This window comes from Streptomyces sp. LS-MS-L19, from assembly GCF_058382285.1.
Map to the genome: position 1 here is coordinate 854,072 of NZ_JBYCLL010000001.1, position 228,065 is coordinate 1,082,136.

At 71.8% G+C, this 228,065-nt stretch carries 187 protein-coding genes, 3 pseudogenes and 1 riboswitch (2 of these 191 running past the window's edge); of the genes and pseudogenes, 78 read left to right on the forward strand and 112 right to left on the reverse strand.

Going from position 1 to position 228,065, the window contains the following annotated elements; translation table 11 throughout:
• The 10 genes from AC2XR2_RS03780 to AC2XR2_RS03825 all read right to left on the reverse strand — a co-directional run.
• Window positions 1-386, reverse strand: partial view of an LLM class flavin-dependent oxidoreductase gene (locus AC2XR2_RS03780; RefSeq protein ID WP_491514256.1) — the 5' end (the start) only. It extends 823 nt beyond the left edge of the window; 386 of the gene's 1,209 nt are visible here — the first part of the coding sequence; its start codon is at window positions 384-386; its stop codon lies off the left edge, out of view.
• Window positions 387-465: 79 nt separating this feature from the next.
• Window positions 466-609, reverse strand: a complete 144-nt coding sequence (locus AC2XR2_RS03785) for a putative leader peptide (RefSeq protein WP_491514257.1) — start codon at window positions 607-609, stop codon at window positions 466-468.
• 2 nt (window positions 610-611) lie between these two features.
• On the reverse strand, window positions 612-1,337 hold the full coding sequence (locus tag AC2XR2_RS03790) for a GNAT family N-acetyltransferase (protein ID WP_491514258.1): 726 nt from the start codon (window positions 1,335-1,337) through the stop codon (window positions 612-614).
• A gap of 90 nt (window positions 1,338-1,427) precedes the next feature.
• Complete coding sequence (locus AC2XR2_RS03795; RefSeq protein ID WP_381299513.1) at window positions 1,428-2,456, reverse strand: ABC transporter substrate-binding protein; 1,029 nt, start codon at window positions 2,454-2,456, stop codon at window positions 1,428-1,430.
• A gap of 65 nt (window positions 2,457-2,521) precedes the next feature.
• Window positions 2,522-3,319 carry an amino acid ABC transporter ATP-binding protein gene (locus AC2XR2_RS03800; protein WP_381299512.1) on the reverse strand — a complete coding sequence of 266 codons (798 nt, stop codon included), beginning with the start codon at window positions 3,317-3,319 and terminating at the stop codon, window positions 2,522-2,524.
• A complete protein-coding gene (locus AC2XR2_RS03805; protein ID WP_381299511.1) occupies window positions 3,316-4,299 on the reverse strand; it encodes an amino acid ABC transporter permease in 984 nt (327 codons plus the stop codon). The genes AC2XR2_RS03800 and AC2XR2_RS03805 overlap by 4 nt, the downstream gene beginning before the upstream one ends.
• A 144-nt stretch (window positions 4,300-4,443) precedes the next feature.
• Window positions 4,444-4,593, reverse strand: coding sequence for a hypothetical protein (locus AC2XR2_RS03810; RefSeq protein ID WP_381299510.1), 150 nt, complete (start codon window positions 4,591-4,593; stop codon window positions 4,444-4,446).
• A 30-nt stretch (window positions 4,594-4,623) separates the two neighbouring features.
• Window positions 4,624-4,732: riboswitch (SAM riboswitch) on the reverse strand.
• A gap of 65 nt (window positions 4,733-4,797) precedes the next feature.
• On the reverse strand, window positions 4,798-5,715 hold the full coding sequence (locus AC2XR2_RS03815) for a glutathione S-transferase C-terminal domain-containing protein (protein ID WP_491514259.1): 918 nt from the start codon (window positions 5,713-5,715) through the stop codon (window positions 4,798-4,800).
• A 131-nt stretch (window positions 5,716-5,846) separates the two neighbouring features.
• Window positions 5,847-5,957, reverse strand: coding sequence for a putative leader peptide (locus tag AC2XR2_RS03820; protein ID WP_330268796.1), 111 nt, complete (start codon window positions 5,955-5,957; stop codon window positions 5,847-5,849).
• A gap of 122 nt (window positions 5,958-6,079) precedes the next feature.
• Entirely contained in the window at window positions 6,080-6,430 is a 351-nt protein-coding gene (locus AC2XR2_RS03825; protein ID WP_491514260.1) for an ABC transporter permease, read from the reverse strand.
• Between the two features lie 552 nt (window positions 6,431-6,982).
• Between AC2XR2_RS03825 and AC2XR2_RS03830 the strand changes: the two genes are divergently transcribed.
• The 4 genes from AC2XR2_RS03830 to AC2XR2_RS03845 all read left to right on the forward strand — a co-directional run bounded on the left by AC2XR2_RS03830 (window position 6,983) and on the right by AC2XR2_RS03845 (window position 11,402).
• On the forward strand, window positions 6,983-8,089 hold the full coding sequence (locus tag AC2XR2_RS03830) for an LLM class flavin-dependent oxidoreductase (RefSeq protein WP_491514261.1): 1,107 nt from the start codon (window positions 6,983-6,985) through the stop codon (window positions 8,087-8,089).
• Window positions 8,086-9,486, forward strand: coding sequence for an NtaA/DmoA family FMN-dependent monooxygenase (locus tag AC2XR2_RS03835; protein ID WP_491514262.1), 1,401 nt, complete (start codon window positions 8,086-8,088; stop codon window positions 9,484-9,486). Before AC2XR2_RS03830 ends, AC2XR2_RS03835 begins: the two co-directional genes overlap by 4 nt.
• 109 nt (window positions 9,487-9,595) lie before the next feature.
• The gene (locus tag AC2XR2_RS03840; RefSeq protein WP_491514263.1) at window positions 9,596-10,519 is read left to right on the forward strand and encodes an LLM class F420-dependent oxidoreductase; all 924 of its coding nucleotides are present in this window, start codon (window positions 9,596-9,598) and stop codon (window positions 10,517-10,519) included.
• Between the two features lie 61 nt (window positions 10,520-10,580).
• Window positions 10,581-11,402, forward strand: a complete 822-nt coding sequence (locus AC2XR2_RS03845) for a DUF1684 domain-containing protein (RefSeq protein ID WP_491514264.1) — start codon at window positions 10,581-10,583, stop codon at window positions 11,400-11,402.
• 53 nt (window positions 11,403-11,455) lie between these two features.
• Here AC2XR2_RS03845 and AC2XR2_RS03850 read toward each other — a convergent pair whose 3' ends face one another.
• On the reverse strand, window positions 11,456-12,727 hold the full coding sequence (locus AC2XR2_RS03850) for a sulfite oxidase (protein ID WP_491514265.1): 1,272 nt from the start codon (window positions 12,725-12,727) through the stop codon (window positions 11,456-11,458).
• Window positions 12,728-13,078: 351 nt separating this feature from the next.
• Between AC2XR2_RS03850 and AC2XR2_RS03855 the strand changes: the two genes are divergently transcribed.
• Window positions 13,079-13,828: an IclR family transcriptional regulator domain-containing protein gene (locus AC2XR2_RS03855; protein WP_381299503.1), complete on the forward strand. Its 750-nt coding sequence runs from the start codon at window positions 13,079-13,081 to the stop codon at window positions 13,826-13,828.
• 12 nt (window positions 13,829-13,840) lie between these two features.
• On the opposite strand, the gene AC2XR2_RS03860 is transcribed toward AC2XR2_RS03855, so the two are convergent.
• Entirely contained in the window at window positions 13,841-14,623 is a 783-nt protein-coding gene (locus AC2XR2_RS03860) for an IclR family transcriptional regulator (protein WP_491514266.1), read from the reverse strand.
• Between the two features lie 169 nt (window positions 14,624-14,792).
• Between AC2XR2_RS03860 and AC2XR2_RS03865 the strand changes: the two genes are divergently transcribed.
• The 6 genes from AC2XR2_RS03865 to AC2XR2_RS03890 all read left to right on the forward strand — a co-directional run bounded on the left by AC2XR2_RS03865 (window position 14,793) and on the right by AC2XR2_RS03890 (window position 19,860).
• A complete protein-coding gene (locus AC2XR2_RS03865; protein WP_381299502.1) occupies window positions 14,793-15,683 on the forward strand; it encodes an ABC transporter substrate-binding protein in 891 nt (296 codons plus the stop codon).
• Entirely contained in the window at window positions 15,680-16,510 is an 831-nt protein-coding gene (locus AC2XR2_RS03870) for an amino acid ABC transporter permease (protein WP_491514267.1), read from the forward strand. Before AC2XR2_RS03865 ends, AC2XR2_RS03870 begins: the two co-directional genes overlap by 4 nt.
• Entirely contained in the window at window positions 16,510-17,259 is a 750-nt protein-coding gene (locus AC2XR2_RS03875; RefSeq protein ID WP_381299550.1) for an amino acid ABC transporter ATP-binding protein, read from the forward strand. The genes AC2XR2_RS03870 and AC2XR2_RS03875 overlap by 1 nt, the downstream gene beginning before the upstream one ends.
• Window positions 17,256-18,167: a homocysteine S-methyltransferase gene (gene mmuM, locus AC2XR2_RS03880; protein ID WP_491514268.1), complete on the forward strand. Its 912-nt coding sequence runs from the start codon at window positions 17,256-17,258 to the stop codon at window positions 18,165-18,167. The genes AC2XR2_RS03875 and mmuM overlap by 4 nt, the downstream gene beginning before the upstream one ends.
• A 137-nt stretch (window positions 18,168-18,304) precedes the next feature.
• Window positions 18,305-19,288, forward strand: coding sequence for an isopenicillin N synthase family dioxygenase (locus AC2XR2_RS03885; protein WP_491514269.1), 984 nt, complete (start codon window positions 18,305-18,307; stop codon window positions 19,286-19,288).
• Between the two features lie 248 nt (window positions 19,289-19,536).
• Window positions 19,537-19,860, forward strand: coding sequence for a WhiB family transcriptional regulator (locus AC2XR2_RS03890; protein WP_491514270.1), 324 nt, complete (start codon window positions 19,537-19,539; stop codon window positions 19,858-19,860).
• Between the two features lie 125 nt (window positions 19,861-19,985).
• Here AC2XR2_RS03890 and AC2XR2_RS03895 read toward each other — a convergent pair whose 3' ends face one another.
• Genes AC2XR2_RS03895 through iolC form a run of 9 tightly spaced genes read right to left on the reverse strand, consistent with a single transcriptional unit; the run spans window position 19,986 to window position 30,438 of the window.
• On the reverse strand, window positions 19,986-20,855 hold the full coding sequence (locus AC2XR2_RS03895; protein ID WP_491514271.1) for a sugar phosphate isomerase/epimerase family protein: 870 nt from the start codon (window positions 20,853-20,855) through the stop codon (window positions 19,986-19,988).
• The gene (locus AC2XR2_RS03900; RefSeq protein ID WP_381299496.1) at window positions 20,852-21,868 is read right to left on the reverse strand and encodes a Gfo/Idh/MocA family oxidoreductase; all 1,017 of its coding nucleotides are present in this window, start codon (window positions 21,866-21,868) and stop codon (window positions 20,852-20,854) included. Before AC2XR2_RS03900 ends, AC2XR2_RS03895 begins: the two co-directional genes overlap by 4 nt.
• Before the next feature lie 23 nt (window positions 21,869-21,891).
• On the reverse strand, window positions 21,892-23,313 hold the full coding sequence (locus AC2XR2_RS03905; RefSeq protein WP_491514272.1) for a sugar porter family MFS transporter: 1,422 nt from the start codon (window positions 23,311-23,313) through the stop codon (window positions 21,892-21,894).
• A 9-nt stretch (window positions 23,314-23,322) separates the two neighbouring features.
• A complete protein-coding gene (locus AC2XR2_RS03910; RefSeq protein ID WP_491514273.1) occupies window positions 23,323-24,273 on the reverse strand; it encodes a TIM barrel protein in 951 nt (316 codons plus the stop codon).
• Window positions 24,274-24,290: 17 nt separating this feature from the next.
• Window positions 24,291-25,787 carry a CoA-acylating methylmalonate-semialdehyde dehydrogenase gene (locus AC2XR2_RS03915; RefSeq protein ID WP_491514274.1) on the reverse strand — a complete coding sequence of 499 codons (1,497 nt, stop codon included), beginning with the start codon at window positions 25,785-25,787 and terminating at the stop codon, window positions 24,291-24,293.
• A 29-nt stretch (window positions 25,788-25,816) separates the two neighbouring features.
• Window positions 25,817-27,697 carry a 3D-(3,5/4)-trihydroxycyclohexane-1,2-dione acylhydrolase (decyclizing) gene (gene iolD / locus AC2XR2_RS03920; RefSeq protein WP_491514275.1) on the reverse strand — a complete coding sequence of 627 codons (1,881 nt, stop codon included), beginning with the start codon at window positions 27,695-27,697 and terminating at the stop codon, window positions 25,817-25,819.
• On the reverse strand, window positions 27,694-28,572 hold the full coding sequence (iolB, locus tag AC2XR2_RS03925) for a 5-deoxy-glucuronate isomerase (protein WP_491518401.1): 879 nt from the start codon (window positions 28,570-28,572) through the stop codon (window positions 27,694-27,696). The genes iolD and iolB overlap by 4 nt, the downstream gene beginning before the upstream one ends.
• A 50-nt stretch (window positions 28,573-28,622) precedes the next feature.
• On the reverse strand, window positions 28,623-29,495 hold the full coding sequence (locus AC2XR2_RS03930) for a Cgl0159 family (beta/alpha)8-fold protein (protein WP_491514276.1): 873 nt from the start codon (window positions 29,493-29,495) through the stop codon (window positions 28,623-28,625).
• Window positions 29,485-30,438 carry a 5-dehydro-2-deoxygluconokinase gene (iolC, locus tag AC2XR2_RS03935; protein ID WP_491514277.1) on the reverse strand — a complete coding sequence of 318 codons (954 nt, stop codon included), beginning with the start codon at window positions 30,436-30,438 and terminating at the stop codon, window positions 29,485-29,487. The genes AC2XR2_RS03930 and iolC overlap by 11 nt, the downstream gene beginning before the upstream one ends.
• Window positions 30,439-30,681: 243 nt before the next feature.
• Here iolC and AC2XR2_RS03940 point away from each other — a divergent pair, with 243 nt between their 5' ends.
• The gene (locus tag AC2XR2_RS03940; RefSeq protein ID WP_491518402.1) at window positions 30,682-31,677 is read left to right on the forward strand and encodes a LacI family DNA-binding transcriptional regulator; all 996 of its coding nucleotides are present in this window, start codon (window positions 30,682-30,684) and stop codon (window positions 31,675-31,677) included.
• Window positions 31,678-31,690: 13 nt separating this feature from the next.
• On the opposite strand, the gene AC2XR2_RS03945 is transcribed toward AC2XR2_RS03940, so the two are convergent.
• The 5 genes from AC2XR2_RS03945 to AC2XR2_RS03965 all read right to left on the reverse strand — a co-directional run bounded on the left by AC2XR2_RS03945 (window position 31,691) and on the right by AC2XR2_RS03965 (window position 36,880).
• On the reverse strand, window positions 31,691-32,761 hold the full coding sequence (locus tag AC2XR2_RS03945) for a Gfo/Idh/MocA family protein (protein WP_491514278.1): 1,071 nt from the start codon (window positions 32,759-32,761) through the stop codon (window positions 31,691-31,693).
• Window positions 32,762-32,763: 2 nt separating this feature from the next.
• Window positions 32,764-33,762, reverse strand: coding sequence for a Gfo/Idh/MocA family oxidoreductase (locus AC2XR2_RS03950; protein ID WP_491514279.1), 999 nt, complete (start codon window positions 33,760-33,762; stop codon window positions 32,764-32,766).
• 165 nt (window positions 33,763-33,927) lie between these two features.
• On the reverse strand, window positions 33,928-34,794 hold the full coding sequence (locus tag AC2XR2_RS03955) for an ATP-binding cassette domain-containing protein (protein ID WP_491514280.1): 867 nt from the start codon (window positions 34,792-34,794) through the stop codon (window positions 33,928-33,930).
• Window positions 34,795-34,799: 5 nt separating this feature from the next.
• Complete coding sequence (locus tag AC2XR2_RS03960) at window positions 34,800-35,876, reverse strand: ABC transporter permease (RefSeq protein WP_491514281.1); 1,077 nt, start codon at window positions 35,874-35,876, stop codon at window positions 34,800-34,802.
• Complete coding sequence (locus AC2XR2_RS03965; protein ID WP_449348671.1) at window positions 35,876-36,880, reverse strand: sugar ABC transporter substrate-binding protein; 1,005 nt, start codon at window positions 36,878-36,880, stop codon at window positions 35,876-35,878. Before AC2XR2_RS03965 ends, AC2XR2_RS03960 begins: the two co-directional genes overlap by 1 nt.
• Before the next feature lie 321 nt (window positions 36,881-37,201).
• Between AC2XR2_RS03965 and AC2XR2_RS03970 the strand changes: the two are divergent.
• Window positions 37,202-37,890, forward strand: a pseudogene (locus tag AC2XR2_RS03970) (transposase).
• Between the two features lie 85 nt (window positions 37,891-37,975).
• Here AC2XR2_RS03970 and AC2XR2_RS03975 read toward each other — a convergent pair.
• Entirely contained in the window at window positions 37,976-40,129 is a 2,154-nt protein-coding gene (locus tag AC2XR2_RS03975) for a hypothetical protein (RefSeq protein WP_491514282.1), read from the reverse strand.
• Between the two features lie 972 nt (window positions 40,130-41,101).
• On the opposite strand from AC2XR2_RS03975, the pseudogene AC2XR2_RS03980 reads away from it, so the two are divergent.
• Window positions 41,102-41,335 (forward strand): annotated as a pseudogene (locus tag AC2XR2_RS03980) (DNA cytosine methyltransferase); the annotation flags it as partial.
• Window positions 41,336-41,946: 611 nt separating this feature from the next.
• Here AC2XR2_RS03980 and AC2XR2_RS03985 read toward each other — a convergent pair.
• Entirely contained in the window at window positions 41,947-43,584 is a 1,638-nt protein-coding gene (locus AC2XR2_RS03985) for a hypothetical protein (protein ID WP_449348673.1), read from the reverse strand.
• Between the two features lie 509 nt (window positions 43,585-44,093).
• Between AC2XR2_RS03985 and AC2XR2_RS03990 the strand changes: the two genes are divergently transcribed.
• Entirely contained in the window at window positions 44,094-45,518 is a 1,425-nt protein-coding gene (locus AC2XR2_RS03990; protein WP_491514283.1) for an MFS transporter, read from the forward strand.
• A gap of 97 nt (window positions 45,519-45,615) precedes the next feature.
• Here the strand turns inward: AC2XR2_RS03990 and AC2XR2_RS03995 are convergent, their stop codons facing one another.
• The 4 genes from AC2XR2_RS03995 to lnt all read right to left on the reverse strand — a co-directional run bounded on the left by AC2XR2_RS03995 (window position 45,616) and on the right by lnt (window position 50,694).
• Complete coding sequence (locus AC2XR2_RS03995) at window positions 45,616-47,535, reverse strand: helix-turn-helix domain-containing protein (protein ID WP_491514284.1); 1,920 nt, start codon at window positions 47,533-47,535, stop codon at window positions 45,616-45,618.
• A 121-nt stretch (window positions 47,536-47,656) separates the two neighbouring features.
• Complete coding sequence (locus AC2XR2_RS04000; protein ID WP_491514285.1) at window positions 47,657-48,457, reverse strand: 3-hydroxybutyrate dehydrogenase; 801 nt, start codon at window positions 48,455-48,457, stop codon at window positions 47,657-47,659.
• 54 nt (window positions 48,458-48,511) lie between these two features.
• Entirely contained in the window at window positions 48,512-48,991 is a 480-nt protein-coding gene (locus AC2XR2_RS04005) for an NUDIX hydrolase (RefSeq protein WP_381299480.1), read from the reverse strand.
• Between the two features lie 89 nt (window positions 48,992-49,080).
• Window positions 49,081-50,694, reverse strand: coding sequence for an apolipoprotein N-acyltransferase (lnt, locus tag AC2XR2_RS04010; RefSeq protein ID WP_381299479.1), 1,614 nt, complete (start codon window positions 50,692-50,694; stop codon window positions 49,081-49,083).
• 296 nt (window positions 50,695-50,990) lie between these two features.
• Here lnt and AC2XR2_RS04015 point away from each other — a divergent pair, with 296 nt between their 5' ends.
• A complete protein-coding gene (locus AC2XR2_RS04015; RefSeq protein WP_491514286.1) occupies window positions 50,991-52,019 on the forward strand; it encodes an O-antigen ligase family protein in 1,029 nt (342 codons plus the stop codon).
• A 15-nt stretch (window positions 52,020-52,034) separates the two neighbouring features.
• Here AC2XR2_RS04015 and AC2XR2_RS04020 read toward each other — a convergent pair whose 3' ends face one another.
• Together AC2XR2_RS04020 and AC2XR2_RS04025 are read right to left on the reverse strand one after the other, a co-directional pair.
• Entirely contained in the window at window positions 52,035-52,583 is a 549-nt protein-coding gene (locus AC2XR2_RS04020; protein ID WP_330268762.1) for a hypothetical protein, read from the reverse strand.
• A gap of 135 nt (window positions 52,584-52,718) precedes the next feature.
• Window positions 52,719-53,507, reverse strand: a complete 789-nt coding sequence (locus AC2XR2_RS04025) for a glutamate racemase (protein ID WP_491514287.1) — start codon at window positions 53,505-53,507, stop codon at window positions 52,719-52,721.
• 39 nt (window positions 53,508-53,546) lie between these two features.
• On the opposite strand from AC2XR2_RS04025, the gene AC2XR2_RS04030 reads away from it, so the two are divergent.
• Complete coding sequence (locus tag AC2XR2_RS04030) at window positions 53,547-54,743, forward strand: glycosyltransferase (RefSeq protein WP_491518403.1); 1,197 nt, start codon at window positions 53,547-53,549, stop codon at window positions 54,741-54,743.
• A 4-nt stretch (window positions 54,744-54,747) separates the two neighbouring features.
• Here AC2XR2_RS04030 and AC2XR2_RS04035 read toward each other — a convergent pair whose 3' ends face one another.
• Window positions 54,748-55,974 carry a TerD family protein gene (locus tag AC2XR2_RS04035; protein WP_491518404.1) on the reverse strand — a complete coding sequence of 409 codons (1,227 nt, stop codon included), beginning with the start codon at window positions 55,972-55,974 and terminating at the stop codon, window positions 54,748-54,750.
• A gap of 297 nt (window positions 55,975-56,271) precedes the next feature.
• Between AC2XR2_RS04035 and AC2XR2_RS04040 the strand changes: the two genes are divergently transcribed.
• The 4 genes from AC2XR2_RS04040 (at window position 56,272) to AC2XR2_RS04055 (ending at window position 60,951) form a co-directional block, all read left to right on the forward strand.
• Window positions 56,272-56,721 carry a DUF6643 family protein gene (locus AC2XR2_RS04040; RefSeq protein ID WP_123758921.1) on the forward strand — a complete coding sequence of 150 codons (450 nt, stop codon included), beginning with the start codon at window positions 56,272-56,274 and terminating at the stop codon, window positions 56,719-56,721.
• Window positions 56,722-56,763: 42 nt separating this feature from the next.
• Entirely contained in the window at window positions 56,764-57,591 is an 828-nt protein-coding gene (locus tag AC2XR2_RS04045) for an MOSC domain-containing protein (protein WP_491514288.1), read from the forward strand.
• Window positions 57,592-57,798: 207 nt separating this feature from the next.
• Window positions 57,799-58,404 carry an Rv1733c family protein gene (locus AC2XR2_RS04050; RefSeq protein WP_381299475.1) on the forward strand — a complete coding sequence of 202 codons (606 nt, stop codon included), beginning with the start codon at window positions 57,799-57,801 and terminating at the stop codon, window positions 58,402-58,404.
• 111 nt (window positions 58,405-58,515) lie between these two features.
• Window positions 58,516-60,951, forward strand: a complete 2,436-nt coding sequence (locus tag AC2XR2_RS04055) for a right-handed parallel beta-helix repeat-containing protein (RefSeq protein ID WP_381299474.1) — start codon at window positions 58,516-58,518, stop codon at window positions 60,949-60,951.
• Here the strand turns inward: AC2XR2_RS04055 and AC2XR2_RS04060 are convergent.
• Complete coding sequence (locus AC2XR2_RS04060; protein WP_491514289.1) at window positions 60,921-63,257, reverse strand: hypothetical protein; 2,337 nt, start codon at window positions 63,255-63,257, stop codon at window positions 60,921-60,923. The genes AC2XR2_RS04055 and AC2XR2_RS04060 overlap by 31 nt on opposite strands.
• Window positions 63,258-63,548: 291 nt before the next feature.
• On the opposite strand from AC2XR2_RS04060, the gene AC2XR2_RS04065 reads away from it, so the two are divergent.
• Both AC2XR2_RS04065 and AC2XR2_RS04070 read left to right on the forward strand, forming a co-directional pair.
• Window positions 63,549-64,388, forward strand: a complete 840-nt coding sequence (locus tag AC2XR2_RS04065; RefSeq protein ID WP_330268758.1) for a DeoR/GlpR family DNA-binding transcription regulator — start codon at window positions 63,549-63,551, stop codon at window positions 64,386-64,388.
• Between the two features lie 53 nt (window positions 64,389-64,441).
• Window positions 64,442-64,951 carry an SRPBCC family protein gene (locus tag AC2XR2_RS04070; protein ID WP_491514290.1) on the forward strand — a complete coding sequence of 170 codons (510 nt, stop codon included), beginning with the start codon at window positions 64,442-64,444 and terminating at the stop codon, window positions 64,949-64,951.
• Between the two features lie 10 nt (window positions 64,952-64,961).
• Here AC2XR2_RS04070 and AC2XR2_RS04075 read toward each other — a convergent pair whose 3' ends face one another.
• Together AC2XR2_RS04075 and cds1 are read right to left on the reverse strand one after the other, a co-directional pair.
• Window positions 64,962-66,608, reverse strand: a complete 1,647-nt coding sequence (locus AC2XR2_RS04075) for a serine hydrolase (RefSeq protein ID WP_491514291.1) — start codon at window positions 66,606-66,608, stop codon at window positions 64,962-64,964.
• A gap of 157 nt (window positions 66,609-66,765) precedes the next feature.
• Window positions 66,766-67,890: an L-cysteine desulfhydrase Cds1 gene (cds1, locus tag AC2XR2_RS04080; protein WP_330268755.1), complete on the reverse strand. Its 1,125-nt coding sequence runs from the start codon at window positions 67,888-67,890 to the stop codon at window positions 66,766-66,768.
• Between the two features lie 345 nt (window positions 67,891-68,235).
• On the opposite strand from cds1, the gene AC2XR2_RS04085 reads away from it, so the two are divergent.
• Both AC2XR2_RS04085 and AC2XR2_RS04090 read left to right on the forward strand, forming a co-directional pair.
• Window positions 68,236-68,559 (forward strand): hypothetical protein, encoded by a 324-nt coding sequence (locus AC2XR2_RS04085; RefSeq protein ID WP_330268754.1) that lies wholly within the window; start codon window positions 68,236-68,238, stop codon window positions 68,557-68,559.
• Window positions 68,560-68,776: 217 nt separating this feature from the next.
• Window positions 68,777-69,322: an ATP-binding protein gene (locus tag AC2XR2_RS04090; RefSeq protein ID WP_381299469.1), complete on the forward strand. Its 546-nt coding sequence runs from the start codon at window positions 68,777-68,779 to the stop codon at window positions 69,320-69,322.
• Between the two features lie 201 nt (window positions 69,323-69,523).
• Here the strand turns inward: AC2XR2_RS04090 and AC2XR2_RS04095 are convergent, their stop codons facing one another.
• Genes AC2XR2_RS04095 through AC2XR2_RS04105 form a run of 3 tightly spaced genes read right to left on the reverse strand, consistent with a single transcriptional unit; the run spans window position 69,524 to window position 73,289 of the window.
• Window positions 69,524-72,085 carry an ABC transporter permease gene (locus AC2XR2_RS04095; protein WP_491514292.1) on the reverse strand — a complete coding sequence of 854 codons (2,562 nt, stop codon included), beginning with the start codon at window positions 72,083-72,085 and terminating at the stop codon, window positions 69,524-69,526.
• Window positions 72,082-72,999 (reverse strand): ABC transporter ATP-binding protein, encoded by a 918-nt coding sequence (locus tag AC2XR2_RS04100; protein WP_381299467.1) that lies wholly within the window; start codon window positions 72,997-72,999, stop codon window positions 72,082-72,084. Before AC2XR2_RS04100 ends, AC2XR2_RS04095 begins: the two co-directional genes overlap by 4 nt.
• On the reverse strand, window positions 72,996-73,289 hold the full coding sequence (locus AC2XR2_RS04105; RefSeq protein ID WP_381299466.1) for an SHOCT domain-containing protein: 294 nt from the start codon (window positions 73,287-73,289) through the stop codon (window positions 72,996-72,998). Before AC2XR2_RS04105 ends, AC2XR2_RS04100 begins: the two co-directional genes overlap by 4 nt.
• 177 nt (window positions 73,290-73,466) lie before the next feature.
• On the opposite strand from AC2XR2_RS04105, the gene AC2XR2_RS04110 reads away from it, so the two are divergent.
• The 3 genes from AC2XR2_RS04110 (at window position 73,467) to AC2XR2_RS04120 (ending at window position 75,637) form a co-directional block, all read left to right on the forward strand.
• Window positions 73,467-74,045 carry a TetR/AcrR family transcriptional regulator gene (locus tag AC2XR2_RS04110; protein ID WP_449348679.1) on the forward strand — a complete coding sequence of 193 codons (579 nt, stop codon included), beginning with the start codon at window positions 73,467-73,469 and terminating at the stop codon, window positions 74,043-74,045.
• Between the two features lie 87 nt (window positions 74,046-74,132).
• Window positions 74,133-74,717 (forward strand): DUF4865 family protein, encoded by a 585-nt coding sequence (locus AC2XR2_RS04115; RefSeq protein WP_491514293.1) that lies wholly within the window; start codon window positions 74,133-74,135, stop codon window positions 74,715-74,717.
• Complete coding sequence (locus AC2XR2_RS04120; protein WP_491514294.1) at window positions 74,714-75,637, forward strand: phosphotriesterase family protein; 924 nt, start codon at window positions 74,714-74,716, stop codon at window positions 75,635-75,637. Before AC2XR2_RS04115 ends, AC2XR2_RS04120 begins: the two co-directional genes overlap by 4 nt.
• Before the next feature lie 80 nt (window positions 75,638-75,717).
• Here AC2XR2_RS04120 and AC2XR2_RS04125 read toward each other — a convergent pair whose 3' ends face one another.
• The gene (locus tag AC2XR2_RS04125; protein WP_491514295.1) at window positions 75,718-77,187 is read right to left on the reverse strand and encodes a ketol-acid reductoisomerase; all 1,470 of its coding nucleotides are present in this window, start codon (window positions 77,185-77,187) and stop codon (window positions 75,718-75,720) included.
• Between the two features lie 85 nt (window positions 77,188-77,272).
• Between AC2XR2_RS04125 and ilvY the strand changes: the two genes are divergently transcribed.
• Both ilvY and AC2XR2_RS04135 read left to right on the forward strand, forming a co-directional pair.
• Complete coding sequence (ilvY, locus tag AC2XR2_RS04130) at window positions 77,273-78,157, forward strand: HTH-type transcriptional activator IlvY (protein WP_491514296.1); 885 nt, start codon at window positions 77,273-77,275, stop codon at window positions 78,155-78,157.
• A 72-nt stretch (window positions 78,158-78,229) separates the two neighbouring features.
• Window positions 78,230-79,201 (forward strand): NAD-dependent epimerase/dehydratase family protein, encoded by a 972-nt coding sequence (locus tag AC2XR2_RS04135; protein WP_491514297.1) that lies wholly within the window; start codon window positions 78,230-78,232, stop codon window positions 79,199-79,201.
• Between the two features lie 82 nt (window positions 79,202-79,283).
• Here the strand turns inward: AC2XR2_RS04135 and AC2XR2_RS04140 are convergent, their stop codons facing one another.
• From AC2XR2_RS04140 to AC2XR2_RS04160, 5 genes are all read right to left on the reverse strand, one after another.
• Window positions 79,284-79,718: a GtrA family protein gene (locus AC2XR2_RS04140; RefSeq protein ID WP_381299459.1), complete on the reverse strand. Its 435-nt coding sequence runs from the start codon at window positions 79,716-79,718 to the stop codon at window positions 79,284-79,286.
• A 197-nt stretch (window positions 79,719-79,915) separates the two neighbouring features.
• Complete coding sequence (locus AC2XR2_RS04145; RefSeq protein WP_381299458.1) at window positions 79,916-80,365, reverse strand: RpiB/LacA/LacB family sugar-phosphate isomerase; 450 nt, start codon at window positions 80,363-80,365, stop codon at window positions 79,916-79,918.
• Window position 80,366: 1 nt separating this feature from the next.
• A complete protein-coding gene (locus tag AC2XR2_RS04150) occupies window positions 80,367-81,089 on the reverse strand; it encodes an NUDIX hydrolase (protein ID WP_381299457.1) in 723 nt (240 codons plus the stop codon).
• Entirely contained in the window at window positions 81,082-82,326 is a 1,245-nt protein-coding gene (locus tag AC2XR2_RS04155; protein WP_381299456.1) for an ROK family protein, read from the reverse strand. Before AC2XR2_RS04155 ends, AC2XR2_RS04150 begins: the two co-directional genes overlap by 8 nt.
• A 36-nt stretch (window positions 82,327-82,362) precedes the next feature.
• Window positions 82,363-83,004 (reverse strand): alpha-ketoglutarate-dependent dioxygenase AlkB family protein, encoded by a 642-nt coding sequence (locus tag AC2XR2_RS04160; RefSeq protein WP_491514298.1) that lies wholly within the window; start codon window positions 83,002-83,004, stop codon window positions 82,363-82,365.
• A 68-nt stretch (window positions 83,005-83,072) separates the two neighbouring features.
• Here AC2XR2_RS04160 and AC2XR2_RS04165 point away from each other — a divergent pair, with 68 nt between their 5' ends.
• Together AC2XR2_RS04165 and AC2XR2_RS04170 are read left to right on the forward strand one after the other, a co-directional pair.
• Window positions 83,073-84,215 carry a methyltransferase gene (locus AC2XR2_RS04165; RefSeq protein ID WP_491518405.1) on the forward strand — a complete coding sequence of 381 codons (1,143 nt, stop codon included), beginning with the start codon at window positions 83,073-83,075 and terminating at the stop codon, window positions 84,213-84,215.
• Entirely contained in the window at window positions 84,208-84,969 is a 762-nt protein-coding gene (locus AC2XR2_RS04170) for a class I SAM-dependent methyltransferase (protein ID WP_491514299.1), read from the forward strand. Before AC2XR2_RS04165 ends, AC2XR2_RS04170 begins: the two co-directional genes overlap by 8 nt.
• On the opposite strand, the gene AC2XR2_RS04175 is transcribed toward AC2XR2_RS04170, so the two are convergent.
• Both AC2XR2_RS04175 and AC2XR2_RS04180 read right to left on the reverse strand, forming a co-directional pair.
• Window positions 84,947-85,798, reverse strand: a complete 852-nt coding sequence (locus AC2XR2_RS04175; protein ID WP_491514300.1) for a class II fructose-bisphosphate aldolase — start codon at window positions 85,796-85,798, stop codon at window positions 84,947-84,949. The genes AC2XR2_RS04170 and AC2XR2_RS04175 overlap by 23 nt on opposite strands.
• An 8-nt stretch (window positions 85,799-85,806) precedes the next feature.
• A complete protein-coding gene (locus AC2XR2_RS04180) occupies window positions 85,807-86,691 on the reverse strand; it encodes an SIS domain-containing protein (protein WP_491514301.1) in 885 nt (294 codons plus the stop codon).
• Window positions 86,692-86,814: 123 nt separating this feature from the next.
• On the opposite strand from AC2XR2_RS04180, the gene AC2XR2_RS04185 reads away from it, so the two are divergent.
• The 3 genes from AC2XR2_RS04185 to AC2XR2_RS04195 all read left to right on the forward strand — a co-directional run bounded on the left by AC2XR2_RS04185 (window position 86,815) and on the right by AC2XR2_RS04195 (window position 90,478).
• On the forward strand, window positions 86,815-87,594 hold the full coding sequence (locus tag AC2XR2_RS04185) for a DeoR/GlpR family DNA-binding transcription regulator (protein WP_449348688.1): 780 nt from the start codon (window positions 86,815-86,817) through the stop codon (window positions 87,592-87,594).
• Window positions 87,595-87,735: 141 nt separating this feature from the next.
• Window positions 87,736-89,556 carry a glycoside hydrolase family 15 protein gene (locus AC2XR2_RS04190; protein WP_491514302.1) on the forward strand — a complete coding sequence of 607 codons (1,821 nt, stop codon included), beginning with the start codon at window positions 87,736-87,738 and terminating at the stop codon, window positions 89,554-89,556.
• 46 nt (window positions 89,557-89,602) lie between these two features.
• Window positions 89,603-90,478, forward strand: a complete 876-nt coding sequence (locus AC2XR2_RS04195; RefSeq protein WP_491514303.1) for a PhzF family phenazine biosynthesis isomerase — start codon at window positions 89,603-89,605, stop codon at window positions 90,476-90,478.
• Window positions 90,479-90,806: 328 nt separating this feature from the next.
• Here the strand turns inward: AC2XR2_RS04195 and AC2XR2_RS04200 are convergent, their stop codons facing one another.
• Window positions 90,807-91,799 carry a DUF8832 domain-containing protein gene (locus tag AC2XR2_RS04200; protein ID WP_491514304.1) on the reverse strand — a complete coding sequence of 331 codons (993 nt, stop codon included), beginning with the start codon at window positions 91,797-91,799 and terminating at the stop codon, window positions 90,807-90,809.
• A gap of 161 nt (window positions 91,800-91,960) precedes the next feature.
• Here AC2XR2_RS04200 and AC2XR2_RS04205 point away from each other — a divergent pair, with 161 nt between their 5' ends.
• Window positions 91,961-94,219 carry a heavy metal translocating P-type ATPase gene (locus AC2XR2_RS04205; protein ID WP_491514305.1) on the forward strand — a complete coding sequence of 753 codons (2,259 nt, stop codon included), beginning with the start codon at window positions 91,961-91,963 and terminating at the stop codon, window positions 94,217-94,219.
• Between the two features lie 88 nt (window positions 94,220-94,307).
• On the opposite strand, the gene AC2XR2_RS04210 is transcribed toward AC2XR2_RS04205, so the two are convergent.
• From AC2XR2_RS04210 to AC2XR2_RS04245, 8 genes are all read right to left on the reverse strand, one after another.
• Window positions 94,308-94,904 (reverse strand): hypothetical protein, encoded by a 597-nt coding sequence (locus AC2XR2_RS04210; protein ID WP_491514306.1) that lies wholly within the window; start codon window positions 94,902-94,904, stop codon window positions 94,308-94,310.
• Window positions 94,901-95,761 carry a carbohydrate ABC transporter permease gene (locus AC2XR2_RS04215; RefSeq protein WP_330268729.1) on the reverse strand — a complete coding sequence of 287 codons (861 nt, stop codon included), beginning with the start codon at window positions 95,759-95,761 and terminating at the stop codon, window positions 94,901-94,903. The genes AC2XR2_RS04210 and AC2XR2_RS04215 overlap by 4 nt, the downstream gene beginning before the upstream one ends.
• The gene (locus AC2XR2_RS04220) at window positions 95,758-96,696 is read right to left on the reverse strand and encodes a carbohydrate ABC transporter permease (protein ID WP_491514307.1); all 939 of its coding nucleotides are present in this window, start codon (window positions 96,694-96,696) and stop codon (window positions 95,758-95,760) included. The genes AC2XR2_RS04215 and AC2XR2_RS04220 overlap by 4 nt, the downstream gene beginning before the upstream one ends.
• Window positions 96,693-97,976, reverse strand: coding sequence for an ABC transporter substrate-binding protein (locus tag AC2XR2_RS04225; RefSeq protein WP_491514308.1), 1,284 nt, complete (start codon window positions 97,974-97,976; stop codon window positions 96,693-96,695). The genes AC2XR2_RS04220 and AC2XR2_RS04225 overlap by 4 nt, the downstream gene beginning before the upstream one ends.
• A gap of 71 nt (window positions 97,977-98,047) precedes the next feature.
• Window positions 98,048-98,821 carry a cupin gene (locus tag AC2XR2_RS04230; protein WP_381307079.1) on the reverse strand — a complete coding sequence of 258 codons (774 nt, stop codon included), beginning with the start codon at window positions 98,819-98,821 and terminating at the stop codon, window positions 98,048-98,050.
• Entirely contained in the window at window positions 98,815-99,741 is a 927-nt protein-coding gene (locus AC2XR2_RS04235) for a DUF6807 domain-containing protein (protein WP_491514309.1), read from the reverse strand. Before AC2XR2_RS04235 ends, AC2XR2_RS04230 begins: the two co-directional genes overlap by 7 nt.
• Window positions 99,738-100,850 (reverse strand): Gfo/Idh/MocA family protein, encoded by a 1,113-nt coding sequence (locus AC2XR2_RS04240; RefSeq protein ID WP_449348346.1) that lies wholly within the window; start codon window positions 100,848-100,850, stop codon window positions 99,738-99,740. The genes AC2XR2_RS04235 and AC2XR2_RS04240 overlap by 4 nt, the downstream gene beginning before the upstream one ends.
• 1,125 nt (window positions 100,851-101,975) lie before the next feature.
• Window positions 101,976-102,755 carry a class I SAM-dependent methyltransferase gene (locus AC2XR2_RS04245; protein ID WP_491514310.1) on the reverse strand — a complete coding sequence of 260 codons (780 nt, stop codon included), beginning with the start codon at window positions 102,753-102,755 and terminating at the stop codon, window positions 101,976-101,978.
• A 161-nt stretch (window positions 102,756-102,916) separates the two neighbouring features.
• Between AC2XR2_RS04245 and AC2XR2_RS04250 the strand changes: the two genes are divergently transcribed.
• The 5 genes from AC2XR2_RS04250 to AC2XR2_RS04270 all read left to right on the forward strand — a co-directional run bounded on the left by AC2XR2_RS04250 (window position 102,917) and on the right by AC2XR2_RS04270 (window position 109,074).
• The gene (locus tag AC2XR2_RS04250; protein WP_491514311.1) at window positions 102,917-104,209 is read left to right on the forward strand and encodes a sensor histidine kinase; all 1,293 of its coding nucleotides are present in this window, start codon (window positions 102,917-102,919) and stop codon (window positions 104,207-104,209) included.
• An 80-nt stretch (window positions 104,210-104,289) separates the two neighbouring features.
• Window positions 104,290-104,940 (forward strand): response regulator, encoded by a 651-nt coding sequence (locus AC2XR2_RS04255; RefSeq protein WP_449348349.1) that lies wholly within the window; start codon window positions 104,290-104,292, stop codon window positions 104,938-104,940.
• Window positions 104,941-105,082: 142 nt separating this feature from the next.
• The gene (locus AC2XR2_RS04260) at window positions 105,083-106,222 is read left to right on the forward strand and encodes a GNAT family N-acetyltransferase (RefSeq protein WP_381307064.1); all 1,140 of its coding nucleotides are present in this window, start codon (window positions 105,083-105,085) and stop codon (window positions 106,220-106,222) included.
• A gap of 80 nt (window positions 106,223-106,302) precedes the next feature.
• Window positions 106,303-107,532 carry a DegT/DnrJ/EryC1/StrS family aminotransferase gene (locus AC2XR2_RS04265; protein ID WP_330268719.1) on the forward strand — a complete coding sequence of 410 codons (1,230 nt, stop codon included), beginning with the start codon at window positions 106,303-106,305 and terminating at the stop codon, window positions 107,530-107,532.
• Window positions 107,533-107,622: 90 nt separating this feature from the next.
• Window positions 107,623-109,074 (forward strand): glyceraldehyde-3-phosphate dehydrogenase, encoded by a 1,452-nt coding sequence (locus AC2XR2_RS04270; protein WP_381307059.1) that lies wholly within the window; start codon window positions 107,623-107,625, stop codon window positions 109,072-109,074.
• Between the two features lie 56 nt (window positions 109,075-109,130).
• On the opposite strand, the gene AC2XR2_RS04275 is transcribed toward AC2XR2_RS04270, so the two are convergent.
• The 3 genes from AC2XR2_RS04275 to AC2XR2_RS04285 form a co-directional block, all read right to left on the reverse strand.
• Window positions 109,131-110,771 (reverse strand): thiamine pyrophosphate-binding protein, encoded by a 1,641-nt coding sequence (locus AC2XR2_RS04275; RefSeq protein ID WP_491514312.1) that lies wholly within the window; start codon window positions 110,769-110,771, stop codon window positions 109,131-109,133.
• Entirely contained in the window at window positions 110,768-111,556 is a 789-nt protein-coding gene (locus tag AC2XR2_RS04280) for a cyclase family protein (protein WP_491514313.1), read from the reverse strand. Before AC2XR2_RS04280 ends, AC2XR2_RS04275 begins: the two co-directional genes overlap by 4 nt.
• Before the next feature lie 154 nt (window positions 111,557-111,710).
• Window positions 111,711-111,908, reverse strand: coding sequence for a hypothetical protein (locus tag AC2XR2_RS04285; RefSeq protein WP_330268715.1), 198 nt, complete (start codon window positions 111,906-111,908; stop codon window positions 111,711-111,713).
• Window positions 111,909-112,275: 367 nt separating this feature from the next.
• On the opposite strand from AC2XR2_RS04285, the gene AC2XR2_RS04290 reads away from it, so the two are divergent.
• Window positions 112,276-113,301 (forward strand): LacI family DNA-binding transcriptional regulator, encoded by a 1,026-nt coding sequence (locus tag AC2XR2_RS04290; protein WP_381307051.1) that lies wholly within the window; start codon window positions 112,276-112,278, stop codon window positions 113,299-113,301.
• Here the strand turns inward: AC2XR2_RS04290 and AC2XR2_RS04295 are convergent.
• The gene (locus AC2XR2_RS04295) at window positions 113,278-117,231 is read right to left on the reverse strand and encodes a glycosyl hydrolase (protein ID WP_491514314.1); all 3,954 of its coding nucleotides are present in this window, start codon (window positions 117,229-117,231) and stop codon (window positions 113,278-113,280) included. The two genes, AC2XR2_RS04290 and AC2XR2_RS04295, sit on opposite strands and share 24 nt — an antisense overlap.
• Window positions 117,232-117,471: 240 nt before the next feature.
• Here AC2XR2_RS04295 and AC2XR2_RS04300 point away from each other — a divergent pair, with 240 nt between their 5' ends.
• Together AC2XR2_RS04300 and AC2XR2_RS04305 are read left to right on the forward strand one after the other, a co-directional pair.
• Window positions 117,472-118,770, forward strand: coding sequence for an MFS transporter (locus AC2XR2_RS04300; protein WP_381307046.1), 1,299 nt, complete (start codon window positions 117,472-117,474; stop codon window positions 118,768-118,770).
• Between the two features lie 25 nt (window positions 118,771-118,795).
• Window positions 118,796-120,268 (forward strand): arabinose isomerase, encoded by a 1,473-nt coding sequence (locus AC2XR2_RS04305; RefSeq protein WP_491514315.1) that lies wholly within the window; start codon window positions 118,796-118,798, stop codon window positions 120,266-120,268.
• 355 nt (window positions 120,269-120,623) lie between these two features.
• Here the strand turns inward: AC2XR2_RS04305 and AC2XR2_RS04310 are convergent, their stop codons facing one another.
• Window positions 120,624-121,379, reverse strand: a complete 756-nt coding sequence (locus AC2XR2_RS04310) for a FadR/GntR family transcriptional regulator (RefSeq protein WP_356463477.1) — start codon at window positions 121,377-121,379, stop codon at window positions 120,624-120,626.
• A gap of 244 nt (window positions 121,380-121,623) precedes the next feature.
• On the opposite strand from AC2XR2_RS04310, the gene AC2XR2_RS04315 reads away from it, so the two are divergent.
• Genes AC2XR2_RS04315 through AC2XR2_RS04340 form a run of 6 tightly spaced genes read left to right on the forward strand, consistent with a single transcriptional unit; the run spans window position 121,624 to window position 128,310 of the window.
• A complete protein-coding gene (locus AC2XR2_RS04315; RefSeq protein ID WP_491514316.1) occupies window positions 121,624-122,520 on the forward strand; it encodes a proline iminopeptidase-family hydrolase in 897 nt (298 codons plus the stop codon).
• A gap of 17 nt (window positions 122,521-122,537) precedes the next feature.
• Window positions 122,538-124,259 carry an ABC transporter substrate-binding protein gene (locus AC2XR2_RS04320; RefSeq protein WP_491514317.1) on the forward strand — a complete coding sequence of 574 codons (1,722 nt, stop codon included), beginning with the start codon at window positions 122,538-122,540 and terminating at the stop codon, window positions 124,257-124,259.
• Window positions 124,247-125,272 (forward strand): ABC transporter permease, encoded by a 1,026-nt coding sequence (locus AC2XR2_RS04325; protein WP_491514318.1) that lies wholly within the window; start codon window positions 124,247-124,249, stop codon window positions 125,270-125,272. The genes AC2XR2_RS04320 and AC2XR2_RS04325 overlap by 13 nt, the downstream gene beginning before the upstream one ends.
• 2 nt (window positions 125,273-125,274) lie before the next feature.
• The gene (locus AC2XR2_RS04330; RefSeq protein WP_381309119.1) at window positions 125,275-126,243 is read left to right on the forward strand and encodes an ABC transporter permease; all 969 of its coding nucleotides are present in this window, start codon (window positions 125,275-125,277) and stop codon (window positions 126,241-126,243) included.
• Window positions 126,236-127,264 (forward strand): ABC transporter ATP-binding protein, encoded by a 1,029-nt coding sequence (locus AC2XR2_RS04335; RefSeq protein ID WP_381309116.1) that lies wholly within the window; start codon window positions 126,236-126,238, stop codon window positions 127,262-127,264. Before AC2XR2_RS04330 ends, AC2XR2_RS04335 begins: the two co-directional genes overlap by 8 nt.
• Window positions 127,261-128,310: an ABC transporter ATP-binding protein gene (locus AC2XR2_RS04340; RefSeq protein ID WP_381309114.1), complete on the forward strand. Its 1,050-nt coding sequence runs from the start codon at window positions 127,261-127,263 to the stop codon at window positions 128,308-128,310. The genes AC2XR2_RS04335 and AC2XR2_RS04340 overlap by 4 nt, the downstream gene beginning before the upstream one ends.
• A gap of 62 nt (window positions 128,311-128,372) precedes the next feature.
• On the opposite strand, the gene AC2XR2_RS04345 is transcribed toward AC2XR2_RS04340, so the two are convergent.
• The 3 genes from AC2XR2_RS04345 to AC2XR2_RS04355 form a co-directional block, all read right to left on the reverse strand.
• Window positions 128,373-128,843 (reverse strand): carboxymuconolactone decarboxylase family protein, encoded by a 471-nt coding sequence (locus AC2XR2_RS04345; protein WP_491514319.1) that lies wholly within the window; start codon window positions 128,841-128,843, stop codon window positions 128,373-128,375.
• A 90-nt stretch (window positions 128,844-128,933) separates the two neighbouring features.
• Entirely contained in the window at window positions 128,934-129,674 is a 741-nt protein-coding gene (locus tag AC2XR2_RS04350; protein ID WP_491514320.1) for a restriction endonuclease, read from the reverse strand.
• The gene (locus tag AC2XR2_RS04355) at window positions 129,596-130,651 is read right to left on the reverse strand and encodes a glycoside hydrolase family 5 protein (RefSeq protein WP_381300970.1); all 1,056 of its coding nucleotides are present in this window, start codon (window positions 130,649-130,651) and stop codon (window positions 129,596-129,598) included. The genes AC2XR2_RS04350 and AC2XR2_RS04355 overlap by 79 nt, the downstream gene beginning before the upstream one ends.
• A gap of 148 nt (window positions 130,652-130,799) precedes the next feature.
• On the opposite strand from AC2XR2_RS04355, the gene AC2XR2_RS04360 reads away from it, so the two are divergent.
• The 3 genes from AC2XR2_RS04360 (at window position 130,800) to AC2XR2_RS04370 (ending at window position 133,743) form a co-directional block, all read left to right on the forward strand.
• Window positions 130,800-131,846, forward strand: a complete 1,047-nt coding sequence (locus tag AC2XR2_RS04360) for a LacI family DNA-binding transcriptional regulator (RefSeq protein WP_449352776.1) — start codon at window positions 130,800-130,802, stop codon at window positions 131,844-131,846.
• Between the two features lie 64 nt (window positions 131,847-131,910).
• The gene (locus AC2XR2_RS04365; protein WP_491514321.1) at window positions 131,911-132,441 is read left to right on the forward strand and encodes an AAA family ATPase; all 531 of its coding nucleotides are present in this window, start codon (window positions 131,911-131,913) and stop codon (window positions 132,439-132,441) included.
• Window positions 132,442-132,474: 33 nt separating this feature from the next.
• Window positions 132,475-133,743 (forward strand): MFS transporter, encoded by a 1,269-nt coding sequence (locus AC2XR2_RS04370; protein WP_491514322.1) that lies wholly within the window; start codon window positions 132,475-132,477, stop codon window positions 133,741-133,743.
• Between the two features lie 132 nt (window positions 133,744-133,875).
• Here AC2XR2_RS04370 and AC2XR2_RS04375 read toward each other — a convergent pair.
• The 3 genes and pseudogenes from AC2XR2_RS04375 to AC2XR2_RS04385 form a co-directional block, all read right to left on the reverse strand.
• A pseudogene (locus AC2XR2_RS04375) lies at window positions 133,876-134,451 on the reverse strand (PaaI family thioesterase); the annotation flags it as partial.
• A 38-nt stretch (window positions 134,452-134,489) separates the two neighbouring features.
• Window positions 134,490-135,527 carry a zinc-dependent alcohol dehydrogenase gene (locus AC2XR2_RS04380; protein ID WP_491514323.1) on the reverse strand — a complete coding sequence of 346 codons (1,038 nt, stop codon included), beginning with the start codon at window positions 135,525-135,527 and terminating at the stop codon, window positions 134,490-134,492.
• On the reverse strand, window positions 135,520-135,951 hold the full coding sequence (locus AC2XR2_RS04385; RefSeq protein ID WP_491514324.1) for a tautomerase family protein: 432 nt from the start codon (window positions 135,949-135,951) through the stop codon (window positions 135,520-135,522). Before AC2XR2_RS04385 ends, AC2XR2_RS04380 begins: the two co-directional genes overlap by 8 nt.
• A 146-nt stretch (window positions 135,952-136,097) precedes the next feature.
• On the opposite strand from AC2XR2_RS04385, the gene AC2XR2_RS04390 reads away from it, so the two are divergent.
• Window positions 136,098-136,682, forward strand: a complete 585-nt coding sequence (locus tag AC2XR2_RS04390; RefSeq protein ID WP_449352782.1) for a TetR/AcrR family transcriptional regulator — start codon at window positions 136,098-136,100, stop codon at window positions 136,680-136,682.
• Window positions 136,683-136,690: 8 nt separating this feature from the next.
• Here the strand turns inward: AC2XR2_RS04390 and AC2XR2_RS04395 are convergent, their stop codons facing one another.
• Complete coding sequence (locus tag AC2XR2_RS04395; protein ID WP_491514325.1) at window positions 136,691-137,167, reverse strand: tautomerase enzyme; 477 nt, start codon at window positions 137,165-137,167, stop codon at window positions 136,691-136,693.
• 81 nt (window positions 137,168-137,248) lie between these two features.
• Window positions 137,249-140,479, reverse strand: coding sequence for a fused isobutyryl-CoA mutase/GTPase IcmF (icmF, locus tag AC2XR2_RS04400; protein ID WP_491514326.1), 3,231 nt, complete (start codon window positions 140,477-140,479; stop codon window positions 137,249-137,251).
• Window positions 140,480-140,787: 308 nt separating this feature from the next.
• Between icmF and AC2XR2_RS04405 the strand changes: the two genes are divergently transcribed.
• The 3 genes from AC2XR2_RS04405 (at window position 140,788) to AC2XR2_RS04415 (ending at window position 145,435) form a co-directional block, all read left to right on the forward strand.
• Window positions 140,788-142,959 carry an MMPL family transporter gene (locus AC2XR2_RS04405; RefSeq protein WP_449352785.1) on the forward strand — a complete coding sequence of 724 codons (2,172 nt, stop codon included), beginning with the start codon at window positions 140,788-140,790 and terminating at the stop codon, window positions 142,957-142,959.
• 278 nt (window positions 142,960-143,237) lie between these two features.
• On the forward strand, window positions 143,238-144,305 hold the full coding sequence (locus AC2XR2_RS04410; protein WP_491514327.1) for a glycerophosphodiester phosphodiesterase family protein: 1,068 nt from the start codon (window positions 143,238-143,240) through the stop codon (window positions 144,303-144,305).
• Between the two features lie 98 nt (window positions 144,306-144,403).
• Entirely contained in the window at window positions 144,404-145,435 is a 1,032-nt protein-coding gene (locus AC2XR2_RS04415; protein WP_123758985.1) for a LacI family DNA-binding transcriptional regulator, read from the forward strand.
• A 39-nt stretch (window positions 145,436-145,474) separates the two neighbouring features.
• On the opposite strand, the gene AC2XR2_RS04420 is transcribed toward AC2XR2_RS04415, so the two are convergent.
• Complete coding sequence (locus tag AC2XR2_RS04420; protein WP_491514328.1) at window positions 145,475-146,119, reverse strand: DUF6629 family protein; 645 nt, start codon at window positions 146,117-146,119, stop codon at window positions 145,475-145,477.
• 159 nt (window positions 146,120-146,278) lie between these two features.
• Here AC2XR2_RS04420 and AC2XR2_RS04425 point away from each other — a divergent pair, with 159 nt between their 5' ends.
• Window positions 146,279-147,025 carry a phosphotransferase family protein gene (locus tag AC2XR2_RS04425; RefSeq protein WP_381300991.1) on the forward strand — a complete coding sequence of 249 codons (747 nt, stop codon included), beginning with the start codon at window positions 146,279-146,281 and terminating at the stop codon, window positions 147,023-147,025.
• A 280-nt stretch (window positions 147,026-147,305) separates the two neighbouring features.
• On the opposite strand, the gene AC2XR2_RS04430 is transcribed toward AC2XR2_RS04425, so the two are convergent.
• From AC2XR2_RS04430 to AC2XR2_RS04440, 3 genes are read right to left on the reverse strand one after another with little or no spacing between them, the layout of a single operon-like run.
• On the reverse strand, window positions 147,306-148,628 hold the full coding sequence (locus tag AC2XR2_RS04430) for an alpha-glucoside ABC transporter substrate-binding protein (RefSeq protein WP_491514329.1): 1,323 nt from the start codon (window positions 148,626-148,628) through the stop codon (window positions 147,306-147,308).
• Window positions 148,625-149,842 (reverse strand): GlnX family signal transduction membrane protein, encoded by a 1,218-nt coding sequence (locus tag AC2XR2_RS04435; protein ID WP_491514330.1) that lies wholly within the window; start codon window positions 149,840-149,842, stop codon window positions 148,625-148,627. The genes AC2XR2_RS04430 and AC2XR2_RS04435 overlap by 4 nt, the downstream gene beginning before the upstream one ends.
• Window positions 149,746-152,400, reverse strand: a complete 2,655-nt coding sequence (locus AC2XR2_RS04440; RefSeq protein WP_491518406.1) for a tetratricopeptide repeat protein — start codon at window positions 152,398-152,400, stop codon at window positions 149,746-149,748. Before AC2XR2_RS04440 ends, AC2XR2_RS04435 begins: the two co-directional genes overlap by 97 nt.
• 280 nt (window positions 152,401-152,680) lie before the next feature.
• Here AC2XR2_RS04440 and AC2XR2_RS04445 point away from each other — a divergent pair, with 280 nt between their 5' ends.
• Complete coding sequence (locus AC2XR2_RS04445) at window positions 152,681-154,888, forward strand: protein kinase domain-containing protein (protein WP_491514331.1); 2,208 nt, start codon at window positions 152,681-152,683, stop codon at window positions 154,886-154,888.
• 97 nt (window positions 154,889-154,985) lie between these two features.
• Here AC2XR2_RS04445 and AC2XR2_RS04450 read toward each other — a convergent pair whose 3' ends face one another.
• Entirely contained in the window at window positions 154,986-156,128 is a 1,143-nt protein-coding gene (locus AC2XR2_RS04450) for a S1 family peptidase (protein WP_491514332.1), read from the reverse strand.
• 206 nt (window positions 156,129-156,334) lie between these two features.
• On the opposite strand from AC2XR2_RS04450, the gene AC2XR2_RS04455 reads away from it, so the two are divergent.
• Both AC2XR2_RS04455 and AC2XR2_RS04460 read left to right on the forward strand, forming a co-directional pair.
• Window positions 156,335-157,045 carry a ThuA domain-containing protein gene (locus AC2XR2_RS04455; RefSeq protein WP_381301002.1) on the forward strand — a complete coding sequence of 237 codons (711 nt, stop codon included), beginning with the start codon at window positions 156,335-156,337 and terminating at the stop codon, window positions 157,043-157,045.
• Window positions 157,015-158,112 (forward strand): Gfo/Idh/MocA family protein, encoded by a 1,098-nt coding sequence (locus tag AC2XR2_RS04460; protein ID WP_491514333.1) that lies wholly within the window; start codon window positions 157,015-157,017, stop codon window positions 158,110-158,112. Before AC2XR2_RS04455 ends, AC2XR2_RS04460 begins: the two co-directional genes overlap by 31 nt.
• Here the strand turns inward: AC2XR2_RS04460 and AC2XR2_RS04465 are convergent, their stop codons facing one another.
• From AC2XR2_RS04465 to AC2XR2_RS04510, 10 genes are all read right to left on the reverse strand, one after another.
• Window positions 158,113-159,588: a glutamate-cysteine ligase family protein gene (locus AC2XR2_RS04465; protein WP_449352794.1), complete on the reverse strand. Its 1,476-nt coding sequence runs from the start codon at window positions 159,586-159,588 to the stop codon at window positions 158,113-158,115.
• A 98-nt stretch (window positions 159,589-159,686) separates the two neighbouring features.
• Window positions 159,687-161,702: a glycoside hydrolase family 31 protein gene (locus tag AC2XR2_RS04470; RefSeq protein ID WP_491514334.1), complete on the reverse strand. Its 2,016-nt coding sequence runs from the start codon at window positions 161,700-161,702 to the stop codon at window positions 159,687-159,689.
• A 5-nt stretch (window positions 161,703-161,707) separates the two neighbouring features.
• Window positions 161,708-162,535, reverse strand: coding sequence for a carbohydrate ABC transporter permease (locus AC2XR2_RS04475; protein WP_491514335.1), 828 nt, complete (start codon window positions 162,533-162,535; stop codon window positions 161,708-161,710).
• Window positions 162,532-163,431, reverse strand: a complete 900-nt coding sequence (locus tag AC2XR2_RS04480; protein ID WP_491514336.1) for a carbohydrate ABC transporter permease — start codon at window positions 163,429-163,431, stop codon at window positions 162,532-162,534. The genes AC2XR2_RS04475 and AC2XR2_RS04480 overlap by 4 nt, the downstream gene beginning before the upstream one ends.
• Window positions 163,428-164,660, reverse strand: a complete 1,233-nt coding sequence (locus AC2XR2_RS04485) for an ABC transporter substrate-binding protein (RefSeq protein WP_491514337.1) — start codon at window positions 164,658-164,660, stop codon at window positions 163,428-163,430. The genes AC2XR2_RS04480 and AC2XR2_RS04485 overlap by 4 nt, the downstream gene beginning before the upstream one ends.
• A 45-nt stretch (window positions 164,661-164,705) precedes the next feature.
• A complete protein-coding gene (locus AC2XR2_RS04490; protein WP_491514338.1) occupies window positions 164,706-166,076 on the reverse strand; it encodes a LacI family DNA-binding transcriptional regulator in 1,371 nt (456 codons plus the stop codon).
• 2 nt (window positions 166,077-166,078) lie between these two features.
• On the reverse strand, window positions 166,079-169,021 hold the full coding sequence (locus AC2XR2_RS04495) for an ATP-binding SpoIIE family protein phosphatase (protein WP_491514339.1): 2,943 nt from the start codon (window positions 169,019-169,021) through the stop codon (window positions 166,079-166,081).
• Between the two features lie 1,173 nt (window positions 169,022-170,194).
• Window positions 170,195-170,788, reverse strand: coding sequence for a hypothetical protein (locus AC2XR2_RS04500; RefSeq protein ID WP_491514340.1), 594 nt, complete (start codon window positions 170,786-170,788; stop codon window positions 170,195-170,197).
• Between the two features lie 163 nt (window positions 170,789-170,951).
• Complete coding sequence (locus AC2XR2_RS04505; protein WP_491514341.1) at window positions 170,952-172,280, reverse strand: enolase C-terminal domain-like protein; 1,329 nt, start codon at window positions 172,278-172,280, stop codon at window positions 170,952-170,954.
• A gap of 37 nt (window positions 172,281-172,317) precedes the next feature.
• Window positions 172,318-173,655: a gluconate:H+ symporter gene (locus tag AC2XR2_RS04510; RefSeq protein WP_381301020.1), complete on the reverse strand. Its 1,338-nt coding sequence runs from the start codon at window positions 173,653-173,655 to the stop codon at window positions 172,318-172,320.
• 198 nt (window positions 173,656-173,853) lie between these two features.
• Here AC2XR2_RS04510 and AC2XR2_RS04515 point away from each other — a divergent pair, with 198 nt between their 5' ends.
• Complete coding sequence (locus AC2XR2_RS04515) at window positions 173,854-174,459, forward strand: YdcF family protein (RefSeq protein ID WP_491514342.1); 606 nt, start codon at window positions 173,854-173,856, stop codon at window positions 174,457-174,459.
• A gap of 256 nt (window positions 174,460-174,715) precedes the next feature.
• Here AC2XR2_RS04515 and AC2XR2_RS04520 read toward each other — a convergent pair whose 3' ends face one another.
• Window positions 174,716-175,639, reverse strand: coding sequence for a helix-turn-helix domain-containing protein (locus AC2XR2_RS04520; protein ID WP_449352802.1), 924 nt, complete (start codon window positions 175,637-175,639; stop codon window positions 174,716-174,718).
• A gap of 402 nt (window positions 175,640-176,041) precedes the next feature.
• Here AC2XR2_RS04520 and AC2XR2_RS04525 point away from each other — a divergent pair, with 402 nt between their 5' ends.
• Window positions 176,042-177,244 (forward strand): MFS transporter, encoded by a 1,203-nt coding sequence (locus AC2XR2_RS04525; protein WP_449352803.1) that lies wholly within the window; start codon window positions 176,042-176,044, stop codon window positions 177,242-177,244.
• A gap of 463 nt (window positions 177,245-177,707) precedes the next feature.
• On the opposite strand, the gene AC2XR2_RS04530 is transcribed toward AC2XR2_RS04525, so the two are convergent.
• The 7 genes from AC2XR2_RS04530 to AC2XR2_RS04560 all read right to left on the reverse strand — a co-directional run bounded on the left by AC2XR2_RS04530 (window position 177,708) and on the right by AC2XR2_RS04560 (window position 191,448).
• The gene (locus AC2XR2_RS04530; RefSeq protein ID WP_449352932.1) at window positions 177,708-178,397 is read right to left on the reverse strand and encodes a hypothetical protein; all 690 of its coding nucleotides are present in this window, start codon (window positions 178,395-178,397) and stop codon (window positions 177,708-177,710) included.
• Window positions 178,398-178,496: 99 nt separating this feature from the next.
• Entirely contained in the window at window positions 178,497-179,030 is a 534-nt protein-coding gene (locus AC2XR2_RS04535) for a hypothetical protein (RefSeq protein ID WP_491514343.1), read from the reverse strand.
• Window positions 179,031-179,070: 40 nt separating this feature from the next.
• Complete coding sequence (locus tag AC2XR2_RS04540; RefSeq protein ID WP_491518407.1) at window positions 179,071-180,903, reverse strand: hypothetical protein; 1,833 nt, start codon at window positions 180,901-180,903, stop codon at window positions 179,071-179,073.
• A 5-nt stretch (window positions 180,904-180,908) separates the two neighbouring features.
• Window positions 180,909-184,490: a DUF5682 family protein gene (locus AC2XR2_RS04545; RefSeq protein WP_491514344.1), complete on the reverse strand. Its 3,582-nt coding sequence runs from the start codon at window positions 184,488-184,490 to the stop codon at window positions 180,909-180,911.
• Window positions 184,487-185,629: an ATP-binding protein gene (locus AC2XR2_RS04550; protein WP_381301031.1), complete on the reverse strand. Its 1,143-nt coding sequence runs from the start codon at window positions 185,627-185,629 to the stop codon at window positions 184,487-184,489. The genes AC2XR2_RS04545 and AC2XR2_RS04550 overlap by 4 nt, the downstream gene beginning before the upstream one ends.
• 93 nt (window positions 185,630-185,722) lie before the next feature.
• Window positions 185,723-190,591, reverse strand: coding sequence for a DNA-binding protein (locus tag AC2XR2_RS04555; protein ID WP_491514345.1), 4,869 nt, complete (start codon window positions 190,589-190,591; stop codon window positions 185,723-185,725).
• Window positions 190,588-191,448 (reverse strand): DUF4132 domain-containing protein, encoded by an 861-nt coding sequence (locus AC2XR2_RS04560; protein ID WP_381301035.1) that lies wholly within the window; start codon window positions 191,446-191,448, stop codon window positions 190,588-190,590. Before AC2XR2_RS04560 ends, AC2XR2_RS04555 begins: the two co-directional genes overlap by 4 nt.
• Window positions 191,449-191,815: 367 nt before the next feature.
• On the opposite strand from AC2XR2_RS04560, the gene AC2XR2_RS04565 reads away from it, so the two are divergent.
• The 3 genes from AC2XR2_RS04565 to AC2XR2_RS04575 all read left to right on the forward strand — a co-directional run bounded on the left by AC2XR2_RS04565 (window position 191,816) and on the right by AC2XR2_RS04575 (window position 195,868).
• The gene (locus AC2XR2_RS04565) at window positions 191,816-195,298 is read left to right on the forward strand and encodes a LuxR C-terminal-related transcriptional regulator (protein WP_491514346.1); all 3,483 of its coding nucleotides are present in this window, start codon (window positions 191,816-191,818) and stop codon (window positions 195,296-195,298) included.
• Between the two features lie 73 nt (window positions 195,299-195,371).
• A complete protein-coding gene (locus AC2XR2_RS04570) occupies window positions 195,372-195,596 on the forward strand; it encodes a LexA family protein (RefSeq protein ID WP_330268660.1) in 225 nt (74 codons plus the stop codon).
• Window positions 195,593-195,868 carry a hypothetical protein gene (locus AC2XR2_RS04575; protein ID WP_491514347.1) on the forward strand — a complete coding sequence of 92 codons (276 nt, stop codon included), beginning with the start codon at window positions 195,593-195,595 and terminating at the stop codon, window positions 195,866-195,868. The genes AC2XR2_RS04570 and AC2XR2_RS04575 overlap by 4 nt, the downstream gene beginning before the upstream one ends.
• Before the next feature lie 3 nt (window positions 195,869-195,871).
• Here AC2XR2_RS04575 and AC2XR2_RS04580 read toward each other — a convergent pair whose 3' ends face one another.
• Together AC2XR2_RS04580 and AC2XR2_RS04585 are read right to left on the reverse strand one after the other, a co-directional pair.
• Window positions 195,872-197,020, reverse strand: coding sequence for a hypothetical protein (locus AC2XR2_RS04580; RefSeq protein ID WP_491514348.1), 1,149 nt, complete (start codon window positions 197,018-197,020; stop codon window positions 195,872-195,874).
• 129 nt (window positions 197,021-197,149) lie between these two features.
• Window positions 197,150-197,506: a hypothetical protein gene (locus AC2XR2_RS04585; protein ID WP_491514349.1), complete on the reverse strand. Its 357-nt coding sequence runs from the start codon at window positions 197,504-197,506 to the stop codon at window positions 197,150-197,152.
• 147 nt (window positions 197,507-197,653) lie between these two features.
• Here AC2XR2_RS04585 and AC2XR2_RS04590 point away from each other — a divergent pair, with 147 nt between their 5' ends.
• A complete protein-coding gene (locus AC2XR2_RS04590) occupies window positions 197,654-198,271 on the forward strand; it encodes a TetR/AcrR family transcriptional regulator (protein WP_381301047.1) in 618 nt (205 codons plus the stop codon).
• A 344-nt stretch (window positions 198,272-198,615) separates the two neighbouring features.
• On the opposite strand, the gene AC2XR2_RS04595 is transcribed toward AC2XR2_RS04590, so the two are convergent.
• A complete protein-coding gene (locus AC2XR2_RS04595; protein ID WP_330268655.1) occupies window positions 198,616-199,311 on the reverse strand; it encodes a type 1 glutamine amidotransferase domain-containing protein in 696 nt (231 codons plus the stop codon).
• A gap of 50 nt (window positions 199,312-199,361) precedes the next feature.
• On the opposite strand from AC2XR2_RS04595, the gene AC2XR2_RS04600 reads away from it, so the two are divergent.
• Both AC2XR2_RS04600 and AC2XR2_RS04605 read left to right on the forward strand, forming a co-directional pair.
• The gene (locus AC2XR2_RS04600) at window positions 199,362-200,306 is read left to right on the forward strand and encodes a LysR family transcriptional regulator (RefSeq protein ID WP_491514350.1); all 945 of its coding nucleotides are present in this window, start codon (window positions 199,362-199,364) and stop codon (window positions 200,304-200,306) included.
• A gap of 79 nt (window positions 200,307-200,385) precedes the next feature.
• Complete coding sequence (locus tag AC2XR2_RS04605) at window positions 200,386-201,120, forward strand: maleylpyruvate isomerase family mycothiol-dependent enzyme (protein ID WP_491514351.1); 735 nt, start codon at window positions 200,386-200,388, stop codon at window positions 201,118-201,120.
• On the opposite strand, the gene AC2XR2_RS04610 is transcribed toward AC2XR2_RS04605, so the two are convergent.
• Window positions 201,117-201,497, reverse strand: a complete 381-nt coding sequence (locus AC2XR2_RS04610; RefSeq protein ID WP_491514352.1) for a MarR family winged helix-turn-helix transcriptional regulator — start codon at window positions 201,495-201,497, stop codon at window positions 201,117-201,119. The two genes, AC2XR2_RS04605 and AC2XR2_RS04610, sit on opposite strands and share 4 nt — an antisense overlap.
• 86 nt (window positions 201,498-201,583) lie before the next feature.
• Between AC2XR2_RS04610 and AC2XR2_RS04615 the strand changes: the two genes are divergently transcribed.
• Both AC2XR2_RS04615 and AC2XR2_RS04620 read left to right on the forward strand, forming a co-directional pair.
• A complete protein-coding gene (locus AC2XR2_RS04615; protein ID WP_491514353.1) occupies window positions 201,584-203,071 on the forward strand; it encodes an MFS transporter in 1,488 nt (495 codons plus the stop codon).
• A 74-nt stretch (window positions 203,072-203,145) separates the two neighbouring features.
• Entirely contained in the window at window positions 203,146-203,433 is a 288-nt protein-coding gene (locus AC2XR2_RS04620; protein ID WP_381301058.1) for a DUF6332 family protein, read from the forward strand.
• On the opposite strand, the gene AC2XR2_RS04625 is transcribed toward AC2XR2_RS04620, so the two are convergent.
• From AC2XR2_RS04625 to AC2XR2_RS04635, 3 genes are all read right to left on the reverse strand, one after another.
• On the reverse strand, window positions 203,394-204,059 hold the full coding sequence (locus AC2XR2_RS04625) for a response regulator (protein WP_381301059.1): 666 nt from the start codon (window positions 204,057-204,059) through the stop codon (window positions 203,394-203,396). The genes AC2XR2_RS04620 and AC2XR2_RS04625 overlap by 40 nt on opposite strands.
• The gene (locus AC2XR2_RS04630) at window positions 204,056-205,294 is read right to left on the reverse strand and encodes a sensor histidine kinase (protein WP_449352816.1); all 1,239 of its coding nucleotides are present in this window, start codon (window positions 205,292-205,294) and stop codon (window positions 204,056-204,058) included. Before AC2XR2_RS04630 ends, AC2XR2_RS04625 begins: the two co-directional genes overlap by 4 nt.
• Window positions 205,295-205,400: 106 nt before the next feature.
• Window positions 205,401-206,090, reverse strand: coding sequence for a TetR/AcrR family transcriptional regulator (locus AC2XR2_RS04635; RefSeq protein WP_491514354.1), 690 nt, complete (start codon window positions 206,088-206,090; stop codon window positions 205,401-205,403).
• A 132-nt stretch (window positions 206,091-206,222) separates the two neighbouring features.
• Between AC2XR2_RS04635 and AC2XR2_RS04640 the strand changes: the two genes are divergently transcribed.
• Entirely contained in the window at window positions 206,223-206,672 is a 450-nt protein-coding gene (locus AC2XR2_RS04640) for a nitroreductase family deazaflavin-dependent oxidoreductase (protein ID WP_330268647.1), read from the forward strand.
• On the opposite strand, the gene AC2XR2_RS04645 is transcribed toward AC2XR2_RS04640, so the two are convergent.
• Entirely contained in the window at window positions 206,662-207,867 is a 1,206-nt protein-coding gene (locus AC2XR2_RS04645; RefSeq protein WP_491518408.1) for a geranylgeranyl reductase family protein, read from the reverse strand. The two genes, AC2XR2_RS04640 and AC2XR2_RS04645, sit on opposite strands and share 11 nt — an antisense overlap.
• A gap of 289 nt (window positions 207,868-208,156) precedes the next feature.
• Here AC2XR2_RS04645 and AC2XR2_RS04650 point away from each other — a divergent pair, with 289 nt between their 5' ends.
• Both AC2XR2_RS04650 and AC2XR2_RS04655 read left to right on the forward strand, forming a co-directional pair.
• On the forward strand, window positions 208,157-209,512 hold the full coding sequence (locus tag AC2XR2_RS04650; RefSeq protein WP_491514355.1) for a dipeptidase: 1,356 nt from the start codon (window positions 208,157-208,159) through the stop codon (window positions 209,510-209,512).
• 162 nt (window positions 209,513-209,674) lie between these two features.
• Window positions 209,675-210,787: a protein kinase family protein gene (locus AC2XR2_RS04655; RefSeq protein ID WP_491514356.1), complete on the forward strand. Its 1,113-nt coding sequence runs from the start codon at window positions 209,675-209,677 to the stop codon at window positions 210,785-210,787.
• Here AC2XR2_RS04655 and AC2XR2_RS04660 read toward each other — a convergent pair.
• From AC2XR2_RS04660 to AC2XR2_RS04690, 7 genes are all read right to left on the reverse strand, one after another.
• The gene (locus AC2XR2_RS04660) at window positions 210,688-211,806 is read right to left on the reverse strand and encodes an ABC transporter ATP-binding protein (protein WP_491514357.1); all 1,119 of its coding nucleotides are present in this window, start codon (window positions 211,804-211,806) and stop codon (window positions 210,688-210,690) included. The genes AC2XR2_RS04655 and AC2XR2_RS04660 overlap by 100 nt on opposite strands.
• Entirely contained in the window at window positions 211,803-212,879 is a 1,077-nt protein-coding gene (locus AC2XR2_RS04665; protein WP_330268643.1) for an ABC transporter ATP-binding protein, read from the reverse strand. The genes AC2XR2_RS04660 and AC2XR2_RS04665 overlap by 4 nt, the downstream gene beginning before the upstream one ends.
• A 28-nt stretch (window positions 212,880-212,907) precedes the next feature.
• Entirely contained in the window at window positions 212,908-213,900 is a 993-nt protein-coding gene (locus tag AC2XR2_RS04670) for an ABC transporter permease (protein ID WP_330268642.1), read from the reverse strand.
• A 72-nt stretch (window positions 213,901-213,972) separates the two neighbouring features.
• Window positions 213,973-215,640, reverse strand: a complete 1,668-nt coding sequence (locus AC2XR2_RS04675) for an ABC transporter substrate-binding protein (RefSeq protein WP_449352819.1) — start codon at window positions 215,638-215,640, stop codon at window positions 213,973-213,975.
• 80 nt (window positions 215,641-215,720) lie between these two features.
• A complete protein-coding gene (locus AC2XR2_RS04680) occupies window positions 215,721-216,749 on the reverse strand; it encodes an ABC transporter permease (RefSeq protein ID WP_330268640.1) in 1,029 nt (342 codons plus the stop codon).
• 345 nt (window positions 216,750-217,094) lie between these two features.
• Entirely contained in the window at window positions 217,095-218,135 is a 1,041-nt protein-coding gene (locus AC2XR2_RS04685; RefSeq protein WP_491514358.1) for an NUDIX hydrolase, read from the reverse strand.
• A 144-nt stretch (window positions 218,136-218,279) separates the two neighbouring features.
• Window positions 218,280-218,480, reverse strand: a complete 201-nt coding sequence (locus AC2XR2_RS04690) for a hypothetical protein (protein WP_381301074.1) — start codon at window positions 218,478-218,480, stop codon at window positions 218,280-218,282.
• 143 nt (window positions 218,481-218,623) lie between these two features.
• Here AC2XR2_RS04690 and AC2XR2_RS04695 point away from each other — a divergent pair, with 143 nt between their 5' ends.
• Complete coding sequence (locus AC2XR2_RS04695; protein ID WP_491514359.1) at window positions 218,624-220,642, forward strand: NPCBM/NEW2 domain-containing protein; 2,019 nt, start codon at window positions 218,624-218,626, stop codon at window positions 220,640-220,642.
• Between the two features lie 98 nt (window positions 220,643-220,740).
• On the opposite strand, the gene AC2XR2_RS04700 is transcribed toward AC2XR2_RS04695, so the two are convergent.
• Window positions 220,741-221,691, reverse strand: a complete 951-nt coding sequence (locus AC2XR2_RS04700; RefSeq protein ID WP_449352820.1) for an ROK family protein — start codon at window positions 221,689-221,691, stop codon at window positions 220,741-220,743.
• 205 nt (window positions 221,692-221,896) lie between these two features.
• Between AC2XR2_RS04700 and AC2XR2_RS04705 the strand changes: the two genes are divergently transcribed.
• The gene (locus AC2XR2_RS04705; protein WP_330268635.1) at window positions 221,897-222,946 is read left to right on the forward strand and encodes a LacI family DNA-binding transcriptional regulator; all 1,050 of its coding nucleotides are present in this window, start codon (window positions 221,897-221,899) and stop codon (window positions 222,944-222,946) included.
• Between the two features lie 214 nt (window positions 222,947-223,160).
• Window positions 223,161-223,898 carry a hypothetical protein gene (locus tag AC2XR2_RS04710; protein ID WP_491518409.1) on the forward strand — a complete coding sequence of 246 codons (738 nt, stop codon included), beginning with the start codon at window positions 223,161-223,163 and terminating at the stop codon, window positions 223,896-223,898.
• On the opposite strand, the gene AC2XR2_RS04715 is transcribed toward AC2XR2_RS04710, so the two are convergent.
• Both AC2XR2_RS04715 and AC2XR2_RS04720 read right to left on the reverse strand, forming a co-directional pair.
• Window positions 223,844-225,766, reverse strand: coding sequence for a serine/threonine-protein kinase (locus AC2XR2_RS04715; protein ID WP_491514360.1), 1,923 nt, complete (start codon window positions 225,764-225,766; stop codon window positions 223,844-223,846). The two genes, AC2XR2_RS04710 and AC2XR2_RS04715, sit on opposite strands and share 55 nt — an antisense overlap.
• A gap of 106 nt (window positions 225,767-225,872) precedes the next feature.
• Window positions 225,873-227,177, reverse strand: a complete 1,305-nt coding sequence (locus AC2XR2_RS04720) for a DUF6986 family protein (protein WP_491514361.1) — start codon at window positions 227,175-227,177, stop codon at window positions 225,873-225,875.
• A 191-nt stretch (window positions 227,178-227,368) separates the two neighbouring features.
• Between AC2XR2_RS04720 and AC2XR2_RS04725 the strand changes: the two genes are divergently transcribed.
• On the forward strand, window positions 227,369-228,065 hold the 5' portion of the coding sequence (locus AC2XR2_RS04725) for an endonuclease/exonuclease/phosphatase family protein (protein WP_491514362.1). Its footprint extends 197 nt past the window's final position; 697 of the gene's 894 nt are visible here — the first part of the coding sequence; it begins with the start codon at window positions 227,369-227,371; its stop codon lies beyond the right edge, outside the window.

Below are 228,065 nucleotides of genomic sequence, written 5' to 3' on the forward strand. Positions count from 1 at the left end.
CCGGCCCGGCCGGTGCTGACGTAGTCGAGGGTGGCGATCGCCTTGGAGATGTGGAACGGCTCGGTGTGGGTGGCGATCACCGTCGGGACCAGGCCGATGTGCCGGGTCAGCGGGGCGATGCGCGAGGCGATGAGCACGGCGTCGAGGCGGCCGCGGACCTGGTCGGTGCGGCCGTCGAGGTCGCCGTAGTGGGAGGACTGGAGGCCGAGCCCGTCCTCCAGGGTCACGAAGTCGAGCAGGCCGCGCTCCGCCTCGGCGACCAGGTCGGCCCAGTGACCGGCGGTGAACAGGTCACGGGGGCGGGCCACCGGTTCACGCCAGGAGGCGGGGTGCCAGCCGGTGCCGTCCAGGGCGACGGCGAGATGCAGCGAAGAAGAAGGGGACACGAGTGGTGCCTTCCTGGAGGTCCGTACGAGAGAGCCGGGCCCGCGGGAGTCGGGGCACACGGCGGCTGAGGGGACGGGGTCAGGAGCTACAGAGGGAGCCGGCCACGCGCTGGAGGTCGATGTGGAACCGGGAGTGGAGGCGGACGGCGCGCAGTACTCGGGGCACGCGTCGCACCTCCGTCCGAGTGGTCCGGGCATTCACCTTCGACAAGGACAACGGCACGGCTATGCCGTTTCTTCCAGCGCGGCGGCCCCCGTGTGCCGGACGAGCGAGAAGACGGTACGGCGGCGCAGGGTGAAGCCGATCGACTCGTAGAGCCGGATCGCGTTCGTGTTGTCCGCCGCCGCGTGCAGGAAGGGGCGTTCGCCGCGTTCCCTGATTCCGGCGGCGACAGCGCGGACCAGGCGGGTGGCCAGGCCCCGGCCCCGGTGGGCGGGGTCCGTGCAGACGGCGCTGATCTCGGTCCAGCCCGGCGGGTGCAGTCGCTCCCCCGCCAGGGCGATGAGCCGGCCCTGGTGGCGGATGCCGAGGTAGGTGCCCAGCTCGATGGTGCGGCGCAGATAGGGGCCCGGCTCGGTGCGGGCGACCAGGTCGAGGATCTCGGGCACGTCGTCGGGTCCGAGCCGTACGGCCTCGGGGTCGGGCTCCGCGCGCAGGGCGGTGTCGACGAGCTGGACGCCGTGTCCGGTGCGCACGACCTCCCAGCCGACCGCAGCCTCGGTGACGCCCCGCACCGCGGCGGTGCCGCCGGGACCGATGAGTGCGGCGAGGTCGGTCCAGGCGCGCGGGTCGTTCTCGTCGGAGAGGGCGTGGAAGGGGGCCACGTCCTGCTGGTACCGGACGGCGTGGCCGACCCGTTGGGCGAAGGCGGCGTGCGGGCCGGTGAGTGCGGCCCAGGCCGGGTTGTCCAGGAGGGACGAGGAGCTGGCGTCGAGGGCGATGACGGACATGGTGTGGCGGTCTCCTGTGTGCGGCTCGGGTTGTCCGGCGCGCGGGGACTCCACCGCGAGGCGGCGGCCGAGTCCCCGGCACGCGGTGGGTCAGGAGTTGTCGAGCGGCAGTCCGGGCGGGTTGATCTCGGACGTGGCGACGGCCTCGTTGGAGAGGTTGTAGGCCTTGAGCCACTCGGCGTACTGACCGTTCTTGATCAGGTAGTTGATGGCGTCGGCGAGCGGCTTGGCGAGGCCGCTGTCCTTCTTCGCGGTGGCCGCGATCAGGCCCTGCAGACTGGCGCCGGCGCCGGAGTACGTACCCGCCGTGCGCGTGGCGTTGGGCGTGTCGGCCACCTGACGGTTGTGGTACGCGATGCCGGGGTTGGGGCCGAAGTAGGCGTCGATCTTGCCGCTGGTCAGGGCGAGGTAGGTGCTGTTGCTGTCCTGGAAGTACTTGACGGTGAGCTTCTTGCCCTCCTTGGCCAGCTTGGCCTTCCACTCCAGGAGGATCTTCTCCTGGTTGGTGCCGGAGCCGACGGAGACCGTCTTGCCGGCGAGGTTCTCGTAGTTGCCGTCGAAGTTCCAGGTGCTCTTCTTCGGGACGGTGAAGGCGAGGTTGTCCTGCCGGTAGGAGGCGAACTCGTACTTCTTCTTGCGTTCCTCGGTGTCGGTGACGTTGGAGAAGGCCACGTCGACCTTGCCGCTGTCGATGCCGACGAAGAGGTTCTCCCAGGTGGAGTTCTTCACCTCGGGCTCGAGGCCGAGGACCGCGGCGACGAGGCGGCCGAAGTCGGGCTCGGCGCCGGTGAGGGTCTTCTGGTCGCTGCCCACGTAGGCCAGCGGCGGGAAGCCGGCCGGGAGGGCGCCGATGCCGATCTCCAGCTTGCCGCTCTTCTTGAGGGCGGCGGGCAGTTCGGCGCTGATGGACTTGACCTCGGCGACCTTGATGGAGGTCTGCTGGGCGGCACCGTTGGAGACCTGGCCGATGACGACCTGACCGGACTTGGCGGCGGCCTGGGTGGTGGTGGCCGCGTCGCTGTCGCCCCCGCAGGCGGCGAGCCCGGTGGCGAGAGTGGCGACGGCGGTCGCCGCGGTGATGCCGCGTATCAGGCTGCGTCGGGTGAACTGGGTGGGCATGGCCGTTCCTTGTCGCTGGAGGTGATGAGGGTGGTGTGGGGGGAGGTCTGCGGGGGGGGCGGCGGTCAGAGGACCTTGCTGAGGAAGTCCCGGGTCCGTTCGTGCCGCGGCTTGTCGAGGACCTCGGAGGGCGGGCCCTGCTCGACGATCTTTCCGCCGTCGATGAAGACGACCCGGTCGGCGATCTCGCGGGCGAACCCGATCTCGTGGGTGACGATGACGAGCGTGGTGCCACTGGTCGCCAAGTCCTTGATGACGGACAGGACTTCACCCACCAGTTCCGGATCGAGGGCCGAGGTCGGCTCGTCGAAGAGGATGACGCCGGGGCGCAGGGCGAGCGCGCGGGCGATCGCCACCCGCTGCTGCTGCCCGCCCGACAACTGCCGTGGATAGGCGCCGGTCTTGTCGGCGAGGCCGACCCGGCCCAGCAGTTCGCGGGCCAGTTCCTGCGCCTGCGTCCTGCCGAGCCTGCCGGTGGCGACGGGGGCGGCGGCCACGTTGTCCAGCACGGTCAGGTGCGGGAAGAGGTTGAAGTTCTGGAAGACGAACCCGATCCGGCCGCGCTGGGTCAGGATGGCCCGCTCGCTCAGTTCCTTGAGCCGCTCGCCCTGCCGTTTCACGCCGATCAGCTCGCCGTTGACGCTGACGTAGCCGATCTCCGGCTTCTCCAGGTGGTTGATGACCCGCAGCAGGGTGGACTTGCCGGAACCGGACGGGCCGAGGATCACGGTGACCTCGCCGGGGCGGACGGTCAGGTCCACACCGTCCAGGACCCGGTGCGTGCCGTACCACTTGTGCACGTCATGGACCTCAACGGTGGCGGCCTCGACGTCCGCCAGGGCTTCGAGCGTCTTGGCGGTCATACGGCGGCCTCCCGGCGGATGCGGGCACGCAGTTCGGTGAGCCCGGTGCGGAGCTTCTGGAGCGGGGTGGGTGGCAGGGAGCGGGTGGCGCCGCGGGCGTAGTGCCGCTCGACGTAGAACTGGACGACGGAGACGGCGCTGGTCAGGATCAGGTACCAGACGGTGGCGACGAGCAGCAGCGGCACGATGTCGCCCGGATAGGTGGACCCCATGGACTGCACGGTGCCGAACAGGTCCAGCAGGGAGACGTAGAAGACCAGCGAGGTGCCCTTGATCAGGCCGATGAGCTGGTTGACGTAGTTCGGGACGATCGAGCGCAGCGCCTGCGGGAAGACGATCTTTCGGAACTGGTAGCCCTTGGGCAGCCCCAGCGCGGCAGCCGCCTCGTGCTGGCCCTGGTCGACCGAGAGAATGCCCCCGCGCACCACCTCGGCCGCATAGGCCGCCTCGTTGAGACTGAGCCCGATCACCGCGATGACCATGTCGGTGGCCAGCCGCGACTCGTCGAAGGAGAAGAACGCCGGCCCGAAGGGCACCCCGAGACTCAACGTCTTGTACAGGGCGGAGAAGTTGTAGAGGAAGAGCAGCACCACGATCAGCGGGATCGAGCGCAGCGCCCACACATACGTCCAGCTGACCGCCCGCAGCACCGGACTCTTCGACAACCGGGCCAGCGCCAGCAGGACGCCACCGACCAGGCCCAGCACCGCACTGTAGGCGGCGACTTCGAGTGTGATCAGCAGGCCGTCGAGGACCGTCGGGCGCAGGAACCAGTAGCCGAAGCGGTCCCACTGGTAGAACGGGTTGGTGACCAGTCCGTGGACGAACTGGGCCGCCAGGACCACGACGACCGCGGTGGCGATCCACCGGCCCGGCCGCCGCAACGGCAGAACCCGCTGCGCGGCGAGTGGTTTTGACGGAGTGTCGGTTATCGGCGGGGCGTCGGTGACGGACACGGCGGTGCCTGGGGGTTCACTCATGGTGGGCTCCGGCTGGGTGGGTACGTCCCGGAGGCGCGACGGCATGCGGAGGCGCACACGACGGCGGGGTACCGGGGGCGGGAAGGACGACGGCACACCGCGTGGGCGGTGTTCGTCAGGGAGTGCGGGGGCTGCGGGGAGGTGTCAGCCCCGACAGCGGGCACGGCCCGGTGCGGTACACAGTGCGCTGCTCACGCGGAGCAGATCGACGGCCCGGTCGGCGACGAGCAGGTCGCCGTACGGCCGTACGCAGCCCTCGGAGCGGCGTGCGGCCGTCCTGGGAGCTGCGTACATGGCGTCACCGTCACTGTTCCGGCCCTGTGGGCCTCGCGCTTACCGAAACGTCTTCGGTCGGGTCGTCACCTGGGGCACCCCACCGCGGCGCGAGGGTTGCCGGTCAGCTAGCCAGGGCTTGTCGCTGACACTCATGACCGTTCTGGTTGTCAGTTAAAGCAATGGCCCGAATGCATGTCAATGCCCGTCCATCAGGTGAAACGGCTAACGGGCGGCGTGGGCCGTCCAGTCGAGGATCTGGACGGCCGCTCCGGCGGCCTCCAGGCCTCGGCACCGGGCGTGGTGACGGCGTTCGATGCCGTCGAGGTCGAGGGCGCCGCCGAAAGCCGGGTGGGCGGCGAGCCGGCGGGCGTAGGCCCACAGGGTGGGGTGGTCGGCGATGCGCTGGACGGCGGAGGCGTCGAGGTGGTGGCGGTGCACGGTGTCGAGCTGGACCAGCGCGACCCACAACTCGACGTCGGCGGCCGTGACTTCGTCACGGATCAGGTGAGTGCGGTCGACCAGCCAGCGGTCCAGGACACGGAGCGTTTCCAGCAGCATGGCAACTGCCGCGTCCCGTGTCACCGGGTCCTCTCCGGCCGCGCCCGCCCGCTGCGCCGCCTCCTCGATCCCCTCCCGGCACATCCGCTCCACGGCCTCGATCTCGGACTCCGCGCCGCAGGGGTAGAGGGAGGGTCCGCCGGGGGCGATACGGCGGTCGAGGTCGCGCATGACGTCCGGGGCATGGGTGCTGACGATCCGTCCGGACCAGTCGTCGCTGAGCACGGGCCCGACGGCCGGACCGGTGTACCGGTGGGCGCTGGCCTCGTACAGCGACCGCAGGGCCGCATGGCCGCCCTCGGGGCTGTCGGGGACGGCCGGCAGGAACGTGGCCGGACAGCGGGCGTCCAGGCCGAGCAGGCCGTGGGTGACGGCGACGCGCAGGCCGTCGGGACAGGCGGTCGACAGGTGGAGGCGGTAGCGGCCCGGCACGGCGTAGTGGCCGCTGCGCGCGTCCCGGCCGATACGGCCCCGGAAGGCGGCCACCGGTCGGTCGGAGACGTGGGCGGCCACCCGTCGGTCGGGGGTGTGGGTGGTCGCGGGTCGGTCGGAGGTGTCGGTGCTCGGCGGTGCGGCGGTCATGACTCTCCCCGGGAACGGGCGCGGACGTACGCGCGGCGGAAGCGACGTCGGGTGAGGGAGCCGGGCTCATCCATGCGCGCCGGACGCGAGAGCCCGGTTCGCGGGCGGCGTCGGCACGGGAGGGGCGCGGCTCAGCCCTGGGGGCCGATCGCGCTGCACACACGCAGCAGATCGATGTGACGGCGGGAGGTCAGAAGAGGCGAACGGCTCACGCATGCGGTGACCGGCTCCAAGCGCCTCATAACTTCCCTACCTGTTCACTAGGATTCCCTCACCGAGTGTCGATCCGACCGAGATCGGCGTCAAGAGGGCCGTCCCGCATCGCGGACACCGTGATGGACGGCGGCGGCCCCGCGTGCGGGGTTCAGGGCTTGAGGCGGCCCGTGGCGAACATCGCCGCCGACCAGGCGGTCAGCGCCGCCGCCAGCGCCCAGACCACGGCGAGGGCCCGGCCCGCGCTGACGTCGCCCTGGCCGAGGAAACCGATCCGTTCGACCTGGACCAGCCAGAAGACCGGGTCCAGCCGGCTCACGTAGTTCCAGAACGGGGGCAGTTGGTGGACCGAGCAGAAGACGCCGCCGAGGAAGCCCAGCGGCAGCAGGATGATCGACTCCATGGAGCAGACATGGTCGAGGGACCGGGCGTGACCGCCCGCGATCACGCCGACCTGCGCGGCGACCAGGAGCACCCCGAGCGTGCCGAACAGCAGGACCACGGGGCGGGCCGGGGCCCCGCCGTGGGTCGCCAGAGCGGAGTTCGGCGAAACAGGAGATGCCGACGACGGTCAGGGCTGCGGACTGAGCCACTGCGAGGTTCCTTCACGGCAGGGCGGATGCGCGGGTCCCGCACCGGCCGACGCCAGAACAGCGGGCGGGAGAAGGCTGCACGCGGAAAGAGAACAGCGGGATCGCGAGCCGGCGAACGGCGATCAGCAACAGACCCGGTCCGGAAAGCCGCGTCCACCACGGGCCGCGGCGGTCGGGACGCCGGTGCGACCCAGGACGACCTTGACATTCACAGGGGCTGACGACATACGTTGAAAGGGAAAGTTCCTGACATGTGGAGGCTTCGATGCACGCACTGGGCGCGGCACCGCGAGGTGCCTGCACTGGTGCGCGCCTGATCACCCGGCGGCATGTCGACTACTGCCGCACCTCCTCCGCCGTCTGTCCTTCCGTACACGTCTGATCCCTGCCGGCCGGTCCCGCCGGCTGTCTCGTCATGGCCCTGTGGCCGCGAATCGTCGTGTTGTCCCGGAAGGAACCCCATGTCCGGCCCTGCCCTGCACCTCGCCGTCGAGATCGACGGCGACGGCGCCCACCCCGCGGCCTGGCGCCGCGCCGCCCACTCCCCCGATCAGCTGCTCTCCCCGCGCCGGGTGGCCCGGGTCGCCGCTGCTGCCGAGAACGCCGGGTTCACCCTGATCACCCTGGACGACGGCGTGCTGCCGCCCGGGGCCGCACCGGATCCGGTGGGCCGGATCGGCGCGGTGGAGCGGGCGGCCTTCGTGGCGGCGTCCACGAGCACCGTCGGGATCGCGCCCGTCGTCCCGGTCACGTATGTCGAACCCTTCCATGTCTCCAGCCAGTTGGCGTCCCTGGACCACATCTCCGCGGGTCGCGCCGGTTGGGTCGTGACGGAGGAGGAGCGCCCCGAGGCGGCCCGCGCCTGGGGGCGCCCCCTGGTCGCCGATGCCGACGCCCGGGCCCGGGAGTCACGGGACGGGGTGGAGGTGGTCCGCGCCCTGTGGGACTCGTGGGAGGACGACGCGGTCATCCGGTCCCTGGCCACCAGCCGCTACCTCGACCAGGAACGGCTCCACTACATCGACTTCACCGGTGACACGTACGCCGTCAAGGGCCCGGCGATCGTGCCGCGCCCGCCCCAGGGCCAGCTCGTCGTCCTGGGCCGGCCCGACCGGGTTCCGGCCGCGCAGCTCGACGTCGCTCTCGTCGAGGGCCGCGATCCGGCGTCGCTCACCACGGCCTCCGCCGGTGCCGGTGCCCCGCGCGTCTTCGCCGAGGTCGAGGTGGCGCTGGACACCCCGGAGGCCACGGCCGCCGAACGCGTCGCCGACCTGGAACGGCACGCGCCGTGGCAGGACCGCGGAAGGCTCCGGCACATCGGATCCGCCGATCAACTGGTCGCCCTGCTCAGTGACTTGAGCCGTCACGTCGACGGCGTACGACTGCATCCGCTGGTGCTGGACGAGGACCTCGCCGTCCTCTCCCGCCTCGTTGTTCCGGCCCTGTCCGAGCGGCGACTGGTCGCCCGCCCGCTGCCCGGTACGTCCCTGCGCTCGACCCTGGGTCTGGAGCGCCCCGCCAACCGCTTCGCCGCCGCTGCCCCGGCCGGCCAGGAGGACGCCCGATGACCCGCACCGATTCCCTCGACGTCCCCCGGCCGCACGCCCAGCTGCACTTCGGGGTGTTCTTCCAGGGCGTCAACCACTGGACCATCTGGTCGGCCCCCGACAGCGGCTCCCAGATCGACCCGGCCTCCTTCCGCAAGGTCGCCCAGACCGCCGAGCGCGGCCTGTTCGACGCGTTCTTCCTCGGCGAGGGGCTGCGGCTGCGCGAGGTCGACGGGAAGATCCACGATCTCGACGTGGCCGGACGGCCGGACGCCATCACCCAGCTCGCCGCGCTGGCCGCGGTCACCCGCCGCATCGGCCTGGTCTCCACGTCCAACTCGACCTTCAACGAACCCGCCGACCTGGCCCGCCGCCTGTCCGGCCTGGACCTGCTGTCCGCGGGCCGCGCCGGCTGGAACGTGGTGACCACGGACAACGCCTGGACCGGCGCGAACTTCCGCCGCGGCGGCTACCTCGACCACGCCGACCGCTACCGGCGCGCCGAGGAGTTCCTCACCGTGGCCCGCGCCCTGTGGGACGGCTGGGAGGAAGGGGCCGTCGCCGACTCCGCGGGCGCGCCCTCCTGGTCGGCACCCGGCGCCGTACACCAAGTGCGGCACAAGGGACCGCAGTTCGACGTGGGCCTCGCTCCGACCCTGCCGCGCAGCGCCCAGGGTCACCCCGTGATCTTCCAGGCCGGTGACTCCGGCGAGGGACGCGACTTCGCCGCCCGCAACGCCGACGTCATCTTCTCCGCGCACGGCAACGACTTCGACGACGCGCTGGCCTTCGCCGACGACATCCGGCGCCGGCTCCGGGCGGTCGGGCGGCCCGACGACGATCTGCGGATCCTGCCCGGCACCGAGATCATCATCGGGGCCACCGAGGAGGAGGCCGAGGAGAAGAAGCGCTGGATCCGGCTCCAACAGGTCACCCCCGCAACGGCCTTGGGGATCGCCGGACTGCTGTGGGGCATCGACCTGTCCGACCGCGACGCGGACGGGCCGCTGCCGAAGGAGGATCCGGTCGTCAGCGAGAACGACGGCTCCTTCGGTGCCCGGCGCATCGCCGACCCGCGCACCGTCGTGGCCGAATGGCGGGCGAAGGCGGAGGCGAACGGCTGGTCGCTGCGCGAGACGGTGATCGCGCTCGGCCCGCAGCGCGGACACGTCGGCACTCCGTCCGGTCTGGCCGACAAGTTCGCCCACTTCGTACGGCACGGCGCGCTGGACGGCTTCAACGTCACGCCGTACCTCATCCCCGACGGCCTCGACGACATCGTCGACCTGCTCGTCCCGGAACTGCAGGAACGCGGGCTCTACCGCACCGAGTACAGCGGTACGACCCTGCGCAAGAACCTCGGCCTGCGTGCACCCCTCACCCACCGGTCCGCCGCGGACCGACGACAGGCCGGCTGAGCCTCCGGGCCGGCCCCTTCATCCGGCTTGGCTGAGTACACATGACTGACAAAAAGCTGTCACACACGGGCCGGAATGCCGTTTCGACCGAAGCCGGTTGTGAACTGACATGACTCTTGGAGTAGCGCTCAACGCGTCCGACGCGCCGAACCAGGTCGACGCGACCGTCCAACTGGCCCAGGAGGCGGCGGAGTTCGGTCTCACGTCGGCCTGGTTCGGGCAGACCTTCGGTGCGGACTCCCCCCAGCTCGCGGCGATCGTCGGGCGGGAAGTGCCCGGACTGCAGGTGGGCACCTCCGCGATCCCCGTCTTCGGTCGCCACCCCCTGCTGGTCTCCGGCCAGGCCCAGACCGCGCAGGCCGCGACCCACGGCCGCTATCACCTCGGGCTGGCCCTGGGCACGAAACTGCTGACCGAGACGGGCTTCGGCCTGCCCTTCGAACGGCCCATCGCCCGACTGCGCGAATTCCTCACCGCCCTGCGGCAGTTGACCGAGACCGGCACGGCCGACTTCCACGGCGAGCTGATCACCGCCACCACCCCGATCCCGGCGCGGGTACCGGGTGCCGAGAGCGGAGTCCCCCTGCTCGTCGCCGCGATGGGGCCGCAGGCGCTGCGGGTCAGCGGTGAGTTGGCCGACGGGATCCTGCCCTGTCTGGCGGGACCGCGAGCCCTGGCGGACCACATCGTGCCCGCCGTGACCGCCGCGGCCGAGGCCGCGGGCCGCCCCGCGCCCAGGATCGTGGCCCTGGTGCCCGGTGTGGTCACCGACGACGTCGACGCGGTGCGGGCCAAGGCCACCGACGACCTCGCCTTCTACGAACAGTTCCCGTCCTACGCACGGGTCATCGAGCTCTCCGGCGCCCGGCGGGCCGCCGACCTGGCCGTGATCGGCGACGAGAGGACCGTCGAGGCCGAGGTGCGCCGTTACCGCGACGCCGGAGCCACCGAGGTCGTCTTCTCGGTCACCGAGATGGCAGGAGACGCCGACCGCCGACGCACCTGGCGACTCCTCGGCGAACTGGCCCGCTGAGTCCACCCATCGACCCGCCCCCTCCCCCGCCCCGAAGCCCCCGGCACCAAGGAGATTCCCCATGACCACCGAGGCCACCACCACGGACCTCCACGCGTTCACCGAGACCTGGCTGGAGTGGTACCGCGCCCAGGAGGCCCGGCTCGCCGCCCCGCACGGGTTCCTGGCGATCACCGGCCTGCACTGGCTCGACGACCGCCCCCAGCGCTTCCCGGACGCGCCGGGCGCGTGGCGCACCGGCCCCGAGGGCGTCGTCGTGGAACTCGACGAGGGCGAGGAACTGGTCGTCGACGGGACTCTGGTGCACGGCGAGCACCGCTTCGGCGTGCTTCCCGAGCGCGGCGGTGTCGACGCCGTCTGGAACGACGCCGTCATCGAGGTCGCCAAGCGCGGCGGCCAGGACATCCTGCGCCCCCGGCACCCGGACGCACCGCTGCGCACCTCCTTCACCGGAACACCCGCCTACGCCCCCGACCCGCGCTGGGCCGTCACGGGCCGCTACGTCCCCTTCGACGCACCGCGGCCGACCACCGTGGGCGCCGCGGTCGAGGGCCTCGAGCACGTGTACGACGCTCCGGGCCGGGTCGAGTTCGAGCTGGACGGGAACCCACTGTCGCTGACCGCGTTTCCCGGCCCTGGTGCGGGTCTGATGGTGCTGTTCACCGACGCGACCTCCGGGGTCACCACCTACGCGGCCAACCGGACCCTGTCCCTCGATCCGCCCGCGGCCGACGGCACGGTCGTCCTGGACTTCAACCGCGCCGCGAACCTGCCGTGCGCCTACACGGACCTGGCGACCTGCCCGCTGCCCCCGGCCGAGAACCGGCTGCCGGTGGCGATCGAGGCCGGCCAGAAGATCCCCCGCGAACGCGGCGGCGTGTGACCGGAACGCCATCCCGGGGTTCCTCGCGGTGAGGCAGAGGTCGACACTCCGTTTCAGACCACGGTCACCGGGTGCCGCACGACCGCGTCGAACAGATAGCCCTGCGTGTTGGGCACGGCGGTGTCCGGCTGGGTCCGGCCCGCCGTGTCCGTGGCGCGGGCCAGCAGGTGGGTCGGACCTGGTGTCCCGGGCGTCCACGGGAGGGACCAGCGCGTCCAGGTGCCGGGACGCGGCCGGTCGTGCAGTCGGGCGCGCCGCCAGTGCGTCCCACCGTCGGTGCTGACGTCGACCCGCGCGATGCCGCCCGCGCCCGACCAGGACCGGCCGTGCAGCACGTGGCTCTCCCCCGCCGCGAACGTCGCGCCGCCCGCCAGTTCGAAGGCGCTCTTGAGCGTCTGCCGGGTGAGCGGCGCACTGCCGTGCTCCGGGTAGGAGGGCCCGAACAGCCGGTAGAAGGTGGTGTTCCACGGCGAGTACAGGGGCTGTGCCGACACCTGGATGTCGCCGACCCACTTGATCGAGGCGATCCCCACCCACGAGGGCACGAGCACTCGCACCGGGTACCCGTGGTCGTACGGCAGCGGCTCGCCGTTCATCTCGTACGCGAGCAGCACGTCGTCCAGCGCCTTGGCCACGGGCAGCGGCCGGCGCACCCGGCCCAGGCTCTCGCCACCGCTGACGTACTCGGCGTCCAGGCCACGGGGCTGCACGTCCACGGCGTACGGGGACAGCCCGGCCCTGCGCAGTACGTCGGCCAGGCGCACCCCGCGCCAGCGCGCGACGCCGACCGCTCCCAGCGTCCACGCGGTGCCGGTGACCGTCTCGCCCTGCTGTGTCGTGTAGTAGCTACGGCCGTTTCCGGCGCACTCGACGAACGCGGTCCGGGTGACGGCGGGCAGGGCGCGCAGATCGTCGTAGCCGAACTCGACCGGCTTGTCCTCGGCGGGCGTGCCGCGCAGCCCGTCACCCCACAGCCTCAGCCGCCAGTCGGCGGCGTCCAGGACGGGCGTCGCGGTGTGGTTGCGGACGAAGAACAGTGCGTTGGGGGTGTGATGACCGGTTCCGCGCAGCGCCTCCCAGCGGGTCTCGGCGTTGGTGCCGCGCTGGATGAACGACTCGGGCGGCAACGGCTTGACGATCGGGGAGTCGGCGGCGTGTGCCGGATTCCGCACGGGGAGGGCGGTGGCGGTGGCGGTCGCGGCCAGGAGGGTCAGCAGCCGACGCCGCGTGACGCCGTCCGCTCTGGCCTCGCCGGCGAGCCACTGGCGCAGCCTGCGGCGGTCGTAGGCGATCTCGTGGTGGGCGGCGGAGCGGGGAGCGGACATGGCGGTCCCGTCATGTGTGGGAGGGGAGAAAAGCTCGGAGCGCGTGGGAGCGTCCTCGACGGGCCTACTGAGACCAACGGGGCAAGCGCGACGCGGCCGTCGCAGAAGAGAACCGGGGAAAGCCGATCAGCCGTGGAGACGACACAGCGCGGCGGCGACGCGGACGAGGTCCACGGCACGGCGGCGGGTCAGAGGCTCCGGCAGAGACATGACGGGATGGAAGCACGTGGTTCGGTCGGTGTCAACGAACCTGCCATATAGGGCAGTTGGTGCAGCCAGAGGTGTTCGTTCGCGCGCAGGTACGGCGTCACGGGCGGGCAGGTGATCCCCGGAATCTGTAGCATCCGGCGCATGGACGTGGCGACGGGTGCACTGCCTCGAGGGCTCGGGCTGGTGGAGCGGGTGCTCCGCGGGGAGCTCGACAGCCGAGGGGGACCCGGTGTGGTCCGGCTGGCCGAGGACGGCGGGCTGGACAAGGGGCAGGCGTCGCGGCTGCTGCGGGATCTGGTCGGCACCGGCACACTCGCCCGGGACGGTCACGAGTTCCGCGCCGGGGCGGATCTGCTGGCCGTCGCGGCCCAGGCCGGTCCGTGGGGCGTGGAGAGCCGGGCGCTGCTGCGGGGGCTGGTGGTCCGGTTCGGGGCGTGTGCGTACGTGGACGTGCTCCGCGGGGCGATGGTGCTCTCGGTGCGGGCCGAGCTGGCGGCCTGGGCCGAGTTCTCCTGGGCGCGGGCGGGGCGGCTGACTCCGGTCTGGTGCACCGGGGCGGGACGGGCACTGCTCTTCGACCGGTCCCGGGAGGAGATCGCCCGACTCCTCGGCGGCGAGGACTTCATCGGGGCGGGCGGCCCCTACGCGCCGCGGACCGTGGAGGAGTTGCTGGCGCGGGTCACCGCGGACGCCGGGCGTGGGATCGCGGTCTGCGAGAGCGAGTACGACGAGGACGTACTGGAGGTGGCGGCGCCGGTGCGGGATCCGCACGGGGATGTCGTGGCGGCGGTCAGCGCGGTCGTCCCGCACGCGGCGGCCAGGGACGACCGGGAGGAGCTCGTCACCGCGATCGGTGACGCGGCGGCGCGGCTGGCCTCCCTGCTCGGCTGAACCGACGGGCACTCAGTCCGCGTCCGTTCCTCCGTCCGTGGAACACAGCGCCGCCGTCAGCCAGTCGCTCCAGCGGACCACCGAGTCCGCGCAGGCCGCCGTCGCGGGCTCCAGCCGGCGGCGGGGGCCGACGACCTGCACGGCGGCCACGATCTCCCCCCGGAAGTCCCTGACCGGAGCGGCGAGCGAGTACAGGCCGGGCTCGGCCTCCTGGTCGACGATCGAGTAGCCGCGCTTGCGGGCCGCGTCCAGCCGGGTCATGAAGTCGTCCAGGTCGGCCGGGGTGTTGGGGCCGTGCCGGACGAAGGCGGTGCGTGCGAGGACGGCCGCCACCTCGGTGTCGTCGGCGTCGAACAGCAGGGCCTGTCCGGCGTCGCTGCAGTACGCGGGATAGGCGCGGCCCACCCAGGACACGAACGAGGACAGCGCCGGCGGCATCGACTCGAGGATCGTCACCGAGCTGGCGCCCCGCAGGACTCCCAGGTAGGCGCACTCCCCCGTGTCGGCGGCGACGCCCTCCAGCGCGGTGCGGCCGTCCCGGCGCAGTCGTGCCTCGGTGATCTGCTGGGCACGGGCGTACAGCTCCCAGGCGACGGAGTAGCGCAGCGACGCGGGATCACGGCGCAGGAAGCGGGCGCTTTCGAGGTTCCGCAGGATGCGGGAGACCTGGCTGCGTTCGCGCCCCAGCAGCGCCGCGACCTCGGCGGCGGTGTGGCCGCGCGGGTCCTGCGACGGGTGCCGGGCGAAGAGTCGCAGGACGGCCAGGCCGCGTTTCAGGCTGCTGTCGGTGGTCATCGCGGGCCGAGCATACGCCGGGCCGCCGCGCCGCCGCGCGCCCATCATTGCGCGGACATTGCAGGTTCATTGCAAGGTGCGTGCATCATGAGCAACTGGATTTGCCTATTACGCATCCGGAGATAGTCTCCAGCCATCCCTCGCACATCAGGCTCGTCAGGAGTTCCCCTTGTCCGCTCTGCGCCCGCTAGTACTCCTCGGTTCCGCGGCACTGCTCCTGGCGGGCTGCGCCGACCCCTCCGACCCGGCCGCCGCCTCCTCCAGCGCCTCCCCGGCCACGGCACCGATCGCGAAGAACGCCGCGCTCGCCGCCAAGGTCCCGGCCGCCCTGAAGGCGAGCGGGATCACGATCGCCAGTGACGTCAGCTACCCGCCGATGGACTTCTTCGCCGCCGACAACAAGACGGTCGTCGGTGCCGAGGCCGACCTGGACAAGGCCATCGGCACCGTCCTCGGCGTCAAGGTCACCATCGTGAACGTGCCCTTCGACTCGATCCTGCCGGGCCTGCAGTCGGGCAAGTACCAGCTCGGCGTCTCCTCCTTCACGGACACCGCCGAGCGGGAGAAGGTCGTCGACTTCGTCACCTACTTCGACGCGGGCACGTCCCTGCTGGTCCCGTCGGGCAACCCCAAGGCGCTGAAGCCCGAGGGCGACTCTCTGTGCGGCCGTACCGTCGCCGTGGCGAAGGGGTCCACGCAGGCGCTCGTGGACCTGCCGGCCCGGGCGAAGACCTGCAAGACGCCGATCAAGGTCGGCACCTTCCCGGACGGCACCGGTGTGAACCTCGCCGTGACCAGCGGCCGTGCCGACGCCGCCCTGGCCGACTCGCCGGTCGCCGCCTATGCCGCCAAGCAGTCCGGCGGCAAGCTGGAGGTGGCCGGCGACTCCTACGGCGACGCGCCCTTCGGCATCGCCGTACCGAAGAACAGTGAGCTGACCGGACTGCTCAAGTCGGCTCTGGAGGACCTCAAGGCGAGCGGCGGTTACCAGCAGGTCCTCGCCAAGTGGGGCCTGGAGTCCGGCGCCCTGGACGAGTTCGAGATCAACGCGGCCTCATGAGCGCGGAGTTGCCGGTCTACCGACGCCGCCGGCCGGGGCAGTGGGTGCTGACCCTCGTGGTCGTGCTCCTGGCCGCGAGCCTGGCCCAGTCGCTGATCACGAACCGGCGCTTCGGCTGGGAGACGGTCGGCGCCTGGCTGTTCAGCCGGACCGTGCTGCGGGGCCTGCTGACCACCCTGGAACTCACCGCCGCCGCCATGGCGATCGGGCTCGTGCTCGGCATCGCACTGGCACTCATGCGGCTGTCGGAGAACTCCGTTGCCCGGACGGTCAGTTGGGCCTACATCTGGCTCTTCCGGGGCACCCCTCTCCTGGTCCAGCTGCTGTTCTGGGGTTTCATCTCCGCCCTGTACCCGACGCTGTCGCTGCACCTGCCCCTCCTGCCGGCGGTCGGCGACGTCCCCGCGAACTCCGTCATCACGACCTTCACCGCGGCCCTGCTGGGCCTCGGCCTCAACGAGGCCGCCTATCTCGCCGAGATCATCCGGGCCGGGATCGTCTCGGTCGACCACGGTCAGCTGGAGGCGGCGGACGCGCTGGGCCTGTCCCGGGCCCGGACCCTGCGCCGGATCGTCCTGCCCCAGGCGATGCGGGTGATCATCCCGCCGGTCGGCAACGAGACCATCTCCATGCTCAAGACGACCTCCCTGGTGAGCGTGCTGGCCTACGCGGAGCTGCTGTACTCCGTGCAGATCGTGTACGCCCGCACCTACGAGACGATCCCGCTGCTGATCGTCGCCAGCATCTGGTACCTGGCCGTCACGACCCTGCTGAACATCGGCCAGCACTACCTCGAACGGCACTTCGCGAAGGGCGGCAGCCGATGATGATCGAGGCCACCGGTGTGCGCAAGTCCTTCGCCGGGCGGGAGGTGCTGCGCGGAATCGACCTGTCCGTACCGCGTGGGACGGTCACCTGTGTGATCGGGCCCTCCGGGTCGGGGAAGTCCACCTTCCTGCGGTGCGTGAACCGCCTGGAGCGGCCCGACGGGGGCCGGATCCTGGTGGACGGCGAACCGATCGGATACGAGCCGTACCGGGACGGGCTGCGCGAACTGCGCCGCCGCGACCTGGCCCGGCAGCGCCGTGACATCGGCATGGTCTTCCAGCGCTTCCACCTCTTCCCGCACCTGACGGCCCTCGCCAACGTCGTCGAGGGGCCGGTCGGCGCGGGCCGCCCCCGCGCCCGGGCCACCGAGGAGGCGCTGGCCCTCCTCGACCGGGTCGGTCTCGCCGACCGCCGGGACGCCTACCCCGCCCAGCTCTCCGGCGGCCAGCAGCAACGCGTCGCCATCGCGCGCGCGTTGGCGATGCGGCCGAAGCTCATGCTGTTCGACGAGCCGACCTCCGCCCTCGACCCGGAACTGGTCGGCGAGGTCCTGGACGTCATGCGCGACCTCGCCGCCGACGGCATGACGATGCTCGTCGTCACCCACGAGCTGGGCTTCGCCCGCGAGGTCGCCGACGAGGTCGTCTTCTTCGACGACGGACAGATCCTGGAGTCCGGACCGCCCACCCGCGTCCTGACCGCCCCCGACCATCCCCGTACCCGCGACTTCGTGACGAGAGTGCTGTGACGACCTTCCGCGACGCCCTGGCCGCCGGCCCCCTCGTCCTGGACGGCGGCATGTCCAACGAGCTGGAGGCCCAGGGCCACGACCTGAGCGGCATCCTCTGGTCCGCCCGCCTGCTCCGCGACGCCCCCGAGGCGATCACGGCGGTCCACCGCGCCTACTTCGCGGCGGGCGCCCAGGTCGCCATCACGGCCGGTTACCAGGCCACCTACGACGGTTTCGGCCGCCTGGGCATCTCCCGCACCGAGACCACGGCACTGCTGCGGCGCAGCGTGTCCCTGGCCCGCGAGGCCGCCGAAGCCGCCGCATCCGAGGGAGGCGGCAGGCGCTGGGTCGCGGCGTCCGTGGGCCCCTACGGCGCGATGCTGGCCGACGGCTCGGAATACCGCGGCGACTACGGCCTCAGCGTGGCCGAGCTGACCCGTTTCCACCGGCCCCGGCTGGAGGCGCTGGCCGAGGCGGCCCCCGACGTCTTCGCCGTCGAGACCATCCCCGACCTGCGGGAGGCCGAGGCCGTGCTGACCGCCCTGGACGGCCTGGGCATCCCGGCCTGGCTCTCGTACAGCATCCGCGGGACGACCACCAGCGCGGGCCAGCCGCTGACGGAGGCCTTCGCGCTGGCCCGGAGCAGTGACACCGTGGTCGCCACGGGGGTGAACTGCGCCCCCGCCGCCGACGCGGCCGCCGCGCTGGCCCTGAACACCGGGCTGCCCGGCGTCGTCTATCCGAACGGTGGCGGCGTCTGGGATCCCGGAACCCGGAGCTGGCTGGGCGCCCAGGACGAGATCGCGGACCTGGCACCCTCCTGGCTCGCCGCCGGCGCGGCGCTCGTCGGCGGCTGTTGCCGGGTCGGCCCCGCCGAGATCAAGGAACTGGCCGACCGCCTCGACGCCGCACCGACAGGCCACTGAGGGCATTCCGAGCCCGAGCGCACCCCCGCCGACATGCACCACTCCGCGGGGGTGCGCTCCCGGCCCGGCGCGCCGGGAACCAGCGATCCCCGCTCGCCCCCTCCTCGTACACGCACCACTCGCAAGGAACACCAGCCATGTCCCAGCCCGCCTCCCTCCCGGTGATCGACCTCTCCGCACCCGACCGTGACGCGCTCCACCGGGCCGCGCGTGACGTCGGCTTCTTCCAGCTGGTCGGGCACGGCATCACCCCCGCCGAACAGGTCCGGCTGCTCGGTACCGCCCGCGACTTCTTCGCCCTGCCCGAGGCCGACCGGCACGCGCTCGACAACCTCAACTCGCCCCACTTCCGGGGCTACACGCGGACCGGCAACGAGCACACCCAGGGCCGCCGCGACTGGCGCGACCAGCTCGACATCAGCAACGAGCTGCCCGCTCACGTGCCGGCCCAGGGCGAGCCGCCCTACTGGTGGCTGGAGGGGCCGAACCAGTGGCCCGCGGCCCTGCCCGTCCTGCGTGAGGTCGCGCTGGAGTGGATGGCCCGGCTCAGCACGGTCGCCCACCGGTTGCTGCACGAGCTGCTCGCAGCCGTCGGCGGTCCCGAGGACTTCTACGACGACGCCTTCTCCGGCCACCCGCGCAACCACCTGAAACTGGTCCGGTACCCGGGCCGGGCACCGGAGGGGGACGACCAGGGCGTGGGCGTGCACAAGGACTACGGCTTCCTGACCCTGCTGCTCACGGACGAGGTGCCCGGACTCCAGGTGGAGACGCCGGACGGGCAGGGCTTCATCGATGTGCCGTATCTGCCGGGGGCGTTCGTGGTGAACCTCGGCGAGCTGCTGGAGGTCGCGACGAACGGCTACCTGAAGGCGACGAACCACCGCGTGGTCTCTCCCCCGGGATCACGCGAGCGCTTCTCCGCACCGTTCTTCTACAACCCCCGGCTCGACGCCCGGATCGCCCCGCTCCCCTTCCCCGGCGCGTCGGACGCGACGGGCGTGACGGAGGACCCGGACAACCCGCTGTTCGCGGAGTTCGGCTGGAACGAGCTCAAGGGCTGGGTCCGCGCCCACCCCGCGGTGGTGAAGAAGCATCATCCGGAGCTGACCATCGCGTGACGCAGCGACCGCGGCGGCCACCCGGCTCGCGGCTGCGCTCCTCTCCCGCAGGGCTCCGACAGCTCCCCACCCCACGTGTTCTCGCGTGATAGCGCCCCCACTCCCGCACTGCAAGCCCCGTGTCACTCGAAGGGGTTAGGTGCTCGGCCGCCGCTGCATCCCGGGTGCGCGCTCCCGTACTGTCACATGCCTGCTGCATGTAGCCGCGGCGTAGGCACAGGCCGTATCGGGGAGAGGACGGTGCCGGAGTGATATCGAGTTCCGACTGGAGTGAGCGGGGGCTGTGCCGGACTGCTGATCCGGACGAGCTGTTCGTCGAGGGCGCGGCACAGAATCGCGCGAAGGCGGTGTGCACCGGCTGCCCCTCCCGCACGGAGTGCCTGGCCTACGCCTTGGACAACCGCATCGAGCACGGCGTGTGGGGTGGCATGACCGAACGCGACAGGCGAGCTCTGCTGCGCCGCCGGCCGACCGTGACCTCCTGGCAGCGCCTGCTCGAGCTGGCCCGCGCCGAGCACGACACCGCTGCTCCGGGTACAGACAATGTCCGAGCGCTGCCCGAGGTCTGCTGATCGGGGGCGGGGCGGTTCCGGGAAGATGCCGGCCGCTGCGGCGCGGAAGCTGTCCGAGGCCGCTGGATCGGACCACCCGACGGCGGCCGGCGTCCGGAGGGGGACACCGGCCGCCGTCGGATGGATCACCCCGCGAGTTCCTTGGTGATCCGGTCCAGCATGAACGCCGAGGACTCGCGGGCGCGTTCCTCCCAGGCGAAGACGCAGGCCGTGGCGACGCCGTCGAAGTCCAGCTCGCGCAGTGTGCCGAAGAAGGCGTCCCAGTCGACCTCGCCCTGGCCGATGTCCAGGTGCTGGTGGATGCGGGCCGCGGTGCCGGGCGGGTTGAGGATGTAGCGCAGGCCGCTGGAACCCTTGTGGTTGAAGGAGTCCGCGATGTGCACGTGCTGGAGCTTGTCACCGGCGTAGCGCATCATCTTCGCGATGTCCGCCCCGACCTCCGAAGCACCCGAGAGGTGGAAGCTGTGCGGGGCGCAGTACAGGTAGTTGACCCACGGTTCGTTGATCGCGCGGACCAGGTCGACGGCCGGGGTGTTCTCCTCGCAGAAGTCGTCGGGGTGTGCCTCCAGGTTCAGGGCGATGCCTTCCCGCTCGAACAACGGGAGCAGTTCCTCCAGCGAGTGCCAGAACGCGGCCTCGCTCTCGGCCGCGCGCTCGGGACGACCGTTGAACTCGCTGTTCATCAGCGGGCATTCGAGGTCCGCGGTGATCTCGATCATCCGCTTCCAGTAGCGGACGGCGGCCTGCCGCTCGGTCTCGTCGGGCGAGGACCACTTGTACAGCGGCAGCACCGAGGACAGCTGCACACCGTGCCTGCGCAGGGCGTTCTTCAGCTCGGCGATCCGCTCGTCGTCCGCCCGCGGGTGCAGGAAGAACGGCATGAAGTCGTCGCGCGGCGACAACTCGATGTACTCGTAGCCGAGTTCGGCCACGGTGCGCACCATGTCGTCGAGGGACAGGGCGCGGAACATGTACGGGTCGAGGGCGATCTTCACGCGGCACCTCCGTAGAAGGCGGGACGGGGCTTGAGGTCGGTGGCGACGACGCGGCCCGAGTCCAGGGCCTCGACGGTCGCGGCGGTGATGACGGTGGCTGCGTAGCCGTCCCAGGAGGACGGGCCGGTGGGCTCCGCCCCGGCGGCGACACCCGTGATCCACTCGCGGAACTCGGTGTCGAAGGCGTCCCGGAAGCGGCCCACCCAGTCGGTGAGGACCTCGGTGCTGTGCGAGGCGGCGGTCCGCACACCCACGGTGGCCGGATCTGGCAGCCGTACGAGCCCTTCCTCGCCGACCGCCTCGCACTGGATGTCGTAGCCGTACTGGCAGTTGACGAAGACCTCCAGGTCGATGCGGATGCCCTTGGCCGTCTCGAAGAGCATGATCTGCGGGTCCTTGAGGTGCGCGAACCGCCTGCTCGTGGCGCGCGGGGTGAGCACCTGGGTGGAGACGATCTCGTCGTCGAGGAGCCAGCGCAGCACGTCCACCTCGTGAACGGCCGTGTCCAGGGCGGCCATCGAGGAGGTGTAGGACTCCGGGACGGTCGGGTTGCGGTGCGCGCAGTGCACGATGAGCGGCTCGCCGATCCGGCCGGAGTCGATGACCTGCTTCATCTGCCGGTAGCCGGCGTCGTAGCGGCGCATGAAACCGACCTGGACCAGACGGCGGCCGTGCGCCTGCTCCGCCTCGATGATCTTCAGGCAGTCCTCGGCGGTGGTGGCGAGGGGCTTCTCGCAGAACACCGGCTTCCCGGCGGCGATCGCGTTCAGCACGTGCTCGGCGTGGGTCGGGCCCCAGGAGGTGACGAGGACCGCGTCCACGTCCTCGGCCGCGACCACGGCCGCGCCGTCGGGCAGCACCCGGGCGCCGACCGGCTCGGCCGCCTCGGCCGCCCGGGTGGCATCGATGTCGGTGACGGCGGTGACCCGGGCGCCGGTGACGGTGTCGGTCAGCCGCCTGATGTGCTCTTTGCCGATCCAGCCGGCGCCGACGACACCTACACGTACAGTCATGGTCGTTTCCTAACTAGGTGCAACTAGGAGAAGCGCGCCCGGAGTTCGGCTTCGAGGGTTTCGAGGGTGCGGCCCTTGGTCTCGGGGACGTAGAGCTTCACGAAGGTGAGGGAGAAGATCCCCGCCACGACGAACAGGAAGAAGGTGTGGGAGATCCCGATCGCGTCGACCAGCGACGGGAAGACCAGCCCGATCACGAAGTTGGTCAGCCACAGCACCACGGCCGCGATGCCCATGCCGAAGCCGCGCATCCGCATCGGGAAGATCTCCGACAGCATCAGCCAGGTCACCGGCGAGATCGCGCCCTGCTGGAAGGCCAGGAAGGTGACCGTCATGGCGAGGACGGCGTAGGCCCGGAGGTCTCCGGACGGCAGCACCAGGGAGAAGACACCGATCAGCAACAGGGCCGCCGTTGTGCCCGTCTGACCGGTCATCAGCATCGGGCGGCGGGCGACCCGGCCCAGCAGCCAGATGCCCACGAACGTGGCCAGCACCGAGATCACCCCGTTGGCGATGTTCGCCGTCAGCGCGGTGTCGGAGGCGAAGCCCGCGTCCTCCAGGATCTGGGTGCCGTAGTACATGATCGTGTTGACGCCGGTGACCTGCTGCACGATCGCGATGCCGAAGCCGACGAGCATCAGCTTCCGTACCCAGGGCACGGACTTCATGTCCTGCCAGCCGCCCAGCTTCTCCCGCTCGTCCTTGACGGCGAGCGCGGAGACCTCGCTCAGCTCGGCCTCGGCCCGTTGCCGGGACCGGACCTGCCGGAGCACTTCCAGCGCCTCGGAGAACCGGCTCTGCGAGGCCAGCCAGCGCGGGCTCTCCGGCATGACCAGCATCCCGAACCACAGCACCACGGCGGGAATCGTGGCGAGGACCAGCATCCAGCGCCACACGCCCCCGGACTCACCACCCACCCGCGCGATGACCGCGTTGGAGGTGAACGCCAGCAACTGACCGCTGACGATCATCAGTTCATTGCGGGTGACCAGCGCACCGCGCCGCTCGGCAGGGGAGATCTCCGCGAGGTACACGGGCACGGTCACCGACGCACCGCCGACCGCCAGACCCAGCACGAACCGGGCCAGGACCATCACGGCCGTGGTCGGCGCGAGCGTGCAGGCGAGCGCGCCGACGAAGAAGAGCACCGCGAGGGTGAGAATCGTACGGCGGCGGCCGCGCGCGTCCGACAACCGGCCGCCGGCCACGGCCCCGAGCGCCGCGCCGAGCAGCAGCGAGCTGGTGACCATGCCCTCGGTGACCGGGGTCAGGCCGAGGTCGTCGGTCATGTACGGCAGGGCGCCGTTGATGACGCCGGTGTCGTAACCGAAGAGCAGACCGCCGAAGGTGGCGACGATCGTGACGACCCGCAGCCGCCGCGAGACGGCCGGTGGGGTGTCCTGCTCGAGGGTGGGAGCCTGAGTCGCGTCGTCCCTGACGTCCATGCCCACCTCCTACTTGTCGTACGGGCGTCGGGTTCCGGTCAGGCCGCAGTCCGCCAGGTGGGCGCGGGTGCTGGTCGCGATCGGCAGCGGCACCTCGGGCGCGCACGGGTACAGGTCCTGCTCGACGATCACGAACAACTCGGCGTCGAGCTTGGCCAGTTCGGCGACGACGTCGGCCGGGTTCGGCACCCCGGCGGGCGGCGAGACACACACCCCGCGCCTGACCGCCTCCCCGAAACCGAGGTCCTCGGCGGCGACCTGGGCGAGGATCTCCGGGTCCATCTGCTTGATGTGGACGTACCCGACGCGCTCGCCGAAGCGGCGGATCAGGTCGACGTTGTCGCCACCGCCGTAGGCCACGTGCCCGGTGTCCAGGCACAGGTTGGTGTACCGGCTGTCGGACTCGTTCAGCAGCCGCTCGATCTCCGGCTGGGTCTGGATGTGGCTGTCCGCGTGCGGGTGGATCACGAGGCGTACGCCGTACTCGTCCAGCAGCAGCCTGCCCAGCCGGTCGGCGGCCTTGCCGAAGCCCGCCCACTGGGCGGCGGTCAGCTCGGGCGGCTCGGTGAACGCGCCGGTCTTCTCGTCCCGGTACATGGGCGGGATCAGCACGAGATGGTGGGCGCCCGCGGCCTGGGTGAGTGTGGCGACCTGGCGGACATGGGCGAGCATCTCGTCCCACGCCTCGGGGCGGTGCAGGGCGCCGAAGGCCGTGCCGCCGGAGACCTGGAGGCCACGAGCGTCCAGCTCTTCCTTGAGGCGCTGCGGATCGGTGGGGAGGTAGCCGTACGGGCCGAGCTCCAGCCACTGGTAACCGGCCTCCGCGAGCTCGTCGAGGAAGCGGGTGTGCGGCACCTGGTGCTCGTCCTCGGGGAACCAGACGCCCCAGGAGTCGGGGGCGGAGCCCAGACAGAGGTTGCCCGCGGTGGCGCGGAGCGGGGTGGTTGGGGCCGTTGCCATGAGGTGTCCTTGGAGGCTCAGTCGGAGGTGGGGAAGCTGAAGCCGGCGGCGACCTGCTGGGCGGGTCGGGGCCAGCGGGTGGTGACGACCTTGGGGCGGGTGTAGAAGCGGACGCCCTCGGGGCCGTGGATGGGGTGGTCGCCGATGAGGGAGTCCTTCCAGCCGCCGAAGGAGTAGTACGACATCGGGACGGGGACCGGGACGTTGATGCCGATCATGCCGACCTTGATCCTGCGCTGGAATCGGCGGGCGGCCTCCCCGGAGCCGGTGAAGAGGGCGGTGCCGTTGCCGTAGGGGTTGGCGCTGACGAGGTCGATGGCCTCGTCGAGGGAGTCGACGCGGACGATGGCGAGGACCGGGCCGAACAGCTCCTCCTTGTAGGCGTCCATCTCGGTGGTGACGTGGTCCAGGAGGGAGGGGCCGGTGAAGAAGCCGTCCTCGTGCCCGTCCACCTTCACCCCGCGGCCGTCGACCACCACGGTGGCGCCCTGTGCCGCCGCGGTGCCGACCGCGTTCTCGACGCGCTCCTGGGCGGCCATGGTGACGAGGGGGCCCATGTCGGTGCCGGGAGCGTTGCCGGGGCCGACCTTGATCTCGTCGGCCTTGCGGGTGAGGACCTCCACCAGGCCGTCGGCCGCATCGCCCACCGCCACGGCCACCGAGACGGCCATGCAGCGCTCGCCCGCGGAGCCGTAGGCGCCGGCGGTGATGTGGTTCGCGGCGAACTCCAGGTCGGCGTCGGGCAGGACGACGGCGTGGTTCTTGGCACCGCCGAGGGCCTGGACGCGCTTGCCGTGCGAAGTCGCCTGCCCGTGCACGTACTTGGCGATCGGCGTGGAACCGACGAAGGAGACGGCTTCGATACCCGGGTGGGTGAGGATCGCGTCGACGGCGTCCTGGCCGCCGTGCACGACGTTGAACACGCCGTCGGGCAGGCCGGCCCGCTGGTAGAGGTCCGCGACGAAGTTGGCGGCAGAAGGGTCGCGCTCACTCGGCTTCAGGATGAAGGTGTTGCCGGTGGCGAGGGCGATGGGATGCATCCACAGCGGCACCATGGCCGGGAAGTTGAACGGGGTGATGCCCGCGACCACGCCCAGCGGCTGACGGAAGTCGTGTACGTCCACGCCGCGGGAGACCTGGTCGGAGAAGGAACCCTTCAGCACGTCTCCCAGACCGCAGGCGAACTCCACGACCTCGCGGCCGCGGACGATCTCGCCGCGGGCGTCGTCGACGGTCTTGCCGTGCTCGGCGGAGATGATGCGGCCCAGTTCCTCCTCGTGCTCGACGAGGAGTTGGCGGAAGGCGAACATCACCTGGGTGCGCTGGGTGAGGGAGGACTCCGACCAGGTGGCGAAGGCGGTGGTGGCGGCCTGGACGGCGGCGTCCACGTCGGCGGAGCCGCCGAGAACGACCCGGGCCTGTTCGGCGCCGGTGGCCGGGTTGAACACCGGCTGCGTGGCGGAGCCGGAGCCCGGTGCGGAGGAGCCGTTGATCCAGTGCTCGATGGTCTTCACGGTGCGGGTTTCCTTTGCGGGGACGGGAGCTACAGGTAGTGGTGCTGGGCCTGTTTGCGGGCGGCGTACGTCTCGTACGCGCTGCGGGTGGACTCCAGGGCGGACGTCTGGCTGACGGGGACGTCCCACCAGCCGTGGCCGGGCGGGTTGGGCCCGTACAGGTCGGTCTCCACGTGGACGACCGTGGTGCGGGTGGCCGCCTTGGCCTTCTCCATGGCCGAGCGGAACTCCTCGACGGAGGTGGCGTGCAGCACGTCGGCGCCGAGTGAGGAGGCGTTCGCGGCGAGGTCGACGGGGAGCACCTCGCCGTCCAGCTGGCCCGAATCGCCGTCTCGGTAGCGGTACTTGGTGCCGAAGCGCTGCGAGCCGAGCGACTCCGACAGGGCGCCGATGGAGGCAAAGCCGTGGTTCTGGACCAGGACGACGATCACCTTCAGCCCTTCGGAGATCATGGTCACGATCTCCTGGGCCATCATCAGATACGAGCCGTCGCCGACCAGGACGACGACCTCACGGGTGGGGTCGGCCATCTTGGCGCCGACGCCGGCCGCGACCTCGTAGCCCATGCAGGAGTAGGCGTACTCGACGTGGTAGGCCTTCGGGTCCCGGGCCCGCCACAGCTGCTGGAGGTCGCCGGGCATGGAGCCCGCCGCGTTGATGACCACGTCACGGTCGCCGAGGACCTGATTGAGCGCGCCGAGGATCTCAGTCTGGGCCGGGAGCGGACTGTGGCCGACGGTGAAGCAGCTGTTTTCGATCTCCCTTGTGCGGGAGATGAGTTGACGGGTGCGGTCGCGGTACTCCTGGTCCACTTCCCAGTCGGCCAGTGCTCCCGCGAGTGCCTGGATGCCGAGCCGCGCGTCGGCCACGAGCGGTTCGGCGGAGTGCTTGACGGCGTCGAGGCGGGCGACGTTGAGGTTGACGAAGGTGACGTCGGGGTCGGCGAAGACGGTGTGGCTGGCGGTGGTGAAGTCGGAGTAGCGGGTGCCGATGCCGAGGACCACGTCGGCCTCGCGGGCGAGTTCGTTGGCGGCGTAGGACCCGGTGGAGCCGATGCCGCCGACCGCGCGGGGGTGGTCCCAGGGGACGGCGCCCTTGCCCGCGTGGGTGTCCGCGACCGGGATGCCGGTGGCCTCGGCGAAGGCCCGCAGCGCGGTCTCCGCGCCGGAGTAGACGGCCCCGCCGCCCGCCACGATCAGCGGCCTGCGCGCTCCACGCAGCAGACGGGCCGCCCGCTCGATCGCGGCCGGTTCCGGCACCGGACGGCCCACGTGCCAGACCCGGCGCCGGAAGAAGGAGACCGGCCAGTCGTACGCCTCGGCCTGCACGTCCTGCGGCAGCGCGAGGGTGACCGCGCCGGTCTCCACCGGGTCCGTGAGCACCCGCATCGCCGCCAGCGCGGCCGGGATCAGTTGCTCGGGGCGCTGCACGCGGTCGAAGTACTTGGAGACGGCCCGGAAGGTGTCGTTGACGGTGACGTCGCCGCCCCGGGTGTCCTCGAGTTGCTGCAGGACGGGGTCGGCGGCGCGGGTGGCGAACATGTCGGACGGCAGCAGCAGCACCGGGATGCGATTGGTGGTCGCCAGTGCCGCGCCGGTGATCATGTTGGTGGATCCGGGACCGGTGGAGGCGGTGCAGGCGAAGGTGGCCAGCCGGTCGCGCATCTTCGCGTAGGCCACCGACGCGTGGACCATGCCCTGCTCGTTGCGGGCCAGGTAGTACGGCAGGTCGGCCTCGCCGGTGGTGGCGGCCTGCAGCAGCGCCTGCCCGATGCCGGCCACGTTGCCGTGCCCGAAGATGCCCCACACGCCGGGGACGAGCCGCTGTTCCCGGCCGTCGCGCTCGCTGTACTGCGCGGCGAGAAAGCGCACCAGGGCCTGGGCGGTGGTCAGTCGGACGGTCTCGGTCATCGGTTCTCTCCGAAGGGCAGCCGGTCGTCGACGTCCTGGGACTCCCACGTCGTACGCACCCAGCCGTGCGCGGGGTCGTCACAGGTCAGCCAGGCGCGGTTCTGCCCCGGACCGGCCATGACGTCGAGGTGGTAGAGGTCGTGGCCGGGGGCCGCGATGGACGGGCCGTGCCAGCCGTGCGGGATGAGCACCGCGTCGCCGGAGCGCACCTCGGCGAGCACGTCGATCGGCCGGTCCTCGGTGCCGTACACCCGCTGGTAGCCGAAGCCGTTCTCGCCCGCGACCTGGAAGCAGTAGATCTCCTCCAGCTCGGACTCCAGGCCCGGCCGTGCCTCGTCGTGCTTGTGCGGCGGGTACGACGACCAGTTGCCGCCCCGGGTCAGGACCTCGCAGACCAGCAGCTGCTCGGCGTCGAACGTGCCCGGCAGGCAGTAGTTGTTGACCTGCCGCGAGCACGCTCCGGCGCCGCGCAGTTCGACGGGCACGTCCTCCTTGCACCCGTACCGAGCCGGTTGACCTCCCCGCTCGGTACGGGCGGAGGGCAGCGCGAACGTTCCGCCGTCCGCGCTGCTGATCACGGCCTGCGACTCGCGGGGCACATACGCGAAGTCGCTGACCGCCGAGAACACGTCCGCGCGGCCGACGAGTTCGAGGACCTGTCCGTCTACGGCGACGGTGCAGCCGCCGTTCAGGGGCAGGACCAGGAACTCGCTCTCCCCGGTCGTCAGGGCGTGTTCCTCGCCCGGCCTCAGGGTCAGGACCCTGAGGCCGGAGTGTTCCCGGCCCGCCGACTCGGGCGTGACCAGGAGGTCGTAGGGGTCATGGGCCGAAGTGCCTTTCGGCAGGTGGTACTTGCTCGACGTGCCGTACGGCAGGCGATAGTTGCCCGGCGTGCCGTTCGGCAGGCGGTACTCGCTCGAAGACGTCACAGCAGGCTCACCGCCTTGTCGACGGCACCGGCGACGTCGCCGCCCGCGGGATAGAGCAGGGAGCGGCCGACGACCAGGCCCTGCGCGGTGGGCTGCTTCAGCGCCCTGCCCCAGGACGCGAAGGCCGCCCCGGCGTCGGTGACCTCCCCGCCCAGCAGCAGCGCGGGCAGCGTCGAGGAGGCCAGCACGCGCTCCATCCGGTCGACGACCGGCAGCTTCAGCCAGGTGTAGGCGGTACGGCGGCCCAGGCCCGAGGCGATCGTGACGGACCTGACGACCGCGTCCGTGGACAGGTCGTTGCGGATCCTCCCGTCCTGCCACTCGGACATGAACGGCTCGACCATCGCGATCAGCCTGCGGTCGTTGAGTTCGTCGACCGCGCGGGCGGTGTTCTCCAGGACCGACGGCGTCGCCGGGTCGCCCAGGGCGACACGGGTGAGCATCTTGCCGCCGTCGAAGCCCATCGCCGCGATGGTGGCGGCGTCGTAGCCGGTGAACCGGTCGTCGATCTCGAACACCGACCCCGCCAGGCCCGCCCGGTTCATGGAACCGAAGACGCTCTTGCCGTCCAGCACGCCGAGCAGCAGGAGGTCTTCGAGGATGTCGGCGGTGCCCAGCACCCCGGTCACTCCCGGGCGCTCCAGCGCGGTGCAGAGCCGGTCGAGCAGTTCGGAGCGGTCGGCCATGGCGTGGGGGTCGCCGCCGACGCCGTTGGCGCCGCGGGCGGGATGGTCGGCGGCGATGATCATCGCCTTGCCGTGCTCGCCCAGCAGCGAGGTGGCCCGCACCCGACGGTCGGCGGCGGCCGCGATGGCGCCCGGGTCGCTCACCCGGGCGGACACGATCCGGCTCAGCTTGTCAGACAGCACTGGTCACCTCATCGAGCTTGGTGCGGACCTCGTCCTCGGTCGGCATGGCGTCCGAGCAGGAGAGGCGGCCGGCGACGAGCGCGCCGGCGGCGTTGGCGAAGGACACCGTGAGGTGCAGGTCCCAGCCCGACAGCAGTCCGTGGCACAGGGCTCCGCCGAAGGCGTCACCCGCCCCGAGCCCGTTGACGACGTCCACCGGCACGGGGGCGATCTCGGCGACCTCACCGCCTCGGTGCACGGCCAGCACACCCTTCGGTCCCTGCTTCACCACCGCCAGCTCCACACCGGCGGCCAGCAGTGCTTTCGCCGCCGCGTGGGGGTCGCGCTCGCCGGTGGCGACCTCGCACTCGTCGAGGTTGCCGACCGCGACCGTGGTGTGCCGCAGCGCCTCGGCGTAATGGGCGCGGGCCTGCGCGGGATCGGCCCAGAACATCGGCCGCCAGTCCAGGTCGAACACCGTCGGGCCCGCCTTGGCCCGGTGCCGCAGCGCGGCCAGGGTCGCCGAACGGCTCGGCTCCTCGCTCAGTCCCGTGCCCGTCATCCAGAACACGGCCGCCTCCCGGACCGCGGCCAGATCCAGCTCACCGGCGGTGATGTCGAGGTCCGGGGCCTTCGGCAGGCGGTAGAAGTACAGCGGGAAGTCGTCCGGCGGGAAGATCTCGCAGAACGTCACCGGGGTCGGCGCGATGTCCGACGTACCGACGTAGCGGTTGTCCACGCCGTGACCGGCGAGCGCTGTGCGGACGAAGTCGCCGAACGGGTCCCGGCCGGTCTTCGTGACCACCGCGGCCGTACGGCCGTAGCGCGCCGCGGCCACCGCGACGTTGGTGGGGCTGCCGCCCAGGTACTTGCCGAACGAGCTGACCTCGGCCAGTCCCACGCCCGTCTGGAGCGGATACACGTCCACTCCCACGCGGCCCATGGTCAGCACTTCGAACGGCATAACGGGGGTTTCCCTTCGTTCCGGAGCCGCCGGAGAGGCCGGTGACGGCCCGTGAGGAGTCCGGTGACTGACGCGGAAGATTTCCTGTCGCGCTCTACTAGCGCGCTCTAGTACGAGTACGATGACCTCGGTCCAAATGTCATGTCAATAGGTTGTTGCCAGAAGATTTCTTGATCACCGCCAGGGTGGGCGGCGTCGGAGGGTGAGTTCACGGTGGATGCATCGGGCAAGCAGCGGCCCACGATGGCGGACGTCGCCGAGAAGGCGGGCGTGTCGCGGGCGCTCGTCTCGATCGTGTTCCGCGGCCAGCCGGGCGCGAGCGAACAGACGAGGCAGCGCGTGCTGCGGGTCGCCGACGAGATCGGCTATCGCCCCGACAGCGCGGCCCGCCTCCTGGCGCGCGGCCGCAGCCGCACGCTGGGCGTGATGTTCACGGTCCACCAGTCCTTCCACACCAACCTCATCGAGGGCATCTACCCGGAGGCCGAGCGTCTGGGGTACGAGGTTCTCCTGTCCGGCGCCACTCAGGGCCGCAGCGAGATGAAGGCCGTCGAGGCGCTGCTCAGCCACCGCTGCGAGGCGGTGCTTCTGCTGGGCTCGTTCGCCGAGCCCGCCTTCCTGGAGGAGCTGGGGGGCCGTACGGTCGCCGTCTCCGTCAGCCGCCGGGTCCCGCACGCGCACGTGGACTTCGTTCACTCGGCCGAAGGCAAGGGCGTACGGCAGGCGATGGACCACCTCGTGGAACTGGGGCACCGCAGGATCGTGCACCTCGACGGCGGCCGGGGCCCCGGCTCGTCGGAGCGCCGGCGGGCCTACGGCGCGGCGATGCGGCGCCATGGGCTGGAGGCGGAGGCGCGGGTCATCCCCGGCGAGCACACCGAGCAGTCCGGGATCGAGACGGGGCGTCTGCTGCTGACGGAGCGCGACGAGGGGCGGCCGCTGCCGACAGCGGTGCTCGCGGGCAACGACCGCAGTGCCATGGGCCTGCTGATGGCGCTGACCCGGGCCGGCGTCGAGGTTCCGCGCGACATGTCCGTGGTCGGGTACGACGACAGCCATCTCTCGCACCTCATGCCGATCGGACTGACCACCGTGCGCCAGGACGCGGGCCTTATGGCCGAGCACGCGGTGCGGTTCGCGGTGGAGCGGCTGGAGGACCCCCAGCGTGAGCCGCGGGAGGCCGTGGTGGAGCCGAAGCTGGTGGTACGGGGGACCAGCGGGCCACCCCCGAAGCGCTGAGGTCGCCGGGCGGTCACGCCGTGAGCGGGCGAGTTTCCCCCTGCCCCGGGCCTTCGCCGGGGAAGGAAATCCCGCACAGTCGACGGATCTCGTCCATCACCCGCAAGGTGGCCACGGAGTCGGGCAGGGGTCTGAGCGGGGTCTGGATCCGTCCGGCCGCGATGCACCGGGCCACCTCCGCCGCCTCGAAGTGCAGGGCGTCGTGCCCGGACCGCGGTTCGGTGTACGACAGTGCCGCGCCACCGCCCGCCGGGGCCAGGAGAACCTCGCCGGGCTGAGGAAAGGGTCCGGGCAGGGTCAGGGTGGCCTGTGTCCCGGCGACCGCAGCCGAGGTGGGCGTGTCGCTGAAGAGCGTGGTGTGCACGATGCCCTGAGCGCCGTCGCGGTTGCGGAGCAGTGCCGCGATCTGCCCGTTGACGCCCGCGGGATGGGGCTGGGCCGACGCCTGCACCTCCACCGGCTCCCCGAGGACCGCGACGGAGAGGGAGACCGGGTAGGTGCCCAGGTCGAGAAGGGGCCCGCCGGCCAGGTCGGCGCGGAGGATGCGATGCCCGGCGGCGAAGTGCTCGCCGTGCTCGGCCCATACGGTCCGGACGTCACCGAGGACGCCCGACTCGAGTACCTGCCGGACGACATCGAACCTCGGCAGGAAGAACGTCCACAGCGCCTCCGCGCAGAAAAGGCCGCGCTCCGTGGCCAGCCGGGCGATCTCGGCGGCCTGCGCGGCGTCGAGCCCCAGCGGTTTCTCCACCAGGGTGTGCCTCCCCGCCGTGAGGGAGATCCGGGCACAGTCGAGGTGGGCCGTGTGTTCCGTGGCGACGTACACGACGTCGACGTCCGCCGACGCGGCCAGCTCCTCGTAGGAGCCGTACGCACGCGGGACGCCGTGGCGGTCCGCGAACCCCTCGGCGCGGGAGACGTCCCGCGAGGCGACGGCGGTGAAGCGCTGTCGGGTGTGGCGCCGCACCGAGGCGACGAAGCGTTCGGCGATCCAGCCTGTGCCCATGACGCCCCAGCGCAGTGGGGGCGCGTCCATCGGGTCCGGGGTGCGTGGCGCGGGCAGGGAAGTGGGGAAGGCCGGCATGCTCAGAGCTCCGGAACGTGGACGGCGACGGTCCGGCCGCCGTTCTTCATGGACGTGATGACGGCCTCGGCCACCGCGCTCGCCGCCAGACCGTCCTCCGCGGTGGCCAGGGGCGACGGCGTCCCCGAGACCAACGCGTCGGTCCACGCCTGGAGTTCGATGCGGTAGGCGTCGGCGAACCGGGGCCGCCAGTCGGCCGGATAGCCGTACGACCGGGTCCGGGCGGTGTCGGTGACCACGCGGGCCGGGGTGGTCAACGCCAACGTGCCGCGCTCACCGGCTACTTCACAGCGGATGTCGTAGCCGTAGCCGGCGTTCAGGAACACCTCGACGGTGGTCAGGGCTCCGTCGGCGGTACGCAGCAGCATCAGCTGCGGATCCCGCAGTCCGGTCGCCGCGCCCGTGGAGCGGGGCGCATGCCAACTCACCTCCGTGATCGGTGAGTCGAGCAGCCAGGGCACGGTGTCGAACTCGTGGATGGCCGAGCCGGTGATGCTCAGCTCGTCGGTGGCACCCGGAGCGGAGGACACCCCTCGGCTGACACAGCGCAACAACAGAGGCGCCCCGCAGACTCCGGCCGCCACCGCGTCCTTCAGCTCCCGGTACGCGGGGTCGAAACGACGCATGAAGCCGAGCGAGATCCCCCACCCGCCGACCCGCCGCTCCTCACGTACGACCCGGACGCATGCGTCCAGCGTGGGAGCGAGGGGCTTCTCGCAGAGCACGGGCTTCCCCGCGCGCACGGCCGCGATGGTCAGATCGGCGTGGGTCGTGTCGTGCGAGGCGACGACGACGGCATCGACCTCCGCGTCGGCGATCAGGGCGAACGGGTCGCCCGTGGCGCGGGCGTCGGGGAGAGCGCCGGCGACGGTCGCCGCCCGCTCCACGTCGATGTCGGCGACCATCGTGACGTGGGCGCCCGATACCTGGCGGTGCAGGGTGTTCACATGATCGGCGCCCATGTTGCCTGCGCCGATCACGCCGACGCGTACTGTGCTCACGTCAGGGCCTTCCTTGTGCTCGGGGATGACGCCGGTGGGCGCCGCGGATGCCGTGCGGGACTCTCGCGACACGGCCCGGGACCGGGCGCCCCGCCCCGGAGGAGCCTGGTCCCGGACTGTGGACGCCCACCGGCAGAGGGGGACGGTCGATGCTCGCGCCGCCCGTCAGGACGCCGCCTTGCCGCCCTTGGCCGCCACGCTGAGGTCTTTCTCTTCCGGGAGGGCTTCGGTGTCGACACCGCCCACCTGGGACAACTCGTGCTTGAGAGCGGCGAGTTCGGCGCCGCCGGCCATGTGGTTGGTCAGTTCGTCCAGGCTGACCTCGTCGCGGGAGGCGTTGAGTTCCATGGTGCCCAGGCGCAGGACGCTGAAGTGGTCGCCGACCATGTAGGCGTGGTGCGGGTTGTGGGTGATGAAGATGACGCCCAGTCCGCGGTCGCGGGCGGCGGCGATGTACTTCAGCACCACACCGGACTGCTTGACGCCCAGGGCGGCCGTAGGCTCGTCGAGGATCAGGACGCGGGCGCCGAAGTAGACGGCGCGGGCGATGGCCACACACTGGCGCTGGCCGCCGGACAGGGTGCCGATGGGCTGTTCGAGGTCGTCCAGGACGATGCCCATGTTGCGCAGCTCCTGGTCGGCGGTCTGCTTCATCCGCTCGATGTCCAGGCGGCGCAGGGGCCAGGGGCCCTTGGTCATCTCCGAGCCCAGGAAGAAGTTGCGCCACACCGGCATCAGAGAGCAGACCGCCAGGTCCTGGTAGACGGTGGCGATGCCCTTGTCCAGCGCCTCGCGCGGGGTGGAGAAGCGCACCGGGGCGTTGTCGACGAGGAACTCGCCCTCGGTGTGCTGGTGCAACCCCGCGATGATCTTGATCAGGGTGGACTTGCCGGCGCCGTTGTCACCCAGCACGCACGTGACCTTGCCGGAGTGCACGGACAGGCTCACGCCGTGCAGGGCACGGATGTTGCCGTAGGCCTTGCCCGCCGCCTTCAACTCGACGACAGGGGCGTCTTCATGAGTGGTCGTCATGGGACTCACCTCCGGGTCGCCGTGCGCTGGATGTACAGGTTGATCAGGACGGCGCCGAGGAGCATCACGCCCAGGAAGGCCTTGAACCAGTCCGGGTTCCAGCCCGCGTACACGATGCCCTGCTGGACCATGCCGAACATGAACGCCCCGAAGACCGGGCCGATCGCCGAGCCCGCGCCACCGGTCAGGAGGCAACCGCCGATGACGGCCGCGGAGATGTAGATCAGCTCCTGGCCGACCCCTTCGCCCGACTGCACGGTGTTGAAGGAGAACAGGTTGTGCATGCCGACGAACCAGGCGCCGAAGCCGACCAGCATGAACAGCGAGATCTTCGTGAAGGTCACCGGCACACCGACGGCCCGGGCGGAGTCCTTGTTGCCGCCGACGGCGAAGATCCAGTTGCCGTACCTGGTGCGTAGCAGCACCCAGGTCGCCAGCGCGGCGAAGACCAGCCAGTACACGATCGTGATCTTGATCTGGACCCCGGCCACTTCGAAGGAGTTCGCGAACACCTTCTTGGCCTGGCCGAAGCCGTCCATGTCACTGATGTCGTCGGTGGCCACGTTGCCGGTGACCAGCTTGGTGACCGCGAGGTTCACACCCTGGAGGATCAGGAAGGAACCCAGGGTGATCAGGAAGCTCGGCAGACCGGTCCTGACCACCAGCCAGCCGTTGAGGAATCCGATCGCCAGCGACACCAGGAGCGCGAGCAGCACTCCCGCCCACACGTTCACGGACAGCTGGAAGGCGAACATGCTCGCGGTCAGCGCGGAGGTGATGACCGCGACGCCGGCCGAAAGGTCGAACTCGCCGCCGATCATCAGCAGGGCGACCGGCAGGGCCATGATCCCGATGGTCGACGACTGGTAGAGGACGTTGGCCATCGAGCTGCCGTCGCGCACCGGGGGCGCCGCGACCAGGAAGAAGACGTAGACGGCGACGGCGCCGAGGAACACCCCGACCTCGGGGCGGGCCAACAGCCGCTGAATCAGGGGGCGTTGGGCGGTCCGGCCGTCGGTCTCCCGTGGGCCGGGGGCCGGCGGTGCGGTCACCGCCGGCTCGGCGTGCTGGGTCACACTCATCACCGGGTGCCCTTCGCGGCGAACTCCGCGACGTCGTCCGCGTTGTCCTTGGTGATGAAGGCCGGGCCGGTCAGGACGGGCGCGGTGCCGCCGCCGCTGAAGTTGCCGTTGTTCTTGTAGAGCCACAGGGAGTCGACCGCCAGGTAGCCCTGGAGGTACGGCTGCTGGTCGACCGCGAACTGGATGGTCCCGTCCTGGACCGCCTTCACCAGCTCCTTGTTCAGGTCGAAGGTCGCTATCTTCGCCTTGCTGCCCGCGTCCGAGAGCGACTGCACGGCGGTCAGGGCGATGGGGGCTCCGAGGGTGACGACCTCGTCGATGGAGGAGTCCTGCCTGAGCTTGGCGGTGATCGTCGACTTCACGGACGGCATGTCGGTGCCGTTGACGTAGAGGATGTCGGTGTCCCCGCTGAAGCCCTTCTTCAGGCCGGCGCAGCGGGCTTCCAGGGCGACCTGGCCCTGCTCCTGGACGACGCACAGGGCGTGCTTGGCACCGAGCTGGTTGAGGCGTTCACCGAAGGCCTGTCCGGCGATGTTCTCGTCCTGGCCGAAGTACTCGAGCATGCCGAGCCTCTTCCAGTCACTGACACCGGAGTTGAAGCCGACGACCGGGATACCGGCGGCCTTGGCCTTGGCGACGACATCCTTCATGGCGTCCGGCTTGGCGGCGGTGAGGGCGATGCCGTCGACCTTCTGGTCGATGGCGTTCTGCACCAGGTTGGCCTGGGCACCCGCGCTCGGGTCGGACGAGTAGACCAGCTTGATGTTGTCCTTGGCGGCGGCGGCCTGGGCGCCCTTGCGGATCAGGTCCCAGAAGGTGTCGCCCGGGGAGGCGTGGGTGATCATGGCCACGGTCATGCGCGGGGTGGTGGCCTTGCCCGCCGAGGCGTCGGCGCTCCCTTCCTCGGACTTCTTCCCGCCCGAGCTGCTGGAGCAGCCGGTGGCGAGCAGGGTCCCGGCGAGGACGGTGGCGGTGAGAAGGGCGGCTCGGTGGTTTCTGTGCATGTCCCTGCACCTCGCTGTGCTTGATGGGGCGGAGTCCGCGGTGGGTGGAACCGCGTCCGGCGGCTGATGTGTGCCATGCGGAGACGCGGCGGGTGAATGGTGCGTCTGTGCCGTTGGCGGCTCGTTCTGCTGTGGCGGCCGTAGGTGTGGACCGTCTGATGAGCGACTGGAGCGCTTTAGTAGCGCGCTCTAGTTGGAGAGACTATGGGGCCGCTTCTACAGGCATGTCAACAGGTATGTCAGGACGTACCAACAAAGGGTCCGAAATGAAGCAGGGGAGCCAGCGCCAAGACGGGCAGCCCTGGCCACCCGGGTGACCCCATGCTCATCGTCACCCGCGAGGGTGACCGCCGCTGCAAGCTCCCACCGCACCAGCGTGCACTGGTCGGCCTGGCGTACCTGCGCTGACACGACACCCTCGCCCAACTCGCTGCTGGCTTCGGCATCGCTGTCGGCACCGACCACGCCTCTACGACAGCCGTCGTCGACCTGCTCGCCCACCGAGCGCCCGCCTTGCTGCGCGCTCTGCGCGAGGCGGAGCCGGACTACGTTCTGCTCGACGGCACCCTCGTCGAATGCGACCGGGTGGGCGGCAGCCGGGCCGACTTCTCCCCGGGGCACCGCCGACACGGGGTGAACGTGCAGGTGGTGACCGACCCGGCTGGGCGGCTGCTGTGGATCTCGCCGGCGCTGCCCGGGCCGCGCACACGATCTCACTGCTCGCGCCCACCAGATCATCCGGATCTGTGAACGCCAGGGCATCCCGGTCCTCGCCGATCGGGCCTACATGGGAGCCGGTCCGTGGGTGACGACAGCACTCAGACGCCCGCCGGGCAGAGACCTCACACCCACCCAACAGACCGTCAACCACGCACTATCAGCGGCACGGGCAGGTCGAGCGCGGAGTGGCCCGACTGAAGTCCTGGCGCATCTTCCGCGAGTCCCGGTGCAGTCCGAATCGAATGACGTCAATCGCCGCTGCCGTCCTCACCTTGGAGCGGCAAGGCTGAAAGACCTCACTGATTCCTAAGCGGTCTGTCAAGGCGCGAGAGTCTTGACAGACCGCTTAGGAATGGCGCACGTCGTGCAGCCGCATCATCCCTTGCCCGGCGCTCCGGCTTGGGCCAGGGCCGGTGGAATCTGCGCGGATTCTGGCGCATTGTCTGGCTCGCGCGGCGTTTCCATGACCGGCGTGGCGGCTCGGGCCAAGGATTGTGGAATCTGCGCGGACTCTGGCACATCGTGAGGCTCGCGCGGCGCTTCCATCCGGGACAGCAGATCTACCAAGGAGGACATGGCGCGCACGCTGCCTCGGTGAAGCAGGTCATGGTCCTGGCCGTTGAAGGTGATTCCGGCCTGCTGGAGCTGTTGTGCGACCTCTTCGACCTTTGCGTAAAGCGGCGAGTTGGACGGCACGTTCACGATCTTTCCACCGATGATGATCAGTCCGCTGTCGTCGTCCACGCCAAAGTGATCTGTTGTGGCATCGAACGGGAAGGGGGATGACTTCCGCAGGTACACACTGAGCCTGGCTGTCTGCCCTACGGGGTCAATGTCCAGGACCCTGACCTGCAGCCGGTACCCCGTCGGATCCCACGGGTCCTTGCGAAGGAACTCGTCGCCTTCCCGCAGAGCCTCGTTGCCGTTGGTTGCCGTGAGGAGATATGCCCGGTTGTTCGAGAACTCGTGGACCAGCACACAGGGCTCGGGAATGTCTGCATCCCAGCGCTCTTTGACACGGAACTCGAAGAAGTACTTGCCCACTCGGGCGCAGAGGTGCCCGGCCAGGTCACGTCTGTGGAGCGGCCGCAGGTCGACGATCGTGTCGCTCTCCTCGCTGGCTGCCTGCCAGACGCGTTCGAGCCAGCCCCTGCCCCACATGTTGGCGGCATTGAGGCCTGGACCGATCCTCCAGATCCTTTGTCCGGAGCTGTCCTGCTCGGTGAAGGCCGGGTGGGGTGCCATGTAGCACCGTCCGTGAGCACTCCCCTTGGTGCTCATGATGTCCCACCTGTCCCCGTACTCGTAGCCGCCACCGAAGCCGTGGTCAAGACCGTATACGTGGCCCATTTCCTGCCCCATCGTGCTGGGGGACAGCGATGACATTCCCGAGACGCCGGCAACGCCACTTGCGTCCCTGCCGTCACCGGAGACAGCACCGAGTCCCACACCGCCGAAAAGGTCCGTGGCGGGATGGGTGACCACCACGATTCGATCCGCAAAAGGCGCCAGGTCCACGCCCGCGCTGAGCGCGGCTTGACGTCCCCAGTTGATGAGGTCCCGGCGCCCTTGCAGGTTCCCTCCATTACCCGTGTAATCGGACTTCTTTTGTGCCAGTGTGTACCAGCCCAGGACCCTGGAGGCGCTGACGTCGAGATTTCCATGGGACATGTCCCGGAAGAAATCGACCATGTTGTACTTATTGGAACCGGTGCTGGTGAACAGCGCTTCAAAGCGCGTGCGCGGCAGTGAAGGTGGTGTACCGGCATCCTTGAACTGGCACAACAGGATAGCCCAGGGCGAAGAGGGATTTACTGGCGGACGCAAGAACGAGATTTCCGTCCAATCCGTCGCGAAGCCACCGGCCGGAATGACGCGCGGATATGCGAACGTGTTCTGTGGTGTGACGGTGCCGATGGCGCCGCTTCCATCGGAGGCTTTATAGTACATGATGCGGTCACCGCTAAGCGCGACGACTTGCGTCCAGCCCTTCGCGAAACCACCCGCGGGGACGGCCGTGACTTCCGCGATCACGTTATTGGCTGTGATGGAACAGACAGATCCGCGCCCGGTGGAAGCGCTGTAGAAGAGGATGCGTTCGCCGCTGAGGGCGGTGATCTGCGTCCAGTCCTTCGCGAATCTCCCCGCAGGGTAGACCGTGACCTGGTTGAGCACGTTGTTTTGATCGATGGAGCAGACGACTCCACGCCCGGTAGTGGCACTGTAGAAGAGGATGCGATTACCGCTGAGTGCGGTGATCTGCGTCCAGTCGCTGGCGAAACTCCCCGCAGGGTAGACCGTAACGTCACCGATGGCGTTGCTTTGATCGATGGAGCAGACGACTCCACGCCCGGCGGAGGCGCCGTAGAAGAGGATGCGATTACCGCTGAGTGCGGTGATTTGCGTCCAGTCGCTCGCGAAACTCCCCGCGGGTATCACAGTGAGGTCTTTGGTGACGTTGTTTGCGTCTATGGAACCGATGCATCCACGCGCCGTGGAGGCGCTGTAATACAAGATGCGGTCTGTCATGTCGCAGCCTCCTCGACTGAATGCGCGCGTGCTGGCGCCAGTCATGGCATTTGCTGGCGACTACCGCTCATGCGGGAAGGCGAGTCCCCTCTTGCGGCGCCTTCTCCCCAGGGGGACGGAGGCCCAGCCCTTACGAGTAGTCAGCTCAAGCCCTCGTTCAAGTATGGGCACGAGACGCCGGACCGTGCTAGTCGGGGCGCCGTAACCTCCCGACTCCCGCAGGGTAGTTGAATCAACACCGGATTACGTGAAGGGGCAATTACTGAGCCGCTTGAACTCGGGTTGTCGTAGGCGCTGGATTGATCCTCGCGGTACTCCGTCGTCATTAGGTACGCGCAGGGCGTGAGCCAGGGTGCTCCGGTGAAAAGATCCAGCCATTTGGGATCTTCGTCGGCGTGCACCCTCCCGGCTGCGTCTGCGAATCGCAGGACTCTGCGGTGACGCGCCCCTGACAGGCGAAATGACGGCAACTCGACAACCATGCAGGCGGCGAGGGCGACGCCGTCAACATCATCCTCACCACTGGGTTCGCGCCAGGTCCGACACCGGGCCAGCGGTCCCCCGAAGTACTGCTAGGAGGGCGCGCGAGCAGGTTCAGTCGTCGTCCCCCACCATATTGGCCATGCTCCCCCTTGTGCGGCCGTGCGCCGACCGATGCACGAGTACAGATGGTTATGACCAACGGCATCGCCGGGGTGGGAAATTGGGCGAGAGAACAGGAGAAGGCCTCCAGCCCGATCGGCTTCCCCACCACTACGCGCTGAAGGCCTAACCCCCAGGAGTGCCTGGAAGGTGATACGGATGACCGTACTCAGTGTGTAAGTTCCCCTGACAACGGCTGGGCACACGGCGCGAACTCGTCGCACAGGATTGTGATCGTCGTGACGATCACGGTAACCCTAACGGCGTGCGCCGACCTGAGCCCCGATTGGACTATGGCTACCGCAGCGTTGCACGCCGTGTTCGTCGTCGCTGGGCCTGAGCGGCAGTGGGGGTGTGGGAGTGCCCCATCAGTGGGCGTGCAAGACCGGTGCCCGGGCTGGGCAGCTGACGTTCCGTACCGATGTCGCCGTCTATCCGGCCTGGAGCTTCTCCGGCCGGGTCCTCGGGTTGATCGCCTCCCCACCGTTTCAGGCATGGAGCATGGCGGGCAAGCGGATCGGCCTGGTTGACCAGCCCCTCGTCCATCAGGCCGTCACCGACCTGTACGTCTGGTTCGTGATCTGACGTCGAGGAGTGCGAGGGAGCGGCGGAGGTCGCGGGTGTTGTGGCGAAGGCCGGCCGCGATGTCCCTTGCTCCGGACGGGCGCGGGACTGCGATGGCGAGGTCACGCCAGGTGGCCATCACGCGGGGCGCGTTGCCCATCCGCTTCTGGAAGGAGTCCTCGGCGAGGGTGGTGTCGTGGACATGGTGCAGGGCTTCCAGTGGTGGCGTACGAGTTGGGCGCGCTGGGCCGTGCTGGCCTGCTCAGCGGTCAGGCTGGGGTGACGGCGCAGGCCGTCTTGCCAGTTCGCGGTCGGTGCGGCGGTGCTTGATCTGGAGGCCTGGCGGGCTCCGGGGAAGAAGAGGCTGACACGGCGGCGGCCTCGATCCGGCGGACCTCCGAGCGGCCCTGGCCGGTGCCCCGGCCACGTCCCCGAAGCGGGGTCCGCACGAGTCCGCCGCGGGCACCTCCGCTCGAAGACCACCTGCCCCCGCGGACTCCAAAATCGGCCCGGCCCGGCCCAGGACCACCGGCCAGCCGCAGGAAAGGACCGTGAACCCTGCAAGGCCGCGCACGACGTCAAGCCAGGAGCGCTCACACGTGCGGCACGACTCACGCGTTCCACAGCTCGGTCAGCAGCGCCTGGACGAGGGGGTTCGAACTCGTGGGATGCACACAGAAGCGGTTCTTGAACTGCGACGCGATGTTCTTCGCCTCGACGCGGATCGCCGGGGGGTCGTAACGCGCGTACTTGTAGACCCACATGACGTAGAGCGTCGCGCGAGCGTACCCGCTACCGGGTTCGAACTTCGCGTCCATGCCGTTGTCGACGCCGGACGCGCCGGTCCACGCGGTGCACGACGTATGGCCGGGGTCACCCGGCTCGTTGTGTCGGCTCTCGTGGTTGAACAGGTACAGCGAGTGGACGTACGGGGCGGCCACAGTAGGCGTTGCCGGGTTGTTCCACCACGTGGTGAACGTGCGGTTGAGGTTGATCACTCCGCCGCCCGCCATGTTGAGCGCGGTGTCCAGCGAGACCCGGATGGTGTGCGTGTTCAGCCGCACCTGCTCGTAGGCGGTCGCGGCCGTCCCGTAGGGCAGCGGCTGCGAGAACCGCTGGTGGCGTAGGACGTCGAGCTTGGCGATGACGGCGGTGCGCGACGGATTCGGGGAGGTCTGGTCGAAGGGAAACCCGGGATACGTGGCCCACTGGTCGGCCGGGTTGCCGGAGGTTCCGTCCACCCACTGAAACGTGAAGTCTCGGAGGACCCGACCGATCTCCGCAGGCGAGGGTGCCGCCTGGTACAACGCCCCCAGGTCAGCGAACACACGTACGGTGACGCTCTGCTTGAGACGCTCCTTCGAGGCGGTGATCACATGTGTACCGGACGACAGCGTGACGGTCGGCGAGCCCGTGCCGAGCGCGCCGTCAATGCTCGACTGCCAGGCGATGCCGTCGCTGTTCCAGGACGGCCCGGTCGCGCTGAGGATGTTCGCGTCGAGCGAGGTGGTCTCGCCGCTGACGAAGCGCTCTCCTTCGAGCACGCTCTTGATGTTCATGGACCCGCCGAACCACGGGGACACGCTGATGCCGGCGTGGTCGAAGTGGTACCCGAGCCCCATCCGCTTCACGACACTGCCGCTGAGCGCGAGCGTCCAAAGGTAGGAGAAGCCGTCCTCCTCGTTCGCCACGAAGTAGAAGAGGTTCTCCGACGGCGAGTGGCACAGCCCGCCGAACACGCGCAACCCGGCACCGAAGAGCTTGGTCACAGTGCTGCTCTTCTTGATGGAGTAGAACCAGGTGAAGTTGTCCTGTGTGATCAGCGCGTAGAAGGTGTCAGTGGCCTGCACATAGGTCAGGCCGACTGCCACACCGAGGGCGACCGTGAACAGTTCGCTGGCCTCGCCGCTCATGGTGATGCGGTAAAGCTTGACGGATCCGTCGAACTCGTTCGAGAGCGCGTAGAAGCAGTCGTCCGCGCCGTGGTAGGCGATCCCGCCCGTCAAGTTCTGGCCTGTCGGGCCCAGGATCTCTAGTGCTCCGGCTGTGCTGATGCTGCACAGGAGCGGGCCCTCGGGATTGGTCGGCGCCACGGTGTAGTAGAGCCGCGTCGCCGGTTTGTACGTCAGCCCCGCCAACTTCCGCGCCGGGGTGATGGGCTGGCCCTTCACCGTGCCCTGGATGTCGATGGTGGTCCAGGTGGGATCGGTACCTGGGTGCTGGGAGCCGATCGTGTACAGATCGATCATGCGAACCGCCACTTGACTAGAGGATCGCCGTACGGGCGAAACTGTCGCGATGCGGACAATGCTGGCACGGGTGGCGGGGCAGTCGTGCGAGGCGCGCACGTTTACCCAGGTGCCGGAAGGCAGCCCCGCCCGTCCCGGGGCTGACCGAGTGCCAACGTGGCCGGACCGGAGGCCGCAGGGCATCATCCGGCTCCACCAATAGCGGGCGTGCCCCCGCCAATTCGCGCCCGATCTAGCGCATGCCAGATTTCACGCAACGTAGTCAGCACCAAGCCAGCATGGGAGTCAGCTCCCCTACTCACACCCCTTCCCGAACAGCGCAACTCGGACTGTGCGCTCCCGAGCTCGATAGGGGGCTCTCGTAAGAACCTCTGGCGACGCCCCCATGGTGGTCCCACTCACTTCGACAAGCAGAACTATGTTGTCCCGCCACATGTGCCCTTGACCTGGGCGTTCCTACCGTGTGCGAACACGTACCCGTCCCCATCGCACACGAGGAAGTGGCGCACATGGCCTCCGCAGCATCCGCTCCCCCGACGCCGAACAACCTGAAGCGCATCGTCGCCGCCAGCCTCATCGGCACCACCATCGAGTGGTACGACTTCTTCCTCTACGGCTCCGCGGCCGCCCTGGTCTTCAACAAGCTGTTCTTCCCGGACTCCGACCCGCTCGTGGGCACCCTGCTCTCCTTCCTGACGTACGCCGTCGGATTCGCCGCCCGCCCGCTCGGCGCCCTGGTGTTCGGGCACTACGGCGACCGGCTGGGCCGCAAGAAACTGCTGGTGCTGAGCCTGCTGCTGATGGGCGGGGCGACCTTCGCGATCGGCCTGCTGCCCACGCACGCGACGGTCGGCACCGCCGCTCCCGTGCTGCTGACCTTGCTCCGCCTCGTGCAGGGCTTCGCGCTCGGCGGCGAGTGGGGCGGGGCCGTCCTGCTGGTGTCCGAGCACGGCGACGCGCGCAGGCGCGGTTTCTGGGCCTCCTGGCCGCAGACCGGGGCACCCGCCGGGCAGCTCCTCGCGACCGGTGTGCTGTCGTTGCTGACCGCGATCCTGTCGGATGCCGCGTTCGGCAGCTGGGGCTGGCGGATCCCCTTCCTGCTGTCCGGTGTCCTGGTGATCGTCGGGCTGTGGATCCGGCTCTCCGTCGACGAATCACCCGTGTTCAAGGAGGCGTTGGCGCAGGCGGAGGCCCGCAAGGCGGCGCGGGACGGTGCGGCCGAGAAGCTGCCGGTCGTCTCCGTGCTGCGGCACCACTGGCGCGATGTGCTGGTGGCAATGGGCGCACGCATGGCGGAGAACATCAGCTACTACGTCATCACCGCGTTCATCCTCGTCTACGCCACCACTTCGGCAGGTGTCTCCAAGCAGACCGCCCTCAACTCGGTGCTGATCGCCTCGGCCGTGCATTTCGCGGTGATCCCCGCCTGGGGCGCCCTGTCCGACCGCATCGGCCGCCGCCCGGTGTACCTGCTCGGCGCGGTCGGCGTCGGTGCCTGGATGTTCCCGTTCTTCGCGCTCATCGACACCGGCGGCTTCGGCAACCTGATCCTCGCGGTGACCGTCGGACTCGTCCTGCACGGAGCCATGTACGCGCCCCAGGCCGCCTTCTTCTCCGAGATGTTCGCGACCCGCATGCGGTACTCCGGTGCCTCCATCGGCGCGCAGTTCGCCTCCGTCGCGGCCGGCGCCCCCGCCCCGCTCATCGCCACCGCGCTCCTGTCCGACTACGGCACCTCCACCCCGATCGCCCTCTACGTCATCGCCGCGGCCGTCCTCACGGTCGTCGCCGTCGGCGTCGCCAAGGAGACCCGCCTCCGGGACCTGGCCGAGGTCGAACCGGTCGGTGCCCCGGCCGCCGAATCGGCCGCCGACCCGGCCGCCGAGCCGGAGTCCGCGGTCAAGTCCCCGTCCGCGGACGCCCGAACCGCCTGAGCCCTCGTCTGGGCCCACCGCCTGGGCCCACCGTCTGAGCCCCTCCCGCAGCCCTGCGCCCGTCGAACCGGCCCCCGTACGCCCGCGCGTACGGGGGTCAGCGCCGTGTCGACGCCGACAACCGGTGCAGCCGTAGGGCGAGTTGGATCTCCAGGGCGCGGGCGGGGCTCTGCCAGTCCTCGCCGAGCAGCCGGCCCACGCGCTCCAGGCGCTGGGCGACGGTGTTGACGTGGACGTGCAGTTCGTCCTTGGTGCGGGCCGGGCTCATCCCGCAGGCGAAGTAGGCGTCCAGGGTGCGCAGGAGGTCGGTGCCCCGCCGGTCGTCGTAGGCCACGACCCGACCGATGGTCCGGTCGACGAAGCCCGCGATGTCCCGGTCGCCGGCCAGGAGCAGCCCCAGGAATCCGAAGTCCTCGGCGGCTGCCCCGTCTCCGGAACGACCCAGGAGCCGCAGCGCGTCGAGGCAGCGCCGGCCCTCCTCATAGGCGGTGGCCACGGCGTCCGGGTGGACGGCGAGGTCGCGCACCGGGGCGGAGGCACCGACGGTGACCGCCTCATGGACGGCGGTGCCGAGGTGTCCGGCGGTGCGGCGGGCCAGTTCGGTGGCGGTGTCCCCGGCCGCCAGGGGCAGCAGCAGGACGGTGCCGCCGTCACGGGCGGCGGCCAGGCCGTGCCGGGTCGCGGCGAGGTGGGAGGCCGCGGACCACAGGCGTCTGCGGGCGGCCGCCTCCTGGTCGGCGTCGGCCGCGGGGCCGTCGAGCCGCGCCGCCAGCACGACGTGGGTGGCGTCGAGGTCGGCCTCCAGCCGGGCGGCCCGCTCCCGCAACAGGCGCGGGTCACGGTCACGGGCGTCGAGCAGGTCGTCCAGCAGCTCACCGCGCACCCGCTGTTCGGCCTCCGAAGCGGAGCGTCTGGCGAGCAGCAGCAGGGAGGTGACCATCGCGGCGCGCTCCAGCGTGCGCTGGTCGACGGGGTCGAGTCCGGGGTGGCCGCGCAGCACGAGCGCGCCCAGGAGTTCGCCGCCCGCGGCGACGGCGGCGATCCAGTCGTCCTCGTGCCGTACGGCGTGGCCCTCGGCCCGGGAGGTCTCCAGGGCCTCGGCGGGTGCGATCTCGGTGAACTCGACCGTGCCGTCGAGGATCTCGGAGACGGCCGCCGCCACGTCGTGCACCCCGCCACCGCGCAGCACCAGTTCGGCGAGCCGGTCGTGGACGTCGGAGGCGCGCTCGATGACCCCGCTGCGGTCCCGGATGATCTCGTTGGCCCGCTCCAGTTCGGTCAGGGCCGAGCGGGTCTCCGTGAGGAGGTTCGCGGTGTCGATGGCGGCCGCGGCGAGGGCGGCGAACGAGCCGAGGAGCGCGATCTGCTCCCGCTCGAAGACCCGGGCCCGCCGGTCCGCCGCGAACAGCACCCCGATGACGTGGTGCCCCAGCGTCAGCGGCACGCCGAGGATGGCGACCAGGCCCTCGTCCCGGACGCCGGAGTCGATGGTGAGGGTGTGCTGGAAGCGGTCGTCCTTGAAGTAGTCGTCGGTGACATAGGGGCGGGCCGTCTGGGCGACCAGTCCCCCGAGCCCCTCGCCCATCCCGAGCCGCAGCTGCTGGAAGCGGGCGGCGACCGAGCCCTCCGTGACCCGCATGTAGGTGTCGCCCCGGGCCGGGTCGTGCAGGCTCAGGTACGCCACGTCCGTGCCGAGCAGGGACCTCGCGCGCTGCACGATGGCCCGCAGCACCGCGTCCAGGTCCCTGAGCCCGGCCAGGTCATGGGCGGTCTCGAACAGGGCGGACAGCTCGGCCTCGCGCCGACGCCGGCCCTCCAGCTCGTCACGTACGCGCAGGGCGAGCGCCTTGGCCTCCTCGAGCGCGGTGATCCGCTCGGCGGGCCTGCCCTCGGCGCGGGCGAGCAGCACCGGCTGCTCGTAGGCGTCGGCGGACGCGCCCCTGGCGAGCAGGGCGAGGAAGGGTGCCTCGGCACTGCCGACGGAACGCTCGGCGGACTGCGTGTGATCGCTGGACATGCCCACAGGATTGCTCATCGCACGGTCACCCCGTCAGGCCTGTGGAAAACTCCGGACCGGGTGAGCGACCGGACGACCGACCGGTTCCGCGGCACTCGGAGGTCCACCCCTTTCCCACCGGTCAGTGCGCGGTCCAGCCGCCGTCGAGGACGAGCGAGGTGCCCGTGACGACGGACGCCTGCGGGCCGCACAGGTACGCCACGGCCTCGGCGACCTCCTCCGGTTCGATGAGCCGCTTGAGCGCGCTGTCCTGGAGCAGTACCTCGGACACCACGCGCTCCTCGGGGATGCCGTGCGCCCGGGCCTGGTCGGCGATCTGCCGCTCGACCAGTGGGGTGCGCACATAGGCGGGGTTCACACAGTTCGAGGTCACTCCGTGGGGGGCGCCTTCGAGCGCGGCCGTCTTGGAGAGTCCCTCCAGGCCGTGTTTGGCGGCCACATAGGCGGCTTTGTAGGCCGAGGCACGCAGTCCGTGGACCGAGGACACGTTGACGATCCGCCCCCACCCCTGCCCGTACATGTGCGGCAGGGCGCCGCGGATCAGGCGGAACGGGGCCTCCAGCATCACGGTGAGGACCGTGTGGAACACCTCGGGCGGGAACTCCTCGATGGGGCGCACCAGTTGGATGCCGGCGTTGTTGACGAGGACGTCGGTGCCCGCGGCCGCGTGCTCGGCGGCGTCCAGGTCGGTGAGGTCGAGGACATGCGGTTCGACCGTCCCGGCCAGTCCCGCGGCCTGCTCGGAGAGCGTCTCCAGACCCGTCGCGTCCCGGTCGACCGCTCTCACCTTGGCCCCGGCGGCCGCGAGCCGCAGCGCGCAGGCGCGGCCGATGCCGCCGGCGGCGCCGGTGACGAGGGCGGTACGGCCGCCGAGGTCGAGCGTGGAGGTGTGGGGACCCGGGAGGGCACTGCTAGCGGTCATGCTCCGACCCTAGGCAGCGTCCCGCCCTCGCCACATATGGTCACACCCCATACTTCACGCGGAACTCGTGGTTTCGAACCATGTGGGTGCGTCCATCGACGCCTGCTTGATCCGCTGCATGCCGAACTCGTTCAGCTCCGGCAGGGCGTCCAGGGCGAACCACCCCACTTCGAGCGACTCGTCGTCGTTCACCCGCGCCTCACCACCGACGGCCCGGCAGCGGAACGAGATGTCCATGTACTGGCAGATGTCGCCGTTGACGTAGGTGACGGGCTTGAGGGCCTGGACCACGACGACCCGCTCGACGACGCAGATCACCCCCGTCTCCTCCTCGACCTCCCGCACGGCACAATCCGCGGGCTGCTCCCCCGGCTCCGGTATACCGCCGAGCATCGACCACTTGCCGGTGTCGGAGCGCCGGTTGAGCAGCACTCTGCCGGCGTCGTCGAAGACGATGGCGCTGACGCCGGGGAGCCAGAGCAGGTCGTGACCGATGGACTTCCGGAGGGTGCGGATGAAGTCAGGGGTAGCCATACGCCGACCCTAACCGCCGCCGATGACCCGCAAGTGATCTTCCGGACGACACTGGACGGACGCAGGCTCACGCCGGGCGGTCGTACGGCTCACGCATCCCCGGTGCGACGCCCCCGCAGCCCTGTGCTGATCGCCCAGCCGAGACCGCCCGCGGCGAGCAGCACCAGGACCAGCTCGGGCAGGGTGCCCATCAGGGTGGCCGGGGTCTCCGACGACCTCAGGGGCACCTTCTGCACCAGCGAGGCGGGGACGAACATGCCGGTCCTCTGGGTGATCTTCCCGTCCGGCATGATGATCGCGCTGACCCCGCTGGTCACCGGCACGGTGACGGTGCGGCTGTGCTCCACCGCGCGGACCCGGGACATGGCGAGCTGCTGGTAGGTCATCTCGCTGCGGTCGAAGGTCGCGTTGTTGCTCGGCACGGAGATCAGCTGGGCGCCGTCGGTCACCTCGGAGCGCACGGCCCAGTCGAAGGCGGCCTCGTAGCAGGTGACCAGGCCGACCTTGGCGTTGGCCATCTGGAAGACGCCCGGCTCGGTGCCCCGGCTGAAGTCCTGGCGGACCATGGAGGTCCAGTTCTTGTTGATCGCGCCGACGAGCCCCCGCAGCGGGAGGTACTCGCCGAACGGCTGGATCTGTCGCTTGTCGTAGGTGTCGGTGGGACCCTTGACCGGGTCCCAGAGGATCTGCTCGTTGTAGAGCTTGCCGCCCCGCTCGACGACTCCGCCGACGGAGATGGGGGCGTCGATGGCCCGGGCCGCCCGCTCGATGACCGCCGCCGCCTCCGCGTCGGTGAAGGGGTCGACGTCGGAGGAGTTCTCCGGCCACAGCACGATGTCGGGCTTCGCGACCTTGCCGGCCTTCACCTCGGCCGCCAGCCGCTCGGTCTCGCGTGCGTGGTAGTCGAGCACGGCCCTGCGCTGGGCGTTGAACTCCAGCCCCGCGCGCGGGACGTTGCCCTGGATGGCCGCGACGGTCACGGTGCCGTCCTCGGCCTTGTCGCTCACCAGGCCCCGGGCGGCGAGCGCCCCGACCACCGGCACGACCACGCTCAGCAGGGCCACGGCCGCGGCGGGACGCCGTACGGCACCGGTCCCCCGCCGCTCCACGACCAGCCGCACGACGTCGTACAGGCCGAAGCCGCACAGCACGACGGCGAAGCCCAGCACGGGCGTGCCGCCCACCGCGGCGAGCGGCAGGAACACGCCGTCGGCCTGTCCGAACGCGATCTTGCCCCAGGGGAAGCCGTGGAACGGCGCACGCGCGCGTGCCGCCTCACCGGCGATCCACACCGCGGCCGCCCACACCGGTGCGCCGGGCAGCTTCGAGACCGCCGCGATGCCGACACCGACCAGGGCGATGAAGATCGCCTCGATCGCGACCAGCGCGAGCCAGGGCCCGGGACCGACCTCGACGCCGGTCCACACCAGCAGCGGCAGCAGGAAGCCCAGGCCGAAGAGGTAACCGAGACCGAGGGCCGCCTTCCAGCCACGGCCGCGCAGCACCCAGCCGAAGACGGCGAAGGCGGGCAGGGCCAGCCACCACAGGGTGCGGGGCGGGAAACTGACGTACAGCAGCACTCCGGAGAGCGCAGCGGCGGCGGCCGGGACGAGACGGCGGAGCCGGGCGGCCCAGCGGGAGGCGGGCGCGGACTGCGGTTCCAGCTGGTCCGACTCGTCCACGGAAGTTGCGGTGACGGTCACTCCGGGAGTGTACGGCGGTTGACCTCGGCCTCGACAGCGCGGTCCGACTGGGCACCTGCACCGGCTTCCTCGCCACCAGCAGCACCCGCCCGGTGCGCTGACCGCCCGCTGACCGTGGTGCGCGGCGGACCGCTCGAACCGTGCCGCTGCCGGGCAACCCCGCGCAACTCGTCCACAAATCGACCATCAGCCGTTACGGTGTGCCCGAGTCCTTGTCGTACGGGCCGGTGGTGTCCGGGCGGCGGGGCCACAGGTCGGGGGACCGGGGTTCGGGGGGCGGGGTGGGTTCCACGGGGATGACGTCTGTGGCCGGTGCTGCGCGGGACGGCGACAGACGAAACGTTTCCGACGTGGTGGGCGTGCTGGTCCTCGGGGCCTGTGCCGCCTGGTCACTGATCACCGCGGCCGTGCACGACGGCCGTCCGGAGGGTGTTCTGCTCGCCCTGCTGGCCGTCGCCGCCGGCTATGCCGCGGGCCGGATCTCGGGGGCACTGCTGCCGGTCGCCGCGCCCTGTGCTGCCGCGCTGACCGCGCTGGGCCTCGCGGTGGGTCTCCCCCGTCTCGCCCAGGGCCCCGAGATCGTCGCACCGCTCGGTCACGCGGGCGCCACGGCCGCCCTGCTGACCCTGGCGGCCGGCGCCGCGTGCTGTGCCGCGTGGACCACCGGATCGCTCGTCCTGAGGCTCTTCCTCCGGCTGCTGGCCGTGGGCATCGCGGTGACCTCGGCCGCCCTGGGCTCGGCCTCCGGCTTGGTCACCTGCCTGGCCGTCCTGCTGTGCTCGCTCGCGGCGGGCCGCATGCGCCACCGCGGTCCCGGCATCCTCGGTCTCGCCCTGGCCGCGACCGCGGTGTCCGGTCTGACCTGGGCGGTTGCCGGAAACGCGGTGCCGGGCGGCCTCGCCGAGTCGCTGCGCGGCCAGCTCACCCCGCACCGGATCGATCTGTGGCACGACGCCCTGCGCCTGGCCCGCGAGGACACCGCCCTCGGCGTGGGACCGGGACGCTTCGGGGAGCTCAGCGCGACGGCGGGCCAGTCGCTGCTGCCGGACGGGAAACCGCATTCGGCGCCGCTCCAGATGGCCGCCGAGCAGGGGGTGACCGGCGTGGTCCTGCTGGCTGCTGCGTTCTGCTGGCTGCTGTACGCGCTGTGGCGCTCGCCGCGCCCGACCCCGGTCGTCCTGACCGCGGGAGCGGCCCTGACGGCGCTGGCGGCGATCGCCGCGGTCGGCAACGCGCTCAGCTTCACGATGGTGTCGGTGGGCGCGGGACTCCTGGCGGGCCTGGCGACCGCCCACCCGCTGGCCGAGGAGCCGGCCCCGAGCTGACCGGCCGGCCCGGACTCAGCGTCGCGGAGCGGTGGTCCCGGGCCGCAGCCGGTCCCGGATGATGCGTACGGCGGCCTCGGCGTCGTCCACGGTGACGGTGAACGTGTGGCCGTCCCACAGCCGCAGCACCACGCCCTCACCACGGCGTACGACGACGGCGGTGCCCTTCTCGGGCCGCCAGCGGTAGCCCCAGCCGCCCCACTGGCGCGGGTTGACGTGCGGGGCGAACTCGGCTCCGGCGACATGCGCCAGCGGGATCCGGCGGCGCGGTACGCCGATGTGGCCGCAGCGCACCTCCAGGCACTCCATGTCGACCCTGAGGGCGACATGGACGAAGGCGAGCGTGAGGAAGAGGACCAGCAGTCCGGCCGCGATGCAGCCGACCACGGACATGACCAGCGGGGCGACGCCGGAGGTCCACGCCGAGTCGACGGCGAGCTCGATGCCGAGTGCCACGATCGCGGCGCCGCCGAGCGCCAGCAGCCACTGGATCCGGTTGGATGCGCGACCGGTCCAGACGTCGGTGTGGTGCGAGGTCTGCTCGCCGTGGGGGTGGTCCCTCATGCCTACGAGATTACTCAGGTTTCGCCCCGCGGGTAGTTCGTCGCGGAGAGTGACTGCGCCGGGCGCGGCTTTCCGGCCGTCCGACGCGGTCGGCGGCGCGCCCTTGGGGCGGAACGTTCCGGCCGCTCAGCGTGGTCAGCGGGCGGGTGTGGCCGTGCCCAGGAGCCGGCCTTCCTCGTAGGCCAGGGCGGGCGCGGGCAGCGCGGTGCCCTCGCGGCCGCTCAGGAGCACCGTGAGGGTGCCGGTGGGCGCGGCCTCGGGGGCGGGCTGCTCGCCGAGCCGGCGCAGCGCCTGGGCGGCGACCGCTCCGGCGGAGCCGTGCAGGACGAGCGGCGGACGCCCGGGGCGCTGTACGGCGGCACGGATGCGCTCGGCGACCAGTTCGTAGTGGGTGCAGCCCAGGACGACGGTCGTCACGTCCTCGGGGGTCAGGGCGGCGGCCGCGGCGACGGCGGCGTCGATCGCGGGCTCGTCGGCGTGTTCCACCGCCTCGGCGAGGCCGTGGCAGGGCACCTCGGTGGCGGGCACGCCGTCGGCGAAATCCGCGAGGAGCCCGCGCTGGTAGGGGCTGCCGGTGGTGGCGGGCGTGGCCCAGATGGCGAAGGGGCCGCCGCCGGCCGCGGCGGGCTTGATCGCGGGGACGGTGCCGACGACCGGCAGGTCCGGTTCGAGGCGGGCCCGCAGGGCGGTCAGGGCGTGCACGGTGGCGGTGTTGCAGCCGATGATCAGGGCGTCGGGACCGTGGGCCGCGGCCGCCTCGGCGAGGCCCAGGGCGCGTCCGACGATGTCCTCGGGGGTCCGGGGGCCCCAGGGCATGCCGTCGGGGTCGAGGGAGAGCACGAGATCGGCGTCGGGGCGCAGTCGCCGTACCGCGGCGGTGGCCGCGAGCAGACCGATTCCGGAGTCCAAGAGCGCGATCTTCACCCGGCCACGATAGACGATGAGCCCTTGACGGCCTCTCCCGTGGGGCAGACTGCGCGCGTGAGCGCCATCGCGTGGACCGCCGCCGTATCCCTCGCCGCCTGGCTGTGGCTGCTGCTCTGCCAGGGCTTCTTCTGGCGCACGGACGTGCGGCTCCCGCCGGAGCGGGATCCGGACGCCTGGCCCTTCGTGGCCGTGGTGGTGCCGGCTCGCGACGAGGCCGAGGTACTGCCCGCGAGCCTCCCTTCCCTCCTCACCCAGGACTATCCGGGGCGTGCCGAGGTCTTCCTGGTCGACGACGGCAGCTCGGACGGCACCGGGGAGCTGGCCCGCCAACTCGCGCGGCGCGCGGGCGGGCTGCCGCTGACCGTGTCCTCGCCGGGTGAGCCGCCCGCGGGGTGGACCGGCAAGCTGTGGGCCGTGCGTCACGGGATCGGCCTGGCACGCGCGCGTGGCCCCGAGTATCTGCTGCTGACGGACGCCGACATCGCGCACGAGCCGGACAGTCTGCGGCGCCTGGTCGCCGCGGCGCACGCGGGGGGCTTCGACGTCGTCTCGCAGATGGCCCGACTGCGGGTGGAGAGCCTGTGGGAGCGGCTCGTGGTGCCGGCGTTCGTCTACTTCTTCGCTCAGCTGTATCCGTTCCGGCGGATCGGCAGGAAGGGCGCGCGCACCGCGGCCGCGGCGGGCGGCTGTGTCCTGCTGCGTGCCGAGACCGCCGAGCGGGCGCGGATCCCGGACGCCATCCGGCACGCCGTCATCGACGACGTGGCCCTCGCGAGGGCCGTCAAGGGCGGGGGCGGGCACATCTGGCTGGGCCTGGCCGAGCGGGTGGACAGCGTGCGTCCCTATCCCCGGCTGCACGACCTGTGGCGGATGGTGTCGCGCAGCGCCTACGCCCAGCTCCGCCACAACCCCCTGGTGCTGCTCGGCACGGTCCTCGGGCTGGCGCTGGTCTACCTGGTCCCGCCGGTCGCCGTCGTCACAGGTCTGGCGACGGCGAGCGCCGCGACCTGCGTGCTCGGCGGTCTCGCCTGGCTGGTCATGACCGGGACGTACCTCCCCATGCTCCGCTACTACCGGCAGCCGCTGTGGCTCGCGCCCCTGCTGCCGTTCACCGCGTTCCTCTACCTCCTGATGACGGTCGACTCGGCGGTGCAGCACTACCGGGGACGCGGCGCGGCCTGGAAGGGCCGCACCTATGCCCGCCCGGACGCCGTGGTCGGCGAGGAGAGGTAGCCGGTCACTTGCGGCCCGGCGTCCAGTTCATGCCCCAGCCGTAGGCGTAGTCCACCGTGCGCTGCGGGCTCACGCCCCGGTCGGGCACCAGATAGCGGGCCTCGCGCTGGACGACGAGGTCGTCGCCGGTGTTGGTGATGAGGGCCAGCGCGCAGACGGTGGAGGGCACCGTGCACTCGTCGAGCGAGAAGTCGATCGGGGCGCCGTACTGCGGCTGGAGCGTGACGGTGGCGTGCAGGTCGGCGAAGGAGCGCGCGCCCTCGTAGATGGTGACGAAAACAAGGATGCGCCGGAAGTCCCGCTGGTGGTCGAGGTTCACGGTGAGGTTCTCGCCGCCGGCGACCGCACCGGTGCGGTCGTCGCCGTCGAGATGGATGTACGGCGGCTGGTGCAGGGCTCCATAGGCGTTGCCCAGCGCCTGTACGACCCCCTTGCGGCCGTCGGCGAGCTCGTACAGGGCGCACAGGTCGAGGTCGAGGTCCGCGTGCATGGCCACCGCGCGGCCGCGTTTGCTGCCCCACCCCGAGAACTGTTTGCGTACCTGCCAGTTGAGGTTCACCCGCATCGCGCCCGAGGTGCCGCCCTGTTTGGTGAGGGAGACCGAGGGGGCCGCCTTGGTGAGCGTGACCTTGGTCAGGCGGACCGGCTGCGCGGCGGGCGCGGGCGGTGGGGCGACCGGTGCGGGCGTGCTCGCCGGGGGCGCCGCCTGCTGGGGCTCGTCCACGGTGATCCCGAAGTCTGTTGCCAGTCCTTCCAGTCCGCTGTCGTAGCCCTGTCCCACCGCGCGGAACTTCCAGGTTCCCTGCCGACGGTAGAACTCCCCGAGCACGAAAGCGGTTTCGACGGTGGCGCCGGTGCTGTCGAACCGCGCGGCCACGGTGCCCTGAGCGGCGTCCCGGACCTCGATGTACAGGTCCGGGACGTGCGCGAAGGTGCCGCCGTCCGAGGAGGCGGCCAGCACGACGGTCTCGACCGACGGCTCCACGCGCGCGAGGTCGACGAGCAGGATGTCGGTCACCCGGCCGCCGTCGGTCCGCTTGCCCTCGTGACGGACCGCGCCGGAGGCGTGCGCGGGCTGGTTGTAGAAGACGAAGTCGGCGTCCGAACGGACCTTTCCACCGACGAGCAGCAGGGCCGAGGCATCCGCGTCGGGGACCCCCGGTCCGGAACGCCAGCCCAATTCGACGCGCAGTGCCGTCGTGGGCACCGGAACGTTCGAGCCTTTCGACATTGACATGTCCGCCCCCATCAGGTGTCGGCAGGCCAGGACGCGCCCCGGCGGCCCTTCGTGTTCTACCCGCACAACCTATTCCCACGGGACAGCGAACTCCCATCCCGCGCACAGCAAGATCGCCGGTCAACCACCGGTAACCCCCTGGGAACTCGGGCTTTACACGCAGCGACCCCGGATTCGCGTCCTATTTTGCCGAGTTCGCTCGCATTGGGGATCCGGCGTCACTGCCGACACGGAAAACAACCCTCTTATCGGTCTCCCCAACCAGCACATCGTGGGCTTAACTTATGTGCCATGACCTCCCCCCGCTCCACTTATGGCGGCGGCTACTACTCCGCCTCCTTCCCGGACACTCCGATCTACGACTCGCTCGTGGCCGAGCGGGGCACCCCGCAGATCGCCCCGATCCGGGTCCCTGCCGCGTACGACGTCCCGGCGAGCCACCTGCCCGCGCTGCCGTCCTCGCTGCCCGCCCTGCCCGCGGGTCCCTCCCAGTCCGCCTACGGCTATCCGCAGGCGCAACAGCCCTCTCCGCTCCAGCAGGCGCCCGCCGCGTACATCCCGCAGCAGGCCGCCGCGCCGCGCGGTTATCCCGGGCCGCAGCAGCAGCCGCGCCCGGCCGCTCCCGGCATGGGGATGGGCATGAACACGGGCTACGAGGCGATGCGCCCCGCGGCTCCGCGGCCCGCCCAGGCGGCTCCCTACCAGGATCCGTACAACAACCAGCAGTACCGCGGGTACTGATTCCCCTCCCGGGCTGTCGGTGCCGCCTGGCACGATGGCCTCATGGGGAATGCGCAGCTGCTGTCGATCCACGTCCATCCGGTCAAGGCGTTCCGGGGTCTCGCGCCCCGGGAGGCCGAGGTGGAGCCCTGGGGGCTGGCCGGCGACCGGCGCTGGGCGTTGGTCGACGACGGGGGAAAGGTCGTCACACAGCGACAGCAGCCACGTCTCGCACTGGCCGCCGCCGAGCTGTTGCCCGGCGGCGGCGTCGTGCTGTCCGCGCCCGGCATGGAGCCGCTGACCGTGCCCGCCCCCGAGCCCGGCGGGACCCTCACGCTGGAGCTCTTCGGGGAGAAGGTCGAGGGGGTGCCCGCCGCCGACGCGGCCGCGCACACCTGGTGCAGCGACTACCTGGGCGTCGGCGCGCGCCTCGTGCACCTGGACGACCCCGCCACCCGCCGCCCGGTCGACCCCGAGTACGCGCTGCCGGGCGAGACCGTCTCCTTCGCCGACGGATATCCGCTGCTGCTCACCTCCGCGGCCTCCCTCGACGCCCTCAACTCCCTGATCGCCGAAGGCCGGCACGCCGCCGAAGGGCCGCTGCCCATGAACCGTTTCCGGCCGAACGTCGTCGTGGGCGGCACCGAGGCCTGGGCGGAGGACGACTGGTCGCGGATCGCCGTCGGCGACGTCACGTTCCGCGTGGTCAAGATGTGCGGGCGGTGCGTGGTGACCACGACCGACCAGTCCAGCGCGGTGCGCGGCAAGGAGCCCCTGCACACCCTGGGCCGCCACCGGCGCTTCGGCAGCAAGCTGGTCTTCGGCCAGAACCTGGTGCCGCAGTCCCGGGGCACGATCCGGGTCGGCGATCCGGTCAGGATCCTCGACTGAGCGGCCGGACGGGCCGCGGGCAGGGTTCCGTCAAAGATCCACCCGGATCCGTCCGGCGGGAACCCCGCCCGGTGGCCCGCACGTTGGTCCTTTCATGAGGAGTTCATGAGAGGACCCGGCCGCAGGTGATTTCGCTCTCTCTTCGGCCGGTCCCGCGCGTGAATCCCTCGACAGGGGGTTATCACGGAGCGGAAGGGGGTGCGGACGGTGCGAGCGATCAGCGGACTCTGGCGGTGGCGGCACAACCCGCTGCGGCGCGGGACCGATCTGGCCGAGGCCTGGGTGGCCCTCGTCGCCCTGCTGCTGATCCTGGTCGTCACACCCGTGGTCGGCTCGGTCGTCGGCGGGGTGGCTCAGGACGCGCTCCAGGGGGCGGTGCGGGAGCAGCGTGAGTCCCGGCAGCTGGTGACGGCGACCGTGATCCGCAAGCTGGACCGCTCCCCACTGGACGCCGACCCGGAGACGTCCTCGGGGCGGGAGGTCAGAAGCCGGGTGCTGGCCGACTGGACCGCGCCGGACGGCACCACCCACAAGGGCACCGTCATGGCCGCCCTCCAGACCCCGCACCGTGGCGACCACTTCGACATCTGGACGGACCTGCACGGGCGGATAGCGGCCCGGCCGCTGGACTCCGCCACCGCCACCACCCATGCGGTGCTCGCCGGCACCGGCGCGGCCCTGCTGGCCGCGGGGCTGATCGAGGGCACCCGGCGGTTGGCCGTGTGGCGCATGGTCCGTCGCCGGTACGCGGGGTGGGACCGGGCCTGGGACAGCGCGGGCCCGGACTGGGGCCGGACCGGTACCGGCAGTTGACGGCCTTACGGCTCTGGTCAACCCACCACCCGCGCGCACGCTACGGTGGACCGGCCGAACCTCTTCGGCAGCACAAACCCGCGTACTACGAGGTGGGGGCACAGCAACGCCATGGCACAGGGCACGGTCCAGGTGACGCACACCGGCACATCGCGGTGGCGGCGCCGCACAGGTGAGTACGCGTCGCTCGCCGCCGCCCTGGAGGCCGCGGCCGAGGGCGACGTCCTCACCGTCGCGCCCGGCACCTACCGGGAGAACCTCGTGGTGCAGCGGGCGGTGACCCTGCGCGGCCCGGAGGGCTCGCCGGGTTCCGTGCGCATCGCGCCCGTGGACGGGGTGCCGTTGACGGTCCGTGCCTCGGCGGTGGTCCAGGACCTGCACGTGGAGGGCCAGGACGCGGCCGCGCCCGCGCTGCTCGTCGAGGAAGGCACCCCGGAACTCGCCGACATCAGGGTCGTCACCCGGTCCGCGGCCGGCATAGAGGTGCGCGGCGGCGCCCGGCCGACCGTGCGGCGCTGCACCGTCGACAACCCGGCCGGCATCGGCATCGCCGTACTCGAGGGCGCGGGCGGGGTGTTCGAGGAATGCGAGATCGTGGCGGCCGGCCAGTCCGGTGTCGCGGTGCGCGGCGGCGCCCACCCCCGCCTCGACCGCTGCCGGATCCACCACACCTCGGGTGCGGGTCTGGCGGCGACCGGCGAGAACTCCGCGCTGGAGGCCGTGGGTTGCGAGATCTACGAGGTCCGCGGCAGCGGCGTCCAGATCACCGGCCGGGCCACCGCGCACCTCACCGACTGCGATGTGCACCGCACCACCGGCGACGGCGTCACCCTCGACACCGACGCGGTGCTGACCCTGGCCGACTGCCGTATCCACGACATCCCGGAGAACGCGGTCGACCTGCGCTCCCGCTCGGTCCTGACCCTGACCCGCACCACCGTCCGCCAGTTCGGGCGCAACGGCCTGTCGGTGTGGGACCCGGGCACGCGCGTGGACGCCAACCAGTGCGAGATCTTCGACAGCACCGGCGACTACCCCGCGGTCTGGGTCAGCGACGGCGCCACCGCGGTCCTCGACTCCTGCCGGGTGCACGACGTGCCGGACGCCCTGTTCGTCCTGGACCGCGGCTCCCGCGCGGACGTCGTCGACAGCGACATCTCCCAGGTCCGCAACACGGCCGTGTCCGTGAGCGACGGCGCCACCGCCCAGCTCGACGACTGCCGGATCCGGGACGCGGCCACCGGTGCCTGGTTCCGCGACCACGGCAGCGGCGGCACCCTCAACAACTGCACCGTGGACGGCACCCAGACCGGAGTGATCGTCACCAAGGGCGCCGACCCGACGATCGAGCGGTGCACGGTCGACTCCCCCGCCGAGGCCGGCTTCTACGTGTCGGCGGGCGGCCGCGGCAGCTTCCTGAACTGCCGGGTGACGGGCAGCGGCGGCTACGGCTTCCACGTCATAGACGGCTGCCGTACGACCCTCAGGAAGTGCCGCACCGAGCGCTGCGCGCGCGGGGGCTACGAGTTCGCCGACGCCCCCGACGCGGCGGCCGGTTCGGGGCCCGTCGTCGAGGACTGCACCAGCGACGAGAGCGGCGGTCTGACCCCGCCCGCGGCCCGGGAGACGGCCGTACAGACCGAGTCCCGCTCCGCCGGCCTGCTGGGTGCGATCCCGGAGCAGCGGATCACCGAGCAGGAGCCGCTGGTCGCGCCCGCCGAGCCGGAGAAGCCGGCGCGCACCTCCAAGGCCGTCCTCGGTGAACTCGACGCGCTGGTGGGCCTGGACAGTGTCAAGCGCGAAGTGCGGGCGCTCACCGACATGATCGAGGTGGGAAGGCGCCGTCAGCAGGCGGGTCTCAAGGCGGCCTCCGTCAAGCGCCACCTGGTCTTCACCGGTTCCCCCGGCACCGGCAAGACGACCGTCGCCCGGCTCTACGGCGAGATCCTCGCCTCTCTCGGGGTCCTGGAGAAGGGCCATCTCGTCGAGGTGTCCCGCGTCGACCTGGTCGGCGAGCACATCGGCTCCACCGCGATCCGCACCCAGGAGGCCTTCGACCGGGCGCGCGGCGGAGTGCTGTTCATCGACGAGGCGTACGCGCTGTCGCCGGAGGACTCCGGCCGGGACTTCGGCAAGGAGGCCATCGACACGCTGGTGAAGCTGATGGAGGACCACCGGGACGCGGTCGTGGTGATCGTCGCCGGCTACACCGCCGAGATGGAGCGGTTCCTGTCGGTCAACCCGGGGGTGGCGTCCCGCTTCTCACGGACCATCACCTTCAGCGACTACGACCCGGACGAACTCCTCAGCATCGTGGAGCAGCAGGCCGAGGAGCACGAGTACCGGCTGGCGCCGGGCGCCCCCGAGGCCCTGCGGAAGTACTTCACGGCGATGCCGAAGGGGCCCGCGTTCGGCAACGGCCGTACCGCGCGGCAGACGTTCGAGGCGATGGTCGAGAGGCACGCGAGCCGGGTCGCTCAGGTCGACGACCCGACCACGGACGATCTGACCCTGCTCTACGCCGAGGATCTGCCCGGCTCGTCCTGAGAGCGCGGTCCCGGCAGGTCCGGCTGGAGCCGGCCCAGCAGCTTCGCCCGTTCCTCGGCGAAGGCGGGGTCGGCCTGGTAGTCGGAGTGGCCGAGGATGGGCGCGGGCAGCGGGTGCAGATCGGTGCGGCCGTAGACCAGGGGGTCCCTGAGGGGCTCGCGGTCCACCTCGGGGCCGCAGTCGCCGGGCAGCCGGACCGGGCCGCCGATGGGGTCGGTGAGCCGGTGGAGGTTGCGCCAGCAGTCCACGTCGTGGTGCAGGGCGGTGAGGGCGGCCGGTCCGAAGTGGGCCGGGAACCAGCGGCCGTAGAGGCGCTCGAGCGGGGAGCCGTAGGTCAGCAGGGCGACCCGCTTGCGGACCGACGGCTCCAGCTGCCAGGCCGCGGCGGCGGCGAGGACGCTGCCCTGGGAGTGGCCCGAGATGACCAGTCGGCCGCCGGTGGTCCGGATCCAGGTCCCGATCCGCCAGGTCAGGTCGGGGACCGCGCGCTCGGCGTAGCAGGGCGGGGCGAAGGGGTGGGCGGCGCGCGGCCAGAAGGTGCCGACGTCCCAGAGGATGCCGATGGTGCGGCGGGCGGAGGCGTCCTTGTAGGCGCGTCTGCCCCAGGTGACGAACAGGAGGAAGCCGAGACCGATCAGCCAGGAGCCGAGGGCCTGGCCGGCCTCGGCGGCGCTCTCGACGAAGGGGTACGCCCCCTCGGCGGCCCTGGCCGGGGTCTTGCGGGAGGTCAGGGCGCCGACGAGCGCTCCGGACCCGAGGAGCAGGGTGCTGGCCGCCGTCACACCGAGCAGGCGGGGCCCGCGGTCCGTCAGGGCCGCCATGGCGCGGGTCCTGGCGATGCGCCGGGTGCGGGCCGCGTCCTTGGGCTCGCCGGGGTACTCGCTCTCCACGACGGCCCGTTGCTCCCGGCCCGATCGCCAGGCCCGCCGGCCCAGCCAGGCGAGGTGCCCGAGGAGCACGAGCAGGACCAGCGGGATCACGGACGCCTGCCAGGTCAGCAGGACCGGCGGGCCGGGGATGGTGGCGCCGGTGCCGTCCAGCCAGTCCGCCACGCGCTGCGACACGCCTCCGGACATCACGCCGCCGAGGGCGCAGGCCAGCGTCGCGACGGCGGGTCCGGCGAGGCCGCGCAGGGCGGCGCGCGGGTCGGGGTGCGTGCGGTACAGCAGGTGGGCGACGACGGCCAGGCCGATCACCAGAAGCCCCTGGACGAAGGCGATGCCGCCGAAGGTGGCGTCCCCCGACAGCCGGCCCTGCGACTGCCATCCCGGCCGGGCCCAGCCGGCGTACACCGCGGCGAGGGCGAGCAGGGCGAGCGCGGCGAGCGGCAGGCGTCGTACGAGCTGCTCGTCGAGCCGGCGGTCCAGGCGCCGCTCGCTGCGGCCGCGGCGGCACACCACCCACACGACCGTCGCCCCGGCGAGGACGAGACTCAGCTGAAGGAGGCGGCCCAGGGTGTCCAGCAGGGCGGGACCGCCCGGTGCGCGGTCGAAGCGGGCGGCCGTCGAGCTGACCGCGGCGGCGATCGTCAGGAAGCCGGCGGCGGTGTGCGCGGCGCGCAGGCGGGCGACCAGGCGGCGGCCGTACCAGAAGCCGGGGCGGCCGAGCGCGGTGCGGCCGTGGTCCTCCTCGGGCTCGCCCTCGCGGGGCAGGGGCTGCTGGGACTCGTAGGCGCTCCAGGTGCGGTGGGACAGGTACCAGAGCAGGCCGGTGAGCGCGGTCGGGACGAGGGCGGCGAGGGCGAGGCGGCGGCCGGGCCTGCTCCACCAGCCGTCGTCGGACACGTCGGGCGACAGGAAGCCGAGCCAGGAGCGCGACTCGGCGCACGCGCGTGTGCCCGCGCACTGCCAGGCGGCGAGGTCCAGGGCGACCTCGCAGGCGGCGGCGACCAGCAGGACGGTCAGGGTCAGGCCGGCGAGCCGTACCAGCAGGCCGTAGAGCCGCACGGTCTTCTTGCGGCCGCGCGCGGTGGGCCGCATCCAGTGGGCGAGGTTGACGACCATGAACGGCAGCAACAGCAGCCACAGGGCGCGGGTGCCGTTTCCCGAGGTGAGGTTGCACCAGACGTACGCCTCGGGGACCGGGCCGGTGCGGCCGTCGTGCGGTCGGGCCTCGGCGTCGACGTCGTCGGCGCGCCGGAACACGGCCGCGACGTCGTCCCCGGTGATCCGCACCGTGCGCGGGTCGTCGAGCATCTTGTCCGGCGTGGTGCCGCCCACTCCGTGGACCAGGAGTTCCAGGGCGGTGCCGGATGCTGCGGCACGGGCGGTCGAGCCGCCGGTGCCCTTGGTCGGAACACGTTCCACTGATTCGCACTTCCCCCGTGACGCGCCGTCGGCATCTGTCCGTGCGGGCACAAGGATCTCCGCCGACCGCGTTTCGCGCACCTCTCGTCACGGAATCTCCCCGATCCGAGTGACAGCGAGAGCGCAGGTGTACACCCGGGGACATGAGCGTGACGGGGCGGTCGGTGGCGCGACCGTGGGGGGCCCGTGCGAGTATGGGACGTCCGCGCACCAGGGACGGGCAAAATATCCTAGTCGGAGTGGGTGCGCAGGGCGTGTCGGACGGCCCCAGGCGAAAGGACCGGAGCGTACGTGAGCGAGAATCAGAACCTCCTCGCGGAGCAGCGGCGCGCCCTGATCCTGGACGAGGTCCGGCGCCGCGGCGGGGTGCGCGTCAACGAGCTGACGCGGAAGCTCGGCGTGTCGGACATGACCGTGCGGCGCGATCTCGACGCGCTGGCCCGCCAGGGTGTGCTGGAGAAGGTGCACGGCGGCGCGGTTCCGGTGGTCGAGGCGAGCACGCACGAGCCGGGGTTCGAGGCGAAGTCGGGACTGGAGCTGACCGCCAAGGAGGACATCGCGCGGTCGGCGGCGGAGCTGGTCGCGCCGGGCACGGCGATCGCGCTGTCGGGCGGTACGACGACGTACGCGCTGGCCCACCATCTGCTCGACGTGCCGGATCTGACCGTCGTCACCAACTCGGTGCGGGTGGCCGACGTGTTCCACGCGGCGCAGCGCACCACGGGCCCGCGTCAGGGCGCGGCGACCGTCGTGCTGACCGGCGGGGTGCGTACCCCGTCCGACTCGCTGGTGGGACCGGTGGCCGACCAGGCGATCGGGGCGCTGCACTTCGATGTGCTCTTCCTCGGGGTGCACGGGATATCGGTCGAGGCCGGGCTGTCGACGCCGAACCTCGCGGAGGCCGAGACCAACCGCCGGCTCGTGCAGTCGGCGCGGCGGGTCGTGGTGGTCGCCGACCACACCAAGTGGGGCACCGTGGGCCTGAGTTCGTTCGCCGCGCTGGAGCAGGTCGACACCCTGGTGACGGACGCGGGGCTGCCGGGTGCGGCGCGCGCGGAGATCTCCGAGCATCTGCGGCGCCTTGTGGTGGCCGGTGATGCCGACGAGGCCGTTGCGGGTAAGGACAGTTGACTGGGCGTCAGCTAGGGTGAGCAGCTCCTGACCCGACACAGGGGGGTGTGTCCGTGGCTCACCAACTGCGTGAGGTGGGGCTCGACTTCATCGGGACCGCGCCGGTCCGGATGGTGTTCGTGCAGGAGATGTCGGCGCCGCCGGAGGCGGTCTACCGGGCACTCGCCGAGGACGTCCCCGGGTGGCAGGAGTGGTTCGCCGCGGTGACCCTCGCCCGCTCCACCGGGGACGGTTCGACCCGTGAGATCCACCTCAAGGGCGGCGGGCGCTTCCAGGAGACGGTCATCGCGGCGAAGGACCCCGAGGTGTACGCCTACCGGGTCGACGTGGCCAACGCGCCCGGGGCCCGCGCCATCGCCGAGGAGTGGCGGCTCGTGCCCGCCGGGACGGGCACGAGTGTGCGGTGGACGTTCGCCGTGGACGGTACGGCGGCGTTCCGGCTCGTGACGAGGCTCGGGCGGGCCGGCCTGGGACGGGCTTTCCGGGACGCGGTCAAGCGGCTGGACCGGCGGCTCGCGCACCAGGAGCCCGTACGGCCGCCGGACCCTCCACAGCGCCCGTGAGGACGCGAGGCTAGTCGTTCCTCGTGAAGGTGCCGAGGCCGCTCGTGTCGAGGTTCTCGACCCGGACCTTGTCGGCGCGGCCGCCTGAGCCGACGGTGAAGGTCACCCCGGTCAGGCCGACGGCCATCTCTCCGGTGGTGCGGTAGCTGAAGGTGTCACCGTCGTAGTGGGTCAGGACGAACCGTTGCTTCTTGGGCCCGACCTGCAGGCTGAGTTCGTCCCCCTGGGCGCTGACGGTCAGCGGGCCGTAGTAGTCGTTGGCGTACGTTCCGGTGTAGGCGCTGTTGGCCTTTGCGGGCGCGGGCGAGGCCGGGGGCTTGCTGTAGTCGGTCTCCGAGCGTTCCGCCTGCAGGGTCTGCTGGAAGACCGGCCCGAGGAACTTCAGCCAGTCGACGGTCGGCCCGCCCGTCTGCGCGGTGTCGAGGAAGGTGGCGGAGATCGCCTCGGGCACACCGATCGGCTCGCCGTTGGTCAGGACGACGATGCCGAGCTTCTCCGAGGGCAGCAGCGCGACGTTGGTGGCCGCCCCCAGCGCGAAGCCGCCGGAGTGGCCGAGCTTCAGCCTGCCCTGGTCGTCGTAGCTGACGTTCCAGCCGAGACCGTAGAAGCCGGCCCGGCCCGCGGGCGTGTGCGGCGGCGCGGAGACCATGTACGGCAGGTGGGTCTGCTCCAGCGCGGCGGCGTCGACGACCTGCCGCCCCTCGAACTTCCCGTTGCCCAGTTGCAGGCGCAGCCACTTCGTCATGTCGCTGACCGTGGAACTGGCCCCGCCCGCCGGGCTCTGGGCGTCCGGGTTTCGCACGTACGAGGCATTCCAGGTGTCCCCGCTCTTCACGTGCAAGGTGGCCTTGTTGCCCGCCTTCTCGTAGTCGGCGAACGAGGAGCTGGTGGAGTCCATCCCCAGCGGCTTGTACACCTTGTCGGCGGACAGCTCCTCCCAGCTGGTGCCCGCCGCTCGCGCGGCGGCGACGCCCGCTTCGGTCAGTCCGAAGTTGGTGTACGCGTAGTGGGCGCGGAAGGGGGCCAGCGGCTCGTAGCGCAGGTGGTTCAGGATGTACGAGCGGTCGTAGCCCAGGTCCTCCAGGAGGTCTCCGGCGTGGTCGGGCAGTCCGCTGCGGTGCGAGAACAGGTCGGCCAGCGTGACATGGCGGCTGACCCACGGGTCCTTCAGCGCGAATCCGGGCGTGTACTTGACGACCGGGTCGTCCCAGCCGACCGTCTTGTCGCCCACCGCGGCGGCGACCACGGTGGAGGCGAGGGGCTTGGAGACCGAGGCGAGCTGGAAGACCGTGTCCGCTCCGATCCGGTCCTTCGTGCCCGCCTTCCGCAGGCCGAACCCCTTCTGGTACACCACCTTGTCGTCGTAGACGACGCCCACCGCGATTCCGGGCACCCCGGTGGTGCGCATGGCGTCCTTGACGACGTCGTCCAGCTGGTCCACCGCGGTCTCGACCTTGGCACGGGTGAGCTGTGCCGGCGGCTGGGCGGGCGGGACCGAGGGCAGCGGCGACGTCGCGGCCGCCGCACGGCCGACGACGGCGGCGGTGTCGGCGTCGGACCCGGTACAGCCGACGGCCAGCGCCGCTACCAGGCCCAGTGCTGCGGCGGAGTGAAGTGACCGGCGGCTTGCGGTGTCGAGTCGGGGCATGGTGTCCATGCAAATCCCTCCCCCGGCATCCGGCGCGCCTTCGCAGGCCGTTCGGGGGATCGGGCGTTCGCCGGCACGCCCGCCCGGGCCCGACGCTCCGGCCGGACGGGCTGGTGACCGGAGCGGTGCGGGAGTGACGCGGCCCGGGGTCTGCTCGATGGCAGGCTCAGTCGGGCCAGACGCCTGTCTGCAGCAGGGTGGCGATCGCCGTCGTGTACGGCTCGATGTCCAGGCCCTGTTCGGTCAGCCAGGTGTCCGAGTAGTACTTGTCGAGGTAGCGGTCGCCGGGGTCGCAGAGCAGGGTGACGACACTGCCCCGCCGTCCCTCGGCCACCATCTCGGCGATGATCTTCAGGGCGCTCCACAGGCCGGTGCCGGTCGAGCCGCCCGCCTTCCGGCCGATGGCCTGCTCCAGGGCGCGTACGGCGGCGACGCTGGCCGCGTCGGGGACCTTCATCATGCGGTCGATCGCACCGGGCACGAAGCTCGGCTCCATCCGGGGCCGACCGATGCCCTCGATGCGCGAGCCGCAGTCGCAGGTGACGTCCGGATCGCCGGTGGTCCAGCCCTCGAAGAAACAGGAGTTCTCCGGATCGGCCACACAGATGCGGGTGTCGTGCTGCATGTAGTGGACGTACCGGGCGATGGTCGCCGAGGTGCCGCCGGTGCCGGCCGTGGCGACGATCCACGCGGGCTCCGGAAATCTCTCCAACTCCAGTTGGCGGAAGATGGATTCGGCGATGTTGTTGTTGCCGCGCCAGTCCGTGGCCCGTTCCGCGTAGGTGAACTGGTCCATGTAGTGGCCGCCGGTCTCCACCGCGAGTCGGGCGGACTCCTCGTACATCGTGCGCGGATCGTCCACGAAGTGGCACCGCCCGCCGTGGAACTCGATGAGGCGGATCTTCTCCGCGCTCGTCGTGCGGGGCATGACCGCGATGAAGGGCACGCCGATCAGCTTCGCGAAGTACGCCTCGGACACGGCCGTCGAGCCGCTGGACGCCTCGATCACCGGGCGGCCGGGCCGGATCCAGCCATTGCAGAGGCCGTAGAGGAAGAGCGAGCGGGCCAGCCGGTGTTTGAGGCTGCCGGTCGGGTGCGTGGACTCGTCCTTGAGGTACAGGTCGATGCCCCACCTCTCGGGCAGCGGGAAGCGCAGCAGGTGGGTGTCGGCCGAGCGGTTGGCGTCGGCCTGGACCTTGCGGACGGCTTCTTTCAGCCAGCCGCGGTAGGCGGGGTCGCTGTGGTCGACATCGAGGGTGTCGCCGGTCCGGGTCTGCTGAGGGGTGCTCACGACAGGGCTCCTTACGCTGCGCGCCGACGGCGGATCGCGCGGCCGACACCTCGATCATAGACACCTTTCGCACGCCCCTCACCTGCATAAACGCACCTTTGAGAGCCTCAAAGGCACCCCTGGGGTCGCCGTCCGCACGGCTGTGGGGGCGCATTCGGGCGAGTGCGCCCGACGCTCCCGGTGAGGTGTCATGCGCACTGGTGCTCGACGCCCGTGGCGGGCAGACTGCACCGGGCGGGACGAGGTCCCGAACGGGGGCGCACACTGGATCACGACAGGAGCCGGCTCTCGGCGCACACGGGAGCGCGGGTCGGCACACCGATGCGCACAAGGGGGCGGGACGGCATGGCGGAGCCGGAGTTCACGGCTACGGGCGTCCGGATCGGCAAGAGGTTGCGCTCGCTCACCCGGGCCGGTCAGGTCCGGATCAGCGACGGCAGACTGGAACTGCTCACCAGTTACGGCAGTGAGATCGACAGCGCGCCGGTGCAGGCGGTGCGCGCCTCCAAGCCCTGGTTCGCGAACGACGACCGGGCCCTCGCGGACCTCAACGGGAACCGGTACTCGCTCACCCTGGGCGAGCACGACCCGGCCCCGGGTGAACCCGGGCCCCCCGCGGCGCGCCGCTTCATCGAGGCCGTACGCAGGGCGGCGGGACGCCGCGACTGAGCCGGCACGCGACGGCGCGGGCGGACTCGGCGGACTGTGAGTTGCGCCACCGCGCCTCCTGCGTCACGCTGTTCTCACATCACTCTCGGTTTACCGGCGATTACGCTGCGAACCAGCCCGCCGGGCACGACAGCAGGCGGCCGTTTCCACTCCGGCATCCTGCTGGATCGATCCGAACTCCGTGTTCTTCCGGACCTCACGTCGGGGAGTCGCAGCCGTGATCAGTCATCCGAGCAGGCACTGCGCGGTGGAGCTCCAGGCTCTGCCGTCGCGGATCGGCCAGGTCCGCAGAATCCTTTCCGCGCAATTGCGCTACTGGCATCTGGATCCCCTCATAGACCGGGCCGCGCTCGGTGTGACGGAGCTGTTGACCAACGTCCACCGCCATGCCCAGCCCGACAAGACGTGCACCGTGGAGATCGAGCTGCTGTTCGATCGACTCACGGTCTCGGTGCGCGACCACGACCCGCGTCTGCCGGTCGTGGCCGACATCGAGGACGCCGAGCCGCTGGCCACGTGCGGGCGCGGGCTAGCGATGGTGGCCGCGGTCAGCGAGAGCTGGGGCGTACGGCCTGACGGCGAGTCGGGCAAGGTCGTGTGGTTCACCCTGCCCACGCCCGCCGCGGCGCGCCCCCGGCCGGCCGCCGCCACGCGTCCGCCGCGGCGGAAGGTCGCGGTCGCGGAGACGTCCGGGCTCAGGTTCCCCGAGGTCGACGTCCGCAGGCCGGAACACGCTCCCGCCCGGTCCGCCGTTGCCGGTTGACCGGGCGGTGACAGCCTCTTCGGCTGGTCCGGCTGGGGGTGCGTCGGCAGGGTGCCCTCCATTGGCGTCGGGAGCCCGATCGCGTTCTCCGTCGGCGTCGGGAGCCCGATCGCGCTCAGGTCTCGAGGACTTCGTGCGATCGGGTTCTCGGGGTCGACGCGGCCCTCCGGGGCACCGGTGACCGGCGCGCCCGCGGAAGTCTCACTCCGTGGCTATCGCCCGAAGCACGTCGAGCCGTGCCGCGCGTCGGGCCGGGCGCAGGCCCGCGAGGGCTCCCGCCGCGAGGCCCACCAGGGCGACCACCGCGAGTTGCAGCGGTGGCATCGCGAAGGCGAAGGTGCTGTCGCTCGCGCCGTCCGAGGCCTCCACCAGGACCCAGCCGAGGAAGGCGCCGAGGCCGAGCCCGCCGACCGTGCCGAAGGCGGCGACCAGCACCGACTCCCAGCGCACCATGGCCCGCAGCTGGGACCGGGTTTGGCCGACGGCCCGCAGCAGGCCCAGTTCGCGGGTGCGCTCGTGGACGGCCAGGGAGAGCGTGTTGGCGATGCCCAGCAGGGCGATGAGGACCGCGAGGGCGAGCAGGGCGTAGACGAGCGTCAGCATCATGTCGATCCCGCCGGCCGAGGACTGCGCGTACTCGTCCCGGGTCTGCACCTCGGGGTTGCCGTAGCGCGCCGCCACCTTCTCCACCGCAGCCTTGCCGGCGTCGGCGCTCACCCCATCCTTGAAGGAGACGGCGACGAGGGTGTCGGAGTCCTGGGTGCGATGCGGGGCCCAGGCCGCGCGCGTGATGACGTACTCCCCCGCCAGCTCGGACTGTCCGTAGACCGCGCGGACCGTGAAGGTCTCCGTCTCGCCGTCGGTGAAGCCGAGCCGGACCCTGTCCCCGGGCGCGAGGCCCTGCTTCTCCGCTTCCTTCTCGGTGATCGCGATGCCGTGGGTGCCCAGCTCGCTCAAGGAGCCGCGGACCGTGCCGAGATCGAAGGTGCGTTGCAGCGCGAGCGGGTCCGTGACCGTCAAGGCCCGTCCGCTGCCGTTGACTTCGGTGACCCCGCGGCCGAGTCCCACGGCCGTGTCCACCTCGGGCAGTCGTTGCACCGCTGCGGCGAGCCGGGGGCTCAGACCGCTGCCGCCCGCGCCGAACGACGGGGCGCTGACGGCGACATCGCCCGCGAAGGACCGGGACACGGTCTGGTCCATGGTCGCCTTCAAGGAGGCCCCGAACACGGTGAACAGGGACACCACGGCGACGCCGATCATCAGTGCGCTCGCGGTGGCGGCCGTCCGCCGGGGGCTGCGCAGGGCGTTGCGCCGGGCGAGCCCGCCGGTGACTCCGCGCAGTCGGTCGAGGGGCCGACCCAGGACCCGTACCGCTGCCGTGGCGGCGACCGGGCCGAGGACCACGAAGGCGGCCAGGGCCAGGACGGCACCGGCTCCCGCCGGCCAGAGGGACGGGGACACCAGGACGCCGGTGAGCGTGACGGCCACGGCGAGCGCGGCCAGGCCGGCCCCGAGGACGGCCCGGCCTCGGGAGGCGCCGGACCGGTCGACGGCCGTCTCGCGCAGCGCGGCGAGGGGTGCGGTGTGTCCGGCGCGTACGGCGGGCAGCAGCGCGGAGCCCAGGCAGACCACGACGCCGACCGCGAGCGGCAGTGCCATCGACAGTGCGCTGACCACCAAGTCGCCCTCGGGGAAGGGGAATCCAATGGCCGGGAACAGCGCCTGGAGGCCGGCGGCGACACCGATGCCGCCCGCCAGGCCGGCAGCGGAGGCGGTCAGGGCCACGGCGCTCGCCTCGGTCAGGGTCGATGCGGTGACCTGTCGGCGGGAAGCACCGAGGGCGCGCAACAGGGCGTTCTCGCGGGTGCGTTGGGCGACGACGATCGCGAAGGTGTTGTGGATGGAGAAGGTGGCGACCAGAAGGGCCACGCCCGAGAACACCAGCAGGAAGGTGGTGAAGATCGTCAGGAACTGACTGGAGATCATGTCGGTGTTCTCCTCGGTCGACTCCTGACCCGTGATGGCCTCAACGCCCTTGGGCAGCACGGGAGTCAGCCGGTCGACGAGCTCCTGCTGGCTGACGCCGGGGCCCGCGCGCACCAGAATGCTTGACGCCCGGCCGGGCTCTGCCGTGAGGTACTTTTCGGCGTCGGCGCGGGTCATGCCCGTGTACGTCACCTGGGCCATGCCGTCCTCGCCGCCGAAGGTCGCCAGGCCGACGATCTTCACCTCGACGGGGTCGGGCGTGCGCAGCGTCGTGGTGTCGCCGATCTTCAGGTCGCCCCGGTCGGCGGTGCCGCGGTTGACAACGACCTCGCCGGACTTCTCCGGGGCGCGGCCCTCGGCCAGCCGGTACGGGTTGAGCGCCGGGTAGTCGATCCAGTTGCCGGCGAGGGTGGGCGGGCCCTGGCCGCCGATGGGCTTGCCGTTCGCGCCGATCAGCTGACCGGCGCCCTGGATGTCGGGGGCGGCGGCCGCGACGCCGGGCACCTGTTCCACGGTCCGCACCAGATCGGTGGGGACCGGCGCGCGGACGCCCTCGCTCTCCCCCGGTGTGGTGATGGCCTCGGCGCTGCGGACCACGGCGTCGGTGCCGCTGGTGGCATTGCCGAACATCGTGTCGAAGCCGGCGCGCAGGGTGTCGCCCATGACGAGGGTCCCGGCCAGGAAGGCCACACCGAGGAAGACAGCGAGGAAGGTCCCGGCGAAGCGGCGCTTGTGGGCCAGCAGGGAGGAGCGGCTGAGGCGCAGGGTGGCGTTCACGAGGGGCCCTCCTTCCGGGGGCGGGAGGGCGTTCCGGTCGGCGTGGAGGCGCTGGTCGCGGCGGCCGCCGCGGGGGGCTCGTCCCGCATCGAGGGCTCGGTCCGCTTGACCGCCGCCGGCGCCGTGACGGCCCCCGCCCCCACCCCCGCTCCCGTCCGTGAAGTCGCCTCGAACGCCTTCATCCGGTCCAGGACCCGGTCGGCGGTCGGGGATTCCATACGGTCCACCAGGCGGCCGTCGGCGAGGAAGACGACCTCGTCCGCGTGGGCGGCGGCGACCGGGTCGTGGGTGACCATGACGACCGTGCGGGCCGTCTGGCGTACGGTCCGGCCGAGGAGGCCGAGGACCTCGCCGCCCGAACGGGAGTCGAGGTTTCCGGTGGGTTCGTCGGCGAAGACGACGTCGGGCCGGCCGGCGAACGCCCGGGCCACGGCGACGCGTTGCTGCTGTCCGCCGGACAGTTCGCTCGGCCGGTGGTGGAGCCGGTCGCGCAGGCCTACGACGTCGACGAGCGCGTCGATCCACTCCGCGTCCCCCTTGCCGCCCGCGAGGTCCAGAGGCAAGCGGATGTTCTCCTCGACGGTCAGCGTCGGCACCAGGTTGAACGCCTGGAAGACGAAGCCGACGCGGTCGCGGCGCAGGAGGGTCAGACGGCGGTCGTCCAGTGCGCCCAGGTCGGTGTCGCCGATGTAGGCGCCGCCCGCGGTGAGCGTGTCGAGGCCCGCCGCGCAGTGCATGAGCGTGGACTTGCCGGAGCCCGACGGCCCCATGATCGCGGTGAAGCGGCCGGCCGGGAAGTCGACGCTCACCCCGTCCAGGGCCCGCACGCCGGTGTCGCCGCTGCCGTACACCTTGACGGCGTCGACCACCCGGGCGGCGGGGAGCGTCTGTGAGGGGACGGTTCCGGCGGTCATGCCGCACCGCCCTTGCCCACCGTGCGGCCGAACTGCTCGTCCAGGACGGACAGTCGGCGCCAGTACTCGTCCTCGTCGATCTCGCCGGAGGCGAAACGGCGGCCGAGCACGGCGATCGGCGAGTCACCGGAGGGACCGGCGTCGGCCATGGCACGCCACGGTCCGCGGCGGCCGCGCCAGACGGTGCGGCGCAGGACGGTGACGACGCCGAGCACGACGGCCGCCCAGATCAGCGGGAAGAAGAGGATCCACGGGCCGGGGCCACCGTCCCAGTTCGCGAGCGTCTGCATGTCGGTTCATCTCCCTGGAGTTCCTGTTGTTCGGTGCTGCTTCGAGACTGGCTCCGGAGAGGGGGGCGGGTCGTCGTACGGCCAGCGGCAGTGCGGGTACCTCCTGGGGAGTACGCGGGCCTGTTCCGCCTGCTCCCCTCAGAGATCCACAGGGTCTCGACTTCTGTAACTACTAGTATGTACAGTGCGTGTATGAGCACCCCGGACCGACTGATCGAGTCCACGCGCGAGCTGTTGTGGGAGCGCGGCTATGTGGGCACCAGCCCCAAGGCCATCCTGGAGCGGGCGGGCGCCGGACAGGGCAGCATGTACCACCACTTCAAGGGCAAGCCCGACCTCGCGCTGGCCGCGATCCGGCGCACCGCCGAGGAGCTGCGGGCCGCTGCCGAGAGCGTGCTCGGTGGGCCGGGCACACCGTACGAGCGCATCGAGGCGTATCTGCGGCGCGAGCGCGACGTGCTGCGCGGCTGCCCGGTCGGCCGGCTCACGATGGACCCGGACGTGATCGCCAGCGACGAACTGCGCGCACCTGTCGACGAGACGATCGACTGGATCCGTGAGCGCATCGCCGGGATCGTCGAAGAGGGCAAGGAGCAGGGCCAGTTCGCGGCCTCGCTGGACGCCGAGGAGATCGCGGCGACCGTCCTCGCGACGGTCCAGGGCGGCTATGTCCTCGCCCGCGCCTCCGGCTCGCCCGCCGCGTTCGACACCGGCGTGCGGGGACTGCTGTCGCTGCTCGCTCCCCAAGCGCCGTAAGGGAGCCGGGGCCGTGGAGGACTGCACCACTACCGACCGGGCCGCCCGCATCACCGCCGAGGACCACTCCGCCTGAGGAGGCGACCGATGCACGCGATGCAGTACGCGCTCACCCTGCCGGCCGACTACGACATGGCCGTCATCCGTGGCCGGGTCGCCCGGGTCGGGCATCTGCTCGACGACTGGGAGGGCCTCGGCTGCAAGGCCTACCTGGTGCGCGAGCGCGGGGTGAACGGCTCGCCGGTCAATCAGTACGCGCCCTTCTACCTCTGGAACACCATGGAGGGCATGAACACCTTTCTCTGGGGAGGCGCCTTCCAGGGGCTGAGCAACGACTTCGGGCGGCCGTCGGTGCGGCAGTGGACAGGGCTGTCGTACGAGGAGGGCGGCGCGGCCGACTCCCCCGCCCGGTCGGCCGTACGGCTGCGTCAACCGGTGCCCGAGGGCGGTGAGTTGGCGGGGGTGATGGCGGACGCGGTGGGTGAGACGGAGCGGCTGGCCGGGGCGGACGGGGTGGTGTTCGCGGCCGCCGCCGTGGACACGGCCCGCTGGGAGCTCGTGCGCTTCTCCCTGTGGGCGCATGAGGCGCCGAAGACGGAGGGGGACGTGTTCGAGGTGCTGCATGTGTCGGCGCCGGGGCGGAAGCTGCTGCCGCGGGGGCGTCAGTGGTGAGCGCGGTCCGCACGGTGACCGGGGACGTCCCCGGGGAGCGGCTCGGGGTGTGCGACGCGCACGACCATCTGTTCTTCGGCAGCCCCCGACTGCCCGGTCAGGAGCTGCGGAGCAGGTCGGCGGCACAGGCCGAGCTGGCCGCGTTCGCCGCGCAGGGCGGTGGCGCCATGGTGCAGTGGACGCCGTACGGGCTGGGGCGGCGGGCCGCGGATCTGCCGGCGCTGTCCCGGGAGAGCGGGGTGCGGATCGTCGCGGCGACCGGGCTGCACCAGGCCGTCCACTACGACGACGGCACGCTCACCGCACTGCGCGGCGAGCTGGCCGAGGTGTTCGTCGCCGAACTCACCGAGGGCATCGGGACGTCGGGGGTCCGCGCGGGGCTGATCAAGGTGGCGGGCGGATTCCACGCCCTCGACGCGCACGCCCGCTGGACGATGACCGCGGCCGCCGAGGCCCATCGTGCGACGGGCGCGCCGATCGCCGTCCATCTGGAGCTGGGGACCGGCGCGCTGGACGTACTCGACCTGCTGTGCGGTGAGTTGGGGGTCCCGCCGCACCGGGTGATCCTCGGCCATCTCAACCGCTCCCCCGACCTCACGGTGCACCGCCAGGCCGCGGCGTCGGGCTGCTACCTCGCCTTCGACGGGCCCTCACGCGCCCACCACGCCACGGACTGGCGCATGCCGGACGCGGTACGGGCCCTCGCCGACGCGGGACACGGGGACCGGCTGCTCCTCGGCGGCGACACCACGACCGCGGCCGCGCGGTCGGTCAACGGGGGCCCGGGGATGCCGTATCTGCTGCGCCGGGTGGCTCCGCGGCTCACGGTGGAGCTGGGCGGGGAGCTGGTGCGGCGGATCCTCACCGACAATCCCGGGCGGGCCTTCGCCGTGGAGTGGCCGGACCTCGCCGACACGTGAGCTCCGGGTCCACAGCGGAAGGCCCTCGGCCGGTGCCGCACCACCGCCGCCAACAGCCCTACCGCACCCCGCCGGTGGCCCTACGCCACCGAGATGTCCACCGACGGCCGCAGTTTCGCCGCCGCGGCCAGCGCCTCGTGGACGGGGTGGCTCGCGAAGGCCGTCAACAGAGCCTGGTTCGCCGGGTGTTCGGCGGCCGGGTAGGCGATCTGCTCGTAGGCCGCCTGGAAGCGCGGGCCCCAGCGGCGGGCGCCGAGGCGGGCCGTGCGGGAGCAGTTGTCGACCATGTGGGCCACGTCGCGCGCGTGCATGTAGGGCAGCAGTGAGTCGACGGCCTCGATGACGGACTCGTTGACGATCTCCGACCAGGGGTGGCCGCGCTCGGCGAACTCGTCGATCTGGGCGATCATGGTGGCGACGAACACTCCGGCCGTGAACGGGTCGACGGGCAGCTCGCGTTCGCCGCGCCGGGCCCGGACCCGCTCGCCGGCGGCCCACATCGGGGAGCCGCCGATCTCGCTCATCGGGCGTGCCCCGAGCCGCCGTTCGGCCAGGATCACGCTGCGCAGCTCGGTGCCGTCGGCGACCTCGTCGTAGATCTCCGCGACGATCTCGCGCGCGGGCCCGTACGTGGCCGTGTACGCGCGGTCGAAGACGTCCCGGCCGGACGGTGCGAGGCCGTCGCGGACCGCTCGCAGTCCGGAGCGGGAGATTGTGCGGGCGATCGGGCCGGTGACGTTCTCGCAGGAGCGCTCGTAGGCAGTCACCTCGTCGTCCCCGGCCAGGCGGCAGCGCGTGTACAGCGTCTCGACGATGCCGTGGACCGCTCCGAGCAGGATGGCGCGCTCGCCGACGATGTCCGAGAGGTACTCGCTCTCCAGTGTGGTGCGGAAGGTGTACGGCGCTCCGAGCGCCACCGACCAGCCGAGCGCGAGGTCGACGGCCCGGCCGTCGGGGTCGGCGTGCACGGCGAAACTGCTGTTGATCCCGGCGCCGTTGACGTCGGCGCCCTGCTGGTAGAGGCGGCGCACGGAGTCGCCCATGCCCTTGGGGCACACGGCGATCACGGGGTGTCCGGCGGGGAACTCGCCGCCGTTCTCCCGGAGATGGCCGAGGAGGAAGCCGTGCGAGAGTCCGATCGCGGCGCCGGGCTTCAGCACTGCGAAGATCTCCCGGTGGTGGGCGGCGAGGGCCGCGTCCGCGATCAGCAGGACGACCAGGTCGCTGTCGGCGGCGACCGTGAGCCAGTCGCCCAGGGTGCCGTCCTCCTCGGTGAAGCCGTGGGCGCGCGCGTCGGCGGCCGAGCGGGAGCCGGGGCGCAGTCCCACGGTCACCCGGATGTCGGACCCGGCCAGGGAGTCGCGCAGGTTGAGCGCCTGGGCGCGGCCCTGGGGGCCCCAGCCGAGCACGCCGATGCGACGGACTCCTGCGAAGGCCCGGGGCAGCAGGGGGAAGAGGTGCCGGCCGCCGCGCAGGACGGTCTCGGTGCCACCGGGGGCGTCCATGGTTTCCAGGGCGAAGACGCGGGAGGCGTACGAGGTGGAGGTCATGGTCGAGTTGTAGGCTCCGGGCAGGTGTTGCAGCAAGCGCAACTTCCGCATCGGACTGTTGCGCGAAGTGAAAGGTGCAGGTCGCATGGATGATCACCGGGAGCTCCGGCTGTTCCTGCACCTCGCGCAGACCCTGAACTTCGGCCGGACGAGCCTCGACTGCCATGTCAGTCCGGCCACGCTGACCAGAACCGTGCAGCGGCTGGAGGCGGAGCTGGGGCACCGGCTGTTCGACCGCGGCCCGCGCGGGGTGTCGCTGACCGCGCAGGGTCACCGCTTCCGCGAATACGCCGTACAGGCACTGGAGTTGTGGCGTGCCTATCGCGAGGAGCATCCCGATCCGGCCGAACTGACCGGCCGTCTGGCGGTGTTCGCGACGGTGACCGCCTGCCAGGCGCTGCTGCCCGACCTGTTGGCGCCGTTCCGCGCGGCCCATCCTCAGGTACGGCTGGACCTGCGCACCGGTGACGCCGCGGCCGCGCTGGCCCGGCTGGACGAGGGCGAGGTGGACGTGGCCGTCGCGGGGATCCCGGCGCGACTGCCGGAGGGGCTGGTGAGCCGGACGGTCGCGGTGACCGAGCTGGTCCTCGTCACCGCGCGGGACCGCCCCGACCCCGGCCCGGACGGGCCGTTCGTCCTCCCCCACCGGGGTCTGGTCCGCGAGGCCGCCGACCGCTGGTTCCGGACCCGGGGGACGGTTCCCGAGGTGGTCTGCGAGCCCGACGGTCACGAAGGGCTGCTGGCCCTGGTCGCCCTGGGCTGCGGCACGGGCGTGGTCCCCCGCCTCGTACTGGAACACAGCGCGGTGCGCGAGCGGTTGGCGGAGATTCCCGCCGAGCCGGGGCCCGAGCGGTTCCCGATCGGCCTGTGCGTGCGGCGGGCCGATCTGCGGCGGCCGCTGGTGGCGGCGCTGTGGAGCCTGACGGCGCCGGAGGGAGCGGAAGCGGGGGACGTTGTCAGTGCCGGCTGACAGGACGCGGGGGTGCGGCGGACGCCGGCTTTCGAAGATCTACTGTTGGACAGTCGAGCTGATGGGAAACGTATGCGAGTCGTCGTGATCGGTGGGAGTGGGCACATCGGCACCTTCCTCGTGCCCCGGTTGGTGCGAGCCGGCCATGAAGTGATCAACATCAGTCGCGGCAGCCGCAGCGCCTACGTCGAGGCCCCCGAATGGGGGCAGGTGCGTCAGGTCGTGGCCGACCGGGAGCAGGAGGACAGCGCCGGCACCTTCGGCGACCGGGTGGCCGGACTGGCCCCGGAGGTCGTCGTCGACCTGGTCTGTTTCACCCTGGAGGCGGCGACCGCGCTGGTCGAGCGGCTGCGCGGCGAGGTCGGGCACCTGCTGCACTGCGGCACCGTGTGGCGCCACGGCCCGAGCCACAAGCTGCCGATCTCCGAGAGCACGGGCACCCCGCCGGTCGGGGAGTACGGCGTCCAGAAGGACCGGATCGCCCGGATGCTGAAGGAGGAGACCGCCTCCGGAGGGCTGGTGACCACGTCCCTGCACCCCGGGCACATCGTCGGTCCCGGCTGGCATCCGATCGGCCCGTTGGGAAACCTCGACCCCGCCGTCTGGTCCACGCTGTCCGCCGGGAAGCCGCTGCGGATCCCCGGCAGCGGGGTCGAGTCGATGCACCATGTGCACGCCGACGACGTCGCCCAGGGCTTCGAGCGGGCGATCGAGCGCCAGGACGCGGCGGCCGGCGAGGACTTCAACATCGTCGCCCCCACCGCGCTGAACGTCCGCGGATACGCCCACATCGCGGCCGGCTGGTTCGGGCACAGCGCGTCTCTGGAACCGGTGTCCTGGGACCGGTTCCGTGAGACCACGCCCCCGGAGCACGCCGAGGCGAGCTGGGAGCATCTGCATCGCAGCCAGTGCTTCAGCATCGAGAAGGCCAGGACCGTCCTCGGCTACGCGCCCCGCTACGAGCCGGAGGCCGCCGTGCTCGAATCCGTGCGCCGGCTGATCGAGCAGGGCGAGCTGGAGGTGGCCCGCCCGCTCGCCCTGTGACGCCCCGTGCCCGTGACGCCCCGTGCCCCGTGACGCCCTGTGCCCTGCGATGGCCGTGCCCTGTGATTCTTTGTGTCCCGCCTCAGGCCGCGAGCTGGACGGGCACCGCACTCGCCCCGTGGCGCCGCACGGGGCGGCTGCTCCGGGTGGCGAACACGTACAGGCGCAGGACGACGAACCGGCCCGCGCCGGCGAGACCCGAGGCACCGAGGTAGACCAGTTGCTCGGTCGCCGTCCCGGCGGCGGGCTGCACCAGGTGCAGCACCCCCACGGCAAAGCTGGTGACCAGATACGCGGCGGTGGCCGAGCCCGCGCACTGCCAGTGTTCGCGCCATCCCGCGCCCCGGCCCTTGCGGAAGGTGTACCGGGCGTGGAGTTCGGTGCAGAGGGCGGTGGAAGCTACGGTGACGATCGCGTTGGCGAGTGCCCAGGGCATGAACACGGCCAGCAGCGACACCGCGAAGCCGGCGAGGATCCCGACCCCGCCTCCAAAGATCACGAACCGTATGAAGGCCATGTGGCCCACCCCCCGTCTCCCGTCGCACCCGTCGCTTTCCGATGACGGAAAGCTACGTTGCATTCAAGGATCGGGCAACTGATTTATTGCACAGCTTAGCCATTGTGGCAGTTCAGGCGTCTCATATCGTTGCAACGAGTGTGCATCTAACGCAACGAGAGCCCTCCACCATCGTTGCAATGAACTGCGGCTGAACGCTAGTCCCGACCGGCGTCCAGGCGGCCCACCCGGGCCACGTTCTCCCGGTCCTCGGTGTCCTCGCTCGGCGTGGCGGCGAACCACGCGTCGAGGATCTCCTTCAACAGGGGCTCGGAGGTGAGACGGAGGCTGAGGGCCAGCACATTGGCGTCGTTCCAGCGGCGGGCGCCGTCCGCGGTGTAGGCGTCGGCGCACAGGGCGGCCCGTACGCCGGGCACCTTGTTCGCGGCGATGGAGGCGCCGGTGCCGGTCCAGCAGCACACGACCGCCTGGTCGGCCGTCCCCGCGGCCACCTCTCGGGCCGCCGCCTCCGAGCACACCGCCCACTGCGGGTCGGCGCCGGGGCTCAGCGCGCCGTGCGGAACCACCTCGTGGCCACGCGCGCGGAGCTCGTCGACGAGGGCGCGCGCCACCGGTTCGTCCATGTCCGAGGAGACGGAGATCCGCATGTCACGAGCCTACTCGGCGGCTCGTCCACCGGACCACGGGTTCCAGGTAGACCACGTGCGGGCCCTCCAGTTGGGGCAGTTCGGCCGGGGAGCCCACGAAGGCGATCCGGTCGAACTCCGGATCGCGTCCCTGTGCCCTCTCGGCGGCCGCGAGGTTGTCGAAACAGTCCCGGAGCGCGGACGCGGGCAGGGATGGCGCCAGGTAGTGGACACCGACCTGGCCGTCGTCGCCGTAGGTGATCAGACAGCGGGTGAGCGCGGCGGCCGGGGTGTCGACGCCCGTCTCCTCGGCCAGCTCCACGGCGGCATGGCGGCGCAGGGCGCGCTCGTCCAGGGGCTCGTCGCCCGTGGGGGGTTCCACCGATCCGCCGGGGAACTGCCAGCGGCCGGGCGCGGCGGTGGAGCGGGACATCCGGCCGACCAGCACGCGTCCGTCGTCCGTCGGCTGGATCACGCTCACGAAGAGGGACCGCAGGGCGGTGGCGCCCGGGACGCGACGCAGGGCGAAGTAGCGGTAGGTGGTGCGGGACCAGGAGACGAGCAGGGCGTCGCCGTCGTCCCGCGACAGGCCCGCGCAGAGCACGACCGGGCCGTCGAAGAGCGCCGGGTTGGCGAGGACGGCCTCGTCCCACTCACGGTTCATGGCCGCCCTCGACTCGGCGGGGAGCGCCGGTGGTGCCACCTCGACGAGACGGAGCTCTCCGGCCTCCAGCAGTTCAGTCACGGGTCAGGGTCCCGAGCGGGTCGTCCAGTACCGGTTGCCAGGCCAACTCGGCCGCTCCGACAAGGCTGTTGTGGGCGAGGGTGCAGCTCAGGATGGGGACACCGCCGCTCTGTCCCCACAGGCTGCGGTCGGCGACGACAGCGCGCAGCCGCGCGGGGTCGGTGTCCAGGAGGGTGCTGTGGAGACCGCCGAGGATGACGCGGTCCGGGTTGAGGATGTTCACCAGTCCCGCGAGGCCGAGTCCGAGGCGGTCGATGAGCGCCTCGGCGGCCGTACGGACGGTGGGGTCGTCGTAGTGGTCGCGGATCAGGTCGTTGGCCTGCTGGAGCAGGGACGGTTCGGGGCCTGGGTCGCGTCCCGCGGCCGTGAGCAGGGCCAGCGGATCGGCCTCGACGTCCAGGCAGCCGCGGCTGCCGCAGTAGCAGGGGCGGCCCTCGGGGTTCACGGTGAGGTGGCCGACCTCCAGGGCCAGGCCCGAACTGCCCGTGTGCAGACGGCCGTCGAGCACCAGCGCACCGCCCACGCCCCGGTGTCCGGTCGCCACGCACAGCAGGTCGCGGGCGCCGCGGCCGGCGCCGTGCCGGTGTTCGGCGAGCGCGGCGAGGTTGACGTCGTTGCCCGCGAAGGCCGGTCCGCTGATGCCGGCGGCACGCACGCACTCGTCGAAGATACGGCGGACGGGCGCGCCCGCGGGCCACGCCAGGTGCAGGGGGTTGAGGGCGAGCCCCTCGGGTTCGGCGACCGCGGACGGCACGGCGAGTCCCGCCCCGACGCAGCGTCTGCCGGTCGTGCGCAGCAGGTCGGCGCCCGCCTCCACGACGGAGCCGAGGACCTTCGCCGGGTCGGCGTCGACGGTCTCGCAGCCGGGCGCGGTGGCGACGATACGGCCGCCCAGGCCGACCAGCGCCGCCCGGAAGCCGTCGGCGTGGACCTGCGCGGCCAGCACGACCGGGCCGTCCTCGGCGACCGCGAGCCGGTGCGAGGGCCTGCCCTGGGAGCCGGCGGCAGCGGTGGGCCGGGCGTCGACGCGGATCAGCCCGAGCGCCTCCAGCTCGGCGGCGACCGCGCCGGCCGTCGCCCGGGTCACCCCGAGTTCGGCGGTGAGCACGGCCCGGGTGGGCGCGCGTCCGGTGTGCACGAGCTCCAGCGCGGGCCCGAGCGCACCGCGCCCCCGGTCCAGCCGCGCCCTCGAGGTGGTCCCTTCCCCCGCCGGCCGGGGGTCCGCCTTGCCGCTCATGAGGGCGAGTCTCCCATGATCCGTATCCGACCCGGCCTACAGGCCGCTGACCCGCAGCGTGATGTTGGGCCGCCCGGTCAGCCCCAACTCGGGCGGCGCGGTGCCCGGATGCACGCGCGGCACCCCGTGGTACGCGAGCCGCGCCGGGCCGCCGAACACGAACAGGTCGCCGCTGCGCAGTTCGACGTCCGTGTACGGCCTGGTCCGGGTCTCGGTGTTGCCGAAGCGGAAGACACAGGTGTCGCCGAGGCTCAGGGACACCACCGGGGCGTCCGCCTTCTCGTCGCTGTCGCGGTGCATGCCCATGCGGGCGTCGCCGTCGTAGAAGTTGATCAGCGCGATGTCGTATCCGGACACGTCGAGGTCCAGCGCGTCCCGGACGGCTCCCCCGCCCAGCTCGCCCAGCCAGTGCGGGAAGGGCTTCACCGGTGCCCCGTCGCCGTCGACGACCGTGCGGGCGTAGCCGTACGGGTACCAGTGCCGGCCGAGGCACACCTGCCGCGCGGTCATCGTGCCGCCGCCCGGGGTGCGGACCGTGCGCAGTCCGGCGGGCGGGCGCGCCCACGCGCGGCAGGCCTCCAGCAGCTCGCGCTGCCGGGCGGGCGCCAGCCAGTCCGGGACGTGCACCGCGCCCGGCGCGACCTCGGTGCGCGCCCGGGGGAACAGCTCGGCATCCATGGGTTCCATCCTGCCCGAGCGGGTCTGAACTGCGGCTCCGCTAGCCTGGAGGCACGATGGACGACCGTATGACGAGCCCCTGGGGCGAGCTCGCGCTCACCCGCTTTCCCGACGACCCGCGTGACCGGCTGCGTGCCTGGGACGCCTCCGACGAGTATCTGCTGAGGCATCTCGCCGCGGAGCAGGTGGCGCTGTCCGGCACCGTCGTGGTGCTCGGGGACCGGTGGGGCGCGCTGGTCACCGCGCTGGCGGCGCACCGGCCGGTGCAGATCACCGACTCCTTCCTCAGCCAGGAGGCGACCCGGGCGAACCTCGCGCGCGCCGGTGTCGAGCCGGGCACCGTGCGCCTGCTCACCACGCAGGACCCGCCGCCCGGCCGGATCGACGTCCTGCTGGTGCGGGTGCCGAAGAGCCTGGCCCTGCTGGAGGACCAGTTGCTGCGCCTCGCGCCCGCGGTCCACGAGGGTACGGTCGTGGTCGGTACCGGCATGGTGAAGGAGATCCACACCTCGACGCTCCAGCTGTTCGAGCGGATCCTCGGGCCGACCCGAACCTCGCTCGCCGAGAAGAAGGCCCGGCTCATCTTCTGCACCCCGGAGCCGTCGCTGGGACGGCCCGCCAACCCCTGGCCGTACGGCTACTCGCTCCCGGACGGCATCGGGGCCGTCTCCGGGCGTTCCGTCGTCAACCACGCGGGCGTCTTCTGCGCCGACCGCCTGGACATCGGCACCCGCTTCTTCCTCCAGCACCTCCCGTCCGATCGGGGTGCTCGGCGGATCGTGGACCTGGGCTGCGGCAACGGAGTGGTCGGTACGGCGGTGGCGCTGGCCGATCCCGAGGCCGAGGTGCTCTTCGTCGACGAGTCGTTCCAGGCCGTGGCCTCGGCGGAAGGGACGTACAAGGCGAACGGTGCGCCGGGGCACGCGGAGTTCCGCGTCGGGGACGGTCTGGCCGGGGTCCCGGACGGCAGCGTCGACGTCGTGCTCAACAACCCGCCGTTCCACTCCCACCAGGCGACGACCGACGCGACGGCCTGGCGGATGTTCACCGGCGCGCGCAGGGCGCTGCGGCCCGGCGGCGAGCTGTGGGTCGTCGGGAACCGGCACCTCGGGTACCACGTGAAGCTGCGCAAGCTGTTCGGAAACAGCCAACTGGTCGCCAGTGACCCGAAGTTCGTGGTGCTGAAGGCGGTAAAACGGTCGAGTGACTGATTCCTCGACGCGGGACTTCTACGACGCGCTGGCTCCCGACTACCACCGGATCTTCGCCGACTGGGACGCGAGCATGGCGCGACAGGCCGCGACGCTGGGCGCGCTGGTGGGGCCCGGCCCGCACCGGGTCCTGGACTGCTCGTGCGGGATCGGGACCCAGGCGATCGGGCTGGCGCTGGCCGGGCACCGGGTCGTCGGCAGCGATCTGAGCCCCGTCGCCGCCGCGCGGGCCGCCGCGGAGGCATCGGCCCGCGGTGCGCTGGTTCCGACGGCGGCCGCGGACATGCGACAACTCCCTTTCGCGTCCGCCGCCTTCGACGTGGTCGTGTGCGCCGACAACTCCCTGGCGCATCTGCTGACGGCCCCGGACGTGGCGGCCTCGCTGGCGGGCATGCGGCGGGTGCTGCGGGACGGCGGGCTGCTGCTGCTCACCCTGCGGGACTACGACGCGATCCGCCGGACCAGGCCCGACGCGACGCCCGCGCAGGTCTCCGAGGGCCCTGACGGCCGGGTGATCACCTTCCAGCTGTGGCACTGGCACGAGGACGGGGAGCGCTACGACCAGGAGTACTTCCAGCTCGTGCCCGCCGACGAGGGCTGGGCGGTACGGGTCCGCCGTACGACCTCCTGGGCCCTGACCCGTGCGCGGCTGACGGAGTTCGTGACCGGGGCCGGTTTCGTGGACGTCCGGTGGCACGACCCCGCGTCCAGCGGCTTCTACCAGCCCGTGCTCACCGCCCGAGCATCCGGATGATCCGCCGGGCGGCCTCGGCCATGGCGTCCCGGCCGACACTCAGGTACGTGCGCGAGTCCACCGCCTCGGGGTGAGCCGCCAGGAACTCCCGGATGGCGCCGGTCATGGCGACGTTGAGGGCGGTGCCGACGTTGACCTTGGCGATGCCGCCCGCGACGGCCGCGGTGAGTTCGTCGTCGCGGACTCCTGAGGAGCCGTGCAGGACGAGGGGGACGTCCAGGGTGGTGGCGAGGCGTTTGAGGAGGTCGTGGTCGAGGGTGGCGGTGCGTTCGGTCATCGCGTGGGCGCTGCCGACGGCCACCGCGAGGGCGTCCACTCCGGAGTCGGCGACGAAGGCCCGGGCCTCGGCGGGGTCGGTGCGGGCGCCGGGGGCGTGGGCGTCCAGCGGCGGCCGGCCGTGCTTGCCGCCCACCTCTCCCAACTCCGCCTCGATCCAGAGGCCTTGGGAGTGCGCCCAGTCGGCGGCGGCGCGTGTCGCGGCGAGGTTGTCGGCGTAGGGCAGCCGGGCCGCGTCGTACATCACCGAGCTGAATCCGGCGTCGGCCGCCTGCCGGAGCAGGTTGTCGCTCTGAACGTGGTCGAGGTGCAACGCGACGGGTACGGCGGCGCGTTCGGCCGCGGCGACGGCGGCGCGGGCCAGCGGGAGGAGACGGCCGTGACGGAACGTGACGGCGTTCTCGCTGACTTGGAGGACGACCGGCGCCTCCAGGGACTCGGCACCGGTGATGACGGCCTCGACGTGTTCCAGGGTGATGATGTTGAAGGCGGCGACGGCGGAGCGGCTGGTGGCGGCCCGGGTGACGAGCTCGCCGGTGGTGACCAGGGGCACGACGACTCCTAGGGGCGGGCGAGGATCACCGAGCGGGTGAGGTGGCGGGGCCGGTCCGGGTCGAGGCCGCGGGCCGCGGCGACGGCGACCGCGAGGCGCTGGACGCGGACGAGTTCGGCGAGCGGGTCGAGGGTGCCCGGCACCCACAGTCCGCCTGTTTCCCGCACCTGTTCGGCCAGGCCCTCGGGAGCCTCGCCGAGCATCCAGGTGGCGGTTCCCGTCGTGGTGATGCTGATGGGGCCGTGCCGGTACTCCATCGCCGGGTAGGCCTCGGTCCAGGCGAGAGCGGCCTCACGCATCTTCAGTCCGGCCTCGTGGGCGAGCCCGACCGTCCAGCCGCTGCCGAGGAAGGTGAACTGCGTGCACCCGACGAGCCCTTCGGGCAGGGGAGTTGTCAGCGCGGTGCGGGCGTCGGCGACCACCGCGTCGGTGTGCAGGCCGAGGTGGGCGCGGAGCAGGGTGAGGGCGGTGGTCGCGAACCTCGTCTGGACGACGGAGCGTTCGTCGGCGAAGTCGAGGACGACGACTTCGTCGGTGGCGGCCATGACGGGGGTGGCGGGGTCGGCCGTGAGCGCGGTCGTGCGGGTACGGCCCTTCAACTGCCCGAGCAGGTCCAGGACTTCGGTCGTCGTGCCGGAGCGGGTGAGGGCGACGACACGGTCGTACGAGCGGCCGGCCGGGAACTCCGACGCGGCGAAGGCGTCGGTCTCGCCCTGCCCCGCACTCTCCCTGAGCACCGCGGCCGCCTGCGCCATGAAGTAGGACGTGCCGCACCCGACGATCGCGACCCGCTCCCCCCGCGCCGGAAGCGCGCCCGAGTGCCGCCCGGCCTCCGCCGCCGCCCGGGCCCAGCACTCCGGCTGGCTGGTCAGCTCGTCCTCGACATGGGTCATGCCGCCACCCTTCCCCTACTTGCTTGTTCCTGCAAGATATAGCCTCCTTTCGAGCACAATCAAGCATTCGAGCGCGGGAGGGGTGCGCTAAGGTCGCCGGGAGGTCGAGGGACGGAGGGTCGGATGTCGCGGGACGCCCGCTGGAAGACGCTGCTGGAGCTGCTCGTGGAGCGGGGACGGCTGGACGTCGAGGAGGCGGCCGCGGAGCTGGCGGTCTCGGCCGCGACGATCCGCCGTGACTTCGACCAGCTGGCCGAGCAGCAGATGCTGGTGCGCACCCGGGGCGGGGCGGTCGTGCACGGCGTGTCGTACGAGCTGCCCCTGCGGTACAAGACGGCCCGCCACGCCTCCGAGAAGCAGCGCATCGCGAAGGCGGTCGGGGAGCTGATCGCGCCCGGCGAGGCCGTGGGGCTGACCGGCGGCACGACCACCACCGAGGTGGCGCGGGCGCTGGCCGTCCGCGGGGACCTGTCCAGCGGCTCGCCCGCGCTGACGATCGTCACCAACGCGCTCAACATCGCCAATGAGCTGGCCGTGCGTCCGCAGTTCAAGATCGTGCTGACCGGCGGGGTCGCGCGCCCGCAGTCGTACGAGCTCGTCGGGCCGCTCGCGGACGGTGTGCTGGGGCAGATCACCCTCGATGTGGCGGTCCTCGGTGTCGTCGCCCTCGACGTCACGCACGGCGCCGCCGCCCACGACGAGGCGGAGGCCGCGATCAACCGGCTGCTGTGCGAGCGCGCCGAGCGGGTCGTGGTGGCCGCCGACTCCAGCAAGCTGGGGCAGCGGGCGTTCGCCCGCATCTGCGGGGCCGAGAAGATCGACACGCTGGTCACGGACTCGGCGGCGGCACCGGAGACGGTGGGGCGGTTCGAGGAGGCGGGGGTGCGCGTCATCACGGCATGAGGGCGGTCCGAGGAGGGCGGCTGTGAGCCTCGGGCATGAGCGACTGTTCGAGAAGGCCGGGCCGCGGGTCCTCGCGGCGTGGGGGGCGTTCCGCTGACACCCGTGGCCGATCCTGCTTAGGCTGATCGGCAGGAGGCTGCCATGAGCGGATCACCTGGGGACGGCACGGGCTACCTGCCGATCGCCGAGCACGGCCTGATCGGCGACCTGCGCAGTGTGGCGCTGGTCGGGACCGACGGCACCATCGACTGGTACTGCTGCCCCTCCTTCGACGCGCCGAGCGTCTTCGCGTCGATCCTGGACGCGGAGCGCGGGGGCCGCTTCGAGCTGGCGGCAGCCGTGCCGGCCCGGACCAAGCAGTTCTACTTCCCCGACACCAATGTGCTGATCACGAGGTTCTACACCGAGGACGGCGTCGGCGAGGTCCAGGACTTCATGCCGGTCGACGGGGACACCGTGGAGACCGAGCGACACCGGCTGATCCGGCGGGTGCTGTGCGTGCGGGGCTCCATCCCGTTCCGCACGCGCGTGGCGCCACGGTTCGACTACGGCTCCCAGCCGCACACCCTGCGCATGGTCGGGGACGTCGCCGTGTTCGAGTCCCCGAAGCTGTCGCTCGGACTGACCGCGACGGTGCCGCTGGAGACCGAAGGCCCGGACGTACGGGCCGACTTCAAGCTCGCCGAGGGCGAGTCGGCGGTGTTCGCGCTGGACCAGGTCGGCGGTGAGGTGACCCCGCGCCGGTGCGCGCGCACCGAGGCCGAGGAGCAGTTCAACAGCACGGTCGCCTACTGGCGGCACTGGCTGTCGTCCTCCAAGTACCGTGGCCGCTGGCGGGAGATGGTGCACCGCTCCGCCCTCACCCTCAAGCTGCTCACCTACGCGCCCACCGGCGCCATCGTGGCCGCGCCGACCACCAGCCTGCCCGAGCAGCTCGGCGGCGAGCGCAACTGGGACTACCGGTACGTGTGGGTGCGGGACGCCGCCTTCTGTGTGTACGCCCTGCTGCGGCTCGGATTCACCAGCGAGGCCGAGCAGTTCATGGACTTCCTCATCCGGCACGTCAGTCCGGAGGGACACGGTCCCTCAGGGCCGCTCCAGATCATGTACGGCATCGACGGCCGCACCGATCTGACGGAGCGTGAACTCGTCCATCTGGAAGGGCATCGGGGCTCGGCGCCGGTCAGGGTCGGCAACGCCGCCGCGGACCAGCTCCAACTCGACATCTACGGCGCCCTGATCGACTCGATCTACCTGTACGACAAGTGGGCCAAACCGATCTCCAGCGGCCAGTGGGACGACGTGTGCACGCTGGTGGACTGGGTGTGCGCGCACTGGGACCAGCCGGACGAGGGGATCTGGGAGACCCGCGGCGGCCGCAAGAACTTCCTGTACTCGCGGCTGATGTGCTGGGTCGCGATCGAGCGGGCGATCCGGATGGCCAACCGGCGCGGACTGCCGGCCGACCTGAACCGCTGGCGGGAGTGCCGCGACACCATCTACCGGCGGATCATGAAAAACGGCTGGTCCGAGACCCGGCAGGCGTTCGTCCAGCACGAGGACGGCGATGTGCTCGACGCGGCCGTCCTGATGATGCCGCTGACCAAGTTCATCGCGCCGACCGACCCGAAGTGGCTCTCCACCCTGGACGCGCTGACGGAGGAGCTGGTGTCGGACTCGCTCGTCTACCGCTACGACCCGATGGCGAGCCCCGACGGACTGCGCGGCGACGAGGGCACGTTCTCGATCTGCTCGTTCTGGTACGTCGAGGCCATGGTGCACGCCGGGCGGATCGACGAGGCCCGGCTGGCCTTCGAGAAGATGCTCACCTACGCCAACCACCTGGGCCTGTACGCCGAGGAGATCAGCAACACGGGCGAGCAGCAGGGCAACTTCCCGCAGGCGTTCACGCATCTCGCCCTGATCAGCGCGGCCTTCAACCTGGACCGGGCGCTGGGCTGAGCCCCCGGCCGGAATAGGCGTGGCGCCGTCCCCTGTTGCCGTCAGCATGACGACGAACGCGCCGCGCCCCGAGGTCCTGCGATACACCGCCTTCTCCAGCAGCCCGGAGGGCGGAAACCCCGCGGGGGTCGTCCTCGACGCCACCGGCATGGACGACGACGGCATGCTGGCCGTCGCGGCAGAGCTCGGTTACTCGGAGTCCGCGTTCCTGACCGCGCCGCCGGAGGGGCTCGAGGGACCGGACGGGCGGGTGTTCACCATCCGGTACTTCAGCCCGAAGGCCGAGGTGCCGTTCTGCGGCCACGCGACCGTCGCCGCCGCGGTCGCCCTCGCCGAGCGGATCGGGCCCGGGGAGCTGGTGTTCGCGACGCCCGCCGGGACCGTGCCGGTCGCCGTGGCCGAGGAGGACGGGACGGTCAGGGCCACGCTCACCAGCGTCGAGCCGCACGTCGAGGAGGTCGCCGATGCCGACCTCGCCGAGGCGCTCGCCGCGCTCGACTGGCCGGCCACCGATCTCGACCCGGCATTTCCGCCCCGGATCGCGTTCGCCGGTGCCCGGCATCTCGTACTGGCTGCGGCGACTCGGGCTCGGCTCGCGGAGCTGGCGTACGACTTCGCCCGTCTGGAAGCCCTGATGCACCGGCTGGACCTGACCACGGTCCAGCTGGTGTGGCGGGAGTCGGCCGACGTCTTCCACGTCCGGGACCCGTTCCCCGTCGGTGGTGTCGTCGAGGACCCGGCGACGGGCGCCGCGGCCGCCGCGTTCGGCGCCTACGCCCGTGAGCTGGGCCTGACCCCCGAGGACTCCGTCCTCACCCTGCACCAGGGCGAGGACCTGGGCCGCCCCGGCGAACTCACGGTGACCCTGCACGCGGGCGACCGGCGGGTCCGGGTGAGCGGGGCGGGGGCCCACATCGGCTGAGGTCGGCGGCCGTACGCGCGACCGAGGGCCGTGCTCGCCGGGAGTCACGTGAGGCGCCTCCGCCGAGGTCGCCTCAGCCGGCGCGGGGGCTGCTTGGGCTGAGGTCGGCGGCCGCGCGCCACCGGTGTTTGCCGCGCTCGCCGGGGGACCCGTGGGGCGCATCCGCCCATGTCACCTCAGCCGGCGCGGGGCCCGCATCGGCTGAGGTCAGCGACCGCGCTCACGGCCCATCGCCGGGCCCGCGGCCAGGGTCCATCGCCGGGCCCGCCGTCTTTCGCCGTCCCTCGCCGTCCCTCGCCGCGCCCGCCGTCCCCCGCCGCGCCCGCCGTCAGTGGCCGTGCGCTCCGGAGGAGTCGTGGGGAGTCTCTTCGGCGGTTCCGCCTGCCTCGCCTCCGGCCCTGACCGTGAACGCGGCCGTGTGTACCTTGCCCTCGTGCTTGAAGTCCAGGAAGAGCCGGTAGGTGCCGGCGCTGGGCGCCGTGGCTGTGAAGGTGACGGTCGGGCCGGGCCGGGTCGTGCCGTCGCCGGGCTCGCCGTTCGGGTGGACGTGCAGGTACGCGAGGTCGCCGGAGCGCAGGGCGACCAGATGGCCGTAGGCGCCGAGGTAGGGCTGGAGGTCGGTGACGGGCCTGCCGTCGCGGGAGACCGTCAGTTTCAGTGCGCGGGCCGCGCCGGGGCGCAGCGCTCCGCCGAGCTTCACCTCGTAGCCGTCGGTCTCGGCGGTGGTGCTCGGCGCGGGGAGGGGCTGCGGGTCGTAGGCGCCGGAGACCGCCAGGTCGGCGCCCAGCGTGAGGTTCTCGGCGCCCTTCTTCTCGGGGGTGAAGTCGGCGAAGACCCGGTATCCGCCCGCGCGGGGCAGGGCCACGGGGATGCTCCAGGTGCCGTCGGCGGCCCGGGTGGGGTGCAGATGACGGTAGGTGTTCAGGTCGCGTGAGGCGACGATGAGGTGGAGCTCCTTGTCGTGCTCGGTACGGAAGGCGGTGACCGCGCGGCCGTCGCCGCCCCGGATCGTGAAGCGGAGGTCCGAGGTGCGTCCGGCCACCAGGCGAGGGGTCCCGAGGTCGAGGGTGTAGCCGGCCTCGGAGATCTGCAGCCCGCCGGCCGGGGGCGATTCCTGCCCGGAGTCCCCGGCGTGCCCCGAGTGCCCGGCGCCCCCCGAATCCGGTGCGCGCTCCGGGTCGCCGTCACCCGCGTGTGCGTCGTGACGGACGGGTGCCGCGTCGTCCACGACGGGGCCGATGCCCTGGCCCACGCCGTAGGCGGTCCCGAAGGTCGCGGCCAGCGCGGCGGCGTATGCGGTGATCCTCAGTCCAGCGTGCATGGTCGGCACCTCCGGCTCGATCTGGCTTCCCGATGCACCTCACGATACCCCTGGGGGGTATCAAGTCAACCCGCCTTCGCAACTTGCCTCAGATACCCACCCGGGGTATACAGGGAGACGCGACCAAGCATACCCCTGCCCGGTATCCACGAGGAGCAGTGATGACCACCACCACCGCAGTCGCCGCGACCGAACTCGCCATCGGCGGCATGACCTGTGCCTCGTGCGCGGCCCGTATCGAGAAGAAGCTCAACCGGATGGACGGGGTCACCGCCACCGTCAACTACGCCACTGAGAAGGCCAAGGTCACCTACGAGGGCGGGGTCTCGGTCCAGGACCTCATCGCGACCGTCGAGAAGACCGGGTACACGGCCCGCGAACCGGCACCGCCGGAGCCCGCCGCCCCTGACGAGGAGGAGCCCGACGAGCTGCGGTCCCTGCGCGAGCGGCTGGTCACCGCCGTGGTCCTCGCCGTCCCGGTCGTCGCGATGGCGATGATCCCGGCCCTCCAGTTCGAGTACTGGCAGTGGCTGTCGCTGACCCTCGCCGCGCCCGTGGTGACGTACGCCGGATGGCCCTTCCACAAGGCCGCGTTCACCAACGCCCGGCATGGCGCGGCCACCATGGACACCCTGATCTCGGTCGGTACGACGGCCGCCTTCGGCTGGTCGCTGTGGGCCCTGTTCCTCGGCACCGCGGGCACCCCGGGCATGAAGCACCCCTTCGAGTTGACGATCGCCCGCGGCGACGGCTCCGGGAACCTCTATCTGGAGGCCGCGGCCGGCGTCACCGCGTTCATCCTGGCCGGTCGGTACTTCGAGGCCCGCTCCAAGCGCAGGGCGGGAGCCGCGCTCAAGGCACTGCTGGAGCTGGGCGCCAAGGACGTCACCGTGCTGCGCGCCGACGGGCACGAACAGACCGTGCCGGTGGCCGAGTTGAAGGTGGGTGACCGCTTCGTCGTCCGTCCCGGGGAGAAGATCGCCACCGACGGGACCGTCGTCGAGGGCTCCTCCGCCGTCGACGCCTCGATGCTCACCGGGGAGTCCGTACCGGTCGAGGTCGTCCCGGGCGACTCCGTCACCGGCGCCACCCTCAACGCGGGCGGCCGGCTCGTCGTCGAGGCGACCCGGGTCGGCTCCGACACCCAACTCGCCAGGATGGCCCGGCTGGTGGAGGACGCGCAGAACGGCAAGGCGGCCGCCCAGCGGCTCGCTGACCGGATCTCCGCGGTGTTCGTGCCGGTCGTCATCGCGCTCGCGCTCGGCACCCTGGGCTTCTGGCTCGGCAACGGCGCCGGTACGGCCGCCGCGTTCACCGCCGCGGTCGCCGTACTGATCATCGCCTGCCCCTGCGCCCTGGGCCTCGCCACCCCGACCGCGCTGCTGGTAGGCACGGGCCGAGGCGCCCAACTGGGCATCCTCATCAAGGGACCCGAGGTCCTGGAGTCCACGCGGCGCGTCGACACCGTCGTCCTGGACAAGACCGGCACCGTCACCACCGGCCGGATGACCCTGCTGGGCGTCCATGCCGCACCCGGCACCGACGAAACCGCAGTCCTGCGGCTGGCGGGCGCGTTGGAGCACGCCTCGGAGCACCCGGTCGCCTGCGCGGTCGCCGACGCCGCGCTGGAGAAGCTGGGCGCGCTGCCGGTGCCCGAGGACTTCGCCAACGTGCCGGGACTCGGTGTGCAGGGCGTCGTCGAGGGACACGCCGTGCTGGTCGGACGTGAGCGGTTGCTCGCGGAGTGGGCGATCGCGCTGCCCGAGGAGCTCCGGCGCGTGAAGGACGCGGCGGAGTCGGACGGCCGTACGGTGATCGCGGTCGCCTGGGACGGCGAGGCGCGGGCCGTCCTCGAGGTGGCCGACGCGGTCAAGGACACGAGCCGCGAGGCGATCGCCCGGCTGCGGGCGCTGGGTCTCACCCCGGTCCTGCTCACCGGTGACAACCGGGCCGTGGCCGAGTCCGTGGCCCGCGAGGTTGGTATCGACCCCGGGCAGGTGATCGCCGAGGTGCTGCCGCAGGACAAGGTCGACGTCGTCAAGCGGCTTCAGGGGCAGGGCCGTTCGGTCGCGATGGTGGGTGACGGGGTCAATGACGCGGCCGCACTGGCACAGGCCGATCTGGGCCTCGCCATGGGCACCGGCACGGACGCGGCGATCGAGGCGGGCGACCTCACCCTCGTGCGCGGCGACCTGCGGGCTGCGGCGGACGCGATCCGGCTCGCCCGGCGGACCCTCGGGACCATTCGGTCCAACCTGTTCTGGGCGTTCGCGTACAACGTGGCCGCGATTCCGCTGGCCGCGGCGGGGCTGCTGAATCCGATGCTGGCCGGGGCTGCGATGGCGTTCTCGTCGGTGTTCGTGGTGGGGAACTCGTTGCGGCTGCGGTCCTTCCGGGCCGTGGGCCCAGGAGCTCGATAGGGTCGCGCCCACGCGGCGGAGCCGCAGATGAATACAGCCCCGCGCCCCTGGACGAGCCTCCGGCTCGTCCAGGGGCGCGGTCGAAACCTCACTCGAATTCGGTGCCCTGTCGGACATGGACGGCGGTGAGCGCCAGTGCCAGCGGTCCCGGCACCAGGAACGCCAGCGGGACCAGCATCCAGGCGCACAGGGCCGCCGTGGCCACCGCGAGCAGCACCAGGGCGCTTCCGCCGAGGTCCCGTACGGAGTCCCGGGCGGCCTCGCGCACAGCGGCCGGCCAGTCGGTGAGTGACTCGGGGCGGGCGCAGGCGCGCAGGCCCACCACCAGGGCGGCGGCGCCGACGCCGGCGGCCACCACCGCGAACACCGGTGCTCCGGGCAGCCCCGCGCCGGCCAGCGCGAGGTCCGCCAGGAACAGCAGCGCACCGGCCAGTGCCACGGCGCCCGCGGCGAGGTCGCCGGCCCGCAGCCGTCGTCGTAGGACCGCGAAGTACCGCCCCGCGGTGGCCGGTTGCCCCTCCCCCGCGCCCCGCAGGACCGCGCACGCGGTCGACACGGCGGCCGGGATCGTCACAACGGGCAGGCACACCAGGGCCGTTGCCAGGCCGACGCTCAGCGTGTCGGCGAACAGCGTCATCCGGGGGCCGAAGACCTCGCCGGGTTCACGTGCGCGCATGTCGCTCATCCCTTGAGTCCCGAACTGGCCATGCCTTCCACCAGGAAGCGCTGGAAGGCGAGGAAGAACAGCACGATCGGCAGCAGCGCGATCACCGACATCGCGAACATCGGGCCGAACGCCGACTGGCTGGAGGCGTCCACGAAGGACCTGAGGGCGAGGGTGAGCGTGAACTTGTCGGGGTCGAAGAGGTAGATGAGCTGGGTGAAGAAGTCGTTCCAGGTCCAGATGAAGGTGAAGATCGCCGTGGTGATCAGCGCGGGCCGGGTCAGCGGCAGCACGATCCGGAAGAAGCTGCGGAAGGGCCCGCAGCCGTCGATGCGGGCGGCCTCCTCCAGTTCGCGGGGCAGGCCGCGCATGAACTGCACGATGAGGAAGACGAAGAACGCCTCCGTGGCCAGGAACTTGGGCAGGATGAGCGGCCAGTAGGTGTTCACCATGCCGAGCTGGTTGAAGATGATGTACTGCGGGATCAGGATCGCGTGGTGCGGCAGCATGATCGTGGCGATCATGAAGGCGAACATCGGACCGCGGAAGCGGAACCGCAGCCGCGCGAACGCGTACGCGGCGAGCGAGCAGCTGATGACGTTGCCGAGGACCGCGCCGCCCGCGATCAGCAGGGAGTTGGACAGCAGCCGCCAGACGGAGACGTCGCCCACGCCCTCGAAAGCGGTCTCGTAGTTGGACCACTCCAGGTGGCTCGGCAGGAGGTCGAGACTGGCGATCACCTCGTCGGCGGGCTTGAGCGAGGTGGCCAGCAGCCAGGCCAGCGGGTACAGCATCACGAGCAGGGCGGCCAGACAGCCGAGGTGCAGGGCGACTCGGCTCCAGCGAACGGGCTTACGTCCCAGAGCGGTTGTGGTCATCGGTCCCCCTCGGACGCGTAGAAGACCCAGGAACGCGAGGTGCGGAACAGCACCGCCGTCACGGCGCCGATGACGAGGAGCAGCACCCAGGCCATGGCGGAGGCGTAGCCCATGTGGGAGGCGACGAAGCCCCGGTCGTAGAGGTACATCGTGTACACGAGGGTGGAGTCGGCGGGGCCGCCCTTGCCGGCGCTCACCGCGAAGGCGGGTGTGAAGACCTGGAAGGCCTGGATGGTCTGGAGGACCAGGTTGAAGAAGAGCACCGGGGACAGCATGGGCACGGTGACCGACAGGAACTGCCGCCACCGGCCGGCCCCGTCCACGGCCGCCGCCTCGTACAGCTCGGCCGGGATCTGCTGGAGCCCGGCGAGGAAGATCACCATCGGCGCCCCGAACTGCCACACCGTCAGCAGTGCTACGGCGAGCAGCGCCCAGCCCGGCCTGTTGACCCAGCCGCCGGTGCCGAACAGGTTGTCCACCGTGCCGCCGTCGTTGAACACGGCCCGCCAGACCAGGGCGATGGACATGGAGGCACCGAGCAGCGAGGGGGCGTAGAAGGCGGACCGGTAGAAGGCCTTGCCGCGTTTCATGGACTTCAGGGCGAGCGCGACGACCAGCGCGAGGGCGAGTTGGAGCGGCACGGCTACGACGACGTACGTCAGGGTCGTGACGACCGAGCGCCAGTACCGCGGGTCCTCCGTGAACATCTGCGTGTAGTTGCGCAGGCCGATCCAGTGCGGTGGGTCGAAGAGGTTGTAGTCGGTGAAGGACAGGTACAGCGAGACGGCCATCGGCAGCAGGGTGAGGACGATCGCGCCGAGGACCCACGGGGACAGGAACACCCAGGCGGCGCCCTCGCGTTCACGCTTGGGGCGGCGCTCGGCGGGGGTGGCGGCGCGTTGCCGGCCCGTGGGGATCGCGGTGGTGGTGGTCATGACCTCAGCTCCGCCTTCGCCTCGGTGATGTAGTTCTCGGCCGCCTCGCGGGGCGACATGCGCTCGTAGGAGACCTGGTCGTAGTCGCGCTGGAAGGTGCTCTGCAGGGCGTTGTCGCCGGAGGGCGGGGCTTGCGGGGGATCCTTCAACTTGCCTTCCAGGGAGGCCTGGTAGTCGGCGACCGTCTTGTCGAAGTCCTTCAGGAGCGGTGCGGTCCTCTCACGGATGGTCTCGTTGACGGGGATGCCGCGGGTGGCGCCGAGGATCCTCGCCGCGTCCTGGTCGTTGAGGAGGAAGTCGACGAGCCGGGCCGCCTCCTTCGCGTGGCCGGTGTGGGCGGAGACGCCGAGGAACATCGAGGGCTTGAAGTACTGGCCGGGCGTGCCGTCGGCGCCGGAGGGCATCGGCGCGAGGGCCGTGCCCGTGGGGATCAGGGCGAGGTAACCGCTCGACGGGGCGTCCCAGTTGAAGTCGGAGACCGCCTTGCCACGGCCCAGCGGGGTGTTCTCGACGGAGCCGTCGAGCTGCGTGGTCTGTTCGGCCGGGGAGACAGCCCCCTCGCGCCGCAACTGGTCCGTGAAGGTCCACCACTTGGTCAGGTCGTCGGCGGTGAAGCCCAGTCCGCCGGCCTCGGTGTAGAGCGACTTGCCCTGCCCGCGCAGCCAGACCTCGAAGGCGTCCTCGCTCTGACCGGGGTCGGTGGCGCCGGGCTTGCCGGCCTTCTCCGCCAACTCACGGACTGTCGCCGCCCATTGGGACCAGGTCCAGCCCTGACGCGGGAGCGGTACCCCCGACGCCTTCCAGGTTCTGACGTCGTAGACGACGGTCTCGGTGCCCCGGCCCTGCGGTATCGCGTACTGGGTGTCGTCCACGCGGCCGGTGGCGAGCAGTCCGGGGTCGATCTCGGCGGTGCGCAGTACGGACTTCTGCTTCGCCAGGTCCAACAGGACGCCACCGGAGGCGTATTGGTCGATCTGCCGGTAGTCGAGCTGCATCACGTCGGGTGCGTCGCCGCCGGTGGCCTGGACGGCGAGCTTCTGCTTGTACGCGTCGTAACCCGAGAACGACGTCCGCACCTGGACGTCCGGGTGCCGTTTCTCGAACAGGGCGACGGCCTGCTCGGTGCGTTCCGCGCGGTCGGGGTTGCCCCACCACGTGTAGCGCAGCACGACCTTGCCGCCGCCGACCGTTTCCCCGGATCCCCCGCAAGCGGCCGCCAGCGCGCAGAGCGCGAGTGCGACGGCCGAAGCGCAGAACCCCTTTGTCCTGTTTCCGGGCATGCCGAGGTCACCTCATCCCTTCCTCGGACTTTCTACGGCCCCCCTCGGACCTCCCCCCGGGACAACGGGTGTTACTCGCCGCGGTACGGCAGTGTCGTCCCCGGCAGGTTGTACTCGTCGCGTCTGCCGCACATGCCGAAGCCGCCGAGGCGGGTCGGGGCGGCCTCGTGAGCGGTCGCCTCCCCGAGGTACGACGGCTCACCGGAGGCGAGCGCGTCCAGCTGGGCGCCGGTGCGCTCGGCGGTGGCCAGTGCCCCCGCCTGCCACAGCTCGCGCCAGGTGGGCACCTTCTCCCGCACCAGGCGGGCGGCCGCGCGCTGGAACTCCAGGTACGGGGTGTTGTCGCCGGCGGCCAGGGACTCGCGCAGGACCAGGTAGCCCTCGACGGCGAGGTCCCTGCGGCGCCGGGCCGCGTCGGGCGTCTCCGGCCCGGCTCCGGGCGGGAGTTGGGCCGCCGCGGCGTACCGCGCGGGGTCGGCGAGGACCTCCGGCGGGAAGGTGAAGACGGCGTCCCCGGCCTCGGGCAGGCCGCTGTTCTGCATCAGCACGGTGATGCGCAGATCGCCGCCCTGGACCATGCGGTGCACGGTGCCGGGCGTGAACCAGGCGATCGCCCCCGGCTCCAGGGGGATCTCCCGGTAGCCGTCGGGGCTCAGCGTCTGCACCGCGCCCCGGCCGCCGGTGACGACGTACGCCTCCGTGCACACCAGGTGCAGATGGGGGCTGCCGCCGCAGACGCCGTCGGCGGCCTCCCAGTCGTAGGCGCTGAGGTGCGACAGACCGACGGCACCGGGCAGCGGGTGGGGAAGCTCCGGCTTGGGCACGTCGGCGGGTCCGGTCACCACGACAGCCCCTCCAGGTGCTCACCGACCCGTTCGGCATCCCAGGCGCCGTCGGCCACGACCAGCCGGTAGCGGTACGCGAAGGACTCCCCCGGCGGCAGCTCGAACTCCTCGAAGAACGCCCAGGAGAACGCGACCGTCGGGAAGGGCTGGGAGCGCACGAACCAGTGCGACTCGTGGACCGCGGTCCCGGGGTCGAGGTTCTCGGGGGCGTGCGCGAAGACGAGCGTGGAGTGGGCGTCCACGTCGTCGTGCTCGGTGGTGAAGGCGAGCCAGGGGCCCTGGGTGCCCATCAGCTTGTCCGCGTCGGCGTCCGTGTCGGGGGCGAAGACCGTGCCGCCGGTGAAGTCGCGGGGGCCGCGCCACTGGAGTCCGGTGTAGCCGGCCATCTCCCGGCCCGCGGTGGTCGGGGAGCCGAAGGCGAGGGGCTCGGCACGCAGGTTGGTGAGCCGGATCGACCAGTCCAGCGCCCAGGAGCCGGTGGCCTCGTCGACCGAGTGGACGGCCAGGCCCCGCTCCTCCCGGGCCCACTCCTCGCCGCCGTTCTCCACCCAGGTCAGGGCCTCGGTGACGTCCAGCCGGTCCTCGGCGGCCGTGAACGCGGTGAAGCCGTCGTGCCGCATCGAGCCGACGCGCTCGGGCAGCGGCAGATAGCCCTGCCCGTGGACGTAGCAGTTGCCGCCCCAGAAGTTCTGCCCGGACAGATGGCTCGCCGTCATCTGCAGGCCCTTGTGCCAGCGGTGGTCGTTGGGCCGGTAGCCGGTCACCGTGCGGCCCCCGAGGGTGCGTACGGGGTGGGCGTAGGGCTTCTGGGCCTCGAAGGCTTCGGGGTCGGGTCGGTAGACGTAGCGGAGGATCTCCGTGCCGTTCGCCGCCTCGACGGCGATGTGCTCGCCGTGGACGTGGCTGACGCGGATGCTCATACGCGCTCCTTGGGGGCCCAGTGGGGGTGGTCGCCGTGCATGGCCGGGTAGAAGGGGTCGCCGGGCGCGATCTCACCCGCGAGCACGGGGTGCCCCGTGAACGCCGACTTGTAGAGCGCGGCGGCGAACTCGAGGGTGGCACGCGCGTCGGCGCCGCTGCCGGGAGGCCTGACACCGTTGTCGTACGCGTCGAGGAGCGCGCCGAGCTGGGCGGCGTGCGAGCTGGGCACGTCGGCAGTGGGGGTGCGCCAGGCGTCGGCCCGTTCGGAGGCGACGTGTGGGGCGGGCGTGTAGGTCCAGTCCTCGTTGCGGTGGCCGTAGAGGTGGGTGAGCTCGACGGTCGCGTCGGCGCAGTCGATGCGGATGCGGCTCACCTCGTCGGGTGACAGCACGCTGTTGACGACAGTGGCGAGGGCGCCGTTCTCGAACCGGACAAGGGCGGTGGAGACGTCCTCGCTCTCGGTGTCGTGGACCAGCCGGGCGGCCATGGCGCGGATCTCCGCCCAGGGGCCGAGCAGGTGCAGGAGGAGGTCGTACTGGTGGATGCCGTGGCCCATGGTCGGACCGCCGCCCTCGCTCGCCCAGGTGCCGCGCCACGGTACGGCGTAGTAGGCGGCGTCCCGGTGCCAGGTGGTCTGGCAGTGCGCGACCCGGGGGGCGCCGAGCTCACCGCTGGTGATCAGTTCGCGCGCGTGGACGGCACCGGATCCGTAGCGGTGCTGGAAGATCACGGAGGCGTAGGCCCCGGAGGCCTCCTCGGCGGCGGCGATCTCGTCGTACTCGGCGAGCGACAGCGTCAGCGGCTTCTCGCACAGCACCCAGGCGCCGGTCTTGAGCGCGGCCACGGTCTGCTCGCGGTGCAGCGAGGGCGGGGTGCCGATGAGGACCAGGTCGGGTCGTACGGCGTCCAGCATCTCGTCGACGGAGGTGAACCCGGCGACCTCGTCGCCCGCGAGTTCGCGGAAGGCGTCGAGTCTGCCCTGGTCCACGTCGACGGCGGCGACCAGTTCCACCCGCTCGGCGTGGGCCCTGAGCGCGGACAGGTGGCTGCCGCTGACGATGGCGCCGGTGCCGACCACAGCGACTCGGCGACGGGCTGGACGGGACATGCGGTCCTCCTCGGGCGTCCGATGACGGGACGCTGACGTGCGGGGAAAGCGCTTGCTCCCCGGAGTGACCCTAGATCCCCGGAGATTGTCCGAACAAGACCCCGGGGGTGGTTATTGAGGAGGGGGCGCGGGTTTTGCTTACGTGACACATGCAAAGGGGGGCGGGTGGGGGTGGGGTGTCCGAGGGGGCGGGGCGGGAACGGGCGCTTGGCCGAGTTGTGGGGGGCGGAGCGGGGGCGGGGGGCGCTTGGCCGAGTTGCCGGGGGGCTGAGCGGGGTGGGGCGATCCGGCCCGCGAGCGGAGTCCGGGGACGGCGCCCGGTCATGTGCGGACCGCAGGATGGCAATGTTCCGGTCGGTGTGCGGGATGCCGGAGGGCACCCGGCCGACTTGCGGACCGCGGGACGGCGCTGATCGCGCCGGCGGGCGGACCACGACGCGACGCCCAGCCCACGCGCGCGCCGAACGACAGGTCCGCCCAACCTGTGGGACGCGGGCGTCGCTGATCACGCCGACAGGCGAAGCCCGCGACCGCGCCCGGACGCGTGCGGACCGCGGGACAGCCTAGATCCCGCCGGCGAGCGGACCAGGAGACGGCGCCCAACCCACGTGCGCGCCCAACGACGGGTCCGGCCAACCGGTGGAACGCGGGCGGCGCTGATCACGCCGACAGGCGAAGCCCGCGACCGCGCCCGGACGCGTGCGGACCGCGGGACAGCCTAGATCCCGCCGGCGGACGGACCAGGAGACGGCGCCCGGCCCACGTGCGCGCCCAACGACGGGTCCGGCCCGGCCAGCGTGTGGGACGCAGGCGGCGCTCGTCCCGCCGACGGGCGAAGCCCAGGATGGCGCCCGGACGCGTGGACCGCGGGATGGCGATGGTCCAGTCGGCGTACGGGATGCCCGAGGACACCGGGCCCACCTGCCGACCGCCGGACAGTGCTGGTCGCGTCGGCGGGCGGACCATGACACGGCTCGCGCGCCCACTTGCGGACCAATAGACGGCACCCGGCCCGCGCGCGGGCCACAGGCCGAGGTGCGGGGCGCCAGCCGGCGTGGCGCGACCGCACGGCGTAGGCCGGGCCATGTTTCGGACCCGGCCGGTGACGAAGGCCCGTCACGTCCGCTACGGCTCGGCGTGGGTCAGCCTGAGCTTGGACTGGCCGTGCGGGAGCTTCTCCCAGTCGGCCATGAAGCGGGCCCGCAGGCCGTGCTTCTCGGCCAGGGCGACGAGTGTCTCCACGCGGTAGTAGAAGTCCTCCCGGAGTACGTGGTGCTCCTCGCCCTCCGTGCGGTCGAACGTGAAGTCGAACCAGCCGCCCGGAGCGAGGACCCGGCCGACATGCGCCAGGCACTCCTCGATCACCGGCAACGGCGAGTGCGAGAAGACGCTGTGCGCGTGCACGACGTCGAAGTGGGACTCCGGGAGGAAGCCGAGGGTCAGATCGCGGACCGGGGTCAGGGTCGGCAGTCGCTTCTGGAGGTCCATCGCGACGACCGTGTCCTGCGCCGCGAAGAGGATGTCCGGCGAGATGTCGATGCCGTAGTAGTGGCCGGGCTCCAGATGGCGGATGAAGCGCCAGCCGCCGCGCAGGTTGCCGCAGCCGATCTCCAGCATCCGGTGCTCGGGCCGCAGGCCGTGGCCGAGCAGGTAGTCGAACTGCATCGCCCCGAGCGCCAGCCAGCGCTCCCGGTTGCGACTGCCCACGGCCGCGTCCGGGTCGGTGCGGGTGTCGGAGCGCATCACGGCGCGGTAGTAGGCGATGTGGTCCGGGTGGCGACGGCTGAGCCACAGGTCCCGGGCGGCCCGCGCCAGATGACGCGGCACCCGGTCGGGGTGGCGCAGGGCGTAGCCGACCCGGTGCCCGAGTGCGGCACGGTTGGCGGTGAGGTTCTTGGCGGGCATGCCGACGCCTTTCGTCAGGAAGAAGCTGTGCCGCCAAGCCTCGGTGCGGCGGCCGGGCATAGGGCTCGGTCGACAGGTGCCTTCCCCGGGGAGGTTCGGGCGACCGCCATGTCAGCCGATCGGTTGATGCGCGGCCGCGTCGGGGGCGTTAGACACGGAGCATGAACCACACCGATCCGGAAGAGCGCTGGCTGGGCGTGATCGTGCACGGCGCGTTCTTCCTGTTGCTGGGCTCGTCCTTCGCCCGCTTCCTGAGCCGTGACCAGGGCGGGACGCGGACCGGCTGGGTGGTGGCGCTGTTCGGCTTCTTCTGTCTCCTCTACGTCCTCGGGCATCTGCTGGCCCCGCCGCCCCGCCCCGGACTGCCGCCCACCCGGCGCCATCTGCTCTGGCTGGGCTCGGTCACCACCGTCTGGGTCGTCCTGCTGGCTCTCGCGCCGAGCGCCACCTGGTGTGTGATGCCTCTGCTCTTCGCCGGGCTGCACGCGCTGCCGCCGAGGATCGCGGTGCCGTCGGCGGCCGTGCTCACCACGCTGGTCGTGCTCTCGGAGATACGGGTGGCCGACGGGCCCCTCAACCCCAACATGGTCGTGGCCCCGCCGGCCGTCGCCGCGGTCGCCACCGCCGTACTGGTGCATCTGCAACGGCAGGGAGCCCGGCAGCGGGTCCTCATCGAGGACCTGGTGCGCACCCGGCACGAGCTCGCCGCGACCGAGCGGCGGGCCGGTGTGCTCGCGGAGCGGCAGCGGCTGTCGGCGGAGATCCACGACACCCTCGCGCAGGGTCTGTCCAGCCAGCGAATGCTGCTCCAGGCCGCCGAGCGGGTGTGGGGGTCGGACCAGGCCCGGGACCATGTGCGGGCGGCGGCAGAGATCACCTCGCACAGCCTCGCCGAGGCCCGTCGCTTCGTGCACGACCTGGCCCCGGCCGACCTCGCGGACCGCTCCCTCGCCGAGGCGCTTCGCGAACTCGCCCGGCGGGAGAGCGGTCCCGGCCTGACCGTGGAGTTCCGGCTCGACGGGGAGCCGGCGCCCCTGCCGGAGCGGGTCGCGGGCGCGCTGCTGCGGATCGCGCAGGGCGCGCTGGCCAACGTACGCGAGCACGCGGCGGCGACCCGGGCCGCGCTCACCCTGACCTGGCTGGACGACCAGGTATCGCTGGACGTCGCGGACAACGGCAGGGGGTTCGCACCGCCCGGGTCCGCGGAGCCCCGACCCTCGACACATGAGCACGACCGGCCGTCGACGCGAGAGCACGACCGGCCGTCGACGCATGGGCACGGCCAGCCCTCGCCTCGTGGCCACGACCAGCCGTCAACGCGTGGACACGGCCTCCCCGCCATGCGCATCCGCGCCCGCCAGGCAGGCGGTGCCCTCACCGTGGAGTCCACACCGGGTGAGGGCACCGTCGTGTCGGTCGCCGTCCCGCTCGTGGTCGAGGGGGCCACCCTGTGACTGATCAAGGAACCCCGGCACCTGATCAAGAAGCGCCGGCGGCTGGTCAAGGAACCCCGGCGGCTGTTCAAGGAGTCCCGGTGAGGCGTACGACCATCCCCTCCCCGCCCGTCCGCCTCCTGCTCTGCGACGACCACGCCGTCGTCCGCGCCGGACTGCGCGCCCTGCTCTCCAGTGCCGACGGCATCGACGTGGTCGGCGAGGCCGCGACCGGTGAGGAGGCGCTGGCCATGGCGGCCCACCTCAGCCCCGATGTCGTGCTGATGGATCTTCAGCTCGACGGCGGGATGGACGGGGTGACGGCGACCCGGCAGTTGACCGCCCGGGGCGCGAACGGCCCGCGCGTGCTGGTGCTCACCATGTTCGACACCGACGCCGACATCACCCGGGCCATCGAGGCGGGCGCGACCGGCTATCTCCTCAAGGCGGAACAGCCGGAGGAGTTGTTCGCGGCGATCCGTGACGCCGCGACCGGCCGCGCCGCGCTCTCCGCCCCCGTGGCCGACCGGCTGCTGACCCGGCTGCGCAGCCCGCGGCCCGCCCTGTCCGCGCGCGAGCACGAGATCCTCGCGCAGCTCGCCCTCGGCCTCGGGAACCGGGAGATCGCCCGGGCCCTGTTCATCAGCGAGGCGACCGTCAAGACCCATCTGGGCCGGATCTACGGCAAGTTGGGCGTCGAGACCCGCGCGGGCGCGGTGGCCGTGGCCAAGGAGCGGCGGCTGCTTTCGTGACCGCTCGTGGGAACCATATGCACGTTTTCCGCGTTGTTCCGTTACAGCAGGCACCCTTGACAGCGTGCGTACTGTTTCGCGACGTTTGATCCTTGCCGACAGTTCGATCGGCAGTGGGGGAATTGGGGGGGTGCGGTCGCCCATGCGATCGACGAGCAGTGACACGGACATCACGATCCACAGACCCGAGGAACTCGATGCCGCGCTCCGGGGGGCCTGGCACCGGGCGATGGACGAGTCCCCCGACTACGCCAACCCTTTCCTGGCACCGGAGTTCGCGGCCGGGATCGGCAGACACCGGACCGGCACCCGGGTGGCGGTCCTCCACCAGCGCGGAGAGGCCGTGGGCTTCCTGCCGTACGAGCGGGGCACCCTCGGCGTCGGACGGGCCGTCGGCCTCGGACTCTCCGACTGCCAGGGCCTGGTGCACCGCCCCGGGGTCACCTGGGACACCCGCGCCCTGCTGAAGGCCTGCGGGCTCTCGGTGTTCGAGTTCGACCACCTGGTGGAGGAGCAGAAGCCCTTCGCCCCCTACGTCACGGGCACCTTCGCCTCCCCGGTGATCGATCTGAAGGTCGGCAGCGACAGCTACCCGGAGTGGCTGCGCGGCGCCTACCCGGGCCTCGCCAAGACGACGCTCAAGAAGGAGCGCCGGCTCACCCGCGACCTGGGCGAGATGCGGTTCGTGTTCGACGAGCGGGACCCGGCCGCGCTGCGCACGCTGATGCGGTGGAAGTCCGCCCAGTACCGCAGGACGGGCCGGATGGACCGGTTCGCGCGGCCGTGGATCGTGCACCTGGTGGAGGACCTCTTCCAGGTCCGGGAGGAGCACTTCACCGGGGTCCTCTCGGTGGTGTACGCCGGTGACCGGCCGGTGGCCGCCCATTTCGGGCCGATCTCGCGCACGGTCTTCGCACCCTGGTTCACCGCGTACGACCCCGAGCTGCGCTACTACTCCCCCGGCCTGATCATGCATCTGCGGATGGCGGAGGCGGCGGGACGGCGGGGGGCGCGGCTCATGGACATGGGGCGCGGCGACAAGGAGTGGAAGGACTGGCTCAAGACCCGCGAGCTGCGCGTGGCGGAAGGATTCGCCACCCGTCCGCACCCGGTGGCGACCGCACACCGGATGTGGCGCCGCCCCGTGCGGGGGCTGCGCAACACGGTCAACGCGCACCCGGCCCTGCGCGAGCCCGCGGACCGCCTCCTGAAGACCGTAGGCACCCTGCGCACCTCCCGGCACCACTCGGACTCCGGCAGCGCGGGACCGCTGGCGAGCTGAGCCCGCTCACCCTCCTGTCCCCCAGCGAGGCGCTCTTCTCCTGCACGGTCCTTCCCTGCCCGTCGACACAAGGGGTGCCGATGCCGTACGGCTCGCGGCTGGCCGCGACGATGACCCGGAGACTGGGACGCGAGTGCGTCTACACACCGTCGGCCCGGCTGGCCCTGTACCTGGCGCTCAGGCGCTGGTGCCGGCCGGGCGCGCGGGTGCTGATGTCACCGGTGAACGACGACGTGATCCTGTTCGTGGTCCTCGCGGCCGGGCTGCGCCCCGTGCAGGCCCCCGTGTCCGCGTGGGACGGCAACATCGACCCGGCCGCGGTACCGGAGTCGACCTGGCGCGGCATCGACGCGGTCCTGACCACCAACCTGTACGGCGTGCCCGACCGGGTCCTCGAACTGCGCCGCCGCTGCGCGCAGTTGGGGATCCCGCTGTTCGAGGACGCGGCGCACGCCATCGGCAGCCATGTGGACGGGCAGCCGGTCGGGACCTTCGGCAAGGCGGCGGCCTTCAGCCTGTCCAAGCACGTGGCCGGGATGGCGGGCGGTTTCCTCGCCGTCGAGGACGCCCGCACCCGCCGCGAGCTGGAGCTGCTGCGGGACGATCTGCTGACCCCCGGACGGCTGCGCGAGGACCTGGCCACGACGCTGCGTCCGCTGGCCCGGTCCGCGGTCCGGTCGCTGCACCTGGTGCGGCCGGTGTGGCGGACCATGGAGCGGCTGGGGCTCATGGAGCGCGAGGCGTTCCGGATGGACCTGCGGGCGCCGCGACTGGCCGCCGCCGGCCGGGAGGCACCGAGCCTGACCGCCTACGACCGGTGGATCCGGGTCGATCTGCACGGTTACCGCTCCCGGCACGGCTCCCTGGTCCGCGGCCAGTTGGGGCTGCGGATGGCCCGCCTCGACGAGGACCTCGCCCGGCGCAGGGCCGGCGTCGCACTCCTGTCGGGCACCCCGTGGGCCTCACCCGCGCTGCGCGACCGTACAGCGCACGACGGCCCCCTCCCCCTCTTCCGGGTGCCGCTCCTGGTGCACGACCGCGACGCCCTGGTCCAGCGGCTGGTGCGGCACGACGTGGTCTCCGGCTACCTCTACGACCCGCCGCTGGACGACTACGCGGGCGCGGAGTTCGTCGAGCCCTCCCCCGACCCGTCGGCCGCCCGCTGGTTCGCCGCGCACGCGCTGCCGGCCGATCCGCTGCTGGCCCGCAGGATCGTGGCCGCGTTCACGAAGGAACGGGTGGCCGACGCGCACCCCTCGCTGCTGCGGCCGGTCCCGGACGCTCCGCCGCCCCGGATCCTGGGGCCGTGAGCTACCGGCAGTGAGCTGTGACACCCCGACGATCGATCAAAACATCAGGGGGTTAGCATATGAGCGCCGCCTAGCTCGAAAGAGAATTCTGTGACTGTCAAGGACGACTCGTTCACCGACTGGAAGAACCGCGAGGAGATCGCGGAATCGATGATCCCGATGATCGGGAGGCTGCACCGGGAGCGGGACGTAACGGTTCTCCTGCACAGCCGTTCCCTCGTGAACAAGTCGGTGGTCAGCATCCTCAAGACCCACCGGTTCGCCCGGCAGATCGCCGGTGAGGAGCTCTCCGTCACCGACACCCTGCCCTTCGTCCAGGCCCTCACCACGCTGGACCTCGGCCCCTCGCAGATCGACATCGGCCGGCTGGCCGAGATCTACAAGGACGACGACCGGGGCCTGTCGGTCGCCGAGTTCACCGCCGAGGCCGTGGCCGGCGCGACGGGCGGCAACAAGATCGAGCGCCGCGAGCCGCGCGACGTCGTCCTCTACGGCTTCGGGCGCATCGGCCGCCTGGTCGCCCGGCTGCTGATCGAGAAGGCCGGCTCCGGCAACGGTCTGCGGCTGCGCGCGATCGTGGTCCGCGGGGGCGGCGGGCGCGCCTCCGAGGATCTCGTGAAGCGGGCCTCGCTGCTGCGCCGGGACTCCATCCACGGCCAGTTCCAGGGCACGATCACCGTCGACGAGGCCGAGGGCGCGATCGTCGCCAACGGCAACACCATCAAGGTGATCTACGCCAACGACCCCTCCGAGGTCGACTACACGGCGTACGGCATCAAGGACGCCATCCTCATCGACAACACCGGCAAGTGGCGTGACCGCGAGGGCCTCTCGCAGCACCTGCGCCCCGGCATCGACAAGGTCGTGCTGACCGCGCCGGGCAAGGGCGACGTCCCGAACATCGTGCACGGCGTCAACCACGACACGATCAAGCCGGACGAGCAGATCCTGTCCTGCGCCTCCTGCACGACCAACGCGATCGTGCCGCCGCTGAAGGCGATGGCCGACGAGTACGGGGTGCTGCGCGGCCACGTCGAGACGGTCCACTCGTTCACCAACGACCAGAACCTGCTGGACAACTACCACAAGGCCGACCGCCGGGGCCGCTCCGCGCCGCTGAACATGGTCATCACGGAGACCGGCGCCGCCTCCGCCGTGGCCAAGGCGCTGCCCGACCTCAAGGCGCCGATCACCGGCAGCTCGATCCGGGTCCCGGTGCCGGACGTCTCCATCGCGATCCTGAGCCTCCGCCTGGGCCGCGAGACGACCCGCGAGGAGGTCCTCGACTACCTGCGTGACGTCTCGCTGACCTCCCCACTCAAGCGCCAGATCGACTTCACGACGGCCCCGGACGCGGTCTCCATGGACTTCGTCGGCTCCCGCCACGCCTCGATCATCGACGCGGGCGCCACCAAGGTCGACGGCGACAACGCGATCCTCTACCTCTGGTACGACAACGAGTTCGGCTACTCCTGCCAGGTGATCCGGGTCGTCCAGCACGTCTCCGGGGTGGAGTACCCGACGTACCCGTCGGCGGTCTGAGCCTGCCAGGGCCCGGCGTCCCACGCCGGGCCCTCACTCTTCCGAGGGGAGGCCGGTCAGTGCCCCCGGAAAGCCTCCTCCAGCCACCACGCGCCCCGGTCCCGCACGACCTTCGCGTCGATCAGCAGGGGCGCCGACCGCGGCCCTGCGACCCAGTCCGCCACCGCCTTCAGGTCGGCGCGGGTGCGTACGGTCACCGCCTCGAAGCCGTAGCCGCGGGCCACGGCCGCGATGTCGGTCGGCGGGAACTCGACCGTGTCGAGCGGGTGTCCGTCGGGGCCGAAGTGGTGCACCTCCGCGCCGTACGCGTCGTCGTTGTACACGACGACGACCATGGGCAGCCCGAGCCGCCGTACGGTGTCGAGGTCGGCGGCCCCCATCAGCGCCCCGCCGTCGCCGAGCGCGGCCACCGGCAGCCGGTCCGGGCGGGCCAGGGCGGCGCCGATCGTGGTGGCCAGGCCGAGCCCGATCGACTGGTAGGCCTGGGTGAAGCAGAACCCGTGCTCGTCGGGCACCGACAGGAACATGCTCGGGTGACCCATGAAGTTGCCGGAGTCGACGCCGACGACCCGCTGGGCGGGGAGGAGGTCGTCGAGCGCGATGCTCAGGGTGACCGGGTCGATCCGGTCGCGGGTGCTCGTGTCCTCGTAGGGCACGTCACGCCAGCGCCCGCGGGTGGCGACGGCTGCGGCGATGTCCGGGGTGCGCAGGCCCTCGCGCTGCCCGCCGAAGGACTCCAGCGCGTGCCGTGCGGTGAGTTCGACGTCACCGGTGATCCCGAGGTGCAGCTCCCGGTGCGCGCCCAGTGCCGACGGGTCGTCGTCGACCTGGACCACGGTCGTGTCGGCGCCGATCAGTGCTCCGTGCCGCATGGTCCACATGTTCAGGGCGCAGCCCCAGCCGACGATCACGTCGGCGCCGCCGATGAGTTCGGCGGCCAGCGGGGTCGCGAAGCCGCCGGACACGTCGAGCGACCAGGGGTTGTCGTGGAACAGTCCGCGTGCCACCGCCGAGGTTGCCGGCAGCGCGCCGCAGCGTTCGGCGAGGGCTTCGAGGGCGTCCCGGGCACCGGGTGAGCGCGCGCCGCGACCGGCCACGAAGACCGGCCGCCTGGCCCGCTCCAACACCCGCACCAGGGCCGCCACTTCGGCGTCGGCCGGCACAACCGCCGGTCGTGGCGGCGGCGGTGACACCTGCGCGAGGGCAGCTTCGGGAGCGTCCAACCCCTGTACCTCCAGAGGGAGGTTGAGGACGACCGTGCGTCGCTCGTGCAGGGCCCGCCGCACCGCCGCACATGCCTGTCCTACGGCGTCCTCGGCCGAGGTGATCCGCATCGGCACCGCGCCCACCGCTCGCGCGAGCGCCTCCTGGTCGACGTAGAAGTTGGAGGCCGGCCGGGTCACTTCGGCCGCGAGCACGAGGAGCGGCGTGCGGCTCTTGGCCGCCTCCGCGATCCCCGTCAGCGCGTTGGTGAGCCCGGGTCCCTGGTGGACGCTGACGGCGGCCGGCGTACCGCTCACGCGCGTGTACGCGTCGGCCATCGTCGCCGCACCGCCCTCGTGACGGGCGGCGACGAACCGGGCACCGGCCGCGACCAGGGCGTTGGTCAGGTGGAAGTTGCCGGAGCCGACGACCCCGAAGACCTGCTCGACCCCGGCCGCGTGCAGGGCCCGTCCGACGGCCTCGGCGACCTTCATGACCGCTCCACCAGGGCGAGCACGCGCGCGGGTGAGCCGGAGCCCGCGACGATGGGCAGCGGTCCCGCGATGACGACACTGCCGGTCGCGGGCAGCGCGGCGAGGTTCTGGAGCTGGGTGAGGCCGTACTTGTCGCTGCCCATCAGATAGGAGTGGCAGGGGAACGCGGGGTCGAAGGAGTGTGCGCGTCCGGCGTCCGTGCCGACCGTCTCGACGCCGAGGCCGAGCACGGGGGACTCCTCGGCCACCCAGCGGGCGCACTCCGGGGAGAGGCCCGGGGTGTGCGGGCCGTCCTCGTCGGCGTTCAGGAAGGCCTCCTGGGAGTGCGAGCGGGCGTCCCAGCCGGTGCGCAGGAGCAGCCAACCGCCGTCCGGCAGCGGTCCGTTGCGCTCCTCCCACGCCTTGACGTGGTCCACCTCCACGAGGAAGTCCGGGTCCTTGCCCGCCTCGGCGGTGAAGTCCAGCACGGCGGCGGGGGCGATCAGGCGGTGGGCCGGGACGGAGGCCACGTCGGCGAGGTCCTTTCCGGTCACCCAGTGGTTCGGGGCGTCGAAGTGGGTGCCGGTGTGCTCGCCGCTGCGGAAGTTGTTCCAGTACCAGGCCGGTCCGCGGTCGTCGTACCGGCTGATCTCCTCCAACTCGAAGACGGCCGTCTGCCCGAACTGGGGCGGCAGCTGGATCACCGGGGTCGACGACGAGAGCGGTGAGGTGAGGTCGAGGACCTCGATCGAACCGCCGCGCAGGGCGGACACCAGCGCGGTGAGGACGGACGGCTGCTCGTGCATGAGGGCCTCCTGAAACGCTCCGGGGCTGCCAGCATGTCACCGACTGGGCCTGACCGGCCCGCTCGCCGAGGGCCGGGACGCGTTCCTCCTCCGGAGGAGACACCAAGGGCCCCGGATCGGTGGATCCGGGGCCCGTCGGGCGTGCTGTGACGGTTCAGCCGAGGACGACGTCGGCGTTCGCGTGCGCGGCGACACCCTTGGCCGAGACGAACGCGCCGAGGTCGGCGCAGACGGTGAGCGGCCCGGCCTCGATGTGCAGACCGGAGGCGGCGGCGACGGCCACACCACCGGAGATGGTGTCGAGGTCCGCGTCGTGGATCTCGGTGGTTTCGAAGCGGGGGGCGGAGTTCATGACGCGCGTTTCCTTTCGCGGAAGCAATGCCAACGACGGCTCCCGGATCGAAGCATGCCCGGGGCAGCACTGCCAGTCGCTCCCTGCCGACGGGCGCGGTCGGCTTCACCAGCGTCGCAACCCTCTCACCGAACACGTCGGTTCCTTCACAGACTTCGCCGTCGCACCGACACGCAAAAGGTGTGCGACGGCACAACCGCGGCCGCGTTTCAGCCCGGTCGCGACCCAGCGCGGAACGGTGTGCAGGTTCACCGGATTTTCGATGGCGGCCAGGTCGCGGCCCCTTTCCCGCCCCATTCGAAAAACGTTTCACGTTCCGCGAGGGTAGACTTGCGTCGCCCGGTCAACCGGCCGCAACAGCGAGGGGGTGGACGCCATTTCGCTTCGCCCCGCCCGAATCCAGGACGTCGCCGCCGCCGCCGGAGTCTCGGTGTCCACGGTGTCCAACGTCCTGAACCGGCCGGAGCGGGTCAATGCCCGCACCGCCGAGCGGGTCCGTGACGCGGTCGCCGCCCTCGACTACGTCCCGCACCCGGGAGCCGCCGGGCTGCGCACCGGCCACTCCTCGTCGATCGGCCTCGTCCTCCCGGACGTGGCCAACTCGTTCTACTCACGCATCGCGCGCGGTGCCGCGGACGCGGCGTACGAACACGGCTACTCCCTCGTGCTCTGCGACAGCGGGGACGCACCGGAGCGCGAGCAGGGCTACTTCACCATGCTGGTCGAGCAGCGGGCCGTGGGCGCGGTGGTGGTCCCGCTGAGTGCCGACCCGACCCGGCTGTCTCGGCTGCGCGAGCGGGGGATCCCGCTGGTCCTGGCGGACCGCGCGATGCCCGCCCAGGAGGGCTGTTCGGTGTCGGTGGACGACATCGCGGGCGGCCGCATGGCCGTGCAGCACCTGCTGGACCGGGGCGCACGAGACATCCTCGTCGTCAACGGCGACCGCACGATCCGCCAGTGCGCCGACCGCTACCAGGGCGCCCGCCAGGCCGTGCGCACCCGGCGCGAGGCCCGCCTCGGCCAGGTCGTCGCCGAGGAGATGACGGTGGCGTACGGCACCGCCATAGCCCGCAGTCTCGACGAGCTGCCCGACGGTGTCTTCTGCACCAACGACTTCCTCGCGGCGGGACTGTGCCGCGCACTCGGCGAGCTCGGGGTGAAGGTCCCGGAGGACGTGCAGGTGGTCGGTTACGGCGACCTGGACATCGCGAGCTTCGTCGGCACGACCCTCACAACGGTCCGCCAGCCCGTCGAGGAGCTGGGCAGGGCGGCCGTGGAGATGCTCCTCGACGAGGTGGAGGCCCGCGCGGAACACGCCCACGAGGCACGGGTGTTCGCGCCGGGCCTCGTCCTGCGGGACTCCACCCGCTCAGCCTCGGACGGGCCTTTCTAGCGTCACCGGGCCCAGCAGACCGGACGGCAGCTGCGAGGGGAACGCCCAGGCGGTCGGGGTGGCTTCGGCGAGATAGGGCGCCAAGGTGTTGTGGACGGTCACCTCGAGACGCACGGTACGCCCGGCGCTGCCCCGCAGTTCGAAGCGGTACGGCGCGCAGAACGCCTCGCCGACGAGGTCACCGTCGACGGACACCGCCACGCTGCCGCGCACCCGGCCCAGATCCAGCACGGGGTCCTCCCCGGCCGGCACCTCGAGCGTCCGCGCATAGGTCACGCCTCCGCTCCAGCCGCCCATCCCCAGCTCACCCCACTCCCCCAGCGGCAGGGGAGCGGGAACCGTGCGCACCCGCACCGGCCCGCGCCAGGCCGAACCGCCGCGCAGGACGGCGGAGGGGGCGGTGATCACCTCGAACTCCGTTGCCACACCCAGTGGTTGATTCAGCGTCAACTCCGACCCGTCCAGCCGGATTTCATCACCGCCGTCGATCCTCACCCGGGCGGGCAGTTCCAGTGGCAGGTCCAGGGAGACGGTCCCCGCCGGCACGGTGAACCGGAAGCGCTGCTCGGCCTCCCGGACGTCGTCGGTGGACCGCAGCGCCAGTACGGCGGAGCCGAGCACCGGGGCTCCGGCCAGCCACTCGGCCTCGGGCAGCGGGTGCGGTCGTACGGCTGCGCCGCAGTGCTGCAACTCCCCCCAGCGGCCCTCGTGTTCGACGGTGAGCCCGCTCCACTCCCCCGTCCGGACCTCCCAGCCTGGGCCGCTGACCAGGGCGGTGGTGTCCGCCACCAGGTCGACGAACACCGTGTCCCGGGCGTCCATGCTGTCGGCCACGACGTCGAGGACGTGGTCGCCGCCGCTCAGCGTCAGTTCGTGCTGGAAGAACATCGGCACCGCGCCCCAGTCGGACTCGTAGTACTCCGTCTTCTCCTGCCGCGCCACGACGGCCCCGTCGAGCAGGACGGTCACGCCCACCGCGGCACCCACGACGAGGACCGCCGCAGCGCCCTGGCCCGGCGCACTGATGCGGCCGCGGTAGGTCACGCTGCCGTCCGGCCGTACGCCGTCGGGGACCCGCATGAACAGCGGGCGCGGGGCGAACCCGTCCGGACGGGACAGGCAGAAGAAGCTGCCCAGCGGGGTGCCTGTGGCACCGGAGATGGTCTGCGGACGGTCCTGGGCGTCGGTCAGCTCGTACTCGAGGACGTTGCGCGCCCGCTCGACCTCCAGCCGGGCGGAGGCCAGATAGCCGCCGCCGGTCTCGACCGCGCTCCCGTTCCACCACACGCGTTTGGCCGCGGCCGCGCCGATGTGCAGGTCGGCGGGCCCGCGGTGGTCGGTCTCCACGACGGTCCTGACCCGGGCGACGGTTCCGCCGACAGGCACGGGCACCCGCACGAACTCCTCGGGCACCAGCCCCTTGTTGCCCAGCAGCCCGTCCGGGTCCGGGATGCCGCGACTCGACGAGTACAGCGAGACCTCCCAGTGCGCGGGCGCCAACTCCTCTTCCCCGGAGAGGACTTGGGCGACGGCGGCCGGATCGAGGGGATCGGGTGCCTGTGCGGACGGCACGGGCGGGAGGACGCGGACCCGGTTGCCGTAGGTCACGCGTGCCGTCCCCCAGGGGCCGTCGCCCTCGCTCCACCGCATGGTCCAGATCTGCGGTTCGGCGACGGACGATCCGGCGGGCAGCGCCAGGTCGCCCCAGGTGTTGTCCATGGTGGGGACGAGGCGGCCCTCCCACCCGGTCGACAGGTCGACGGACTCCGACGACCCGGGCGGCGAGGGCAGGGGGGCGCCGTCCGCCGGAGCTCCTTCGCGCCATACGACGAGGGCGGCGGGGGCGCCGTGCAGGGGCACCTCGATGGTGGAGACGCCGTCGGTGACCGTGACGCGTCCCGGGGTGCGGCTGCCGGTCGCCGGGTTCCAGATCTCGGCCTCGGCGACCGGGCCCCGCACGGTGACGGTGGAGCGGCGGGCGTAGCGGGCGGGGTCGATCTCGTGACGGCCCTTCGGCGGGTGCGTACGGGCGTCGGGGAAGGCCGCCGTGACCAGTGCGACCGCCATGTCGCCCTGCCTTCGGACGAGCAGCGGCACCTCCCCCGTGGCGTATCCGGCGGCGTCGGCGACCGCGGCCGCGCCGGCCTCGGCGTCGGGCACCCGCTCCAGGCGCGGATGGTCCAGCAGCGCGGCCACGACGGAGTCGTCACCGGACAGCCCCGAGGCGTGCGCCGGCGGTCGGCCGACGACCACGACCCGGCCTCCGGCGTCGAGGAGTTCGGTCAGTCGGCGGGCCGTCTCGTGCTCCAGGACGCTCGCCGAGGGCAGGAGGACGGCCGTGTACGCCAGGTCCCGGACGCGCAGGGCGCCGTCACCGGCCTTGGCGCCCTGGACCGAGGCGTCGTCGATGACGTCGAAGGAGACGCGATGGCGGTCGAGGGCGCCGACGGCGGGTTCGAGCCAGTTGTTGGTGCCGCACAGCTCCAGGTAGTGGCGCTGGGTCTCGTCGGCGTCGGTGTGGGGTCCGCCGAGGCGGCCGTCACCGAAGTGCTGGACAGGTGCGTCGAGGGGGATGAGGGACTGCATGGTGGCGGTGGGGTGCAGGACCGCCACGTCGGCGCTGTAGGTGCCCCAGGACAGGATCGAGCAGATCCGGGCGACGGCCCGGGAGAAGGCGGGGTACTGGCGCCAGTAGGGCTGGCGCCAGTCGGTGGACGGGGGCGCCCACTCGAACCAGCCGCCCGCGGTGCCGAAGTAACTGGCGTGCGGGTTGTACAGGTTGGCGCCGCTGCGCAGGAACGGCAGCAGCCAGTCGTAGGTCTCCTCCAGGGTGCCGCCCCAGCCGGAGGAGTGGAACGACTCGATCCAGACGCGCTCGTGGCCGTAGAGGTGGGCCATGGAGGAGTGCACCTTGGCGTCGCCGTGGTGGTCGCTGCCGGCGGCGCTGTACCAGCGGTGGGTACGGAAGTAGTCGGTGTAGAGCTGTGTCGACTGGGCCGGGAAGCCGGAGCGGGCCGGGTGACTCTGGTCGCAGCCCAGGAGCAGGCCGCGCTCCTCGTGCCAGGCGGCGAGCGGGCGGAACAGGGCTTCCTCGGTGAGTTCGGCGCGGACGGCGTAGTAGTCGGCGCGGATCTTGCGGGCCCTCGTCGTGTCGTCTCCCGTGAAGAGGGCCGGGAGGTGGTCGAGGAGGTCGTAGCCGCGCCGGGTCCGGAACTCCTCGGGGAGGCGGGCGGTCCAGGAGTTGGTGGCGGGCAGCTCGTCCTGGAAGCTGCCGGCGATGACGTTGCCGAGGTACTCGGGGACCCGCCGGTCGTACTCGTGATGAATGGCGTCGAACAGGTGGCCGACCGCCTGGGGGTTCAGGTAGTCGAAGGCCGTGGGGACGGCGAGGACCAGGCGTACTTCGGTGCCGTCGGGGGCCGCGATCCGCGCGAGATCGGCCCGGGCGGGGTCCGTGCCGCCGACCTGCAGGCGTGCGCCCGAACGGTCGTACGCCCCCAGCAGGGTCTCCGCGCCGTGCAGCGCGACGGTGCCGCCGGAGACCACGGCGGTGCGCGAGCGCAGGGCCCGGCCCGCGGCCTCGGGGTGGCGTCGGGTGATGCTCCCCTGGACATTGGCGCCGGAGAAGCCGATCTGGTCGTAGAACCACAGGCGGGTGCCCAGGTCACCGGCGATCTCGCAGGCGTCCTGGAAGCGGGCCCACCACTCCTCGCCGAACCACACCGGGTCGTCGGTGCGGGCGCCGAAGGTCGGGCCCGCCGGGGCCAGGTTGATCACCACGAGGTTGTGGACGCCGCCGTCCGCGAACCGGCGCAGCTGCCAGGCGAGGCGGTCGCGGGTGACCTTGGCGCCGGACCACCACCACAGCGGGGTGGGGCCGAAGTCCCGGGGCGGGTTGTCGAACAGCTGTCGCAGAGCTGGAGAGATCACGGATAGGTCCTTCCGACTACGGCCCGGACACTCTCACGGATCAAAAACGTTTTACGTCAGCCTCACCGTAGGACAGTCCCGAGGCACCCACCAGAGCTGCGGGGCCGTCAGGTCATTGCCACGGATGGCCGCATGACGTCTTGTTGGAACGTTTTTACCCTCCTATAGTCGCTGGACATCGGCCGAGAACAGCGACGTCCCCCTCCGCTCGGACCCACTCTCCCCAGACGGAGCCGCATCATGGCCCGAACCTCGCCTGCCCCGAACCAGCCGGAACCGCCCATCGAGAAGCGCCTGTGGAAGGTCGCGACGCTCTCCGGCATGGCGTCCTACCTGGACGCCGCACTCATCGTCAGTATCGGCGTCAACCTGGCCATCTACCGCGACGCCTACGACATGGGCGTCTGGATGGCCGGGGCGATCAGCGCGATCGTCACCATCTGCATCGCCGTCGGCTCTCTGGTCGGCGGACGTCTCGCCGACGTCTTCGGCCGCCGCCGCCTCTACAACCTGGACATCCTCTGCTACGCCGTCGGGGCGGTCGTCATCACCCTGGCGCCCGACGACATCACCCTTCTGGTGGGTGTCCTGCTCGCCGGTCTCGCGGCCGGCGCCGACCTGCCGACGTCCCTGGCCGTGGTCTCGGACGCGGCCCCCGATCACGCCCGGGGGCGGCTCATCGCGTTCACGCAGGTCATGTGGATGATGGGCATCATCGTCGTGGTCTTCGCGGGGTTCGCCCTGTCGGACACCGGCATGCTCGGGGCCCGGCTCATCACCGGCCATCTGGCGGTGGCCGCGCTGCTCACCTGGCATCTGCGCTCCCGGCTGGAACTGGCCACGGGCCCGGATCCGGAGCAGGACCGGGTCCCGGTGGAGAAGCCGGCCGAGCAGCAGGGCGTGGCGCTGAAGAACGTCTGGACCCGCGCCGCCCTGGTGCCCATGCTCGCGACCTTCGCCTTCTACGTCACCTGGGGCCTGGGCGCCAACACCATGGGCCAGTTCACGACGTATCTGCTGGTCACCGTCAGCGGTGCCTCGCAGAGCGTGGCGACCGGCATCAACCTCGCGTGTCTGCCGATCGGTCTGCTGCTGACGCTCGCCTTCGTCCGGATCGCCGACGGCCCCCGTCGCGACCGCATGTTCTACGTCGCCACGGTCGTGCAGATCGCGGCCTTCGCGATCGGCACGCTCACCCTGGGTGCCATCGTCGGATTCCTCGTCTTCTACGTCCTCTACCAGCTGTCCTATCCCTTCGCGGGCGAGGCCAACTACAAGGTGTGGTCGCAGCTGACACTGCCCGCCGACACCCGGGGCACCACGCAGGGGATCACCTACGCCGTCTCCCGCGGGGTCTTCGCGGGCGTCGCGTTCGTCACGCCCGCCCTGCTCGACAGGAGCCCCAGTCTGCTGCTGTGGGTGATCACCGGCTGCATGGCGCTGTCGGCGGTCGCGGGCGTCTACATCGTGCGTGTCCTCGTTCCCCGCGCGTCCCCGGCCGCCACCGCTCCGGCGGACGTCAAGGTCGCGCAGACCTGAACCGAACACCGAAGGAGCGCCGACCATGGCGACGACCGAACCCCTCACGACGTATGCCGGTGAACGGGAAGCCGTGCTGGGCGAGTTGCTCCCGCCCGTGACCCGTCGCCGGCCGCGGATCGGGCTGGTCTCCGGCGGACTGGGCACGTACTGGCCGCAGTTCCCGGGCCTGCTGCCCCAGTTGAAGGAGTCGGCGGCGTATGTCGCCGAGCGGCTGGGTCAGTTGGACGCGGAGGTGACGGACGCCGGGTTCGTCTCCGACGCGCAGGAGGGCGCGGCCGCCGCCGAGCGGCTGCGCCGGGCCGACTGCGATCTGATCGTGCTGTTCCTGACGACGTATCTGACCTCGTCGATGGTGCTGCCGATCGCCCAGCGCACCCACACGCCGGTGCTGGTCGTCGACCTCCAGCCGTCCGAGCGGATGGACCACGCCTCCTTCGACACGGGCGCCTGGCTGGCGTACTGCTCGCAGTGCTCCGTGCCGGAGGTCGGCAATGTCTTCCGGCGGGCCGGGATCCCGTTCCGGTCGGTGTCGGGCTGGCTGCGGCAGGAGTCGGCGTGGCGGCGCGTCGAGCGGTGGGTGCGGGCCGCGCACGTCCGGGCGGCGCTGCGGCACGCCCGGCACGGGCTGATGGGGCACGTGTATCCCGGGATGCTGGACGTGCAGACCGATCCGACGCTGCTGTCGGCGACGTTCGGCTCGCATGTCGAGGTGCTGGAGTTCGACGACCTGCGGCACCGGGTCGAGCGGGTGACCGAGGCGGAGACCCGGGAGCGGGTGGCTCTGGCGCGCAGGATCTTCACGGTCGACGACAGCGTGGTCGACGAGGACTTCGCCTGGGGCGCGACCGTGTCGGTGGCCCTGGACCGGCTGGTGGCGGACTTCGGTCTGGACTCCCTCGCGTACTACCACCGGGGGCTCGACGGCGAGCTGCACGAGCGGCTCGGCGCCGGGATGATCCTGGGTGCCTCGCTGCTCACCGCGCGGGGTGTGCCCGCGGCGGGTGAGTTCGAACTGCGCACCAGCATCGCCCAGTTGGCCTCGCAGAGTGTCGGCGCCGGGGGCTCCTTCACGGAGATCCAGGCGCTGAACTTCGAGGACGGGGTGGTGGAGATGGGCCACGACGGGCCCGCCCACCTGGCACTCAGCTCCCGGGATCCGCTGCTGCGGGGGCTCGGCGTCTATCACGGCAAGCGCGGCTGGGGCGTCAGCGTGGAGTTCGACGTCCGGCAGGGGCCGGTGACCCTGCTCGGTCTCGGCCAGGACGCGGACGGCAGCCTGTCGTTCATCACGTCCGAGGGCACGGTCGTCCCCGGGCCGGTACTGGAGATCGGCAACACGACCAGCCGGGTGGACTTCGGCCGCGATCCCGGCGAGTGGGTCGACGCGTGGAGCGCCACGGGGGTGGGGCATCACTGGTCACTGGCGGTGGGCCATCACGGCGCCGACTTCGGGGCGGCGGCGAGTTTGCTGGGGATCGATCACCGGGAGGTCTAGCGGGGTGGGTGCGGGCGCGGCGCCTGGGGGCTCCGTCGCCTGGGGCTGGACCCGGTGAGGGGCTCCGGCGCTCCAGTCTGGGCGCGGTCAAGGTGACTCCGTCGCTCCCGTCCGGGCGCGCTCAAGGCGCTCCGGTCCGGCGCGGTCAAGGCAACTCCGCCGCCCCAGTCCGGGCGTGGTCAGGGAGCTCCGGTCCGGCGCGGTCAAGGCAACTCCGCTGCCCCGGTCCGGGAGCTCCGGCGCCCGCGGCCAGGGACCTCCGGCGACCTCCGGCGCCCCGGTCCGCGCGCGGTCAAGGTGACTCCAGCCCCCGGTCCGGGCGCGCTCAGACCACCGGCGCCCGGACAAGGCTCGCTCACGGTGACTCCGTCGCCCTCACCCGGGCCAACACCTCCCGGATCATCTCCGCGCTGATCATGAAGTGCTCGCGGGCGATTCCCTCGGCACGCTCCGGCTCGCCCGCGGCGACCGCCTCGTAGAGGGCCGTGTGACCGTGCCCGGCCCTTTCGTGGTGAGACCGCTCGCCCTTTCCCCACGGCTCGACCGGGAAGCCGAGGCTGATCCGGGTCAGCAGGTCCTGACTGAGCTGGGCGATCTGCGGGTTGTGCGTGGCCGCGCAGATCGCCCGGTGGAAGGCGCTGTCGGCGGCCTGCTCCTCGCGGGGCGTGCTCGCGGAGAGGTGGGCGGACAGCGCCTCACGCATCGGCTCCAGGTCCTCGGGCCGGCGGCGCCGGGCGGCCGTCGCGGCCACCATGCCCTCCACCAGACCGCGCAGGTCGAACAGCTGCTCGAACTCCTCCCAGCGGGGCAGCAGCGTTCGGCGGACCGCGGCGCCGGAGGAGTCGGTCCAGCTGTCGCGGACGAACGTGCCGCCGTTGCGTCCCCGGCGGATCTCGACGACCCCCAGTGCCTGGAGGCGGGCCACGGCCTCGCGCACGGTGGGGCGGCTGACGTGCAGCAGTCCGGTGAGTTCACGTTCGGCGGGCAGCCGCTCACCGGGCAGGAAGTCCCCGACGGCGATGGCGGTGAGCAGCCGGTCGGTGACCTCGTCGACCGCCGAGGTCACCCGGACCGGGCGCAGCGAGGCCGTCGGGCCGTCGCCGAGGAGCACACGGTCGAGGACGCGCGAGAACTCGTCACCGGGTTCGGGTGCGGATGTCAGTTGTCCTCCCGTAAGTCGCCGTTTCTGTAAACGAACACGGGCTGTGTGAACCCGCCGTTACGTCTTGCCCTGCCCCACCTAAAAGGTCTTGTGGACTGACCTTTTACCGCTCCACTATCTCACCCATCCGTCACACCCAAACTATTTTTCAGACAGCGGTCGGCTGGTTCCGACCGGTCTGGGAGGCTCTCGCGTGGCGATCCCCGAACCGCACCACACCGGAACCGTCGACTTCCACGGTCATTCCACCTGGTACCGGATCACGGGCGAACCCGGCAGGACACCCCTGGTGGTCCTGCACGGCGGGCCCGGCGCCGGTCACCACTACACGCTCAGCATCGCGGGCATCTCCGAGCAGGGCCGTCCCGTGATCCACTACGACCAGCTCGGCACCGGGTTCTCCACCCATCTGCCCGACAAGGGCGCCGACTTCTGGACCGTCCAGCTCTTCCTCGACGAACTGGACAACCTGCTCGCGGCGTTGGGCATCGCCGACGGCTACCACATCCTCGGCCAGTCCTGGGGCGGCATGCTCGCCGCCGAGCACGCGGTACGGCGCCCCGCCGGACTGCGCGGACTGGTCATCGCCAACTCCCCCGCGTCCATGGGGCTGTGGCTGGAGGCGGCCGCCGAGCTGCGCGCCGGGCTCCCCGAGGAGGTCCAGCACACTCTGCACGCCCACGAGGCCGCCGGGACCACGGACCACCCCGACTACCGGGCGGCCGAACAGGTCTTCAACGAACGCCATGTGTGTCGCTTGACCCCCAACCCGCCCGACGTGCAGGCCACTTGGGACAACATCGCGGCCGATCCGACCGTGTACCACACGATGAACGGCCCGAACGAGTTCCATGTCGTCGGCACCCTCAAGGACTGGTCCGTCATCGACCGGCTGCACCTGATCGAGGTGCCGACCCTGCTGGTGTCCGGACGCTTCGACGAGGCGACCCCCGAGACCGTCCGCCCCTTCGCCGACCACATCCCCGATGTGCGCTGGCACATGTTCGAGCACTCGAGCCACATGCCGCACGTCGAGGAGGAGGAGCTCTACCTCCGGATCGTCGGCGAGTTCCTCGACTCCACCGACTGATCCGGGAGTTGTCCGCCATGTCCCACGCCACCAGACGGGGTGCGCTCGCCGCCGCGACCGTCGCCCTCGCACTCACCGCCGCCGCCTGTTCGTCCTCCTCGGACCCGGGCTCCTCCTCCGGCCCCAGCGCCTCCACCTCCGGGTCCTCCGCCTTCCAGGCCCAGCACAAGGGCGGCACCCTGAAGCTCGTCGCCCACGCGGCCGCGGGCAGCTTCGACCCGCAGGTCAACTACACGCTCCAGTACTGGCAGTTGTTCCAGTCGATGTACGACGGCCTGCTCGCCTTCAAGAAGGTCGACGGGCAGGAGTCCTTCACCGTCGTCCCGGACCTGGCCGGCGCCATGCCGAAGGTGACCAACGGCGGCCGGACGTACACCTTCACGCTCCGCAAGGGCATCACCTTCTCCAACGGCAAGCCGTTGACCACGGACGACGTGGTGGCGTCCTTCCAGCGCATCTTCAAAGTCTCCAGCCCCACCGCGGGCACCTTCTACAACGGGATCGTCGGCGCCGACGCCTGTCTGAAGACGCCCGCCTCCTGCACCCTGTCCAAGGGCGTGATCGGAGACGCCAAGGCCAACACGGTCACCGTCAACCTGACCGCCCCGGACCCGGAGTTCGAGTACAAGCTGGCCGTCCCGCACGCCGTCGTCGTACCGAAGGACTCGCCGACGAAGGACGCCGGGACCAAGCCGCTGCCGTCGACCGGCCCGTACATGGCGGCGTCGTACGACCCCAACCGGGCGCTGAAGCTGGTGCGCAACCCGCACTTCAAGGAGTGGTCCCGGGAGGCCGAGCCGCAGGGCTACCCGGACGTCATCGACTACACCTTCGGGCAGACCGTCGAGTCCGAGGTGACCGCCGTGGAGAACGGCCAGGCGGACTGGATGTTCGACGCCCCGCCCGCCGACCGCCTGGGCGAGATCGGCACCAAGTACGCCTCTCAGGCGCATGTGAACCCGCTGACGGCGTTCTGGTACGCGACGCTCAACGTCAACATGGCCCCGTTCGACAACAAGTTGGCGCGTCAGGCGATCAACTGGGCCGTGGACCGCTCCGCCGTGGTGCGGCTGTACGGCGGCACCAACCTCGCCTCGCCCGCGTGCACGATCCTGCCGCCGGGCTTCCCCGGGCACGTCGACTCCTGCGACTACACCAAGGGTGGGGGTACGACCTGGAGGGCGGCGGATCTCGCCAAGGCGAAGGCGCTGGTGAAGCAGTCCGGCACGGCGGGTCAGGAGGTCGGGATCGTCACGCAGGACGACGACGTGAACAAGTCGATCGGGCAGTACCTGCAGAGCCTGCTCACGCAGCTGGGCTACAAGGCGACCCTCAAGCCGCTGTCGGGGAACATCCAGTTCACCTACATCCAGAACACCAAGAACAAGGTGCAGCTGGCCCTGACGTCCTGGTACCAGGACTATCCGGCGGCCTCCGACTTCCTCAACGTGCTGCTGTCCTGTGCGAGTTACCACCCCGGCAGCGACTCCAGCATCAACATCTCCGGGTTCTGCGACAAGGGCATCGACGCGAAGATGCAGGCGGCGATCAAGACCTCGGAGACCGACAAGGCGAGCGCGGACAAGCAGTGGGGTGCCGTCGACCAGCAGATCATGGGCGAGTCCCCGGTGGTCCCGCTGATCAACCCGAAGATGATCGACTTCACGTCGACGCGGGTCGGCAACTACCGGTTCAGCAAGCAGTTCTACATGCTGGTCGGGCAGCTGTGGGTGAAGTGACCCTCGCCCCGTCGCCAGGGGCCCGGCGCTCGCCGGGCCCCTGGCGGACCGCCGCCGACGACCTGCTGCGCAACAAGTCGGCCCTGGCCGCGGCGGCGGTCCTGCTCCTCGTCGTCCTGGCGAGCCTGTGCGCCCCGCTGTACGCGGACCACATCGCCCACAGCGACCCGTTCCAGTCCCATGTCTCCGGCACCACGGTCGTGGACGGGAAGACGGTGCCGGTGCTCACCCCGAGCAGCACCGGCCTCGGCCTCGGCGTCACCCCGATCGGCCCGACCTGGGACCCCGGCCACTACTTCCTCGGCGCCGACAACCAGGGCCGCGACGTCATGGCGCGGCTGCTGTACGGCGGCCGTACGAGCCTGTTCATCGGGTTCACGGCGGCACTGCTCACCTGCCTCCTCGGCACGGTGGTGGGGGTCGTCGCCGGATACGCGGGCGGTGTCGTGGACGCCGTCATCTCCCGGCTCCTGGACGTCATCTGGGCGTTCCCGGTGTACCTGCTGGCCGTCTGCCTGTCGGTGGTGCTGCTCACCAACGGCCTCAGACTGGGCCCGGTGACCGTCGACGCCGGAAGTCTCTGGCTGCCCGTCACGATCATCGCGGCGATCTATGTCCCGTACATCGCACGGCCGTTGCGCGGTCAGGTGCTGGTGCTGCGCAACAAGGAGTACATCCAGGCGGCCGTGGGCTCGGGCGCGCCCACCTCGCGGATCCTGCGCCGGGAGGTGCTACCGAACGTGGTGCCCACCGCGATCGTGTTCGTCCCGCTGATGACCGCGCTGGCCATGCTCACCGAATCCGCCCTCTCCTTCCTGTCCGTCGGTGTCCAGCCGCCCGACGCCAGTTGGGGCACGATCATCGAGGACGGTCTGGGGCTCCTGTACACCCGGCCCGCCGTGACGATCGCGCCCGGTCTGCTCATCGCGCTGACCACGGCCGCGCTCAACGTCCTCGGCGACGGGGTGCGGGACGCGCTCGACCCGGGCGCCCGGCTGCGCGGAGGGGTGTGACCATGCTCGTCTTCGCCCTCAAGCGCTTCGGCTCGGCCCTGCTGGTGATGTTCGCGATCAGTGTGCTGGTGTTCCTGATCTTCTTCGCCACGCCGGGAGTCGATCCCGCGGCCCGGATCGCCGGCCGCAACGCCGACCCGGCCACGCTCGCCCAGGTACGGCACTCCTTCGGCCTGGACCGGCCGATGCCCGTCCGCTATCTGCTGATGATGCGTCATCTGCTGATCGACCGGGACCTGGAGTCGTTCGTCAACCGCGGCTCGCGGGTCATCCCGCAGATCGTCCAGGCGACCCCGGTGACGCTGTCCCTGGTCGTCGGCGCGGCCCTGATCTGGATGACGGCGGGCATCCTCATGGGCACGGCCGCGGCGACCCTGCGCGGCAAGGCCGCCGACCCGATCATCATGCTCGTCGGCGTGGTCGGGGTGTCCCTCCCGGCCTACTGGCTCGGCGAGGTCGTCAACCTCCTCACCCAGAAGCAGCTGCACGACTCGCTCTTCTCCTGGGTGCCCCCGCCCGGCTACGTCGGCCTCGGCCAGGACCCCGGCCAGTGGGCGCTGCACCTGCTCTTCCCCTGGCTGACCCTGGCCCTGCTGTACGCCGGGATCTACGCCCGGCTGCTGCGCGGGGAGATCGTCACCGCGCTGAACGAGGACTACGTCCGTACGGCCCGCGCCAAGGGCCTGTCCGAGCGGCGGATCCTGCTCCGGCACGCCCTGCGCTGCTCGCTGATCCCGATCGTGTCGCTGTTCGGCCTGGACTTCGGGGCGCTGGTGGGCGGGGCCGCACTCCTCACCGAAGTCGTCTTCGGCCTGCCCGGCATCGGCAAGCTCACCTTCGACGCCCTCCAGAACCTCGACCTGCCCGTGATCATGGGGACCGTCCTGTACGCGGCGTTCTTCGTGGTCCTCGCCAACGCCCTGGTGGACATCCTGTACGCGCGACTCGATCCGAGGGCCCGCCATGCCTGAACCGCTCCTCGACGTACGTGACTTGAGTGTCCGCTTCCGCACCCGCCGGGGATCCGTCACCGCGGTCGACAAGGTCTCCTTCTCCGTCGCCCCCGGTGAAGTCCTGGGTGTGGTGGGCGAGTCGGGCTCCGGCAAGAGCGTGTCGATGCTGGCCGTCCTGCGGCTGCTCACCAACCCGAACGTGACCGTGTCGGGCGAGGTCCTCTTCCGCGGACGCGACCTGCTCGCGCTGCCCGACAAGGAGATGCGCGCGGTGCGCGGCCGGGAGATCGCGATGGTCTTCCAGGACCCGATGACGGCACTGACCCCCGTCCACACCGTCGGTTGGCAGATCGCCGAGGCGATCCGGGCACACGAACAGGTCTCCCGCGGACAGGCGCGGGCCCGGGCGGTCCAGCTCCTCTCGGACGTCGGCATCCCCGACGCGGCCTCACGGGCGGACGCCTACCCGCACGAGTTCTCCGGCGGGATGCGTCAGCGCGCGGTCATCGCGATGGCGCTCTCCTGCAATCCTTCGCTTCTGATCGCCGACGAGCCGACGACGGCGCTCGACGTGACCGTACAGGCGCAGATCCTCGATCTGATGCGGGAGCTCAACGCACGGGGATCCGCGATGGTGCTCATCACCCACGACATGGGCGTGGTCTCCCGGATCGCCGACCGGGTCCTGGTCATGTACGGCGGCCGGGCGGCCGAACAGGGCCCGCGGCAGGCGGTGTTCCACGGCCCGCGGCACCCGTACACCTGGGGGCTGCTCGACTCGGTGCCCCGGGTGAGCGGGGCCCGGCTGCGGCGGCTGCCCACCATCGCCGGGACCCCCGTCGCGCCGGGCGCGGTCCCGGAGGGCTGTGCGTTCGCGCCGCGCTGCCGGCTGCGGCACGAGCGGTGCGAGGAGCGGCCGGCGCTGACCGCGGGCGGCGGTGACACCGCGCATCTGGACGCGTGCTGGCTGCCCTCCGGGGACCGCGCGGGGCTGCGGCTGCGGGCCGGTGAGGACGTGAACGGAGAGGTGAGGTCATGACGGGGCGAGAGATCGTGACGGTGGACGAGGCCCTGCCTCCCGACGGTGCCGAGGCCCTGCCTCCCGGCGGCGGCGAGGTCCTGTTGCGAGCCACGGACGTCACCAAGCACTACCCCGTCCGCGGCAGGCGCCAGGTGCTCCGTGCCGTCGACGGGGTCTCCCTGGAGGTGCGCGGTGGCGAGACCCTCGGCGTCGTCGGGGAGTCCGGCTGCGGCAAGTCCACGCTGGGGCGCTGCCTGGTCCGGCTCACCGAACTCACCTCAGGGAGCGTCGAGTTCGACGGGCAGGACATCTCGACGCTGTCCACGCGACGGCTGCGCCCGGTGCGGCCCGGTATGCAGTTGGTCTTCCAGGACCCGCAGGCCTCGCTCAACCCCCGCCGCCGCGCCGGGGACATCGTGGCCGAACCGCTGCTGGTGCACCGGTACGGCGACGCGGCCGCGGTCCGCCGCCGGGTCGGGGAGCTCTTCGACGTCGTAGGACTGGCGGCGGCCCATCTGGACCGGTATCCGCACGAGTTCTCCGGTGGTCAGCGGCAACGCATCGGGATCGCGCGGGCGTTGGCGACGCAGCCGAAGCTGATCGTGGCCGACGAGCCGGTGTCCGCCCTCGACGTGTCGATCCAGGCGCAGGTGCTCAACCTGTTCGCGGACCTCCAGGAGGAGCTCGGGCTCACCTATGTCTTCATCGCGCACGATCTCGGTGTGGTCCGTCATGTCTCGGACCGGATCGCCGTCATGTATCTCGGTGAGATCGTCGAACTCGGCGGGACGGAGGCGTTGTTCTCGGCCCCGGCGCATCCGTACACGCAGGCCCTGCTGTCGGCGGTGCCGGACATCGATGACGGGACGCTCGCGGACGACGGTCCGTCGCGGGAGCGCATCGTCCTGACCGGGGAGGTGCCGAGTCCGGCGGACAAGCCGACCGGGTGCCCCTTCCGCACGCGGTGTCCCTACGCCCGGGAGCTGTGTGCGGTGGAACGTCCGAGGCTCACGGCGACGGCCTCCGGTCGCGACGTGGCCTGTCACTACCCGCTGGCCGGCTGAGCGCCCGGGGTCTGCAGCCCCCGGGTCGGCCCACCGGCCGTCAGTTCGACTCAGCCTCAGTCTCAGCCGAACTGGCCGACCACGTAGTCGCCGGCCGGCTGCTGGGTCATGACGTTCAGCCGGTTGAAGGCGTTGATGACGGCGATCAGGGAGACCAGGGCGAGGAGTTGCTCCTCGCCGTAGTGCTTGGCGGCGTTCTCCCAGATCTCGTCCGAGACGCCGCTCCCGTCGGCGAGGCGGGTGCCGTGCTCCGCCAGTTCCAGGGCGGCGCGCTCGGCCTCGGTGAAGACCTTGGCCTCACGCCACGCGGCGACCATGTGCAGGCGCTGCGCGGTCTCCCCCGCGGCGGCCGCTTCCTTGGTGTGCATGTCGAGGCAGAACCCGCAGCCGTTGATCTGGCTCGCGCGGATCTTCACCAGCTCCTGGGTGGTCATCGGCAGTCCCGAGTCCGTGACCACCTTGCCCGCCATGGCGAAGTGCTTGAGCAGCTTGCCGGCCAGGGGGCTGGTGAAGACGTCGAGTCGGGCTTCCATGGTGTGCTCCTTCTGCCGTGGTCGATGGCTACACACCTATGACTGCCGGGACCGCCGGTTTGTGACATGCCCGAATGTGACCTGCGTCTCCTAGCCCCCGTAGGCCTGCTTCCAGCGCCTGCGGTGGCGTGCGTCGCCCTGACCGCGGCCGTTCACCTCGCTCAGGGACAGCAGGGACGCCCCGTTGTTCCACAGGCCGAGGTGGTCGCGGTGCACGGCGAGGATGTCGTGCACGAGCGCGAACTTCTCGGAGGGGCCGGTGAAGCGGGAGGTCGTCACGAACACGGCCACGTCGGCGCCGAAGTGCAGCCGGGCGCCCAGGAGTTCGCGCAGTTCGCGGTTGGGGATCGCCCTGTTCGGGGCGTAGCGCTTGCACTGGACGACCATCGTGCGGCCGTCCGGCAGCCGCCCGAGGACGTCGGCGCCGTTGTCGCCGGCGCCGCCCACCCGCCGGACCTCCGTGCATCCGTCCCGCCGACAGAGTCCCGCGACCAGTTCCTCGAGAACATCACCAGGAGGGTCGACGCCACCGCGCCGCCTGCCGCCACCCACCTGATCCGCTGCGCTCGCCGTCCGCGAGCGGCCGTACCCCTTCGACGCCTGGCCACGGCGGCCTCCCCCCTGCGCTCCTACCCGAGTCTGGGCAGCCCGGGGAGGTGTGAGAAGGGCGCGAGTCGGCCATGTCCGAACGGCCGCCGTGCGAGCCGGTCGGCCGCGGCGCCTCGAGGCACCGCGGCCGACCGGGGAACGGGTCAGCCCTTCACGGGCCTGCCGCGGCCCCAGCCCCAGGCGAGGCGGTCGGCGCCGGACTGGTTGGTGGTCTCCAGCCACGGGCGGTTCGCCGGGCCGACGAGCTGCTGCATCGAGTAGATGTCGTCGGTGCGCAGGCCCGGCCAGTACACCGAGCCCATCTTCAGCTCACGGAAGGTGTCGGTGGCGGCCTGGATGAAGTTGACGAAGTTGTCGTCCGGGGTCTTCACGTTGTAGTTCAGGCCGGTCGTCATCGGCGCGCCGAACTCGTCGGCCACGGTCCGGTTCGCGCAGTCGCCGATGCGGGCCTTCACGTCGGCGACCCACTCGTCGTAGGTGGCGTACGACTTCCAGAAGCCGTAGTCGTGCAGCGACAGGTAGGTGCCCTTCAGGCGGGGGTCGGCGCACACCGTGGTGACGTGGTCGTTGTAGCCGGCGCCGCTGACGAAGACGCGGTTGCGCGGCACGGACTTGTAGGTGTCCAGCCACTTCGCGGCGACGTCCGCCCACTGGGCGTCGGTGTAGCCGTGCGGCTCGTTCATCGGCTCGAAGTAGACCCGGGAGTTGCCCTTGTAGGCCTTGACGACGGTGTTCCACATCGGCCAGTAGGTGGCCTCGTCGTCGATGAAGCCGTCCCTGCGGTCGCCGGTGCCCTCCCAGTAGGACACGATGACCTTGAAGCCCTGGGCCGTCGCCGCGTCGATGACACCCCGGTAGGACTTCCAGTAGGTGCCGTTGACGGTGTACGGGTTGATCGGCAGCCGGACGGTGTTGGCGCCGAGGTTGGCGCGGAACGCCGAGATGATCCGGGTCGCCTTGGTGTAGGTCTGGGCGTAGGTGTCCGAGGTCGACAGGCCCGACAGCTGGAGCTCGTCGTCGGCGAAGTTGTCACGCGGGTCCGCCCAGTTGACGCCCTTGAACTGGGTCGTGTCGGTGGTGGGGGCGGCGGACGCCGGGGTGCCGGTGAGGGTGGCGCCGCTGATCGCGGCGATCGCGACGGCGACGAGCGAGGCACGCAGCCTCGGGGCGCGACGGGAACTGGTGGGGGTCTTGCGCATCGACCAAACCCTTTCCGAATGACAGCATGTTTACGTAAACATGACGGCGCCGGAATCGTGGCATCCGCTCCGGCGGCCGTCAAGGTTTCCCCCACGTAACATCCGGTGCGACGCGCAACGCGTTCGTGTGCGTGTGAAGGAGGCAGCAGTGGTGGAGCGGGGAGGTTCCGGTGTCCCCGGCGGGCGGCGCAAGCAGCGGGTGTCCATGGCCGACGTCGCCCAGCGGGCGGGCGTCTCCTCGCAGACGGTCTCGCGGGTCGCCAACGGCCATCCCGGGGTGATCGACTCGACGCGCGAGCAGGTCCTGGCCGCGATGCGGGAACTGGGCTACCGCCCCAACAGTGCCGCGCGGGCGTTGCGGTACGGGCAGTTCAACACCATCGGCGTGATCCTGTTCAGCCTGTCCTCGACGGGCAACAGCCGCACGGTGGAGGCGATCGCGACGCACGCGGCGGCCGAAGGGTACGCGATCACCCTGATCCCGATCGACGTCCCGACCCAGGACAACGTGCTGGGCGCCTTCACGCGGATGGGTGAGCTGGCTGTGGACGCGGTCATCGTCATCATGGAGATCCATCTCCTCGACACGGGGACGGTGCAGCTGCCGCCCGGGGTGCATGTCGTCGTGGTCGACTCGGACGCCGGCGACCGCTACAGCGTGGTCGACACCGACCAGGCGGACGGTGCCCGGAAGGCCGTACGGCATCTGCTCGACCTGGGACACCGGACGGTGTGGCATGTGACGGGCCCGCAGGAGTCCTTCGCGGGGCAGCGGCGGGCGCAGGCCTGGCGGGCGGTGCTCGGGGAGGCGGGGCGGCCGGTGCCGCCCGCGCTGTACGGGGACTGGTCGGCGGAGTCCGGTTACGAGGCCGGGCTCGTGCTTCCCGAACCGCCGGACTGCACGGCCGTGTTCGCCGCCAACGACCAGATGGCGCTGGGCTTGTTGCGGGCCTTCCACGAGCGGGGGCTGTCCGTGCCGTACGACGTCAGCGTGGTGGGTTTCGACGACATCCCCGACGCGGCGTTCTTCGTACCGCCCCTGACCACGGTCCACCAGGACTTCGCCGAGGTCGGCCACCGCTGCGTCCAGAAGGTCCTCCAACAGATCCGCGCGGGCAGCGGCGCGGAGCCGGGCACCGACCTCGTGCCGACGAGTTTGGTGGTGAGGGGGAGCACGGGACCGCCGTCGGTCTGAACGGGACGCGGCATGGTGCAGGATCTGACGGGTCGGTGATCGCAAGGAACTCGGGGGAACTGCTGTGATCGTCTGGATCAACGGCGCGTTCGGCAGCGGGAAGACCACGCTCGTGGAGGAACTGCGGCCGCGGTGGCCCGAGTCACTGGTCTTCGACCCGGAGATGGTCGGCTATGTGCTGCGGGAGATCGTGGAGGTGCCGACCGGCGACTTCCAGGACCTGCGGCTGTGGCGGCGGCAGGTCGCGGAGCTCGCCGTGGGTCTGGTCGAGGAGTACCGGCGCCCGCTGCTCGTGCCCATGACGCTGGTGCAGCCGGGCTATCTGCGCGAGATCTTCGGCGCTCTGAGGGACTCGGACATCGTCGTCCACCACTTCTTCCTCAAGGTCGCGCCGGAGGTGCTGGAGCGGCGGATCGATGGACGGAGCTTCTTCCCCGACGACCCCGCCAGGGAGGAGCGGGTGCGCGCCTGGTGCAAGGCTCGGGTCGAGCCGTGTACGGCCGCGGTCGGAACCCTCCCGGGCGACACGGTGTTGCTGGACGGCGAGTCGAGCCCCGGGGAGTTGGCCGGGCAGGTGCTTGCTCGGGTTGGTTGACCTTGACCCTGGGGGAAGCCGCAGCCTCGGGTCATGGTGCATGGGAAACGGATGCTGGTCGATGTGCGGCCGCTGCGGGTGGGGGCGTTTCGGCGGCTGTGGGTGGGCGGGATCGTGACCGCGCTGGGGGCTCAACTCACCGCGGTGGTCGTGCCGTTGCAGATCTACGGCTTCTCCGGTTCGTCGGCCTGTGTGGGGCTGGCCGCTCTGGTCGGGCTCGCTCCGATGGCCGCTGCGGCGCTGTGGGGAGGGGTGCTCGCCGATCTGCGGGATCGGCGGCGGGTGCTGCTGGTGACCACGATCGGCATCGGCGGGACGTCGTTGCTGTTGTGGGCGCAGGCGTGGGCGAATCTGCGGTCGGTCGGTGTGCTGCTTGTGGTCGTGGGTGTCCAACAGGCGCTGTTCGGCGCCAACTCCACGGTCAGCAGGGCCGTCACACCCCGTCTGGTACGACCCGAGCTGCTTCCCGCCGCCAACGCCCTCCAGTCGACGGTCCTCCTGTCCGCCGGGATCGTCGGCCCCGTCCTGGCGAGCGGCCTGCTGCCCGTCGTCGGGAGCGGGACGCTGTATCTGGCGGATGCCGTCGCCGTCTGCGCGACGGTGTGGGCCGTATGGCGGCTGCCCGCCCTTCCTCCGTACGGCGACGGAGAACGGCGGCGGACAGCGGGGCTGCGCCAGATCGCCGAGGGAGTAAGGGTGGTGACATGCCGTCAGGTGCTGCTGGTGGTCTATGTCGCAGACTTCGCCGCGCTGTCCCTGGGTCTGCCCACCGCGCTCTTCCCGCAGCTCGTCGCGGAGAGCTTCCGCCCTTCGGACATCGGAGTGCTGTACGCCGCCGTCTCGGCCGGTGGTGTGCTGGCGGGGCTGTTCTCCGGGGCCTTCACCCGCGTCGGCAGGCACGGAGTCGCGGTGGCGGTGTCCGTCGGCGTGTGGGGAACGGCCGTCGCCGGGTTCGGGTTGGCCCGCTCGCTGGTCTCGGCGGTGGCGTGGCTGCTGCTCGCCGGCGGTGCGCTCCTCACGCTGGGCGTCTTCCGGAAGACCGTGCTGCAGACCGCCGTCCCGGACGGGATGCGCGGCCGGCTCCAGGGGATCGACACGGTGGTCGCCGTCGGCGGGCCACGGGTCGGCGACCTCCTGCACGGCACGGTCGGCGCCGCCCTCGGCGTCACGTGGACCGTCACGGGCGGCGGTGTCCTGACCGTCGTGGCGGCTGTCGTGCTGCTCCTGGTCTTCCCTCGGTTCCGCCGCTATCGCTTCACGGTCGACGGCAACGAGCCGAGTCTGTCGAGGAAGGTGGGGTGAAACGCCGAGCGGGGTTGACCGACTACTTTCCTCCCGCATTCCCGGGAACAGCACGCGCGCCTGCTCGGGGTCCGGCGTGACGAAGAGCGCCTCGCCCGTCGCCAGTGGTATGGCGGGGTCCGACTCCGTGGTGATCGAGCCCGTGACCTGGCTCTTGCGCTGGTCCCTGCCCATGACGCGGGCGTGGATCCGCAGGGGCGTCTCCAGCGGGACAGGACGGTGGTAGCGGATGTCCAGGGAGACCGTCAGGCCCGGGGTGCCGGCGTTCGCGCAGGCGCGGCCCATGAGTTCGTCCAGGAGCATCGCGCTCATGCCGCCGTGGCCGTAGCCGGGCGGGCCCTCGTGGGCGATGCCGAGGGTGCAGCGGCCCAGCAGCCCGTCACCGGTGGACGTGATGACCATGGGCGGGGCCAGTGGGCTGCCCGCTCCGACGACGGGGCTGTACATCCGTGCCCCCGCCGGGAACTCGTCCACCTCGGGGATCTCGGCGCGCGCCCTCCGCCGCCCGGTCAGCTCGCCGGTGAGGTGACGCACACCGTCGGCCACCCGGCCGAGGGTGTCCGGGGTGGCGTCGGTGCGGACGGTGGCCTCCACCAAGGCGCGCAGTTCCGTGCCGAGGCGGGTGATGGCGGCCTTCTGGAGTTCCAGCTCCTCGGCGATGGGCCCGGTGGCTCCGGTGGTCGGTGGTTCGGGCAGGGATGTGTGCATCGCGGCTTTCTCGGTACGGGGTGACAGCGGGGGCGGGCTCAGTCGTCGGCCCGGACGAACACCGGCTTGAGGTGCTTCTCGGGCAGCGCCGTCGGCAGGTCCTCCCAGTCGATGACGTGGGAGACGACCTTCTCCGGGGTGACCTTGCCGGAGGCGGCGAGGGCCAGCGCGTCGGGGATGTGGGCGCGGACGTTGTCGCGGGCGATGCGCAGGGTGACGCCGGTGAGGTACATGTCGAGCAGGGGCAGCTCGCCGGGCCGGAAGTGGTTGCCGGCGCTCTCGCAGATCCCCTCCGGGGCAAGGGACTTGATGGTGAGGGCGAGCTGGTCGACGCGGCCGGTGGCCTCGACGGCGATGTCGTGGCCGACCGGGGCGGGATCCAGGGACTCGGCCGTGATGGCCCCGAACTCCCGCGCGAGCTCTCGGTGTTCGGCGGCCGGGTCGACGTAGAGGACCTCGGAGGCGCCGAGGGCCCGGGCTATGTCGCACACGTACAGGCCGATGCTGCCGCGTGCCACGACCAGCACCCGGGCGCCGGGGCGGGCCTGGAGATGGGGGGCCACCAGGCGCCAGGCCAGGGACCAGTTGTCGCTGGCCGAGGCCATGGCGACGGGGTCGAGTCCGGTGGGCAGCGGGACCAGCATGGCGTCGGCGTACGGCACCCGGACCAGGTCGGAGAAGAGTCCGCCCCAACTGCCGCCGATCGGGGCGCCGTACATCGCCATGTAGGGCACGGCCTCGCAGTGCGCGGTCAGTCCGGCCCGACAGCGGCCGCAGACACCGCAGTTGATGGACCACGGCACCACGACGAGGTCTCCGGGCGCCACGGAAGTGACGGCGTCACCGGTCTCGACGACCCGGGCGACGCACTCGTGGCCGAGGGCGAACGGCGGCTCGATGCCGTGTTGCATGTGCGGCTGCCGCCGCGTGGCGTGCCCGGCGAGGATCGAGGAGTCGACGTCGCACGGGGTCGCGGCCACCGGCGCGACGATCGCCTCCCCGCCCGACCGCACCTTGGGGTCGGGGGCCTCGCGCCACTCGACGGTGCGCTTGGCCACGTAGGTCAGTTCACGCATCGTTCCTCCCCTGCTGGGCGAGGGCCACGAGGTCGGCGTAGCGGACCACGGAGCCGCCCGCGCCCCACGTGCCGTCGGGCTGTTCGTGGACGAGGACCCACACCCGCGGGGCCTCCTCCGCCGAGAGTCCGGCGGCGGCCAGGACGGTCTTCGTCGCCTCCTCGACGAGGCCCGACCTCCGGCGCTCGGAGAGGGCGCCCTGCGGGACGGTGACCTCGACCAGGAAGCGCGGGGCGTCGTCCTCGGCGGTGGTCTGGGCGCCCTCCGGCAGTTCGACGAGGTAACTCCAGGCCTGGGCACGGAAGAACGCGGTGTCGGGTGCGCCCTCCCAGCGGAGCAGTACGGCGGCGAGGTCCTTCCGGACACCGGCGCGCCCCTCCTCGGTCAGGGCACCGGCGGGGGCGGTGAGGCGGATCATCGGCACGGCGTACCTCTTTCCGTTTTGGGCGGCCGTTTCGGCGTCCGTTTCGACGGCTGACGGCAGCACAGGTCTATGACAGTCGTTATAGACGACGATCACGGTAGACTATGACGGCCGTTATAGCCAGGGAGGCCGGAAGGGATGCGTACGTGACCAAGCCCACCCCGACGCCGCGTGAGCGGATCGTCGTCGGAGCCGCCGACATGATCAGCCGGCGCGGTCTGAACGCGACGAGCATCCGTGAGATGGCCAAGCACGCCAGGGCGCCGCTCGGCTCGACGTACCACTACTTCCCGGAGGGCAAGCAGCAGCTGGCCACGGAGGCCGTCCGGTACACGGGCGAGTGGGTCGCGCGCGTCCTGCGCAGGGAGCTCCGGGCCGGACCGGTGCAGGGGCTGCGGGCGTTCCTCGCCCTGTGGCGCAAGATCGTCGTGGACAGCGACTTCCGGGCCGGCTGCCCCGTGCTCGCCGTGTCCATCGAGGAGCCCGCCACCGAGGAGGTCCCCGCCCCGGTGCGAGCCGCGGCGGAGGTCTTCGACAGCTGGGAGGGCCTGCTGGCCGACTCCCTGCGCGAGCACGGCGTCGGGCCCGAGCAGGCGGCGCAGTTGGCGACGCTCGTCGTCGCGGCCGTGGAGGGCACGGTGGCGATGTGCCGTGCCAAGCGCAGCACCCAGCCCCTGGACCACACGGCCGATCAGCTCCAGGCGCTGATCCTCGCCACGATCAAGGACTGACCGGGGCCTCAGACGCCCAGCGCGGTACGGACGGCCTCGGCCCGCTCCTGCGTGAACACCCCGCTGTCCAGCAGGGGCAGGACGGACAGCACTCCGCCGGACGATCCCCAGCTGCCCTCGTCGATGACACGGAAGGTGACCCACCAGGCGGGCGCCGGCTTCTCCAGCCCGCAGGCCGCGGCCAGCGCGGCCAGCACCCGCTCGATGACCTCGGCGCGTACGTCCGGGTGCCAGGCGGCGTCCATGACCGCCACGTCGATCGCCATCACGTCGAGCTCCGGCCCGGCGTCCGCGAGCAGCCGCCCCCCGATGACCATCATGTCCCGCTCGCGCTCCACGAAGTGCACCTGGAAGCCGACGCGCGCGGCCGGGGCGAGTTGCCCCACCTCGGGCACGAGCACCGCGTCGGTCAGCGTCCCGGCCAGCTCGCGACGCTGCTCCAGGGCCAGACGGCCCTTCGGGGTGTTCACGGTGACGATGGTCACGGCATGCTCCTATGACAGTCGTTATAGCCAGGGGCCGAACGGTACCCCGCCGCTATAACGACTGTCATATCGAGCCCGGTCTCAGACGTTGCGGCGGTACTGGCCGCCCACCTCGAAGAAGGCCTCGGTGATCTGCTGGAGGGAGCAGACGCGGGTGGCGTCCATGAGCACCGCGAACACGTTCTCGCCGCGTACCGCCGCCTCCTTGAGGGCGTCCAGGGCGGCCCGGGCCTCGTCCTGGTGGCGGGCGTGGAAGTCCCGTACGCGTTCCAGCTGGGACTGCTTCTCCTCCTCAGTGGCGCGGGCGAGTTCGACCACACCGGGCTCGGCGGTGTCGGCGTGCGGGTTGCGGAAGGTGTTGACGCCGATCAGGGGCAGGGTGCCGTCGTGCTTGCGCTGCTCGTAGAGCATCGACTCGTCCTGGATGCGGCCGCGCTGGTAGCCGGTCTCCATCGCGCCGAGCACGCCGCCGCGTTCGCTGATGCGCTCGAACTCCTGGAGGACCTGCTCCTCGACCAGGTCGGTGAGTTCGTCGATGATGAACGACCCCTGGAGGGGGTTCTCGTTCATCGCCAGGCCCCACTCCCGGTTGATGATCAGCTGGATGGCCAGGGCCCGGCGCACCGACTCCTCGGTGGGGGTGGTCACCGCCTCGTCGTAGGCGTTGGTGTGCAGGCTGTTGCAGTTGTCGTAGATGGCGATGAGCGCCTGGAGGGTGGTGCGGATGTCGTTGAAGTCCATCTCCTGGGCGTGCAGGGAGCGTCCGGAGGTCTGGACGTGGTACTTCAGCTTCTGCGAGCGCTCACCGGCGCCGTACTTCTCCTTCATCGCCACCGCCCAGATGCGGCGGGCCACCCGGCCGAGGACCGAGTACTCGGGGTCCATGCCGTTGGAGAAGAAGAACGACAGGTTCGGCGCGAAGTCGTCGACGTCCATGCCGCGGGCGAGGTAGGCCTCGACGTAGGTGAAGCCGTTGGCGAGGGTGAAGGCGAGCTGGCTGATGGGGTTCGCGCCGGCTTCGGCGATGTGGTAGCCGGAGATGGACACCGAGTAGAAGTTGCGGACCTGCTGCTGGATGAACCACTCCTGAATGTCCGCCATCATCCGCAGGCTGAACTCGGTGGAGAACAGGCAGGTGTTCTGGCCCTGGTCCTCCTTGAGGATGTCGGCCTGCACGGTGCCGCGGACGTTCGCCAGCGCGTGCGCGCGCAGTCCGGCCGCCTCCTCGGGCGAGGGCTCGCGGCCCTCCTCGGCGCGGAACCGCTCCAGCTGCTGGTCGATCGCGGTGTTCAGGAAGAACGCCAGGACGGCCGGTGCCGGGCCGTTGATCGTCATGGAGACGGAGGTCGTGGGCGCCACGAGGTCGAAGCCGTCGTAGAGCGCCTTCATGTCCTCCAGTGTGGCGACCGAGACCCCCGAGGTGCCGACCTTGCCGTAGATGTCGGGGCGTTCGTCGGGGTCGCGGCCGTACAGCGTCACCGAGTCGAACGCGGTGGACAGGCGGGTCGCCGGCTGGCCCTCGGACAGGAGCTTGAAGCGGCGGTTGGTGCGGAAGGGGTCGCCCTCACCGGCGAACATGCGCGCGGGGTCCTCGCCGTCACGCTTGAAGGGGAACACCCCGGCCGTGAACGGGAATCGGCCGGGCAGGTTCTCGTTCCGCCAGAACCGTACGAGCTCACCGTGGTCGGCGAAGCGGGGCAGGGCGACCCGGGGGATCTTGTTGCCGGAGAGGGACTCCCGGGTCAGCTTGGTGCGGATCTCCTTGTCACGGACCTTCACGATCTGCTCGTCGCCGGAGTAGGAGGCGATCACGGCGGGCCAGTTGGCGATCTGTTCCGTGATCTCGTACGGCAGCTGCCGGCGCGCCTCGGCCAGCAGGGACCGCACGTCCTCGGGATCCAGTCCGGCGTCGGCGAGCTCACCCTCGACCGTCTCCAGCCGCTGGACCCGCCTTGCCTGCTCGGCCAGTTGCAGGGTCCGGGCGTGGTAGCCGCGGACCGCGTCGGTGATCTCGGCGAGGTAGCGCACCCGGTCCGCTGGGACCACCTGGCGGATACCGGAGGAGTGGCGGACGTCCACCGGGTCCAGCGCCCCCTCGGACAGCGCCAGCCCCTTCTCCACCAGGGTGTTCTTCAGGTGCTGGTAGAGCGCGGTGACCCCGTCGTCGTTGAAGGTGGCCGCGGAGGTGCCGTAGACCGGCATGTCCTCGGGCCGCTGCCCGAACGCCTCGCGGTTGCGCACGAGTTGGCGTCCCACGTCCCGCAGGGCGTCCTTGGCACCGCGCCGCTCGAACTTGTTGATGGCCACCACGTCGGCGAAGTCGAGCATGTCGATCTTCTCCAGCTGCGAGGCGGCACCGAACTCCGGTGTCATCACGTACAGCGAGGCGTCCACGAACGGCACGATCGCGGCGTCGCCCTGGCCGATGCCGGGCGTCTCCACGATCACCAGGTCGAACCCGGCCGCCTTCACCACGTCGATGACATCGGAGAGGTGCTCGGGCAGCTCGCGGCTGCCGCGGGTGGCCAGGCTGCGGAAGAACACCCGCTCGCCGTCGAGGGAGTTCATCCGGATCCGGTCGCCGAGCAGCGCGCCGCCGCCCCGGCGCCGGGTCGGGTCCACGGCGATCACGGCGACGCGCAGGGCGTCCCGCTGGTCGACCCGGAACCGGCGCACCAGCTCGTCGGTCAGTGACGACTTGCCCGAGCCGCCGGTACCGGTGAGGCCGAGCACCGGGACGCGCCGCGCGGCCGCGGTCGCCCGCAGTTCCGCGAGGAACTCCGGGGGCAGCTTGCCGAGTTCGGCGCCGGTGATGGCCCGGGCGACCGCGAACCGGTCACCGGTCAGGACCGCGGCGAGGTCGGCGGGCTTGCCGTCCCACAGGTCGAAGTCGCAGTCCCGTACGACGGTGTTGACTATCCCGGCGAGGCCCATCCGCTGGCCGTCCTCCGGCGAGAAGATCGTCACCCCGCCCTCCCGGAGCCGGGCGATCTCGTCGGGCACGATGACCCCGCCCCCGCCGCCCACCACCCGGATGTGCTCCGCGCCCTGCTTGCGCAGCGAGGCGACGAGGTACTCGAAGTACTCGACGTGTCCGCCCTGGTAGGACGAGACCGCCACACCGTGCGCGTCCTCCTCCAGCGCCGCGTCCACGACCTCCCGCACGGACCGGTTGTGGCCGAGGTGGATGACCTCGGCGCCCTGCGACTGGAAGATCCGCCGCATGATGTTGATCGAGGCGTCGTGCCCGTCGAACAGTGCCGAGGCGGTGACCAGGCGGACAGGATGGACGGGGCGGTGCAGATCGCTCATGGCGAGGCCTTCCCAAGACACGACGAAGAGCGCGGGCTGAGAAAATACTAGGACGTCCTACTAAATTATCAGGGGTCGGGGTCCTGAAGAAGCACCCGCCGCGCCGCGGGGCCGGGATCACAGTGCCGCGGGAGAACTCGCGAGCGATCTTCGTTCGTGATCCCTACGATGAGGGCTCAATGAAATGAGCCCAAGACAACCATCCGGCCGTCCGACGGGGGGAGTGCCCTGCGGGGCGGCCGGGGTCGCCGATGCCAGGGACCGCTCCCCGGGCTGCGGTGATCTTCCTGTCCAGGAGGACGCCCCGCATGTTCCGACGTATTGGCAACGTAGTCGTCCGACATCCCGTCTGGACGATCGTGGCCTGGCTGATCGCCGCCGTGGCGATCGTAGCCACCGCCCCCAGCCTGCCCTCGAACAGTGACGAGAGCAGCTTTCTCCCCAAGAGCTACGAGTCCATCAAGGCCGCGGACATCCAGGCGAAGGCGTTCCCCGCCGCCTTCACCCCGTCCGCGATCGCGCTCTACCAGCGCACCGACGGCGGCAAACTGACCGCCGCCGACAAGAAGGACGTCGAGCGGATCACCTCCGAGCTCGGCAAGAAGAAGATCGACCAGGTGCAGAAGGTGGTCCCCGGCCAGTCGTCCGCGGACGGCAGGTACACCATGACCCTGGTCCAGATGGACAGCAAGAACGCCGGCCAGCCCGTGCAGGCCGACGCGGCCAAGGTGTTGCGCGACGACGTCAGACAACTCACCAAGGGCACGAACCTCGAGGTCAAGCTCGGCGGTTCCGCCGCGCAGGCGCTCGACCAGCAGGACTCGTCCAAGCGCGGCGAGGCGCTGATCGGCATCGGCACCTTCGTCATCATCCTGGTGACCCTGCTGATCATCTTCCGGGCGCCGATCCTGGCCTTCCTGCCCCTGATCACCATCGGGTTGGTGTCCGCCATCGCCAACGGGCTGATCGCGTACGCCACCAAGCTGTTCGACCTCCAGGCCAACAGCTCGATCTCGTCGATCCTGATCGTCGTGCTGTTCGGTGTGGGCACCGACTACTTCCTGTTCCTGATGTTCCGCTACCGCGAACGCCTGCGCCTCGGCGACGAACCGAAGCAGGCCATGGTCAACGCGGTCGACCGGGTCGGCGAGGCCATCGCCTCCGCCGCCGGCGCGGTCATCATCGCCTTCCTCGCGCTGGTCCTGTCCACGCTGGGCTTCCTCAAGCAGATGGGCCCGGCGCTCGCGATCGCGGTCACCGTCACCCTGATCGCGGGCCTGACGCTGATCCCGGCCGTCGTCTCGCTGATCGGCCCGAAGGTCTTCTGGCCGTCCAAGTCCTGGCAGCACGAGCCGGAGAACGCCCGGTTCGCCGCACTCGGCCGAGGCGTGCAGAAGCGTCCGGCGCTCACCACCGCGCTCTCCGGGCTCGTCCTGGTCGTGCTGTCGCTCGGGACCCTCGGCTTCAACGCCACCTTCGACCTGGCATCGGGCTCCATGCCCAAGACCAAGGAGTCGATGGTCGTCCAGGACGAGATGCAGAAGGCGTACTCGGCGGGCGCCGCGGCACCCACCGACGTCTACCTCTCCAGCACCGACGGCAAGGCGATCGACACGACGGTCTTCGACGCGTACGTGAAGAAGCTCGGTGCCGTGGACGGGGTGGCGAACGCGCGGCTGGCCCAGCTGAACAAGGACGGCACCACGATCGACTTCCAGGTCACGCTCAAGTACGAGGCGTCCACGGACAAGGCGATCGAGACGGTGGGCCGGGTCCGTGACGTCGCGCACGCCGACGCGCCGCCCCACACGGAGGCGCTGGTCGGCGGCATGTCCTCGATCTACAAGGACATCGACTCCGCGGTCACCCACGACTACAAGACGGTCTTCCCCGTGGCCGCCCTGCTGATCATGCTCATCCTGGGACTGCTGCTGCGCAGCGTGGTCGCCCCCTGGTACCTGATCGCGTCGGTGGGTCTGGGCTTCGGTGCCACGCTCGGTGCCACGGTCTGGATCTTCCAGGGCGCGGTCGGTCACTCGGGCCTGATGTTCATGCTCCCGGTGATCATGTATCTCTTCGTGGTCGCCATCGGCACCGACTACAACATCCTGATGATCGCCCGACTGCGGGAGGAGGCCCGCGAGGGCCGCGAGCCGCGTGAGGCGGCGGGCATGGCGCTGCGGCACGCCGGTCCCACCGTGGCCGCGGCCGGGTTCATCCTGGCGGCGACCTTCGCCACGATGATGCTGGCCGGAAACTCCCTCCTCAGCGAGATGGGCTTCGCGGTGTCCTTCGGCATCGCCATCGCCGCGTTCGTCATGGCGATGTTCTTCACCCCGAGCCTCACGGCCCTGATCGGCCACGCGGCCTGGTGGCCGGGACACGCGGACCGGGCGAAGGAGCCGCCGACCTCCCCCGCACCGGTCTCGGGCGGCGAGCGGGACACGTTCGCGCAGGATCCGGCGGGGCGCCGCAGCTGACGACGCCCGGACCGACGACGGCCGCCGGACCGTATGGTCCGGCGGCCGCCGTACGACTCGGGGGCGGCCGTACGACTCCGTGGCGGCCGTACGTCTCAACACGGCCGGCTGACACGGCACTGGTCGCCCAGGGAAGGTCGTCGGCCGAAGGGCCTGGCCTAGCGGTCCGAACACCGCGTTCCTCGGCCATTCATCGCGGGATCACGTCCGAGGGGTTGAACGGGTGCGTGTCCTCGCTAGCGTCTGTGGACGTCCCGTCCCACACGAGTGAGGTGTCGATGTCCGCACGACATGTCCTCGCCGGCCTGGCGCTGGCGCCGGTGCTCGCGTTCTCGGTGGCGGCGCCCGCGACGGCGTACGACGGCCGCCAACTGCCCGCGCCGAAGCCGTACTTCGATCTCCAGGCCCACCGCGGCGGTCTCGGCATGACGACCGAGGAGTCCCTGGAGGGCTTCGGCAAGGCGCTGCGGCTCGGGGTGTCCACGCTGGAGCTGGACACCCATGTCACCAAGGACCGCAAGGTCGTCGTCAACCACGACCGGCAGATCAGCGGGGTCAAGTGCCGTGACACGGGGCCGGTGACGCCGGGCGACCCGATGTATCCGTATGTCGGCAAGTACATCAAGGATCTGACGCTCGCTCAGATCAGGACACTGGACTGCGGATACCAGCAACTGCCCGGGTTCCCCGAGCAGGAGGTCGTCAAGGGCTTCCGGATGGTCCAGCTGAAGGACGTCCTGAACCTGGTCAAGAGGTACCGCGCCCACCAGGTCACACTGAACATCGAGACGAAGGTCGAGGCGGGCGCTCCCGAACAGACCGCACCGCGTGGGCTGTTCGTGCGGCGCGTGTACGAGGAGATCCACCGTTCCGGCATCGAGCACCAGGTCACCATCCAGTCCTTCGACTGGGGCGCGCTGAAGGCGATGCACGCGCTCGCCCCGACCTGGCCCCTGGTCGCGCTCACCAACTACGACTTCCTCCAGGTCGGCCGCCCCGGCGCGTCCCCCTGGCTCGGCGGGATCGACGCCGACGACTACGGCGGCGACTTCGTGCGGGCCGCCGCGACCGTCCCCGGCGTCAGGGCCCTCTCCCCCAACTACGGGTTCCCGCAGAACGGCAAGGTCGGCGACCCCGGCTTCCGCTTCTACGCCGACCGCACGATGGTCCGGGAGGCCCACGCCCGCGGCCTGAAGGTCATCCCGTGGACCTGCGACGACCCGGCCACCGTGGAGGCGCTCATGGACATGGGCGTCGACGGCGTCATCACCGACTATCCGCATCGCGTACGGCAGATCATGGCCGACCGCGGGATGCGGCTGCCCCGGCCGTACCGGCCTCACTGACGGAGGAGCGCGGTACCGACGCGTCGACGCGTCCGGCCGCGTGAACCCGTCACCCTGTGCGCTTGACGTCCACCAGGGTCAGCAGCCACACTCCAGACATGAATGTGACCGGTCACACCCGCAGTCCGGCAAGCATCCGTGATGTCGCCGCGGCCGCCGGGGTCTCCTACCAGACGGTCTCCCGGGTGATCAACGGTCACCCGAGCGTCAAGCAGTCCACCCGCGAACGCGTCCTCGCCGCCATCGACGAGCTGGGCTTCCGGCGCAACGCCACCGCGCTCGCCCTGGCCAGGGGACGCAGCAGGGCCGTGACCGTGCTCACCGCCAACACCACGCACTACGGCTACGCCTCGATCCTCCAGGGCGTCGAGGAGTCCGCCCGCGCCGCAGCCTACTCGGTGGGCGTGGGCGTCCTCGAGTCGGCCGACCAGGCCGCCGTCACCGCCGAGGTCCAGCGCGCCGCCGACGCGGGCGGCGGGCTCGTGGTGATCGCCTACGATCCGGCGGGCGTCCGGGCCCTGGAGGCGGTCCCGGCCGGGGTTCCGGTCGTCGGCATCGTCGAGACCCCGGCGAGCCCGCCCACGGACAACCGGCCGTGGGTGTGGACCGACGACCGCGAGGCCGCGTACGAGGCGACCCGGCATCTGCTGTCCCTGGGCCACGAGACCGTGCACTACGTCGCCATCCCCTCCAGCACCCGCCGCACCGGCGCCCGCACCAGCGGCTGGCGACAGGCCCTGAAGGAGGCCGGCGCCGCGCAACCCCGTCCCGTGCAGGGCAGTTGGGGTCCGGCGGGCGGCCACGCGGCGGGCCTCAAACTCGCGAAGGACCCGTCGGTCACCGCGATCCTGTGCGGCAACGACGACCTGGCCCTCGGTGTGCTGCGCGCGCTGCACGAGGCGGGCCGTTCGGTGCCGGGCGAGGTCAGCGTGGCCGGGTTCGACGACGCCCCGCACTCCGCCTATCTGACGCCGTCCCTGACGACCGTACGCCTGGACTTCACCGGTCTGGGCCGGGCCGCGTTCGCCCTGCTGCACGGCGTCCTGGAGGAGTCCGCGCCGATCGCTCCGCATCCCGTGTCCGTACCGGAGTTGGTGGTCCGGGAGAGCTCGGGGCGGCCTTCGGCCTGACTCCCTTGTCACGCCAAGCCCCGTGCGGGCACGTGCCGGTCAGTGCCGGACGTCCCACGCCGGCAGGGGACGCGGTGCCGGGCGCCGGCCCACCCAGCCGTACAGCACCACCGAGCAGACCGCCGCGAGCGCGCACCAGGTCGACACGAACTCCAGCCGCCACAGCAGCCAGCACACCAGGGCGCCCGCCGCTGCCAGGACGCCGAGCAGGGTGAGCCGGGGGTCGCCGGAGAGCAGCAGGGCGCCGACCGTGGCCACCAGGTAGGCGGCGACGAGCAGTTGGGCCTGGGGCAGTCCGATGACGTAGGCCATGGTGTGGCCGCGGATCTCGGCCCGGACCGGGCGGGTCGCGAGACCGTACGCGAGGAACCCGGCCGTCACCGTCCCCACCAGCACGGTCGCGGTCACCCTGCGTCTCGCTCGGCGCGCGGAGGCGCACCACACCCCGAGGGGCACCCACAGCGCGAGGACGGGAAGGGCGATGACGGCCCAGGCGAGGGTGGCGGCGCCGGTTCCGCCACCGGTGTGCCAGACCCGGGCCTCGACCAATTGGTGGGCGCCGAGCAGCAGGGGCAGCGCGGCCAGCGGAAGGTCCCGGGCCCGTCGGGTCCGGGCCACGCAGGCCACGCCGACGGAGGTGATGGCCGCACCCGCCACGAGGTCGGCTGTCGCACTCCAGCACATGACACCACCATGTCAGCCGCGGCCGGGCCCGGGAAATCCGGCACGGCGAGGGGAGGACGAGGAGGAGGGCGGGGTGGCCCGGGGGTGTGGGGTGCAGGGCGTCGTCGCACGCGACAAATGCGGCGACGGCGGCGAACATCGCCGGGATACTGGTCGCCCATGGATGAGGTCGCAGTCGTCGTCGCCCATTCCGAGCGTGCGACGCTGCGCGTCGGCGACGTCTTCCTGAAGGTGGACGCCGATCGGACGCGCCTGGAGCGCGAGGCCGAGGCGATGTCCCTCGCGCCGGTCCCGACTCCGGAGGTTCTGTGGTGCAAGCCGCCGGTGCTCGCGGTCGCCGCGCTCCCGGGGACGACGCTCGGGCGCCTGGGTGGGCCGTCGACCGGGTCGCCGGGGGCCTGGGCTGCGGCGGGCGCCACCATCCGGAAGCTGCACGACGCTCCGCTGCCGTCCCGGCCGGGTCGGGCCGGCCGGGACGTCGTCGCGCTGGCGGCGGAACTCGACGCCGAGTGCGCGGCGCTCGTGACGCACGGCGTCCTGCCCGCCGACCTGGTCACCCGCAACCGGCAGGTCGCCGAGGCCGCGCTCCGGCCGTGGACTCCGGCGTTCACCCACGGCGACCTGCAGATCGAGCACGTCTTCGTCGACGGCGACGAGGTCACGGGCATCATCGACTGGTCCGAGGCGGGCCGGGGTGACGCCCTGTACGACCTCGCCACGTTCACCCTCGGACACGAGGAGCACCTCGACGACGTCCTCGCCGGCTACGGCAGGGACATCGACCTCGACGTGATCCACGCGTGGTGGTCGTTGCGGAGCCTGCTGATCGTCCGCTGGCTGAGCGAGCACGGCTTCGACCCGTTCGCACCGGGCTGCGAGGTCGATGTGCTGACGTCCCGGATGTGAGGTCGCGCGGACCGGAGTGCCCCGGATGCGTCCCGGCGCGGCACCCTGCCGGATGCGAGTGTGCCGGGCACCCTGCCCAACCCGCACCGATGCCTCGCGTGCCTCGGCTCGGCGAACGACGCAGGGATGCCGCGGAGTTGGCCTCACCGGCCTCGACACCCCGCCGCGGCACCCACCCGGCAGCCGGCGGCCTCGGCCCGTATGCCCCCTGGGGCCCGCGCCTCGACAGAGCTGCTCTCACGTCCTCCTCCCTCTGCGGAACCCTCACCCTGCGGCCCCCTCACCCCCCAGGGGGCGCACCCTGAGTCCCCCCGCTCTCCGGGTCGTCCACCCCCTGCGGCTCGCAGATCGCGCTGGGCGGGCGGAAGGAGCGGTCTGTGCCCGAGTCGGTGTTCGTGTGGATGCGGATGGTCTCCAACTGGTCGAGCAGCGAGTCGAGTTGGCGTTCCGTCGGGTCGCGGAAGAACTCCAGGACCGCTCGGTGGAAGGCGTCGCGGAGTTCGGGTGCCATGACGTCGGACGCGTCGAAGCAGAGGGTGCGGGCGCGGGACGTCAGCAGGGACTCGATCTCGCGCTCGACCGGCGTCGCGGACCCCGGCAGCGACAGCCCCGCGGTGTCCGGGAAGAGCGGCCGTACCGCCGGACCCGCCTCGGCGCGCCAGAGCTCCCGCCCGGCCCGGCTCGACAGCCGCGCCACGAGTTCCTGGGCGTCCGGGTCGTCGCTGAAGACGGCCGCCATGTCACCCGCGACCTCGAAGGCGTCCCGGTACGCGGACTTCCCGCCCAGATAGCGGGCGGACGGTTCCACCTTCACGTCCTCGCCCGCGTAGACGTACCGGATGAAGGCGCTCTGGTGCTCGTGCGTGCAGCCGAAGCGGGGCGAGTCGAGCAGTCCGCGGGGCTGTCCGTCGGCCGTGGAGGCGCCCTCGAACGACGTGGTCAGGGACCGTTGGACCGCGTCCGGGGAGCGTTTGCCGAGCAGACGTGCCCAGGTGGTCCAGGCGTTCCTGACGGCCGGGTCGCGCCAGTCGAGCAGGCCCGTGGCCCACTGGACGTAGAGCGTGGGGCCCGCCTGGTGGAGCACGAGGTCCTCGATCCAGTCGGTGCCCGGCCAGCCGGAGGTGGCCTGCGAGGCGAGGCCGACACACCACGTGGGCCGGTCGCCCGGCGCGCCCCGCTTGCTCCACACCAGGCTCTTGAGATCGACCTTCAACGGCACCCAGTAGGTGCGCTGCTTGTTGTCCACGATCAGGGTCGGCGCCCAGGGCGCGAACGCACGCTCGGAGCTCTCGTCGACGAGGGGCCTCAGTTTGTCGCGGCGGGCGTACTCGGTGAGTTCGCCGATGCTGTTGAGGACCGCCACGTCCGGCGGATCGTCGGCCTCCAGCTGTGAGACGAGCGTCTCGCGCAGTGAACGGGTGCCCTCATAGGTGTACGTCCGTCCCGTCCCGTCGTCCAGCTTGTCCAGGGTGGCTTCGAAGGCCTCGCCCTCCTCGCCGGTCCAGGGGCCGAGGACGACGAGCGGGTCGCGGGTGTCGGCCCCGCAGCCGGGGACGAGGGCGAGCAGACAGACCGCGAGGAGGGCGCGCAGGAAGCGGCTCATGCGACGGCTCCCGGTCGGGTGACGACGAGGTACTCACGGCGGTAGCTGTGCAGGGCGCCCGCGATGACGGCCGCGGCTAGCAGGCCCGCGGGGAACACGAACGGGGCGATGCCGTCGAGGGCGGCCAGCCGTCCGTCCGCGAGGCCTTCGTCGATCCGGGCCCGGAGCGTTTCGATGGCCCTCGGGTTCGGCCCCGCGAAGGGACGTTCCTCGGCGATCATCTCGATCGTCGGCGAGGTCCGCTCGGCCAGGACGTCCGCGCCGAGCACGGTCTCGTGCTGGGCGTGCAGGGCGAGCAGGGCGTCGGCGGTCAGGAACGGGACGGTGAGCAGGGGCAGGGCGGCGGCCGCGAGGGGGATGCTCAGCCGGATCCGGAAGCGGCGCCGCAGGAAGGCCACCGTGCGCCACAGTCCGGCGGCGAGGAGACCGAGGGCGAGCGCGGCCACGACCACCGCGGTGATGCCGCCCGCACCCCAGGCGGCCCGGTCGGCGAGGCGTTCGCGCAGTCGCCCCTCCAGGCCGGTCACCCGGTCCACGATCGAGGTCGCGGCGGAGCCGGTCGCGGCCGGGCACTCGGGGTAGGGGTTGCCGCGGGTCGCGACGGTGGCCTGGGAACAGAGCATGCTGCGCGCGTAGGAGAGTTCGGCGTCGCGCAGCACCGGGTCGCCGGCATGTCCCTGGGCCCGGCCGATCCGGCTGGTGTAGTCGACGACCAGCGCGGACACGACCCGCAGTTCCTGTTCCTCGGCGACGGTGAGGGCGCCGCTGCGGGTGACCTGGTTCAGGCTCTGGGTCGCCCGGGCGATCCGGGTCCGGTACCGGTCGCTCAGCCCGCTGAGCTCGGCCGCCCGTCCCTCGTCGAGGTTGCGCTCGGCCTCGCCCTGTGCGATGAGCAGCGAGGCCCGGGCGTCCGCGAGGTCGACCAGGGCGGGCGCGGCACGGTCCCGGAGGTAGGCGGAGTCGCCCCGTGCGCCCGCGTAGGCCCAGCCGAGCGCCCCGAAGGCCACCACGGCGAGCAACGGCAGGGCGACGAGCCGGTCCCGCAGGTATCCGCGGTTGGGCCGGCCGGTGGTGGAGGGCCAGGCGTAGCGGCGGACCCGGCGGGCGAGTTCGGCGGTTACGGCGGCTCCGGCGCGTGCGAGGCGGAGGGTGTCCTGCGCGAGGACGCGTGGGCGGCCGTCCGGAGCCAGTCGGCGATTCTCTTGCCGAGCCATGGGCTGTCCCTGTGGTGTCGGAAGGCGAACGGGCGGATCTCGTAGGCGCGGTCCAGGAGGATCTCGGCCACGGCGGCGTCCTCGGGGGCGGCGGAGCGGGCGGCCTGGTGGGCGAGGGTGACGTAACGGCGGGAGAGGTCCTCGCGCAGCCCGTGTTCGTCGGCCGGGAGGCCGAGCCGGGGGTCGGCGTCGGCGGACAGGGCCGCGAGGCCCGCCGCGTCGAGGGCACCGCGGGCGAGGGCGCCCTGTACGGCCTCCCAGACCTCGACGGTCATCCGGACCCTGGCCGCCTCGTCGGTCAGTCCGTGCGCGTGGAAGAGCAGGGCAAGCCGGTCCAGCACCTCCCGCAGCCGCCGCGGCACGTCGTCGTCACGCTCGGCCCGGCGCACGTACTCGACGCCGATCCGCACGGCCGCGGTCCGCGCGGCGGTCCGGTGCCGCGAGTGCTGCGGTACGGCGTCCAGTTCGCGTACGGCCGCCTCGCGCGCCCTTTCGCCGTCCCGCGCGAGGCGGGCGCGCGCGGCGCCGAACGCGGCGCTGCCGAGGGACGGGTTGCGCAGCCGTACGGCCTCGTAGAAGGTCAGGGCCTCGTGCCGGTGGCCCAGGCGTTCCGCGCAGTGGCCGAGGGCGAGCTTGGGGGCGTACTCGCCGGGGATCGCCGCGTACACCCGGTCGAAGTGGCCCCAGGCCGCGGTGACTTGGTCGCGGGCGAGGGCGAGGAGGCCGTGGTGCCAGTCCAGCCGCCAGTCGTAGGGGGCGCGTCGGGGGCCGATCCGTGCCTCGGCCGCCCGTAACTCCCGTTCGGCGGCGTCCGGTCCGTCGGACGGGTTCCGCAACCGCAGTCGGCAGCGCAGGAGATGGACTTCCGTGGAGTCCGGCCAGTCCCCTATGTGCTGGAGCAGGGCCTCGGGGGCGGCGTCGGCGAGCCGGCTCAGTTCGGCGTGGTGCTCGTCGTGCGGGTCGGGGCGCGGGACGGGCAACCGCTGGGCGACCTCGGCGGGTGACGGCGGGGCGAGGGGGGACGGGGCGTCGGGGGCGGCCCAGTGGGCGAGCGGCGGGGCGGAACCGAGGGCGCCGTCGAGGGCGTAGGGCGACTGGAGGAAGAGCGGGGACGGCTCGAAGGTCTCGGTGCCGGTCCGCAGGGATCTCAACTCACGGAACACGCCCCGTAATTGCTCGTCCATCTCCCGAGCGTCGGCGAACCGCCCGGCGGGGACGCGCAGGGTCGCGCGACGCAGCACCCGGGCGAGCGAGAGCAGACCGAGTCCGCGGGGGACGGGGGCGGTGGCGTCGGCGACGGACCAGGTGTCCTTGGAGCCCGCCGGGACGCGGGAAGCGGGGGCTCCTCGGAGATCCGGCGCGCCTTCGTGACCTGGCACCCCTCCGACACCCGGCACCCCTTGGAGATCCGGCTCCCCCTCGACACCTGGCGCCCCTCCAACACCCCGCACCCCTTGGAGATCCGGCTCGCCTCCGACACCTGGCGCCCCTTCGTGACGTGGCGCCCCTCCGACACCGGGCGCCCTTTGGAGATCCGGCTTACCTTCGACACCCCGCACCCCTTGGAGACCCGGCGCCCCTCCGACACCCGGCGCGTCCTCAACCCCCGGCGCGTCCTCGGCACCCAGCGCCTTCCCGACACCGGGCTTCACCCTCGACTCGGGCCCCGCCCCCGGCTCACGCTCCGGCGTTGGCCCCGCCCCCAGCTTCGGCTCCCGCCCCGACCCCCGCTCGCCGTCTCGCTCCCCCGCCCCCCGAAGCTCCCCCAGCGTCCGCAGATCTCCCAACCGCGCCAGGTCCTCCGCCGACCGGCCCAGCCCGCACAGGCGCCGTAGGGTCTCCCCCAGGCTGAACAGGTCGTCCTGCCCCTTGGATTCGCCGTTCGGGCCCACGGTCGGGGAGCGGAAGCCGTCCGTCGTCATTCCCGGCGCCCCGACGGGACGTACGCTTCCCACGTCGATGATCTTCGTGGTGGTGCCGTCGTGCATGACGTTGTCGGGCTTCAGATCGCCGTAGACCTTGCCCGGCCGGTCGGCGTGCAGATACGCGAGGGCGGAGAGGATCCGCACCCCGTAGGCGAGCACGAACTCGTGGAAACGCCGGTCGCCGAACTCCCCCGGGTTCAGCCGGGCCCGCGCCCGCACCTCCTCCAGCGTGAGCCCGTCCACGTACTGCAGGACGAGGAAGTCGCCGAGTTCGGGATGGTGGCCGTAGTTGAAGACGCGGATGATGTCGTCGTGGCCGAGGTCGACCAGGGCCCGCCGCTCCCGGGCCAGCGCGCCCGCCGCGGCGCCCGCCCGCTCGGGGCGCAGCATCTTGATGGCGACCTCGCGGTCGTCGACCTTGGTGTCGAGCGCGAGGTAGACCTCGCCCATGCCGCCGTAGCCGAGGGGCCGGATCAGCCGGTACTGACCGGCGAGCAACCGCCCCGGGGGCAGGGGCAGTTCCCCGGTGTCGCCGTTCGGGCCCCAGCCGCGGCCGAGCAGGGCGATCGAGGGCAGTACGGTCGGATCGGGGTTCTCGGCGGGCAGTTCCACCTGCGCGGTCCTCAGGTACATCGGCTGCCCGGCGACGACGAGCGGACCGAACGACCCCTCGGATTCCGGAACTTCACCGAACGCACTCCCGCCCCCAGCCCCCTTCATGCCTCCTCAGAATAGGGCCCCGTGCCGGGATTGACCCCTTGGGTTCCTTCGCGAACCGTGAGGCTCCCGGTTCGACGCGGGGCAAGGCCGGGATCGGCGTCCCGCGCGGATCGGCGCCCCTCTAGAGTGAGGGGTCCCTGTCAGAAGGGTCCGGACCGCAGCCGTCCAGGCCAGGAGCGGTGAGGGAGACACGGTGACCCTGCGCGAGCACGATCCGGAGTCCGTCGGCGGCTACCGGATCGAATCGCGGATCGGGACCGGCGGCATGGGTGTCGTCTATCTCGGCCGATCGGCGTCGGGACGGGCCGTCGCCGTCAAGGTCGTCCACACCCGCTACGCCGACAACCCGGAGTTCCGGGCCAGGTTCCGGCAGGAGATCGCCGCCGCCCGGCGGGTCAGCGGCGCCTTCACGGCACCGGTCGTGGACGCCGACCCGGAGGCGGCACGGCCGTGGATGGCCACGGCGTTCGTCCCCGGCCGGACGCTCGCCGACCGGGTCGACGAGGTGGGACCGCTGGAGTGGCCCGCGCTGCGCCGCCTCGGCACCGAACTCGCCGAGGCGCTCCGGGAGATCCACCGCGCGGAGGTCGTGCACCGGGATCTCAAGCCGAGCAATGTGCTGCTGCTGGAGGGCGAGGGCGACGACGGGGCGGTCCGGGTCATCGACTTCGGCATCTCCCGCGCGGCCGACAGCGATGTGCGCACCCAGACCGGCATGGTGATGGGATCGCCGCCCTTCATGGCCCCGGAGCAGTTCAGCCGACCGCACGAGGTCGGCCCCGCCGTGGACGTCTTCTCGCTGGGCGCGGTCCTCGTGTACGCGGCCACCGGGCACAGCCCCTTCGAGGCGGAGAACGCCTACCTGGCCGCGTACAACACCGTGCACGGCGAGCCCCGCCTGGGTGAACTGCCCGGCGGACTGCGCCCGTTGATCGCCCGGTGTCTCGCGAAGGAGCCCGCGGACCGGCCCACGTCGGGTGAGGTGCTGGAGGCACTGGCAGCGCTGCCCGAGGAGCTGACCGACGGAACACCGGCCGAAGAACCCACCCCGGCCCCGGAGATCCCGCCGACGGAGACGGTGACCTCGCCGCTCGGTGGCACCGAGGCCGTCCGGCCCGGGCCTCTCAGGCGCCGCCTGCTTCTCCGAGACAGCACGGACCGCGGGCATCGCGGACGAAGGCTGTGGGCCGCCGTCGCCGTGGTGGCCCTCCTCGGCGGGACCGGCGCGGCCGCGGTCGCCGTGGTGACCGACGACCCGGTGAGCACGGTCGACGACGCCGTGCCGGCCGCCCCGCGGACATCCTCCGCCGGCCCGGCCCCGGCGGGCTGGCGGCCCTGGCACAACGCGCTGGGCTCGGACGGGAAGGACCAGCCGATGGGTCTCGGTCCCTCGTGCACCCCCGACGCGCTCGGCGTCTTCTGCGCCTCCGAGCAGGTCGCGCTGATGCGGCTGGACCCTGCCTCGGGAAACACCGACTGGACGAAGCCCATGAGCCGCAAGCAGGTCGACGGCTTCACGCTGCGGCAGCCCGTGGTCCGGGACGGCACGGTGTTCGTCTACGGCGCGGACCGCTCGCAGGGCGTCGACGCGTACGACGCGAGAACGGGCGAGCTCCTGTGGCAACTGAAGGGCCCACTGGGCGACTTCGAGTACCTGGGCGGGTCCCTGCTCGTCCGCCTCGACCCGCTGGACTCCTCCGGCTCCGCGCGCTATGCGGCGTACGAGCCGCGCACGGGCAAGGAGTTGTGGCGGCGCGAGCTGAGCACCTCCTCGCCGAGCCCCCTCTACGAGGGCCCCGAAGGCACCCTCTACGCGGACCTGCGCGGCGGCTCCGGCGGTATCGCCCGGGTCGACGCGCGGACCGGCCGGACACTGAGCAGCGTGACGGCCCCGAAGGGCGACCTCTGGCTCGCCACGATCCATGACAGCACGGCCTACTACGCCCGCTGGCAGGACGACTCGGGCGTCTCCGCCGACTTCTTCGTCCAGGACCTGGGCAGCGGCAGGACCCGCCGGATCGACTTCCCCTGGAGCGTCGAGCCGGAGGCGCCACCGCTGGTGCACGGCGACACGCTGTACATCTTCGACTACGGCAACGAGACGCTGCTCGCCCTCGACGTCAAGCGCGGCAAGCCCCTGTGGTCCAGCTCGCGCGACCTGCGCGTCTTCAGCGAACCGTCCTACCACGACGGCCGGTTGTACGTGACGATGCCGGACACCAGCATCCTGGCGCTGGACCCGCGGACGGGGAAGGAGATCGGCCGCACCTCCCCGTCCTTCGACACGGCGGGCCGCTCCTTCGAGGAGTTGTCCCCGAGCTCGGTGCCACCGCTGCTGGTGGGCGATGTGCTGTACGGGGTCACCGGCCCGGGCGTCTTCTCGGTGCCGGACGTCACCTGAGCGGAGGACGTGCGTCCCCTGAGCGGAGGACGTGGGCCGGGCAGGGAGCAGGGCGTGGGCCGGGCACATGTGCCCGGCCCACGGCCTGTGGGACGGATCAGTAGGTGTGCAGGGTCAGCCCGTAGCGGTTGAGGATCTCGTTGACGGGCTGGAACCAGGTCTCGCCGCCGCTGGAGCAGTTGCCCCAGCCGCCGGAGGTGACGCCCTGGGCCTGGTCGCCGCTGATGAACGAGCCGCCGGAGTCACCGGGTTCGGCGCAGACGCTGGTCTTGGTCATCTGGTGGACCGCGCCCTGGCTGTAGTTGACGGTCTCGTTCATCGCGAGCACCGTGCCGCAGTGCCAGTGGGTGGTCGAGCCCGAGCGGCAGATGGAGGAGCCGACGGGTGCCACGTTGGAGCCGCGCACCAGCTGGTCGGAGACGGTGCCCCAGCCGAGCACGACCGGGACGGTCCACCAGCCGCTGCCCACGTTGACCCAGGCGTAGTCGTCGCCCGGGAAGGACGAGCCCTGGAAGTTGCCGACGTAGCTGCGGTCCCAGCCGTAGACGCTGCCGGTGTGCTGGTCGCAGTGCCCGGCGGTGACGAAGCCGCCGTGGACGGAGAAGCCGATGGAGCAGCGGACGTTGCCGGTGTAGTAGGGGTCGCCGCCTACGGTGCCGGCGGCGAACGTGGTGGGCGCGGAGGCCACTTCGTGCACGGTGACGGGGCCTGCCTTGCGGGCCTTGGCGACGAACGCGCGGACATCGTTGTCACCCTGTCGGCCGCGGACGACGTTCACCACGACCGTGCTGGCCTTCTGGTCGACGTGCCAGCTGCTGACGGCGTCCGGTGCGGGGAGCTTGTCGATCCTGGCCTGGGTGGCGGCGAGTTCGCGGGCGCTGTGGGCGACCGTGCGGACGGCGGCGCCGGTGGCGCGGATGTCCCGGAGGGTTCCGGCGGAGGCGCCGGGGGTGACGGCGACGGTGAGGGTGCCCCGGTCGGCCTCGAACCAGGAGCCGCCGTACGACTCGCCGGCGGCCTTGCGTGCCACGGGCTCCACGGCCGTGGCCTGCTTCTCGGCGGCGAGCCTCGTCTCGGCCTCCTGGCGCGAGAGGCCGAAGTCCCGCTGCATCGCGGTGAGGAGGCCGGCCGAGGCGGGGGCCTTCTCCTCGGCGGTCGCGGGGGTCGTGGCGGCGGTCGCGCCGGCGCCGAGCAGGAGCAGGACGGCCAGGCCCGCGCGCAGGATGCGGGTGCGTCTCATGGAGATTGCCCTTCGTTGTACCAACGGGATGGCAGTGTTCTCTGAGAGCGCTCTCAGTGGTGTGGCCCGGCAGAGCCTAACCGCACCTTCCTGTCAGGTCCATACCAATTTCAGCGCGAAATTTTCGTGTACCCGGCACCCCTTTGTCGGGCGGAGATCGCGGGCGATAGTAGGGAGACCTTGCTCCCCGCACCTGAAGGAAAGCGATGACGCGGAAGAAAGCCCTGGTGGTTCGCGGTGGTTGGGAGGGGCACCAGCCGGTCCGGGCCACGGAGCTCTTCCTGCCCTTCCTCCGTGACCATGCCTACGACGTCCGGGTCGAGGAGTCGACCGACGTGTACGCCGACGCCGACGCCATGGCCGGGACCGACCTCGTCGTGCAGTGCGTGACGATGTCGGAGATCAAGCCCGAGCAGCTGTCGGGGCTGACCGCGGCGGTGGTGGCGGGGACCGGCCTCACCGGCTGGCACGGCGGGATCGCCGACTCCTTCCGGGCCTCCTCCGACTATCTCCACCTCGTGGGCGGACAGTTCGCGACCCACCCCGGCAAGGAACCGTGCGAGCGTCAGGGGGGCGAGGCCGACAACTTCCTCCCGCACACCATCGCCGTGACCGAGCTCGGCCGTGAGCATCCGATCACGGCGGGGATCGAGGACTTCGAGCTGCACACCGAGCAGTACTGGGTCCTGCACGACGACCTGATCGACGTGCTGGCCACCACCACCCACCCGGCGCGGTCCTGGCAGCCCTGGCACCGCCCGGTCACCTCACCGGCGGTCTGGACCCGGCAGTGGGGCGCCGGACGGGTCGTGGTGACGACCCCGGGGCACAGCCTCGACGTGCTGGAGAACCCGAACGTCCGTACCGTCATCGAGAGGGGCATGCTGTGGGCGACGCGCACCGCATCGGCGTCGTAGGGCTCGGCGTCATCTCCCGCGCCTACCTGGACACGCTCGTCGGCCGTGCCGCGGTGCGGGTCACCGCGGTCGCCGACCTCGACGCCTCCAGGTCGGCCGCCGTGGCCGCCGAACTGCCGGGCGTCCGGGCGCTGTCCGTCGAGGAGCTGCTGAACAGCCCCGATGTGGACACGGTGTTGAACCTGACGATTCCCGCGGCCCACGCGGAGGTCGCGCTCGGCGCCGTCGCGCACGGCAAGAACGTCTACGGCGAGAAGCCGCTGGCCGCCGAACTCGCCGACGCCCACGCGGTGTTGGAGGCCGCGGCGAAGGCATCCGTGAGGGTGGGCTGCGCTCCGGACACGGTCCTCGGCACCGGGATCCAGACGGCACGGGCGGCAGTGGAGGCCGGTGCCATCGGCCGCCCCCTCTTCGCCGCGGCCGTCATGGTCACCCCGGGCCACGAACGCTGGCATCCCCAGCCCGACTTCTACTACGCCCCCGGCGGCGGCCCACTGCTGGACATGGGGCCGTACTACCTGTCCTCGCTGGTGCATCTGCTGGGCCCGGTGCGTGCCGTGATCGGGGCGTCGAGCCGGCTGCGCTCCGAACGGGTCATCGGCTCGGGACCCCGCGCGGGCGAGCGGATCCCGGTCGAGGTGGACAGCCATGTCTCCGGTGTCCTCGAACACGAAAGCGGGGCCCTGACCACGCTCACGACCAGCTTCGACGGCGTGGCCAGCACGGCGGCGCCGATCGAGGTGCACGGCGAGAGGGGCACCCTCACGGTCCCGGATCCCAACCACTTCGACGGCGAGGTACGGCTCCTGGAGCTCGGTGCGGCCGACTGGCGCGGCCTCCCGCCCTCGGCCGGGTACGTCGGTGGCACGCGGGGCGTCGGGCTGCTCGACTTCGTCGCCGCCGACGACGGGCGGGCGGCGCGGGCGAGCGGTGAACTCGCCCTGCACGTCCTGGAGACGATGACGGCGCTGTTGCGCTCCTCGGCCGAGGGGCGCCGGATCGAGTTGTCGACGTCGGTGGAGCGGCCGCTGGCGGTGCCGTTGACGCCCGCGGAGAAGTGGCGCTGATCAGTCCACGGGCCAGGTGTGCGCGGGTGCGTTGAGGTGCATGTAGTCCATGTACATCAGCGTCATCCGCCGCAGCGCCTCCTGGCGGTCGCAGCCCGCCTTCTCCAGGTGGTGGACCGTCTCCGCCTGCCACAGCGCGCCGTTGCGGCCGGTGACACAGCGCTGCTCGATGACGCCGAGCAGGGGCTCGCGCCACTCGGCGTCCATGCCGGCCAGTTCCAGACCCCGGTGGGCGAGGGGCAGCAGGCGCCGCAACACCAGTTCCGTGACCGGCACTTCGCCCACTCCGGGCCAGTACAGGCGGGCGTCGATGCCGTCACGGGACGCGGTGTGCAGGTTCTCCTCGGCGACCGAGAAGGACATCCGCGTCCACACCGGCCGGTCCTCGTCGACGAGGGCGCGGGTCAGGCCGTAGTAGAAGGCGCCGTTGGCGATGATGTCGGCGACCGTGGGTCCGGCGGGCAGCACCCGGTTCTCGATGCGCAGGTGCGGGCCGCTGTCGGTGACGGCGTAGATCGGGCGGTTCCAGCGGTAGATCGTGCCGTTGTGCAGGGTGAGTTCGCCCAGTTCCGGAACGCCGCCGCCGTCGAGGGCCCGCTGCGGGTCCTCCTCGTCGCAGATCGGCAGGAGGGCCGGGAAGTAGCGGACGTTCTCCTCGAACAGGTCGAAGACGCTGGTGATCCAGCGCTCCCCGAACCACACCCGGGGCCGTACGCCCTGTGCCTTGATCTCCTGGGGGCGGGTGTCGGTGGCCTGCTCGAAGAGCGGGATGCGGGTCTCGCGCCACAGCTCCTTGCCGAACAGGTAGGGCGAGTTGGCCGCGAGGGCGATCTGGACGCCCGCTACCGCCTGGGCGGCGTTCCAGTAGGCCGCGAACTCCTTGGGGGCGACCTGGAGATGGAACTGGGTGCTGGTGCAGGCGGCCTCGGGGGTGATGGCGTCGGCGTACATCGCGAGGCGTTCCACGCCGTCGACCTTGATGCGCAGGTCCTCGCCGCGGGCCGCGAAGATCTGCTCGTTGAGGAGCCGGTAGCGCGGATCGCCGGACAGGGCGGTCTCGCCCACGTCCGACTCGCCCAGCGTCGGCAGGATGCCCACCATGATCAGGTGCGCGCCGACCGCCGCGGCTCGTTCCTCGGCGTGGTTGAGCGCGTCCCGGATCTCCTGCTCCCAGGAGCCGGGGCCGCCGGACAGGAGCCGGCGGGGCGGGATGTTGATCTCCAGGTTGAAGCGGCCCAGCTCGGTCGACCAGGCGGGGTCGGCGATCGCCTGGAGCACCTCGGTGTTCCGCATGGCGGGGAGGCCGTCGGCGCCCACCAGGTTGAGCTCGATCTCCAGCCCGACCTGCGGCCGCTCGCTCTCGAACCCGGACTCGCGCAGCATCTGCGCGAGGACGTCGAGGCAGGTGTGCATCTTGTCCCGGTACCGTCGGCGGTCCTCCCGCGTGAACACCAGGGCCGGCACGTCACGTCCCATCGGGCCCTCCCGAGTGCCCTCGGCGGATACCTCTTCCGTCCCAGGGTCCCACCAAAGAGGCTCGCCAAACAGTCGGCGGGCGGTGTGCGACGCGCCGCTCACAGAACGTGTGCCCCGCCGCGCAGCCAGAGGGGGGCGGCGCCGAGGGGGATGCGCACCCCACGCCAGGCGGGGCCGGTGATCGGCCCTCCCGGGCCCGCGTACGGCAGCCACTCCCCCGGCGGGAACCACACCTGCCGCCGCCCTCCCGGCGCGTACAGCGGGGCGACCAACAGATCGGGGCCCAGCAGGTACTGGAGGTCGGCCGCGTGGGCGTCCGGGCGGCCGGGGTGGTCCAGGGCCATGGGGCGGGCGAGCGGCTCCCCGGTGCGGACCGCGTCGGCGGCGGCCGAGCGGACGTACGGCAGCAGGCTCGCGCGCAGCCGGGCCGCGTGCAGGACGGCCGCGTAGGCCTCCTCGCCGAAGTCCCAGGGCAGCCGGGACGTCATGCCGTGGAACCGGCTGAGCGGCGAGAGCAGCCCGAACTGGGCCCAGCGGACGAAGAGTTCGGGGTCGGGCGTGCCGTGGAACCCGCCGATGTCGTGGCTCCAGAAGGGGTGCCCGGAGAAGGACAGCGAGAGGCCCGCGCGCAGGGTGGACGCCAGGTCCTGCCAGCTCGCGTTGGGGTCGCCGGTCCACTTGGCGCCGTGCCGCTGGCCGCCCGTCCAGGTGGAGCGGCCCCAGGTCAGGCCGTGGCCGGCCACTTCCCGGGTGACCTCGGCGACGAGGTCGTTGAAGAGGAGGGGGTAGAGGTTGTGCAGCCGGTCGCCGGTCATGCCGTCGTACGCCACCGCCGCCGCGGGGACCGCCTCGCCGAAGTCGGTCTTCAGGACGGCGGCCCCGTCGGCGAGGACCCGGCGGACGCGGTCCCGGAACCAGTCGGCGGCGTCGGGGTGGGTCAGGTCGAGGACGGCGGAGTCCGGGTGCGCCCCGCCCCAGACCTGGCCGGTCCAGGTGGCGCCCGAAGTGGTGCGCAGGAACCAGCGGTTGCGGTCCGCCTCCGCGAAGTACGGGCTGTCGACGCTGATGTACGGGTTCATCCAGAGGGAGACGTGGAAGTCCTGTCCGGCCAGGTCGGCCAGCAGTCCGCGCGGGTCGGGGAACGCCTCGGTGTCCCATTCCAGGTCCGACCAGCAGCCGTGCCGCTGCCAGTAGGTGTCGATGTGCAGCACGTCGCAGGGGAAGCCGAGTTCACGGATCCGGCGGGCCCGCTCGCGCACCTCGGCGGCGCTGTCCGGGCGGAATCCGCCGGAGATCCAGGGGCCGAAGGCCCACGCCGGGGGCAGGAGGGCGGGCCCGGTCAGGTCGCGGTAGGTGCCCAGGCACTCGGCGGGGGTGCCGGAGATCAGGTAGTAGTCGAGCTCCTCGTCGGGGACCATCAGCGACCAGGCGCCGGTGTTGCTGTGGGCGAGGTCGAAGGAGGCCGCGGTGGTGGTGTCCACGAGGACGGCGTAACCCCGGCTGGAGAGCAGGAAGGGGACGGCCTTGTAGGAGCGGGTGCCGGTCGAGCCCTGGGCGTCCTCGACCCAGCAGTCGACCTGCCGGCCGCGCAGGTCAAGGCCGGTGAAGCGCTCGCCGAGCCCGTAGAAGTGCTCGTCGGGCTCGGTCAACCAGCTGTCGTGGTGGGCGAGTCGGCCGTCCGCGAGGGTGGTGACACCGAGGGGCAGGACGGTCGTGCGGTCGCTGGGGTCGCTCACCTCCGTCGCCTGGAGCAGGTGACAGTCCGCCAACTCGACCGTCAGAGGCGCCAGATGGACGGTGAGACGCAGTGACTCGAGGCGGAGGGTGAGGGTGTCCGGTGACTGCTCGACCGTGCAGCGGGTGTCGGTCGGGGCGGTGACGACGGACACCCGGGGTGTCGCGGGCACGTCGTCCAACCGCAGGGTGATCCGCAGGGAGTTGGCGGTGGCGGGGCGCAGGAGGAGGGTTCCGGTACGGCCGGACGCGGTGCGGACGTCGAGGGTCACCCCGTCCTGGCCGGCCCGGGTGACGCGGGCGCCGGCCAGGGGGTCGAGCGCGACCGGGACCAGGGACGGAGGAGGGGCCACCCAGGGGGTGCGGTCGCGAGGATGCATGGCGATCAGCCCCTCACACTGCCCGTGGTGAGCCCGCCGACGATGAAGCGCTGGAACAGGGCGAAGACGCACACCACCGGGACGCTGATGAGGGTGGCGGTCGCCATCAGGGCGCCCCAGGACGTCCCGTGCTGTCCGACGAAGGCGTTCAGCAGGACCGTGACGGGCTGGACGTCCGGGCTCTGGGCGAGGGTGAGGCCGAACAGGAACTCGCCCCAGCCGATCAGGAAGGACAGCCCGGCCGCCGCGACGACACCGGGCGCCATGAGCGGCAGGACGACCCGCAGCAGCACACCGGGCAGCCCGCAGCCGTCCACCAGGGCCGCCTCCTCCAGCTCCGGGGAGACACCGCGCATCACCGGCCGCAGCACGATCACGGTGAAGGGCAGCGTCAGGGTGGTGTCGGCCGCGATCAGACCCAGGTAGGTGTCGGTGAGCCCGGCCCGGCGTTCGAGGATGAACAGCGGGGCCGCCAGCACGATGGCGGGCGGCAGCTGGGCGACGAGGAGCGCGAGCACCATGGCGCCCGAGCCGCGCATCCGGACCCGGGCGAGCGCGTAGGCGAGCGGGACGCCGAGCAGCAGGGTCAGCGCGACCACCCCGCTGGAGATGACCAGGCTGTTGAGCAGGGCCCGGGTCAGGCCCTCGTAGCCCAGGGCCGTCGAGTAGTTCTCGCCGGTGACCGGGCCGGGGGCCCACTGCGGGTCCGGCGCCTCGATGCGCTCCGGGCGGGTGAGGCTGGTCTTCACCATCCAGTACACCGGCAGCAGGAAGACCGCGGTGACGGCCGTGGCGGCCGCGGTCAGCAGCCAGGGGTGGCGGGCGGCTCTCATACGGCACCCCCCGCCGGCTCTTCCTCACGCCGCAGCCGTCGTACGTACCACACGCCCACGAGCAGCGGTACGACGAGCAGCAGCAGGCCCGCCGCCGCCCCCTGGCCGAACCGGAAGAACGTGAAGAAGACCTCGTAGACGTAGAGGGAGAGGACGCGGGTGGCGTCGACGGGGCCGCCGCCGGTCATCACGAAGACGAGGTCGAAGACCTTGAACGTGTAGAGGAGGCCGAGGAGGAGGACGGTCACCGACACGGGCCGCATCAGTGGAAGGGTGATGTGGCGGAAGCGCTGCCAGGCGCTCGCGCCGTCGATCTCGGCGGCCTCGTGGAGCGCGGGGTCGATGGTGTGCAGGCCCACCAGGAGCAGCAGCATGTTGAAGGGCACGCCCACCCAGACGTTGGCGAAGACCACTCCGGCCATCGACGTGGACGGGTCGGTGAGCCAGTCGTGGGACAGGCCGAACGGTTCCAGCAGGGCGTTGTAGGCGCCGGATTCCGCGTCCAGCATCCAGCGGAAGAGGGTGCCGCTGACCACCGGGGGCAGCAGCCAGGCGACCAGCAGGAGGGAGCACAGCAGGCCGTTCAGGGGGAAGGGGCGGGCGAAGAGCAGGGCCAGGGCGAAGCCGATCGTGAACTGGAGCAGCAGCGAGGCCAGGGTGAAGACCAGGGAGAGGCGCACGGAGTCCCAGAAGGCCGGGTCGTCGGTGACGCTGCGGTAGTTGTCCAGTCCGTTGAACCGCTCGGCTCCGCCCAGGAGTTGGCCGAGGTCGACGTCGTGGACGGAGGTCCAGACGTTGTAGAGGAGCGGGTAGGCCAGGAAGAGGGCGAGGAAGACCAGGCCCGGCAGACAGAAGAGGTAGCCGGTGCGGGTGCGGCGCGCCGAGGGCTGTTTCACTGCTCGTCCAGGGCTTTGTCGATCTTCCCGGCCGCGGTCCTGGCCGCCGCGGACGGGGACGCGGACCCGGTGAGCACGGCCTGCTGCGCCTCGCCGACGGCCTGCGAGGCCTCGGCGTAGTGGGCGCCGTACTGGCGCGGCCGGGCGAGGGGCAGCTGGCTGAGGAAGAGCCGCAGGGCCGGGTCGGAGGCCCAGCTGCCCCGGTCGGCGAGGTCCTTGCGGGCGGGGAGTTCACCGAAGGACACCAGGTACGGCACCAGGACCGAGGGGCGCTGGGTGTACTCCAGGACCTCCCACGCCTTGTCGATGTGCTTGCTGCTCGCCATGACGACCCAGTTCTCCCCGCCGAGGCAGGTGGCGGCCTCCTTGTCGCGGGGCAGGGCGACGACGTCCCAGTCGAAGTCGGCCTTCTTGAGGGTGGGGATCTGCCAGGGGCCGTTGATCTGCATCGCGGCGCGCTGGTTGAGGAAGCGGGTGTTGACGTCCTGCTGGGTCCAGCCCACGCACTGCTCGGACAGGGAGCCCTTGGCGATCAGTTCGTCCTGGAAGGCCAGGGCGGTGGCGCCGTAGGTGCGGAAGGTGTCCAGGTCGCCGCCCGCCTGCCAGAGGAACGGCAGGAACTGGAAGACTCCCTCCTCGGTCTTGATCGCGCTGAGCGCCAGGCCGTAACGGTCGCCGCTGGTCAGCTTCTGGGCGGCGGAGGCGAGTTCGTCCCAGGTGGTGGGGGGTTCGACGCCGGCGGCCTTGAGCATGCGGGTGTTGCAGTACAGGGCGAGGCAGTTGCTGTTGTTGGGGATGCCGAGGGTCTTTCCGCCGACCTGGCAGCCGTCCCAGGGGCCTTTGTAGTACTGGTCGCCCTGGCCCCACTTCTCGACTCTCGCGGTGAGGTCGGCGAGCAGCCGGCTGCCGCCGAGGGTGTTCATGGAGACGTTGTCGACGATCGCGAGGTCGGGCAGGTCGCCGGAGATCGCGCCCAGGGTGATCTGGCGTTCCAGCTCCGCGAAGGGGAAGCTGCGGCGCTCGATCCTGACGTCCGGGACGCCGGCCTCGATGTCCTTGATCAGGCGGTTCATTCCGGGCTGGAAGTTGTCCAGGGTGAAGTAGTCCCACCAGCGCAGGGTCACCGGACCCGACTCGGTGGAGCTGCACGAGGCCAGACCGAGGGCGGCGGTGGCCGCAGCCGCGCCGGAGACCCGCAGGAAACCGCGGCGGTCGACGGGGTACGACATGGTCTGCTCCCAGAGGTTCGATGATCGGGCACAGAAACCGGCGTATCAGAAATCCAGGTCTATATCGGGGAAATCGGGGAGGTCGGTCTCGGGTTCCGAGCCCGGTACCGACGGGCAGCGGCCCGTGCTCCCGCGCAGGGTGATCAGGGGTTTCAGCAGGACGTGCCGGGGCGGCGCGTCGGGTGAACGCAGCCGCCGCAGCATCAGGTCGACGGCGACCCGGCTCATCTCCTTGGCGGGGATGTCGGCCGCGGTCAGGGGCGGGTTCACCTGTTCGGCCCAGGGGCTGGCGGCGACACCGACGACGGAGAAGTCGCGGGGCACGCTGCGGCCGTTGCGGGTGAGGCCGCGGTAGACGCCTTCCAGGGCGGCCTCGTTCAGGGTGACCAGGGAGGTCGTCGCCGGGTCGTCGGCCAGGATCCGCTCCACGACGCGCTCGCCCGAGGCGAGGTCGTCGCCGCAGAGGTAGGTCCGCGGGGTGAGGAGCAGTTTCTTCATCGTCTCGGTGTAGCCCTCGTCGCCGAGCCGGGCGAAGCCGTAGCCGCTGTTGAAGAGCTGCTCGGACCGGTTGACGAAGGCGATCCTGCGGTGGCCGAGGTCGGCGAGGTGCTGGACGCAGCCGCCGGCCAGTCCGGCGAAGTCGAGGTCGACCCAGCCGGACACGTCGGCCCGGTGGTTGCGGCCGATGGCCACGAAGGGGAAGCCGGCCTCGGCGAGCCGCTCGACGCGGTCGTCCTCACGGCGGATCTCCATGACGATCACACCGTCCACCCGCCGCTCGTCGACCATCCGCCGGAACGAGGGGTCGTCCTGGTCGCCGGCGGGCGCGAGCAGCAGATCGTAACCGTGCGCGGCGGCGGTCTCGGCCACTCCACCGACGAAGGCGAGCTGCATGGTGGTGTAGTCGCGGAGGCGGCCGGCGGGGGGGTAGAGGAGTCCTAGGGTGTGGGTGCCGCCGGTGGTGGGGGCGGGTGGGGGTGTGGGCGTGGGTCGGCCGGTGGGGGGCGGCGTGGGCGTGGCACCGTCGGTCGGACCTGGCCTGTGCGCGCCGACGCCGGCGGGGCCCAGCGGCTGCATGTTGGCCCCGGTGGGGGGCGGCGTGGGCGTGCCACCGTCGGTGGGGCTCTGGCTGCGCGTGCGGCCGCCGGTGGGGCCGGGCGTGGGTGCGGCTCGGCCGGGCGGGCCCGGCGTGGGCGGCCCCTCGCTGGTGGGGTCCGGCGGCTGCGTGTCGGCGCCGGCGGTATCCAGCGTGAGTGTGTCTCCGCCGGTGGGGCCCGGCGGGGGCGTGCCAGCGTCGGTGGAGCCCGGCGTGAGTGTGCCGACGTCCGTGGAGCCCGGCGTGAGTGTGCCGGCGTCGGTGGGGCCCGGCGTGGGCGTGTCGGGGACCGGCTCGTCGGTTCTGGTGTGCGGGGTCATGGTCAGCCGGCCGGGAGGGACTGTTCGGCCCAGATGGTCTTGCCCAGCGGGCCCTGGCGGGTGCCCCAGCCCTGGGTGAGCTGGGCGACCATGTGCAGTCCGCGCCCGCCCTCGTCGTAGGTGCGGGCGCGGCGCAGGTGGGGCGCGGTGTTGCTGGCGTCGGAGACCTCGCAGATCAAGGTCCGGTCGCGGATCAGCCGGAGGCCGATGGGTACGGCGCCGTAGCGGATGGCGTTGGTGACCAGCTCGCTCACCACCAGCTCGGTGACGAAGGCCGCCTCCTCCAGGCCCCAGGCGGTGAGCTGGCGGGTGGCCTGGGCGCGGGCGTCGGCCACGATCGACGGGTCGGAGGGCAGGGCCCAGGCGGCGACCTGGTCGGCGTGCAGGGCGCGGGTGCGGGCGAGGAGCAGGGCGACGTCGTCGGCGGGGGTCGCGGGCAGCAGGGCCCGCAGGATCGTGTCGCAGGTCGCCTCCAGCGAGGTGACCGGGCCGGCCAGCGCCGCGCGCAACCGCTCCAGGCCGAGGCCGACGTCACGGTCACGCGCCTCGACCAGGCCGTCGGTGCAGAGGGCCAGCAAACTGCCCTCGGGCAGCTCCACCTCGGTGCACTCGAAGGGCAGCCCGCCGACGCCGAGCAGCGGCCCCGGGGTCAGCTCGACCACCCGGGCGGTGCCGTCGGGGAGCAGGACGACGGGCGGGACGTGCCCCGCGCTGGCGAAGGTGCACACCCGGGACACGGGGTCGTAGACGGCGTAGAGGCAGGTCGCGCCGATCTCGCCGCTGACGAGATAGGGCTCGTCGGGGGCGATGTCCTCCCTGTCGGTGGCGAGATGGGTGACGAGGTCGTCGAGGTGGGTGAGGAGCTCGTCCGGGGGCAGGTCCACGTCGGCGAGGGTGCGGACGGCGGTGCGCAGCCGGCCCATGGTGGCGGAGGCGTGGATGCCGTGCCCGACCACGTCCCCGACGACCAGGGCCACGCGGGTGCCGGACAGCGGCACGACGTCGAACCAGTCGCCGCCGACTCCGGCGCCGCTCCCGGCGGGCAGATAGCGGTACGCCACCTCGACGGCCGCCTGCCGGGGCAGGTCCCTGGGCAGGAGGCTGCGCTGGAGGGTGAGGGCGTTGGTGCGTTCGCGGGTGTAGCGGCGGGCGTTGTCGACGCCGACCGCGGCCCGGCCGGCGAGTTCCTCGACGAGGATCAGGTCGTCCGCCTCGAAGGGCGGGGAACCACCGATCCGGCTGAAGACCGCGACGCCGAGGGTGATGCCCCGGGCGCGCAGCGGGGTGGCCATGACGGAGTGGAAGCGGTACTCCTCGTTGCGTGCGGTGCGGGCCTCGTGGTCGGCGATCCAGCGCGCGAAGTCGGGGTCGTCGGCGCCGCTGAGCACCGGTTTCCCTTCGGCGAGGCAGCGGGCGGGCGGCGAGAACGGCGGGTAGGTGTCCATGCCGCCGAGATCGATGGCGGCCTCGGGCACGGCTTCCCCTTCGGCGGCGGACTGGTGGGCGACGCGGCGCAGCACCACGGCCGCGTCGACCGGCCCCGGCACCGGCTCCTCCCCGCGCAGCACGGAGTCGAGGAGGTCCACGCTGACGAAGTCGGCGAGCCGCGGGACGGCGAGGTCGGCGAGTTCCTGGGCGGTGCGGGTCACGTTCAGGGTGGTCCCGATCCGGGCCCCGGCCTCCTGCAACAGGACCAGCCGCTGCCGGGCGGCGTGCTGGTCACTGCTGTCGAAAGCGGCGGTCCCCACACCGACGATCTCACCGGTGGCGGGGTCACGAACGGGCCAGAGCTCGATGACCCAGGCACGGTGGCGGGCGTCCGGGAGGGGGGCGACGGCGACGGGTACGGCACCGGGGGCACAGGACGGTTCGGGCGCCAGACACTCGTAACGCATCGGGATGCCTTCCTCGGCGACCCGCCGGACACAGTGGAGGAAGCCGTCGTCGGAGGAGGGGGGAAGCGTGGCCTGGAGGTGGGGGGCATGCTCGGGGCTGGTCCGGAGAGCGGGCTCGGGGCTGGCTTCGGGAGCGGGCTTGGGGCCGGCTTCGGGAGCGGGCTCGGGTCCGGCCTTGGGCTCAGCTCCGGGATCGGGCTCTCGACTCCACTGGCGAGTGACCTCGGGTCCCGCTGCAGGTCCGGCTTCGGGAGCGGGCTCGGGTCCGGCCTTGGGCTCAGCTCCGGGATCGGGCTCTCGACTCCACTGGCGAGTGGCCTCGGGTCCCGCTGCAGGTCCGGCTTCGGGGGCGGGCTCGGGGTTGGCCTGGGGGGCGGGCTCGGGTCGGGCCTGGGGGGCGAGTTCGGTTGCGGGCCCAGGTCCTGCCTCGCGAGCGGACTCGGGGACCGCCGCGGGTCCGGCTTCGGCAGCGGGCTCGGGGTCGGCCTGGGGAGCGGGCGCGGAATCGGGAGCGGGCCCGACCTCGACAGCGGACTCGCGACCCGCCTCGTGATCAGACCTGGGGCCCGCCTCGGGACCGGCCTCGTGCGCGGGGCCCGTTCCGCCCTGCGCAACCGCGTTACGGCGCCATGCGCCGGATGCGGCCGTGTGGGTGGAGAGCGCGATCGAGGCCTGGTCGAACGCCCACTCGATCATGCTCCGGTCGGGCCCGGGAGTCAGGGCGACGACGAAGGACCGGATGCGGCCGTCGCCGTCGAGTGACGGCTGGGCGTGCAGGGTCGCCTCGACGCGGTGACCGTCCCGGTGCCGTAGCGACGCCGTGCCCCGCCATTCCTGGGAGCCGGTGAGGGAGAGCCCGGTCGCCTCGGGAGCGCCCGCGCCGAGCAGCAGAGAGGTCGCGGCGTGTCCTACGACCTCCCGGGCGGAGTGGCCCAGCAGCCGCCGGGCACCCTCGCTCCACCCCGTGATCGTGCCGTCCGCGCCGAGAGTGACCGTCGCGACCTCGCCTGACCACCCGCTGTGACCGTTCCCTTGATCAAAAGTGGCCATTCTTGCTCAATTCGCGCAGTGAGGTGCCTCAAAGCCCAGAGTGCGCGCAGGGCAGGAATCGGACAAGTCAGATCCAGGGACCCACAGGCACCCAGGTGCCGGACGCGTCCCGCACCGCCCGTTCCGGAACGCGGTCGCCGATGCGTCCCAGAACGCGGCATCAGAGTCGCTACCCGGTACTTACATCACCTGCGTCCACGACCCCGACCAAAGCGCGCTCTGCGATGCGCTGCCGTGGCGATGGCCTCCCCGAACATAGCGGGCGGCGCCTGGCCCGAGCCTGCCGCGACGGGGCCCTCACAATCGAGAGCTCGGCAACGTGGAGGCAGGAACTCGACCCGATCGAGCGTAGGCTCACGGGATCACGCTTGGGTCCCTTCACACCGCCGGACGCAAGGCCAACCGACGAGGTCACCCGTCTACCGAACGAGACAGTTGGCCAGAATCCAGCCCTACAAAACCTTGGGCTCTTCAGCCACTCCGGCGGCGTTCAATGCCACGAGGTTGTCGGTCCAGCAGTCGGACTCTTTCGTCGCGACCTCGACGCCGCAGCCTACGCAAACGAGGTTGGGACCGTCTTGGCCCGCAGGTCCACAACAACCGGCGAGGCGCCGAGGATCGGGGTGAAGCACCGCCCCTGGAACGTCGTCCGGGTGAAGGATCAGAAGACTGCCATCGAAATTGATCTTGAAGGTTCCCGAAGCCATCCGCGGCGAAGCCACTTCATGGCCAGGCGGTCGCTCGGGACCTCTCAACGGCTCCCCCGGCATCACCTCGCCGCTTATGGGCTCCCCGCAGTTCGCACAGCGAAAGATGGTCACACGGCCATTCTCCTCCCCCTCCCATCCCCCGGGTGCTCGCAGAGAGGAACTGACCGGTCAACGGTCAATCACAGCAGAGCTGCCGCAGTCTCTGGGCCGCAGGGAAGGAACCGCGGCCGAGGCAGACGTACCGGCGACCGAGACGGCGGCGGTGCCGGCGGGGCTGGAGGAATCCGGCGCGGGAGAGCGAACCGGGCCGGAAGGCGCCGGAGGCACCTTGGACGCCCAAGGGGGCCTCCGGTGCCCGCGGGTGAGGGGCCGGACCCCGAAGCCCCTCGCCGCGAGGACGGGCCCCGCGCTCGAACACCGGGTCCGGGAGCGGGATTCCGCCCCCGGACGCCGACTCCTCAGCTCACAGCCCGTCGCGCACCATCGCGTCCACGATCCGCACGTGGCGGTCCGCCGCCGTAGAGGAGAACTCGTTCTCGTAGTTCAGGCCGTACGGCCAGAAGTGCCCGCCGCCAGTGGACAACTTGGCCGAGGATCCGTCGAACTGCCGGACCAGCGCCGTGGCTTGGGTGCCCGTCCAGGTGCCGGTGCCGCCGAGGCGGGACCAACCCGCGCTCGTGCCCACGCCGATGGTGTGGGCGATCTCGTGCAGTGCGGTCCGTTCGGTCATGTAACTGCGGTTGCTGCCGAAGCGGATGGTCCCGTTGAGGTTGCCGCCCGCGGTGGGCACGCTCGGGTCGTAGCGGACGGTGATGGACTTCCCCAGGTCAGTGAGGTTGTTGTAGCGGTTCACCGCGGCGTTCATCGCGGAGGTGATCTGGGTGTACGCGGACTGCTGGTCGGCGGTGGGGTTGCTCGCCCGTTCCAGGGTCCAGGTGATGGTGGCGGCCGCGATCCGCTCCTGGGCCGTGGACGGCGGGGCGGCCTGGGCGACGGCGGGGGCGGCCAGCAGGAGGGCGGCGAGCGCGGCGGCGACCGCGCCCCTTCGTGGGTTCATGTGGGGTCCTCTTGTGGGGGTGGATCCCGTGGGGGCGGATCCTGTGGGGGTGGATCCCGTGGGGGGAAAGTCGAGGCATGAACTGAATCGGAAAGCGCTTTCCGAGATTTCACGGATGCTAATGACCTGACTTGACCATGTCAATAACATCGGTCGCGGGCACTCAGCGCACCAGGCACGGACGCTTCGCGTCGAACGCCCAGCCCTCGATCAGGTACTGCATCCCGGCAGCGTCGTCACGCCCCGCCGAGGCCACCTCCTCGTGCAGGTCCTGCGCCGCCCGCAGCCGGTCCCGGTCGAGGCGGACCCCCAGGCCGGGCGCGTCCGGCACGGCCACCTCGCCCCCGGTGATCCGCGGCGGCTCCACGGTGAGCCGTTCCTGCCCCTCCTGCCAGACCCAGTGGGTGTCGAGGGCGTTGTACTCGCCCGGGGCGGCGGCTCCGCAGTGCGTCATCATCGCGAGCGAGATGTCGAAGTGGTTGTTGGAGTGGCAGCCCCAGGTCAGCCCCATGGCGTGGCACAGCTGGGCGACCCGGACCGACCCCTGCATGGTCCAGAAGTGCGGGTCGGCGAGCGGGATGGACACCGACTGGAGGGCCAACGCGTGGGTCAACTGCCGCCAGTCCGTGGCGATCATGTTGGTCGCGGTGGGCAGTCCGGTGGCCCGGCGGAACTCGGCGAGGATCTCGCGTCCCGAGTAACCGCCTTCCGCGCCGCAGGGATCCTCGGCGTAGGCGAGTGTGCCGACCAGCGGACGGCACAGTTCCACGGCTTCGCGCAGGGACCAGGCCCCGTTCGGATCGAGGGTGATCCGGGCTTCGGGGAACCGCTCCTTGAGCGCCTGTACGGCCTTAACCTCCTCGCTGCCGGGCAGGACGCCGCCCTTGAGCTTGAAGTCGCGGAAGCCGTAGTGAGCGTAGGTCGCCTCGGCCTGCCGGACGATCGCCTCGGGGGTGAGGGCCTCCTCGCGCCGGACGCGGTACCAGTCGATGTCGGCGTCGGGTTCACGGAGGTAGTCGAGGTCGGTGCGGCCCGGGTCGCCGACGTAGAAGAGGTAGCCCAGGACCCGTACGGCAGCGCGCTGTTGGCCGTCGCCGAGCAGGGCGGCGACCGGGACGTCGAGGTGCTGTCCGAGCAGGTCGAGGAGGGCCGACTCGACGGCGGTGACCGCGTGCACGGTCGTACGGAGATCGAAGGTCTGGGCGCCGCGGCCGCCCGAGTCACGGTCGGCGAAGGTGTCGTGGACCGTGCGCAGGACGCGCTTGTAGTCGCCGACTCGGGCCCCCACGACCAGCGGCTCGGCGTCGCGCAGGGTCCGCGTGATGCTGTCGCCGCCCGGCACCTCGCCCAGGCCGGTGCGCCCCTCGGAGTCCTCCAGGACGACGACGTTGCGGGTGAAGTAGGGGGCGTGGGCGCCGGAGAGGTTCAGGAGCATGGAGTCGCGGCCGGCCACCGGATGGACGGAGAACTTCGTGACGACTGGCTGGCTCATGGCGGAATGGTGTCCTTCTGATCAGGGGTCGGGGGTGTCAGACCTTCAGGGCGTCCAGGACCTGTTCCAGGACCAGTACACCGCCGAGGCCCAGGATCGCTAGCACGGTCGTGTAGGTGGTGCGTGCCTTGATCGCGTCGACGACGGAGAGGTTGAAGTACTCCTTGAACATCCAGAAGCCCGGGTCGTTGACGTGCGAGAAGGCGATCGAGCCGCAGGAGACGGCGAGGACCATCACCTCGGCGTGCACCCCGCCGCCCGCGAGCAGCGGCAGGGCCACCCCGGAGGCGGTCACGACGGCGACGGTGGCGGAGCCGAGGGCGACGCGGAGAACGGCCGCGATCAGCCAGGCCAGGATGATCGGCGAGACGGACCAGCCGTCGGTGGCGTCCTTGATGTAGTCGGATATGCCGCCCTCGACGAGAACGTTCTTGAAGGCGCCGCCCGCGCCGATCACCAGCAGGATCATCGCCATGGCCTGGGCGGCCTCCTTGCAGGAGGTGCTGACCTCCGCGAGGCTGCGCCCCATGCGCGGGCCGAAAACCCAGACGGCCACGAGCAGGGTGAGCAGCAGGGCGATCGGCGCGGAGCCGATGAAGGCGACGAAGTGCAGCCACGCGTTGTCCCCGGAGACGGCCAGGTCGGTCACCGCGGCGCCGGCGATCAGGACGACCGGCAGCAGGGCCACCGCCAACGACCAGCCCATGCCGGGCATTTCCTCCTCCTCGAAGACCCGTTCGCTGACCAGGCCCTTGGGGATCTCGGGGTTCATCCGGCGGATGAAGGGCAGGCGCGGCCACAGCAGGGCGATGAAGGCGCCGACCGGGACGGCGATGAACAGGCCGTAGAACAGGGTGAGTCCGACGGAGGCGTGGAAGGTGGCGGCCACGGCGGTGGGGCCCGGGTGGGGCGGCAGGAAGCTGTGCATGGTGGACAGCGCGATCGACATCGGCAGCCCCACCCAGAGCAGGTTGGCCCGGGTGACGCGGACGAGCGTGAAGGCGACCGGGACGATGATGACGAAGGCGACCTCGTAGAACATCGTCACGCCGATGAGCATGGCGGACAGCACCATGGCGACCTGCACCCAGCGCGGCCCGCACACGTCGAGGAGTCTGCCGGCGATCCGTTGGGCGGCACCGGAGTCACCCAGCACCCGGCCGACCATGGCACCGAGTCCGATGATGAGCATCGTGTCGCCGATCTGGTCGCCGATGCCCTCGGAGAGGACGTCCGGGATCTCCTCCAGACCGATCCCCTGGACCAGGGCGACCCCGACGGCGACCAGGAGGAGGGCGGCAAAGCCGTTCAGTCTGAGCTTCGTCATCAGAAAGAGCAGAACGAGGACGCTGATCCCGACGACGATGAGCGGCATGTGCGGTTCTCCCCACTGAACGCGATCCCCATACAGAGACGCTGTCTACATATGAGGACGGAGGCTAGGTGCATCGATCGCCGGGGGTCAATGGGTGTGCACGATCTATGTGTCCTCCAGCGGTCAATGGGTGCGCGGGGATTGATGGGCCCCCGGGATCTACAGGTGCGCGAGATCGATGTGGCCTAGAGTCGCCGGATGCGACGAGCAACAGGCCTGGCGGTGGCTGCGGTTGCCGCCCTCGCGTGGGGTGAGTGGTTGAACTGGCGCTGGTCCCGGGTGCTCGTGGGGCACCGTGACGGCGCTTCGGTGGCCGTGGTGGTGTTGGGGTACCGGAATCCCCGGCCGACAGCGAACCTGGTCAACCGGTGGCGGGTCCGCGCGGGCCTCCGCTCCGTCGCAGCCGACGATGCGCGGAAAAGCCGCGTGATCTTCAGCGGCGGTGCGGTGGGGGTCGGCGCCGGCGTCACGGAGGCCCAACTGATGGCTGACTACGCGCGGTCGGTCCTCGAGTTCGACGGCACGGTGCTCCTCGAGGACCGGTCCACGACGACGTGGGAGAACATCACGAACGTCATTCCACTGCTCGAAGACGTGGACCGCATCAAGATCGCCTCCCAGCCGGCTCACGCGCTCAAGGCCCGCGCATACCTGCGGCGGCAGCGGCCCGATCTGGCGGAGAGGCTGGTGCGCGCGGACGACTACCGCGTCGGCGAGTGGATGGCCGTCAAACCGCTGCTGGCCCTGTACGGGCTGTGGACACTCCGTGTTCTGGAGGCCGACGAGCGGATCGTCTCGTCGTAGGCAGCGCGCTCATGACGGGCCGGCGTGCCGCCCTTCACCGCGGCGCTCACGATGGCTCGGCGTGCTGCCCTTCATCGGGCCGCTCATGATGGCTCGGCGTGCCGCCCCTCCATCGCGGCGCTCCCGATGATCCGGCGTGCGTCACCAGCAGTTCCCGCACGGCACACACGGCACGCACGGCGCCCACGGCACGCTCCGGCCGGTCGGACGGTCCCCCGCGCCATCCGACCGGCCATCGCCCGTACGAGCGGGGACGCTATCGGCCGGCGGTCGATGCGGTCTTGGAAGAATTTGCACTCCGGGCGAGCGCCATCGCCCCTTCCACCCGCCGCGCCGCGACCATACGTCCGGGCGTGGTGCCGGCGATCGCCCGGAACTCGCGGTTGAGATGAGCCTGGTCGTAGAAGCCGCAGGCCGTGGAGATCTCGGTCAGGCTCGCGGTCCCACGGCTGAGCAGGGCCACGGCATGGCGGAAGCGCAGCACACGGGCGGACGCCTTGGGGGTGAGTCCGATCTGCTGGGTGAACCGCCGGATCAAGTACCCCTGGCTCCAGCCCACTTCGTCGGCGATACGGGCGATCGTGATCGCTCCCGCGCTGCCGGAGAGCAGCTGCCAGGCCTGGTCGACCTCCGGAGTGGGGTCCGGGCCGAGGCCGAGCCGGTCGAGGAGGGCGGCGTCCAGCAGGTCGAATCTGGCGGCCCAGTCCCGGGTGGCCGCCATCCGTTCCACCAGCACGCCGGCCCCGGGGCCCAGCACGTCCCGGATCTCGACCGCCAGGTTCGTCAACTCGCTCATCGGCATGCCGAACAGCCGGTAGCCGCCCAGGGGTGTGAACTCGACCCGGATCGCCTCCTGGCCGCCCGGGTGCGTGCAGATCGCGGGCCGGTCCTCCAGTCCCACCACCAGCGATCCGATGGTCCCGGTGCCCCCGTCGGGCATGCCCAGCCTTCGGACCTGCGAGAACGGTTCCGCGAGACTGATCAGCAGGGTCGCGTGCCCGGTCGGCACCAGTCTCGCCTCGTACGGAGTGGGCGTGGCCTCCCAGTAGCCGACGTAACTGCGCAGGTACGGCCGTAACCCGGGGTGCCAGGGCCGTGTGACCCGCCACAGGCCACCGAGTCGCGCGATCTCGACCGCATCGCCGGTCCCGACCGTGGCGCCGCGTGCACCGAGAACCACCAAGAGGCTCCCCTCACCCCCGAGGGACCGCTGCGAACCGGCGGCGGACCGGACAGGACGCGCCCGCGCCTTCCAGTGGGGCGGGGGCGGCGGGTCGTCCACCTGGTCCCCAGTATCCCCACCGCCACGGCCGACTCACCGGCAGGGAAGTGAAGTTGGCATGCAGATCAGTGCGGATCCGATGACGCTGCCACGACATCGCCCGACTGCGCCAGACCCGTGCCGGGACGCTCCCTCGCGGCGATGCTCACGACGGCTGGACATGGTCACCGTGCGGGGCGGGGCGGGGCGCGCGGAGCTGGTCCGCGCGCCCCACGTACCGCTACGACCTGCGAGCGCCCCTCCACCACCGCTCAACCGAACACCCTTGCCCACAACCGAGCGCACACCTACCCTGACTTTGTGCCGCAAATAAACAAAGCCCGATCGCACAGCGCCGTGCGGGGCCCTCGCAGCGACCTCACCCGGCTCCGTATCGCCCTCACCGTCTTCTTCGCCCTCGACGGATTCGTCTTCGCCGGATGGGTCGTCCGCATCCCCGCGATCAAGGAACAGACCGGCGCCTCCGCCAGCGCCCTCGGTCTCGCCCTGCTGGGCGTCTCGGCCGGCGCGGTGATCACCATGATGCTCACCGGCCGTCTGTGCCGCCGTTACGGCACCCACCGGGTCACCGTCGTCTGTGCCGTCCTGCTGTCCCTCAGTGTCGCGCTGCCGCCACTGACCCACTCCGCGGCAACGCTCGGCACCGTCCTGCTGCTCTTCGGCGCGGCCTACGGCAGCATCAACGTGGCGTTCAACAGCGCCGCGGTCGATCTCGTGGCCGCCCTGCGGCGACCGATCATGCCCAGCTTCCACGCCGCCTTCAGTCTCGGCGGCATGATCGGTGCCGGTCTCGGCGGGCTCGTCGCCGGCAGCTTCTCCCCCACCCAGCACCTGCTCGGGCTGACCGTGATCGGTCTGCTCGTCACCGCCGCCGCGGGCCGGACACTGCTGCGCATCCAGCCTCCGAACGCCCCGCAGGACACACCCCGGCAGTCCTCCACACCCCACCCGCGGAACACCCGTACTCGCGGTCTCGTCATCATCTTCGGCCTGATCGCCCTGTGCACGGCCTACGGCGAGGGCGCCCTGGCCGACTGGAGCGCCCTGCACCTGGAGCACGACCTCGACGCCGCGCCCGGTGTCGCGGCGGTGGGCTACTCCTGCTTCGCGCTCGCCATGACCATCGGGCGGCTGACCGGCACCAAGCTGCTGGAACGTCTCGGCCAGACCCGCACGCTCGTCGGCGGCGGCACCACCGCCGCCCTCGGGATGCTGCTCGGCGCCCTCGCCCCCTCCGTCTGGGCGGCACTCCTCGGCTTCATGATCACCGGGCTGGGTCTCGCCAACCTCTTCCCCGTCGCCGTCGAGCGCGCGGGCAGGCTGGCCGGGCCGGACGGGGTCGCCATCGCCTCCACCCTCGGCTACGGCGGCATGCTCCTCGGCCCGCCCGCGATCGGCTTCATGGCCGACTGGTTCTCCCTCCCCGCCGCCCTCACCAGCGTGGCGGCACTCGCCGCGACAGCCGCGGCGATCGCCCTGCTGACCCGCCGGGCGGCGGGCTGAAGCTCGGTGGACCTACGTGATCAAGTACTGATCAGCCACTGAAGCTGCCGTCAGGACGGCCGGACGTGCACAGGCGGCGCCCACCGTGCCGTACACGTCAACGGAGCCCAGGCCGGGAGGTAGCCACGTGTCGGACCATGACGTCGAAGAAGGGACTCCGACGAGGGCGACGACGGCGGCTGGCTCGAGGACGGTTACTTCGCTCCCGACCCGCCGTTCGTCCACTGCGACGCAGGGACGGCCCTGTGGGGCCGCATGGTCCGCACCGGTCGCCTGACCGGCCCGGACGCCGTCCCGCTCCACGAGATCCCGCTGATCGACGCGCTTCAGGCCGTCGCGGCCGCCGGGGAAGCCCTCGACGACCCCGCCCTGATCGCGGCCTGGCGCGAAGTGGAGCCCACGCTCTGGGACTTGTACGACCTGGGAGTCCGACTACTCCTCAACTGCCCTGCGTCCCTTGCCCTTACGGCCTTCTCGGCGCCCCCGTCGACGAGTCGTGAGCCAGCTCCAGGTAGACCGGCTCGAAGTCGAAGGGGTACTGGATCTCCGCCCTCCCCGCGAGGCACTGGGCGGCATGCCGGCGCATCCGGCGGCCGTACGTCCCGTGGCCGATCAGGTCCGTGTAGGTCTTCCGTCTGCCCAGGTCCAGCAGGCCCGCGGTGTCGGCCAGGTAGACGTCGAAGCCCGGGTACATGAGCCCGAGGTAGGCCAGGTCGTCGAAGTCGAGGGCGAAGACCGGGTACTCACCCTCCTCGTCCGGCTCGGTCACGGCCAGGAACCGCCGCGAGTCCGATCCGCCCGGCAGCAGGAAGCACTCGGAGAAGCGCCCTGACAGCCAGGCGAACTCCGGTCCCCAGGCGGCGTCCATCTCGTCCGCGACGAGTTGGTCCAGCGGTCGCGGCGCAAGGTCGCCGTCCGCCGTGAACCAACCGTGGCGTTCGAGCAGGCTCATGTCGTACGCCAGCCAGGCGCGCAGGCTCGGAGACAGCGGGCGCCCCGACGGGAACGCGGCTCGCGCGAGCGTGGCCTCGGGCATCGGCCTGGGGACGCCTCCTTCCACCCAGGGCACGTCCACGTACGGCAGCAGATGGGGCAGCGCGCTCGCCCCGGGGTCGCGCCGGACCACCTCGATGACCCGTTCCGTCAACGGCACTCCGTGCATGGGGACTTGCCTCGTCTCTATTCGTCGGGGAGGAGAGGTCGGGAGGGGTGGTCACAGGAGGAAGAGGTGGTCACCGGGAGGAAGGAGTGGTCACAGGAGGAAGGGGCGGATCCAGTCCGCGAACCGCTCGCCGAACTCCGCCTGCGCCGCCGCGAGTACGGCGTCCGGGTCCTTCGCCACCGGCAGGCCGAAGTGCCGGTCGAGCCAGGCCACGTACTCGTCGTGGCAGTCGGTGTGGGGCTCGTCCTCGTCCCGGTAGACGTAGGCCTTGGCGTGCTCGACGCTGATCTCCTCGTCGAAGCCGAGGAGTTGGAACAGCTCGCGCACATGGCGGGCCACGACGTGCTCCCCGCCCTCGTCACCGAAGACGACCACGGGAAGGGTCGCCAGGTCCTCCCGGTCGTCGATGCGCCACAGCGCGTAGAAGGAGCCTCCGCCGGTGGCCTGGGCGAAGGGCACCAGGCGGCCGGTGAACGCCGGGTCCCGCGACCAGCCCGCCACCAGTCCGGAGATGTCCCCGTACTCGGTCAGCCCGAAGCCCCGGGCGAAATTCTCGTAGCCGACCCGGTCCTGGAAGCCCTTGAGCAGATTGAGTTCTTCGACGGGCGAGTATGCGGTGGTCACGGTGTCTCCGAATGAGTGGAAGTGAGGGGCGCGCGGGCGGTCACCATGTCGCCTTCACCAACGCCCGTTCCGCGCCCGCGAGATGGACGGCCGCGCTGAGCCAGACCAGGGCGTACCGGTCGCTGTCGGCGTCGGCCAGGCGGCCGAAGACGTCACGGGTACGGCGGTCCGCCTCGGCGGTGAGGGCGGTGGCCAGGTCGGCCATCGTGCCGAATCCGCCGCGGCGCAGGGCGACCGCACTGCCCCGCGAATCACCGTCCCGGGCGGGCTCGGCGACCGCCCGGCGCCCTCCGGCGACGGCGAGTTCGACCAGCCGGCGCATCCGCCACAGCGGCGAGTCGGCGAGGGGGTCGGCCGGGGCGCCGGTGAGCCCCTCGACCGGGGACAGGGCGTCCGGCGTCGGGAAGTGCGTGCCGCCGAGACGGTCGTAGCCCAGGTCGACGCGGTCCAGCCGGTCCGCGGGCAGCCGCAGGGTGGCCTCGGTGTCCGGTACCGGACCGACCGCGAGCGGGCGGAGGGTGGCGGCGCGGTCGGGGTCCATCCGCCCGATCACCCGGACGCGGATGCCTGGACGGGCCGCGAGCTGGGCGAAGTTGGCGGTGTGGGCGAGGTCGGGGTGGGCGTGGGCGGGCAGGAGTCGGATCAGCGGGCCGTCCTCCGGCGCGTCCGGATGCAGTTCGCGAGCCACCAACCCCTCCCCCGCCGCGCCTACGACGACGAGGTCGCACCCGATCAACGCGCCACCCGGTTCCTCCGGCGCCATGGCGAGCCGGTCGGCCACCACCTCCCGCAAGGGACGACCAAAGAGGGCGGCCAGTGGGCCCGAGGTCCAGGGGAGGCCGTCCAGCGGGGTGGCCCTGACGCCCCTGCCGGAGCCGAGGCGGCCCTCCGGGGAGATCGTCGCGCCGGAGATCAGCAGACCGCCCCGGGCGAGCCGGGCATGGTCGAGAGCGCCCGAACCCAGCGCGACGGGAGCGGTGCCGGCGGCCCGGGCGCGGGCCGGGCCACCGGGCTTGACGTCGGCGACGGAGAACCAGCGGCCGTCCTCGGTGACCAGATGCGTCACGACACCGCCGTAACCCGTGGCGCTGAGCACCGGCTCCCGGCAGACACCGAAGACCTTCAGCGCGCCGCCGGCACGGTAGGTGCGGCGGGCCGTGCCGACCAGCGCCGGGTCGGGGTCCGCGGACGCCAACCGGTGGGTGGTGAGCAGGAGTTCCCGCAGGTCCGCGACCAGACCCGCGAGCCGCGGTCCGTCCTTTCGGGCCCGCGCAGCACGCACCCCTCGTACGACCCGCAGCGCCGCCGCCTCGGCCCGGTGCAGTCCGGCCAGTCGGGCCGTGTGCGCGGCACGGAGCAGCTCCGCCTGCGGCACGGCTCCGGCGGCGGGGATCCCTGCGGCCAGTACGGCCGCGGCGGCGGCCCGGAGTCCGGTGGCAGCGGCGACTTGGGCGCGAGTGGGGCCGGGGAGTGCCTCGGTCGCCGGGGCCTGCTGTGTGAATGTCCCTTGCTCGGTGGACGGTGGTTCGTCGGCCGGTGGTGGCTCCTCCTCTGCGCCGCTCACGTCGTCGGCGGCAGTCGGCTCCGCCACCGGGCACGCGCTCAGGATCGCGGCGCGATGCAGACACCGGGGGGCCAACAGGCAGCCGCACACGGCCTGTTCGGCGTCGGTGAGCGTTCCCGACGGTCCCGGTGTGAGCGTGACCTCCGCGTCCTCGCCGCACTTGACGCTCAGGGTGCCGTCGAGTTCGGCGACCGGGAGGGCGGCGTAGGACTCGACCGCCGTGTCCAGTTTTTTGCGCAGCCGGGAGGTCAGGCCCTCGACGGCGGCGGCGACCACTTCGGGTACCGCCGGGGGCAGTTGGGGCTTCATCGGGATCACCGGACTTCTCCGCGCAGGCGGTCGCCCACCCAGCGGGCGAGGGCGAGGGGGCTGAGGGCGGCGACGGGCATGCCGGCGGCGACGAGTTGCCGGGCGATCGGCACCGAGTAGCGGGGCGTACCGGTGTCGTCGAGGGCCGCGCAGCCCATGAGGTGCACCCCGGAGTCGGCGAGGGCTCGGACCTCGCCGAGGAGTCCGGCCAGGGGGTATCCCTCCTCGAAGTCGCTCACCACCGCCACGAGGGTGCGGCTCGGGACCGTCACGAGGGAGCGGGCGTGGGCGAGTCCGGCCGCGATGTGGGTGCCGCCGCCGACCTGGACCTCCAGGAGCAGCGACAGCGGGTCGTCCACCCGGTCCGTCAGGTCGATCACCTCGGTGGAGAAGGCGAGGAAGTGGGTGGAGAGGGTGGGAACCCCGCCCAGCACGGCCGCGGTGAGCGCGGACCAGACGACGGACGCCTCCATCGAACCAGACACGTCGACCACCAGGATCAGCCGCCAGTCCACCTCCCGGCGCGACCGGGTGCTGAACACCGGCCGCTCGGGCACCACGACCGTCCGGCCGTCGTCCAGGCGCCGGGTGTGCGCGAGGTTGGCCCGCAGGGTGCGCGGCAGATCGAGCCGTCCGCCGGGGCGGCGGGTCGGGCGCGGGGTGGCGAGGCCGGTGAGGGCCGGGCGCAGCCGGGTGGCCAGCTCCCGGGCCAGTTCGTCGACCAGCCGGCGCACCAGCGGCCGCAGCCGGGCGAGTTGTGGCTCGGGCATGCCTCCGGCGAGGGAGAGCACGGAGGTCAGCAACTCGACCGAGGGCCGGACGGCGGCGGGATCCAGCTCGGCGAGGACATCGGTACGGCCGTGCTCGGCGGCCCGCGCCAGCACCTCCTCGCGCACGTCCGCACCGAACAGGGCGGTGAGTTCCTCGCCCCACTCCCGGGCGCTGGGGAAGGACGCCTCCTGCCCTCCGCCGCCGTCCCGGCCGAGGTCCATGGAGCCCTCGCCACGGCCGGATCCGTACAGCTCGTCGAGGGCCTGCGCGTAACGGCGGGCGGCGCCGGGGAGCCGGTCGGTCTCCCTGCCGAGGAGCAGGCGCCAGCGGTCGGTGGGGGTGAGGCGGGTGGCGGGTACGGCAGCTCCGGAAGCCGGCGCGAGGGCGTCGGGGGCGCTACCGCTGGAGACCGGCGTCGGCCCGACCGCGTCCGGCGCCGCACCTCCGGAAGCCGGCACGAAAAGTCCCAGTGCCGTCAGTTCGGCGAGACCGGCCGTGTCTGCCGCGGTCCACAGGGCGAGGAGGTCGGGTGGGGCGGTGAGGGTGAGGTCGGGGCGGTCGCCGAGGCGTTCGGTGACCGTATCGAGGAGGCGGCCGCGGCCGGCCGGGGTGAGGGTGTCGAAGCCGCCGCGCAGCGCGGGCAGCCGGTCCAGGAAGCCCTGGTCGTTGAGCGCTTCGATCCGGTCGAGCAACGGGTCCAGGGCGGCCGGGGCCGACTCCAGGAGGGGCCCGGCGGCGCCGAGCAGGCCGGTCAGCAGCAGGGTCAGCCGGCGTCGTCCGTCCGGGGCGGTGGCGGTGTCGATCCAGCCGCCGACCCGCGTGCCCAGGGTGTCGGCACCGTCGAGGTCGAGCAGGACCCTCGCGGCCAGGGCGGCACCCTGGACGAGTGGGGAGCCGGTGCGGGCCAGGGTGGCGAGGGCGTCGTCCACGCCGAGACCGAGCCGGTGGGAGCCGATCCGGGCGACCAGGGCGATCAGTGCGGCGGCGTCCTCGGGCCGGTCGCTGCCGGCGAGGCCGGGCAGGGCGCGGACGGCGGCTTCCAGCAGGGTGTCGGACAGTTCGGTGACTGCCCGGTCGCGCTCGGGCGTGCCACCGGGCAGATGACCACGGCGCAGGGCCTCCAACAGGTCCAGCGCTTCCAGGAGTTCGGGAAGGTTCGCGGCCGAGGGCAGCATGTCCGCGGCGTCGGCGAGGCGTTCGGCGACCAGGGCGGGCAGGTCGCAACGGGCCGCGGCGCGCAGTCCGGCGATGACATGGGCGCAGGTCGCGGCGGTCTCATGGCGGTGGGCCTCGCGGAGGGTGCCCTCGGCGGCCAGGGCAGCGGTGACCCCGCGCACGCCGGCCAGATCGAGTCGTACGGGAACCGCCGGGGTCCACGCCAGCCTCCACCGGGTGGTGAGCGCGGTCCCGTCGCCCGTGCCGGCCACCTCGACGGATTCGCCGTAGAGGGCGTGGCACACCGCGAGGCGTTGCAACAGCACCTCTCGGCGGGCGTCGAGGGCGGACCGGAGCGGATCCAGCCGGATCTCGCGCGGCCCGGGATCGTCCGGGCCGGGCAGTCGTAGTGCTGCGAGCTCGGTCTCGACGGCGGGGCCGAGCCCCGAGCGCGGGGTGCCGGGTGCGACCCGGCCCCAGCCGCCGCCGACCAGCACCGCTTCCGCGGCCCGGGCGAGCGCACGGCCCCGGCCCAGCGGTTCCCCCTGCCCCAGTACGGCCGTCAGCGCCTCCAGCAACTCGCCCCGCCCGGGCGCCGGAAGCCCCCGCAGCCGGGCCAGGTCGCAGGCCAGCCGCAGGGCTTCGGTGGCCTCGCCGGTACCGGCGGTGTGTCCGGCCGTACGCAACTGCCGGCACACGTCCGTGATCGCGCGGGCGGCGGCATCGCTCACCAGCTCCGGGTTTCCGGCGGCGGTGAACACTGCCTGCTGCCACTGCGGGTCGCGGATGCCGGCGGGATAGCCGGAGCGCGAGTCCAGCAGCTCGAAGGCGTACGGGACGAAGGAGGTGACGAGGGGCGCGGGGACCCCCGTGAACGGAGCCCGCTCGATGATCGCCGGCGCCGGGACCCCGGTGAACGGAGCCCGCTCGGTGACGGTCGGCATGGCGGACTCGACATCCGGAACCGCCCTGTCGAAGCCCCCCAACGCCGGTGCGTGGAACGCGCCGACCACCGCCGCCACCCTCCGTCCCCCCGCGGAGGCTTGCGCCAGCGCGGAGCGCATGTATGCCTCCCGCGCGAGATCGCCCGCCGCCACTCCCCCGGACGCCTCAGCGTCCCGGCGCAGTGCCCAGCCGACGCCGAGGGCCGCCCGGCGTACCGCGTCCGGCGTGCTGCCCGGGGCGAGCACCTCCACCGCGCGGTCCCACAGGTCGTCGCCGTCGCGCCCGGTACCGGCGGCGATGAGGGCGTCGGCGAAGACGGTCCGCGCCGCGCGGTCCCCGTCGGGCGGTACGGCGTCCCAGGCGGGGTCGGTCAACGGCAGGTCGCAGCACAGGACTTCGGCCCCGCGCTCCCGTGCCCAGCGGACCGCGGCCAGCTCCGGGGAGAAGTCCGCGAACGGGTAGAAGCCGAGCCGCCCGTCCTCGCGTGCCCCGGCGAGCGCGACCGGGGCTACCGTGCCGGGGGCGGCCAGGTGCACGAGCCAGGGCTGGAAGTCGGCGGGCAGTTCCACGCAGACGACCTCGGCGCCGGCCGCGTCCAGCAGGGCCGGCACGGCGGCAGCGAGAGCGGGGCTGTGGTGTCGTACGCCCAGGAGGTACGGCCGTACCGAATCCGCGAGGGCGGTCACGGCCGCCCGGGGGTCCTCGCGCGTGCTCACCGGAGGTTCTCCCGCAGGTCCCACAGGCGGCGCCACATCGCCGAGCCGTCCTCGGCACGGCGGCGGACCGGACCGTCCCAGTAGCCGAGGAGGCGGGCGTGGTCGGCGGGGTCGTCCTTGCGGACCACGCCGAGGAGGTGGCCGGGGACGAGGTCGAGGGTGTCACCGGCCGGGAGGTAGGCGGTGGCCACACCGAGGGAGGTGGCGACCTGGACGGCCTCGGCCGTGGACATCACGGTGCCGGGGCGGTCCACGTCCCAGCCCTCGGCGGAGCGGCCGGTGCGCAGGTCGCGGAAGACGGTGACCAGGACGTCGAGCACGGCGTCGTCGACCCCGAAGGCCGCGCCGGCCCGCCGCACGGCGGCGACCGCCTGGCCGCGGACGAGCGCGGTCTCCGCGTCGGCGTCGGCGATCGGCTGCACGGTCTCGAAGTTGAAGCGCCGCTTGAGGGCGGCGGACATCTCGGAGACGCCCCGGTCGCGGAGGTTGGCGGTGGCGATGACGGTGAAGCCGGGGGCCGCGGCGACCTGGGCCTCGTCGGTGCCGGACAGCTCGGGGACGCTGACGCGCCGGTCGGACAGGATGGACACCAGGGCGTCCTGGACCTCGGGCAGACAGCGGGTGATCTCCTCGACGCGGGCCACCCGGCCGGTGCGCATGGCGCTGAGGACGGGTGAGTCGACCAGCGCCTGGCGGCTCGGGCCCTGGGCGAGCAGCAGGGCGTAGTTCCAGCCGTAGCGGAAGGCGTCTTCGGTGGTGCCGGCGGTGCCCTGCACGGTGAGCGCGCTGGTGCCGCAGACGGCGGCGGACAGCAGCTCGGAGAGCATGGACTTGGCGGTGCCGGGCTCGCCGACGAGCAGCAGGCCGCGCTCCCCGGCGAGGGTGACCACGCACCGCTCCACGAGAGCGCGTTCGCCGACGAACTTCGGCTCTATGACGAGCCGTTGTCCCGGCGCTTCGAGTTCCTTGCCGTCGCTGCCGCAGATGAAGGTGACGACGGCACGCGGGGTCAGGGCCCAGCCGGGCGGGCGCGGGCCCTCGTCGTGGGCGGCGAGGAAGGCGAGTTCGGTGGCGTGGCGGTCCTCGGCGGGCAGGATCTGCCGAGCCGGGGCGGCGGCCGTGGCCGCAGTGGTGCTCATGGACGTCCTTGGTGGTTCGGTACGGATGGGGTGTGGCCGTGGGGGCGCCGAGCAGGCGGCGGCCCGCTCCTTCATGCGCTGTGGTGTTCCGCTTCAGCGGCGGCGGCCGCTCTTGGCCTTCAGTTCCTCGAAGCGCGGCACATCGCCTTCCCGGATCCGCCGCCAGGCCCTGCGGTACAGGTCGGGTGCCGGTTCGGTCGGGACGAGGAGGCGTAGGCCCGCCTCGACGAGTACGCCGTACAGCGGTAGCTTCCACTGCTCCAGGGGGAGCCGCGGGGACGGGAGTATCTCCCAGCCGCCGGGCAGGAACAGGGAGCGTCCGGCGCGGGTGCGGCTCGCCTCCACCACCAGGTCGGTGGCGGCCAGTTCGGCGCGGGCGGCCTTGAGGCGGGCGGGCTTCCAGCCGGTCCAGCGGGCCGTGTTGCGGTCGGTGGGGTCGGGCAGGGCGAGGAGCATCAGGTACAGCGCCGCGGCGTCCTCGCCGAGGCCGTGCTCCTTGGCCACCTCGGTCACCAGTTCCGGCGCGGACCGGGCGGGGTCCTGCGGATACCAGGTGCCGTCCTTGAGGCGTTCGCCCGCGACCGGGTCGCCCGGGTCCGCGAGAAGGGCCGCGAAGCGGGTGTCGCGGGCGAGGCGCAGGGTCACCTCGGCCGGGAAGGGGGTGCCGTCCTCGTCCAGGCGCAGCGCGGGCAGGTACGGGTCCTGGCCGTCCGCGTCGAGGAGGGCGACCCGCAGGCCGGGGGCCGGCATGTCGTCCTGGGTGGCCATGACCACCGCGCCGTACCGCTCGAATCCCGTGCCGACCTCGGTGGGGCGGCCGACTGTCCTGCGGAAGTCGGGCAGGTTCACGTACCGGCCGAGGTCGAGGAGCAACCCGGGGTGGGCCAGCCGGTCCCGCACCGCACCGAGGGCGGCGGGCAGCGCGGCCCGCAGGGGGTCGCCGACGGGGAGCCGGTGCGCGAGCCAGGCGGCCAGGGCGACCGTGTCGATGAGCGTGGCCGCGGTGAACCCGGCGGCGTCCTCGTCGACCGGGCCGACGCGGTCCCCGGTGACCGCCCATTCGAGGTCCTGGCTCAGGCTGGGCTCGGAGGCGGGGTCGAGCAGCCCGGCCAGGGTCGACGGATCGGCCCGCAGCGCGCGTTGCGCCTCGGCGAGGAGCGCCTCGGGCAGGGGCCTGCGCCTGCCGACCCTGCTGTTCCAGACCTCCGCGGCGGCCGCGGCATCGGGACCGTCCGTCCACAGCCGGGCCGGGTCACGGGGCAGCAGCGCGGCGACGACGGCCCTGAGGTCCTCGGCGTCGGTCTTGCGGAGTTCGTCCTTGGCCAGGGCGGCTTCCGTCGCCTTCACACGGAGCACGGCGCGGGCCTCGGCGGTGAGGAACGACCGGTCGTTGCTGTCCACCTGCGGCAGTCCCGCCACGACCAGGCGGGCCATCGTCGGGGTGACACCGGTCAGCCGGGCGAACTCCTCGGCCGCCGCCGGGATCCACGGGGCCGGTCCCCGCTCGTCCAGGCCGGCGAGGAACGCCGTGACCCAGTCGGCCTCACGGTCCTCACCGACCGGGGTGGAGGACTCGGGCGTGTAGGGGGCCGGGACCTCGAAGCGGCCGGACGGATCGTGGTGGAGCGCCTCGAAGTCACAGCCGGTCCGCTCGCTGCGCGAGGTGCACGCGGTGACCGCGAGGAAGGCGCCGCCGTCGAGCGGCAGCACGCCCTTCAGGCTTCCCTCCCGCCACTCGCCGTCCGGGGTGCGCAGATGGCTCGCGTCGAGATGCAGGGAGACCCGCCGCCAGCGCGCGGGCCCGTCGGCCGAGGTCAGGCCCAGCGCGTCGAACTCCCGCAGCAGCGCCACCAGGGCCTCCCGGTGCTCGGGCGGGGTGGTGGGCGACGCGATCCGGAACGCCATCGCCGTGAAGAGGTCCGGCAGCGGCGCGCGACTCAGATAGCCGCCGGGCAGGTCGGGACCGTCGACGTGCAGGCGCGGAGCCGCCCCGGCGCCACCGGGCCCGCCATGGCCCTCGCCCCCGGTCACGTCCTCGCCCGCCCGCATCGCCCGCCTCAGGATCCGCAGTCTGCGGAACACCTCGTCCCGGTCGGCCGTGTAGTGGTGCCAGCCGCCGCGGGCGCCGTCGAGGCCGCTGAGCGCGCCGTGCAGCAGCCGGTCGGAGGGGCCGGCCGGGCCCTCGTCCTCCTGCGCTCCGGCGAGTTCCGCGGTCAGCCGGGTCGCCGCCGCGTCGAGGACCTTCTGCTGCTCACCGGCGTAACGCAGCACACCGGTGATGCCCGCGAGGAGTGCCGTGTCGGTGACCTCGGGCAGCAACTCCCGTACGGCGGCATCCGGTTCGGGGGCACGCAGCAGCATCCGGGCCGTCTCGTCGGAGATCCGGCGCAGGGCCGCGGAGCCCCGCGGGTCCCGGGGCCGCAGGCAGTGCCAGTACCGCAGCGGGGGCAGGATGGGGGTGCCCTCCGCGAAGTCGCCCGGCGGGCCGTCCACCCGCGCGGAGGCCGTCACCGTCCCGTCGGCGTCGACGAGCTGGATGCGCCAGCCGTCCCGGACGGCGGCCATGAGCCGGTCCGCGCCGGGGAACCGCACCGCGGCGTACGGCTGCCCCGCCTCCTCCGGCACGGTGACCCGGCGCCCGGCCAGGTCCTCGCCGTGCCAGGTGCGGTCGGGACGGAGGACCGCACGCCAGCCGAGCAGTCCGTTCACCGGCACGCCGGCCGGGGTGACCTCGTCGAAGGGGTAGGGCGCCAGCGAGCCCGGCGCACTGGTGCCCTCGCCGTAGGCGTCGGCGAGGAAGGCGGGCGCGCGATTGCGGCCGAGCCGCCCGGTGGCCGGGTCGTACTCGAACCAGCCGTCGCCGCCCCAGGTCCAGTACGAGGTGCCGTCGCCGAGGAGCTTGCCCTCCAGGGGGACGCTGGTGTCACCGCGGTGCAGGACGCCGCCGCCGGTGAGCCGTCCGCCGTCGGGCAGCGGCAGGGTCGGGACGCCGTTCTCCTCCCGGTACCAGTCCATCAGGACGCCCCGGGTGGTGCGTGCGCCCTCCAGGGACACCACCCGGTCGGGGCTGTGGTGCCAGTACCCGCGCATTCCGTGGTCGTGGGTCCGCCAGTGGACGAGGAGTTCACCGTCCACGAAGTGGAAGCCGGGCTCCCCGAAGGTGCCGTGGTCCGGCAGTCGCAGGTCATGGGTGAGCACGGTGCCCTCGGGGCCGATCACCCGTACCCGCGCGGATCCGGCGGTGATGAGGTACGGCCAGGCGTCGGCGACGTACAGGCTCTCGACGTTCTGCCGGCGGACGAGGTCACCGACCGCCTCCTCCCAGGCGGGCCAGCCGAGTTCGTCGACGATTCCGGCCCTCAGCGTGCGGGCCACCAGGGGGGCGAGGTCGGTGGCGGCCACCTCCCGGATCTCGTCCTCGGCGAGCCGGAGGGCCTCGCCGGGGAGCCACGCCAGCCGCCGCAGGGCCTGGGGCAGCCCGGGCAGTCCGGTGGCGGTCGAGCGCCGGGCGACCTCGCGCACCCAGCCGGCCAGCATCGGCCGGCCGCCGGGGGAGGAGGCGAGGACCCGGATCGTGTCCAGGTCGTCCTCGTCGCCGCCGAAGGTGTCGGCCGCTTCGTGGAAGGCGTCCCGGAACCGCTCGGCGGCGGCGAGGGCGAGCAGGTCGCGCCGGTCCTCGCCCTTCGCCCAACGCTGAAGTTCCATTCGGTGGAAGACGCCGGCCGGTACGTCCAGGGCGAGCAGCTGGTCCAGCAGGTCCAGGTCGTGTCCCGCCTGCAACTCCCCGCCGGACTCGGCGAGTTCGGCGCGCAGTCGGTCGGCGCACCGTTCCGTGATCCGGTACAGGGCGGGAAGGTGGGTGGGTGCGTGGTAGTCCTGCGCCCGCTCCTGGAACCGCAGGAAGCGGGCGAACCAGCCCGCGGTGCCGTCCTGGGCCCGCTCCTGGTCGGGCAGGGTGTCGTCCCAGAGCCCCACGAGAGCCCCGGACTCCTCCAGGATGTCCAGCCACATCAGCAGGACGGCGCGGTCGCCCGAGTCGGGCATGAGGTCGAGCAGCGCACCACGCACCGCGGGCTCCCGCCGGGCCAGTGCGACGACGGCAGCCCGGTGGGACTTCCACCAGCCGGGCGCCGCCTTAGCCGTGGCGGACAGCTGGAGCAGGTCGGCCAGGTACGCCTGCTCGACCTCGCCGCCGTCCCGGCCGGCCGCGCGGGCCAGCCTGCGGACGTCGTGCGCCAGTTGGGCGGACGGCACGAGTCCGCCCGCGGTGCGCCGTACGCACAAGCGGGTGAAGCGTTCCAGGGCCTCGGCGGCCGGCACCCGGGCGGCCAGGTCCTTCGCGTACCCGGACAGCGCGGTCGCCGTGAGCGCGCCCGCCAGCGCGAACTCCAGGAACACGGCGTCCAGCCGCTCCTCGTCCACCGGCAGGCCGTACTGGGCCTCGGCCTCGCGGGCCCGGCCGAACATCTGCGCCGCGTAGGTCGGGTTCTCCACCGACAGGAAGACCCGTCCGGCCTGTTCGTAGAATGTGGGCAGGAAGTGCGGTACGGAGACGGCCAGTTGCCGGGCGGTCTCCCGGTAGGCGTCCAGGGCGGCCTTTGCCTTGGTCTTCGCCTGGCGGGCGATCCGCTCCAGCTCCGGGACGACGCCCAGCGCGTGCCGGCCGTCCTCGGGGTGGTGCACCAGCACCCACTCCGGGAAGCCGAGCGCCTGACGCGCCCCCAGTCCGATCTCGACCGGTTCCGCGGCCGGTTCGAGGCCGAGGAAGCCTGCGGCCAGGTCCTCCGCCGCGCCCAGCTCCCCGGCGACCAGCCGCACCACCACGCGGTCGTCGAGACCCTGGTGGGTGTACGACCGTGCCGTCAGCGGCACCGCGCGCTCGCCCGCGCCCTCGGTGCCGAGCGGCAGCACCGCGCCCGCCGCCAGCAGTTCCCCGTACGACACCTCTGCTCCCCCGCTCATTCGCCCAGTCCTTCCTCGACCTCGCGCCCCGCGTACAGCGCCGCCGCCATCCGCATCCCCTCGGACCAGGCCACCGGGCCGACGTCCACCGGCCGCAGCCTGCGGCCCTGCGGGTCCAGCCAGGACAGTCCGCCGGTCCTGACCTCGTAGTCCCACGGCTCGCCGATCCACACGGCCGCCTCGACGGCGCGCTCCCCGTCACGGACCCGGCAGGTGGCGCGGGAGCCGGAGACCCGGTAGCCGAGCGAGGTGGCGCGCGCGGCGAGCGCGGAGCGCCAGAAGCGGCCCCCGGCGAACTCGGTGACCTCCCACGCCTTTTCGTCCAGGTCGGCCGGCTTGTGCCAGGTCGCCCGGTGGATCTGCTCGACGCGCTGCACGATTCCGAGCTCGGCCGCGAACTCGCGCAGGTCCGCCAGGTCGGGCAGCAGCACCGGGTGCGGCAGGGTCACGGCGCGCGGGGACAGCCGTACGGTCTCGCCGTCGAGGTCGACCACCCGCAGCTCGCCCGCGTCGGTGACGCCGCGCAGGAAGCCGGCCTCGTCCGGGTCGTCGCCGACGACCACGAGGTCGCGGAGCGCCGACTGCCAGGCCTCGTCGGGCCAGACGCGCGCCACCAGTTCGGTGGGGACCGGCAGCGAGGACACCATCCAGGTGTCCACCTGCGCCACGCAGGCCGACGCGTGCCGCTCCAGCCACTCGGCGAGGCGGCGCAGCCGCTCCACCTCCGCGTGGCCCTTGAGCGCCTTCGGCAGTGACTTCAGCTGTCGCCCCGCCGCCCGGCCCGCCGTGGCCCTGGCCGTCACACGGCCCTCCACCAGGGCGACTTCGTACCCCTCACCCGCTGCCAGCCAGCCCACCGGCCCCCGCCTTCCGCATCAAGGAAACTCACGATCGACACACCTCGGCCAGGGATCCGGCACTCAGCGTGACGATGAGCGGAACGTTACGAGCAGCCACTGACAATCACCCGGGCGAACCTCTCCGGCGTCCGCCGAGTCAAGCCGTCTGACCTGGGCTGACGCATCCGGGGAACCACGTATTCGGGGTACGTACTACCGGCCGGTCGGGTGCGCTGCGGTGGGTCGCCGTGGGCTGCGGTGCGCTGCTGTGGGCTGCGGTGCCTCGCCGCGGGCTGCCGCGGGTGCGAAATACGGTCCGATCAGCATCTTTTGCTTCTGTATGGTTTGCCATGACATTGCCCTGCGGAGAGGGAGAACGGCGCTCATGACCGCGGTGCCGGTACCGGCTGCCGGAGAGCGGCCCGTCGGGCGGGAGGCCGAACTCGCCCTGCTCGCGCGCGCCGTGGAGCGGCTGGAGGACGGCCGGGGCTCGATCGTGGAGATCACCGGCGAGCCGGGCATCGGCAAGACCCGGCTGGCCCTGACGCTCATGGAACTCGCCGCCCGGCGGGGCGTCCCGGTCGTCCGGGCGCACGCGATCCGCGGGAACACCGTGCCGTTCCAGGTGCTCAGGGACGCCTGGGAGACACGGCGGGGGCCTGGCGCGGAGCCGTTCGACGCGGACCGGGACCGGATCGCCGAGTGGGCCGGCGGCTGCGTCCTGGTGCTGGACGACCTCCACTGGTGCGACCCCGACTCGGCCGCGGTGCTCGCCCGCATGGTCCGTTCCGTCGTACCCGGCCCGCTCCTGCTCGCCCTGGTCCACCGGGCCGGTCAGACGGCACCCGGCCTGCGGGAAGCGCTGGAGGACGGCGTACGGACCGGCACGGTCACCCGCCTCGAACCGGGACCGCTCGACCGGGACTCCGTGGCGACGCTGCTGGCGGGGTGGCGTGTGCCGTTGCCTTCGGAGGCGGCGGCGTGCGGGGATGCGGGTGCGTCGGGGGGTCTCCTGGCCGCGGGCTCGTCGATGTCGCGAGTTCGGATCGACGCGTCGACGCGCCTCGCAGCAAGCGCGTTGACGGGGCCGTCCCCGGATGTGTCGGCGGACCTGGCCCCGGGGACGTCAGCGGACCTGCCCACGGACGCGTCGGCGAGCCTCCCCCCACGCCCGTCCGCGGGGCTGCCTCCGCACCTGCCTGCCAGCCCTGAAGCGGACTTGTCGGCGCGCCTTGAGGGCAGTCCGTCGGCGCACCCCGGGGGCGGACTCCCGAGGCGCCTCGAAAGGGGCGCGCCCGCGATCCCCCCGTCGCAGGAATTCGTCGCCCACCTCTGCGCCGCGGCCGACGGCAATCCTCGCTATCTCCGGCTGCTGGTCGCCGCCGACTGGCGGCCCGAGCACTGGCCCGACCGAGCCGGTACCGACCCCGCCGGCCTGTTGCGCGAGGCGAAGGCGCTGGTCGCGGAGCTGGACGCGCTCACGGAGGGGGCGGCGGTCACGGCGTCGGCGGCCGCCGTGGTCGGCAGCCCGTTCCGGCCCGAGGACGTCGCCCAGGTCTCCGGACTGGGCCTGGACCGCACCCTCGACGCGCTCGCCGAACTGGAGCGGGCGGATCTGGTGCGTTCGGCCGGCTGGACGGGAGGGCTCACCTTCCGCCATCCCGTCGTCGGCCATGTCGCGCACGAGCGGGCCGGGGTGTCCTTCCGGCTGCGTGCGCACCGCCGTGCACTGGAGCTGAGCGCCGGCCGCGCGGGTCGCGCCCACGAACGGGCGCGTCATGCCGAGCACTTGCTGGGCGTGGACGCGGCTCTCGCCGCACGCACGCTGGCCGAGGGGGCCGCGGAGGTCGTCGTACGAGAGCCGGCGACGGCGGCGCGCTGGCTGCGGTCGGCACTGGAGGCCCTGCCGACAGCGGCCGCCACCTCCTCCGGAGCCCCTGCTTCCGGAGCCCCTGCGACCTCCACGAGCCCGATGACCTCCATGAGCCCGACGACCTCCGCGGCACCCGCGCCACCCGCAGGCCCGGCTGCTCCCGCGACCTCCACGACGCCCGCGCGGCCAGCGCCGCCGGCGCAACCGGCGCCGCCCGCAGCCTCTGCCCCTCCCGCGCCCTCCACGACAACCGCAACTCCCGCCACCCCCGCGACAGCCTCGACCTCCACGTCCCCCGCGACAGCCCCGACCTCCACACCCCCCGCAACCCCCACGACGTCCCGGACCCACACAGCCTCCACGTTCCCCACAACGCCCACGCCCCCCATACCGGACACCACCCCCACCCGCACCGAACTGGAACTCGCCTACTGCCGCGCACTGATCGCCTCCGGCCAGTGGCACGAGGCACGCGCGCGTGTGCATGAGTTGCTCGGCAACCCGCAAGCCGCGCTCGACGCGCGGCAGGCGCTCCAGGCGCACGCCGTGTGTGCGAACGCCGAGCGGCAGCTCGGCCGGTACGCGGAGGCCGCCGCCATCGCCGGTGCCGGTCTCGGCGCGGTGCCCCGGCCGCTGCCCGATCCGCTGTCGGCCGAGGCAGTCGAGCTGATCATCGAGTACGGCCTGGTCCACGTCCTGCGCGGAACGCACGAGCAGGCCCGCGACCTGCTCCGGGAAGCCCTGCGCACCCCGGCCGAGGCGGCGGACGCGGACCTCGTCGTGCTGCGGGTCCTCAACGCCCTGTGCGCCACCCACGCGGGTGACCTCGCCGAGGCCGCCGACGAGGTCACCCGGTGCGCCCGGCTCGTCGACGCGCTGCCCGACCCGCTCGCCGGCCGGACGCCGGAGACCCTCGCCCTGCTCGGCAGCGCCGAGCTCTATCTGGAACGGTTCGCGGACGCGGGCCGCCATCTGGGCCGGGGACTCGCGGCGGAGTCGCGCCCGCAGCGCCCCATCCTGCTGCACCGGCTGCTCGGGCTCGCCGCGGCCGAGCTGTGGACCGGCCGGCTGGACGAGTCCCAGCGGCACGCCCGGCAGGTCGAGGCGCTCGCGCGGGCGCTGGGTGCGCAGCCCGCGGTCACCCTGGCCCAGGCGATCCGCGCGACGGCACTGGTGTGGGCCCGCGGCCGGTCGTACGCCGACGAAGCCGTCGCGCTCGTGGAGGAGGCGGCCGGCGCCGGACCGACCGGGCACTCCTGGTGGACCGCCTCGGCGACGGGTCTGCTCGCCCAGGCGCGGCTGCTCGCGGGGGACGCCGCCGGATGCCGGCGGACCATCCTCGACGGCGGGGGCGGCAGGCGGCTGCCGCTGGTGCGGCCGTTCTCCCGGCCCCTGCTGCTCTCCCTGCTGGCGACCGCCACGCTGGACTGCGGTGACCACGAGGAGGCGCGGCGCCTGGTCGGCACCGCGGAGGCGGAGGCGGGGCGGCTGGGGCTGCCGGTCCAGGAGGCGTACGCGCAGTGCGCCCGGGCCAGGATCCACATGGCCGACGGCGAGCACGACGCGGCGGCCAAGCTTCTCGAACTCGCCGCGGAGTCCTTCCGGTCCGCCGACATGCCCGTGCAGTACGCCTGGACGCTGGCCATGGGCGTGCGGTCCGTGCACGAGTCCCAGGGGGAGGCCACGGCACTCGCCCACCTCGACGCGGCCGAGGCGATCGCACGGGCCCACGCGGCGGGGCTCGTCCGGGAGAGGGTGGCCGACCTGCGGGCCGAGCTGTCGGCGGACGGCCGCACCACGCACCCGGTCCGCCTGCTCAGCGACCGCGAACGGGAGATAGCCGAACTCGCGGCGTCGGGTCTGCGCACCCGGCAGATCGCCGAACGCCTCTTCCTGAGCCCCCGCACGGTGGAGACCCACCTGTCCCGCATCTACCGCAAACTCGACGTGTCCTCCCGGCTGGCCCTCTCCGACGTCCTGCGCTCCGCGCCCTAGCGACGACGTCACCGCCACTCCGACACGTGTTCTCGACTTGCCCCGTAATTCGAACACGCGATCTAATCCGACCATGGCGAACCACAGGGTCGACTACCTCACCAGCACCCAGGAGCAGATCCTGCGCTGCATCCGCGAGTCGATCGCCGAGCGCGGCGAAGCCCCCACCGTGCGGGAGATCGGCGCGTGGGTCGGCATGCGCAGCCGGTCCTCCGTCCACTACCACCTGGGCCGGATCGAGGCGCTCGGCTACATCGCCCGGGAGCCGCACAGACCGCGCGGGATCAGACTCACATGACCGGCCCCGCGCCCGATCCGCAGCGCTTCCACCTCACGGTGTCCGCCACCGGCCGCCCGGTGATGCACGGCTGGTGGTCCCGGGAGAGCACGGCCCGCGACAAGTTCCGGGACTGGATCGGCGCGCACGGCAGGATGCCGGCCGCGCACGTCTGCCTGGTCGAGCGGATCGGGGCCGAAGAGCGGCTGATGGAGAGCTGGCCCGAGGACACCCCGCCCGCACACCGGGCCGAGACCAGCCGCACCACCACACCGAGTCCGAAGGGACCGTAACCCCTACGACTGCGCCCCCTCAGGACCGTCCACCACCGACGGATGGACATACCGGCCCTCGTCGAAAGGCGTGAACCACTCCCCGAACGCCACGGGCTCGATCCCGAGGGCCGTACCGGTCGCTTCCTCGTCGTCGGCGTCCACCGAGCCGTCGTAGAGCCACTCGTGGTCCATGTCCTCGTAGACGTGGTCGGCGAAGGCGTCGAGCGCGGCGGACACGTCGTCGTCGAGCAGCCCGTAGAGCTCGAGGGTCGCCGTCGCCTCGCGCAGGAGGAACCTCAGGGCGAGCTCCTCGGCCACACAGCCGAGCTGCCGGAAACCTCCGTCGGTGAAGCGGGTGGTCAGGGCGATCACGGTCACCAGGAAGCGGCGGGCGAACCGGGCGTCGTAGCGCAGGGCGTACCGGTCGGGCAGCCGCTCCAGGTGCCACAGGGGCCCTTCGCATTCGGCGACGCTGGTGTCCTCCAGCGTCAGGACCTGCACGTCCTCGAACAGCTCGGCCACCAGGACGTCGGTGGCGTGGACGAGCGCACCGGCGGCGAGTCCGGCGCCCGCCGGGGAGACGACGGATCCTCCGGCCTCGCCCCCGTGGTCCTCCCCGCCCTCCTCGTCCTGGTGCACGCCGAAGGCGGCAGGGGGGAACGAGCGCAGCCGGTCCGCCAGCTCCAGCAGCCGGTTCCGTACGGACTTGGCCCGTACGTCGGCGTCGTAGCCCTCGCCGGCGCGCTCACCGCTCGTGAGCTGCGCGTGCCGGGCCTTGCGGACGGCCGGGTCGTCGGGCGGGGCGTCGGGGCCGTCGGCGGCGTCGAGGCTCTCCTTGGCGAGATCCTGGTGCAGTTCGACCTCGCACCGTTCGATCCTCCAGTCCGCCAGCAGTTCGGAGCGCTCCAGCAGTTCGTCCACCAGGACCTGTACCGCGTCCTCGGCGAACTCCAGCGCGGGAGCGTCCACGAAGACCTTCAGCAGGGCCCCGTCCGGATGGACGGCCACGATGCTGTCGAGGAGATCGGCCTCCACGCCGTCCGGCCCCTCCAGGGACTTGACGGACTGGAATCCGTCCTCGAGGAGCGCCACGGCGCCGGCTCGCTGGAGGGGGTCCATCTCCGGAGTGCCCTCCGGGATGCGGGTGTCCACAGTCACTACGTACGTCACACCCCGAGCTTGGCAGGAAGTAACCGTTCTGCGCGAAAGAACGGCTGGTCCGCGCGCTCTGTTCGGCGATCAGGTCACCGTCCGGGCGGCCCGCAGGCACACCGCCCCGGTCGCTCGCTTCCCCCGGGATCACTCCGGACGGGCCGCCGCCTGCTTCTGGAGCTGTACGGCCGCCACCAGGCTCAGTCTCGGCTCCGCCTTGCGCAGCGCCCGCACCGCAGCGACCGAGGTGATGTCGCCCGTGAAGCCGACGGCGGCCAGGCGGGAGCGGACCCAGCGGGCGCACAGCTCCGTCTCGGTGGCGGCCGCGGTGGACTCGACGAGCGCGGCGGCGCGTTCCAGCCCGGGTCGCTCCTCCGGCGTGGCCTCGGCCAGCGCCTGCCGCAGGGCCGCGCCGACCACGTCCGCGTCCCGGACCAGCAGCACGAAGTTGTGTTTCTTGTTCAGTCCCGCGATTCCCGACATGCGGATCATGGTGACGGTCATGTCCCGCTCCGGCCAAGCGACTTGAGGAGCATCAGAGACTCGCACCGTGATCCGTCCACGCGACCGTTCCGTGGAAATGGTTTCACATTGAACAGCCACGGGGTAACCTGGATGTGTACGAAACAGTTTCGTTTGGATGAGGCGTACATGGACGGCAAAGGAGCCACCCGAACCCCGTGCACCCCCCGCGCCCGCCGACGCGGCAGACTGACGCCCGAGCGGGAGGCGGAGCTGTACACGAGCGTCCTCGACCTGCTGCGGGAAGTCGGCTACGACGCTCTCACCATGGAGGCCGTGGCCACCCGCACCCGGTGCAGCAAGGCCACCCTCTACCGCCAGTGGACGGGCAAGCCGCAACTGGTCGCCCATGCACTGCGCCACGAGAAGCCCGTCGCCCTCGCCGGGATCGACACCGGTTCGCTGCGCGGCGACTTCGCGGCGGTGGTGGACCAGTTGACCGAGCCGCGGCTGGAGCGGGACACCGCGCTGCTCCGCGGACTCCTGCCGGCCGCCCACGCCCACCCCGACCTTCGCGAGGCGTTGCGTGAGCTGCTCATCGACCCCGAACTCACCAGCCTCGACCGGATGTTGGGCCACGCCGTCGAGCGGGGCGAGGTCGCCGCGGACAGCCCCGCCCTGCCCTTCGTCCCGCACACCCTCGTCGGCCTGCTGATCGCCCGCCAGCTGGCGGAGGACAGACCGGCCGACCCGGCCTTCGTCCGGGACTACATCGACGCGGTGGTCCTGCCCGCGCTCGACGTCTGAAACCGAGCAGGTCCGCCCCCGCGCTCGCCTGGGTCCTGCGCCGCCGGGAGGTCACCTCCGCGATCACCGGCGCCTCCCGTTCGCACCGACGCCTCCCGCGCGCCCAGACACCTCCCGCGCACCCCGGCGCCTCACCTGCGCCCAGGCACCTCCCGCGCCCCGGCGCCTCCCGTTCGCACCGACACCTCCCGCGCACCCCGGCGCCTCCCCTCCGCCCAGGCACCTCCCCTGCGCCCAGACACCTCCCGCGCACCCCGGCGCCTCACCTGCGCCCAGGCGCACCCGCCGGAATCCCGCCCCGCCCGCCGCCTCCAAGCCGCCGGCAGGGCAGGGACACCCCCGCCTCAGCCCAGCTTCTTCAGCAGTTCCGCCGCCAGCGGTGCCGAGGACGCCGGGTTCTGTCCCGTCACCAGGTTGTCGTCGACGATCACGTGCGGAGCCCACGGCTCGGCCTCGTCGACCAGCACACCCGCCTCGGTGAGCCGGTCCTGGAGCAGCCACTTGGCCTTGTCGGCGAGGCCCGCCTGGGTCTCCTCGGCGTTGGTGAAGGCGGCCACCCGGCGCCCGGCGAACACGTTGGAGCCGTCCTCCCGGGTCGCGGCGAGCAGCGCGGCGGGAGCATGGCAGACGACGCCCAGCGGCCTGCCGCTCTCCAGGGCGGCGGTGAGCAGCCGGCCCGAGACCGCGTCGACGGCGAGGTCCTCCATCGGGCCGTGGCCGCCGGGGTAGAAGACGGCCGCGTAGTCGTCGAGCCGCACGTCCTCCAGCCGCAGGGGCCGCTGGAGTTCGGCGGCCGAGGCGAGCACCCCGGCGATGCGGTCGGCGTTCTCCTGTCCGCCGTTGACCTCGGCGGCGAGGCTGCCCTTGTCCACGGTCGGTACGACGCCGCCCGGGGTGGCCACCACGATCTCGTGGCCGGCGGCCTTGAAGGCCTCGTAGGGGGCGACGGCCTCCTCGGCCCAGAAGCCGGTGGGGTGCCGGGTGCCGTCGGCCAGGGTCCAGTGGTCGGCGCCGGTCATCACAAAAAGGATCTTCGACATGGGGAAACCGTAGTCCCGCCCTGTCATAGCGGGCCAATAGGCTCACGCATATGAGGGATAGGAACACCAATGGCTCCATGGAGTCCGGGCAGACCCCCGGCGCCCCGCTGGACCTGAACCTGCTGCGGACCTTCCTGACCGTCCACCGCACCGGCTCCTTCACCGCCGCCGCCCGGCTTCTCGGCCTGTCCCAGCCCACGGTCACCACCCAGATCCGCACCCTGGAACGGCAGTTGGGCCACGAGCTGTTCGAGCGCCGGGCGCGGGGCGTGACCCCGGCGCCGCACGCGGACGAGCTCGCCGCCCGGATCGTGCGGCCCCTGGACGAGCTGGCCGCGGTCGCCGGGCCCGCCGACAGCGCGGACGACGCCCCGGCCGAGCCGGTGCACCTGGCCGGCCCGGCCGAGCTGCTGTCGCGCTGCGTGCTGCCGGGCCTCGCTCCCCTGGTGGACGCGGGGGTACGGCTGCGCATCACGCCGGGCCTGACCGAACCCCTCCTGGAGGATCTGCGGGCGGGCCGCCACGACCTGGTGATCGCCACCTTCCGGCCCCGCGGCCGCACCCTGACGGCTGTGCCCCTGAGCGACGAGGAGTTCGTGCTGGTCAGCTCGCCAGGACGGGCCGAACGGCTCGGTACGCCGGCCCATCTCCCAGCCTCCCTGCACGGCGTCCCCCTGGTCGCCTACGCCGAGGACCTGCCCATCGTGCGCCGCTACTGGCGGCACGTGTTCGGCAGACGCCTGGTGCGGCAGCCCGAGGTGACCATGCCCGACCTGAACGCGGTCAAGGCGGCGGTCGCCGGCGGCACCGGATTCACCGTGCTCCCCCGCTACCTGTGCGCCGGGGAGCTGGCGTCGGGGGCGCTGGTCCTGCTCCACGACCCGGACGACCCGCCCATCAACACGAGCTTCCTGGTCCAGCGGCCCGGCACCTCCGGCAACCCGCACGTGGGCGTGGTCCGCGACCACCTGCTGGCGGCGGCCCGCGACTGGTAGTCCCGCGCAACCGGGGAGCCGAGCGTCCGCGGTGCGAAAGGAACTCGAACAGGCCGTCGCCGTACGGCACACTCCCCCCATGGAGACAGCCGAGTTCATCCGGATCCTGGAGCGGGAAGGCCAGTCGCTCGCGTCGGCCGCCGAGCAGGCGGGCACCGACGCCAAGGTGCCGACCTGCCCCGGGTGGCAGGTGCGGGATCTGGTCAGGCACACCGGGGTGGTGCACCGCTGGGCGACGGCGTTCGTGGCCGAGGGACACACCGCCTTCCGTCCCTTTCCCGACGAACCCGACCTGGACGGGGAGGAGTTGCTGACCTGGTTCCGCGACGGCCACCGCCGCCTGGTCGACACGCTCGACTCCGCGGGACCCGATGTGCGCTGCTGGCACTTCCTGCCCGCCCCCTCACCGCTCGCGTTCTGGGCCCGGCGCCAGGCGCACGAGACGGCCGTGCACCGCTTCGACGCCCAGGCGGCGCTCGGCGGCACCCCCGACGAACCCGGACGGGACTTCGCGGCCGACGGCATCGACGAGCTGCTGCGCGGCTTCCACGCCCGCGCGAAGAGCCAGGTGCGCAGCGCCGAGCCCCGGGTCCTCAGGGTCCGGGCGAGCGACACGGACGGCGCGGTGTGGACCGTACGTCTGACCGCGGAACCGCCCGCGACGGAGTACGGCGAGGCGGGGGACACCGACTGCGAGGTGTCCGGGCCGGCCGCGCGGCTGTATCCGGCGCTGTGGAACCGGCTGCCGTTCCCCCGCGTGACCGGGGACGCCTCGGTCGCCGAGCTGTGGCGGGAGCGGTCCGCCGTGGACTAGGAGGGTTGCAACATCCTTGTCAGGACCGCGCGTTGCAGGGGAAGGGCGTCGCCGTGCAGCGCGCGGCCCTTCGGGGTGAGCGAGACCCGGACGCCCCGCCGGTCCTCCGCGCACATCCCGCGTTCGACGAGGCCGTCCTTCTCCAGGCGGGCGATCAGCCGGGACAGCGCGCTCTGGCTGAGATGGACGCGCTCGGAGATCTCCTGGACGCGGTAGGCGCAGCCGCCGTCGGCCAGCACGTCCAGCACCTCGAAGTCACTTGCGCACAGGCCGTGTTGATGCAGCGCGCGGTCCAGTTCGCACTGCGTGCGCGCGTGCAGGGCCAGGATGTCCCGCCACTGCTCCGCCAGCGCCTGTTCGGGCTTCTTCGCCACCATGCGCGGCACCGTAGCAGAGAAAGCGGATTATTGCATCGGAATTAAATGCACTTGCATTCCATGCATGCGCATGTAGTGTCGTCGGCATGACCTCTCCGCTCACCACCCCCGCGGACCCGTCCTCAACGGTCCGCTGGACCCCCAGGCTCTGGGGCACCCTGCTGGTGCTGTGCGCCGCCATGTTCCTGGACGCGCTGGACGTGTCGATGGTCGGCGTCGCGCTCCCCTCCATCGGTGCCGACCTGGACCTCTCCACCTCGACGCTGCAATGGATCGTCAGCGGCTACATCCTCGGCTACGGCGGTCTCCTGCTCCTGGGCGGCCGGGCCGCCGACCTGCTCGGCCGCCGCCAGGTCTTCCTGGTCGCCCTCGGCGTCTTCGCGGTCGCCTCGCTGCTCGGCGGCCTCGTCGACTCGGGCCCGCTGCTGATCGCCAGCCGCTTCATCAAGGGCCTGAGCGCGGCCTTCACCGCGCCGGCGGGCCTGTCCATCATCACCACGACGTTCCCGGAGGGCCCGCTGCGCAACCGCGCGCTCTCCATCTACACCACCTGCGCCGCCACCGGCTTCTCCATGGGCCTGGTGCTCTCCGGCCTGCTCACCGAGGCCAGTTGGCGCCTGACCATGCTGCTGCCGGCGCCCATCGCGCTCGTCGCCCTGGTCGCGGGCCTGAAGCTGCTGCCGCGCAGCGCCCGCGAGAAGGACCACAACGGCTACGACGTCCCCGGCGCCGTCCTCGGCACCGCCTCGATGCTGCTGCTCGTCTTCACCGTCGTCCAGGCCCCGGAGTCCGGCTGGGCCTCCGCCCGCACCCTGCTGTCCTTCCTCGCCGTGGCCGTCCTGCTGAGCGTGTTCGTCGTGGTCGAGCGGCGCTCGCCGGGGCCGCTGATCCGGCTCGGTGTGCTGCGCTCCGGCACCCAGATCCGGGCCCAGCTGGGCGCCATGGCCTTCTTCGGCTCGTACGTCGGCTTCCAGTTCCTGGTGACCCTGTACATGCAGTCGCTGCTCGGCTGGTCGGCGCTGCACACCGCGCTCGCCTTCCTGCCCGCGGGCGCGCTGGTGGCGGTGTCCTCCACGAAGGTCGGCTCGATCGTCGACCGGTTCGGCACCCACCGGCTGATCCCGGCGGGCTTCGCCCTGATGGTCGTCGGGTACGCGCTGTTCCTGGGCGTCGACCTCGACCCCGTCTACGCGGCCGCGATCCTGCCGTCGATGCTGCTCATCGGCGCCGCCTGCGCGCTGGTCTTCCCCTCGCTCAACATCCAGGCCACCAACGGCGTCGAGGACCACGAGCAGGGCATGGTCTCCGGGCTGCTCAACACCTCGGTCCAGGTCGGCGGCGCGATCTTCCTGGCCGTCGTGACCGCCGTGGTGACCGCCGGCGCCCCCGAGCACGCCACCCCGCAGGCCGTCCTCGACAGCTACCGCCCCGGACTGATCGTGGTCACCGCCATCGCCGCGGCCGGGCTGCTGATCACCCTCACGGGAGCGCGCACCCCGCGTCGGCCGCAGCAGTCCGTCGTGGTCGCCAAGTCCACTGTGCGGGAGGCGGAGCGCGTCACCGTACGCGACTAGGGGGACGCCTCCGACCCCGTGTGCCCGGCGCAGCCTGCTTGCTGCGCCGGGCACACGGCTGTGAGACTCGAAGGATGGAGACGTACGGGGGACGCCGGAACCAGGCGGAGCGGGATGCCATGACCGTCGAGATCGGATACGCGCTGTGCAGCGCGCTGTTCGCGGCGGCGGTGCTGTTCGGGGCGGTGGCGGGACCGGCGCTGCTGTTCGAACTGCCGGGCACCGTGGAGAAGTTGCTGGTGCGGGTTGCCCTCACGATCGCACCCGTGGTCTTCGTCGCCCGGGTGATCAGTGTCCTGGTGCGGTTCCGGCGCGAGGGCGCTCAGCCCAGCCAGCCCGGCCGCACCAGCCCCGACTCGTAGGCCAGCACCACCAGTTGGGCGCGGTCGCGGGCGCCGAGCTTGACCATGGTGCGGCTGACGTGGGTCTTGGCGGTGAGCGGACTGACGACGAGGCGCCGGGCGATCTCCTCGTTGGACAGGCCGATGCCGACCAGGGCCATCACCTCCCGCTCCCGCTCGGTGAGTTCGGCGAGGGCGCCCTCGGCGGCGGGTTCCTTGGAGCGGGCCGCGAACTCGGCGATGAGACGGCGGGTCACGCCCGGGGAGAGCAGCGCGTCCCCGTCGACCACCGCCCGTACCGCGCGCAGGAGTTCCTCCGGTTCGGTGTCCTTGACGAGGAAGCCGGAGGCTCCGGAGCGGATCGCCTCGAAGACGTACTCGTCGAGTTCGAAGGTGGTGAGCATGACCACCTTCACCTCACCGAGAGCGGTGTCCTCCGTGATGCGCCGGGTCGCGGCGAGGCCGTCCAGCAGCGGCATCCGGATGTCCATCAGGACGATGTCCGGCCGCAGTTCACGCACTGTGCGCACCGCCTCCTCGCCGTCGGAGGCCTCCCCCGCCACCTCGATGTCCGGCTGGGCGTCGAGCAGCGCCCGGAAGCCGGCCCGTACGAGTGACTGGTCGTCGGCGAGCAGTACGCGGATCACCGGTCGTCCTCCTTGGCCTTCACCCCGAGCGGCAGTACGGCGAGCACCCGGAACCCTCCGTCGGGACGCGGGCCCGCCTCGATCGTGCCACCGAGGGCCGCGGCCCGCTCCCGCATTCCGGCCAGACCGTTGCCGCTGCCGCCCGCGTCGGCGCCGGTCGCGGGTCCGTCGTCGTCGATACGGAGCCGTAGCGCGTCCTTGTCGTGGTCGAGCCGCACGCGCGCGTGCCGTGATCCGGAGTGCCGTACGACATTGGTGAGCGCCTCCTGGACGATCCGGAAGGCGGCGAGGTCCGCGCCGGGCGGCAGGGGCGGTGCCGTGCCCTCCACCTCGACGGTGAGGCCCGCGTCCGCGGCCTGGGACGTCAGCTCGGGGAGCCGGTCGAGCCCCGGGGCCGGGGCACGGGGGGCGTCGCCCGGGGTGCGCAGGGTGTCGAGGACCTGGCGGACCTCGCCGAGCGCCTCCTTGCTGGCCGCCTTGATGGTGGTGAGCGCGGTGCGGGCCTGTTCGGGGTCGGAGTCGAGGAGGGCGAGGCCGACACCGGCCTGGACGTTGATGACGGAGATGCTGTGCGCGAGGACGTCGTGGAGTTCGCGGGCGATCCGCAGCCGTTCCTCGTCGGCGCGGCGCCGGGCTGCCCGGGCGCGTTCGGCGCGTTCCCGGGCCCACTGTTCTCGCCGGGTGCGGACCAGCTCCGACACGGCGACGATCGCAACCACCCAGGCCGCGATCACGCCCTCCTGTCCCCAGGGGGCGGCGGAGTCCTCGTCCGGCGGCAGCCACTGGTACAGCCAGTGGGCGACCAGCACGTGCCCGGCCCAGAGCATCCCGAGGGCGGTCCAGGCGGCCTTGCGGTGCCCGGCCACGACGGCGCTGAAGCAGGCGAGGGCGACGGTGAGGAAGACCGGCCCGTACGGATACCCGGCGCCCAGGTACAGCAGGGCGGCGAGCGCGGTCCCGAACACGACGAACACCGGCCGCCGATGCCGCCACAGCAGCAGCCCCGAGCCGATCACCAGCAGGGCCCGCGCGAACGGATCGAGTTCGGCGCGCTCCCCGACCTGCTGGTGGGCCGCGTAGTTCGAGCCCGCGAGCACGAAGAGGGTCAGCAGCAGGGTGGACGGCCACGGCCACCGGCTCTCCGGCCGCTCACCGCCGAACCGCTGCCACCACGGCGGCCCGTTCCGCCCCCGCCACGGCGAATCGCCTCCGCGCACGCCCCGCACACCGTCCATGACAGCCACGCTAGGGCCCCGGGCCGACCCGGGCGTCCTCTGAGCGGGGCGATCACACGTACTCCCGGGGAAGTACGAGGGCGGGGGCGCGGTGCGGCCGAGACCGCTACCGCAGTCCCACCCCGCGCCCCAGCTGCCGTACCGCATGCCGGAAGAACGGTTCGCGGTCCTCCACGACCCGGGTGAACTGCCCGAACACCTCGAAGCCGACCAGGCCGAAGAGCTGGGACCAGGCCGCCACCAAGGGCGGGGCCACCTCGGGCGGGAGGTCGGGCGCGAGGTCGGCGGCGATGCGGGAGGACTCCGTCCGGAGGTCTTCGGGGACCGGGGGCAGCTCCAGGAGACCCGGGCTCCGGTGGGCGTCACGCACGATGCCGATCAGCAGGAGGCCGACGCGGGCGGCGGGCGGGACCGTGGTCTGGGGTGCGGTGTAGCCGGGGACCGGAGAGCCGTAGATCAACGCGTATTCGTGCGGATGCTCCAGCGCCCAGCGGCGTGCCGCCTCGCACACCGCGACCCAGCGCTCCAGCGGCCCCGACCCGGCGACGGCCTCGTGCGCCCGTTCCGCGCTCTCCCCCAGGGAGTCGTACGCGTCGATGATCAGCGCGGTGAGCAGGTCGTCCCGGCTGGGGAAGTAGCGGTACAGCGCCGACGAGACCATCCCCAGCTCACGCGCCACGGCCCGCAGCGAGAGCTTCGCCGCGCCCTCCGCCACGAGCTGCCGGCGCGCCTCGTCCTTGATGGCGGCGGTGACTTCGATCCGGGCGCGGGCCCGGGCTCCTTGTGCGGTGCTCATGCGGATCAGTGTTCCACAGAAGCAGAGCAGTGCACACATTTGAGAGCACTGCTCTTGCTTTGGAGCGCCGATCCGTGCAGACTGGTCCCACCGAAAGCGAGAGCACCGCTCTCTCGAACAATGGGGGTCTTCGTGTCCACGCACGTCCAGAAGCCCGGCTGGTTCACGGTCAACGTCTTCAACCGCACGGTGGCCTGGCTCACCCGCCGTGGCCTCAGCGTCTGGGGCTCCCGTGTCCTGGCGGTCCGCGGCAGAAAGAGCGGCGAGTGGCGGACCACCCCGGTGAACCTGCTGACGGTGGACGGCCGACAGTACCTGGTGGCGCCGCGCGGCCATGTCCAGTGGACGCACAACATGCGCGCGGCCGGCGGCGGCGAACTGCACCTCGGCAAACGCGTGGAGGCCTTCACCGCGACCGAGGTGGGCGACGACGACAAGGTCCCGCTCCTGCGCGCCTACCTCAAGCGCTGGAAGGCCGAGGTCGGCGTCTTCTTCAAGGGGGTCGGCCCCGACTCCTCCGACGCCGACCTGCGCCGCATCGCGCCCGACCACCCCGTCTTCCGCATCACGGTCAAGAGCTGACCTCCCCGCCCTCGGGGGCCCGGGCCGGACGCGGGTCCAGCGCCGCCAGTGCCCGCTGGGCCATCGGCCGGCCCCGGACCAGCTCGCCCAGGGTGGTGGCGCCCTGGGTGATCTCCTTGAAGGCGTTCCACGCGGGCCGGAAACCCGTCAGTGCCGCGTGGAACAGGCCGGGGCGGCGCTCGAACGCGGTCAGCATCCGCTTGCCCACGCTCATCTCGACGCCGAGCCCCGCCTTGATGGCGAACGCGTAGTTCAGCGCCTGGCGCCGGGTGTCCACCGCGTCATGGGCCTCCGCGATCCGTACCGCCCACTCCCCCGCGAGCCGCCCGGAGCGCAGCGCGAAGGAGATGCCCTCGCGGGTCCACGGCTCGAGCAGCCCCGCCGCGTCCCCGCACACCAGCACCCGTCCGCGCGAGAGCGGCGAGTCGTCGGCACGGCAGCGGGTCAAGTGGCCCGAGGAGATGCCGGGTTCGAACCCGGCGAGGCCGAGCCGCCCGACGAAGTCCTCCAAGTACCGCTTGGTGGCGGCGCCTTCACCGCGCGCCGAGATCACGCCGACCGTCAGGGTGTCCCCCTTCGGGAAGACCCAGCCGTAACTGCCGGGCATCGGGCCCCAGTCGATGAGCACCCGGCCCTTCCAGTCCTCGGCGACGGTCTCCGGCACCGGGATCTCCGCCTCCAGGCCGAGGTCGACCTGGTCGAGCTTCACTCCGACGTGCGCCCCTATGCGGCTGGCGCTGCCGTCGGCCCCGACGACCGCCCGCGCGAGCACCGTCTCACCGCCCTGGAGGACCACGGCGACCGTGCGTCGGTCCGGCACCGCCGAGCCGTGCTGCTCGACGCGCTGCACGGTGACGCCGGTGCGCAGCTCGGCGCCCGCCTTCTGCGCGTGCTCGACGAGCTGCTGGTCGAACTCGGGGCGGTTGATCAGCCCGAACAGCATCTGCTTGGAGCGCCGGGTGCGCGTGAAGCGGCCGTTGTTCGAGAAGGTGACCGCGTGCACCTTGTCCCGGAAGGGCAGCTCGAAGCCGGGCGGCAGCGCGTCCCGGGAGGGTCCGATGATGCCGCCGCCGCACGTCTTGTACCGCGGCAGTTCGGCCTTCTCCAGCAACAGCACGCGCCGTCCCGCGACCGCGGCCGCGTAGGCGGCCGAGGCGCCCGCGGGTCCCGCGCCGACCACGACGACGTCCCACACCCGCTGCGCGTCGTCCCGCGCGCCGTCCGCCGGAGAGTCGTCCGCCGAGGGAACGGCTGCCGGGGGATGGGCTGCCGAAGAGCCGTCCGCCGAGGGGCCGGCTGTCGAAGAGCCGTCCGCCGAAGGGTCGCCCGCCGAAGAGTTCTCGCTGCTCACGATGGTCTACTGCTCCTGATCAAGCCGCTGCCGCACCTGTCTCCCGCATCCTACGGCGGGGCCGCCCGCAGACCACTGTGGGAGGATCTACGGCACTCACTGGTACAACGTCGCACCCACAAGGAGCGTGCCCATGTCGTCGAATCCGGTCGCCGAGACCGTCGCCTCCCTGATGCCGAGGGCTCGGGCGGAACTCACCGAACTGGTGGCGTTCAAGTCGGTGGCGGACTTCGACCAGTTCCCGAGGAGCGAGAGCGAGGCCGCCGCCGGCTGGGTCGCGGACGCGCTCACCGCCGAGGGTTTCCAGGACGTGGCCCTGCTCGACACCCCGGACGGCACGCAGTCGGTCTACGGCTACCTGCCCGGTCCGGAAGGTGCGAAGACCGTCCTCCTGTACGCCCACTACGACGTGCAGCCCCCGCTGGACGAGGCCGGCTGGACGACCCCGCCCTTCGAGCTCACCGAGCGCGACGGCCGCTGGTACGGGCGCGGGGCCGCCGACTGCAAGGGCGGTGTGATCATGCACCTGCTCGCACTGCGGGCCCTCAAGGCCAACGGCGGGATCCCGGTGCACGTCAAGTTCATCGCCGAGGGCTCGGAGGAGCAGGGCACGGGCGGTCTGGAGCGCTACGCCGAGGCGCATCCCGCGCTCCTGGAAGCGGACACCATCGTCATCGGCGACGCGGGCAACTTCCGCGCCGGCCTGCCGACGGTCACCGCCACCCTGCGCGGCATGACCATGATGCGCGTCCAGGTGGACACCCTCGCGGGCAACCTGCACTCGGGCCAGTTCGGCGGCGCCGCCCCCGACGCGCTGGCCGCGCTGATCCGCGTCCTGGACTCGCTGCGCGCGAAGGACGGCTCGACGACGATCGACGGCCTGACGCCGGACGCGTCCTGGGACGGCCTCCAGTACGAGGAGGAGCAGTTCCGGGCGGACGCCAAGGTCCTGGACGGGGTCGAGCTGATCGGCGACGGCACGGTCGCCGACCGCATCTGGGCCCGCCCGGCCGTCACGGTCCTCGGCATCGACTGCCCGCCGGTCGTCGGCGCCACCCCGTCCGTGCAGGCGAGCGCCCGCGCCCTGGTCAGCCTGCGGGTTCCGCCGGGCATCGACGCGGCCGAGGCGACCAAGCTGCTCCAGGCGCACCTGGAGACCAACACGCCGTGGGGCGCGCGCGTGCGCACCGAGCAGATCGGCCAGGGCCAGCCGTTCAGCGCGGACACCACCAGCCCGGCGTACGCGGCGATGGCCGACGCGATGGCGGTGGCCTACCCGGGCCAGGAGATGCAGTACGCCGGCCAGGGCGGCTCGATCCCCCTCTGCAACACCCTCGCGTCGCTCTACCCGCACGCCGAGATCCTCCTCATCGGCCTGAGCGAGCCGGAGGCGCAGATCCACGCGGTCAACGAGAGCGTGTCCCCCGAGGAGTTGGAGCGCCTCGCGGTGACGGAGGCCCTGTTCCTGCGCAACTACGCGACAAGCTGACCCGCCGGCTCCACCCCCCGGCAGAAGGCCCTCGCCCCCGGGCGGGGGCCTTTGTGCACGCGGCAGCCCTACGACACCTGCGGCGGCGTGAGCTCGCGAGGGCATGGCGAAGCTGTCCGTGAGGCTCGCCCGTGTCGGGCACGGAGACCCGATCATGGGGCGATGGACTCCCCCGCGCGTCTCCGCACCCACGCCGACCTCTCCACCGCCTTCGCCCTCCTGAGCGACGACGACCTCGCGCGGCTCGTGGCGTCGGGTACGCCCACCGGTACCGGTATCGGCGGACGGACGACGCTGGTGGAGATGGACGGGGTGCGGGTGTTCGTGAAGCGCGTACCACTCACCGAAACCGAACTCCGCCCGCACCACGTCCGCTCCACCGCGAACTTCTTCGCACTGCCGGTCCACTGCCACTACGGCATCGGCGCGATCGGCAGTCCCGGCTTCGGTGCCTGGCGCGAGCTGGCCGTGCACGACATGACCACCAACTGGGTGCGCTCCGGCCGTTTCCCGGGCTTCCCTCTCCTGCACCACTGGCGGGTGCTGCCCGACACCCCGCAGCCGCTGCCCGAGCAACTCGCCGACGAGGAGCGGGCCGTGGCCTACTGGGGTGGCTCACCGGGGCTCAGAGAACGCCTCGCGGCCCTGCGCACGGCGTCCGCGAGCCTGACCCTGTTCCTGGAGTACGTGCCGCACACCCTCCACGACTGGCTCCACGAGCAGCTGCGCACGGGCGACGCCGACTCTGCCTGCGCGCTCGTGGAGCAGGGCCTGGACGCTGTCACCGGATTCCTCCGGGAACGACAACTCATCCACTTCGACGCCCACTTCGGCAACATCCTCACCGACGGACACCGGCTCCACCTGACCGACTACGGCCTGTCCCTCTCCGGTCGCTTTCAACTCCGCCCAGAGGAAAGCGACTTCTTCCACCGGCATCGCGCCTACGACCGCGCCTACGCCTTCTCGTACCTCGTCCACTGGCTGGTCGTCGGCCAGTACGGACTCGCCCGGGACGAACGCGAGGACTTCATCCGCGCGTGTGCCGACGGCAGGCGCCCCGAGGGGATCCCCGGGGCCGCCGCCGCGCTCATCTCACGTCATGCCCGACTCGCCGTCGTCATAGGTGACTTCAACCGGCGCCTGGAACAGGAGAGCAGGCTCACCCCCTACCCTCACGAGGAAGCGGACGCGCTGTCCTCCAGGGTCGTCAGTGCCGGGTCGAGCACGATGTCCTCGGCGCGGGCCTCGACGCTCGGCTCCTCCGGGAAGTGACAGGCCGTCAAGTGCCCCTCCGGGTTGCCCCCCAGCCGTACCAGCGGGGGCTCCTCGGTCGCGCACCGGTCCTGGGCCTTCCAGCAGCGGGTGCGGAAGCGGCAGCCCGAGGGCGGATCCACCGGTGAGGGCACGTCTCCGGCGAGCCGGATGCGCTCGCGCCGCCCCACGGCGTCCGGGTCGGCCTCGGGTACCGCGGACAGCAGCGCGTGGGTGTAGGGGTGCCGGGGCCGGGTGTAGAGGGTCTGCCGGTCGGCGACCTCGACGATCTTGCCGAGGTACATCACCGCGACCCGCTCGCAGAAGTGCCGTACGACGGCGAGGTCGTGGGCGATGAACACGAACGCGATGCCGAACTCGCGCTGGAGGTCCTGGAGGAGGTTCACGATCTGCGCCTGGATCGAGACGTCCAGCGCCGAGACCGGTTCGTCGGCCACGATCAGCTTCGGGCGCAGGGCGAGCGCGCGGGCGATGCCGATGCGCTGGCGCTGGCCCCCGGAGAACTCGTTGGGGTAGCGGTTGTAGTGCTCGGGGTTGAGGCCGACGGTCTCCAGGAGTTCCTGGGCGCGCTTCTTGTGGCCCTGCGGCGGGTTGATGCCGTTGAGCCGCATCGGGGTCTCGACGATCGTGCCGACCGTGTGCCGGGGGTTCAGCGAGGAGTACGGGTCCTGGAAGATCATCTGGAGGTTGCGGCGGGCCTCCTTCATCCGGTTCTCCGGGGTGTGGGTGATGTCCTCGCCGTCGAACACCACCTTCCCGGCGGTGGGTTCCAGCAGCCGGGTGATCAGCCGGCCCGTCGTCGACTTGCCGCAGCCGGACTCGCCGACCAGGCCGAGCGACTGTCCGGCGCCGACCGTGAAGTCGATGCCGTCGACGGCGTGCACGGCCCCGATCTGCCGCTGGAAGACGATGCCGTGGCGGATCGGGAAGTGCTTGGTGAGGCCGGTGACGTCGAGCAAGGGCTCCCCGGCGGGCTGGGTGGTGCTCACGGCATGCTCCTGTTCGTCCGCCGCGCTCACTGCGCGGCCCCCGACGCCGTACGCTCGCGGATCTCGTTCCTGGTCTGCGGGGTGAGGTGGCAGGCCGCGAGGTGCCTGCCGGTGCCGGGGACGGCCACCAGTTCCGGCCGGTCGACCGCGCAACGCCCCTCGGGCACCCAGCCCTTGTAGGTGCAGCGGGGGTGGAAGGCGCAGCCGCCGGGCGGGTTGATCAGGCTCGGCGGGGAGCCGGCGATCGGGTTCAGGCGCCGCCCGACGTCACCGGTGATCTGCGGCATCGACTCCAACAGGCCCCAGGTGTACGGGTGCTGGGGCTCCTTGAGCACGTCGTGGACGGTGCCGTACTCGATGCGGCGGCCGCCGTACATCACCAGGATGTCGTCGGCGATGTCGGCCACCACCCCGAGGTCGTGGGTGATGAGGATGACCGCGGAGCCGAACTCCTCCTGCAGATCACGGATCAGGTCAAGGATCTGCGCCTGGACGGTGACGTCGAGGGCGGTGGTCGGCTCGTCGGCGATGAGCAGTTCGGGGTCGCACACCAGCGCCATGGCGATCATGGCGCGCTGGCGCATACCGCCGGAGAACTGGTGGGGGTAGTCCCGCACCCGGCGTTCGGGCTGCGGGATGCCGACCCGCTTCAGCATCTCCACGGCCCGCTCCCGGGCCTCCTTCTTGGAGACCTTGTGGTGGACCCGGTAGGCCTCGGCGATCTGGGCGCCGACGGTGAAGTAGGGGTGCAGCGCGGACAGCGGGTCCTGGAAGATCATGGAGACGGTACGGCCGCGCAGCGCGCGCATGTCCTGCTCGGGCAGGGCGACCAACTCCCTGCCGTCCAGCAGGATCTCGCCGGAGACCTCGGCACGCGTGCCCTTGTGCAGCCCGAGCAGGGCCAGCGAGGTGACCGACTTCCCCGAGCCGGACTCGCCGACGATGCCGAGCGTGCTGCCCTTCTCCAGGGAGAACGAGACGCCGTCGACGGACTTGACGATGCCGTCCTCGGTCGGGAAGTGCACCCGCAGGTCCCGTACGTCGAGGAAGGGGGCGGCCGCGTCGTCGGCGGCCGCCGGTTGCGGTGAGGTCAGGAGGGACACGGGGTTTCCTTGCTGCGGTGTGAGGGGCTCAGGCGAGGCGGACGCGGGGGTCGACGAGGCCGTAGACCACGTCGACGACCACGTTGGCGAGTACGACGAAGGTGGCCGCGAACAGCGTGGTGCCGAGGATGACCGGCAGGTCGGAGTTCTGCACCGAGTCGACCGCGAGCTTGCCGATCCCGTTGATGCCGAACACCGACTCGGTGATGACCGCGGAGCCGCCGATCAGCGAGCCGACGTCCATGCCGAAGATGGTGATGATCGGAGTGATCGCGGCCCGCAGTCCGTGCTTGAGGACGACCTTGTTGGTGGACAGGCCCTTGGCCCGGGCGGTGCGCATGTAGTCCTCGGCGAAGACCTCCAGCATGGAGGAGCGGGTGAGCCGGGTGTACAGCGCGAGGTAGACGATGACCAGGGTGACCCACGGCAGGATCAAGCCCTGGAACCAGGCGCCCGGGTCCTGGGTGATCGGGGTGTAGCCGGAGGCGGGCAGGATCTGCCACTTGTCGACGAACAGGTAGAGCAGCAGCAGTCCGACGAAGTAGATCTGCACCGAGACACCGAGCAGGGCGAGTCCCACCGCCGCCTTGTCCGCGGCCCTGCCCCGGCGGACGGCGGCGACCGTGCCGAGGCCGACGCCCAGGATCAGGAAGAACACCGCGGCGCCGAGGCCGAGGGACAGGTCCGCCGGGAAGTCGTCCAGCAGGGTGCTCAGGACCGGGGTGTCGGTCTGGAAGGAGATGCCGAGGCAGGGCGCGCCGCAGTGCACGCGCACGCTCTGGTCGCCGTAGTCCCGGCCGATGAAGAGTCCCTTGAAGAACTCCCAGAACTGCTTGAGGAAGCTCTGGTCGAGCCCGAGCGAATGCTTGATCTCGGCCAGCCGGGACGGCGAGCAGGTCTTGCCGCAGGCCAGGAGTGCGGGGTCGGACGGCAGCGCGAAGAAGATCACGAAGGTGATCACGGTGATCACCAGCAGGATCGCGGCCGCTGCCAGCAGGCGCCGGATGAGGTAACGAAGCATTTTGTGCTGGGCCCTGACGTGAGAGGGGGTGCCCCGCCGGCCGGGACCACCGGCGGGGCTGGGAGGAGTGCGTCAGCTCTTGACGTAGACGTGGACCAGGCTCGGCTCGGCGAGGATCGGGTCCGGGATGACACCGCCGACCTTGGAGCCGGACAGATCGCTGAACTTCATGTACATCAGCGGGATCACGGCGGCGTCCTTCATGATCTGCTGGTCCAGGGCGCCGTAGGCGGCGTCGGCCTGCTTGACGTCCGTCATCTTGGCGATCTTGTCGATCTGGGCGTTGACGGCGGGGTCGTTCAGGTACGACAGGTCCTGGTTGGACTGCGGCAGCTTCGCGATCTGGCGTCCGTCGAAGAGGACGGGCAGCACGGTGGAGGCGTTCGGCCAGTCCGCGATCCAGTCGCCCCAGGTGAGGTCGTACTGGTTCTTCACGTTGTCGATGTTGCTGAAGTAGTTCGCCGCGTCGATCGGGGTGATGTTCACCGTGATGCCGATCTTCGCGAGCGAGGTCTTCACGGCGTCACCGAAGTGCTCCAGGGTCGGGGTGTTCTCGACCGCGAGCGACATGGTGAGCTTGGGGTCGCCGGCCTGCTTCATCAGCGCCTTGGCCTTGGTGATGTCCCCGGCGGGGTCGGCGCTGTAGAGGTTGAACTTCTGGTAGCCGCCGATGCCGGGGCTGAGCATGGTGCTCGCGTAGGCGCCGTACGCCGAACCGCCGAACGCGCCGCGGACGGTGGTCTTGTCGATCGCGTACTCGATGGCCTGACGGACCTTCAGGTTCTTGGTCCGGGTGGTGTTGATGGCGAGGTAGTTGATGCCGGGCGCCGGGATGTTGTACAGCCGCGACTTCAGGGACGGGTCATTCGTGATCGTCGTCAGGTCGGAGCCCGCGATCGGCCACTGCATGATCGAGGTCTGGGCGGTTCCGGCGTCGGACTTGATCTGCTGGTCGATCGCCGACTGGTCCTGGCCGAGCTTCACGTCGATCTCGTTGACGTTCTGCTGCCGGATCGGGTCGGTCGACTGCTTCCAGTGGGTGTTCCTGACGAGGACCAGTTCCTTGTTCTTGGCGTACGACTTGATCATGTACGGCCCGTCGGACCAGACGTGCGTGTCGTACGTGGCGCCGGTGTCGTGGGCCTTGGGCACTCCCGACCAGCCGGGCATCGCGGTCGTCTGGTTGAAGTCGGCGACCGGCTGGTTGAGGTGGAAGACGATGGTGGACGCGTCCGGCGTCTGGATGGAGGCGAGTTCCTTGCCCGAGAAGGGGCCCTTGTAGGAGGAGCCGCCGACCAGCCACTGACTGGCGTACGGCGGGCCGCCGTTGATGTCGGGCGAGAAGGTCCGCTCGACGCCGTACTTGACGTCCTGCGAGGTGACCGCCGTGCCGTCCTGCCAGGTGACGCCCTTGCGCAGGTGGAAGGTCCACACGGTGTCGCCCGCGCTGGGCGTTCCGGTGTCGGTGGCCAGGTCGCCGACCAGCTTGGGCTGGGAGCCGGTCTCGTCCCAGCCGGTCAGGGTGCGCACGAGCTCCTGGTCCATGCTCGAACCCTCGGTCGTGTAGACGCGCTGGGGGTCGAGGTGGTCGAAGTCGGCGTGGTCGAGGATGGTCAGGGTGCCGCCCTTGACAGGGGAGCCGCTTCCGCCGGTGCTGGAGGAGCCTCCGCATGCGGTGGCCCCCAGGGCGATCGCCACGGCGGTGGCCGTGAGCGCGATCGTGCGCCTTCTGCGCGTCATGAGGTAACACTCCGTTCTTGTACGGCTCGGCGACGACGGCTCAAGTGGGGCCGCACGCGCCGGTGTTGAGGGGGACCGCGTCAGCCGCGTGCCGCGCGGGGATCCAGGGCGTCCCGGACGCCGTCGCCGAGGAGGTTCAGCGCCAGGACGAGAATCAGGAGCAGGACTCCGGGGACGAACAGGTACATGGGGTCCTGGAGGAAGTACTGGGAGGCGTCCGAGAGCAGCGCTCCCCAGTCCGGGTTGGGCGGGATGACGCCCACGCCGAGGTAGGACAGGGCCGCCTCGGTGGTGATGTTCTGCGGGACGGCCAGCGCGAAGGAGATCAGCACCGGCGCCCACAGGTTCGGCAGCAGCTGCCGGAAGAGGATGTGCCACTTCCCGGCGCTCATGATCCGTGCCGCGTCGACGAACTCCCGCTCGCGCAGGGACAGGACCTGTCCGCGGACCAGGCGGGCGGTGTAGGCCCAGGCGAACACCGCGATGTTCAGGACGAGGACCAGCAGCCGGAGGTTCTCGTCGGTGCCGCCGTGGCTGTTGGTCTGCATCGCGTTCTGGATGACCGGGGTCAGCGCGATGATGAACAGCAGCTGCGGGAAGGCCAGCATCACGTCCATGATCCGCGACAGCAGGGAGTCGACCCAGCCGCCGGAGTACCCGGCCGCGAGTCCGGCCACGACACCGACGACGGTGGACAGCACGGCCGAGGAGAAGCCGACGAGGAGCGAGGTGCGCAGGCCGTGGACGATCCGGGCGAACAGGTCGTAGCCGGTGCCCGGTTCGACGCCCAGCAGGTGGTTGAGGCTGATGCCGCCCAGCGAGCCGCGCGGGAAGTTGCCGGTGTCCGGGTTGATCGCCTTGCCGTCGGGGGTGATCGGTCCCCAGCCGGTGATCGCGGTCAGGACCGGGGCCAGCAGCGCGATCAGGATGAAGAGCACCGTGATCACGAACGCGGCCATGGTGACCTTGTCCCGTCTGATGCGCCGCCAGGCCATGCGGGCGGGTGACCGCCCGGCGATGGCGGTGCCGTCGCTCAGCGGGGCCGGCGAGGGTTCGCCGGGGGCTTGCGTGGCACCGGTGGCGGGCATCGGCTGCTGTTGCGTCGTCATCGTGCGGGCGTCCCGGGTATGTGCTGAAGCTGGCGCGGGGGTCTCGTCATGAGGCTGTCCCCTGGAGGAAAGGCGTCGGTCGCCGGCCGTTGTCGGCGCCGTGAGGCTGAGCGGGACTGTCGCAACACGCCCGGAGGCCGGTCAAGACAGAAAATGACCGAAAAGGGGATTGTTTGCGCTCGTTGCCAAAGGTTGACGAGGGCGGGGTATTCCGTTAGCTCTGACATGGAGGTATCGCGACGATTCCCTTGGCGGGTTCTCGCACTCCACTTGCCTGAACCGAACATCACCTCGAACACGACGAAGGCCCCGTCGGCATGGACGCCGACGGGGCCTCAGCGCTGATCAGCCGGTCGGAACCCCGGCCTCCAGGTACAGCACGGCCCCGCGCTCCCGGGCCCGCAACGCCCACCGCAGCCGCTCGTAGCGCACCGGCGGCAGCAGTTCGGCGGCCTCCTCCTCACTGGCGAAGCACCAGCCGCGCAGTTCGGGGCCGGGCAGCAGCACCTCGCGCGCCGTGCCGGAGTCGAGCCGCCCGCCGTCGAAGAGCAGGCGCAGTCCGCCGTACGCGGGAGGCGCGGGCGGTTCCCAGTCGACGACGAGGAGACGGGGTACGTCGTCCAGCTGGATGCCGGTCTCCTCGGCGACCTCGCGCATCCCGGCCCGCGCGGGCGCCTCGCCGGGTTCGACGACACCGCCGGGGAACTCCCAGCCGGCCTTGTAGGTGGGGTCGACGAGCAGCACCCGGTCCTGCTCGTCGAAGAGGAGGACCCCGGCGGCCACGGTCTCGGCGGTGGGCTCCGGTGTCTGCACGATGTCGCACGCGGGCACGGTCCCGGCACCGAGGTCCTCGGCGATCCGGACGGCCGTCTCGTACGGGGTGAGCGCGCTGGTGTCGATCAGATGGGCGTCGGCGGTGAGCCAGGAGGCGAGGGCGGCCCGGTAGGGCTCGATGTGGTCGTACGCCCAGTGCCCCTGGCCGGTCTCGGCGAGCGGGAGGGTCGGTGTGGCCTCCCGCCCGGCTATTCGTTCGCGCAGGATCGTTTCCCCCGGAGCGAGGAGGAGATGCCGGACACTGATCCGGCGGGCGGCGAGGCCGCCGAAGATCTCGTCGCGGTACTCCTGACGCAGCAGGGTCATGGGGACCACGAGGGTCCCGCCGAGCTCGGCGAGCATCGCGGCCGCCGTGTCGATCACCAGACGTCGCCAGATCGGCAGGTCCTGGAAGTCGCCGACCTCGGCGAGGTGCTTGGGCGGCAGCAGGTGCACGACCGCTGCGCCGATGTCCTCGGGGTCGAAGAGCGTGCTGTTCGGGATCAGTTCGATCAGTTCCCGTGCGGCGGTGGTCTTCCCCGCACCGAACGCGCCGTTGATCCAGACGATCACGGACTCCCCCTCTTCTGTTTGGCCCCCTGTGGCTTGCCCGTTCCACCCTGCCACGGAAACCAGCCGCAGTTGAGGGCGCACGAAGGGGCGCCGGGACCCTCGTCCGAGGGCTCCGGCGCCATGGCCTCGCTCAGGTCGGTCCCGTCAGCCGTTCTTCCCGAGCGCGCTCTCCTCGACGCCGTCCAGGCTGGCGTCGGCGATGGTGTGCTGCGGGTCGAGGGCGGTGAGCGTCCTGTCGAGTTCGAGGTCGCCCAGGGCTCCGCTCACGGCGTGCGAGGGGGTGACCGCCGCGACGACGAAGCCGGTGGCGAGGGAGGCGATGGCGAGCATGCTGCGCTTCTTCATGGCCTGATCAACGCGGCCGCCCGCGATGGGTCACGCTCACCCCCTCCCTTCCATCACAGTCGAACACGTCCTACCTTTAACGCACACTGAATGACGCGTACATGCCGTCATGACACCTTCTGCTGGTTCGGAGGAACGTCACAATGCGTCACCTTCACACCCGCACAACCCGCCGAAGAGTGGTCGCCGTACTGACCGTGCTGCTGTTCGCGGTGCCCGCGGCGACCCCCGCCGCCGTCGCGGACGAGCAGGCCCCCGAGGCACCCGCACTGGCCGACGGCCTGGCCCTCACCCCGCCCATGGGCTTCAACAACTGGAACTCCACCCACTGCCGGGCCGAGTTCAACGAGTCCATGGTCAAGGGGATCGCGGACATCTTCGTCGAGAAGGGCCTCAAGGACGCCGGCTACCAGTACGTCAATCTCGACGACTGCTGGGCCCTGCCGGCCCGGGACGCCGGCGGCAAGCTCGTGCCGGACCCGGCCCGCTTCCCGAACGGGATCAAGGCCGTCGCCGACTACGTGCACTCCAAGGGCCTCAAGCTCGGCATCTACACCAGCGCGGGCACCAAGACCTGCAACAGCGCCGGCTTCCCGGGCGCACTGGGCCACGAGTACAGCGACGCGCGGCAGTTCGCCGACTGGGGCGTCGACTACCTCAAGTACGACAACTGCAACAACCAGGGCGTGGACGCCGAGCTGCGCTACACGACCATGCGCGACGCCCTGAAGGCGACCGGCCGGCCCATCGTCTACAGCATCTGCGAGTGGGGCCAGAACAAGCCCTGGGAGTGGGCCGCCGACGTCGGACACCTGTGGCGCACCACCGGCGACATCAGCGACACCTGGGGCTCGATGCTGTCGATCCTCAAGCAGAACCTGCCCCTCGCGCCCCACGCCGGGCCCGGTCACTGGAACGACCCCGACATGCTGGAGGTCGGCAACGGCGGCATGACGGACACCGAGTACCGCTCGCACTTCTCGATGTGGTCGGTGATGGCCGCCCCGCTGCTCATCGGCAGCGACCTGCGCTCCGCCTCCGACGAGACCTTCGCGATCCTCGGCAACAAGGAGGTCATCGCCGTCGACCAGGACCCGCTGGGCAAGCAGGGCGCCGTGGTCTCCTCCGAGGGCGGCCGCTGGGTCGTCGCCAAGGAGATGAAGGACGGCAGCCGTACGGTGGCCCTGTTCAACGAGTCGAACAGCCCCCAGCGCATCGCCACCACCGCGGCCGCCGTCGGGCTGCCCGCCGCCGACGCGTACACCCTGCGCGACCTCTGGCAGCACCGGAGCTACAACACCGCGGGCGCGATCTCGGCGACCGTCCCGGCGCACGGCACGGTTCTCGTCCGGGTGGCCGCCGACCGCCGGTGGCAGCAGCACCCGCCCGCCGTCGAACTCGGCCTGGACGGCGCCACCTTGGTCGAGGCGGCCACCCCCGCCACACTGACCACGACGGTCACCGACCTGGGCCGCACCCCCGCCAGGCAGGTCTCGGTACGGCTCTCCGGCCCCGCCGGCTGGACCGTGAAGGCGACCTCGCCGACCACCGACAAGGCCCTGCCCACGGGGCGTTCGCTGCGCACGACGTGGACGGTCACCGCACCACCAGGAGCGCCGACGGGATCGTACGACCTGACGCTCAGGGCCGGTTACCGCTCGCCGGCCGGTGAACGGGTCGAGAACACACTGCCGTTCGCGGCGACCGTGGTGGTGCCGCCACCCTCGGGCAGCTCCGGGCTGGGTGACCTTCCGTGGCTGTCGGCCGCCAACGGCTACGGTCCCGTCGAGCGCAACACCAGCAACGGGGAGAGCGCCGCGGGGGACGGTCATCCGATCACCATCGGCGGGGCGGTGTATGCCAAGGGGCTCGGTGTCCACGCGGAGAGTTCCGTCGAGTACTACACGGGCGCGGCCTGTGAGACGGTCACCGCGCAGGTCGGTGTCGACGACGAGAAGGGCGCCAACGGCACGGTCGCCTTCGAGGTGTGGGCGGACGGGACCAAGGTGGCGTCCACGGGCGTGCTGACCAATGCCATGCCGGCCCAGTCGCTCACCGCGGACGTCACCGGCGCCCGGCTGGTACGGCTCGTCGTCACCGACGGCGGGGACGGCATCGACTCGGACCACGCGGACTGGGGTGACGCCCTGTTGAGCTGCTGAGCGTGTTCGGCGGCCGGGCCCCGCGCCTCGGGGCCCGGCCGCCAGGTGAACGTTTCTGCCGACGCCGACGCCGACGGTCTCTCGCGTCGGCCGGGTCGTCAGACGGCCGCCGGTGTGTCCGACTGCCGGGCGAGCGCCGCCGCGGCCGCGCCGACCAGCCCCGCGTCCGTGCCCATCTGCGCGGGCACGATCGTCAGGCGCTGGACGAAGGACAGGGTGGCGTAGTCGCCGAGCGCCTTGCGCAGCGGCTCGAACAGGACGTCGCCCGCCTTGCCCACCCCGCCGCCGATCACGGCGATGTCGATCTCGACGAGGGTCGCGGTGGCGGCGATCCCGGCGGCCAGCGCCTGCGCCGCCCGTGCGAAGGAGGCCACGGCGACCGGGTCACCGGTCCGGGCCGACTCGGCCACCGCGGCGGCGGAGGTGTCGCCGTCCGGGCCGGGCCGCCAGCCGTTCTCCAGCGCGCGCCGGGCGATGTTGGGGCCACTCGCTATGCGCTCCACACAGCCACGCGCACCGCACGGGCACGGGTCGCCGTCCAGGTCGACGCTGATGTGCCCGATGTGGCCGGCGTTGCCGGTGGGACCGGCGTGCAGCTGGCCGTTCAGCACCAGACCGCCTCCGACGCCGGTCGACACGACCATGCACAGCGCGTTGTCGTGCCCGCGTGCCGCGCCCTGCCAGTGCTCCGCGGCCGTGATCGCCACACCGTCGCCGATCAGCTCGACGGGAAGCCCGCCGGCCGCCTCCTGGACCCGCCGGACCAGCGGGTAGTCGCGCCAGCCGGGCACGTTCACCGGGCTCACCGTGCCGGTGGACGCGTCCACCGGGCCCGCGCTGCCGATGCCGAGGGCGCCGGCGCGGCCCCACAGCGGCGAGCCGGTCAGCTCGCCCAGGGTCTCCTCGACGGCCCGCATGACGGTCTCGCCGTCCTCCTGCGCGGGCGTGGCGCGCTGGGCCCGGAGCAGGATCCGGCCGTGGCCGTCCACCAGCGCCCCGGCGATCTTGGTGCCGCCGATGTCGAGCGCAGCCACGAGGTCGGTGTGCATCAGTGTCAGTTCTCCCCGTCACCTTGAGGGATGGACAGGCCGGTCTCGCGGTGGGGGCGCAGGCCAGCAGATTGCGGTGGACAGTGTCTCCCGCATCTGACAACGTTGTCCAGGCTCTATGCTCGACGCCACATCCTCATACAAAATCATGGACCGCCACACCCCTTTGCCACGACCTCATCCCGACAGGACAGGACGCCGTATCGTGCCCGACACCCACAGCCGAGCAGACCGCCTCTCCGCCACCCGGTACGGCAACCGACCGACCATGAAGGACGTGGCCGCGCGGGCCGGCGTGGGGCTCAAGACGGTCTCCCGCGTGGTCAACGGCGAAGCGGGGGTCACCCCCGAGACGGAGCACCGGGTCCGGGAGGCCATCGAGGCGCTGGGCTTTCGCCGCAACGACAGCGCGCGTGTGCTGCGCAAGGGCCGTACCGCCAGCATCGGCCTGGTCCTGGAGGACCTCGCCGACCCGTTCTACGGCCCGCTGAGCCGTGCGGTGGAGGAGGTGGCCCGGGCCAACGGGGCGCTGCTCATCAACGGGTCCAGCGCGGAGGACCCGGAGCGGGAGCAGGAGTTGGTGCTGGCGCTGTGCGCGCGGCGGGTGGACGGTCTCGTGGTGATCCCGGCCGGGGACGACCACCGGTATCTGGAGCCGGAGCTGAAGGCGGGCGTCGCCACGGTGTTCGTGGACCGTCCGGCGGGGCGGATCGACGCCGACGTGGTCCTCTCCGACAACTTCGGCGGCGCGCGGGACGGGGTGGCCCACCTCATCGCCCACGGGCACCGGCGGATCGGCTTCATCGGCGACATGCCCCGCATCCACACGGCCGCCGAGCGGCTGCGCGGGTACCGGGCAGCGATGGAGGACGCCGGCATAGCGGTCGAGGACGCGTGGACGTCTCTGGGCGTCACCGACCCGGAGCGGGTGCGCCGGGCCGCCGAGGACATGCTCTCCGGCCCCTCCCCCGTCACCGCGATCTTCGCCGGCAACAACCGCGTGACGGTCACCGTGGTCCGGGTCCTCGCCGAACACACCCGGCGGGTCGCCTTCGTCGGCTTCGACGACATCGAGCTCGCGGACCTCCTCCAGCCGGGCGTCACGGTCGTCGCCCAGGACGCGGCGACACTGGGCCGTACGGCGGCGGAACGCCTCTTCCGCCAACTGGACGGCACCCTCCTCACCCCGGAACGCATCGAACTGCCCACCCGGTTGATCACCCGGGGCTCGGGCGAGTTGCCGCCGGCGGACTGAGCGGGACCGGGAGCGGGAGAATCGTCGGGTGACCGAGGTGACGAGGCTGGACAGGGGCGACGGCGAGTGGGGGGCGCCGGAGACACCGAACGCTCCCCGTGGGCGCCCCCGGCCGGAGACACCCGACTCTCGGCGGTGGGCCTCCGCGGAGACGCCGCCGCGCTACGGAACGCTGGAGGCGCTGGGGCTCGCCGAGGCTCCGCGGGATCATCCGCTGCTCTATCCCGGTGCCTGGCCCGAGGGCTCCGCGCTTCTCCACGGGAATCGGCTGCTCCCGCTGGACCGGCTGGTGTACGAGGACCGCGCTCCCGTCCTCGCGATCGGCTCCAACGCCAGCCCCGGGCAACTGCGGCACAAGATGGCCGAGTTCGGGATCGTCTCCCCGGTCCCGATGGTCAGGGCACGGGTGACCGGGGTCGGCGTCGGGGTGTCCGCGCATGTGAGCCGTATGGGATACGTCTCCGCGTCCCCCTTCCACGCCCCGTACGCCACAAGGGAGTTGTTCGTCATCTGGCTGGACGCCGAGCAGCTCGCGGTCATCGACGCCAGCGAGGGCGTGCCGCTGGAGAACGGCAACTACGGCCGCGCCTGGCTGCCCTCGCCCGAGGTGCGGGTCGAGCTGGAGAACGGCGTGACGCTGCCCGGCGTGCACTCGTACGTCAACCGCCACGGCGTCCTGCACGACGGCACCGGCACCCCCCGCACCCACCCCGGCCAGCGGGAGCTGCTCACCGAACTCCTCGTGGGATCACCCCGGTTGAGGGAGCTGTTCGGGGTCACGCCCGAGGAGTTCGTGGCCCGGGCCCGCGCCGACCGCGAGCGGTGCGCGGCCGGCACCCGGTTCTTCGCCGACGACAAGCGCGTGACGGAGTCCGGCCTGGAGCGGTGTCCGAGGGTTCAGCAGACCGGGAGTCCCGGCACCGCCTCGTCGTTGCCGCCGCCCTTGATGTAGACGACGCTGACGTAGACACCGGTGTTGCCGCTGTCGTCGTCCGTCCTCGCCCACCACACGTTGGTCCACTCCCCCGACGTCTCGCGGCGCCCCAGGTTGGACTGGCAGAAGAAATAGTTGGTGCCCGCGTAGAGGACGCCGGCCTCTGCGCCGGAGGCCGTGTAGGACTTGGCGGTCTTCCAGACCGTGCAGTTGTACTTGCCGCCGCCGATGGCCGTGCAGGCCGGGTCCGGTGCCGGGGTGCTGGGGTCGCCGCCGGCCGAACCGCCGCCCGCCGAGTCTCCCGAGCCGCCGCCCGAGTGGTCCTCCCCCGAAGTGCCGCCGCCGGAGGTCGCCTTGGCGGACGGGGAGGCACCGCTCGTGGGTTCGGAACCGCCCTTGTCGCCGGAGCTCGCCTTCGCGCTCGGTGTCTTCTTCCCGTCCTTGCCGGTGGGCTTCGGGCTGCCGGAGCGGTCGCCGTCCGTACGGGCGGAACCGGTGGCGGGGGCCGGCGCACTCGAACCGGACCCGATCGGCCGGGCGTCGGCCTCGGCATCACCCGAGCCCTTCAGCAGCGCGGCGGTCGTCCCGGCCGCCGCGAGCACGACGGCGACGGCCGCGGCGGCGAGCAGCACACGCCCTCTACGGCGGGGCGAGCCGGAGGCGGTCAAGGAGGCGGTCGGGGGCTGCTCCTGGGAGACCTGCGCCCCGTATCCGTACGCGGGGGGTCCTGCCTGCCCTGGAGCCCCGCCCTGAGCGGCGGGAAGTCCCGCGCCCGGAGCATGGCCCTGCCCGGCGGGCCCGAACCCCGGCCCGGCCGGAAGCACGGCGCCCTGACCGGGCACCACCGTGGGATCGGCCGCCTGACCGCCGTACGCCGTCCCAGCCCCGGCCTGCGACTCGGCCCCTTGCGCGGGTCCCCCCGTCCGGAAGCCCGGCGGCAGGGCCGGGCCGTCCGGCTCCGTCCGGACCCGCGTCGCCTGTGCCTCCGTACCGCGCAAGGCGGTCGTCGCGCTGTCCGTCCCGGACGTGTCCGCGACCGCCTGGAGCAGTTCGCGTGCCTCCTCGGCCCCGGGCCGCGCCTCGGGCCGCTTGTCGAGCAGGCGCCGGAGGACGGGTGCGAGGGGCCCGGCCCGCTGCGGCTCGGGCAGGGGCTCGCCGACGATCGCGGTCAGCGTGGAGAACGTCGAGGTGCGGCGGAACGGCGCGGCCCCCTCGACGGCCGCGTAGAGCGTGGCACCGAGGGCCCACACGTCGGAGGCCGCGCCCGGATCCGCGCCCTGGGCGCGCTCGGGGGCCATGTAGTCCAGGGAGCCGACGAGGTGGCCGGTGCGGGTGAGGCTGGTGGCGGCGCCGTCGCCCGGGTCCTCCATGGTGGCGATGCCGAAGTCGGTCAGCAGGACCCGGCCGGAGCGGTCGAGCAGGATGTTGCCGGGCTTGACGTCCCGGTGCAGGACTCCGACCCGGTGCGCTGCGGCGAGCGCGTCCATGACCTTGGCGCCGATGCCGGCCGCCTCCCGCGGGTCCAGCGGCCCGCTCTTGCGCAGCACCTGGTCGAGGGACGGGCCCTCGACCAGCTCCATGACGATCAGCGGGCGCCCTTCGACCTCGCCCACGTCGTGCACCGCGACGACCCCGGGATGCCGGACCCGGGCCGCCGCGCGGGCCTCGCGCTGCATCCGCAGCCGCAAATCCTCCAGTTCGGGCCCGTCGGCGTCGTTGTAGGTGCGCAGTTCCTTGACCGCGACCTCGCGGCCGAGCACCTCGTCGACCGCCCGCCAGACCACGCCCATGCCACCGCGGCCGAGCTGGCCCACCACCCGGTAACGCCCGGCCAGCAGCCGACCGGCGTCGTCCTGGCCCTTTCCGTTGGTCTCCCCCGAAGACACCGCTGCCCCGTTCCTGTGAACACGTCAATGCGTGCGGTACAGACTACGGGGCCGAAGTGACCACACCAGTGCGAGGTTGCGACTGTGACAGGGCCGCGACGTGCGGCTACTGACCGGAGACGGTCAGGTCGCCGCGCCGCGGGGCCGCGTACCCCTCCAGGTCGGCCCGGGTCAGTCCGGTCAGCCGGGCCACCTCCGCGATGTCGAGGGCACCGCAGTCCAGCCCGCGCAGCAGATAGCCGCTGAGCGCCTTCGCGGTGGCGGGCTCGTCCATGACGTCACCGCCGACCCTGCCCGCGTACCGGGCGAGCCGGCCTGCGGCCTGTTCGAAGCCCTCGCGGTAGAAGGCGAACACGGCCGCGTACCGGGTCGGGAGGTGGCCGGGGTGCATGTCCCAGCCCTGGTAGTAGGCGCGGGCCAGGGCCCGGCGGGTGAGGCCGTGGTGCAGCCGCCAGGCGTCGTGGACCTTCGCGGTGGGGCCGACCGGCAGCACGTTGGTGGAGCCGTCCGACACCCGTACGCCGGTGCCCGCGGCGGCGACCTGCATGATCGCCTTGGCGTGGTCGGCGGCGGGGTGGTCGCTCGCCTGGTAGGCGGCCGAGACGCCGAGGCAGGCGCTGTAGTCGAAGGTGCCGTAGTGCAGTCCGGTGGCGCGGCCCTCGGCGGCCTGGATCATCCGGGCGACGGTGGCGGTGCCGTCGGTGGCGAGGATGGACTGGCTGGTCTCGATCTGGATCTCGAATCCGAGCCGGCCGGCGTCCAGTCCGTGCGCCTTCTCGAAGGCCTCCAGGAGCCGGACGAACGCGGTGACCTGCTCGGCGTACGTCACCTTGGGCAGGGTCAGCACCAGCCCCTCGGGCAACCCGCCCGCCGCCATCAGGCCGGTGAGAAAGACGTCGAGGGTCCGGATGCCGCGGTCCCGGACGGCCGCCTCCATGCACTTCACGCGGATGCCCATGTACGGCGCCGCCGTGCCGTTCTCGTACGCCCCGGCGATCAGGCGGGCCGCGCGGGCGGCCGTCTCGTCCTCCTCGGCGTCCGGGCGCGGGCCGTAGCCGTCCTCGAAGTCGACCCGCAGGTCCTCGATCGGCTCGCGCTCCAGTTTGGCGCGCACGCGCGCGTACACGGGTTCGGCGAGTTCGTCGGAGAGCCCGAGGACGGCGGCGAAGGACGCGGCGTCCGGGGCGTGTTCGTCCAGGGCGGCGAGGGCCTGGTCACCCCAGGTACGGACGGTGTCGGCGGCGAAGGCGTCACCGGGGACGTAGACGGTGTGCACGGGCTGGCGGGTGCCGGGGTCTCCGGGGTAGCGGCGCTCCAGTTCGGCGTCGACCGGCGCGAGGGAGGCGCTGATCTCCTCGCTGACGGCGCCCGCGAGGCTCGTCGCCACCTGCTCCTGCTGGCCCTGACCCATCCCGCACCCTCCAGTTTTCCGCTCTACGGAATCAACAATCCGTAGAACGAAGCTATCCGTGAAGCTTCCGGATGGTCAACACCCCGTCCACAGCATGAGCCACCGCGTTCATACGGGAGGCGGAGAACCCCTACGCCGTCTTCCACACTCCGGTTCGAACAATCATCCTGGTCCGTCGGGAGGGAACTCACATGCCGGACACCCACAGAATGACGCGTCGTATGGGGCTCAGAACCGCCGTGGCCGCCGCCGTCACCGTGCCGCTGATGGGCACGCTGCCGGCCTCGGCCGCCAAACCGTCCAACCGCCGACTCGAACTCATGACGTTCAACCTGCGCTTCGCCGGCACCACCGAACCCAACAGCTGGGCCACCCGCCGCCCGGTGATGCGCCGCCTGTTACGCCGGGAGGCGCCCACGCTCATCGGCACCCAGGAAGGTCTCTACCAGCAACTGCTCGACATCCACGCCGACCTCGGACCGCACTACGACTGGATCGGCACCGGCCGGGAGGGCGGCAGCCACGACGAGTCCACGGCGGTCTTCTACGACAACCGGCGACTGGCGCCCGTCGAGCACGACACGCTCTGGCTCTCCGACACGCCGAGGGTGATCGGCTCGAACACCTGGGGCGGCGCGCTCCCCCGGATCGTCACCTGGGTCCGCTTCCGCGACCGGACCACCGACGACCGGGAGTTCTATGTCGTCAACACCCACTTCGACCATGTGGGCCAGTACGCGCGCGAGCGGTCGGCGCGGTTCCTCGGCGAGAGGATCGCCGCGTTCGACCGTTCCCTGCCGGTCGTCGTGACGGGCGACTTCAACGCCGCGGCCCATGACAACCCGGCCTACGACATCCTGCTCGCCACGGGACTCGTGGACACCTGGG

Bases quoted from the DNA above. Each gene is read 5' to 3' on its own strand.
- AC2XR2_RS03790 (WP_491514258.1), bottom strand. From the start codon at position 1,337: ATGTCCGTCATCGCCCTCGACGCCAGCTCCTCGTCCCTCCTGGACAAC.
- AC2XR2_RS03795 (WP_381299513.1), bottom strand. From the start codon at position 2,456: ATGCCCACCCAGTTCACCCGACGCAGCCTGATACGCGGCATCACCGCG.
- AC2XR2_RS03800 (WP_381299512.1), bottom strand. From the start codon at position 3,319: ATGACCGCCAAGACGCTCGAAGCCCTGGCGGACGTCGAGGCCGCCACC.
- AC2XR2_RS03805 (WP_381299511.1), bottom strand. From the start codon at position 4,299: ATGAGTGAACCCCCAGGCACCGCCGTGTCCGTCACCGACGCCCCGCCG.
- AC2XR2_RS03810 (WP_381299510.1), bottom strand. From the start codon at position 4,593: ATGTACGCAGCTCCCAGGACGGCCGCACGCCGCTCCGAGGGCTGCGTA.
- AC2XR2_RS03815 (WP_491514259.1), bottom strand. From the start codon at position 5,715: ATGACCGCCGCACCGCCGAGCACCGACACCTCCGACCGACCCGCGACC.
- AC2XR2_RS03820 (WP_330268796.1), bottom strand. From the start codon at position 5,957: ATGAGGCGCTTGGAGCCGGTCACCGCATGCGTGAGCCGTTCGCCTCTT.
- AC2XR2_RS03830 (WP_491514261.1), top strand. From the start codon at position 6,983: ATGTCCGGCCCTGCCCTGCACCTCGCCGTCGAGATCGACGGCGACGGC.
- AC2XR2_RS03835 (WP_491514262.1), top strand. From the start codon at position 8,086: ATGACCCGCACCGATTCCCTCGACGTCCCCCGGCCGCACGCCCAGCTG.
- AC2XR2_RS03840 (WP_491514263.1), top strand. From the start codon at position 9,596: ATGACTCTTGGAGTAGCGCTCAACGCGTCCGACGCGCCGAACCAGGTC.
- AC2XR2_RS03845 (WP_491514264.1), top strand. From the start codon at position 10,581: ATGACCACCGAGGCCACCACCACGGACCTCCACGCGTTCACCGAGACC.
- AC2XR2_RS03850 (WP_491514265.1), bottom strand. From the start codon at position 12,727: ATGTCCGCTCCCCGCTCCGCCGCCCACCACGAGATCGCCTACGACCGC.
- AC2XR2_RS03855 (WP_381299503.1), top strand. From the start codon at position 13,079: ATGGACGTGGCGACGGGTGCACTGCCTCGAGGGCTCGGGCTGGTGGAG.
- AC2XR2_RS03860 (WP_491514266.1), bottom strand. From the start codon at position 14,623: ATGACCACCGACAGCAGCCTGAAACGCGGCCTGGCCGTCCTGCGACTC.
- AC2XR2_RS03870 (WP_491514267.1), top strand. From the start codon at position 15,680: ATGAGCGCGGAGTTGCCGGTCTACCGACGCCGCCGGCCGGGGCAGTGG.
- AC2XR2_RS03875 (WP_381299550.1), top strand. From the start codon at position 16,510: ATGATCGAGGCCACCGGTGTGCGCAAGTCCTTCGCCGGGCGGGAGGTG.
- AC2XR2_RS03885 (WP_491514269.1), top strand. From the start codon at position 18,305: ATGTCCCAGCCCGCCTCCCTCCCGGTGATCGACCTCTCCGCACCCGAC.
- AC2XR2_RS03900 (WP_381299496.1), bottom strand. From the start codon at position 21,868: ATGACTGTACGTGTAGGTGTCGTCGGCGCCGGCTGGATCGGCAAAGAG.
- AC2XR2_RS03905 (WP_491514272.1), bottom strand. From the start codon at position 23,313: ATGGACGTCAGGGACGACGCGACTCAGGCTCCCACCCTCGAGCAGGAC.
- AC2XR2_RS03910 (WP_491514273.1), bottom strand. From the start codon at position 24,273: ATGGCAACGGCCCCAACCACCCCGCTCCGCGCCACCGCGGGCAACCTC.
- iolD (WP_491514275.1), bottom strand. From the start codon at position 27,697: ATGACCGAGACCGTCCGACTGACCACCGCCCAGGCCCTGGTGCGCTTT.
- iolC (WP_491514277.1), bottom strand. From the start codon at position 30,438: ATGCCGTTCGAAGTGCTGACCATGGGCCGCGTGGGAGTGGACGTGTAT.
- AC2XR2_RS03940 (WP_491518402.1), top strand. From the start codon at position 30,682: ATGGCGGACGTCGCCGAGAAGGCGGGCGTGTCGCGGGCGCTCGTCTCG.
- AC2XR2_RS03945 (WP_491514278.1), bottom strand. From the start codon at position 32,761: ATGCCGGCCTTCCCCACTTCCCTGCCCGCGCCACGCACCCCGGACCCG.
- AC2XR2_RS03955 (WP_491514280.1), bottom strand. From the start codon at position 34,794: ATGACGACCACTCATGAAGACGCCCCTGTCGTCGAGTTGAAGGCGGCG.
- AC2XR2_RS03960 (WP_491514281.1), bottom strand. From the start codon at position 35,876: ATGAGTGTGACCCAGCACGCCGAGCCGGCGGTGACCGCACCGCCGGCC.
- AC2XR2_RS03965 (WP_449348671.1), bottom strand. From the start codon at position 36,880: ATGCACAGAAACCACCGAGCCGCCCTTCTCACCGCCACCGTCCTCGCC.
- AC2XR2_RS03975 (WP_491514282.1), bottom strand. From the start codon at position 40,129: ATGACAGACCGCATCTTGTATTACAGCGCCTCCACGGCGCGTGGATGC.
- AC2XR2_RS03985 (WP_449348673.1), bottom strand. From the start codon at position 43,584: ATGATCGATCTGTACACGATCGGCTCCCAGCACCCAGGTACCGATCCC.
- AC2XR2_RS03990 (WP_491514283.1), top strand. From the start codon at position 44,094: ATGGCCTCCGCAGCATCCGCTCCCCCGACGCCGAACAACCTGAAGCGC.
- AC2XR2_RS03995 (WP_491514284.1), bottom strand. From the start codon at position 47,535: ATGTCCAGCGATCACACGCAGTCCGCCGAGCGTTCCGTCGGCAGTGCC.
- AC2XR2_RS04000 (WP_491514285.1), bottom strand. From the start codon at position 48,457: ATGACCGCTAGCAGTGCCCTCCCGGGTCCCCACACCTCCACGCTCGAC.
- AC2XR2_RS04005 (WP_381299480.1), bottom strand. From the start codon at position 48,991: ATGGCTACCCCTGACTTCATCCGCACCCTCCGGAAGTCCATCGGTCAC.
- AC2XR2_RS04015 (WP_491514286.1), top strand. From the start codon at position 50,991: ATGACGTCTGTGGCCGGTGCTGCGCGGGACGGCGACAGACGAAACGTT.
- AC2XR2_RS04020 (WP_330268762.1), bottom strand. From the start codon at position 52,583: ATGAGGGACCACCCCCACGGCGAGCAGACCTCGCACCACACCGACGTC.
- AC2XR2_RS04035 (WP_491518404.1), bottom strand. From the start codon at position 55,974: ATGTCGAAAGGCTCGAACGTTCCGGTGCCCACGACGGCACTGCGCGTC.
- AC2XR2_RS04040 (WP_123758921.1), top strand. From the start codon at position 56,272: ATGACCTCCCCCCGCTCCACTTATGGCGGCGGCTACTACTCCGCCTCC.
- AC2XR2_RS04045 (WP_491514288.1), top strand. From the start codon at position 56,764: ATGGGGAATGCGCAGCTGCTGTCGATCCACGTCCATCCGGTCAAGGCG.
- AC2XR2_RS04055 (WP_381299474.1), top strand. From the start codon at position 58,516: ATGGCACAGGGCACGGTCCAGGTGACGCACACCGGCACATCGCGGTGG.
- AC2XR2_RS04075 (WP_491514291.1), bottom strand. From the start codon at position 66,608: ATGGACACCATGCCCCGACTCGACACCGCAAGCCGCCGGTCACTTCAC.
- AC2XR2_RS04085 (WP_330268754.1), top strand. From the start codon at position 68,236: ATGGCGGAGCCGGAGTTCACGGCTACGGGCGTCCGGATCGGCAAGAGG.
- AC2XR2_RS04100 (WP_381299467.1), bottom strand. From the start codon at position 72,999: ATGACCGCCGGAACCGTCCCCTCACAGACGCTCCCCGCCGCCCGGGTG.
- AC2XR2_RS04105 (WP_381299466.1), bottom strand. From the start codon at position 73,289: ATGCAGACGCTCGCGAACTGGGACGGTGGCCCCGGCCCGTGGATCCTC.
- AC2XR2_RS04110 (WP_449348679.1), top strand. From the start codon at position 73,467: ATGTACAGTGCGTGTATGAGCACCCCGGACCGACTGATCGAGTCCACG.
- AC2XR2_RS04115 (WP_491514293.1), top strand. From the start codon at position 74,133: ATGCACGCGATGCAGTACGCGCTCACCCTGCCGGCCGACTACGACATG.
- AC2XR2_RS04125 (WP_491514295.1), bottom strand. From the start codon at position 77,187: ATGACCTCCACCTCGTACGCCTCCCGCGTCTTCGCCCTGGAAACCATG.
- ilvY (WP_491514296.1), top strand. From the start codon at position 77,273: ATGGATGATCACCGGGAGCTCCGGCTGTTCCTGCACCTCGCGCAGACC.
- AC2XR2_RS04135 (WP_491514297.1), top strand. From the start codon at position 78,230: ATGCGAGTCGTCGTGATCGGTGGGAGTGGGCACATCGGCACCTTCCTC.
- AC2XR2_RS04140 (WP_381299459.1), bottom strand. From the start codon at position 79,718: ATGGCCTTCATACGGTTCGTGATCTTTGGAGGCGGGGTCGGGATCCTC.
- AC2XR2_RS04145 (WP_381299458.1), bottom strand. From the start codon at position 80,365: ATGCGGATCTCCGTCTCCTCGGACATGGACGAACCGGTGGCGCGCGCC.
- AC2XR2_RS04155 (WP_381299456.1), bottom strand. From the start codon at position 82,326: ATGAGCGGCAAGGCGGACCCCCGGCCGGCGGGGGAAGGGACCACCTCG.
- AC2XR2_RS04160 (WP_491514298.1), bottom strand. From the start codon at position 83,004: ATGGATGCCGAGCTGTTCCCCCGGGCGCGCACCGAGGTCGCGCCGGGC.
- AC2XR2_RS04165 (WP_491518405.1), top strand. From the start codon at position 83,073: ATGACGAGCCCCTGGGGCGAGCTCGCGCTCACCCGCTTTCCCGACGAC.
- AC2XR2_RS04180 (WP_491514301.1), bottom strand. From the start codon at position 86,691: ATGACCCATGTCGAGGACGAGCTGACCAGCCAGCCGGAGTGCTGGGCC.
- AC2XR2_RS04185 (WP_449348688.1), top strand. From the start codon at position 86,815: ATGTCGCGGGACGCCCGCTGGAAGACGCTGCTGGAGCTGCTCGTGGAG.
- AC2XR2_RS04190 (WP_491514302.1), top strand. From the start codon at position 87,736: ATGAGCGGATCACCTGGGGACGGCACGGGCTACCTGCCGATCGCCGAG.
- AC2XR2_RS04195 (WP_491514303.1), top strand. From the start codon at position 89,603: ATGACGACGAACGCGCCGCGCCCCGAGGTCCTGCGATACACCGCCTTC.
- AC2XR2_RS04200 (WP_491514304.1), bottom strand. From the start codon at position 91,799: ATGCACGCTGGACTGAGGATCACCGCATACGCCGCCGCGCTGGCCGCG.
- AC2XR2_RS04205 (WP_491514305.1), top strand. From the start codon at position 91,961: ATGACCACCACCACCGCAGTCGCCGCGACCGAACTCGCCATCGGCGGC.
- AC2XR2_RS04210 (WP_491514306.1), bottom strand. From the start codon at position 94,904: ATGAGCGACATGCGCGCACGTGAACCCGGCGAGGTCTTCGGCCCCCGG.
- AC2XR2_RS04215 (WP_330268729.1), bottom strand. From the start codon at position 95,761: ATGACCACAACCGCTCTGGGACGTAAGCCCGTTCGCTGGAGCCGAGTC.
- AC2XR2_RS04220 (WP_491514307.1), bottom strand. From the start codon at position 96,696: ATGACCACCACCACCGCGATCCCCACGGGCCGGCAACGCGCCGCCACC.
- AC2XR2_RS04225 (WP_491514308.1), bottom strand. From the start codon at position 97,976: ATGCCCGGAAACAGGACAAAGGGGTTCTGCGCTTCGGCCGTCGCACTC.
- AC2XR2_RS04235 (WP_491514309.1), bottom strand. From the start codon at position 99,741: ATGAGCATCCGCGTCAGCCACGTCCACGGCGAGCACATCGCCGTCGAG.
- AC2XR2_RS04240 (WP_449348346.1), bottom strand. From the start codon at position 100,850: ATGTCCCGTCCAGCCCGTCGCCGAGTCGCTGTGGTCGGCACCGGCGCC.
- AC2XR2_RS04245 (WP_491514310.1), bottom strand. From the start codon at position 102,755: ATGCCCGCCAAGAACCTCACCGCCAACCGTGCCGCACTCGGGCACCGG.
- AC2XR2_RS04250 (WP_491514311.1), top strand. From the start codon at position 102,917: ATGAACCACACCGATCCGGAAGAGCGCTGGCTGGGCGTGATCGTGCAC.
- AC2XR2_RS04260 (WP_381307064.1), top strand. From the start codon at position 105,083: ATGCGATCGACGAGCAGTGACACGGACATCACGATCCACAGACCCGAG.
- AC2XR2_RS04265 (WP_330268719.1), top strand. From the start codon at position 106,303: ATGCCGTACGGCTCGCGGCTGGCCGCGACGATGACCCGGAGACTGGGA.
- AC2XR2_RS04275 (WP_491514312.1), bottom strand. From the start codon at position 110,771: ATGAAGGTCGCCGAGGCCGTCGGACGGGCCCTGCACGCGGCCGGGGTC.
- AC2XR2_RS04280 (WP_491514313.1), bottom strand. From the start codon at position 111,556: ATGCACGAGCAGCCGTCCGTCCTCACCGCGCTGGTGTCCGCCCTGCGC.
- AC2XR2_RS04285 (WP_330268715.1), bottom strand. From the start codon at position 111,908: ATGAACTCCGCCCCCCGCTTCGAAACCACCGAGATCCACGACGCGGAC.
- AC2XR2_RS04300 (WP_381307046.1), top strand. From the start codon at position 117,472: ATGGCCCGAACCTCGCCTGCCCCGAACCAGCCGGAACCGCCCATCGAG.
- AC2XR2_RS04305 (WP_491514315.1), top strand. From the start codon at position 118,796: ATGGCGACGACCGAACCCCTCACGACGTATGCCGGTGAACGGGAAGCC.
- AC2XR2_RS04320 (WP_491514317.1), top strand. From the start codon at position 122,538: ATGTCCCACGCCACCAGACGGGGTGCGCTCGCCGCCGCGACCGTCGCC.
- AC2XR2_RS04330 (WP_381309119.1), top strand. From the start codon at position 125,275: ATGCTCGTCTTCGCCCTCAAGCGCTTCGGCTCGGCCCTGCTGGTGATG.
- AC2XR2_RS04335 (WP_381309116.1), top strand. From the start codon at position 126,236: ATGCCTGAACCGCTCCTCGACGTACGTGACTTGAGTGTCCGCTTCCGC.
- AC2XR2_RS04340 (WP_381309114.1), top strand. From the start codon at position 127,261: ATGACGGGGCGAGAGATCGTGACGGTGGACGAGGCCCTGCCTCCCGAC.
- AC2XR2_RS04345 (WP_491514319.1), bottom strand. From the start codon at position 128,843: ATGGAAGCCCGACTCGACGTCTTCACCAGCCCCCTGGCCGGCAAGCTG.
- AC2XR2_RS04355 (WP_381300970.1), bottom strand. From the start codon at position 130,651: ATGCGCAAGACCCCCACCAGTTCCCGTCGCGCCCCGAGGCTGCGTGCC.
- AC2XR2_RS04370 (WP_491514322.1), top strand. From the start codon at position 132,475: ATGGTGCATGGGAAACGGATGCTGGTCGATGTGCGGCCGCTGCGGGTG.
- AC2XR2_RS04380 (WP_491514323.1), bottom strand. From the start codon at position 135,527: ATGCGTGAACTGACCTACGTGGCCAAGCGCACCGTCGAGTGGCGCGAG.
- icmF (WP_491514326.1), bottom strand. From the start codon at position 140,479: ATGAGCGATCTGCACCGCCCCGTCCATCCTGTCCGCCTGGTCACCGCC.
- AC2XR2_RS04405 (WP_449352785.1), top strand. From the start codon at position 140,788: ATGTTCCGACGTATTGGCAACGTAGTCGTCCGACATCCCGTCTGGACG.
- AC2XR2_RS04410 (WP_491514327.1), top strand. From the start codon at position 143,238: ATGTCCGCACGACATGTCCTCGCCGGCCTGGCGCTGGCGCCGGTGCTC.
- AC2XR2_RS04415 (WP_123758985.1), top strand. From the start codon at position 144,404: ATGAATGTGACCGGTCACACCCGCAGTCCGGCAAGCATCCGTGATGTC.
- AC2XR2_RS04420 (WP_491514328.1), bottom strand. From the start codon at position 146,119: ATGTGCTGGAGTGCGACAGCCGACCTCGTGGCGGGTGCGGCCATCACC.
- AC2XR2_RS04425 (WP_381300991.1), top strand. From the start codon at position 146,279: ATGGATGAGGTCGCAGTCGTCGTCGCCCATTCCGAGCGTGCGACGCTG.
- AC2XR2_RS04430 (WP_491514329.1), bottom strand. From the start codon at position 148,628: ATGAGCCGCTTCCTGCGCGCCCTCCTCGCGGTCTGTCTGCTCGCCCTC.
- AC2XR2_RS04435 (WP_491514330.1), bottom strand. From the start codon at position 149,842: ATGGCTCGGCAAGAGAATCGCCGACTGGCTCCGGACGGCCGCCCACGC.
- AC2XR2_RS04440 (WP_491518406.1), bottom strand. From the start codon at position 152,400: ATGTACCTGAGGACCGCGCAGGTGGAACTGCCCGCCGAGAACCCCGAT.
- AC2XR2_RS04450 (WP_491514332.1), bottom strand. From the start codon at position 156,128: ATGAGACGCACCCGCATCCTGCGCGCGGGCCTGGCCGTCCTGCTCCTG.
- AC2XR2_RS04455 (WP_381301002.1), top strand. From the start codon at position 156,335: ATGACGCGGAAGAAAGCCCTGGTGGTTCGCGGTGGTTGGGAGGGGCAC.
- AC2XR2_RS04465 (WP_449352794.1), bottom strand. From the start codon at position 159,588: ATGGGACGTGACGTGCCGGCCCTGGTGTTCACGCGGGAGGACCGCCGA.
- AC2XR2_RS04470 (WP_491514334.1), bottom strand. From the start codon at position 161,702: ATGCATCCTCGCGACCGCACCCCCTGGGTGGCCCCTCCTCCGTCCCTG.
- AC2XR2_RS04475 (WP_491514335.1), bottom strand. From the start codon at position 162,535: ATGAGAGCCGCCCGCCACCCCTGGCTGCTGACCGCGGCCGCCACGGCC.
- AC2XR2_RS04485 (WP_491514337.1), bottom strand. From the start codon at position 164,660: ATGTCGTACCCCGTCGACCGCCGCGGTTTCCTGCGGGTCTCCGGCGCG.
- AC2XR2_RS04490 (WP_491514338.1), bottom strand. From the start codon at position 166,076: ATGACCCCGCACACCAGAACCGACGAGCCGGTCCCCGACACGCCCACG.
- AC2XR2_RS04495 (WP_491514339.1), bottom strand. From the start codon at position 169,021: ATGGCCACTTTTGATCAAGGGAACGGTCACAGCGGGTGGTCAGGCGAG.
- AC2XR2_RS04500 (WP_491514340.1), bottom strand. From the start codon at position 170,788: ATGAACCCACGAAGGGGCGCGGTCGCCGCCGCGCTCGCCGCCCTCCTG.
- AC2XR2_RS04505 (WP_491514341.1), bottom strand. From the start codon at position 172,280: ATGAGCCAGCCAGTCGTCACGAAGTTCTCCGTCCATCCGGTGGCCGGC.
- AC2XR2_RS04510 (WP_381301020.1), bottom strand. From the start codon at position 173,655: ATGCCGCTCATCGTCGTCGGGATCAGCGTCCTCGTTCTGCTCTTTCTG.
- AC2XR2_RS04515 (WP_491514342.1), top strand. From the start codon at position 173,854: ATGCGACGAGCAACAGGCCTGGCGGTGGCTGCGGTTGCCGCCCTCGCG.
- AC2XR2_RS04540 (WP_491518407.1), bottom strand. From the start codon at position 180,903: ATGAAGCCCCAACTGCCCCCGGCGGTACCCGAAGTGGTCGCCGCCGCC.
- AC2XR2_RS04550 (WP_381301031.1), bottom strand. From the start codon at position 185,629: ATGAGCACCACTGCGGCCACGGCCGCCGCCCCGGCTCGGCAGATCCTG.
- AC2XR2_RS04555 (WP_491514345.1), bottom strand. From the start codon at position 190,591: ATGAGCGGGGGAGCAGAGGTGTCGTACGGGGAACTGCTGGCGGCGGGC.
- AC2XR2_RS04565 (WP_491514346.1), top strand. From the start codon at position 191,816: ATGACCGCGGTGCCGGTACCGGCTGCCGGAGAGCGGCCCGTCGGGCGG.
- AC2XR2_RS04570 (WP_330268660.1), top strand. From the start codon at position 195,372: ATGGCGAACCACAGGGTCGACTACCTCACCAGCACCCAGGAGCAGATC.
- AC2XR2_RS04575 (WP_491514347.1), top strand. From the start codon at position 195,593: ATGACCGGCCCCGCGCCCGATCCGCAGCGCTTCCACCTCACGGTGTCC.
- AC2XR2_RS04585 (WP_491514349.1), bottom strand. From the start codon at position 197,506: ATGACCGTCACCATGATCCGCATGTCGGGAATCGCGGGACTGAACAAG.
- AC2XR2_RS04590 (WP_381301047.1), top strand. From the start codon at position 197,654: ATGGACGGCAAAGGAGCCACCCGAACCCCGTGCACCCCCCGCGCCCGC.
- AC2XR2_RS04595 (WP_330268655.1), bottom strand. From the start codon at position 199,311: ATGTCGAAGATCCTTTTTGTGATGACCGGCGCCGACCACTGGACCCTG.
- AC2XR2_RS04600 (WP_491514350.1), top strand. From the start codon at position 199,362: ATGAGGGATAGGAACACCAATGGCTCCATGGAGTCCGGGCAGACCCCC.
- AC2XR2_RS04605 (WP_491514351.1), top strand. From the start codon at position 200,386: ATGGAGACAGCCGAGTTCATCCGGATCCTGGAGCGGGAAGGCCAGTCG.
- AC2XR2_RS04610 (WP_491514352.1), bottom strand. From the start codon at position 201,497: ATGGTGGCGAAGAAGCCCGAACAGGCGCTGGCGGAGCAGTGGCGGGAC.
- AC2XR2_RS04615 (WP_491514353.1), top strand. From the start codon at position 201,584: ATGACCTCTCCGCTCACCACCCCCGCGGACCCGTCCTCAACGGTCCGC.
- AC2XR2_RS04620 (WP_381301058.1), top strand. From the start codon at position 203,146: ATGGAGACGTACGGGGGACGCCGGAACCAGGCGGAGCGGGATGCCATG.
- AC2XR2_RS04630 (WP_449352816.1), bottom strand. From the start codon at position 205,294: ATGGACGGTGTGCGGGGCGTGCGCGGAGGCGATTCGCCGTGGCGGGGG.
- AC2XR2_RS04635 (WP_491514354.1), bottom strand. From the start codon at position 206,090: ATGAGCACCGCACAAGGAGCCCGGGCCCGCGCCCGGATCGAAGTCACC.
- AC2XR2_RS04650 (WP_491514355.1), top strand. From the start codon at position 208,157: ATGTCGTCGAATCCGGTCGCCGAGACCGTCGCCTCCCTGATGCCGAGG.
- AC2XR2_RS04655 (WP_491514356.1), top strand. From the start codon at position 209,675: ATGGACTCCCCCGCGCGTCTCCGCACCCACGCCGACCTCTCCACCGCC.
- AC2XR2_RS04670 (WP_330268642.1), bottom strand. From the start codon at position 213,900: ATGCTTCGTTACCTCATCCGGCGCCTGCTGGCAGCGGCCGCGATCCTG.
- AC2XR2_RS04675 (WP_449352819.1), bottom strand. From the start codon at position 215,640: ATGACGCGCAGAAGGCGCACGATCGCGCTCACGGCCACCGCCGTGGCG.
- AC2XR2_RS04680 (WP_330268640.1), bottom strand. From the start codon at position 216,749: ATGACGACGCAACAGCAGCCGATGCCCGCCACCGGTGCCACGCAAGCC.
- AC2XR2_RS04690 (WP_381301074.1), bottom strand. From the start codon at position 218,480: ATGAAGAAGCGCAGCATGCTCGCCATCGCCTCCCTCGCCACCGGCTTC.
- AC2XR2_RS04695 (WP_491514359.1), top strand. From the start codon at position 218,624: ATGCGTCACCTTCACACCCGCACAACCCGCCGAAGAGTGGTCGCCGTA.
- AC2XR2_RS04700 (WP_449352820.1), bottom strand. From the start codon at position 221,691: ATGCACACCGACCTCGTGGCTGCGCTCGACATCGGCGGCACCAAGATC.
- AC2XR2_RS04720 (WP_491514361.1), bottom strand. From the start codon at position 227,177: ATGGGTCAGGGCCAGCAGGAGCAGGTGGCGACGAGCCTCGCGGGCGCC.